General features: G+C 44.2%; 249 protein-coding genes, 4 tRNA genes, 1 other RNA gene, 5 pseudogenes and 1 riboswitch (2 of these 260 running past the window's edge). Of the genes and pseudogenes, 162 read left to right on the top strand and 97 right to left on the bottom strand.

What is annotated here, in order from left to right; all coding sequences use genetic code 11:
* The 7 genes from ACAW68_05915 to ACAW68_05885 form a co-directional block, all read left to right on the top strand.
* Positions 1-351: the 3' portion of a hypothetical protein gene (locus ACAW68_05915; protein XGA15029.1), read on the top strand. It extends 135 nt beyond the left edge of the window; only the last 351 of its 486 coding nucleotides appear in the window; the start codon falls outside the window, past its left edge; it ends in the stop codon at positions 349-351.
* Between the two features lie 96 nt (positions 352-447).
* Entirely contained in the window at positions 448-864 is a 417-nt protein-coding gene (locus ACAW68_05910; GenBank protein XGA15028.1) for a type II toxin-antitoxin system death-on-curing family toxin, read from the top strand.
* Between the two features lie 39 nt (positions 865-903).
* Positions 904-1131, top strand: coding sequence for a hypothetical protein (locus ACAW68_05905; GenBank protein XGA15027.1), 228 nt, complete (start codon positions 904-906; stop codon positions 1129-1131).
* Between the two features lie 83 nt (positions 1132-1214).
* Positions 1215-1622, top strand: a complete 408-nt coding sequence (locus ACAW68_05900) for a hypothetical protein (GenBank protein XGA15026.1) — start codon at positions 1215-1217, stop codon at positions 1620-1622.
* 259 nt (positions 1623-1881) lie between these two features.
* Positions 1882-3261 carry an ATP-binding cassette domain-containing protein gene (locus tag ACAW68_05895; protein ID XGA15025.1) on the top strand — a complete coding sequence of 460 codons (1380 nt, stop codon included), beginning with the start codon at positions 1882-1884 and terminating at the stop codon, positions 3259-3261.
* Positions 3262-3465: 204 nt separating this feature from the next.
* Complete coding sequence (locus ACAW68_05890) at positions 3466-4389, top strand: DMT family transporter (protein ID XGA15024.1); 924 nt, start codon at positions 3466-3468, stop codon at positions 4387-4389.
* A 114-nt stretch (positions 4390-4503) separates the two neighbouring features.
* Positions 4504-5859: an FAD-dependent oxidoreductase gene (locus ACAW68_05885; protein XGA15023.1), complete on the top strand. Its 1356-nt coding sequence runs from the start codon at positions 4504-4506 to the stop codon at positions 5857-5859.
* 31 nt (positions 5860-5890) lie between these two features.
* On the opposite strand, the gene ACAW68_05880 is transcribed toward ACAW68_05885, so the two are convergent.
* The 3 genes from ACAW68_05880 to ACAW68_05870 form a co-directional block, all read right to left on the bottom strand.
* A complete protein-coding gene (locus tag ACAW68_05880) occupies positions 5891-6643 on the bottom strand; it encodes a hypothetical protein (GenBank protein ID XGA15022.1) in 753 nt (250 codons plus the stop codon).
* A 144-nt stretch (positions 6644-6787) separates the two neighbouring features.
* Positions 6788-7120, bottom strand: a complete 333-nt coding sequence (locus ACAW68_05875) for a putative quinol monooxygenase (GenBank protein ID XGA15021.1) — start codon at positions 7118-7120, stop codon at positions 6788-6790.
* 25 nt (positions 7121-7145) lie between these two features.
* Positions 7146-8036 carry a LysR family transcriptional regulator gene (locus ACAW68_05870; protein ID XGA15020.1) on the bottom strand — a complete coding sequence of 297 codons (891 nt, stop codon included), beginning with the start codon at positions 8034-8036 and terminating at the stop codon, positions 7146-7148.
* A 99-nt stretch (positions 8037-8135) separates the two neighbouring features.
* On the opposite strand from ACAW68_05870, the gene ACAW68_05865 reads away from it, so the two are divergent.
* The 7 genes from ACAW68_05865 (at position 8136) to ACAW68_05835 (ending at position 11969) form a co-directional block, all read left to right on the top strand.
* Complete coding sequence (locus ACAW68_05865; protein XGA17008.1) at positions 8136-8516, top strand: DUF2255 family protein; 381 nt, start codon at positions 8136-8138, stop codon at positions 8514-8516.
* Positions 8517-8537: 21 nt separating this feature from the next.
* Positions 8538-9401: an aldo/keto reductase gene (locus tag ACAW68_05860; protein ID XGA17007.1), complete on the top strand. Its 864-nt coding sequence runs from the start codon at positions 8538-8540 to the stop codon at positions 9399-9401.
* An 11-nt stretch (positions 9402-9412) separates the two neighbouring features.
* Positions 9413-9736 carry a carboxymuconolactone decarboxylase family protein gene (locus tag ACAW68_05855; GenBank protein XGA15019.1) on the top strand — a complete coding sequence of 108 codons (324 nt, stop codon included), beginning with the start codon at positions 9413-9415 and terminating at the stop codon, positions 9734-9736.
* Entirely contained in the window at positions 9736-10140 is a 405-nt protein-coding gene (locus ACAW68_05850; GenBank protein ID XGA15018.1) for a cupin domain-containing protein, read from the top strand. Before ACAW68_05855 ends, ACAW68_05850 begins: the two co-directional genes overlap by 1 nt.
* A gap of 154 nt (positions 10141-10294) precedes the next feature.
* Positions 10295-10903, top strand: coding sequence for a cadmium resistance transporter (locus ACAW68_05845; protein ID XGA15017.1), 609 nt, complete (start codon positions 10295-10297; stop codon positions 10901-10903).
* Positions 10904-10988: 85 nt separating this feature from the next.
* The gene (locus ACAW68_05840; protein XGA15016.1) at positions 10989-11441 is read left to right on the top strand and encodes a MarR family winged helix-turn-helix transcriptional regulator; all 453 of its coding nucleotides are present in this window, start codon (positions 10989-10991) and stop codon (positions 11439-11441) included.
* Between the two features lie 9 nt (positions 11442-11450).
* Complete coding sequence (locus tag ACAW68_05835) at positions 11451-11969, top strand: GNAT family N-acetyltransferase (protein ID XGA15015.1); 519 nt, start codon at positions 11451-11453, stop codon at positions 11967-11969.
* A 45-nt stretch (positions 11970-12014) separates the two neighbouring features.
* Here the strand turns inward: ACAW68_05835 and ACAW68_05830 are convergent, their stop codons facing one another.
* The 4 genes from ACAW68_05830 to ACAW68_05815 all read right to left on the bottom strand — a co-directional run bounded on the left by ACAW68_05830 (position 12015) and on the right by ACAW68_05815 (position 14821).
* Complete coding sequence (locus tag ACAW68_05830; GenBank protein XGA15014.1) at positions 12015-12647, bottom strand: TetR/AcrR family transcriptional regulator; 633 nt, start codon at positions 12645-12647, stop codon at positions 12015-12017.
* A 6-nt stretch (positions 12648-12653) separates the two neighbouring features.
* Positions 12654-13757, bottom strand: a complete 1104-nt coding sequence (locus ACAW68_05825; GenBank protein XGA15013.1) for an ABC transporter permease — start codon at positions 13755-13757, stop codon at positions 12654-12656.
* A complete protein-coding gene (locus tag ACAW68_05820) occupies positions 13754-14473 on the bottom strand; it encodes an ABC transporter ATP-binding protein (GenBank protein XGA15012.1) in 720 nt (239 codons plus the stop codon). Before ACAW68_05820 ends, ACAW68_05825 begins: the two co-directional genes overlap by 4 nt.
* A 138-nt stretch (positions 14474-14611) precedes the next feature.
* Complete coding sequence (locus ACAW68_05815) at positions 14612-14821, bottom strand: hypothetical protein (GenBank protein XGA15011.1); 210 nt, start codon at positions 14819-14821, stop codon at positions 14612-14614.
* A gap of 167 nt (positions 14822-14988) precedes the next feature.
* Between ACAW68_05815 and ACAW68_05810 the strand changes: the two genes are divergently transcribed.
* The 9 genes and pseudogenes from ACAW68_05810 to ACAW68_05770 all read left to right on the top strand — a co-directional run bounded on the left by ACAW68_05810 (position 14989) and on the right by ACAW68_05770 (position 21366).
* Positions 14989-16158 carry a DUF2075 domain-containing protein gene (locus tag ACAW68_05810; protein XGA15010.1) on the top strand — a complete coding sequence of 390 codons (1170 nt, stop codon included), beginning with the start codon at positions 14989-14991 and terminating at the stop codon, positions 16156-16158.
* 136 nt (positions 16159-16294) lie between these two features.
* Entirely contained in the window at positions 16295-16615 is a 321-nt protein-coding gene (locus tag ACAW68_05805; GenBank protein ID XGA15009.1) for a PadR family transcriptional regulator, read from the top strand.
* A gap of 2 nt (positions 16616-16617) precedes the next feature.
* A complete protein-coding gene (locus ACAW68_05800) occupies positions 16618-16995 on the top strand; it encodes a DUF1048 domain-containing protein (GenBank protein XGA15008.1) in 378 nt (125 codons plus the stop codon).
* Between the two features lie 132 nt (positions 16996-17127).
* Positions 17128-17508 carry a hypothetical protein gene (locus ACAW68_05795; GenBank protein XGA15007.1) on the top strand — a complete coding sequence of 127 codons (381 nt, stop codon included), beginning with the start codon at positions 17128-17130 and terminating at the stop codon, positions 17506-17508.
* A 96-nt stretch (positions 17509-17604) separates the two neighbouring features.
* Positions 17605-18256, top strand: a pseudogene (locus ACAW68_05790) (DNA alkylation repair protein).
* Positions 18257-18364: 108 nt separating this feature from the next.
* Positions 18365-18437, top strand: a tRNA-Arg gene (locus ACAW68_05785).
* A gap of 141 nt (positions 18438-18578) precedes the next feature.
* Positions 18579-19460, top strand: coding sequence for an ABC transporter ATP-binding protein (locus ACAW68_05780; protein ID XGA15006.1), 882 nt, complete (start codon positions 18579-18581; stop codon positions 19458-19460).
* Between the two features lies 1 nt (position 19461).
* On the top strand, positions 19462-21066 hold the full coding sequence (locus ACAW68_05775; GenBank protein XGA15005.1) for an ABC transporter permease: 1605 nt from the start codon (positions 19462-19464) through the stop codon (positions 21064-21066).
* Between the two features lie 150 nt (positions 21067-21216).
* Positions 21217-21366 carry a hypothetical protein gene (locus ACAW68_05770; protein ID XGA15004.1) on the top strand — a complete coding sequence of 50 codons (150 nt, stop codon included), beginning with the start codon at positions 21217-21219 and terminating at the stop codon, positions 21364-21366.
* A gap of 118 nt (positions 21367-21484) precedes the next feature.
* Here the strand turns inward: ACAW68_05770 and dld are convergent, their stop codons facing one another.
* Positions 21485-23170 carry a D-lactate dehydrogenase gene (gene dld, locus ACAW68_05765; protein ID XGA15003.1) on the bottom strand — a complete coding sequence of 562 codons (1686 nt, stop codon included), beginning with the start codon at positions 23168-23170 and terminating at the stop codon, positions 21485-21487.
* 302 nt (positions 23171-23472) lie between these two features.
* Here dld and ACAW68_05760 point away from each other — a divergent pair, with 302 nt between their 5' ends.
* Complete coding sequence (locus tag ACAW68_05760) at positions 23473-23943, top strand: hypothetical protein (protein XGA15002.1); 471 nt, start codon at positions 23473-23475, stop codon at positions 23941-23943.
* Between the two features lie 43 nt (positions 23944-23986).
* Here ACAW68_05760 and ACAW68_05755 read toward each other — a convergent pair whose 3' ends face one another.
* Positions 23987-25492 (bottom strand): helix-turn-helix domain-containing protein, encoded by a 1506-nt coding sequence (locus tag ACAW68_05755; GenBank protein ID XGA15001.1) that lies wholly within the window; start codon positions 25490-25492, stop codon positions 23987-23989.
* A gap of 70 nt (positions 25493-25562) precedes the next feature.
* Positions 25563-25730: a hypothetical protein gene (locus ACAW68_05750; protein XGA15000.1), complete on the bottom strand. Its 168-nt coding sequence runs from the start codon at positions 25728-25730 to the stop codon at positions 25563-25565.
* A 156-nt stretch (positions 25731-25886) separates the two neighbouring features.
* Between ACAW68_05750 and ACAW68_05745 the strand changes: the two genes are divergently transcribed.
* From ACAW68_05745 to ACAW68_05735, 3 genes are all read left to right on the top strand, one after another.
* Positions 25887-27104, top strand: coding sequence for an MFS transporter (locus ACAW68_05745; GenBank protein ID XGA14999.1), 1218 nt, complete (start codon positions 25887-25889; stop codon positions 27102-27104).
* Between the two features lie 108 nt (positions 27105-27212).
* Positions 27213-28319 (top strand): alpha-hydroxy-acid oxidizing protein, encoded by a 1107-nt coding sequence (locus ACAW68_05740; protein XGA14998.1) that lies wholly within the window; start codon positions 27213-27215, stop codon positions 28317-28319.
* A gap of 140 nt (positions 28320-28459) precedes the next feature.
* Positions 28460-29362, top strand: coding sequence for a hypothetical protein (locus ACAW68_05735; protein ID XGA14997.1), 903 nt, complete (start codon positions 28460-28462; stop codon positions 29360-29362).
* Positions 29363-29428: 66 nt separating this feature from the next.
* Here ACAW68_05735 and ACAW68_05730 read toward each other — a convergent pair whose 3' ends face one another.
* On the bottom strand, positions 29429-29785 hold the full coding sequence (locus ACAW68_05730; GenBank protein ID XGA14996.1) for a hypothetical protein: 357 nt from the start codon (positions 29783-29785) through the stop codon (positions 29429-29431).
* A gap of 380 nt (positions 29786-30165) precedes the next feature.
* On the opposite strand from ACAW68_05730, the gene ACAW68_05725 reads away from it, so the two are divergent.
* The 31 genes from ACAW68_05725 to ACAW68_05575 all read left to right on the top strand — a co-directional run bounded on the left by ACAW68_05725 (position 30166) and on the right by ACAW68_05575 (position 59360).
* On the top strand, positions 30166-30966 hold the full coding sequence (locus ACAW68_05725; GenBank protein XGA14995.1) for a matrixin family metalloprotease: 801 nt from the start codon (positions 30166-30168) through the stop codon (positions 30964-30966).
* Between the two features lie 4 nt (positions 30967-30970).
* Positions 30971-31300, top strand: a complete 330-nt coding sequence (locus tag ACAW68_05720; protein ID XGA14994.1) for a hypothetical protein — start codon at positions 30971-30973, stop codon at positions 31298-31300.
* 24 nt (positions 31301-31324) lie between these two features.
* The gene (locus ACAW68_05715; protein XGA14993.1) at positions 31325-32557 is read left to right on the top strand and encodes a hypothetical protein; all 1233 of its coding nucleotides are present in this window, start codon (positions 31325-31327) and stop codon (positions 32555-32557) included.
* 100 nt (positions 32558-32657) lie between these two features.
* Positions 32658-32804, top strand: a complete 147-nt coding sequence (locus ACAW68_05710) for a hypothetical protein (protein ID XGA14992.1) — start codon at positions 32658-32660, stop codon at positions 32802-32804.
* 159 nt (positions 32805-32963) lie between these two features.
* On the top strand, positions 32964-33650 hold the full coding sequence (locus tag ACAW68_05705) for a ribosome assembly cofactor RimP (GenBank protein XGA14991.1): 687 nt from the start codon (positions 32964-32966) through the stop codon (positions 33648-33650).
* An 18-nt stretch (positions 33651-33668) separates the two neighbouring features.
* Complete coding sequence (gene nusA / locus ACAW68_05700; GenBank protein XGA14990.1) at positions 33669-34808, top strand: transcription termination factor NusA; 1140 nt, start codon at positions 33669-33671, stop codon at positions 34806-34808.
* 12 nt (positions 34809-34820) lie between these two features.
* Positions 34821-35120: an RNase P modulator RnpM gene (rnpM, locus tag ACAW68_05695; protein ID XGA14989.1), complete on the top strand. Its 300-nt coding sequence runs from the start codon at positions 34821-34823 to the stop codon at positions 35118-35120.
* Complete coding sequence (locus ACAW68_05690) at positions 35110-35415, top strand: YlxQ-related RNA-binding protein (protein ID XGA14988.1); 306 nt, start codon at positions 35110-35112, stop codon at positions 35413-35415. The genes rnpM and ACAW68_05690 overlap by 11 nt, the downstream gene beginning before the upstream one ends.
* A gap of 12 nt (positions 35416-35427) precedes the next feature.
* Positions 35428-37701 carry a translation initiation factor IF-2 gene (infB, locus tag ACAW68_05685; protein XGA14987.1) on the top strand — a complete coding sequence of 758 codons (2274 nt, stop codon included), beginning with the start codon at positions 35428-35430 and terminating at the stop codon, positions 37699-37701.
* 26 nt (positions 37702-37727) lie between these two features.
* Entirely contained in the window at positions 37728-38084 is a 357-nt protein-coding gene (rbfA, locus tag ACAW68_05680; GenBank protein XGA14986.1) for a 30S ribosome-binding factor RbfA, read from the top strand.
* A gap of 195 nt (positions 38085-38279) precedes the next feature.
* Entirely contained in the window at positions 38280-39191 is a 912-nt protein-coding gene (truB, locus tag ACAW68_05675; protein XGA14985.1) for a tRNA pseudouridine(55) synthase TruB, read from the top strand.
* A 130-nt stretch (positions 39192-39321) separates the two neighbouring features.
* The gene (locus ACAW68_05670) at positions 39322-40542 is read left to right on the top strand and encodes an NAD(P)/FAD-dependent oxidoreductase (GenBank protein ID XGA17006.1); all 1221 of its coding nucleotides are present in this window, start codon (positions 39322-39324) and stop codon (positions 40540-40542) included.
* Between the two features lie 144 nt (positions 40543-40686).
* Positions 40687-41001 carry a PTS sugar transporter subunit IIB gene (locus ACAW68_05665; GenBank protein ID XGA14984.1) on the top strand — a complete coding sequence of 105 codons (315 nt, stop codon included), beginning with the start codon at positions 40687-40689 and terminating at the stop codon, positions 40999-41001.
* 91 nt (positions 41002-41092) lie between these two features.
* Positions 41093-42238 carry a DNA/RNA non-specific endonuclease gene (locus ACAW68_05660; GenBank protein ID XGA14983.1) on the top strand — a complete coding sequence of 382 codons (1146 nt, stop codon included), beginning with the start codon at positions 41093-41095 and terminating at the stop codon, positions 42236-42238.
* Between the two features lie 125 nt (positions 42239-42363).
* Positions 42364-43305: a riboflavin biosynthesis protein RibF gene (gene ribF / locus ACAW68_05655; GenBank protein XGA14982.1), complete on the top strand. Its 942-nt coding sequence runs from the start codon at positions 42364-42366 to the stop codon at positions 43303-43305.
* A gap of 24 nt (positions 43306-43329) precedes the next feature.
* Positions 43330-45042 (top strand): NFACT RNA binding domain-containing protein, encoded by a 1713-nt coding sequence (locus tag ACAW68_05650; GenBank protein ID XGA14981.1) that lies wholly within the window; start codon positions 43330-43332, stop codon positions 45040-45042.
* Between the two features lie 147 nt (positions 45043-45189).
* Positions 45190-45843 carry a copper homeostasis protein CutC gene (locus ACAW68_05645; GenBank protein ID XGA14980.1) on the top strand — a complete coding sequence of 218 codons (654 nt, stop codon included), beginning with the start codon at positions 45190-45192 and terminating at the stop codon, positions 45841-45843.
* A 76-nt stretch (positions 45844-45919) separates the two neighbouring features.
* Positions 45920-46336, top strand: a complete 417-nt coding sequence (locus ACAW68_05640) for a MarR family winged helix-turn-helix transcriptional regulator (GenBank protein XGA14979.1) — start codon at positions 45920-45922, stop codon at positions 46334-46336.
* A gap of 10 nt (positions 46337-46346) precedes the next feature.
* Positions 46347-47642 carry an alkaline phosphatase family protein gene (locus ACAW68_05635; protein XGA14978.1) on the top strand — a complete coding sequence of 432 codons (1296 nt, stop codon included), beginning with the start codon at positions 46347-46349 and terminating at the stop codon, positions 47640-47642.
* 2 nt (positions 47643-47644) lie between these two features.
* Positions 47645-48883, top strand: coding sequence for an MFS transporter (locus ACAW68_05630; protein ID XGA14977.1), 1239 nt, complete (start codon positions 47645-47647; stop codon positions 48881-48883).
* Between the two features lie 17 nt (positions 48884-48900).
* A complete protein-coding gene (locus tag ACAW68_05625; protein XGA14976.1) occupies positions 48901-49767 on the top strand; it encodes a DegV family protein in 867 nt (288 codons plus the stop codon).
* 164 nt (positions 49768-49931) lie between these two features.
* Positions 49932-50777, top strand: coding sequence for a DegV family protein (locus ACAW68_05620; GenBank protein ID XGA14975.1), 846 nt, complete (start codon positions 49932-49934; stop codon positions 50775-50777).
* A gap of 85 nt (positions 50778-50862) precedes the next feature.
* Positions 50863-51747 carry a GDSL-type esterase/lipase family protein gene (locus tag ACAW68_05615; GenBank protein ID XGA14974.1) on the top strand — a complete coding sequence of 295 codons (885 nt, stop codon included), beginning with the start codon at positions 50863-50865 and terminating at the stop codon, positions 51745-51747.
* Between the two features lies 1 nt (position 51748).
* The gene (locus tag ACAW68_05610) at positions 51749-52363 is read left to right on the top strand and encodes a YpmS family protein (GenBank protein XGA14973.1); all 615 of its coding nucleotides are present in this window, start codon (positions 51749-51751) and stop codon (positions 52361-52363) included.
* Positions 52363-52584: a YozE family protein gene (locus ACAW68_05605; GenBank protein ID XGA14972.1), complete on the top strand. Its 222-nt coding sequence runs from the start codon at positions 52363-52365 to the stop codon at positions 52582-52584. Before ACAW68_05610 ends, ACAW68_05605 begins: the two co-directional genes overlap by 1 nt.
* A gap of 45 nt (positions 52585-52629) precedes the next feature.
* Positions 52630-53508, top strand: a complete 879-nt coding sequence (gene ylqF / locus ACAW68_05600) for a ribosome biogenesis GTPase YlqF (protein XGA14971.1) — start codon at positions 52630-52632, stop codon at positions 53506-53508.
* A complete protein-coding gene (locus ACAW68_05595; GenBank protein XGA14970.1) occupies positions 53495-54259 on the top strand; it encodes a ribonuclease HII in 765 nt (254 codons plus the stop codon). The genes ylqF and ACAW68_05595 overlap by 14 nt, the downstream gene beginning before the upstream one ends.
* 48 nt (positions 54260-54307) lie before the next feature.
* Positions 54308-55165 (top strand): DNA-processing protein DprA, encoded by an 858-nt coding sequence (dprA, locus tag ACAW68_05590; protein XGA14969.1) that lies wholly within the window; start codon positions 54308-54310, stop codon positions 55163-55165.
* 141 nt (positions 55166-55306) lie between these two features.
* A complete protein-coding gene (gene topA / locus ACAW68_05585) occupies positions 55307-57427 on the top strand; it encodes a type I DNA topoisomerase (protein ID XGA14968.1) in 2121 nt (706 codons plus the stop codon).
* 2 nt (positions 57428-57429) lie between these two features.
* Entirely contained in the window at positions 57430-58350 is a 921-nt protein-coding gene (gene xerC / locus ACAW68_05580) for a tyrosine recombinase XerC (protein XGA14967.1), read from the top strand.
* A 128-nt stretch (positions 58351-58478) separates the two neighbouring features.
* Positions 58479-59360 carry an aldose 1-epimerase family protein gene (locus tag ACAW68_05575; protein ID XGA14966.1) on the top strand — a complete coding sequence of 294 codons (882 nt, stop codon included), beginning with the start codon at positions 58479-58481 and terminating at the stop codon, positions 59358-59360.
* 120 nt (positions 59361-59480) lie between these two features.
* On the opposite strand, the gene plsY is transcribed toward ACAW68_05575, so the two are convergent.
* Positions 59481-60110: a glycerol-3-phosphate 1-O-acyltransferase PlsY gene (gene plsY, locus ACAW68_05570; protein XGA14965.1), complete on the bottom strand. Its 630-nt coding sequence runs from the start codon at positions 60108-60110 to the stop codon at positions 59481-59483.
* A gap of 225 nt (positions 60111-60335) precedes the next feature.
* On the opposite strand from plsY, the gene parE reads away from it, so the two are divergent.
* The 3 genes from parE to ACAW68_05555 all read left to right on the top strand — a co-directional run bounded on the left by parE (position 60336) and on the right by ACAW68_05555 (position 65907).
* Complete coding sequence (gene parE / locus ACAW68_05565; GenBank protein ID XGA14964.1) at positions 60336-62357, top strand: DNA topoisomerase IV subunit B; 2022 nt, start codon at positions 60336-60338, stop codon at positions 62355-62357.
* Between the two features lie 17 nt (positions 62358-62374).
* Complete coding sequence (gene parC / locus ACAW68_05560) at positions 62375-64834, top strand: DNA topoisomerase IV subunit A (GenBank protein XGA14963.1); 2460 nt, start codon at positions 62375-62377, stop codon at positions 64832-64834.
* Positions 64835-64980: 146 nt separating this feature from the next.
* A complete protein-coding gene (locus ACAW68_05555; protein XGA14962.1) occupies positions 64981-65907 on the top strand; it encodes a manganese-dependent inorganic pyrophosphatase in 927 nt (308 codons plus the stop codon).
* Positions 65908-65959: 52 nt separating this feature from the next.
* On the opposite strand, the gene ACAW68_05550 is transcribed toward ACAW68_05555, so the two are convergent.
* Complete coding sequence (locus ACAW68_05550; GenBank protein XGA14961.1) at positions 65960-66580, bottom strand: TrkA C-terminal domain-containing protein; 621 nt, start codon at positions 66578-66580, stop codon at positions 65960-65962.
* A 252-nt stretch (positions 66581-66832) separates the two neighbouring features.
* Between ACAW68_05550 and ACAW68_05545 the strand changes: the two genes are divergently transcribed.
* The 8 genes from ACAW68_05545 (at position 66833) to ACAW68_05510 (ending at position 75646) form a co-directional block, all read left to right on the top strand.
* Positions 66833-68011, top strand: a complete 1179-nt coding sequence (locus tag ACAW68_05545) for a glycine betaine/L-proline ABC transporter ATP-binding protein (GenBank protein ID XGA14960.1) — start codon at positions 66833-66835, stop codon at positions 68009-68011.
* Between the two features lie 6 nt (positions 68012-68017).
* Entirely contained in the window at positions 68018-69739 is a 1722-nt protein-coding gene (locus tag ACAW68_05540; protein XGA14959.1) for an ABC transporter permease/substrate binding protein, read from the top strand.
* A gap of 254 nt (positions 69740-69993) precedes the next feature.
* The gene (locus ACAW68_05535) at positions 69994-71331 is read left to right on the top strand and encodes an FAD-dependent oxidoreductase (GenBank protein ID XGA14958.1); all 1338 of its coding nucleotides are present in this window, start codon (positions 69994-69996) and stop codon (positions 71329-71331) included.
* Positions 71332-71743: 412 nt separating this feature from the next.
* On the top strand, positions 71744-72586 hold the full coding sequence (locus tag ACAW68_05530; protein XGA14957.1) for a MetQ/NlpA family ABC transporter substrate-binding protein: 843 nt from the start codon (positions 71744-71746) through the stop codon (positions 72584-72586).
* 26 nt (positions 72587-72612) lie between these two features.
* Positions 72613-73137: a peptide-methionine (S)-S-oxide reductase MsrA gene (msrA, locus tag ACAW68_05525; protein ID XGA14956.1), complete on the top strand. Its 525-nt coding sequence runs from the start codon at positions 72613-72615 to the stop codon at positions 73135-73137.
* 115 nt (positions 73138-73252) lie between these two features.
* Positions 73253-74227 (top strand): diacylglycerol kinase family protein, encoded by a 975-nt coding sequence (locus tag ACAW68_05520; protein XGA14955.1) that lies wholly within the window; start codon positions 73253-73255, stop codon positions 74225-74227.
* A 79-nt stretch (positions 74228-74306) separates the two neighbouring features.
* A complete protein-coding gene (locus ACAW68_05515) occupies positions 74307-74996 on the top strand; it encodes a YjjG family noncanonical pyrimidine nucleotidase (protein XGA14954.1) in 690 nt (229 codons plus the stop codon).
* 113 nt (positions 74997-75109) lie between these two features.
* Positions 75110-75646: a flavodoxin domain-containing protein gene (locus tag ACAW68_05510; protein XGA14953.1), complete on the top strand. Its 537-nt coding sequence runs from the start codon at positions 75110-75112 to the stop codon at positions 75644-75646.
* A gap of 50 nt (positions 75647-75696) precedes the next feature.
* Here ACAW68_05510 and rnjA read toward each other — a convergent pair whose 3' ends face one another.
* Together rnjA and ACAW68_05500 are read right to left on the bottom strand one after the other, a co-directional pair.
* Positions 75697-77376 carry a ribonuclease J1 gene (rnjA, locus tag ACAW68_05505; GenBank protein ID XGA14952.1) on the bottom strand — a complete coding sequence of 560 codons (1680 nt, stop codon included), beginning with the start codon at positions 77374-77376 and terminating at the stop codon, positions 75697-75699.
* 3 nt (positions 77377-77379) lie between these two features.
* Positions 77380-77592: a DNA-directed RNA polymerase subunit epsilon gene (locus ACAW68_05500; protein ID XGA14951.1), complete on the bottom strand. Its 213-nt coding sequence runs from the start codon at positions 77590-77592 to the stop codon at positions 77380-77382.
* A gap of 184 nt (positions 77593-77776) precedes the next feature.
* Here ACAW68_05500 and ACAW68_05495 point away from each other — a divergent pair, with 184 nt between their 5' ends.
* The 49 genes from ACAW68_05495 to ACAW68_05255 all read left to right on the top strand — a co-directional run bounded on the left by ACAW68_05495 (position 77777) and on the right by ACAW68_05255 (position 124089).
* On the top strand, positions 77777-78370 hold the full coding sequence (locus ACAW68_05495) for a hypothetical protein (GenBank protein ID XGA14950.1): 594 nt from the start codon (positions 77777-77779) through the stop codon (positions 78368-78370).
* Between the two features lies 1 nt (position 78371).
* Entirely contained in the window at positions 78372-78854 is a 483-nt protein-coding gene (locus ACAW68_05490) for a hypothetical protein (GenBank protein XGA14949.1), read from the top strand.
* A gap of 46 nt (positions 78855-78900) precedes the next feature.
* Positions 78901-79488, top strand: coding sequence for a peptide deformylase (gene def / locus ACAW68_05485; GenBank protein XGA14948.1), 588 nt, complete (start codon positions 78901-78903; stop codon positions 79486-79488).
* Between the two features lie 5 nt (positions 79489-79493).
* The gene (locus ACAW68_05480; protein XGA14947.1) at positions 79494-79781 is read left to right on the top strand and encodes a UPF0223 family protein; all 288 of its coding nucleotides are present in this window, start codon (positions 79494-79496) and stop codon (positions 79779-79781) included.
* A 3-nt stretch (positions 79782-79784) separates the two neighbouring features.
* Positions 79785-80567, top strand: a complete 783-nt coding sequence (locus ACAW68_05475; protein ID XGA14946.1) for an inositol monophosphatase family protein — start codon at positions 79785-79787, stop codon at positions 80565-80567.
* An 89-nt stretch (positions 80568-80656) separates the two neighbouring features.
* Positions 80657-82501 carry a translational GTPase TypA gene (typA, locus tag ACAW68_05470; protein ID XGA14945.1) on the top strand — a complete coding sequence of 615 codons (1845 nt, stop codon included), beginning with the start codon at positions 80657-80659 and terminating at the stop codon, positions 82499-82501.
* Positions 82502-82643: 142 nt separating this feature from the next.
* Entirely contained in the window at positions 82644-83873 is a 1230-nt protein-coding gene (locus ACAW68_05465) for an FtsW/RodA/SpoVE family cell cycle protein (GenBank protein XGA14944.1), read from the top strand.
* Positions 83874-84185, top strand: coding sequence for a YlbG family protein (locus ACAW68_05460; GenBank protein ID XGA14943.1), 312 nt, complete (start codon positions 83874-83876; stop codon positions 84183-84185).
* Positions 84185-84742, top strand: a complete 558-nt coding sequence (gene rsmD, locus ACAW68_05455) for a 16S rRNA (guanine(966)-N(2))-methyltransferase RsmD (protein XGA14942.1) — start codon at positions 84185-84187, stop codon at positions 84740-84742. Before ACAW68_05460 ends, rsmD begins: the two co-directional genes overlap by 1 nt.
* Positions 84742-85221, top strand: coding sequence for a pantetheine-phosphate adenylyltransferase (gene coaD / locus ACAW68_05450; GenBank protein XGA14941.1), 480 nt, complete (start codon positions 84742-84744; stop codon positions 85219-85221). Before rsmD ends, coaD begins: the two co-directional genes overlap by 1 nt.
* A 3-nt stretch (positions 85222-85224) precedes the next feature.
* The gene (locus tag ACAW68_05445; protein ID XGA14940.1) at positions 85225-86280 is read left to right on the top strand and encodes a SepM family pheromone-processing serine protease; all 1056 of its coding nucleotides are present in this window, start codon (positions 85225-85227) and stop codon (positions 86278-86280) included.
* 119 nt (positions 86281-86399) lie between these two features.
* Positions 86400-86822, top strand: coding sequence for a nucleoside-diphosphate kinase (gene ndk / locus ACAW68_05440; protein ID XGA14939.1), 423 nt, complete (start codon positions 86400-86402; stop codon positions 86820-86822).
* Positions 86823-86968: 146 nt separating this feature from the next.
* Positions 86969-88306, top strand: a complete 1338-nt coding sequence (locus ACAW68_05435; protein XGA14938.1) for an MFS transporter — start codon at positions 86969-86971, stop codon at positions 88304-88306.
* Between the two features lie 161 nt (positions 88307-88467).
* Positions 88468-88908, top strand: a complete 441-nt coding sequence (locus ACAW68_05430; GenBank protein XGA14937.1) for a hypothetical protein — start codon at positions 88468-88470, stop codon at positions 88906-88908.
* A 13-nt stretch (positions 88909-88921) separates the two neighbouring features.
* On the top strand, positions 88922-89185 hold the full coding sequence (locus ACAW68_05425; protein ID XGA14936.1) for a hypothetical protein: 264 nt from the start codon (positions 88922-88924) through the stop codon (positions 89183-89185).
* 14 nt (positions 89186-89199) lie between these two features.
* Positions 89200-89844, top strand: coding sequence for a hypothetical protein (locus ACAW68_05420; protein ID XGA14935.1), 645 nt, complete (start codon positions 89200-89202; stop codon positions 89842-89844).
* Positions 89845-89849: 5 nt separating this feature from the next.
* On the top strand, positions 89850-90323 hold the full coding sequence (locus ACAW68_05415; GenBank protein ID XGA14934.1) for a GGDEF domain-containing protein: 474 nt from the start codon (positions 89850-89852) through the stop codon (positions 90321-90323).
* A gap of 11 nt (positions 90324-90334) precedes the next feature.
* Complete coding sequence (locus ACAW68_05410; GenBank protein ID XGA14933.1) at positions 90335-90961, top strand: Firmicu-CTERM sorting domain-containing protein; 627 nt, start codon at positions 90335-90337, stop codon at positions 90959-90961.
* Positions 90958-91563 (top strand): exosortase family protein XrtG, encoded by a 606-nt coding sequence (gene xrtG, locus ACAW68_05405; protein ID XGA14932.1) that lies wholly within the window; start codon positions 90958-90960, stop codon positions 91561-91563. Before ACAW68_05410 ends, xrtG begins: the two co-directional genes overlap by 4 nt.
* Complete coding sequence (locus ACAW68_05400; GenBank protein ID XGA14931.1) at positions 91560-92906, top strand: TIGR03111 family XrtG-associated glycosyltransferase; 1347 nt, start codon at positions 91560-91562, stop codon at positions 92904-92906. The genes xrtG and ACAW68_05400 overlap by 4 nt, the downstream gene beginning before the upstream one ends.
* Positions 92903-94420, top strand: a complete 1518-nt coding sequence (locus ACAW68_05395; protein XGA14930.1) for a TIGR03766 family XrtG-associated glycosyltransferase — start codon at positions 92903-92905, stop codon at positions 94418-94420. The genes ACAW68_05400 and ACAW68_05395 overlap by 4 nt, the downstream gene beginning before the upstream one ends.
* Complete coding sequence (locus tag ACAW68_05390) at positions 94413-94784, top strand: 6-carboxytetrahydropterin synthase (protein XGA14929.1); 372 nt, start codon at positions 94413-94415, stop codon at positions 94782-94784. Before ACAW68_05395 ends, ACAW68_05390 begins: the two co-directional genes overlap by 8 nt.
* Positions 94785-94792: 8 nt before the next feature.
* Entirely contained in the window at positions 94793-95191 is a 399-nt protein-coding gene (locus ACAW68_05385; protein XGA14928.1) for a hypothetical protein, read from the top strand.
* A gap of 274 nt (positions 95192-95465) precedes the next feature.
* Entirely contained in the window at positions 95466-96599 is a 1134-nt protein-coding gene (locus ACAW68_05380) for a hypothetical protein (protein ID XGA14927.1), read from the top strand.
* Between the two features lie 288 nt (positions 96600-96887).
* The gene (dnaG, locus tag ACAW68_05375; protein ID XGA14926.1) at positions 96888-98795 is read left to right on the top strand and encodes a DNA primase; all 1908 of its coding nucleotides are present in this window, start codon (positions 96888-96890) and stop codon (positions 98793-98795) included.
* A gap of 14 nt (positions 98796-98809) precedes the next feature.
* Entirely contained in the window at positions 98810-99943 is a 1134-nt protein-coding gene (rpoD, locus tag ACAW68_05370) for an RNA polymerase sigma factor RpoD (GenBank protein XGA14925.1), read from the top strand.
* A 71-nt stretch (positions 99944-100014) separates the two neighbouring features.
* Positions 100015-100983, top strand: a complete 969-nt coding sequence (locus ACAW68_05365; protein XGA14924.1) for a WxL protein peptidoglycan domain-containing protein — start codon at positions 100015-100017, stop codon at positions 100981-100983.
* Positions 100984-101101: 118 nt separating this feature from the next.
* Positions 101102-101284 (top strand): hypothetical protein, encoded by a 183-nt coding sequence (locus ACAW68_05360; protein ID XGA14923.1) that lies wholly within the window; start codon positions 101102-101104, stop codon positions 101282-101284.
* Entirely contained in the window at positions 101285-102121 is an 837-nt protein-coding gene (locus ACAW68_05355) for a WxL protein host-binding domain-containing protein (GenBank protein ID XGA14922.1), read from the top strand.
* Between the two features lie 230 nt (positions 102122-102351).
* Complete coding sequence (locus ACAW68_05350) at positions 102352-103305, top strand: DMT family transporter (GenBank protein XGA16985.1); 954 nt, start codon at positions 102352-102354, stop codon at positions 103303-103305.
* 122 nt (positions 103306-103427) lie between these two features.
* Entirely contained in the window at positions 103428-104648 is a 1221-nt protein-coding gene (locus ACAW68_05345; protein XGA16984.1) for an MFS transporter, read from the top strand.
* A 153-nt stretch (positions 104649-104801) separates the two neighbouring features.
* A complete protein-coding gene (locus ACAW68_05340; GenBank protein XGA16983.1) occupies positions 104802-105512 on the top strand; it encodes a response regulator transcription factor in 711 nt (236 codons plus the stop codon).
* An 11-nt stretch (positions 105513-105523) separates the two neighbouring features.
* Positions 105524-106894 (top strand): sensor histidine kinase, encoded by a 1371-nt coding sequence (locus ACAW68_05335; protein XGA16982.1) that lies wholly within the window; start codon positions 105524-105526, stop codon positions 106892-106894.
* A 51-nt stretch (positions 106895-106945) separates the two neighbouring features.
* Complete coding sequence (gene udk, locus ACAW68_05330; GenBank protein ID XGA16981.1) at positions 106946-107578, top strand: uridine kinase; 633 nt, start codon at positions 106946-106948, stop codon at positions 107576-107578.
* A gap of 20 nt (positions 107579-107598) precedes the next feature.
* On the top strand, positions 107599-108672 hold the full coding sequence (pepA, locus tag ACAW68_05325; GenBank protein ID XGA16980.1) for a glutamyl aminopeptidase: 1074 nt from the start codon (positions 107599-107601) through the stop codon (positions 108670-108672).
* 29 nt (positions 108673-108701) lie between these two features.
* Positions 108702-109340: a YtpR family tRNA-binding protein gene (gene ytpR / locus ACAW68_05320; GenBank protein ID XGA16979.1), complete on the top strand. Its 639-nt coding sequence runs from the start codon at positions 108702-108704 to the stop codon at positions 109338-109340.
* Between the two features lie 15 nt (positions 109341-109355).
* Positions 109356-109760 (top strand): hypothetical protein, encoded by a 405-nt coding sequence (locus tag ACAW68_05315; protein ID XGA16978.1) that lies wholly within the window; start codon positions 109356-109358, stop codon positions 109758-109760.
* Positions 109761-109893: 133 nt separating this feature from the next.
* The gene (murC, locus tag ACAW68_05310) at positions 109894-111234 is read left to right on the top strand and encodes a UDP-N-acetylmuramate--L-alanine ligase (GenBank protein ID XGA16977.1); all 1341 of its coding nucleotides are present in this window, start codon (positions 109894-109896) and stop codon (positions 111232-111234) included.
* Positions 111235-111354: 120 nt separating this feature from the next.
* Positions 111355-112080 (top strand): Bax inhibitor-1/YccA family protein, encoded by a 726-nt coding sequence (locus ACAW68_05305; GenBank protein ID XGA16976.1) that lies wholly within the window; start codon positions 111355-111357, stop codon positions 112078-112080.
* Between the two features lie 101 nt (positions 112081-112181).
* Positions 112182-114896, top strand: a complete 2715-nt coding sequence (gene polA / locus ACAW68_05300) for a DNA polymerase I (protein XGA16975.1) — start codon at positions 112182-112184, stop codon at positions 114894-114896.
* A 157-nt stretch (positions 114897-115053) separates the two neighbouring features.
* Complete coding sequence (gene mutM, locus ACAW68_05295; protein ID XGA16974.1) at positions 115054-115887, top strand: bifunctional DNA-formamidopyrimidine glycosylase/DNA-(apurinic or apyrimidinic site) lyase; 834 nt, start codon at positions 115054-115056, stop codon at positions 115885-115887.
* A gap of 4 nt (positions 115888-115891) precedes the next feature.
* On the top strand, positions 115892-116485 hold the full coding sequence (gene coaE / locus ACAW68_05290) for a dephospho-CoA kinase (GenBank protein XGA16973.1): 594 nt from the start codon (positions 115892-115894) through the stop codon (positions 116483-116485).
* An 18-nt stretch (positions 116486-116503) separates the two neighbouring features.
* The gene (locus ACAW68_05285) at positions 116504-117856 is read left to right on the top strand and encodes a DnaD domain protein (protein XGA16972.1); all 1353 of its coding nucleotides are present in this window, start codon (positions 116504-116506) and stop codon (positions 117854-117856) included.
* Positions 117857-117858: 2 nt separating this feature from the next.
* Positions 117859-118839: a primosomal protein DnaI gene (dnaI, locus tag ACAW68_05280; GenBank protein ID XGA16971.1), complete on the top strand. Its 981-nt coding sequence runs from the start codon at positions 117859-117861 to the stop codon at positions 118837-118839.
* A complete protein-coding gene (locus ACAW68_05275; protein XGA16970.1) occupies positions 118839-119957 on the top strand; it encodes a YibE/F family protein in 1119 nt (372 codons plus the stop codon). Before dnaI ends, ACAW68_05275 begins: the two co-directional genes overlap by 1 nt.
* Positions 119954-120727: a YibE/F family protein gene (locus ACAW68_05270; GenBank protein XGA16969.1), complete on the top strand. Its 774-nt coding sequence runs from the start codon at positions 119954-119956 to the stop codon at positions 120725-120727. The genes ACAW68_05275 and ACAW68_05270 overlap by 4 nt, the downstream gene beginning before the upstream one ends.
* Before the next feature lie 116 nt (positions 120728-120843).
* Positions 120844-121533, top strand: a complete 690-nt coding sequence (locus tag ACAW68_05265; GenBank protein XGA16968.1) for a response regulator transcription factor — start codon at positions 120844-120846, stop codon at positions 121531-121533.
* A 15-nt stretch (positions 121534-121548) separates the two neighbouring features.
* The gene (locus ACAW68_05260; GenBank protein ID XGA16967.1) at positions 121549-123018 is read left to right on the top strand and encodes an ATP-binding protein; all 1470 of its coding nucleotides are present in this window, start codon (positions 121549-121551) and stop codon (positions 123016-123018) included.
* 69 nt (positions 123019-123087) lie between these two features.
* Positions 123088-124089: a nucleoid-associated protein gene (locus tag ACAW68_05255; protein ID XGA16966.1), complete on the top strand. Its 1002-nt coding sequence runs from the start codon at positions 123088-123090 to the stop codon at positions 124087-124089.
* Positions 124090-124145: 56 nt separating this feature from the next.
* On the opposite strand, the gene ACAW68_05250 is transcribed toward ACAW68_05255, so the two are convergent.
* On the bottom strand, positions 124146-124574 hold the full coding sequence (locus ACAW68_05250; GenBank protein XGA16965.1) for a hypothetical protein: 429 nt from the start codon (positions 124572-124574) through the stop codon (positions 124146-124148).
* 256 nt (positions 124575-124830) lie between these two features.
* Here ACAW68_05250 and yjeM point away from each other — a divergent pair, with 256 nt between their 5' ends.
* The 19 genes from yjeM to ACAW68_05155 all read left to right on the top strand — a co-directional run bounded on the left by yjeM (position 124831) and on the right by ACAW68_05155 (position 142132).
* The gene (yjeM, locus tag ACAW68_05245; GenBank protein XGA16964.1) at positions 124831-126315 is read left to right on the top strand and encodes a glutamate/gamma-aminobutyrate family transporter YjeM; all 1485 of its coding nucleotides are present in this window, start codon (positions 124831-124833) and stop codon (positions 126313-126315) included.
* Positions 126316-126410: 95 nt separating this feature from the next.
* Positions 126411-126800 (top strand): tautomerase family protein, encoded by a 390-nt coding sequence (locus ACAW68_05240; protein ID XGA16963.1) that lies wholly within the window; start codon positions 126411-126413, stop codon positions 126798-126800.
* 19 nt (positions 126801-126819) lie between these two features.
* Positions 126820-127200 (top strand): hypothetical protein, encoded by a 381-nt coding sequence (locus ACAW68_05235; GenBank protein ID XGA16962.1) that lies wholly within the window; start codon positions 126820-126822, stop codon positions 127198-127200.
* Positions 127201-127266: 66 nt separating this feature from the next.
* Positions 127267-127338: transfer RNA gene (locus ACAW68_05230), tRNA-Gly, on the top strand.
* 118 nt (positions 127339-127456) lie between these two features.
* Positions 127457-128398, top strand: a complete 942-nt coding sequence (gene yidC, locus ACAW68_05225; protein ID XGA16961.1) for a membrane protein insertase YidC — start codon at positions 127457-127459, stop codon at positions 128396-128398.
* Positions 128399-128517: 119 nt separating this feature from the next.
* Entirely contained in the window at positions 128518-129336 is an 819-nt protein-coding gene (locus ACAW68_05220) for a glucose 1-dehydrogenase (GenBank protein XGA16960.1), read from the top strand.
* Positions 129337-129464: 128 nt separating this feature from the next.
* A complete protein-coding gene (locus tag ACAW68_05215; protein XGA17005.1) occupies positions 129465-130349 on the top strand; it encodes a YitT family protein in 885 nt (294 codons plus the stop codon).
* A gap of 257 nt (positions 130350-130606) precedes the next feature.
* Entirely contained in the window at positions 130607-132709 is a 2103-nt protein-coding gene (locus tag ACAW68_05210) for an AAA family ATPase (protein ID XGA16959.1), read from the top strand.
* 116 nt (positions 132710-132825) lie between these two features.
* The gene (locus ACAW68_05205) at positions 132826-134016 is read left to right on the top strand and encodes a class I SAM-dependent methyltransferase (GenBank protein XGA16958.1); all 1191 of its coding nucleotides are present in this window, start codon (positions 132826-132828) and stop codon (positions 134014-134016) included.
* 179 nt (positions 134017-134195) lie between these two features.
* Positions 134196-134693: a matrixin family metalloprotease gene (locus ACAW68_05200; GenBank protein ID XGA16957.1), complete on the top strand. Its 498-nt coding sequence runs from the start codon at positions 134196-134198 to the stop codon at positions 134691-134693.
* Positions 134694-135047 carry a hypothetical protein gene (locus ACAW68_05195; protein XGA16956.1) on the top strand — a complete coding sequence of 118 codons (354 nt, stop codon included), beginning with the start codon at positions 134694-134696 and terminating at the stop codon, positions 135045-135047.
* Between the two features lie 162 nt (positions 135048-135209).
* The gene (locus ACAW68_05190; GenBank protein XGA16955.1) at positions 135210-136079 is read left to right on the top strand and encodes a matrixin family metalloprotease; all 870 of its coding nucleotides are present in this window, start codon (positions 135210-135212) and stop codon (positions 136077-136079) included.
* Between the two features lie 128 nt (positions 136080-136207).
* Positions 136208-137260, top strand: coding sequence for an ABC transporter permease (locus ACAW68_05185; GenBank protein ID XGA16954.1), 1053 nt, complete (start codon positions 136208-136210; stop codon positions 137258-137260).
* 4 nt (positions 137261-137264) lie between these two features.
* Positions 137265-137945 (top strand): ABC transporter ATP-binding protein, encoded by a 681-nt coding sequence (locus ACAW68_05180; protein XGA16953.1) that lies wholly within the window; start codon positions 137265-137267, stop codon positions 137943-137945.
* A 72-nt stretch (positions 137946-138017) separates the two neighbouring features.
* On the top strand, positions 138018-138344 hold the full coding sequence (locus ACAW68_05175) for a multidrug efflux SMR transporter (protein XGA16952.1): 327 nt from the start codon (positions 138018-138020) through the stop codon (positions 138342-138344).
* On the top strand, positions 138344-138667 hold the full coding sequence (locus tag ACAW68_05170; GenBank protein ID XGA16951.1) for a multidrug efflux SMR transporter: 324 nt from the start codon (positions 138344-138346) through the stop codon (positions 138665-138667). Before ACAW68_05175 ends, ACAW68_05170 begins: the two co-directional genes overlap by 1 nt.
* A 139-nt stretch (positions 138668-138806) precedes the next feature.
* Positions 138807-139379, top strand: coding sequence for a TetR/AcrR family transcriptional regulator (locus ACAW68_05165; protein XGA16950.1), 573 nt, complete (start codon positions 138807-138809; stop codon positions 139377-139379).
* A gap of 176 nt (positions 139380-139555) precedes the next feature.
* On the top strand, positions 139556-140887 hold the full coding sequence (locus ACAW68_05160) for an NAD(P)/FAD-dependent oxidoreductase (protein XGA16949.1): 1332 nt from the start codon (positions 139556-139558) through the stop codon (positions 140885-140887).
* A gap of 105 nt (positions 140888-140992) precedes the next feature.
* Positions 140993-142132: a sugar MFS transporter gene (locus tag ACAW68_05155; GenBank protein ID XGA16948.1), complete on the top strand. Its 1140-nt coding sequence runs from the start codon at positions 140993-140995 to the stop codon at positions 142130-142132.
* 123 nt (positions 142133-142255) lie between these two features.
* On the opposite strand, the gene ACAW68_05150 is transcribed toward ACAW68_05155, so the two are convergent.
* Both ACAW68_05150 and ACAW68_05145 read right to left on the bottom strand, forming a co-directional pair.
* Positions 142256-143206: an AEC family transporter gene (locus ACAW68_05150; GenBank protein XGA16947.1), complete on the bottom strand. Its 951-nt coding sequence runs from the start codon at positions 143204-143206 to the stop codon at positions 142256-142258.
* Positions 143207-143230: 24 nt separating this feature from the next.
* The gene (locus tag ACAW68_05145) at positions 143231-144856 is read right to left on the bottom strand and encodes a malolactic enzyme (GenBank protein XGA16946.1); all 1626 of its coding nucleotides are present in this window, start codon (positions 144854-144856) and stop codon (positions 143231-143233) included.
* Positions 144857-144987: 131 nt separating this feature from the next.
* On the opposite strand from ACAW68_05145, the gene ACAW68_05140 reads away from it, so the two are divergent.
* Together ACAW68_05140 and ACAW68_05135 are read left to right on the top strand one after the other, a co-directional pair.
* The gene (locus ACAW68_05140) at positions 144988-145866 is read left to right on the top strand and encodes a LysR family transcriptional regulator (protein ID XGA16945.1); all 879 of its coding nucleotides are present in this window, start codon (positions 144988-144990) and stop codon (positions 145864-145866) included.
* Between the two features lie 97 nt (positions 145867-145963).
* Positions 145964-146698: an SDR family NAD(P)-dependent oxidoreductase gene (locus tag ACAW68_05135; GenBank protein XGA16944.1), complete on the top strand. Its 735-nt coding sequence runs from the start codon at positions 145964-145966 to the stop codon at positions 146696-146698.
* Positions 146699-146760: 62 nt separating this feature from the next.
* On the opposite strand, the gene ACAW68_05130 is transcribed toward ACAW68_05135, so the two are convergent.
* Positions 146761-148320: an APC family permease gene (locus tag ACAW68_05130; protein XGA17004.1), complete on the bottom strand. Its 1560-nt coding sequence runs from the start codon at positions 148318-148320 to the stop codon at positions 146761-146763.
* 173 nt (positions 148321-148493) lie between these two features.
* The gene (locus ACAW68_05125; protein XGA16943.1) at positions 148494-148961 is read right to left on the bottom strand and encodes a hypothetical protein; all 468 of its coding nucleotides are present in this window, start codon (positions 148959-148961) and stop codon (positions 148494-148496) included.
* 116 nt (positions 148962-149077) lie between these two features.
* Positions 149078-149122, top strand: a riboswitch (PreQ1 riboswitch).
* A 7-nt stretch (positions 149123-149129) separates the two neighbouring features.
* On the opposite strand from ACAW68_05125, the gene ACAW68_05120 reads away from it, so the two are divergent.
* Positions 149130-149627: a QueT transporter family protein gene (locus tag ACAW68_05120; protein ID XGA16942.1), complete on the top strand. Its 498-nt coding sequence runs from the start codon at positions 149130-149132 to the stop codon at positions 149625-149627.
* The gene (locus tag ACAW68_05115) at positions 149627-150364 is read left to right on the top strand and encodes a 3-oxoacyl-ACP reductase (GenBank protein ID XGA16941.1); all 738 of its coding nucleotides are present in this window, start codon (positions 149627-149629) and stop codon (positions 150362-150364) included. Before ACAW68_05120 ends, ACAW68_05115 begins: the two co-directional genes overlap by 1 nt.
* A gap of 38 nt (positions 150365-150402) precedes the next feature.
* Here ACAW68_05115 and ACAW68_05110 read toward each other — a convergent pair whose 3' ends face one another.
* The 3 genes from ACAW68_05110 to lepA form a co-directional block, all read right to left on the bottom strand.
* On the bottom strand, positions 150403-150963 hold the full coding sequence (locus ACAW68_05110; GenBank protein XGA16940.1) for a transcriptional regulator: 561 nt from the start codon (positions 150961-150963) through the stop codon (positions 150403-150405).
* A gap of 42 nt (positions 150964-151005) precedes the next feature.
* A complete protein-coding gene (locus ACAW68_05105; GenBank protein ID XGA16939.1) occupies positions 151006-151332 on the bottom strand; it encodes a DUF898 family protein in 327 nt (108 codons plus the stop codon).
* A 174-nt stretch (positions 151333-151506) separates the two neighbouring features.
* Positions 151507-153288, bottom strand: coding sequence for a translation elongation factor 4 (gene lepA, locus ACAW68_05100; GenBank protein ID XGA16938.1), 1782 nt, complete (start codon positions 153286-153288; stop codon positions 151507-151509).
* 208 nt (positions 153289-153496) lie between these two features.
* Here lepA and ACAW68_05095 point away from each other — a divergent pair, with 208 nt between their 5' ends.
* The 10 genes from ACAW68_05095 to ACAW68_05050 all read left to right on the top strand — a co-directional run bounded on the left by ACAW68_05095 (position 153497) and on the right by ACAW68_05050 (position 162694).
* Complete coding sequence (locus ACAW68_05095; protein ID XGA16937.1) at positions 153497-153766, top strand: helix-turn-helix domain-containing protein; 270 nt, start codon at positions 153497-153499, stop codon at positions 153764-153766.
* A gap of 130 nt (positions 153767-153896) precedes the next feature.
* Positions 153897-155228, top strand: coding sequence for an APC family permease (locus ACAW68_05090; GenBank protein XGA16936.1), 1332 nt, complete (start codon positions 153897-153899; stop codon positions 155226-155228).
* 100 nt (positions 155229-155328) lie between these two features.
* A complete protein-coding gene (locus ACAW68_05085) occupies positions 155329-156441 on the top strand; it encodes an SLC13 family permease (GenBank protein XGA16935.1) in 1113 nt (370 codons plus the stop codon).
* Positions 156442-156465: 24 nt separating this feature from the next.
* On the top strand, positions 156466-156624 hold the full coding sequence (locus ACAW68_05080) for a hypothetical protein (GenBank protein ID XGA16934.1): 159 nt from the start codon (positions 156466-156468) through the stop codon (positions 156622-156624).
* A 102-nt stretch (positions 156625-156726) separates the two neighbouring features.
* On the top strand, positions 156727-157917 hold the full coding sequence (locus ACAW68_05075; protein XGA16933.1) for a hypothetical protein: 1191 nt from the start codon (positions 156727-156729) through the stop codon (positions 157915-157917).
* Positions 157918-157940: 23 nt separating this feature from the next.
* Positions 157941-159056: a serine hydrolase domain-containing protein gene (locus tag ACAW68_05070; protein ID XGA16932.1), complete on the top strand. Its 1116-nt coding sequence runs from the start codon at positions 157941-157943 to the stop codon at positions 159054-159056.
* 117 nt (positions 159057-159173) lie between these two features.
* Positions 159174-159692, top strand: coding sequence for a GNAT family N-acetyltransferase (locus tag ACAW68_05065; GenBank protein ID XGA16931.1), 519 nt, complete (start codon positions 159174-159176; stop codon positions 159690-159692).
* Between the two features lie 123 nt (positions 159693-159815).
* Positions 159816-160751: a ferrochelatase gene (gene hemH / locus ACAW68_05060; GenBank protein ID XGA16930.1), complete on the top strand. Its 936-nt coding sequence runs from the start codon at positions 159816-159818 to the stop codon at positions 160749-160751.
* Entirely contained in the window at positions 160741-161943 is a 1203-nt protein-coding gene (locus ACAW68_05055) for an Nramp family divalent metal transporter (GenBank protein XGA16929.1), read from the top strand. The genes hemH and ACAW68_05055 overlap by 11 nt, the downstream gene beginning before the upstream one ends.
* 505 nt (positions 161944-162448) lie before the next feature.
* Positions 162449-162694 carry a hypothetical protein gene (locus ACAW68_05050; protein ID XGA16928.1) on the top strand — a complete coding sequence of 82 codons (246 nt, stop codon included), beginning with the start codon at positions 162449-162451 and terminating at the stop codon, positions 162692-162694.
* A gap of 30 nt (positions 162695-162724) precedes the next feature.
* Here the strand turns inward: ACAW68_05050 and ACAW68_05045 are convergent, their stop codons facing one another.
* The 7 genes and pseudogenes from ACAW68_05045 to ACAW68_05015 all read right to left on the bottom strand — a co-directional run bounded on the left by ACAW68_05045 (position 162725) and on the right by ACAW68_05015 (position 167813).
* The gene (locus ACAW68_05045; GenBank protein ID XGA16927.1) at positions 162725-163138 is read right to left on the bottom strand and encodes a GNAT family N-acetyltransferase; all 414 of its coding nucleotides are present in this window, start codon (positions 163136-163138) and stop codon (positions 162725-162727) included.
* Positions 163139-163348: 210 nt separating this feature from the next.
* On the bottom strand, positions 163349-163624 hold the full coding sequence (locus tag ACAW68_05040) for a hypothetical protein (protein XGA16926.1): 276 nt from the start codon (positions 163622-163624) through the stop codon (positions 163349-163351).
* A 29-nt stretch (positions 163625-163653) separates the two neighbouring features.
* Positions 163654-163863: a hypothetical protein gene (locus ACAW68_05035; protein XGA16925.1), complete on the bottom strand. Its 210-nt coding sequence runs from the start codon at positions 163861-163863 to the stop codon at positions 163654-163656.
* 148 nt (positions 163864-164011) lie between these two features.
* Positions 164012-164960: pseudogene (locus tag ACAW68_05030) on the bottom strand (NADP-dependent oxidoreductase).
* Positions 164961-165061: 101 nt separating this feature from the next.
* Complete coding sequence (locus tag ACAW68_05025) at positions 165062-165664, bottom strand: hypothetical protein (protein ID XGA16924.1); 603 nt, start codon at positions 165662-165664, stop codon at positions 165062-165064.
* Between the two features lie 214 nt (positions 165665-165878).
* Positions 165879-166826 (bottom strand): AEC family transporter, encoded by a 948-nt coding sequence (locus ACAW68_05020; GenBank protein ID XGA16923.1) that lies wholly within the window; start codon positions 166824-166826, stop codon positions 165879-165881.
* A 66-nt stretch (positions 166827-166892) separates the two neighbouring features.
* Positions 166893-167813 (bottom strand): ADP-ribosylglycohydrolase family protein, encoded by a 921-nt coding sequence (locus ACAW68_05015; GenBank protein ID XGA16922.1) that lies wholly within the window; start codon positions 167811-167813, stop codon positions 166893-166895.
* Between the two features lie 112 nt (positions 167814-167925).
* On the opposite strand from ACAW68_05015, the gene ACAW68_05010 reads away from it, so the two are divergent.
* The gene (locus ACAW68_05010; protein ID XGA16921.1) at positions 167926-168351 is read left to right on the top strand and encodes a DUF2507 domain-containing protein; all 426 of its coding nucleotides are present in this window, start codon (positions 167926-167928) and stop codon (positions 168349-168351) included.
* 54 nt (positions 168352-168405) lie between these two features.
* Here ACAW68_05010 and trmB read toward each other — a convergent pair whose 3' ends face one another.
* The 3 genes from trmB to ACAW68_04995 are packed head-to-tail and all read right to left on the bottom strand — an operon-like array spanning position 168406 to position 170862.
* Complete coding sequence (gene trmB / locus ACAW68_05005) at positions 168406-169068, bottom strand: tRNA (guanosine(46)-N7)-methyltransferase TrmB (protein ID XGA16920.1); 663 nt, start codon at positions 169066-169068, stop codon at positions 168406-168408.
* Positions 169052-170161, bottom strand: coding sequence for an ABC transporter permease (locus tag ACAW68_05000; protein XGA16919.1), 1110 nt, complete (start codon positions 170159-170161; stop codon positions 169052-169054). Before ACAW68_05000 ends, trmB begins: the two co-directional genes overlap by 17 nt.
* A gap of 2 nt (positions 170162-170163) precedes the next feature.
* Positions 170164-170862, bottom strand: coding sequence for an ABC transporter ATP-binding protein (locus ACAW68_04995; protein XGA16918.1), 699 nt, complete (start codon positions 170860-170862; stop codon positions 170164-170166).
* Positions 170863-170986: 124 nt separating this feature from the next.
* Here ACAW68_04995 and ACAW68_04990 point away from each other — a divergent pair, with 124 nt between their 5' ends.
* The 5 genes and pseudogenes from ACAW68_04990 (at position 170987) to ACAW68_04970 (ending at position 174967) form a co-directional block, all read left to right on the top strand.
* A complete protein-coding gene (locus tag ACAW68_04990) occupies positions 170987-171409 on the top strand; it encodes an HIT family protein (protein ID XGA16917.1) in 423 nt (140 codons plus the stop codon).
* A gap of 2 nt (positions 171410-171411) precedes the next feature.
* On the top strand, positions 171412-171678 hold the full coding sequence (locus ACAW68_04985) for a hypothetical protein (GenBank protein XGA16916.1): 267 nt from the start codon (positions 171412-171414) through the stop codon (positions 171676-171678).
* Positions 171679-171851: 173 nt separating this feature from the next.
* Positions 171852-172622: a 6-phosphogluconolactonase gene (locus tag ACAW68_04980; protein XGA16915.1), complete on the top strand. Its 771-nt coding sequence runs from the start codon at positions 171852-171854 to the stop codon at positions 172620-172622.
* A 192-nt stretch (positions 172623-172814) separates the two neighbouring features.
* A pseudogene (locus ACAW68_04975) lies at positions 172815-174284 on the top strand (peptide MFS transporter).
* Positions 174285-174370: 86 nt separating this feature from the next.
* Complete coding sequence (locus ACAW68_04970) at positions 174371-174967, top strand: pentapeptide repeat-containing protein (GenBank protein XGA16914.1); 597 nt, start codon at positions 174371-174373, stop codon at positions 174965-174967.
* Positions 174968-175015: 48 nt separating this feature from the next.
* Here the strand turns inward: ACAW68_04970 and ACAW68_04965 are convergent, their stop codons facing one another.
* The 24 genes from ACAW68_04965 to ACAW68_04850 form a co-directional block, all read right to left on the bottom strand.
* The gene (locus ACAW68_04965; protein XGA16913.1) at positions 175016-175978 is read right to left on the bottom strand and encodes a DHHA1 domain-containing protein; all 963 of its coding nucleotides are present in this window, start codon (positions 175976-175978) and stop codon (positions 175016-175018) included.
* A 61-nt stretch (positions 175979-176039) separates the two neighbouring features.
* Positions 176040-176591: a DUF1697 domain-containing protein gene (locus ACAW68_04960; protein ID XGA16912.1), complete on the bottom strand. Its 552-nt coding sequence runs from the start codon at positions 176589-176591 to the stop codon at positions 176040-176042.
* A 48-nt stretch (positions 176592-176639) separates the two neighbouring features.
* Positions 176640-176828: a hypothetical protein gene (locus tag ACAW68_04955; GenBank protein ID XGA16911.1), complete on the bottom strand. Its 189-nt coding sequence runs from the start codon at positions 176826-176828 to the stop codon at positions 176640-176642.
* A gap of 172 nt (positions 176829-177000) precedes the next feature.
* Positions 177001-177753 (bottom strand): 1,4-beta-N-acetylmuramidase, encoded by a 753-nt coding sequence (locus ACAW68_04950; protein XGA16910.1) that lies wholly within the window; start codon positions 177751-177753, stop codon positions 177001-177003.
* A gap of 134 nt (positions 177754-177887) precedes the next feature.
* Entirely contained in the window at positions 177888-178445 is a 558-nt protein-coding gene (locus tag ACAW68_04945) for a GNAT family N-acetyltransferase (protein XGA16909.1), read from the bottom strand.
* A 71-nt stretch (positions 178446-178516) separates the two neighbouring features.
* Positions 178517-179347, bottom strand: coding sequence for a dihydropteroate synthase (gene folP / locus ACAW68_04940; GenBank protein XGA16908.1), 831 nt, complete (start codon positions 179345-179347; stop codon positions 178517-178519).
* Complete coding sequence (locus tag ACAW68_04935) at positions 179310-180533, bottom strand: folylpolyglutamate synthase/dihydrofolate synthase family protein (protein ID XGA16907.1); 1224 nt, start codon at positions 180531-180533, stop codon at positions 179310-179312. The genes folP and ACAW68_04935 overlap by 38 nt, the downstream gene beginning before the upstream one ends.
* A 1-nt stretch (position 180534) precedes the next feature.
* Entirely contained in the window at positions 180535-181083 is a 549-nt protein-coding gene (gene folE / locus ACAW68_04930) for a GTP cyclohydrolase I (protein XGA16906.1), read from the bottom strand.
* Positions 181080-181565, bottom strand: coding sequence for a 2-amino-4-hydroxy-6-hydroxymethyldihydropteridine diphosphokinase (gene folK, locus ACAW68_04925; GenBank protein XGA16905.1), 486 nt, complete (start codon positions 181563-181565; stop codon positions 181080-181082). Before folK ends, folE begins: the two co-directional genes overlap by 4 nt.
* Positions 181566-181568: 3 nt before the next feature.
* Positions 181569-181931: a dihydroneopterin aldolase gene (gene folB, locus ACAW68_04920; GenBank protein XGA16904.1), complete on the bottom strand. Its 363-nt coding sequence runs from the start codon at positions 181929-181931 to the stop codon at positions 181569-181571.
* Between the two features lie 170 nt (positions 181932-182101).
* Positions 182102-182824, bottom strand: a complete 723-nt coding sequence (locus ACAW68_04915) for a glucosamine-6-phosphate deaminase (protein ID XGA16903.1) — start codon at positions 182822-182824, stop codon at positions 182102-182104.
* A gap of 176 nt (positions 182825-183000) precedes the next feature.
* Positions 183001-183771: a carboxyltransferase subunit alpha gene (accA, locus tag ACAW68_04910; GenBank protein XGA16902.1), complete on the bottom strand. Its 771-nt coding sequence runs from the start codon at positions 183769-183771 to the stop codon at positions 183001-183003.
* A gap of 2 nt (positions 183772-183773) precedes the next feature.
* Entirely contained in the window at positions 183774-184619 is an 846-nt protein-coding gene (locus ACAW68_04905; GenBank protein ID XGA16901.1) for an acetyl-CoA carboxylase carboxyltransferase subunit beta, read from the bottom strand.
* Positions 184616-185992: an acetyl-CoA carboxylase biotin carboxylase subunit gene (accC, locus tag ACAW68_04900; protein ID XGA16900.1), complete on the bottom strand. Its 1377-nt coding sequence runs from the start codon at positions 185990-185992 to the stop codon at positions 184616-184618. Before accC ends, ACAW68_04905 begins: the two co-directional genes overlap by 4 nt.
* Before the next feature lie 53 nt (positions 185993-186045).
* A complete protein-coding gene (locus ACAW68_04895) occupies positions 186046-186477 on the bottom strand; it encodes an acetyl-CoA carboxylase biotin carboxyl carrier protein subunit (protein ID XGA16899.1) in 432 nt (143 codons plus the stop codon).
* A 75-nt stretch (positions 186478-186552) separates the two neighbouring features.
* Complete coding sequence (uvrB, locus tag ACAW68_04890; protein ID XGA16898.1) at positions 186553-188568, bottom strand: excinuclease ABC subunit UvrB; 2016 nt, start codon at positions 188566-188568, stop codon at positions 186553-186555.
* Between the two features lie 104 nt (positions 188569-188672).
* A complete protein-coding gene (locus ACAW68_04885; GenBank protein ID XGA16897.1) occupies positions 188673-189308 on the bottom strand; it encodes a YfbR-like 5'-deoxynucleotidase in 636 nt (211 codons plus the stop codon).
* Positions 189309-189407: 99 nt separating this feature from the next.
* Positions 189408-190595, bottom strand: coding sequence for a CamS family sex pheromone protein (locus ACAW68_04880; GenBank protein XGA17003.1), 1188 nt, complete (start codon positions 190593-190595; stop codon positions 189408-189410).
* A 58-nt stretch (positions 190596-190653) separates the two neighbouring features.
* On the bottom strand, positions 190654-192690 hold the full coding sequence (gene ligA, locus ACAW68_04875; protein XGA16896.1) for an NAD-dependent DNA ligase LigA: 2037 nt from the start codon (positions 192688-192690) through the stop codon (positions 190654-190656).
* A gap of 17 nt (positions 192691-192707) precedes the next feature.
* On the bottom strand, positions 192708-194999 hold the full coding sequence (gene pcrA, locus ACAW68_04870) for a DNA helicase PcrA (protein XGA16895.1): 2292 nt from the start codon (positions 194997-194999) through the stop codon (positions 192708-192710).
* Positions 195000-195026: 27 nt separating this feature from the next.
* Complete coding sequence (locus ACAW68_04865) at positions 195027-196157, bottom strand: class I SAM-dependent RNA methyltransferase (GenBank protein XGA16894.1); 1131 nt, start codon at positions 196155-196157, stop codon at positions 195027-195029.
* A gap of 214 nt (positions 196158-196371) precedes the next feature.
* Positions 196372-196741: RNase P RNA component class B (gene rnpB / locus ACAW68_04860), an RNA gene on the bottom strand.
* 24 nt (positions 196742-196765) lie between these two features.
* Entirely contained in the window at positions 196766-197134 is a 369-nt protein-coding gene (gpsB, locus tag ACAW68_04855) for a cell division regulator GpsB (GenBank protein XGA16893.1), read from the bottom strand.
* Positions 197135-197222: 88 nt separating this feature from the next.
* Positions 197223-197804: an SLOG family protein gene (locus ACAW68_04850; protein ID XGA16892.1), complete on the bottom strand. Its 582-nt coding sequence runs from the start codon at positions 197802-197804 to the stop codon at positions 197223-197225.
* 103 nt (positions 197805-197907) lie between these two features.
* On the opposite strand from ACAW68_04850, the gene recU reads away from it, so the two are divergent.
* A complete protein-coding gene (gene recU, locus ACAW68_04845) occupies positions 197908-198513 on the top strand; it encodes a Holliday junction resolvase RecU (protein ID XGA16891.1) in 606 nt (201 codons plus the stop codon).
* 15 nt (positions 198514-198528) lie between these two features.
* Positions 198529-200793, top strand: coding sequence for a PBP1A family penicillin-binding protein (locus tag ACAW68_04840; protein XGA16890.1), 2265 nt, complete (start codon positions 198529-198531; stop codon positions 200791-200793).
* A 64-nt stretch (positions 200794-200857) separates the two neighbouring features.
* Here ACAW68_04840 and ACAW68_04835 read toward each other — a convergent pair whose 3' ends face one another.
* The gene (locus ACAW68_04835; GenBank protein ID XGA16889.1) at positions 200858-201598 is read right to left on the bottom strand and encodes a DnaD domain-containing protein; all 741 of its coding nucleotides are present in this window, start codon (positions 201596-201598) and stop codon (positions 200858-200860) included.
* 375 nt (positions 201599-201973) lie between these two features.
* Between ACAW68_04835 and ACAW68_04830 the strand changes: the two genes are divergently transcribed.
* Complete coding sequence (locus ACAW68_04830; GenBank protein ID XGA16888.1) at positions 201974-202438, top strand: hypothetical protein; 465 nt, start codon at positions 201974-201976, stop codon at positions 202436-202438.
* A 333-nt stretch (positions 202439-202771) separates the two neighbouring features.
* On the opposite strand, the gene ACAW68_04825 is transcribed toward ACAW68_04830, so the two are convergent.
* The 27 genes and pseudogenes from ACAW68_04825 to ACAW68_04695 all read right to left on the bottom strand — a co-directional run bounded on the left by ACAW68_04825 (position 202772) and on the right by ACAW68_04695 (position 223767).
* Positions 202772-203755, bottom strand: coding sequence for an Abi family protein (locus ACAW68_04825; GenBank protein ID XGA16887.1), 984 nt, complete (start codon positions 203753-203755; stop codon positions 202772-202774).
* 165 nt (positions 203756-203920) lie between these two features.
* Positions 203921-204319, bottom strand: coding sequence for a hypothetical protein (locus ACAW68_04820; protein XGA16886.1), 399 nt, complete (start codon positions 204317-204319; stop codon positions 203921-203923).
* Positions 204312-204965 carry a hypothetical protein gene (locus ACAW68_04815; protein XGA16885.1) on the bottom strand — a complete coding sequence of 218 codons (654 nt, stop codon included), beginning with the start codon at positions 204963-204965 and terminating at the stop codon, positions 204312-204314. The genes ACAW68_04820 and ACAW68_04815 overlap by 8 nt, the downstream gene beginning before the upstream one ends.
* 255 nt (positions 204966-205220) lie before the next feature.
* The gene (locus ACAW68_04810) at positions 205221-206474 is read right to left on the bottom strand and encodes a GH25 family lysozyme (protein ID XGA16884.1); all 1254 of its coding nucleotides are present in this window, start codon (positions 206472-206474) and stop codon (positions 205221-205223) included.
* Between the two features lies 1 nt (position 206475).
* A complete protein-coding gene (locus tag ACAW68_04805) occupies positions 206476-206826 on the bottom strand; it encodes a hypothetical protein (GenBank protein XGA16883.1) in 351 nt (116 codons plus the stop codon).
* Positions 206827-206849: 23 nt separating this feature from the next.
* A complete protein-coding gene (locus ACAW68_04800; GenBank protein ID XGA16882.1) occupies positions 206850-208181 on the bottom strand; it encodes a carbohydrate binding domain-containing protein in 1332 nt (443 codons plus the stop codon).
* Positions 208178-208498, bottom strand: coding sequence for a phage holin (locus ACAW68_04795; protein XGA16881.1), 321 nt, complete (start codon positions 208496-208498; stop codon positions 208178-208180). The genes ACAW68_04800 and ACAW68_04795 overlap by 4 nt, the downstream gene beginning before the upstream one ends.
* Positions 208488-208715 carry a hypothetical protein gene (locus ACAW68_04790; GenBank protein XGA16880.1) on the bottom strand — a complete coding sequence of 76 codons (228 nt, stop codon included), beginning with the start codon at positions 208713-208715 and terminating at the stop codon, positions 208488-208490. The genes ACAW68_04795 and ACAW68_04790 overlap by 11 nt, the downstream gene beginning before the upstream one ends.
* A 57-nt stretch (positions 208716-208772) precedes the next feature.
* Positions 208773-209891, bottom strand: coding sequence for a BppU family phage baseplate upper protein (locus tag ACAW68_04785; GenBank protein ID XGA16879.1), 1119 nt, complete (start codon positions 209889-209891; stop codon positions 208773-208775).
* Positions 209892-209897: 6 nt separating this feature from the next.
* Positions 209898-210290, bottom strand: coding sequence for a hypothetical protein (locus tag ACAW68_04780; protein XGA16878.1), 393 nt, complete (start codon positions 210288-210290; stop codon positions 209898-209900).
* A complete protein-coding gene (locus ACAW68_04775; GenBank protein ID XGA16877.1) occupies positions 210291-211136 on the bottom strand; it encodes a GH25 family lysozyme in 846 nt (281 codons plus the stop codon).
* Positions 211136-212209 (bottom strand): prophage endopeptidase tail family protein, encoded by a 1074-nt coding sequence (locus tag ACAW68_04770; GenBank protein ID XGA16876.1) that lies wholly within the window; start codon positions 212207-212209, stop codon positions 211136-211138. Before ACAW68_04770 ends, ACAW68_04775 begins: the two co-directional genes overlap by 1 nt.
* Positions 212210-213025 carry a phage tail domain-containing protein gene (locus ACAW68_04765; protein ID XGA16875.1) on the bottom strand — a complete coding sequence of 272 codons (816 nt, stop codon included), beginning with the start codon at positions 213023-213025 and terminating at the stop codon, positions 212210-212212.
* 18 nt (positions 213026-213043) lie between these two features.
* Positions 213044-215047: a hypothetical protein gene (locus ACAW68_04760; protein ID XGA16874.1), complete on the bottom strand. Its 2004-nt coding sequence runs from the start codon at positions 215045-215047 to the stop codon at positions 213044-213046.
* Between the two features lie 9 nt (positions 215048-215056).
* Positions 215057-217135 (bottom strand): phage tail tape measure protein, encoded by a 2079-nt coding sequence (locus ACAW68_04755; GenBank protein ID XGA16873.1) that lies wholly within the window; start codon positions 217133-217135, stop codon positions 215057-215059.
* A gap of 18 nt (positions 217136-217153) precedes the next feature.
* Positions 217154-217309 carry a hypothetical protein gene (locus tag ACAW68_04750; protein ID XGA16872.1) on the bottom strand — a complete coding sequence of 52 codons (156 nt, stop codon included), beginning with the start codon at positions 217307-217309 and terminating at the stop codon, positions 217154-217156.
* A 50-nt stretch (positions 217310-217359) separates the two neighbouring features.
* Positions 217360-217716 carry a phage tail tube assembly chaperone gene (locus tag ACAW68_04745; protein XGA16871.1) on the bottom strand — a complete coding sequence of 119 codons (357 nt, stop codon included), beginning with the start codon at positions 217714-217716 and terminating at the stop codon, positions 217360-217362.
* 127 nt (positions 217717-217843) lie between these two features.
* Complete coding sequence (locus ACAW68_04740) at positions 217844-218455, bottom strand: phage tail protein (GenBank protein XGA16870.1); 612 nt, start codon at positions 218453-218455, stop codon at positions 217844-217846.
* A 38-nt stretch (positions 218456-218493) separates the two neighbouring features.
* Entirely contained in the window at positions 218494-218880 is a 387-nt protein-coding gene (locus tag ACAW68_04735) for a DUF806 family protein (protein XGA16869.1), read from the bottom strand.
* Positions 218877-219356, bottom strand: coding sequence for an HK97 gp10 family phage protein (locus ACAW68_04730; protein XGA16868.1), 480 nt, complete (start codon positions 219354-219356; stop codon positions 218877-218879). The genes ACAW68_04735 and ACAW68_04730 overlap by 4 nt, the downstream gene beginning before the upstream one ends.
* A 2-nt stretch (positions 219357-219358) precedes the next feature.
* Complete coding sequence (locus ACAW68_04725; GenBank protein XGA16867.1) at positions 219359-219685, bottom strand: phage head closure protein; 327 nt, start codon at positions 219683-219685, stop codon at positions 219359-219361.
* The gene (locus ACAW68_04720; GenBank protein ID XGA16866.1) at positions 219672-219989 is read right to left on the bottom strand and encodes a head-tail connector protein; all 318 of its coding nucleotides are present in this window, start codon (positions 219987-219989) and stop codon (positions 219672-219674) included. The genes ACAW68_04725 and ACAW68_04720 overlap by 14 nt, the downstream gene beginning before the upstream one ends.
* A gap of 16 nt (positions 219990-220005) precedes the next feature.
* Entirely contained in the window at positions 220006-221229 is a 1224-nt protein-coding gene (locus ACAW68_04715; GenBank protein XGA16865.1) for a phage major capsid protein, read from the bottom strand.
* Between the two features lie 19 nt (positions 221230-221248).
* Entirely contained in the window at positions 221249-221950 is a 702-nt protein-coding gene (locus ACAW68_04710) for a head maturation protease, ClpP-related (protein XGA16864.1), read from the bottom strand.
* Complete coding sequence (locus ACAW68_04705) at positions 221937-223100, bottom strand: phage portal protein (protein ID XGA16863.1); 1164 nt, start codon at positions 223098-223100, stop codon at positions 221937-221939. The genes ACAW68_04710 and ACAW68_04705 overlap by 14 nt, the downstream gene beginning before the upstream one ends.
* Positions 223101-223106: 6 nt before the next feature.
* Positions 223107-223319 (bottom strand): DUF1056 family protein, encoded by a 213-nt coding sequence (locus ACAW68_04700; GenBank protein XGA16862.1) that lies wholly within the window; start codon positions 223317-223319, stop codon positions 223107-223109.
* Positions 223309-223767: pseudogene (locus tag ACAW68_04695) on the bottom strand (terminase TerL endonuclease subunit). Before ACAW68_04695 ends, ACAW68_04700 begins: the two are co-directional and overlap by 11 nt.
* A gap of 76 nt (positions 223768-223843) precedes the next feature.
* Between ACAW68_04695 and ACAW68_04690 the strand changes: the two are divergent.
* Both ACAW68_04690 and ACAW68_04685 read left to right on the top strand, forming a co-directional pair.
* The gene (locus ACAW68_04690; GenBank protein ID XGA16861.1) at positions 223844-224104 is read left to right on the top strand and encodes a transposase; all 261 of its coding nucleotides are present in this window, start codon (positions 223844-223846) and stop codon (positions 224102-224104) included.
* A gap of 20 nt (positions 224105-224124) precedes the next feature.
* Positions 224125-224946, top strand: a complete 822-nt coding sequence (locus ACAW68_04685) for an IS3 family transposase (GenBank protein ID XGA17002.1) — start codon at positions 224125-224127, stop codon at positions 224944-224946.
* Positions 224947-225259: 313 nt separating this feature from the next.
* Here the strand turns inward: ACAW68_04685 and ACAW68_04680 are convergent.
* The 12 genes and pseudogenes from ACAW68_04680 to ACAW68_04625 form a co-directional block, all read right to left on the bottom strand.
* Positions 225260-226678: pseudogene (locus tag ACAW68_04680) on the bottom strand (terminase TerL endonuclease subunit).
* The gene (locus tag ACAW68_04675; protein XGA16860.1) at positions 226668-227150 is read right to left on the bottom strand and encodes a phage terminase small subunit P27 family; all 483 of its coding nucleotides are present in this window, start codon (positions 227148-227150) and stop codon (positions 226668-226670) included. Before ACAW68_04675 ends, ACAW68_04680 begins: the two are co-directional and overlap by 11 nt.
* 184 nt (positions 227151-227334) lie before the next feature.
* Positions 227335-227874: an HNH endonuclease gene (locus tag ACAW68_04670; protein XGA16859.1), complete on the bottom strand. Its 540-nt coding sequence runs from the start codon at positions 227872-227874 to the stop codon at positions 227335-227337.
* Positions 227875-228020: 146 nt separating this feature from the next.
* A complete protein-coding gene (locus tag ACAW68_04665) occupies positions 228021-228185 on the bottom strand; it encodes a hypothetical protein (GenBank protein XGA16858.1) in 165 nt (54 codons plus the stop codon).
* A gap of 596 nt (positions 228186-228781) precedes the next feature.
* A tRNA-Leu gene (locus ACAW68_04660) sits at positions 228782-228863 on the bottom strand.
* Positions 228864-228949: 86 nt separating this feature from the next.
* Positions 228950-229023: transfer RNA gene (locus tag ACAW68_04655), tRNA-Ile, on the bottom strand.
* A gap of 49 nt (positions 229024-229072) precedes the next feature.
* A complete protein-coding gene (locus tag ACAW68_04650) occupies positions 229073-229279 on the bottom strand; it encodes a CsbD family protein (GenBank protein ID XGA16857.1) in 207 nt (68 codons plus the stop codon).
* A 94-nt stretch (positions 229280-229373) separates the two neighbouring features.
* Positions 229374-229799: an ArpU family phage packaging/lysis transcriptional regulator gene (locus tag ACAW68_04645; GenBank protein ID XGA16856.1), complete on the bottom strand. Its 426-nt coding sequence runs from the start codon at positions 229797-229799 to the stop codon at positions 229374-229376.
* A gap of 83 nt (positions 229800-229882) precedes the next feature.
* Positions 229883-230113: a hypothetical protein gene (locus ACAW68_04640; protein ID XGA16855.1), complete on the bottom strand. Its 231-nt coding sequence runs from the start codon at positions 230111-230113 to the stop codon at positions 229883-229885.
* Positions 230114-230150: 37 nt separating this feature from the next.
* The gene (locus tag ACAW68_04635) at positions 230151-230339 is read right to left on the bottom strand and encodes a hypothetical protein (protein XGA16854.1); all 189 of its coding nucleotides are present in this window, start codon (positions 230337-230339) and stop codon (positions 230151-230153) included.
* Positions 230332-230526, bottom strand: a complete 195-nt coding sequence (locus tag ACAW68_04630; GenBank protein XGA16853.1) for a hypothetical protein — start codon at positions 230524-230526, stop codon at positions 230332-230334. The genes ACAW68_04635 and ACAW68_04630 overlap by 8 nt, the downstream gene beginning before the upstream one ends.
* Positions 230526-230686: the 3' end of an SAM-dependent methyltransferase gene (locus tag ACAW68_04625; protein XGA16852.1), read on the bottom strand. The gene runs 316 nt beyond the window's last position; the window shows 161 of its 477 coding nt (coding positions 317-477); its start codon lies beyond the right edge, outside the window — the gene reads right to left on this strand; it ends in the stop codon at positions 230526-230528. The genes ACAW68_04630 and ACAW68_04625 overlap by 1 nt, the downstream gene beginning before the upstream one ends.

Below are 230686 nucleotides of genomic sequence, written 5' to 3'. Positions count from 1 at the left end.
AAACTTGGATGGTTCTGGTTCGCTATTCTGACAGGCATAGCGGTATTAATCTGCATCAGACCGATTTTTTATAAGATTGTGTTCAGCGTATTCTTTCTGGTTGTCATGATGTTTTTGTTTCAAATGCAAGGCTTAGTACAAGGTAATGTATCATCTGTTGATCAGGAAAACAAAGTGATGACTTACAGAACGGCGACGCTCGGCGAAACGAACTATTTTGGCACTGTGTATGATAAAAAGCTTTTTGGACTAATGGTTTTAAAACAATATGACTTCAAATTTGTCGATCATGATAGAGTTGCTCACGAGCGTACTGCGAAGTGGGTCTATGAAGAAGTGAGACGACGCTGAACAAGATAAGTTTCATAATCTGACTTATCTTGCCTCAAACAAACTGAAGCTGGCTATAATGTGTATTCGAGATGTTAGTGACTGGAGATAGTTATTATGGAAGAAACGCATTACTTAACCCGAGATGAATTACTTGCCTTGAACAAGCATGCAGTAGAGGCGTTAGGTGGAAATGCTGGCGTTCAATCACCACGTGCATTTGAAGTTGTGATTGATCAACCGAAGCAGGTTGTATTTGGGCAAGAAGTTTATCCGACGGTTTGGCTAAAAGCAGCTTATATGATGCAACAGATTATTAAGACGCCAGTGTTTGTTGATGGCAGCAAGCGCACTGCGGGGCTTGTGGTTTTGAGCTTCTTACAGCAGAATGGCTATCAACCGGTGCACGACGACTACAATGACCGTGCTAAGGCATTCATTTTTGAAATGGTTCAAAAGGATAACTCGGAAGAAACGATGATGTTAATTGCTGAGTGGTTATCAGCTCAGTTTTCATCGGTTGAGAATAACTAAAATGATATACTCATAGTAAATAGTATTTTGGAGGCCGATATGGCAAAAGTTATCGATGCATTTTCAATTAGAGACATGACACTTGTTGCCTTGGATGAAAATTTGCCGATGGGTACGAAGATTGGCCAAGTTGTTCGTCTTAACGGCAAAGTCATTCACATAAATGATATACCGTCACAGGAATCAAATCCGGTTCATAATGCGTTGATTTTGGGCGTTAAAGCAAACGTTGGGGATGAAATTATCTTTGAGGTAAACGACCACTAACAAACAGGTGTGACGGTCATAATTTCTTCTAACCTTTGTGGGAATATGAATATATTGCAAGAGGGAACGCAAAGGAAGAAGTTATGATCAAACAAGTTTTGTTGGCAACAGTTGCGACGATGGGGATGTTTGTGTACGCAACGCAATCAAATCATGTCGTTGCAACTGACAGCCCAAGTGTCGGCGAAATTTTGCCAGCCAACCCAACTGAGCGAGCTTGGGTGCTCGACGCGCAAACATATGGTGTCGATCACGCTATCCGCCCATTAGAGCAGGTTTTGAACGAACATCCAGATAAGCAGACTTGGGTATTGCATGACCAGGAAAATGGCGGGTTCTGGTTTGATTCAAATGAGAATGCGGTCGGAATTACTGGTTATAGGGACGTTGACGGTGTAAAAGTGCCAATGGCCCCTATCCACGTATATGGTAATCCAGATTCCACGACGGTAGATGCAGCTATTCAGGCAGTTCATTTGTACTGTGATTAAGATAATATTGTTTTGGGGAATCGGTTTGCGACTGGTTCCTTTTTGTTATGTCGAAGTTGTTCAGCTTGACCAAGACAAACGCTTCTGTCATACTACACTTACTAAAAGAACACGGGGTAAGGTCCATTGCGCAATTAAGCTGATTTCATAATGATAGAAAGTTATCAATGAGATTGGTTTTAGTGTGGACTTTTGCGTGTTTGATAAGCATGCTTTTTGAAGTGCCTCCAGTCTCATTGTGGTGAGATTGGAGGCTTTTATGTTAAACGGACAAATTCAAAATGTTGTAAAGACTATTGATGGTGAAAAACTGTTTGAGATTGATCATCTGACAATTCCGGCTACGGGCGTTGTTGCGATTATTGGTGAAAACGGTGCTGGTAAAACGACACTGCTCAACATGCTGCAGGGTATTGATACGGATTATACCGGGCAGATTAATCTACCGGGGTATGTGGCGACAGTGCCGCAAATTAATGATATCGTGGGTGAATCTGGTGGTGAAATGACGCAGCGCTTGATTCGCCAAGCAATTTCAGAACGACCGGATATTTTGATTTTAGATGAACCAACATCGCACTTGGATGTTGATCATCACAAATGGCTGGTGAAGACAATCCAACGGTTTAAGGGGCTGGTTATTGTTGTCTCTCACAATCGTGCCTTTTTACGTGAGGTAGCGACCGTCGTTTGGTCGTTTGAAAATGGCACCGTTACCGCATTAAATGGTAGTTATGATGACTACTTGGCTGCTACTGCTTCAAAACGAAGCACTCAGATGCAAGACTATAAGCAAGTCACAAACGAAAAGAAACGATTAGCTCAGCGAGCGCAAACAGCCGGCGAAAAGTCGGCTCGAGCAAAGAAAATTAACCCCCACAAACACAGTCACGCTGAAATTGAGGCGATGAAATCGGGGTTAAATGGGGTTGAAAAAGGGTTTTCACAACAAAAGAAAGCGTTGAATAGTCGACTTGAACGTCTTGGCAAGGTTGATAAGCCGGCCGATGCCACAAAACTAAAGTTACAAAATCCGCTGAATGTTCGATCGGGCAAGCCGGTTTTAACCGCCTTGAATTTGCAGGTTATGCAAGGAAATAATCTTTTGATTGAGAACGTGACGTTCAAAATTGAAACCGGACACCGCATCGCAATTGTTGGACCGAATGAATCGGGTAAATCAACGCTCATTCAGCACTTGCTAACAGGAGCACCTGGCGTAACACATGCAGATAATCTGCGAGTGAGTGTGGCCAACCAAGATTTAAGTCAGCTAGATACGACGAAAACGGCGTTGCAAAATGTCATGATGACCAGCAGCGAGTCTGAGCAGGTAGCCCGTAATTTCTTAGGTGCGATGGGAATTCGCTTAATGCAGGTCAATGAAATGGTTGGCCAAATGAGCGGCGGTGAGCGCGTCCGTGTGGCTTTAGTAAAGGCATTGCTACAGACTAGTGAGTTGTTGGTGCTGGATGAGCCAACTAATTATTTGGATATTCCAGCCTTAGAAGCCTTAACTGCCTATCTAAGAGAGACCCAGCAAGCTGTACTGTTCGTTTCGCACGATGAACAGTTTGTGGCCGATGTTGCGACCGACGTTTGGCAGATTGTTAATGGACGTTTGGTGCCACAAGACTAAAAGTGATATAACCTTTTCAAAACCCCAAAATGCGTGCATAATGTTACTTGCTAAAAATAAGTGGAGGGTTCTAACATGCGTTCTGAACAACCAGGTGGGTGCACAGCATAGTGTTGATGCTGTGGACTTTATCAAGTAAACATCGTCAGCACTCGTTAAATTCAAGAGATTACTGAATTTTGAGTCTGTACGAATGGAGTTTTTATGTTTTATCTATTAGGATTATTAGGTGGCTTTGCGGTTTCAAACCAAAGCCCAATTAACGCGCGTTTGGGTGGTGCTTTGAAGTCACCATTCCGAGCTGCATTCTTAAGTTTTTCACTAGGTGTGATTTTCTTAGGAGCGATTGCATTTATTCAAAACCCACATTTCTTGGGCGACATCATCGCGCTAACGAAGACAAACCAACCATGGTGGGTCTACTCAGCGGGAATCTTCTCAATGCTTTACCAAACGTCAAACATTTTGCTATTTAAGAATGTTGGTGCGGTTAAGACAGTTGTTCTACCAACATTGGGACAAGTTGTGATGTCAATGATGATCCAAACCCTTGGTTGGGTCGGTGCAGAAACGGTTGCGTTGACAGCTGTGAAGGTCATCGGTGTTATCTTGGTTATGATTGGTGTGTTGGTTGCCGTCGTATTGAGTGCACGTTTGGAAAACCAGAACGGCTCAGCACCAAGTGGGTCAGTTTTTTGGCACGTTTGGGGAATTTTGACGGGAATGTTCGCGTCATTCCAACAAGCTATTACCGGACACTTGGGTCACTTGTTGGGTGCGCCAGTTGATGGTGCCTTTGTATCATTCGTTGGTGCGTTGATTTTGCTAACGATTTTGGTTGCCGTAAAAGAACGACCATTCTTTAATCGTGAAGGCATGAAGGCAGCGCCATGGTGGGCTTTCCTAGGTGGTATTCCTGGCTCACTGTTCGTGTTCTTCATTGGAATCGTCGTGCCGGTACTTGGACCTGGAATGGGTGCCATCCTTGGTTTGATGGGTATGTTAATCGGAACCATCATCGTGCAACAATTCGGCTGGTATCAATCAGTTAAGAAGCGCGTTAATGTCATGCAAATTCTCGGAATCATTATCATGGTTGTCGGGGTTGCATTGATTCAATTAGTTTAGAAATAACGTTTGGCCAGTAGGTGATTAAGTCATCTGCTGGCCTTTTTGTGTTTGACACGTTTTGATTCGCCCACTTATAATTAACCCACTATGAGAAAATAAGAGGACGATTAAATGACCAACGTACAGACGGAGATGTTGATCATTGGTGGTAGTGATGCTGGTATTTCAGCTGCACTACGCGCCCGTGAACTGAATGCTACGATTAAAATCACGATGATTTTGGCGGACGAGTTTCCAAACTTGTCAATTTGTGGCATTCCATATGCGGTCAGTAAAGAAGTGACCCAATGGCAAAATTTAGCGCACCGAACGGTTGATGATTTGAAGGCTTATGACATCGACTTTTACATGAATACATGGGCCACAGCAATCGATGCCGAGAAGCACACGGTGACGGCATTGCATGGTGACGACCAAATGACGTTTACGTACGACAAGTTGATGGTTGGAACCGGGGCTGTGCCAAAGGAATTGCCAATTGCCGGTGAAGGCGCAGGCATTCATGTGTTGCATACAATGGGTGACTTCTTTGATATTGAAGCGCGATTGGTGCAACATCAACCAACGCGTGCAGCAATCGTTGGCGCTGGTTATGTGGGTATCGAGATGGCAGAGGCGTTGACGCGACGCGGTGTTTCGGTGACGCTGGTACAACGTGGGTCTGAAGTGTTATCGACGGTGGAAACTGATTTGGCTGCTTCCGTACATGATGCATTGACTAATAATGGTGTCACGGTATTAACTGATGAAACGATTAGTGAAATTCAAGCAACTGAAGCTGGGTACCAACTAATTGGGTCAAAGACGGATGACGCATTCGATTTTGTCCTGGTTGTTGTGGGCGTCCGACCAAACAGTGAGCTGTTGGTCAATGCGGGCGTGACTGTTACCGAGCAAAATGCGGTGGTGGTTGATGACCAGATGCGCACGAATCTACCTGATGTGTATGCAGCAGGTGACTTGGTTCAGACCAAGCACCGCCTATTAGGTGAGACGTATTTGCCACTGGGTACGACGGCGCATAAACAAGGTCGCGTTGCCGGTGCTAATATTGTGGGTCGTGAGTCGCGTTTTGCAGGAATCATCGGCTCACAGGTCTTGCGTGCGTTTGATGTGATTGTGGCTCGTACAGGTTTATTGCCAAATGAGGCAACTACGGCTGGCTTTACGCCAATCACGACAACTGCGGTCGTAGATGATCACAAGGGTTATTTCCCAGGTGCTGAAAAAATCACGATTCGTGTGACTGCAGACAAAGAGTCACACAAAATTTTAGGTGCCCAATTGGTGGGTAAGTACGGTAGCGAAGTGGCGAAACGAGCGGATGTCTTTGCAACCGCAATTTATAACGACATGACGGTTGAAGCGTTTAGTGACTTAGATTTGACGTATTCGCCAGTTGTCGGTGCACCTTGGGATGCCGTTCAGGCGGCTGTACAAGTGTTAGAAACTGAATTGTTGAAGTAGACGAAAAAAGAGCGATTCAGTCGCTCTTTTTTTACGCCGTAATATTAGTCACCACCAATTTTTTCTTACTGGCACGGTGGAGTGGAATGGTGATGTTTGATGGTGGTACACCCAACCATGCATATAGTTGATGGTCTAAACGTGTGGTTGACGTTAAGCGAATCCGGTTAGTCACCCACAATGTTATTGCCAAAATAATCAAGAAAATCCCGATAATAAAGCCGGCTAGATAAAACGTCCAATTTGAGACATCCCCAACTGGCTCAAAATGAATCAGGTGTGCCAAAGTCAGGGTCAGCGTAACGGCCAAGCCGCTAAACATCAATAGTTTTAGCGTGAATGGATCAGGTTCAGAATATTCAAAATACGTCGAGCAGACCATTTCTTTGACAACCAGGTACACACGATAACGGTAAGCTTCATCATAGTTGAATTTATCGTAGTTAATCCAATTGTGGTTATGATACACACAAGCAATACCGAGAAAAAGGCGGTACCAAAATTCTTCTATGAAAGCAATTTCGGTCAGGGAAGCGTTACTTTCATCGAACACGTCGAACCAATTCACGTTACCAGGTCCAGTACTGGTGGGTATTTTAGAAAATTGTTCCCGGAATTGTTCGGGGGTTAGGCCATGCGTTTTTTGCATAAAAATATGCAATAACTGACCATGTTCCCCAAAAACTTGTGCCGTTTGTTCTTTTAATTGCGCAATTTGTTCACTGAGGAGGACAGCCTTTTTAAGCTCAATTTTTGTAACAGTTGATTGCCTGACATCTTGCATGATAATAACCTCCACCTGCAGTATACGACGGTGAGTTTTGTCAAAACATTTTGAGATTCGTGCTTTCCTGTATAAGGCAGACGGCAGTTCGCTTGAGCAACGCATCTTTTTAAATAAAAAAACGAGCTACTAGAGCTCGTTTGGTTACTTACGAATAAATGACTGGTCAGACGCTGGTATGCCGTCCTTATCGCTAATGAAGCATTCTACATGCATATGCAAATCATATTTCTCACGTAATTGTGCAATTTCAGCCATCATGGGTGATGCGTGGTGGGCATCAATTGCTGCCTGGTCGCGCCATGCATCAATCAACAAAATCGTTTCTGGGTCATCAAGTGGCTGAAAATACTCATAACGTTCGTTACCTGGAGTAGCACGAATACGATCGATAACGCCGGATTTAGTCATTTCTTTGGCGAATGCTTGGGCTGCACCATTTTCACCAGTGTAGTACAAGTTTACTGTAATGCTCATGTTTAATTACCCCCTGTACTCGCTATTATGACATATCACGAGGTGTGTTCGTCAATTCATCTTCTAGAAAATGAATAAATTCTTCGTGTAATGGTGACAAGAACGGGGTGTGAGTCCAAATCATTGAACCAACTGAAACGTTTCTTGGTGAAAATGGTTTGAAGAGTAGTTCAGGAATGTTGATAACCCCCTCAATACCGACGAGCATAATGTGAGTATCAATCATTGGATACATACCGGCATTGCCGATTAAGTTGTACTTGAGGCGAATGTTCAAATCTGATGCATTGAGGCCAAGTTCTTCCACCAGTGAATCATTGAAAGACGATTGACGTGAAATTGCCAGCGGGTATTCCTTGAGCTGATCGGCGGTAATTGCTGATTCATTAGCCAGGGGATGTTGTTTATTAATGAATACGCCACGAACGTCCTCTTCCGGGAAGTCAAGATAGTCGTATGAAGCCTTCTGGGTGAAATCAAGCGCAAAAAGGAAATCTAGTTCGCCTTGGTTAAGTCGATCTAGTAAGTCGGTTGTGGATCCAGAAATGACCGTGAAAGTCACATTCGGATAAGCTTGTTGCATTGCCGAAATCGCCTTAATTGCGTGGTTGAACATTTTAGTTTCCGCTGCACCAATCGTGATGACACCGGCAATCGCGTCTTTTGATTGCAGATTGGTGACTGTTTTATCAGCGATAGCAATTAAGTCTTCGGCTTGCTTTGCCAAATAGATGCCCTCAGGGGTTAAGGAAACGGGTTTATGCTCACGGTTAATGAGTGTCACACCTAATTCAGTTTCCAGCAACTTTAGTTGGCGCGATAAAGCGGGTTGTGTAACGTTGAGTTTAGCTGCGGCAGCGGTCAAGGTACCGGTGTGGGCAACCTCTAGAAAATATCGTAAAACGCGGAGTTCCATATCATTACCTTTCGTTATAGTTATCCATAAATACAAAGCATTGGTAATGGTGATTATAGCGCAATATACTGGAGTCATAAAGTAGTGGAGGTGGAAATGATGACATTAACAACAACACAACAAGAAACGTTTGCGCAGGCTGATGACTTTCATATCGCACCTTATCGCGCAGATGGCACAACGCCGGGCACGTTAACGTGGATTTGGTCCGTCGTAGTTGATGGTGACCTTTACGTGCGAGCTTGGAATGGTCAACAGTCACGTTGGTATAACGCCGCTAAAGATCAGGGCGCTGGCAATATTATGATTGCCGGTAATGAATACACGGTTGCATTTGAACTCGTGCCAGTCGCTGGTCATGAAGCGCTACAAGATGAAATTGATGACGCTTACCGTAAGAAATACGCGGGTAGCCAGTACATGCCACCAATGATTGCTGACGGTCCACGAAATGCAACGGTGCGCGTGATTCTTAAATAAACGGAGGACATTAGTATGACGATTTTTGATGAAACCTATACTTTGAACAATGGCGTCAAGATTCCAAAGATTGGTTTTGGGACTTGGATGATTGAAGATAATGATGATGCAGCCAAGGCAGTCGAGACAGCGATTAAAGTTGGTTACCGTCATATCGATACTGCCGAAGCGTACGGCAATGAAATTGGTGTCGGTCGTGGTGTTCGCAACGCCGGTGTACCACGTGAAGACATTTTTGTAACAACTAAGTTGCAAGCTGAATTTAAGAACTACGAAGAGGCAGTTGCCGCAATCGATCGTTCACTAAACGATTTAAACCTCGATTACATCGATATGATGATTATTCACTCACCAAAGCCTTGGGTTGAATTCCAAAATGATGATCGTTTCTTTGAAGGAAATTTGGCAGCCTGGCGTGCGCTATCTGAAGCCCAAGCTGCTGGTAAGATTCGTGCAATCGGTGTGTCAAACTTCGATGAAATTGACTTGCAGAATATCCTTGATAACAGTGATGTGAAGCCGGCAGTTAATCAAGTTTTGGCGCACATTGGTAATGTACCATTTAGCGTGTTCGAGTATGCCCAAAAGCATGACATTCAAATTGAAGCTTACTCACCATTCGGTCACGGTGAAATGTTGAAGAACGAAAACTTGCAACAAATCGCTGCCAAGTACGGTGTTTCTGTTGCGCAATTGGGTATGCGCTACTTATTGCAACTGAACACATTGCCATTACCAAAAGCAACGTCTGAGGCACACATGATTGCAAATGCAACAGTGGACTTCGCGATTTCTGATGACGATATGACGTTGTTAAACAAGGTGACGTTTAACGACTATGGCGAATTTAGTGGCTTCCCGGTTTACGGTGGCACATTGGATTAGAGGTGGACATCATGGCAGAAAAAGTAACAGCAGGACATGACGCACTTGGTGAATTTGCACCCAAGTTTGCGGAACTGAATGATGAGGTTTTGTTTGGTCAAGTCTGGTCACGTGAGGCTGAATTGTCAGCCCGTGATCGTTCATTAACGACCATTACGGCATTGATATCAACGGGCGCTTTTGAGCAATTGCCATTTCACATGGCGAAGGCCAAAGATAATGGCTTGACCGCTGATGAAGTGGCTGAAATTATTACGCAATTGGCGTTTTACGTTGGTTGGCCAAAAGCCTGGTCAGCATTCACTATTGCAAAAGAAGTATTCGGAGAAAAGTAATGGCAAAGTACGAAGAAATTAAGCGAGGGACGATTTTCCCAGAGGGTGTTTTGAATCCATACGGTGAATTCTTTGTGGGTGATACGTACCTAACGAATTTGGTGACGTCGCCTGATGATAAAATCGGGGTTGGCTCTGTATCGTTTGAGCCAGGTTCACGTAATAACTGGCACATTCATCATGACGGGTACCAAATTTTGCTTGTCACTGCTGGTGAAGGTTGGTATCAAGAAGAAGGTCAACCAGCGCAATCATTGAAGGCTGGTGATACGATTGTGACCAAGGATGGTGTGAAGCACTGGCACGGTGCTAAGAAGGATAGCTGGTTTGAGCACATTGCAATTACGGCTGGAACGCCTGAATGGCTTGAGCCCGTTTCTGACGAGTTATATGATGCCTTATAATTAACAATCAACGTCTATGCAATTGCGTAGGCGTTTTTTTACATGCAAGAAAATTTCTACCATAGACCTGAAAGGTATACCGGATAGGTGAGTGATGAGTAACTGTCTCAACTAAACATGTTAATATTTTCATGTTTAGGAAGGGGATGAACATATGATTAATACAATCGTGTCTACGACGATTCTTTATTGGACGACTGCGATCGATTTGCTATTAATTCTATTAACATTATTTGCGATGTATCCAACGAAGACAAAACACCGTCAAATTTTGATTGGACAGGTAATGGGGTCAACAATTTTGGTGACGGTACCAATGTTGTTTGCGTTTGTTTTCAAATTTATACCGGCGGATTGGATACTTGGATTTTTGGGGTTTGTGCCAATTGCGTTCGGTATTCGTTACTTGTTTGCAGCGTGTGAGGCAGATGAAAATGCACGCAAGATTGCACGAGAACGCGAAGATAAATCACTCGTCTTAACGATGATGATAATTGCGTTGTCTAGTTGCTTGCCGGATAATATTGGGTTATTTACGCCGTACATGACAACGCTATCGGCTGGACGGTTGGTAATCGCGTCAGCAACATTCATGGTGAACATTTTATTTTTGGCCTTTGCTAGCCAACGTTTGGCAAAGATTCCAAAAATTGGGGAAGTGTTTGAGCGTTTCGGTCGTTGGATTACAGCGCTCGTCTACATCATACTGGGCGTACTGGTTATCGTTGAAGCCGGCACGATGTCGCACATTTTGAACTTATAACACATTGGCGTTCGTTATCATTAATGGACGCTTTTTGTTGTATTTGCAACAAAAACAAGATAGGATAATTTCTGAGGATGACACAATGACTAGTAATTTAAGAGAAATCGGCATGATTGCCCGAGCTTTGGATTCAATCAGTAATGTTGAGTTCAAGTCATTTAAACTGACGAAGGGTCAGTACTTGTATTTGGCACGCATCGCGGAGAATCCCGGCATCATCCAGGAAGAGCTTTCTGAGATGCTTATGGTTGATCGCACCACTGTTGCGCGTGCCGTTAAAAAGCTACTCGCGGACGGTATGATCGTGAAGCGTGACAGCGCAGAAAACTTGAAGATTAAGCATTTGGAAGTGACTGATAAAGGTCGTGAACTGTATGACGTTATCAAACGTGAAAATGATTATTCGGAGACGGTGGCGCTGCAAGGATTTACAACAGATGAGGTGCAAACACTGAATAACTTGTTACACCGAATGCGCGAGAATGTTGCGACTGACTGGAATGCTGTGAAGAAAGGCCATCAACGAGAGTATTAGGAGAGACACATGACGACAACACTTAAGCGACTAACTGTAGCTGATGTAAATGAGCTACGTGAGATTTCCATTGAAACGTTTACGGATACATTCGGTGCCCAAAACACACCTGAAAATTTGCGTGATTATTTGGCTGATGCATATCAAGAATCAGTGCTTGCAGAAGAATTAGAAAATGCCGGTTCATTATTCTATTTCGTGATGGTAGATGATGAAATTGCGGGCTATTTGAAGTTGAACGTTGGGGATGCCCAGTCTGAGGAAATGGGTGAGACGGCGCTCGAAGTCGAACGCATCTATGTTCGTAAAAGTTTCCAACGCCGCGGATTGGGGCGCGTCTTCATTGCTGAGGCTGAAAAGGTTGCCCATGAGCTGAATAAGGATCGCATTTGGCTTGGCGTTTGGGAGTACAACCCGAATGCGATTGCTTTCTACGAGAAGATGGGCTTCTCAAGGACGGGTGAGTCACACGATTTCTACATGGGTACAGATCGTCAGACTGATATCTTGATGGCTAAGGAATTGTAAGTGTAAACGAAAAACCTGCTGATTTAGATTCAGCAGGTTTTTCTGTTAACGCAGTGCTTGCTGGGTCATTAAGGTGACGTTGGCGAGTACCGTTTCATTATTAAGCTGGGTCTGGAACTTATATTGTGACATGAAATGAATCATCAGTTGGCCTGCAATAATGCGAAGCAAATCATAGCCGGTTAACTGCGGATTAATCGATGAATCACTACGCATTAGGCCTTGCAAAATTGTCGTTACATGACTTAACTTTGGGCCAATTTCGCTAATCATATGCTCCCTGAGAGTCGCGTTAGCCAGGGCTTCGTTTACCAATACTTGAATCACTTCGTTATTCTGTTGCATGAATGACCAACGATCAGACACAATGAATGCGATGACGTCATTGAGTGTGGTTGCTTTATCTTGAACAGATGTGACGAATTGCTCACCGACATTGGGCACTAGTTGTTCAAGTAGTGGTGTCAGAATCGCATCCAGCAACGCGTTTTTATTTTTAAAGTGCTTGAACATGGTCGCATCACTGAGACCAGCTTCTTTGGCAATCGCAGCGGTAGAGGTTGCGTGGAAGCCGTTTTGTGCAAATAGGCTTACTGCAGCACTTAGAATACGGCGCTTGCCATCGGGCATGTCAGTGGTTGTTAGCCATTCATCAAAACTTAAAACTTGATCAGTCATGTTAAATTACACCTTTCGATAACGCTTTAGGCCAACAATGTTGCCAATCGTTAAAATGATAATAAAAATTATCAAAGCAAGCAAATTACCGGCAATGTCAGAGAAGTTGGCTCCTTTGAGGATGACATCGGTCAAAGCGGATGCTGCGTACTTCATTGGCAACAAATTAGCTAACCATTGCGCCCAGTCGGCCATGGCATGCAAATCAATCAAGCCCGAAAAGAAAATTTGTGGTACGACAACTAGTGGGATAAATTGCATCATTTGGAATTCGGATTGCGCAAATGTTGACATGAAAATTCCCAACGCCAAGGCAACTAACGCCAACAAAAGGGTCGTTAAGATGACTAAGAAAATTGAACCAGCGACTTGAACGTTTAAGACGTTAATCGTGAACAAGACGATTAACAAAGTCTGTACAACGGCCACCAAACCATAACTAATTAAGTAGCCAGTGACAATCTCGGCACGGCGTACTGGGGTTGCTAGCAAACGTTCAAGTGTACCAGATGTACGTTCCTTCAATAAGGCCATCCCCGAAATCAAAAAGACAAAGAAGAACACGAAGAACCCCATCAAAATCGGCATCATCTTATCAAAGAAAGTTGAATTAGCATTACCGTAATTGTAGGTGTTCAATATCTTAGGTGTTTGCGCAGAGACTGCTTTTGTTTGAGCAGCAGCCGGTAAGTTGGCTTCTAAGGCTTTTAGCGCATCCGCCATACCAGTAATATTTGACTTGGTGATGGCACCTTGTAAGGCCATCTTCGCTAATGCGGTTTTTGAAACATCCGTGTTGGCATAAGTCACATGGTAGGTGTGATCTGAATAATCAATGATTGCATCAACGCGTTCAGCTTCCAAAGCCTTTTTTGATGATGCCGTAGAATCGTAAGCCTTAACGGAAACGTGCTTTGTAGCATCGAGGTTGTTGTAAATTGCGGTTGGCACTTGGACTGTCGCAATTGAACTTGTTGTCGTGGTATTAACGTTAAAGACGTAACTCATTAGTGCGAGCACCAGTAGCGGCGCCACAAACAACAAGGCGAGGGTACGTTTGTCGCGAATCAATTCAGTTAAAACGCGTTTAGCAATTGCAAATGTTTTCATCGTTGGGCCTCCGCTTTCAAAAAGACGTGTTCAATTGAATCAACGCCGTATTGTTGTTCTAAGGTCTTTGGTGCATCGTTTGCGATCACAGACCCGTCAAGTAGTAGGGCAACACGATCGGTTAGCTCCGCTTCATCCATGACGTGAGTGGTTACCAAAATGGCACGACCTTCATCACGTAGTCGTGTTAATTCAGCCCAAATTTTTTGGCGCAATGATGGATCAATCCCAACAGTTGGCTCATCCAGGACTAACAGTTCAGGTGCACCGAGCAAGGCGATGGCCAATGATAGGCGTCGCTTCATACCACCAGAATAACCACTGACGCGTTTGTCTAAATCACTGGTCAAATCAACCACTTCGGCAACGTGATTGATTTCTGTCGCCACATCGTTAGTCACATTTTTCATTTTGGCAAAGAAGGCGAGGTTTTCACGGCCGCTTAAAGCATCATAAAGCGCGTCAGTCTGGGCCATGTAACCGATATTAGCAAGTAATTCACGATTGGGCATCACTGTGTCGAAAACAGTTGCTTGACCGCCGTCAGCTTTTTCCATACCAAGCGTAATCTTGATGATTGTTGACTTACCCGCACCAGATGGCCCGATTAGGCCAACGATTTCACCGCCGTGAACTTGAAAAGATACGTCCTTTAAAACGGGCTGCGAGCCAAACGATTTTTTGACGTCAGATAGGTTAATGATTTCTTGAGCCATAGTCATATTTTCCTTTTTGTAAATTTGGTAAGTAAGTGATTACTTACCTGTTTAAGAATAGTATACCCCAATCAGATGAAGGTGCAAGGATTTATGCAATAAAAAAAGCCTCACATGACTGTGAAGCTAGAGTCTGCTCTATAAGAATGTGATTGCCAAGCCGACAAATTCAATCATCCAAATGAATGGCCAGCCGATTCCTTTGAAGAAACTTTTAACCACGCCACCAAATGTGACATGACCAGCGTTTTTACGGATGTAGTTGACGATGCCAACGATACCTGAAATCACAAGAATTACGGCTAGAATGATGACCCCGTATGTCAAAATTGTTTGAATGGATAGCATGATTGGTTCCTCCTGAACTGATTTATTTGCTGTTAGGATACACTAGGCGAGGCGAGTTGTCAGTCCCGTCAGGGGCAAAGTGCTGGAAATGGCACAAATTGACATGTATTTTTTGTCAGGAAGGTCCGTGGCTTAATAGGCGTGCACGTTGTATAATTGAAAACATTATGAATAAGATTTTACAAGAACAATTTTTCGTTGATAATCTATCAGCGCAACAAGAAGCTGTTATTTCTAACATGAACGCCTACATTGGGGATGGTTTGAAGCAAAACGATCACCGTGTGGCTATTATCCAAGGTGCTGCTGGTACTGGTAAGTCAGTTGTTTTGATGAACTTGGTTACTAAGTACATGACTGACAAGCGTTACAAGACTGCATTGGTTGTTAACCACCCTGAGCTATTCAAGGCGTACAAGGATTTGGCCGTTGATATTCCAGGTATGCGCGACAAGGACATTACGCGTCCTACGCCATTGATTAACAACGCGCAAAAGCGTAACTGGAAGTACGATGTTATTTTCGTTGACGAAGCGCACTTGCTGTTGTCAAAGCCAGAACCATACATGCACTACAATGGTGAAAACCAATTGAAGGACTTGATGGATTTGGCCAAGGTTGTGGTCGTGGTTTACGACTTCGCCCAAGTGTTCCAATCAAAGATGTACTGGGACAAGGACTTGCTATTTAAGACGATTGGCAAGCACCCATATCACCAATTCGACATGGACTTCCAATACCGAATGGTAGCTAGTCAAGAACAAGTGGACTGGATGGATGATTTGACGGCTGAAAAGCCATTGCACCCATTCCCAAACAATTCTGATTTTGAATTCAAGGTCTTTGACAAGGCGGGTGATTTGTACGAAGCCATTAAGGCGAAGAACAAGGAATTCGGTCAAAGTCGTGTTGTTGCAACGTCAGGATTCCCACGTATTGACGGACGCCACAATGTTGAAATGGATACATTCAACTTGCCTTGGGACGAATGGGATCCACAACGTACGCACTGGGCAAAGCGTGAGGGTTCAATTACCCAAGTTGGAACGATTTACACGTTGCAAGGTTTCGATTTGAACTACGTGGGGATGATTATCGGTCCTTCATTTGGTTACGATCCTAAGACGGATAGCGTGACGATTATTCCTGAAAAGTATTCTCACAAGGAAATCTTCAAGAAGCGCCAAGACCGTGAGTTCACGGAAGAAGAGTACAAGGCCTTTATTGCCAACGTTTTGAACGTCTTGATCAAGCGTGGTAAGTATGGCTTGTACTTGACGGCATATGATGACGCATTGCGTGCACGTTTGCTTGAATTGCAAGAAGAAAATAAGTAAACATAATTAATGCGTTTAGCTCGTAGCTAAGCGCGTTTTTTGCATTCACTACTTTGTGACACAAAGTAGTTGACGGATTAGCTACTTAGTTTTACTATATAGTGGTACAAGCAATACGGAGTAGTGAGGAAATAACATGACTGGCATAACAGAAATGCTGAAAGGAGTCCTTGAGGGTGTGGTGCTTGAGATTATCAACCGCCACGAAACATACGGTTACGAAATAACCAAAACCCTTCAAGACGCCGGCTTTGAAGATATTGTTGAAGGCACGGTCTACACGATTTTGATTCGTCTTGAGAAAAAGAATCTCGTGAACGTTGCCAAAAAGAAGTCTGATGTTGGTCCGATGCGTAAGTTTTACACACTGAACGCAGCAGGCGAAGCAGAATTGCGTAATTTCTGGGAACGCTGGGGCTTTATCACAGCGCAGTTGAACAAGTTGAAGGAGAATTAACAATGGCACTAGAATGGACGGACATTAAGAAGTGGTTTGACTTCAAGCAAATGAAGGCCGACAAGGCGGAGTGGAACAAGCAACAAGCGCGCATTAAAGCGATGCCAGCGGATTATCAAATTGTCATCGGCGAAGTGCAAAATTACTTCTGGCATTTTGCAGGTGGTGATGGCATGGACATGATGGCTGGGATTTACGATTTGATCGACTTTTTCGAGGAAGGCGCAGCTAACAATGTGCCGGTGCTTGATTTGGTCGGTAATGATGTTGCGGAATTCGCAGAGAATGCTTTACGTGAGATGCAAGCTAAGCGTTGGACGGATGATGTGAAGGCTAAAATCAATAAGCGTGTTGCTGAAAAGCTCTCAAAGTTGCAATAATGATAACGTTTTCACAAAATAAAACGGCTATTTAAGCGCATTAACTGGCGTTTTAAGTGTTTGCTTGTTCCTTTTTTCACAAGTTCGTGCTATAGTAAATACATTGATAAAAATGATTTAGAGGTAAACGACATGACTGCTGTGATGACGACGAATATTATTAATGTAAACAACCACTTCAACAATGTGCTACGCAAGTTGCGCGCTGGCCAAACGGTTTCATCTGTTGTTCGTGAAGAAGGTTGGGCTGCCCCAGTTTTGGAGCAGATGCAAACATGGTATACGTTTGATTACGAAGACTACATGTCAGATATCCGTACTATCGAAGCCGGCGAGCAACTACGTGATCTTGAATCAGCTGAAGATGCTTGCAACTTGTTGATGGTTTACGCTGCAACACGTCGTGATGGCTTTGATTATAAGGATGCCTACTATGCAATTTGCCGTTTGAATGATGAGTCATCAGACTACCGTGCGAATGTATTGGCAGTTATCGAAAACGTGGCTGCTTAATATAAAATAGGACTTTTAACACCTAACTTTGTTTGGATACGAGGTTGGGTGTTTTATTTTGGTATACTTGTGCTTAATAATACGAGGGGGTGCACTATGCAAGACCTATTTGATCTACTTAAGGCGCATGCAGATCCTGAAACGGCAGTGGGGATGGCTGCGTACCAACGCAATCAGTTTCCGTTTTTAGGAATTAAAACACCACTTCGCCGAGAGCTAACGAAACCGTTTATCAAGGCCGCCAAGCAAAGTGGCGTGATCGACTGGGACTTCGTGGCTGATGCTTGGGAACGAGACGCACGTGAATACCAATATGTGGCATTGGATATGTTGAAAGCACAGATGGATTTGTTGGTTCCTGAGGATTTAGCACGTTTCCAAGCATTGGCGATGCGTAAATCGTGGTGGGATACCGTTGATAACATGGCGCACGAAGTTGGTCATATTGTTGTCACGTATCCTGAAACGAAAGCGACGATGCTGGCTTGGAGTCAGCATGACGATTTTTTGGGTTCGTCGCTTGGCGATTCTTCACCAGCTATTTTTGAAGGATCAAACGGATACGACGTTAATGACCGAAATCCTAACTGCCAATTTTGGTTCGTCTGAGTTTTTCATTAACAAAGCCATTGGTTGGGCGCTACGTCAATATAGTAAGACGAATCCAAATTGGGTGCGTGAGTTTATCAACGCACATGAAAGCGAAATGGCGCCATTATCGGTTCGTGAAGGTAGCAAATATGTTTAGGATAAATCCCTTCAAAAAAATAATTACTTTTTTTGAGGTTTTAGACTTTACAAACAAAAACAAAGGGCGTATATTTAATTATGTTGTTGAGGCAACGAATTAAATATTGGGCTTATATGCTAATTGGATAAACACCCCGGCTACGAACCGGGTATTGCAGGTTCGAGTCCTGCTAGGCCCACTACGATAAAAGTTCCGAAAGTTAATTCTTTCGGAACTTTTTTGTCATATCCGAATAAACTGTGAATCCCGATAGTTATGCATTGTAGATAGGTATTTAACTGTTACATAATGGCAGTGTAACGCCAAGGGAGATGATGATATGGCAAAAGAAGTATTAGTGGTAAAAAACGTACATAAAAAGTTTGGTAAATTTGAGGCGTTGAAAAACGTTTCGTTTACTGTAAATGAAGGGGAAGTGTTTGGCTTTTTAGGTCCGAACGGCGCTGGTAAATCAACGACAATTCGCGTTATTTTGGGATTGTTGAGGAAGGATAGCGGCGACATTCAATTACTTGGTCAAGACGCTACTAGGGATGTGGTGAAAGTACACCGGCAGTTGGCCTATGTACCGGGTGATGTGTTTTTATGGCCGAATTTAACGGGTGGCGAAATCATTGACTTGTTGCTGAAGATGGGCGGGCATCCCCGCACAGACCGCGTAGACGCGCTAATCAAGAAGTTTGACCTGAACCCAAAGAAAAAAGCACGCACGTACTCGAAGGGAAATCGTCAAAAGGTGGCCATTATCGCCGCGTTGTCAGCGGACGTACCGTTCTACATTTTCGATGAACCGACGAGTGGTTTGGATCCGCTGCAAGAACGCAATTTCCAAACAGAAGTATTAGCGCTGAAGCAAGCTGGTAAAACAGTATTCTTGAGTTCGCATATCTTGTCAGAAGTCGAAAAAATGGTTGATCGCGTGGCAATTATTCGTCATGGGGAAATCATTGAAACAGGGTCTTTGGCTGATATGCAAGGTCATGCTGAACTGAACGTGAAAGCAACGGTTGCTGATGCCAATGGACTAACGATGTTTGATAAGTTTATGGCTGCTGGCGGGGAGGTGTCGTTTAGTGTGGCGCACGACGATTTGTCGATTGCGTTGGCGAAATTGACCGAAGCTGGTGTCACAGATTTGAAGGTCACACCACCAACATTGGAAGATTTGTTCATGCAATATTACGATGCGGGGGATATGTAGTATGCCTAATTTAGGTCGCTTACTCCGCGCGAATTTAAAGACGGATTTGAAATTAATCATCGTTTGGGTGGTCATTAATGCAGCGATGATTGTGTCGGGACTCGCTAAGATAGTGAATCTTTATAGTGGTGATGGCGATATTGCCAAGTTGCGCCAGATGATGGATGCACCAATGATGGTGGCGCTGTTCACCAAGATTCCAGGTGGTGATCATGTGACGATTGCATTAGTATTGGGCGCGATTATGTTGCCGTTAATGGCTACTTTAACAGGCTTGATGAGCGTGCAGTTAGCCATTCGTGGTACCCGTAAAATGGAAGAATCGGGTGAAACGGATTTGATTCTAGCGACAGCGACGCCAAAAACGGTGCCTGTTATCGCAGTTGCCTTGGAACTTGTCATCGTTAACATCATTAATGGTCTGGGGATGTATGTGGTGTGGCTATCGATGCCAATGACTGGTGCCAACCAAGCAGGATATCTAGTATTCGTTGGGTTGATGGTGGCATTTGGCATCTTTATGGGCGGTGTCGCTTTGATAGGGTCGCAAGTCTTTGCGGACAGTCGCTCAGCGAACTTCTTCGGGTATGGCTTCTTAGCGGGTATCTATTTTCTGCGGTCGATGATTGATGTTAAGCACTGGCATGGTTTAACTTGGCTGTCACCGTTTAACTGGCTTGAATCAGCGAGCGTATTTGGCAAAAACGACAGTTGGGCGATCAGCGTGATGGTGATCATTGGGATTTTGCTGGGCCTTGTGGCAGTTAGATTAAGCCAGCATCGTGATTTAGGCGCCAGTTTACTGCAAATGACCGGTCGCGGTCGGCAACACGCGCCTGCGAGTTTGCGGGGCTTTACGACGTTATTTATGCGAGTGGAGGCGAAGGTCATTGTCGGCTGGTTCATTGCCATTTTGGTGTTTGCGGCCATGTTTGGTAGCATTTTCGGTGATGTTCAAGAAGTATTATCCGGTAGCACCCAAATCGAAACGATTGTTGGCGTTAAAGCGACAACAGTGATGACGCGGACACTTTATGCGCATTTCTTGGAAATGATTGCGATGTTCATGGTGCTGTTTGTGACGTTGATGAGTTTAAACGTGATGCAACGTTATCTGCAAGATCGACGCAATGGGTCATTGAATTTAATTGCTGGGCAGCCAGTTGGTCGGTTACGGTTATTTACAACTTACACGTTAACGGCAGCCGTCGCCGGCGTCATTGCTTTTGCGGTTGGTATCTTGGTCGCTTGGCATGTCGGCAATAGCTCGGTGACGGGTTCTATTCCAGCTGAACAAATTCAACGCGTGTTAATCGGCTATTTACCAACGCTTTTGGCATCGTTTGGCGTCGGTGCCTTGCTGCTTGGTTGGGTGCCACGATTGTTTGGCGTTCTGTATGCCTATTTCGGCATCTTTTTCCTGCTCACGTATTTGCGCAACTTGCTAGATTTACCAAAGTGGTTTTTGCGTCTATCGCCATATGGTTGGTCAGCAAACATCCCCGTGTCGACACCAAATACTGCAGTGATGGTAACGATGAGTCTAATCGCAGTTGCCTGTTTTGTCCTTGGCTACATCGGATTTAAGCACCGTGATTTGGTTTAAGGGACCCCAACAAACGTTCGCGTGGTGTTTGGATGCAAGCGAACATTTGTGATTTTTACCCAGTTTTTACGTCTTTTTGCACTCGGCCTTTTCGATATGTTAACCTGTGTTTGTACATGAATATAGAGAAAATCAAAGGAGGAAACGACAATGGTTTTAACTGGTACGAAGGCATGGGCTAAGGCAGTGCTGAAGGATGCAGGTATCAAGCGAGTGATGGTCGACAAGCGTAGTACGCGCTTGGCCAACGCATCACTATCGGTGTTATACCGTGAAATTAACCGTCGTGGCTTGCACTAAATCGGACGCGCTAGATAACGTGTAAAAACTGAATAGATAACATGAAGCAGTGCCCACGCGGTACTGCTTTTTTGCATCAAAAAGCGACCAGGATAAGTATCCCAGTCGCTTGAGCTAATTAATAATTTCCCCAATACTTACGCATGGTGGTTTTACCAACACCAGGGTTGAAACTGTTCGTTGGATCATTCTTCTTGTAGTGGGCGACCAAAGCAGGGGCAGCTTCGTACAAGTGGCCAACATTGTGTTCAGCAGGGTAGATGACACCGCGCTTATCCAACAAGGCCAACATGTCCTTCTTCAACTCGTGTGCGTCGACACCCGGCTTCAAAATGTAGTCTTGGTGCATAACGTGATCTAGGAAGTGGCCGTAGTAGAGCTTGTATTGGATTTTATCTTCAATTTCTTTTGGCAACTCCTCAAACCACTTAAATTCATTACGTGGCAACGCGATGTCGAGCGGCAAGATTTCAATATGGTCGTCTTGGAAGACTTCTTCATAACGAATGGCAACACCCGCTGTCACATAACGGTGGGTGGCAATGCGTTCAGCTTCTTTATCATCAAGCTCCAAATAATCACCGTCTTCAGTTGCAAAGAAGTCTTGCAAGAAGGCGCGGGCCTCGTCGATACCATCGCCTGCCATCTTGAGTTGCAAATAGTGGTCGTAACGCTTGCTGTAATCCTCGATACGCTTTGGCAGTTGATTAGGGAAAAGTTGTCCCATGTGCTGCAAAACACGGTCAGGGAAGTATGGCTTGAATGTTGGAATATGATCCAAGATACGTTCAGTGGTTGCCTTCATCCCAAATAGGTATGGCAGAACATTGGTGCCAAGTGTTTCGATGACAATCAAAGAATCCTTCCCGTATTTCTTAGCCATCTCGTAGGCGTCTTTATGCATGTACTCACCAGAAACAGGTAGGTGGGTGAGTTCAGACAGAATATGACGACGCAAACGCTCTAAGACATCGGGATTATTCGTCCCAATGTAGAAGACCTTTGAAGCCCCTTCCTTAGGGAAAGTATCCAGACGTACCGCGAAGGCCGCCAATTTACCAGAAGCACCAGAAACTTCGTACAATTCATTTGGATCGGCGTTGTAACGTGTCGGTGTATCTGAGTCAATGTCACGAACACGTGCTTCATAGTCGCGGTTGTGACCAACACGTGTGCGACTGTGGGGTACGTTATCGACGTTGAAGTTACGATTTTCGAGGTTAGTGATGATTTCTTCGGGCGTATCACCCAAGGCAATGCCGAGGTGGTTCACCAAACGCAATTCATCATGCTCATCAATTTGTGCATACAAGGCTTGTTCAGTGTAGGCTGGTCCGCGTTGAATTAAGGCACCACCTGAATTATTGTTGATACCGCCAATAACCGATGCGCCCAAGTTCGATGAACCGATAACAGAGTGTGGTTCACGACCGATAGCTTTCAAGGCGTTTTCCAACTTGTATAGCGTTGTGCCAGGGAAGGCCAAGGCTTCTTCACCGTGATTAATGAGTTGCATCCCCTTAATACGTGACCCGTTCACGACGACAGCCTGGCGATCATACCCAGGTGCGGGGATTGATCCCTCAGTTAAACTGGTATTCGATGCTTGCATAATGATAATCAGGTCATTGTCGTGCAAGACTTTCAAAACTTCCCAAAGTTCCATTAGTGTACCCGGCAACACAACTGCCAAGGCATCCCCACGACCTGATCGATAACCTTTGCGATAGCGCAGCGACTTATCAGGTGAGGTGATAACATGCGACTTTCCGACGATAGCGCGTAATGCTTCTATTGTATTCAAAATAATATCCCCCTATATTTGATTACACTACCATTATGCGCTTTTTAGTTGGGGCCGACATACATATTTGTATGCCAATTGGGAAAAAATAGAGACAAAAGACGCCGGTAATCATTGCTGACTACCGGCGTCTTTTAGAGTCGTGTATTACATGGCTTATTCCATGCATTAACGTAACTATAGCAAATAGATTTGCACAAGTCTAGTCAATAGTTGTCCTCAAAAAGGGTACAAATCACCCAGAAACAAAACGCAATTAGTTTGTTATGATTAAGGTAATAAAAACTAAGGAGAATAGATTGATGAGCTATGAAATTCCATCTCCAGCTGACGTGCGAAACGAGCTAGAGAAGCGCCGTAAGGAACGCGAAAAGTCACCGTTGGTCAAGGTTGCGTTGCACATCACGAATACGTATTTGACGGAGATGGCGATTGAGCTAGCCGTTAAGAAGATGATGTCACGCGCTGAAAACGTGTTGGTTAACCCATTGTTGTCAGAAGCTGTGGCTGAATTGCTTGATGAGCCAAAGTACTTCTCCGCTGAACAAATCGAAAAGATTCGCGAAGAGATTCGCGCTGACGCCAAGGTTGATAACCCACGTGAAGTCTTGCAACAAATTGAAGAATTGTTGCGCGCTGATATGCGTTCATGGTTTGCCTTTAAGCGTCAATTGCAAGAAACGTTTGAAGAAGCTGGTTATGCCTCGGAAGGCACGACTGACATGAAGATCATCCACCCAGAGTTGATGATTGAAAAGTTTACGTTGATTTAATGCGAAAAGGCACGTCGCCCATCAATTGGGTGACGTGCCTTTTTTAGCTAAAGTGAACTGGAATTGTTTGACCAGTAAAGCGTTCAAATTTTTGAACAGTGATTTGATGGAGCACTTGGCGAATTTCTTCAATTTCAGCTAACGTCGGGCTGGCCTTGAGATACAAGTGTCGCCGTTCACTGCCGGATAAGTGGGTGTTAGAAATGACCAAATCAGCCGAATCTGGGGTATCAAAGCTCAAAATAATATTCAAACCAGGCATGTTGGTCATTAATTGCGCCAAGCGACGACCAAGCGCAGCGTTATCAACAAATTCCAAATCAACCGTGATGATGGGCAAGACTTCTTCTTGTGGCAAGCGGGTAATGAACGTGTTGAAGTAGTCTTCGAATAACGTGTTTTGCAACGTGTCATGTGAAATGTTCGTTTCAGTAGCAATTGCTTGCATTAGATGTTGCGTCAATTGCGCATAAACTGGAAATTGTGAAATGGCCTCATCCACGTTCGGTTCCGGGCGCAACGCACTGTGAAAGTAGACCAAACGCAAATTGGTTGTGTACAGATCATGCTGAATCGCGTCGATTAATTTATGCGTCATTAGATAGGCGTTGCCGAAGAAAGCCGGTAGCTCACGGGCAATGATATCCGAGATGACACTGAACAAGAGACGTGTTTCAATTGGCATGTACGTTTCAAAGTGTTCTTTACGTGCGAAACCAAAAGCGTAGAGGGCACTCAATGCAAAACGTGCTTCGTATCCGGCTGCGGTGTCTGATAGACCTAATGACGACGTTAGGTGCTGACGCATGCGATTGAGGAATAAACGGGTTGTAGCTGGTAGATCGGCTGCTTCATCAAGGACTGGGGCCGAATCAGCCGGTGTAATGATGTGTTGATGCGTCATTCGCACGTACCAAATACCTAATTGGAATTCGACTATTAAACTAATCGCGGGTGAAATTGGATTGGGACTGGTTGATTTTAAGTCGGCCCAAGTGGTCTGTGCCCATTCGATGGCAGTGGCTGGTAGCGGATTACTTTGGCGTGTGTAGTAGTCAAACAAGATGCGGAAGAAAAAGTAACGAATTTCTTTTTCATTACCGGTTAAAACGAATGCCTCGTTAATTTGAATATGGTAAGGTTGTAAATCTTGCTGTAGATCTTGTAGGAGTTCACGGACGTATGGCGTTGAAAAATCGTGTTGTACCGCAAAGTCAGCAACGGTTTCAAACGTGCCAAATAACAAGGCCATCAGCAAATGATATTTTGGCGCACGGTTCAGATACTGCAGACGCAATTCATCGAACAGCATAATGTGACCCGGTCGCACGATAAAATGTTGGCGCGTACCATCAAACGACACCAATTCGTGTTGATCTAGTTGCGCCAAATCGTCGGCCAAAGCTTGACCGTAATTCATCACGAGATACTTTGACCAACCAAGGTCGTTAATGACTTGCTTGATGGGCACCATTGGTAATGGTTGCATCATCAGGTAGTTTTTGAGCGTTAACTTATCGCGTTCTTTTTTCTGTAGTAGCCAATCCACAAGTTTGTTCCTCCGCAAACACAAAAAGGCAGTGCTGACACTGCCTTTTTAATCGTTCAGTTAATTTAGGTTATACCGCAATATGATGGGTGAGTGCAAGTTGCTCAAGCACTTGGTGATAGATTTGATCATAATCATCAAGCGCATAGCCAATGTTGCGCACAGAACTCTTCGTGTAGTTCTGGGCAGCAATGGCGATTGCGAAATCGTGTGCGATTTGTTCATTCGTGTGTGGCATAGTATTTGTCTCCCTGTGAATATCTGCTCTTAGTATAGAAAGACTAATCAAATCCGCAAAAAACGGTTTTTACACTTTTGAAAATCTCGTTTTTGTTCTCACTGCCGTTGGTAGTTAGACTGAAACACAGACTTTACGAAAGCGAGTTATGTTTACATGACAACGGGAAAACCGGTTACCAGCATTTTTAACGCTGGCTTTATTAGTATTACAGCCATCAATTTTATTGTGTATCTTGTTTACTATCTATTGATGGTCATTATTGCAGTCGTGGTCCACACGAATTTGCATGCCAACTTAGCACAAGCTGGTTTGGCGTCAGGTATTTATGTTATTGGGACGTTGATTGCCCGACTTATTATTGGGCAACAGCTCGACATCATTGGTCGCAAACAATCATTGCGTTTTGGTGCTTTGATCTACTTGGTCTCAACATTGGCTTACTTAATTATTCCTAATATCGGGGTGATGTTTGTTGTGCGTTTGGTAAATGGATTTGCCTATGGTATGACGTCAACTGCCACAAATGCGATTGTGACGGATTACATCCCCGAAGATAAGAAGGGGTTGGGCATTAATTTCTATGGATTGAGTACGTCATTGGCCGCTGCGATTGGTCCGTTTGTGGGGATGATTTTATTGAACCTCACGAATTTCCGTTTCATTGTCATGGTGTCATCAGTCCTAATCTTGTTGACGACAATTGCCACGTTGCTCTTGCCAATTCATAATTTGTCGTTGACGCCAGAACGTAAGGCAGCCTTACGCCACATGACCTTTGATAATTTGATTGAGCGTAAGGCCTTGTTCATTGCCGGCATTGGTTTCTTGATGGGCTTCTCATATTCATCAGTGTTGTCATTCTTGTCTTCATACGCCAAGACGATTCACTTGGTAAGTATCAGTTCATTCTTCTTCGTCGTGTACGCCCTGGTCATTACGTTTACGCGACCAATGGCAGGTCGAATTTTTGATACACGCGGCGAGGATTACGTCATGTATCCAGCATATGTATCGCTAGCAGTTGGACTAGTGTTACTTGGTGTGACGCATTCCGGCTTTATGTTGTTGCTGTCGGGTGCCTTCATCGGTTTGGGTTATGGTACCTTTATGTCTAACGGGCAAGCTGTTGCATTGAAGTTGGCACCGAATGCACTTCGCGTCGGGGTGTCATTGTCAACGTACTTTATCGGGCTTGATTTGGGAATCGGGGTTGGTCCGTTTGTGTTGGGGGATGTGGAGAAGATGTTGAACTTCCGTGAGCTGTATTTGTTGGCAGCTGTGATTCCGGTGATTGCCGGTTTGTTGTATTACAAGTTCTATCACCACGAGAAAGATGCTGCGCCAAAGATTGATGGTGCACCACAACATTAATGTAATCGGTTACACCTTTTTTGAACCAGTTGAAAGTTAGGGCGGTATACTAAATGTGTAAATTTTTATTTGCATTTATTCAATCTAGTTTAAAGAAGGTAATCACAGATGGCTTATCAAGGTAGTACGAAAGAAGAAGCTTTGAACATCATCGATTTGCCACGCTTGCGAGCAGCAGTACAACGTGACACTGAGGCGGGTGCTTTCGGCTATGTCGACGGCGGATCATCCGACGAACAAGTCTTGCACGACAATGAAACGGCATTCCGCCACTATCAACTCATCCCGCGCATGCTACAGAACATTAGCGCACCTGATCTATCAACGACATTATTGGACATTCCACTATCAATGCCTGTGATTGCGGCGCCAATCGCTGCACACGGCTTGATGAATGAAAACGGGGAACGCGTAACGGTCAAGGGCGTTGGTGCGGCTGGTACAATTTTCAGCTTGTCAACGTATGGCAACTCACGCATTGCTGATGTTGCTGCGTCATCACCTGAAACACCTAAGTTTTTCCAACTCTATATGTCTCGTGATGACGAATTTAACCAATATTTGTTGGATGAAGCGGTTAAGAATGGCTATAAGGCCATTATCTTGACGGCCGATGCCACATTGGGTGGTTATCGTGAAGCGGACATCATAAATAACTTCGCCTTTCCATTGCCAATGGAAAATCTAGCTGCGTTCTCAAATGCGGCTGGTTCAGGTGAAGGACTGGGAATTGCTGAGATTTATGCACGCGCTAAGCAGGATTTGGCCTTGTCTGACATAACTAAGGTTAAGCAGATGGCGAATGGTCTGCCTGTGTTTGTGAAGGGTATTCAAGATCCTGATGATGCGTTAGCTGCCATTGCTGCTGGCGCTGATGGTATTTGGGTATCAAACCACGGCGGTCGTGAGTTGAACGGTGCACCAGCTTCTATTGATACGTTGGCTGCTGTTGCTAAGGCTGTTAACCATCGAGTTCCAATCGTCTTTGATTCTGGCATTCGTCGTGGGGAGGACGTTGCCAAGGCGATTGCGCTTGGTGCTGATGTCGTGGCGCTCGGTCGTCCAATGCTTTGGGGATTGAACCAAGGCGGGGCGGCTGGTGTCCAATCGGTTTATGAGCACTTGGCCGAAGAACTTAAGATTGTCATGCAATTAACGGGCTCTCACACGGTTGCTGAGTTGCAACGTGCCAAGATTATTGATGCAAAGTTTTAATATAGCGTGAAATGCGGACCGAATCGTTGTAATTCGGTCCGTTTTTGTTTGTCTGATTGTTTAATGATAATTTGAAAAAAGTACATAAAATCGGAGTATGGTTATGTGGAATTAGATTTCTATTAAGGGTGAGTTTATTTATGATGGTTTTTATAATAGTATTAGTTGTTTGTGTGGCAGTGGGTTGTTTATTGGCGATAACGTTATTTAGAAATCAGTTTATCGCTGATGATGTGAGTGAAACGACAGCGGTGGAAGGCGTTGCAGAGAAGATTGATGATAATGCCAGTGAAAAGTTAGGCAAATTTCATAAAGAAGATGAAACGCAATCATTACTGACATTCTCCGGCTTGGTTAAGGAAATGAAATTGAATAATGCTGAGGGTCAGGCTTTGTCTGAAGAGATGGGCCTGCACTTTGGTGGTCATGACTATCTCGGCATTGCTGATCTTACGTGGGAAAAAATAAAAGCACGGGCAGAAAAAGGGCAGAATGCATCAAGTATTGGGGCGGCACTGTTGAACGAAAACAGTGTACAGGCCACAAAAACCATTGCGGAGATCGTTGAAGACTCGGGTCATACGCTTGACGAACTGAATCAAATTGTGAATGTCTCAAGAGAGAAACTTCGAACAGCTCACTTCAGTTCGAGTGATACTGAAGAGTCATCTGTAATGACTAACGTATCTGTTGAATTGCCTTTGAATAAAGCTAAGAATGGGCACAAGCAGCAACAAATCGTTCAAAAGCAAATTAGATTGCCGTTCGACCAAGGGGAAACAAAGGTGGAGAATCTAAAACGACTTTTTGCGGAAAATCCTCAAATGAGCGAAATGGATCGGTTAAACTATGCATTAGCTAGTGAATTGTTTACTGACTTTTCTGAGATTGCAAAACCGCTAAACATGTTTGAAAGTGTTGTGAGGTCAGTACTTATTAGAAAAGAAAAATCAAAACGTAAATACGACAAAATCAAAGAATTCCTACACTCTCAAGCACTTGAGCAAGGCTTTGATATGGAACTCCTTGAGAAATATAGATGATAGTGCCGCATCTAATATGAAGAAAACCCTGTAAGTTGGTGTGAATCCAAACTTACAGGGTTTTCTTTACTTAGCATAATGCGCTAGTTGCTGATTAAGTTGTAGGTGCAATCGGTCGACGGTGTCGGGACTAACGAGTTGGAAAGGGACGCCTTCAGAAATGACTGCTTCGTCCATCATAATCCACGTCCATGTTTCACCCGCAATGATTTGGGCATCGTGGTTGTAAGTGAACACGATGATGGGCTGCGTTGTGCCTTCATAAACGTCAATCGCGATTGTATCGTCATTCACACTGGCAGCAGATGCAAGATATTGGTGAATCGCGTCAGTCGCGTTTGCTGCATCGGTGATGAAGTGACCGTGGCCGAATGCTTGTCGTACAACATTGATTGCAGCTAAAACAAGTTGATCTGTTTGCATAGTAATGGCTCCAATGTTTTTGATGCCTTCATTCTAGCATAGTCGTGATTGTTTAAAGTGTTTGAGAGTCACACTAAGGGTGCGCTTTGGTAGACTTATCAATTTTTTGTTCGTTCTTTAAAAAATATAGGTTGACTTTAAAGTTTACAGTTTGATGTTTTTCTGAAAAATCTATCAAAAGACTGTTATAATGACATTTAGTAAGGGAAATTTTATCGGTTAGGGTACTGAAGTGGTAGCTGTGGTTATGTTACCCCTTCATTTTTTTACGCTAAACGAAAAAAGTTTGTACGATAGGAACGGGATAGACGCGTATAATGCGTTTTGATTGTTTCGAAACCGTGTAAACGAGTGAGAGATAATTGAGGAGAGAGTGTCACATGGCAAAGACAACGAAGCTTTGCTTTCGGAGTGTATTAGCGATAATTGGTGTCATGATGCTTTTAACGAGTGCACCCAAAAATGTGAAGGCCGATGAAACACCGCGCTTTCAGGTGCAATTATTGAATGCATCAGTATCTGAGGCGAAGGCTGTGACCAAAGCTGAAACGATGTGGACGACTGCCTTGCAGGATCCGCAGATGTTTAAAGGTTCAACAGCAACACCAAATGTCACAACGATTACGATTTCATTTGACGACGCAAACAATATTACAGGAAACAGTAAGACGCAACAGGTTGCGGCTGATGTGCTAGGTGAAACAGCTGATATGCAAGGTGTGAAGCAGATTGTGATTCACACCAAGGGGATTCAGGAAGATTATGACTTAACATCATATGCGACTGAAAACAGCTTTCTAACGAGCGTATTAGCGCACGAAATTGGTCATGCGATGGGTCTGCAACACAATTTGCAGGACAAAAATGATTTGATGTACCCAGTGAATTTAGGCCCAATTCAGGCCATTTCAGAGTGGGATGCGAGTCATTTACCGTGGCAAGTTGATACAGGAGCCATTCAACAGTTGGCGACAAAAAAGTCGTGGCTTTCGCAAGGTATGATGGTGCAACGAACATCTATGTTTGAAGCACGCGTTGCACACTTGCCGACTGTTTTTTGGACGATGGTTATTGGTTTAGCAGTTGCATCATTATTGGTTGTAGTGCGTGTAGTTGTTTGGCATCGCCAGGTTGTTAAGCAAATGCAACAAATGGCGACTGTCGCTGAAGTGAAAGAGTAAGAGAATGGCATCAAATGTGGTTGTGCCTGGTAAGGGAGATTATCGCAAGACACTAAAAGAGAAAGTTGACAGAAGGGGCACCCAGACAATGGGCATTATCGTTCTGTACGTTGTGACGAGCATTTTTGACATGTTTGTACAACCTAATTCGCAATTCTGGATGACGCTATCATTGGCTGTTTTGACGACGGCCATTCTATTGTCAGTATCACGAGTTGTGTACACCGTATTGCTGCGGGGACTTACAAAAGGGTTGTTAGCGAACTTGCCATTGGTATTTTTGGTCGTTGCTTGGGTCTTTAAGGCTGTGGCGCTCAGCTATACAGTTCGATAAATAAGGGCGAAAGGGGCGTCTAACATGAACATGAGAAATAAAAAGTTGCTACTTGTAACAATTGCTAGTTTATCGATGATTGGCGTAACGGTTACAACGCAAACTGACCCAGTTGCAGCATCACCGTATGCTTCTGGTGTAGAAACAGAAGCGGTGAACAATCCTAAAGAAATTGTGATTAACTTGGTTGATGAAGCTGGCAACCCGGTTACATGGACACAAACGAATGGTGAAAATGGTGGTTCAAGTATTGAATATTTGAATCAAGATGGTGATTTGACTGGCATGAGTCTGATTCCGTTGCCAGATAATCTAGTCGCAAATTCAGCAATCACGGCTGACCAAGGTTACATTTATAGTGTAAATGACGGTAAGTTCTATGTGGATTTGTCGGCCATTTCAGGATCAGTGGCACATTTCACTCTAAACGTTGATCAGGCCGGGGTTGCGCAGCCTGATGTTGTTACTGGGACTGACAGTGTGCCGGCTGAGCCACAATATGTGACGTCATCAGCGGTTGTGCCGAACGAACCGCAATATATGACATCATCAGCGACCGTGCCAAATGAGCCGGTATACATGACGTCATCGGCGGTCGTGCCAAATGAACCACAGTATATGACATCATCAGCGATGGTACCAAATGAACCACAGTACATGAGTTCATCAGCCGTTGTGCCAAATCAACCAATCGTTGCACCAGTTGGGCCAGTTGCACCACACTCGGGTGCTTCAATCGCGGATTTGGTGCCAGCTACTTCAGCAACACCCGCTGATGTGACGGCCAAAAGTGAGGGATCGCAAGCGTCACACATCAACAAGCCAGTGATGCAAAAGTCGGACACGAGTGTCAGTGTGGCACCGAACGTGATTGCACAGGCTGCTTCAGTTGCAACCACAACGCCAGTTACGGCGTCAAATGTGGTGTCTACATCAACCCCAGTTGTTGCAACGCCAATTGCGTCAGTGGTTGGCTCAGTAGCTAACGCTGGCAATCAGACAAACCTTGCAACGAACCAAACATCTGGTTCGTCTGTACAGAGTACACCAGTATCAGTGAATGCGACGCAAACACAAGCACAAGTGCAAGCGGTTAAGAAGCCTGATTTGATTAGTTCTATTTCAGATTTACCAAATGCATCAATCTGGACGGATAAAGCGCGTACTTTCTCAGCTATTTCAATTGGTATGAGTGTGGTGGCTGTTGCAGCACAATTCTTGATGACGAAACTAGGGTTTATCAAGAGTTTTTTGTAAAATATGGAACTAAATCCACCCAGTTGCCGAGGCATCGACTATAATAACTGTATTGATTGAAAGTTAGTTGATGATTTTTGCGACAAAGGGGGTAATCACGATGGCATTTGTAATGAGCATTTTAAGTTTGTTAGCTGCAGTTGTTGCATTCGTTGGTTATTGGATTATTCAAAAGGCAGAAGCACGTTCTGATAAAACCGAGCAGGTTGAACGTACAGAAAAGCATGAACTAGTGACATCAAATTAATGGTATTGCAGTTGCACTTTTCATATAAAAGTGTTATTGTAGATACTGTTAATGAATAAGCTCTTAGTTGAGTGGCCAGGAACGAATTTCCTTGGCCGCTCATTTTTTTAGGGTTTTACCTCTGACATAGATGATTTACGGAACGAAGGGAGGGAAAACATGGCAAACGTTGTAGAAACAGTGCAAGCTGTCCTCACGCCTGAGTTGGCAGACCACGGGTTTGACCTATGGGACGTGATTTATGAAAAGCAAGATTCAGATATGGTCTTGCGTGTGTTGGTTGATCGTCTTGATGGCGCAATTAACATGGACGATTTGGTGATGTTGACTGAATTGATCGGTGAACGTTTGGACCAAATCGAACCAGATCCATTCCCAGAGGCATACCTAATGGATGTCTCATCACCTGGTGCTGAACGTGAACTTAAGCGTCCACAAGATTTCGAGTGGGCCCTTGAGAAGTATATTCACGTGAAGTTAAACCAACCGATGGACGGACAAAACGAAATTGACGGTGAATTAACGGCGGTGACTGACGACGAATTGACGTTGGCAATCACAGTTAAGGGAAAGCGCAAGACAATTGCGGTGCCACGCGCTGACATCAAGTCTGCTAACCTAACAATCAGTCAAGAACGCATTTTGACCACCCCTGAAGATTTCGAATGGGCAATGAACAAAATGGTTCGCGTTTCGACGTACCAAAAGATTGATGGTAAGAAAGACTTTGCTGGTGAGTTGACGGCAGTCTCAGATGAGACGTTGACGATTACGATGGATGATGATTCTGAAGTCGAAGTCCCACGCGCTGCAATTGCACAAGCACGTCAAGCAAATAACTTCTAATTTATATGGAGAATCCAAATGAGTAAGGAATTAGTTCAAGCTCTTGACGCTTTGGAGCAAGAAAAGGGTATCAAGGCTGAAGTCTTGGTAGAAGCGATTGAAGAGGCTTTGAAGAAGGCCTACGAAAAGAACTATGACGAATCAGAAAACGTTGAAGTTCAATTCGATCAAAAGAAGGGTAACATCAAGGTTTACTCAGTTAAGACTGTCGTTGAAGAAATTGACGAGCCTTACGAGCAAATTACGTTGGAAGAAGCTTTGGAATTGAACAAGGCTTACGAAATCGGTGATGAAATCCGTTTCGAAGTCACGCCTGCTGACTTCGGACGTTTGGCTGCACAAACAGCTAAGCAAATCATCATGCAAAAGGTTCGCGAAGCTGAGCGTGGTGTTGTGTATGACAAGTTCATCGGTTACGAGAACGAAATCATTACGGGAGAAGTTGAGCGTCAAGACTCACGCTTCTTGTACATCATTTTGCCAGGTAACCAAGAGGCTGCCATGAAGCAAGGCGACCAAATGCCAAACGAAACGTACCGTATGGGTGACAAGATCAAGGTCTTGGTTTCACAAGTTCAAAACGAACAACGTGGACCTCAAGTCTTTGTGTCACGTACGCACGCTGACTTGGTAAAGCGTTTGTTTGAAGCTGAAGTGCCTGAAGTCTTCGATGGAACGGTTGAGATTAAGTCAATCGCCCGTGAAGCTGGTGATCGTTCAAAGATTGCGGTTTACTCACACAACAGCAACTTGGATGCCGTTGGTACGATGGTTGGACAACGTGGTGCACGTGTGCAAGCCGTTGTTAACGAGTTGTCAGGTGAGAACATGGATATTGTTGAATGGACTGAAGATCCAGCCCAATTCATCAAGAACGCTTTGAACCCAGCTGAAGTTGTTGAAGTTATCTTCGATCCAACAAACGACCGTGCCGTTACGGTGTTGGTTCCTGATTACCAATTGTCATTGGCTATTGGTAAGCGTGGACAAAACGCTCGCTTGGCTGCACGTTTGACAGGCTTCAAGATTGACATCAAGCCTGAAAGCGAACGCGATGCAGTGATTGCTGACATGGCGAACCGCGAAGAAGAAGCCGCAAACGCACCAGTTGTTGAAGCTGATGTTGCGGACGACTTCGAGGAAACTGACGAAGCCTAAGGAGGTGTGCTCATGAAGCCACGTAAGATTCCAATGCGAAAAGACATCGTGACTGGTGAAATGGTACCAAAGAAGGAACTCGTGCGCGTCGTACGCACCCCCGAGGGTAACGTTGAGCTTGATCCAACCAACCGTGCTAATGGTCGCGGGGCCTACATCTCATTGTCAGTAGAAGTTGCTGAGATGGCTAAGAAGAAGCGCACGTTTGACCGTGTGTTTGAAACGAAGCTAGATGACAGCTTTTATGATGAGTTGATTGCCTACGTTGATCACCAAGCAGCACGTAAGGAATTGTTCGGCGATGCAAAATAAGCAAAAGCTATTAAATCTCCTTGGCCTAGCGCGCCGTGCTGGTAAGCTAGTGACAGGTGAGGACATGGTACTTGGTGCTATTCGTAACGGGAAAGCCAGTTTGGTTTTCTTTGCTAACGATGGTGGTCAAAGTAGCATGAAGAAATTTACAGATAAGACAAACAGCTATAACGTGGCATTTACAACCGCTTTGACACGTCAAGAATTAGCTGATGCAACCGGATTAGCGCGAACAGTGATTGCTGTTGCAGATCGCGGATTTGCTAAAAAGATGCGGGAATATCTAGAAAACTAGGGAGGATGACACATGACCAAGCGCATTTACGAATTGGCGAAGGAATTGAATGTTTCATCAAAGGACTTGGTGTCAGCAGCTGAAAAGGCTGGTATGGACGTTAAGAACCACATGTCAACGATTGACGATAACGCTGTGAAGACGTTGACGAACGCTGTAAAGCCAGCTGCTAAGCCAGCGCCAAAGGCCGAAAAGAAGGCTGAGGCACCTAAGAAGCCTGCGCAAAACGCGCAAGCTGCTCCTAAGGCTGCACAAAACAACGGTGGTAACAACCAAAGCCGTAACAACAACCAAGGTAACCAAAACCGTTCAAACAACAACGGTAACGGTAACCAAGGCGGTAACCGTAACAACAATAACAACCGCAATAACAACCGCAACAACAACCGCGGTGGTAACAACAACGGTCGCCCTAACAACAACTGGAACGGTAACAACCGCAACAACAAGAAGGGTAAGAAGGGGCCAGGACGTAACCGTAACAACGAGAACCGTCCAGCACCTACTGTACGTAAGGACCAACCATTGCCAGAGACTTTGGTTTACTCAGTTGGTATGAACGTACAAGATATCGCTAAGTTGATTCACCGTGATGCAACGGAAATCATCAAGAAGTTGTTCATGTTGGGTGTGATGGTTAACCAAAACCAATCATTGGATGCTGACACAATCGAAATCTTGGCTGCCGATTACGGTATTGAAGCTGAGCAAAAGGTTGAAGTCGACATCGCCGACATCGACAAGTTCTTCGAAGAAGAGCAAGAGAACACTGAAAACTTGGCACCACGCGCCCCAGTCGTTACGATCATGGGACACGTTGACCACGGTAAGACGACCTTGCTTGACTACTTGCGTAACTCACACGTTACGGAAGGCGAAGCTGGTGGAATCACGCAACACATCGGTGCTTACCAAGTTAAGACTGATGAAGGTCGTGTGATTACGTTCTTGGACACGCCTGGACACGCGGCCTTTACGGCAATGCGTGCGCGTGGAGCTGATATCACTGATATCACGATCTTGGTTGTGGCTGCCGATGACGGTGTTATGCCACAAACAATCGAAGCTATTAACCACGCCAAGGCTGCTGGAACGCCAATCATCGTTGCGGTTAACAAGATTGATAAGCCTGGTGCAAACCCAGAAAACGTTATCAACCAATTGATGCAATACGAGTTGATTCCAGAAGAGTACGGTGGTGACACTATCTTCGTTAACATCTCAGCCAAGTTTGGACAAAACATCGACGAATTGTTGGAGATGATCTTGTTGACGGCTGATGTGATGGACTTGCAAGCTAACCCTGACCAACGTGCCGCTGGTTCAGTTATCGAAGCTCGTTTGGACAAGGGTCGTGGAACGATTGCTACGGTCTTGGTTCAACAAGGAACGATGCGCGTTGGTGACCCAATTGTTGTGGGTAACACTTACGGACGTGTTCGTACGATGACGAACGACCGCGGTCGTCGTGTTAAGGAAGCCGTTCCTTCAACACCAGTTGAAATTACTGGTTTGAACGATGTGCCATCAGCTGGTGACCGTTTCGTTGTCTTTGAAGACGAAAAGACGGCTCGTGCTGCTGGTGAAGAGCGTGCAAAGCGTGCTTTGATCGCCGAGCGTAACCGTAACAACGTCGTTTCAGTTTCAGACTTGTTCAACAAGATGGCTGAAAAGCAAATGAAGTCAGTGCCTGTTATCATCAAGGCCGACGTGCAAGGTTCTGTTGAAGCTTTGGCTGGTTCATTCCGTAAGATCGACGTTGATGGTGTTAAGGTTGATATCTTGCACACGGCCGTTGGTGCGATTAACGAATCTGACGTAACGTTGGCTGAAGCATCTGGTGCTATCATCATCGGATTTAACGTTCGTCCTACGCCACAAGCTAAGCAACAAGCTGATGCTGACAAGGTTGATATTCGTTTGCACAACGTTATCTATAACGCTATCGACGAAATCGAAGCTGCTATGAAGGGTCAATTGGATCCAGAATTCCGCGAAGAAATCGTTGGTACGGCTGACGTTCGTGAATTGTTCAAGGTTTCAAAGATCGGTACGATCGTTGGTGGAATGGTAACGTCAGGAAAGATTACGCGTAACTCATCAGTTCGTTTGATCCGTGATGGTATCGTTATCTACGATGGTAAGTTGGCTTCATTGCGTCGCTTTAAGGATGACGTTAAGGAAGTTAAGAACGGTTACGACTTCGGTTTGACGATTGAAAACTACAACGACGAGAAGATTGGTGACGTTATCGAAGCCTACGAAATGGTTGAGATTCCTCGCTAATTCCCTCAGGAAATGGAGAGCTAAGAATGGCACAACAAAATTTCCGTGTTGGACGTCTTGAACAAGAAATCCAACGTGAAGTGAACGATTTGTTGCTTAAGCGCATCCGCGACCCACGTGTTGAAGGTGTGACGGTTACTGGTGTTGAAGTTACCGGTGACTTGCAACAAGCAAAGATTTACTACAGTGTCTTGTCTGAATTGGCATCTGTTAATCAAAAGGCAGCTGCTGGTTTGGAAGCTGCAACTGGCTTGATTCGTAAGGAATTGGGTTCACGTTTGCAAATCTACAAGACGCCAGAATTGAAGTTCGTTAAGGACGAATCTGTCCAATATGGTAACAAGATTGATGATTTGATTCGTCAATTGCACCAAAACGACTAATATTTAGAGAATGGCGACCTGTGATGGGTCGCTATTTTCATACATAAAGCAGACTGGGAATGTCGGAGGTCTTAGACCTCCGACGTGACCAAGTCGCCCTTATCAGGTGCGTCTTTGGTCTTACTCCTGACTGAAGTCAGGTGTTTTAGACCAACAGCTGCTGTGATAGACTAAATGAGAATTGAGGACTGAATCATGGATGGTATTTTGCCAGTTTACAAAGAGACGGGAATGACGTCACACGATGTGGTGTTTAAGCTCCGCAAGATTTTGCACATGAAGAAGATTGGACACGCGGGTACACTTGACCCCTCTGTAGACGGTGTTTTGCCAGTCGCCTTGGGAAAGGCAACGAAGACGATCGAATTTTTGCAAGAATCAGGCAAAATCTATACAGGTGAAGTGACGTTTGGTTTTGCGACAACGACAGAAGACTTGGACGGGGAAGTGGTTGAATCACAACCGTTGACGCGTCCGTTCACCGATGAAGAAATTGCTGATGCAATGGCCAAGCTAACTGGTGACATTATTCAAATTCCACCAATGTTTTCAGCAGTTAAAGTGAATGGTAAGCGCCTTTATGAGTACGCACGTGCCGGTGAAACGGTTGAACGACCAGAACGCCATGCGACAATCTATCGTTTTGAGCGTACGTCTGATACGACATCTGATGCCGAGACCGGGACACAAAAGTTTACGTTTGTAGCTGAGGTCTCAAAGGGAACGTATATCCGCACGTTGGCTGTTGATTTGGGAAAGACGTTGGGTGTTCCAGCCGTTATGAGTCAATTGACGCGTCAAAAGGCGGGTGGCTACGACTTGTCACAAGCCCACAGTTTGGCCCACATCCAAGCGATGATGGACGAAACTGGTAATGTAGATGCTTGGTTACAACCATTGGGTAGCGCGGTTGCTCATTATCCACATGTGGCAATCACTGATGAACAATGGGCAAAGGTAAAGAATGGTATCGGATTGCCAAAGAATGTGCATGAACCGGTTGATGAGAAGATTGTGATTACCCACGATGGTGATGTGAAATCAGTCTTTGAGTGGCATGAAGATAAGGGTCAATACCGCCCATTCCGAACATTTTCAATTGAATAATCTTTTAACGAGTCGACGTAATTGCGTTTGACTCGTTTTTTTACGTTGTATAAGGGCTCATGTTAAAAATATTCATATTTAGCCAGTATTCTACATGTAAGAATAATTGATATTATTGGGGGATAATATGATGGAAAAGACTAAAGTTGTCATTTTGGGGGCCGGTTATGCTGGCTTGATGGCGTTACGTCATTTGCAAAAGCGTGGCGACGCCTCATTTTTGGAGATTACGCTAGTTGATCGCAACCCATACCACTACGAAGCAACTGACTTGCATGAAGTTGCAGCGGGTGCGTTAGATGCTGATCGAATTACGTATCCGATTGACCATGTGGTTGATGATAAGATGACGTATTTTGTACAAGACACGGTGACAAAGATTGATAAGCAAGCACGTCGCGTTGAATTGGCCAACCACGAAGCATTGTCATATGACTATTTGATTGTAGGATTGGGATTCGAGTCAGAGGACTTCGGTATTCCAGGTGTACAAGAAAACGCATTGGCAATGGATTCAGTTGAATCAGCGCAACGTATTTATCAACATATCGAAGACGAGATGCACGCATACCGTGAAGACAATGATCCACGTCACCTGCACATCGTAGTAGCTGGGGCCGGCTTTACGGGTGTTGAGTTGTTGGGGGCATTGTCTGAGCAACGCGAGAAGTATGCTGAAATCGCGGGGGCGGCACCAAATCAAATCCAAATTATGGCGGTTGACGGTGCACAACGCCCATTGAGTGTCTTCTCAGAAAAGTTGGTTAACTACGGTATTGACGTTTTGCGTGGCCGTGGCGCAGTGATTGAGTCTGGAAAGGGCATTGATTCCGTTGAACCAGGCGTGTTGAAGTACTCAGACCGTCAAACAGGCGTGCCAGGTGAAGTGGTCGCTGGCACGATTATCTGGACGACTGGTGTCCGTGGTTCACACGTGATGGCTGATTCAGGTTACACGGGCAAGCGAAACCGTAATTCAGTGAACCGTTACTTGCAAGATCCGGAAGATAGTCATGTTTACTTGGTTGGTGACGTCGCCGCAGCGATTGATCCAGAGAGTGAGCAACTTTTGCCAACGACGGCCCAATTGGCCTTGGTTATGGGTGAAATTGCAGCTAAGAATGTTATCGCGGACATTACTGATTACGAGTTGACTGAGTTTAGCTACAAGTCATTGGGAACGGTTTGCTCAATTGGTAATACCAGTGCAATCGGTGTGGTCGGCACTGATCATGAGGTGAAGGGATACCCGGCTTCAATGTTGAAGAAGGTTATCATGAACAAGTCATTGATGGAAACTGGTGGTATGAAGGAAGTGCTATCGAAGGGTCGCTTCGATTTGTATCACTAATAAACAAGAAAGAACTAACTTTGGCAACGGGGTTAGTTCTTTTTGTTTGCTTATTAATTGTGCGTGATTTACAATTTAATTAATGAGAGCGCTATCATTTTAGCGCAGTAATATAAGAGAAGATAAGAATTTGGGGTAATGATTATGACGAAGCATATTGTGTTGGTTGATGCGGCCGGAATGTCAATTTCAATGTTGGCAAATAAGATGAATGATGCAGCTGAAAAAGATGGCTTGGACGTTGCCACGGTAGGCGTGGCAGACATGGCCGCTCGTGACCAAATCGCAAAGGATCAACCAATCGTAATTATGATTGCACCACAAGTAAAGTACATGCATGCCCGTTATGAAGAAGAGTACGGGGCTGACTATCCAGTTGTGGACATCAACATGATGGATTATGGCATGATGAAGGGTGAGGCAATTTTGCAAGCTGCTTTGGCTGCCGAACGTAGCTAAGTAAAAATATGACCATTTTATGAACGTCTGCATTTAGCAGACGTTTTTCTGTATACTTATCTTATGCAAAAATGCATAAGGAGTAAGGTATATGGGTAAGAAATTAAAGGTAGCAGGAATTGTTATCTTGGCACTGATGGGTATCAGTGCGCTTAGTGGTGGTTCAGACAAGTCGGATTCGGCTGATACAACAACGTCTTCGTCGGTGACATCACATAAAGTGGTGAAAAAGTCTTCTTCGAAGTCTTCATCTGAAACCGCATCATCTGCATCATCGTCATCAGAAAAGTCATCTTCAGTGGCGAGTTCAACGAGCAGCTCTGAAGCAAGTAATGCAACCAAGGGATTGGCGAAGGCTGATGATCATGGCCTAACGGGCGCGGTGCAACAGCCATTGGCGTATGCGACATCACGTCAAATGGTGATGCAACCGCTTGATCATTTGCACCGAGCAGTTGATAGTCACATTCAATTGTCGAATGATGAAGAACCAACTGCAAAGCGTGCGCCAAGTTTGTCATATGACCCGGTTGGTTGGCACAACTACAAGATGTACTATGGTGATGGTTCAAAGAGTGCTTGGTTAATGGCCCGTGGTCACTTGGTTGGTTACCAATTTTCAGGGTTGAATGATGAACCACGTAATTTGGTACCAGGGACGGCTTGTATGAATTCAGGGAACTATTCTGGTATGGACCAAGGTAATTCGGATAGCATGTTGTACTATGAGAACCAACTAGATAACTGGTTGGCCTTGCACCCAAATTATCGTTTGGATTATCAAGTAACCCCTTTGTATTCAGGGGATGAATTGTTGCCGCGTGAAGTACGTTTGGCATACGTGGGCTACGATCAAAATGGGCAAACCATTGAAATTCGCTTTGGTTCACAACATGAGACAAGCGGAAACGGTGGTGCAACAGTCGTTTATCTGGCTAACGTGAGCCCAAATGCAACGATTGACTACGCAACTGGTATGGCAACTGGTACGGTCGAAAAGGCTGCTGCTCCAGTCGCCGCTGCACCGGTTGAATCAACGCAACCTGCGACACAACCAGCCACTCAGCCAGAAGCAGGGCAGGGCGACCGCGTTGTTTATGTGACTGGTGGTGGTTCAAGCAAGGTTTACTGGTATGGGACTGACCGCATGCCATCAAGTACGAATATGAATAATGTCGTGCAGATGACGGAAAATGAAGCGATTCAAGCAGGTAAGCGTCACAGTATGACGGAATAATAAATAAACGCTCATTCATTTATAAATCGCGTTAAATCAAGACTATTACTGACTAAACCCCGCCTAGTGCGGGGTTTTATGGTATGATAAGGGCATTGAAATTTTTGGATGTGAGGGCAGTTGAAATGGAAGTTATAACATTACATCACCCATTTGATAATGAGAAAATCGCTGATGAGCCAGTTGTGTTGGCAATGGGATTTTTTGATGGCGTTCATGCTGGTCACCGTGCGGTTATCAACCGCGCACAAGGTGAAGCACAACGTCGTGGGGTGAAGTTGGCTGTGCTGACTTATGATCAACATGCGTCGATCGTGTTTAAGACACATGATGCCCCACTCACTTATTTGACAACTTTGCCACGTAAGCTTGAGTTGTTGGCGTCGCTTGGTGTCGACATTGCTTATGTTGTGAACTTTACGTCAGCACTAGCTAAGGTTGCGCCACAAGATTTTGTTGATCAATACATGGTTGGGTTGCATGCCCAAGCAGTTGTAGCTGGGTTCGACCACACTTATGGGGCTCGTGATGCCGCAGCTGATATGGCGCATCTACCTGCTTATGCGCAAAACCGTTTTGATGTCATTGAAGTGGCACGTGTTGATGTTGATGGTGAAGAAGGCGCTTCAACGCGTGCACGTCAATTGGTCGATGCAGGCCGTGTGGACGAACTGAATGATTTGTTGACGCAACCATATGAAACAACGGGTGTCGTGGTTCACGGTGAAGCACGTGGTCGTGAGATGGGTTATCCAACTGCGAATATTGAAACGACACCTGGCGAGCGATTGCCTGGCGTTGGTGTTTATACCGTTGAGCTACAAGTTGGTGAGCGATGGTATGGTGGTATGGCATCAATTGGTTACAACGTCACGTTTGGTGAGAATCGTCCTAAGACTGTTGAAATTAACTTGTTTGATTTTGCATCTGAAATCTATGGTGAACATGTTAAGGTTCGTTGGCACCACTACATTCGTGGTGAAATGAAGTTTGATGGCATGGATGGACTAATCGCTAAGCTAGCAGATGACGAAACTGTCTCACGTCGCTTTTTAGCAGAACGTTAATCGAAAAAAGAAAGGGGACAAATCATGTCTTTTGATGGTCTCTTTACGCACGCAATGGTGCGAGAGTTGAATGAAACATTGGCTGGTGGTCGCATTATGAAGATTCACCAACCATATCCCAATGAAATTTTCTTGGTGATTCGTAATAATCGTACGAATTATCCAGTGCTATTGAGTGCGCACCCTTCATTTGCGCGTGCTCAAATTTCACGTATTAAGTACACGAATCCGCAAACAGCCCCCAACTTCGCGATGATGTTGCGTAAGCACTTGGAAGGCGCACAATTGTTGCGCGTTGAACAAGTCGCAAACGACCGCATGATTAAGTTCACCACATCAGGCCGTAACGAATTGGGTGATGAAGAGAAGACGTCTTTGATTCTTGAAATGATGGGCCGTCACTCAAACTTGTTCTTGATCGATGATCCAACCCAACGCATTTTGGATTTGATTAAGCACGTGCCAGCGGATCAAAACCGTGTGCGCACGCTGATGCCTGGTGGTACGTATGTGATGCCACCAAAGCAAGATGTTGTGAACCCATATGAAACGTTGGATGGGTTAGCAAACTTGATTTTGGACAACCCCGACGTGGCTGATTTGGCCAAGGGAATCCAACACACTTTCCAAGGATTCGCCCGCGACTCAGCTATGGAATTGGCTACTGTGCTACAACAAGAAGGCGATGCCATGAAGTTGGCGCAAGACTGGTTTGCTCGCTTTGACAAGCCAGCGCCACGTTTGATTTCAACTGATAAGGGCGTTGATTTTGCACCGTTTGATTGGCTGACACTGGCCGGGAATGTGGTGGAATACCCTACGCTTAGTGAAATGTTGGATGGTTACTTTGCTGAGAAGTCAGAGCGTGATCGTGTGCAACAACAAGCAGCGGTTGTTTTGCGTGTTGTTCGTAACGAATTGAAGAAGAACAAGACCAAGATTAAGAAGCAACAAGCTGAATTGGACGCAGCGGACAACGCTGATGAATTCAAGATCAAGGGTGAGTTGTTGACGACATATATGCACCAAATTGAGCGTGGCATGACGTCAATTGAGTTGCCTAACTATTACGATGACAACAAGCCTTTGAAGATTGCGTTGTCTAACCAAATCGGTCCATCTCAGAATGCCCAAAAGTACTTTACACGTTACAACAAGTTGAAGACGTCTGTTAAGTACCTAAATGAGCAAATTGCCATGGCACAAGAAGAAGTGGATTACTTTGAGAACTTGTTGGCCCAAATCGATATTGCATCGCCAAAGGATATTGAAGAAATTCGCCAAGAATTGATTCAAGAAGGCTACATGCGTGTGCAAAGCAAGAAGAAGCAGAAGCCACAAGTCAGTCAACCTGAGAAGTTTTATGCTACGGATGGTACGTTGATTGAAGTTGGTAAGAACAACTTGCAAAATGAACGTTTGTCAATGAAGACAGCCGCTAAGTCTGATATTTGGTTGCACACGAAGGATATTCCTGGTTCTCACGTTATTATTCACGATGCTGAACCTTCTGAGGAAACGTTGCTTGAAGGCGCAATGTTGGCGGCCTACTTCTCAAAGGCCCGCGATTCAGCAAATGTACCGGTCGATTACTTGCCAGTTCGTCGTTTGCGTAAGCCAAATGGTTCAAAGCCTGGATTTGTTATTTTTGAAGGTCAAACAACGATGGCGGTGACGCCTGACTTTGCGATGGTTCAAAAGCTACGTCAAAACAAGCCAGTGCAAGCTCAAAATTAACAATAGTTAATAATAAAAGGCCGGATTCGCCGAAATCCGGCCTTTTATTGTGTCCTAAACATTAAGGGTCTCTTAATCAAGAATACAACTCTGTAATCATTGTCCCATTTTTAGTAAAATGGGAATTAGAATACAGGAGGGTGCGTCATGATTAAAGAAATTGCTTTAGCTGATTTGGACACAATGCGTGCAGCAATCGCCGCTGGTGTAAATCGCGTTGAATTGAATAGTCGTTTAGACTTAGGTGGCCTTACACCAGATGATGAGACAGTTGCGACAGCCGTTAAATTGGCCCAGGATGCTAACGTTGACTTAGTTGTCATGGTTCGTCCACGTGGCGGCGATTTTGATTATTCAGACGCCGAGATTAACACGATGCGCGAGTCACTGATTCATTTCCGGGCTTTGGGTGTCAAAATGGTGACATTTGGGGTTGTTGATCAAGAAAAGCGTTTGGCTCGTGACCGTATGGTGAAACTACTTGAGGCTGCTCTGCCAATGCAGGTGGTTTACCACATGGCGTTTGACGATATTAAGCCAGAGTGCCAGCCGCAAGCACTGCGCTGGTTGGCGAATTATGGCGTTGTACGCGTTTTGACGCACGGCGGTGATTTAGCGCAACCGATTACCGAAACGGTTGGGCATTTGAAGGACACCATCGCGCATGCGCCAGCTGGATTGACGATTTTACCGGGTGGTGGGGTGACGTTCGAAAACGCAACTTGGTTGGCAGACGAGTTGCATGTGTCTGAATTACACGGCTCAAAGATTGTTTCCTTAGTCGCGACAACCACTTTGTAAACGTAAGTGCAGGCTTTTTGTCCCACATGTGTAATACAAAAAGCGTATAATTAGTTAGTTAAATCAGGAGGCCGGCATGAAAACTGTCTTAGAAGCGTTACGCGATACCGAAAAACAATATAAATCCATTTTAACGAGAATCACGAAGGAACAAGGCGTTACCATTGCAGAATGGCAATTGTTGAACCATGTTTCTGAGGGGTTCGATACCCAAGATAAGCTTTCTGAGGAAACTGGCTTGGATAATTCAACATTGTCTCGTCAATTGAGCTCATTGTTGAAAAAGGAATTGGTATCAAATATTGCGGTGGGCCGTGATCGACGCCAATTGATTTATGAATTAACGCTTAAGGGGAGCGATGTGTTGACGGCTGTCAACCAACAACACACCCATTATGAGGAAACGATTTTTAAGTTGTGGTCTGCTGAAGAAAAAAGCATGGCTCGCATCCTATTGAATCGTTTGGAAAACTCATTAAGTAAGCAAATGTAGGAGGAAGAGCATGGCGAAGCATGCAGTTGTTATTTCTTTGGACGCACTTGGAAGCGCGGATTTGGCCGCACGATTGCAATTTTTGCCAAACATTGCAAGTTTAATCGCAGATGGTACGTGGGTTAAGGAAGTTAAGGGCGTTTATCCGTCAATTACCTATCCTTCCCACACATCAATCATCACGGGGACTTACCCAAAGTCGCACGGTGTGGTTAATGCGACGCTCATGCAACCAGAACGTGAATCACCAGATTGGTTCTGGTACGCAAAGCACATTAAGGTGCCAACGGTGTATGATTTGGCTCGTGAAGCCGGCATGACAACCGCTGCCTTTTTGTGGCCCGTAACGGCCGGCGCTAAGATTAACTGGAATATTGCTGAAATTTTCCCAAATCGTATTTGGACGAACCAATATACGACGTCACTACGCGCCAGTTCACCGTTGTTCTTGTTGCAAATGGATCGTAAGTTTGGACACTTGCGTAAGGGCATCCAGCAACCAGAACTAGACAATTTCATTACGGCAGCAGCAGTTGATACCATCAAGACAAAGAAGCCAAATTTGACGTTGATTCACTTGGTGGACATGGATTCACACCGTCACCGCTATGGTGTTCGCACACAACAAGCATGGGATGCTTTGGCCCGTTTGGACCAACACGTTGGTGATTTGATTCAAGCGACGAAGGATGCTGGCATTTTTGAAGACACGGACTTCATGGTTTTGGGTGACCACTACCAAATGAACGTGGCAAAGATGATTCACTTGAACATGTTGTTTGCTGATCGTGGTTGGCTTCGTGCAACGCACAATGGTCGTGTAGCTCGTAACTGGCAAGTGCTTGCTAAGCACACAGACGGTGCAACGTACGTGTACTTGAAGGATGCGAGTCTTTTGCAACAAGTGCAAAAGATGGTTAGTGAAGTCGAAGGTGTTAAGGCGGTTTACGATCACAGCGAACTCGTTGAGTTTGGGGCCGATCCGGAAGCATCTTTGATGGTGGAAGCAGAAAAGGGCTACTACTTCACCGACGAAACGCGTCGACCAGCAGTGGTTGAAGAAGTGACAAACGAGATGCTGGAACGTGGTGAAGTTGACCGTTACAAGGGAACTCACGGCTACCACCCAGACAATGAGGATTACACGACGACTCTTATTTTGAACGGACCTGACATTAAGGCTGGTCAAGAATTGGCGTTGGATATTGATTTAACGTCAGAGGGACCAACGATGGCTAAGTTGCTTGGCTTACAATTTAATACGCCAACTGCTGGTCATGTGATCGACGAGGCGTTTAAGGAGTAAGAATGAAGAAGCTTTTTAATAAAACTGAGTGGAGCTGGATTTTTTATGATTGGGCGAACTCAGCGTACGGCATCATCGTTGTAACGGCAGTGCTACCAATTTGGTTGACGTCAGTTGCAGCGAATGGTGGCATTTCAGCGACCCACGCAACCGCTTATTGGGGGTATGCCAATTCAGTTGCAACGCTTGCGGCAGCCGTTTTAGCGCCAATTTTGGGTGCTTTGGCTGATTTCCAAGGCATGAAGGGACGTTTGTTTTATATATTTACGGCATTGGGGATTGTCGGCACACTCGGCTTAGCAGCCGTGCCAGCTGACAATCTTTTCTTATTGTTAGCAGTCTTTGTGTTATCATTTGTTGGGTACTCATCTGCTAATGTTTTTTATGACAGTTACATCACAGATATCACGACACCAGATCGGATGGATCGTGTTAGTTCTGCTGGTTATGGATTTGGGTACTTGGGAGGTCTTGTGCCGCTCATTATCTATATGATTGGACGTGGCTTCCTATCAGCGCACGGCGTTGTTATTTTTGCGTTTGTGTTGTCAGCTATTTGGTGGTTCGTGTTTACCGTGCCATTCGTTAAGAATGTGCGCCAGGTTTATGCTTTGCCAGCAAATGACCACCCGGTTCGAGCAGCCGTTCGACGTTTGGGTGAAACCATTCGTGATTTGCGCCATTATCCTGTTTTGTCAGGATTCCTTTTGGCTTATTTCTTCTACATTGACGGGGTGAACACCATTTTCACAATGGCGTCTTCATTCGCGTTGGCAATTGGCATTCCAAGCAGTCAACTAATTGTTGTCTTGTTGGCGGTGCAACTAATTGCCTTTCCATTTTCAATTGTGTACGGCTGGTTAGCCGATCGCTTTGGTAATCGTAATATTTTGATTATGGGGATGCTGATTTATATCGGTATTACATTATTTGCAATTTTTATTAATCACCCTAATCAATTTTGGTTGCTAGCGTTTGGTGTCGGCTCATCACAAGGTGGGATGCAAGCCTTGTCACGTTCGCACTTAGGACAAATTATTCCTAAAGAACGTAGTAGTGAGTTTTTTGGGTTCTTTAATATCTTTGGAAAGTTTTCAGCGATTATTGGACCAGCTATTTTCGGAATTGTGTCACAGGTGACGGGACGCGTGCAATTTGCCGCTGGCGCACTGTCAGTTCTGTTCGTGATTGGCTTGATTATTTTTGTGCGTTTGCCAAAGAACATTACAACTAACAATTAATTTGAGAGGATTTTGAGATGAAAATTGCGATTGTAACGGATTCAACGGCTTATCTAAGTCGAGATGAAGTGGTTGCGCTAGACATTAAGGTGATGCCAATTCCGGTTATTATCGACGGCACAGTCTACCGCGAAGGGGTTGATTTGACCACTTCTGAATTTTATGAAAAGTTGGCTACGTCAGAGACGTTCCCTTCAACGTCACAACCGGCTGTTGGGGAATGGATTACATTGTTTGAGTCGTTGAAGGCGGATGGTTACGATGGTGCAATCGTCGTTAACTTGGCTTCAACGATCTCAGGAACCGTTAACACGGTTGCTGGCTTGGCTGATGCTGTAGATGACTTTACGGTTTACGGCTATGATTCAAAGATTACCGTACGTTTGATGGGTCACTTGGTTATGAAGGCAGCGCAAATGGCGCAAGCTGGAGCTGAGCCTGCTGACATCATTGCGACGATGGACGAGTTGCAACAAACGATGGACGAATACTTCATTGTGGATGATTTGCAAAACTTGGTACGCGGTGGTCGTTTGTCAAACGCATCAGCGATCATCGGAACAATGTTTAAGGTCAAGCCTATTTTGACATTTGATAATGAGTCAAACTACATTGTGCCATTCGAAAAGGTGCGCTCAATGAAGAAGGCCATGGCGCGTGCGGAAGAGTTGTTCGATCAAGAGCGTGCAAACTCTAAGTATCCATTGCGTGCAATGGTTATTCACGCGAATGCTGAAGAAGCAGGAGCTGCTTGGCGTGAAGATTTGCAACAACGCCACCCAGATATGCCAATTGAATTGACGTACTTTGGCCCAGTTATCGGAACTCACTTGGGTGCAGGTGCCTTGGCTTTGGCTTGGATTCGCGAACCGGATTCACTATAAACAATATTTTTTGAGGGCAGTTGTCATTGGTGGCAGCTGCCTTTAGCATCTAGTACACAATACTAGATAACATGTTGTGCCACTTGAGTATCTTGAATTATCGGCATGATAATGAGATAATATAGGCACATTAAATTATTTACAAAAAACGGGGAATTAAAAACATGGCCCAAGTTAAAATTGTCACTGACTCAACAGCAATGTTGACGCCTGAAGAAGTTGCACAATACGATGTTAAGGTAGTTCCTTTGGGAATTATGATTGATGGCACGGTCTACCAAGATGGTGTGACATTGTCACCGGTTGAATTCATGGATAAGATGGCGGCAGCCGAGAATTTGCCACAAACATCACAACCTTCATTGGGTGTGTTTACAGAAGTCTACGAGTCATTGGTTGGCGATGATGTTCAAATCATTTCAATTCATTTGACGAAGGGCTTGTCAGGTACTGCTGATGCAGCCCGACAAGCAGCGATGATGGTTGAAGGTGACATTACTGTCCTTGATTCAGACTTTATCGATCGCGCGCTTGGCTTCCAAGTACTAGCGGCTGCTAAGATGGCTGCTGAGGGGGCCTCAAAGGAAGATATTCTTGCAGAAATCAAGCGGGTGCACGACAATACACAATTGTATTTGACGGTGTCAAACCTTGATAACCTAGTTGCGGGTGGTCGCTTGTCAAAGACGGCCGGCTTCATCGCTGGTGTTTTGAACATCAAGATCGGTGCGCACATCGAACAAGGTAATATCAATGTTGAAGTTAAGGGGCGTGGCGCTAAGTCAACGCGAGCCTACTTGAAGAGCATTGTTGAGCAAATGCAAGCTGCACCAAACGGTATCGAAGCAATTGGTATTTCTCACGCTGGTATTCCAGTTGAGGCACAAGAATTGGCTGATAAGGTTAATGAAATCTTCCCAGACATTAAGATTGTTGTGCAACAAACGTCACCAACTGTGTCAACGCACACCGGCGCTGGCGCAATTGGTTTCAGTTACCAAGTGAAGTAGTAAAAAATTAGCGTTTCGTCCCCGGGCGGAACGCTTTTTCTATGGTAAAATAGTAAGTCGAAGCTTTGTTAAGGAGGTGAGCAGTGTGCAACGCAAATTTAAAACGATGGTCGCAACACTTTTAGTGGCGACTGGTTTTGGAACTTTGAGTGCCAGCGTGCCAGCTTATGCTGCTAACAAGCAAACGGTTAAATTGGTCGCCGTTGGTGATTCCTTAACGGAGGGTGTGGGTGATACCACTAAGCAACAAGGATACACAAAGCGAACAGCAAAATTATTGACTGACAAGTACGATGTGAAAGTTAAGACCGCCAATTATGGTAAGGCGGGTGATCGTTCGGATCAAATTTTGAAGCGCGTTAAAAAGAATAAAAAGGCTGTATCAGATATTAAATCCGCAGATGTGTTGGTGATGACGGTTGGCGGTAACGACTTACAACAAACCCTGTTTAAAGCGATTTTCGCGAAGTCTGAACGGGACGTTACGGACAAGGTGACGGCCAGTATGCCAGATTACACCGAAAATTTAACGAAACTCATCAACTATCTTGAAAAGAAGAATCCTGATGCGCCGATATTCTTGTTTGGCAATTACAACACGTTATATGTTTATTTGGCTAACCGTTCGGACTTGAACGATGATGTCAAAATTTATAATGGCATCAATGCCAATCTTGCATCGGCTGATGATCGTGTTTATTATGTGTCAACGTTTAATACGCTGACGTACGGTCAATATCAAACATCAGCAGCTCGTCAAAAGCTGGCTGCTGAGGCTGAAAAGGCCAACCGTGGCTCACTCAATAATGAGATGGTTACGGATACGCTGAATGGTAAAAGCGATAAAGAGTTGAATGATTACATTACGACGCTTGATCACTATCACCCTAACGATAAGGGGTATGACAAAATGAGTGCGCTGCTAGTAAAGCGCATGGCAAAGCACACTGAAGATTGGTTGGAGAAGTAACATGGAACCACGTAAAGTGACACGTTTTGGCGTGGTAATGCCATCTCGTGAACGTGTTCAAGGCATCATTACCGGAATCGGAATCACGTTGGTCGCATTGGTCGCGCTTGTGATTGTGTTGATTCTATTACCTCAGGATCGCACTGAAGTAACGGATACTAAGCCGCAAATTGGCCAAGCGTCATTTACGGTTGCGGTAGATCGCAAAGAACTCAATGCGATTGTTGAACAGTATTTGAATAACGACCCGGCTTTGAAGGACAAATTCCGTTTTGAGATGACAAAGTCAGGTATGATGGTGTATGGTACGTACAAGCTCCTAGGCCAGAACGTTGATTTTGGGATGAAGATGGTGCCTGAAGTTACCAAGAACGGTGGTATTCTGCTCCACGCGAAGTCAGTGGCAGTTGGTCAACTACCATTGCCTGTGAAGTATGTTATGGGTTATCTTGGTAACATGGTCGATTTGCCAAAGTGGTTAACCATCGACACATCAGAACAAACGATTTTGATTGATCTCGGAAAAACGCCGAAAGTGCAGGGAATGCGCGTGAAAGCGGTGACGATTGATCCGGCTAAGGACAAGTTTTTATTCCGTGGAGGATATAGCAAATAATGCGACGCCCATTTTTTTCGTGGTTGATGACCCAACGCAATCCAATGACTTTTGACGAAGTTCAGACGTTTGCGAATGCGGCCTTCTACGACCAACAATTTCCTAAGCAAGCGGAAGATTTTGATGAATTATCACGTTACTTAGAAGAAAACGCGTCTTACCTACACAGCATGTCAGTTTTTGACGAAGCGTGGACGCGTTACTTAGCATCAGAAGATTAAGACGGTTTCGGCCGTCATACATAAGCACCCGAAAGGAAGAACATTATGGCTCAAATTATTCAATGGTTCCCTGGTCACATGGCTAAAGCCTTCCGCCTAATGCGCGAAAATTTAAAGTATGTTGATATTGTGTTTGAATTGGTTGATGCTCGCATCCCAGTTTCATCACGTAACCCAGAACTAGATGAGGTCTTGGGTCAAAAGCCTCGTTTGTTGGTTATGACAAAGACTGACTTGGCTGATCCAGAACGTACGAAGGCTTGGAAGAAGTACTTCGAAGCTCAGGGGATGGAAGTTGTGGCGTTGGATACGCGTGGCCACAAGACGCCCCAAATTATGACGAAGGCTGCCCGCAAGGTGTTAGCTGACAAGTGGGCTGCCCTAGAAGAAAAGGGTGTTAAGGACAAGCCAATCCGTGCGTTGGTTGCTGGTATTCCAAACGTTGGTAAGTCAACGCTTTTGAATCACTTGGTGACGAAGAATGTTGCCATCACCGGTGACCGTCCAGGTGTGACGAAAAAGTTGCAATGGTTGAAGACGCCAACGAACTTGGAGCTATTGGACACGCCTGGTGTGCTTTGGCCGAAGTTTGAGGACCAACGTGTTGGTGAGCACTTGGCGATGACTGGTGCCATTAAGGATCAATTGATTAACCAAGATGACATTGCCTTGGCAACGTTGAAGTTTATGCGCGAGTATAACCCAGCTGCCATTATTGCCCGTTACCACTTGCCAGAAGATGCCTGGGAGAACAATACAGACGTTGAGTTGTTGTTGCTTATCACGCAAAAGCTTGGATTTAAGGATGACTACGATCGTGCATCAGAGCGTTTGTTGATTGATTTGCGTCGCGGCAAGCTGGGTGAATACACGGTTGAAATGCCTGAGGACAACATCGGAGTTGTACAAGATGACCAAGCCTGAGACAATCGCAGCCATTAAGGTGGCGTTGCAAGGCGATGTCGCACCAGAACAGTTGACTATTTGGCGCGCGGATGAGCGTGCTGGTGTCCAGAAACTGTTAGTGAGTTACGATAAGCGATTGGCTAAACAAGCGGCACAAGCGCAGGCTTTTTCAGAACGCCTAACATTTGAGCGAGATGCCTGGCAGAATGGCCTTGTTTTGGCGGGTGTTGATGAAGTCGGCCGTGGTCCTTTAGCTGGTCCCGTGGTTGCAGCAGCTGCCGTCATTGATGACTCGTTTGACCTGATTGCAGTGCATGATTCAAAGCAACTGTCTGAAAAGGCGCGTTTGGCACTTGATCAAGACATCAAGGATAAAGTGGTTGCGTATGCCTTTGGGGTTGTTGATGCTGAACAAATCGACGAAATCAACATCTATGAGGCGTCACGTGTGGCGATGAAGCAGGCAATCGAAAACTTGTCGGTACAAGTTGATGGCTTACTGATTGATGCGATGACGGTTGATTTGCCACTGCCCCAAGAAAAGTTAATCAAAGGGGATGACCGCAGTATTTCAATCGGGGCGGCTTCTATTCTTGCGAAGAATTTTCGTGATGAATTGATGGCAGCTTATGCGATTGATTATCCGGGCTACGGCTTTGAACATAACGCTGGCTACGGAACCGCTGAACATTTGGCTGGTTTGGAAATGAATGGCGTGACACCTATTCACCGCAAAACATTTGCGCCAGTTAAAAATTATTTGGATTAAAATTGGAAAAATCACGTTGTTTCAGCTCTTTCTTACTAGGAGGATGCTATGAAACAACGTGATTTTTTATTATGGTTATTGCTGGTCCCTGGTGTTGGAATTGTTGGCAGAACACATATTTGGCAATATATGCTTGCACATGGCGTAAATGAACTTTCGATAAACGAGGTACACCAATTAGCAGGTGTTCCGGCGCAGCAACGTGCGAGCAGTCGTGCTTTTTGCCAATCGGAAGTAGCCAGGGAACAATTTGAAAAGCTTAAAATGATGGATTATGTCACGATTGCTGACGATGATTATCCAACCTGGTTAGCGGAAATTAATTGTCCGCCAGTGGTGTTGTTTTACAAAGGGAATCTTTTGTTTGCGCGTTATCCAGGCGTCGCGATTGTCGGCACTCGCGAAATGTCGACGTATGGGGAACAAATTGTTAAAGGGTTTGTGCCGACATTCGTTGAAGCAGGGATTATAACGATATCTGGTTTAGCAAGCGGTATTGATGAAGCCGTTCATCGCGAAACGTTAGCTCATCACGGCGCGACGGTCGGTGTTATTGGGACAGGACTTGATGTTGCGTATCCGCGTCGCCGGGATAGTTTACAAAGCCAGGTGGCTGACGCTGGCGTTGTTGTGTCGGAATATTTGCCGTGGGTCGGACCGGCTAAACATCAATTTCCGGAACGTAATCGCATTATTGCCGGACTGTGTGCGGCATGCTTAGTAGTGGAAGCCAAAAATCGTTCGGGTTCTTTAATCACGGCTAATCAGGCGTTGGCTGCAAATCGGGATATTTATGCAGTGCCAGGTCGAATCGATACGACACTTTCTAGTGGGACAAATGCCTTAATCTCTGCCGGCGCAATACCTGCATTATCCCCGGCAGATATCATCCGAAATTCCTTCTGAATTTGTTAAATGGTGCACATACGAAACGGTTGTTATTTGTCAAAGTCTAGACTGGTAGTGTATAGTACATTATTGTTAAAGCATAATACTTACTATATATAGTAGAAAACAGAAAAATCTAAAAGAAAGAGGTCCACGCACATGGCAGAAACAACTGAAAAGAAGCCAGCAAAGAAGCGTGCGACGGCTTCAAAGACCAAGTCTAAGGCTAAGCCAAAGAAGAACCTAGTTATCGTTGAGTCACCATCAAAGGCCAAGACGATTGAAAAGTACTTGGGAAGTTCTTATAAGGTCGTTGCAAGTATTGGTCACATCCGCGACTTGCCCAAGTCAACGATGGGTGTCGATATTGAAAATAATTATGAACCTAAATACATCAACATCCGCGGTAAAGGGGATGTGATTAAGGGTTTGAAGAAAGAAGCTAAGGCAGCTAAGCACGTTTACCTCGCATCCGACCCGGATCGTGAAGGAGAAGCAATTGCTTGGCACTTGTCACATATTCTTGACTTGGACTTAGACGCCGGCGAAAACCGTGTTGTCTTCAATGAAATTACCAAGGATGCCGTTAAGGATGCCTTTAAGCAACCACGTAAGATCAACATGGATTTGGTTGATGCGCAACAAGCACGTCGTGTCCTTGATCGTTTGGTAGGTTACTCAATCTCACCAATCTTGTGGAAGAAGGTTAAGAAGGGGTTGTCAGCTGGACGTGTGCAATCAGTCGCATTGGGATTGGTTATTGCGCGTGAGAACGAAATTCAAGCCTTCCAACCAGATGAATACTGGACGTTGGATTCAGAATTCAAGAAGGATAAGACCAAGTTTAAGGCGGTCTTTTACGGCGTTGATGGTAAGAAGACGGAGTTGCCGGATAACGATGCGGTTCAAGAAGTGATGAAGCGCCTTGATCAAAAGGGTGACTTTGATATCACAAAGGTTGAAGCGAAGGAACGTAAGCGTAACCCACAACCAGCCTTCACAACGTCAACGATGCAACAGACGGCGAATACGCAATTGAACTTCCGTACGCGTAAGACGATGATGGCTGCGCAACAGTTGTACGAAGGTATCAACTTGGGCGGTAAAGAAGGTAGTGTTGGACTGATTACGTATATGCGTACTGATTCAACGCGTATTTCTGAAATCGCTAAGGCGGACGCTTCAACGTTCATCCATGAAGAATATGGTGCCGAGTATGCGGCAACAAAGCCAGTCCAAGGTAAGCAACAAGAAGGTGCTCAAGACGCCCACGAAGCCATTCGTCCAACGTCTGTCTTCCGTACGCCAGCTTCAATCAAGGATAAGTTGACGAATGATCAATTTAAGTTGTATCAATTGATTTGGTCACGTTTTGTGGCTAGTCAAATGACTCCGGAAATCTTGGACACGATGGCTGTCACGATTGAACAAAACGGGGTAATGTTCCGTGCTAATGGTTCAAAGACTAAGTTTGCTGGATTTACCAAGGCTTATCCAGCAGCTAAGGAAAAGGACAACAAGTTACCTGAATTAGCAGTTGGCGATTTGGTACAAATGGCAAAGACATCACCTGAACAACACTTTACGCAACCGCCTGCTCGTTATACCGAAGCTGCTTTGGTTAAGGCGCTGGAAGAAAATGGTGTTGGTCGTCCATCAACGTATGCTGCTACAATTGAGACGATTCAAAAGCGTGGTTACGTGCGTATTGATGCGAAGAAGTTCGTGCCAACTGAATTGGGTGAGTTAGTCCAAAACACGGTGCAAGAATTCTTCCCGGATGTCACGAACATCAAGTTTACCGCCCAAGTCGAAACCGATTTGGATAACGTTGAAAACGGTAAGGAAAACTGGGTGAAGGTCATCGATGACTTCTTCAAGCCATTCTCACAAGAGCTTGAAAAGGCTGAAGTGGAGATGGAAAAGATTGTCTTGAAGGACCGCTTGGCTGGCTTTAACTGTGATGTCTGTGGTGCACCGATGCTTGAAAAGATGGGACGCTATGGTAAGTTCTACGCTTGTTCACGCTTCCCTGATTGCCGTAACACGCAAACGATTGTTGAAGAAATCGGTCTTGGTTGCCCTAAGTGTGGTATCGGACAAATTGTTGAACGCAAGACCAAGCGTGGTCGTACGTTCTACGGTTGCTCACGTTACCCAGATTGTGATTTCGTATCATGGGACAAGCCAACTGAAAAGACGCGTGCCGATGGTACAACGCCAAAGGATGACGAAGAAGTTTCAGATAAGGCTGAGAAGCAAGAAACTGAGAAGGCATAAGGATGGCAGATACGGCGAAATTAACCGGGTTGTTTTTGGACTACTTACGTGTTGAACGCCAGTATTCAGATGACACCCAAAAGGCTTACCGGTCAGATATTAACGAGTTTGAACGCTTCTTAATAGAGACTGGCGATCAGGAAACGGTTGATATTACAGCCGTTGATCAATATGATGTGCGTGTTTACTTATCAGCCCTTTATGAAAAAGGGGATGTGAGTCGGACAATTGCCCGCAAAGTGAGCTCGTTACGTGCCTTTTATCAGTTCTTGGAACGCAATGAATTTGTGACCAGTAATCCATTTGCTGGTGTGCAACTGAAAAAAGCAGGACGGCATTTGCCACGGTACTTTTACGAAAAAGAGTTAAACAAGCTGTTTGAAGTGGTGATGGGAGATACAAGTCTCCTGGGATTACGTAATCGGCTGTTGCTGGAAATTTTGTATGGTACCGGGGCGCGTGTTTCCGAAGTTGCAGGTTTAACGTTGGGGATGATTGACCAACAGGCGCGCATCATTACTATCACTGGTAAGGGAAATAAGACGCGTATTGTGCCATACGGTCAGTATGCAGCTGATGCATTGGCGGTTTACTTAACTGATGCGCGACCAGCATTGCTGGCAAAGTCCGACACGGTTCACGACCGGCTATTCGTCAACCAACGAGGTCAAGCATTGACGACGAGCGGGATTGAGTATATTCTTAAGCAGCTCGCCAAAAAGGCGGGACTGACGCAGGTTGTGTCGGCGCACATGTTCCGGCATACGTTTGCCACTGATTTATTGAATAATGGTGCTGATTTACGTACCGTGCAACAATTGCTCGGCCACAGTAGTCTCAGCACGACCCAAATATATACCCACGTTACAACAGATGCCTTGCAGAAAAGTTATCGTGACTTTTTCCCACGTGCAACTGAGTAACTGAATTAGAGGCTTGCGCAAGCGGGCCTCTTTTTTTGCATACAAAATTCATGGTTCTTGAATAGAAATGCATGCTTATATTTGTTATAATTGAAATATTGGAAAACGCTTACAGGAGGCACAGTGGCATGTCAGTCAAGTTAGAGAATGATAATATTACGGTCGTTATTTCAGAAATGGGAGCTGAATTAACGAGTGTTACGAACAAGGAAAGCGGTTTGGAATACATGTGGACGGCCGATCCTAATTTCTGGGGTCGTCACGCACCTAATTTGTTCCCGGTCGTTGGCCGCCTTCGTGGTGATCGTTACAAGTATCGTGATAAGACTTACTTCATGGCGCAACACGGATTTGCCCGTGATAATGAATTCGATTTGGTTGAAAAGACGGCCACGACAGCTCGCTTCCGTTTGGTTGATAATGAAGAGTCATTTTCAATTTACCCATTCCACTTCCAATTTGACGTTTTGTATCGTCTCACTGAGCAAGATACGCTTGGTATTGCGTATGTTGTGACGAACACGGATACGCATGACATCTACTTCTCAGTTGGTGGACACCCAGGCTTCCGTGCACCGCTTGAAGAAGGCGAGAAGTTTACGGACTACTACATCAATGTTGAACCACAACGCAAGTATCAACGTGCCAAGTTGGTTGGCCCATATTTGGACAACAACTTGGAATCAACGTTTGATTCACGCATTCCATTGCGTTTGCGTCGTGATGACTACAAGGACGACGCGATTATTTTGCGTTTGGATCAAAATCCCGTTTCAATTGTTTTGGCAAAGTTGAACGAGTCGCATGGTGTGACGATGCACATTCAAAATGCTAAGTATGTGGGCATTTGGACACCATATGCCAAGGAAGCACCGTTTGTGGCAATCGAGCCATGGTGGGGTATTGCTGACACAGTTGATGCCGACGGTGAGTTGCGTCACAAGTTTGGTATTAATACACTTGCACCAGCCCAAACATTTACGGGTTCATATTCACTAACATTTTTCTAATCAGCAATTTATTTAGTCTTGCTACATGGTGGCAAGGCTTTTTATTATAGTGTTGACACAGGGTGCATAATAAAAAACACGACTACGAATTGTAGCCGTGTTTCAAATGCATAATTGAAGTTAGTTTTTTGATTGGCTGCGCCAGTAACCAAGACCCCAGTGCACCATTGATTCAGTACCGTTTTTAATGCGGACAATGTTCTCGCGGTGACGGTAGAACACAAAAATCGTCAAAGCAAATGCAATGATTGATAGCAGCCAGTCATGCAACCAAAAGGTTGATAGTAGCGTTACCAGTGTGAAACCAATCATTGAAGCCATTGATACCATGCTTGTTAGCAAGATGACCGTTAGGAAAATCGCAAAGGCAATCACGAACATAGTAGGGTTATACATCAACAGCACACCCATTGAGGTTGCGACGGCCTTGCCCCCCTTAAAGCCAATCCACATTGAGAATGTGTGACCAAGAATGGCTCCAAGACCGACCACCATCACTGTCCAAGCGGGCGCTGGACCCCAGATGTAAGCCATTAGGGCACCAACAGAACCCTTGAAGATATCAAGTAATAGCACGGCAATGCCGGCACGGGTACCCAATACACGGAATGTATTGGTTGTGCCGATGTTTCCTGAGCCCAGCTTTAGGATGTTCTTTTTATAGAACAACATGCCAATCCAGTAACCGAATGGCATTGATCCAAAAAAGTAGGCCAGCAAAAAACTTATGACAAAATGAAAAATCGTCAAGATAAATACTCCTTATAAAATAGTATTAAATAGAATAATTGCTATCTGTTTCAAATAACAGAACAGTTAATATATTACCACGATTGAAACACCTGTTACCTTTAAATTTATTTAACACTATTGCAACGAGAGCCTTTGTTGGGCTATTATGAAGAACGGAACGCTTTGAAAAAGAAATTTTTCACGTAAGACGACAGATTAAAAAAAGCAAGAAGGGAAGCGTCCATGGCAAACAAGAATACTTATTCGGATGATTCCATTACAGTCCTTGAAGGATTGGAGGCGGTTCGCAAGCGACCAGGAATGTACATCGGTTCAACTGATGGCAAAGGCTTGCACCACTTGGTTTATGAAATTTTTGACAACGCAGTCGACGAAGCATTGGCTGGGTTTGGTGATGAAATTAATGTGACGATTCACGCGGACAACGCAATCACCGTTGTCGATCACGGTCGTGGTATGCCGGTCGGGATGCACGCTTCAGGAAAGCCAACCCCCGAAGTTATCTTGACGGTGCTTCACGCTGGTGGAAAGTTTGGTCAAGGTGGCTACAAGACGTCTGGTGGTTTGCACGGTGTTGGATCATCAGTTGTTAACGCCTTGTCAACGAGTTTAACGGTTACGATTGTCCGTGACGGTCAAAAGTACCAAGAGCACTTTATTAACGGTGGTCACCCAGATGGTACGTTGAACAAGCTTGGTAAGACGAAGGAATCAAATGGTACGACGGTGACGTTTAAGCCAGATCCTGCGATTTTCTCAACGACAATTTATAACTTTGATGTTTTGGCCGAGCGTTTGCGTGAATCAGCCTTTTTGTTGCGTGATGTTAAGATTACGTTGACTGATGAACGTGCTGGTCAAGAACGTTCAGAAGAATACCACTATCCAGAGGGTATTAAGGCATTTGTTAGTTACTTGAACGAAGATAAAGACACATTAGGCGACATCATGTACTTTGATGGTTTTGCCCAAGGTGTCGAGGTTGAAGTGGCTGCCCAATACAACGACGGTTACTCAGAAACAACTATGTCATTTGTTAACAACGTTCGTACACCAGATGGTGGAACCCACGAAGCTGGTTTGCGTTCAGCATGGACGAAGGCGTTCAATGAGTACGCCCGCAAGGTTAACTTGTTGAAGGATAAGGACAAGAATCTAGAAGGTTCTGACGTTCGTGAAGGCCTTTCAGCAGTTATTTCATTGCGTATTCCTGAAGAATTGTTGCAATTCGAAGGTCAAACCAAGGATAAGTTGGGAACGCCTGAAGCTCGTTCAATCGTTGATAGCGTTGTGTCTGAACAACTTGGCTTCTACTTGATGGAAAATGGTGAATTCTCACAAAGTTTGATTCGTAAGGCCTTGCGTGCCCGTGAGGCCCGTGAAGCTGCCCGTAAGGCTCGTGAAGAAGCCCGTTCAGGTAAGAAGAAGGGGAAGACGGAACGTTTGCTATCAGGTAAGCTAACGCCGGCCCAATCTAAGAACGCCGCACAAAACGAATTGTTCCTGGTTGAGGGTGACTCAGCCGGTGGTTCGGCTAAGCAAGGTCGTGACCGTAAGTTCCAAGCCATCCTACCATTGCGTGGTAAGGTTTTGAACACGGAGAAGGCTAAGCTAGCTGACATCATGAAGAACGAAGAAATCTCAACCATTATCTACACGATTGGTGCTGGAGTTGGTCCTGAGTTTAATGTCGATGACGCCAACTACGATAAGGTTATTATCATGACCGACGCGGACGACGATGGTGCTCACATTCAAACGTTGTTGTTGACGTTCTTCTACAAGTACATGCGCCCATTGATTGACGCTGGTAAGGTTTATATTGCTTTGCCACCGCTATACATGTTGCGTAAGGGGACTGGTAAGAAGCAATCAATCGAGTACGCTTGGACCGATTCACAATTGGCCGAAGCTGAAAAGAAGATTGGTCGTGGCTACACATTGCAACGATTCAAGGGTCTTGGTGAAATGAACGCTGAGCAACTTTGGGCAACGACAATGGATCCCGCGCAACGTACCCTAATTCGTGTCACGATTGACGACGCCATGTTGGCTGAAAAGCGCGTGACGACGTTGATGGGTGATAAGGTTGAACCACGTCGTAAGTGGATTGAGGCTAACGTAGCCTTTACCTTGGCTGAAGAAGGTAACACTTTGCTTGAAGAAGATCCAGAAGTTGCTGAACCAGCAACCGAGGCAGAAGATGATTTTGTTGCGCCAGTCATTGAAACTTGGCAAGACTAGAAGGGATTTGAAACTGAATGGTTGAAGTAGGAAACATTCAAGAGCTCAGCCTAGAAGCGGTGATGGGTGACCGATTTGGTCGTTATTCAAAGTACATCATTCAAGAACGTGCTTTGCCAGACATCCGTGACGGTTTGAAGCCCGTACAACGTCGTATTTTGTATGCGATGAACAAAGATGGTAATACCTATGACAAGCAATTCCGTAAGTCAGCTAAGTCTGTCGGAAACGTCATGGGTAATTTCCACCCGCACGGTGACTCATCAATTTATGAGGCACTTGTGCGTATGTCACAAGATTGGAAGTTGCGTGCACCACTGATTGAAATGCACGGAAACAATGGTTCAATCGATAATGATCCGCCTGCTGCAATGCGTTATACCGAGGCACGTTTGTCAAAGTTGGCTGGAGAAATGCTCCGCGATTTGGATAAAGAGACCGTTGAAATGGTTCTTAACTTCGATGACACGGAGTATGAGCCAACGGTTCTACCGGCTCACTTCCCAAATCTATTGGTGAACGGGGCAACTGGTATTTCAGCCGGTTATGCGACGGATATTCCACCGCACAACTTGGGTGAAGTAATTGATGCGTTGGTTTACTTGCTAGCGCACCCTAAGGCGTCTTTGGATGATTTGATGCAATTCGTTGTGGGACCTGATTTCCCAACGGGTGGTATTATCCAAGGTGCCGATGGTATCCGTTCAGCTTATGAAAACGGTCGTGGTCGCATTATTGTGCGTTCAAAGACTGAGATTAAGCCATTGAAGGGTGGTAAGTCTCAAATTGAGGTTTCAGAGATTCCATACGAAGTGAACAAGGCAGCCTTGGTTAAGAAGATTGATGAAATCCGCCTAAACAAGGACGTTGCCGGCATTACTGAAGTGCGTGATGAATCTGACCGTGAAGGATTATCAATTGCTATCGAATTGAACAAGGACGCCAATGCCGAGGGTATTTTGGCCTACTTGTTCAAGAAGACAGACTTGCAAGTGACGTACAACTTCAACATGGTTGCCATTCACAACCAGCGCCCTGAACGTGTTGGCTTGAAGACAGCGTTGCAAGCCTTCTTGGCACACCAAGTTGAAATTATTACGAAGCGTACGCAATTTGATTTGAAGAAGGCCCAAGCTCGCCAGCACATCGTGACTGGTTTGATTAAGGCCCTTTCAATCCTGGATGAAGTGATTGCCACAATCCGCGGTTCTAAGGATCGTAAGGATGCTAAGCAAAACTTGATTGATAGCTATGACTTCACGGAGCCGCAAGCTGAAGCTATCGTGATGTTGCAATTGTACCGTTTGACGAATACCGACGTGACGCAATTGCAAGCTGAGTTTGAAGACTTGGCGCAAAAGATTGCGAACTATAACGAAATTTTGTCAGACCCTAAGGCGTTGCGTAAGGTCTTGAAGGCTGAACTACAAGCCATCAAGAAGGAATACAACACGCCACGTCGTACGTCAATCGAAGCCGAAGTGCAAGAGTTGAAGATTGACCAAACTGTGACGGTTGCTGACGAAGATGTTGTGATGCTTGTGTCACGTGCTGGTTACGTTAAGCGTGCTTCAGTACGTTCTTACACGGCATCCGGTGACGAGAATGGCCTACGTGATGATGATGAACCAGTCTTTGTTGAAAAGGTGAATACGCTACAACACGCGTTTATCTTCACAAACAAGGGTAATGTGATTTATCGTCCGGTCCACGAATTGCCTGAGTTTAAGTGGAAGGATGCCGGCGAACACTTGTCACAAACCATTACTGGCTTGGCCAATGATGAAGTTGTGATCGATGTGCGTATCATGGCATCTGTCGATGATATGGCTGGTGAATGGGTAGTGGCAACTAGTGACGGCTTGATTAAGCGCACGCCGTTTGCTGATTTGGCGCCACGTAGTACCTACAAGAAGAAGGCAACCATGTTAATCAAGCTTAAGAGCGATGATGCAACGATTGTCGGCTTGGAATTGATTGATGACAAGAAGCTAGTTGGAAAGTCAGTCGTGCTAGCTTCAGAAAATGCGATGGGACTTCGTTATTCACTTGATGAAGTGCCAACAACTGGTAACCGAACGGCTGGTGTTAAGGCGATGAACCTTGAAGTTGGTGACCGCGTCGTTAAGATGGCTGTTGCAACTGATAAGCAAGCGATTGCGGTTGTCTCAAACCGTGGGGCTTTCAAGTGGATGCCAGTTACTGAAATTTCAGCAACGAGTCGCGGACGTAAGGGTGTCGCGATTATGCGTGAGCTGAAGAAGGATCCACATCGTATCGCAGCGATGATGGTCGTTGATGCACATGAGCCAACACCATTAACGGTGATGACGGATCGCGACAAGCAATTCGACATTTCACCAAAGGATCACCCAATGGGTCAACGTTACAGCAATGGTAGCTTTATCATTGACGTCGAAGCGGCTGGTACACCAGTTCGCATGCATGCCTACGTGCAACCATTGGTTTTGAATTAAAAACGTTAAACACACCGTTAGCACTGCGCTGATGGTGTGTTTTTGCATCCAAAGCGATACTTTTTCACCAATTTACGTGCCTACACCATAAAAATGTTGTATAGTTAATACATTGAAATAACAAAAAGAAATTGGAGATTTATCTGATGGCTAAGATGTTGGTTTTCGGACACCAAAACCCTGACACAGACACGATTGCTTCAGCATTCGCTGCGTCATACTTGTTGAACAAGGCATACAACCAAGACACTGAAGCAGTGGCTTTGGGTACGCCTAACGCAGAAACGCAATTCGCATTGAACTACTTTAAGGTTGACGCACCTCGCGTAATCGAGTCAGCTGACACTGAAGAAGTAGTTTTGGTTGACCACAACGAGGCCGCACAATCAGTTGCTAACATTGCTGACGTAACTGTTTACGGTGTATACGATCACCACAAGATTAACTTCTCATCTGCTGCACCTTTGTACTTCATCAACAAGCCTTGGGGTTCTGTAGCAACTGTTTTGTACTACGAATTCCAAACGCTTAACGTTGAAATTCCTGCAGAAATCGCTGGTATGATGGCATCAGCTATCATCTCTGACACGTTGTTGTTGAAGAGCCCAACGACGACGCCAATGGACAAGCCCGCTTTGGAAGCTTTGGCTAAGATTGCTGGTTTGGAAGACTACGAAGCATACGGTTTGGAAATGTTGAAGGCCGGTACTGACTTGTCATCACGTTCAGCTAAGGAATTGATTGACGGCGACGCTAAGTCATTCGAATTGAATGGTTCAACGGTTCGCATCGGTCAAGTTAACACGGTTGACGTTGAAGATGTCTTCTCACGCCGTGATGAAGTGGTTGCAGCCATGGAAGCTGAATTGGCTGAAGAAGGTTACAACACATTTGTCTTTGTTGTTACGAACATCTTGGACTCAGATTCAGATATCTTGGTCTTGGGTGACAACTTGGATAAGGTTGAAGCAGCCTTTGACGTGAAGTTGGCTGATGGTCGTGCTTCATTGCCAGGTGTTGTGTCACGTAAGAAGCAAGTGGTTCCACCACTTACTGACGCGTTCAACGCATAATTAAATACAAACAGAAAAGACGAGCAAGAGTTTTATTTCTTGCTCGTCCTTTTTAGTTGCTGTAGAAAAAGTTATAAACGTTTTGGACGCTGTTTTCATCCCCGACAAAGTAAAGCGTATCACCTTGATGGATTTTGGCATACGGACCAGGTGAGATGACCAGCTTGTCCTCATGCGAAATGCCAACCAAAGTTGTGCCAGTTTGATGCCAAAAATTCAGTTCACTCAATGATTTTTCAAATAACGTGGATGGCTCTGTTAATGCCAACTCAAACGGCGTCAATGGGTTATGTTGTTGGTAGTGTTGTGATTGATCCACAAACCGGTGTAAATCCTTACTCAAAGCATCTAAACCGGCCTGCTGGGCCTTAATTTGCTCTGTGAGCGATAGTTGAAGGTCTTGTAGCCCATTGACCTCTGTTTCGCTCTCAACGAATTTCTGGGCCTTCTGACGAGATAGGACCTTAGCGCCACTGCCATGGGTGGTTTCCACGATGCCTAAGTCACCGAGTACACTAATCGCGCGACGGGCAGTTTCTGATGATACGCCAAATGTCGTTGCTAAGGTTGAGCGGGCGTGAATTTTATCGCCGACCTTGAGTTGGTTAGCGCTAATTTGCTCAGCGATGCGTAATGCAATGACACGATAGCGAGGCTGCTTTAGTCCGGCCATAATATCCCTCCAAATTTAGAATACATAATTAAGATAAGCATATCATATTCGCTGATAATGCGTTGATAAGAAACAATCAATTATTAATTGGTAGACCTACTTGTAAGCCTATCAAATTGGGGTGTGTCCCGTTTTCGGTACACGTTGGTCTACATAAATAAATTTGACGCAAGTGACAACTTCATGTTTACAATAGGGTTGTCACTTATCGAAAGTGAGAGAAATTCGATCAAGTAGGAGGAATATGAAGATATGGCTAAGGTGGAAATTGAACATCTTACCAAGATTTTTGGGAAACGTGTTAAGCCGGCCTTGCAAATGGTCCAGCAGCAAGCTTCTAAAACAGAAATCTTGAAAAAGACAGGTGCGACAGTTGGTGTCTATGACGCGAACTTGTCCATCGAAGAGGGAGAAATTTTTGTCATCATGGGATTATCAGGATCGGGTAAGTCAACGCTTATTCGATTGTTGAATCGCTTGATTGAGCCCACATCAGGGTCAATCAAAATTGATGGTGAAGATATCTCAACGATGTCCAAGGAACAATTATTGGAAGTCCGTCGCAAGAAAATGAGTATGGTGTTCCAAAGCTTCGGCTTGTTTCCACACCGTACGATTTTAGAAAATACGGAGTACGGTCTTGAGGTACAAGGTGTGCCAAAGGAAGAACGTCGTGAACGAGCTGAGAAGGCACTTGATAATGCCAATTTGTTGGCGTTTAAGGACCAATATCCTAATCAACTTTCAGGTGGGATGCAACAACGTGTTGGGTTGGCCCGTGCGTTGGCAAATAACCCTGAAATCCTGCTAATGGATGAGGCTTTCTCAGCACTTGACCCCTTGATTCGTCGTGATATGCAAGATGAATTGTTGGATTTGCAAGCAAATGCGAGTCAAACGATTATCTTTATTTCCCACGATTTGAATGAGGCCCTCCGTATTGGTGACCGTATTGCCATTATGAAGGATGGACAAATTCAACAAGTCGGTACTGGAGAGGAAATTTTGACTGCGCCGGCTAACGATTATGTTCGTGCGTTTATCGAAGATGTCGACCGTTCAAAGGTGTTAACGGCTGAACGTATTATGATTCCACCAATTACAACGAACATTGATGTTGATGGACCAGCAGTGGCCTTGAAGAAGATGCGTACTGAAGAAGTGAGTGGGTTGGTCGCTGTTGATCGTCGTCGTCATTTCCAAGGATTCATCAGCAGTGAGGACGCCTTGCGTGCTCGTCGTGAAAACATTGGGTTGCGTGACGTCATGACAGAGATGCCAACAGTTGCCCGTGATATGTTGGTGGCTGATATCATGCCATTGATTTATGATGCACCGACGCCACTGGCGGTAGTAGACAATGGCCGTTTGCTTGGCGTTATCATTCGTGGTCGCGTCCTAGAAGCGTTGTCTGAAACGGAGGTGCAATAGTTACCGATGAATACAGTATTAATAAGTAAATTACCGATTGCCAACTGGGTCGAAACGGCCGTTAACTGGCTAACGACCACTTTGAGTGGGTTCTTTAATGTCATTCAAGATGGCGGGACCCACTTGATGAACGGTATTACCAATGGTTTAACAGCAATGCCAAGCTGGATGGTCATTATCGGCCTGACGGTGTTTGCGATCCTAGTATGCGGTAAGAAGTGGGGCTTCCCATTGTTTACTTTCCTAGGGTTGCTACTGATTGCCAACCAAAATTTGTGGTCAGATTTGATGAGTACCTTTACATTGGTCTTGGTCTCTAGTCTGGTCTCAATCATTATTGGGGTGCCTTTGGGTATCTGGATGGCCAAGAAGGAAACGGTTGCTAAGATTGTCCAACCGGTTTTGGACTTTATGCAGACGATGCCTGGTTTCGTATATTTGATTCCAGCGGTTGCTTTCTTTGGTATTGGTGTCGTCCCTGGTGTCTTCGCGTCTGTTATCTTTGCGTTGCCACCAACTGTTCGTATGTCGAACTTAGGGATTCGCCAAGTGCCAAAGGATTTGGTTGAGGCGGCAGATTCTTATGGATCAACGCCGAAGCAAAAGTTGTTTAAGCTTGAGCTGCCACTGGCAACCAATACGATCTTGGCCGGTGTAAATCAAACGATTATGTTGGCCTTGTCAATGGTTGTGATTGCCTCAATGATTGGTGCGCCAGGACTTGGTCGTGGTGTCTTGTCAGCGGTGCAAAACGCGGATGTTGGTAAGGGATTTGTGAATGGACTGGCCTTGGTTATCTTGGCCATCATCATTGATCGCTTTACACAAAAATTGAACGTCAAGCCGGCTGATAAGCAACCAACTTCAAAGCACCACTGGAAGATGTGGACAGCGATTGTCGTGGCTGTTGCGATGGTTGGTTCAGGGGTTGTGAATACCTTTGCCAACAGTAAGAAGGCAGAGGACACATTGAACCTTGTTTATGTGCAATGGGACTCAGAAGTTGCTTCAAGTAATGTGTTGGCTGAAGCAATGCGTCAACACGGTTATAGCGTTAACCTGACACCACTTGATAACTCAATCATGTGGCAATCAGTTGCGAATGGACAAGCGGATGCATCAGTGTCGGCTTGGTTACCAAACACGCACGCGGCGCAATACAAAAAGTACAAGTCACAAATTGATATGCTTGGGCCTAACTTGACTGGTGCTAAGACTGGGTTGGTTGTGCCAGCGTATATGGACGTCGATAGCATTAGTGATTTAACCACACAAGCTAATAAAACGGTGACAGGTATCGAACCCGGAGCTGGGGTCACGAACGCTACTGAAAAGGCCATGGCTGATTATGGTTTGACCAACAATGGTTGGAAGTTGACGCCGTCATCATCAGGTGCCATGACTGTGGCACTTGGTAAGGCGATTAAGGATAAGCAAGATATCGTGGTGACTGGTTGGACGCCACACTGGATGTTCCAAAAGTACGACTTGAAGTATTTGGCTGATCCAAAGGGTTCATTTGGAAAATCTGAATCAATCAATACGTTCACGCGTAAGGGACTTAAGGAAGATAAACCCAAGGCCTACCGTGTGTTGGATAAGTTTAAGTGGGATGAGCAAGACATGGAATCAGTCATGTTAGCTATCCAAAACGGCAAGTCACCGCAGGCAGCAGCCAAGGAATGGATTGCTGATCACCAAAAGCAGGTTGATAGCTGGTTTAAGTAAATAGCGTCGATAAGAGCGTCCGAGAGAAATCTCGGGCGTTTTTTAATTTTGTTTTTGAAAAAGGTTTGATTATTTTGTGAAGTTTGTTACTATTAGTTTGTGCAATACCTAATTATCGGACAATAATAAACCGTAATTAGAAACATGTGGGTGTTTCTAAAGCGCAACAAAGGGGTCGCGACCTATTGTGAAGTTGTTGTTTAATGACTGGTTTGCAAATGCACAAGGGAAAGCAAAATAAGGGGAATCGTAACATGAAAATTGCAATTATTGGTAGTACACACGCTGGCACGTTCTCAGCCACACAAATCAAGAAGCTGCACCCAGATGCCGACATCACGGTCTACGAACAACATACGACAGTTTCGTTTTTGTCATGCGGTATCGCGCTATGGCTAGGAAACCACGTGTCAGACGAACAACGTATGTTTTATGAATCGCCAGAATCGATGACGGAACAAGGCATTACGATGAAGATGCAACACCAAGTGGTCGAAGCGAATTTGAATGTTAAGCAAATTCGTGCGAAGAACTTACTGACGGATGAAATCACAACTGAAACGTTTGACAAGATTGTGATTACAACTGGGTCTAAGCCGTTGGTTCCAAATATTCCAGGCATCCATAGTAATCGTGTTTACTTCGCTAAGTCATGGGAAGATGCTAACCGTATTAAAAATGTTGCGGACGGCTTGAAGCGTGTTGTGGTGATTGGTGCTGGATATATCGGTGCTGAAATTGCAGAACAATTTTCAGTGACGGGTAAGGAAGTCACGCTGGTTGATGGTTTGGATCGTGTCTTGCCGAAAAACTTTAGTCCGGTGATGACCGATCGTCTAGAGGCGGCATTTGTTGCACACGACGTAACCTTAGCATTAGGCCAGCGCGTAGCAGCCTTTGAAGATTTGCCAGACGGTGGTATTCGTGTCGTGACTGACAAGGGGGCCTACGAAGCAGATATCGCTGTGCTTGGCATTGGGTTCTTACCAAATACGGATTTGTTCCAAGGACAAGTTGAGATGTTACCAAACGGAGCGATTAAGACCAACAAATATATGGAAACAAGCGTGCCTGATGTTTACGCCGCTGGGGATGCTACCACGGTCTTTTATAATCCAACTGAGGCAGTGGATTACATTCCATTGGCAACGAATGCCATTCGACAAGGCATGTTAGTTGCGCGTAATATTGATGGCCATCACTTGGCGTACAAAGGCACACAAGGCACGTCAGCAGTTGAACTTTACGGCTTTGCAATGGCAGGTACGGGTTTGAATAAAGCGAGTGCCGAAGCCCGTGGGATTGATGTTGAAGAAACGGTGTATGAGGAAGATTACCGTCCTGACTTTATGCTTTCAACGACCAAGGTCTTATCAACATTGACCTGGGATAAAACGACGCGCCGCGTGCTAGGAGCAGCCTTTATGTCAGAGCATGATATTTCACAGGCAGCCAACGTTGTGTCATTAGCCATTCAAAACAAAATGACAATTGATGACCTAGCGATGGCCGATTTCTTCTTCCAACCTAACTTTACGCAACCGGTTAATTTCGTTGGTGCGACAGCACTGAAGGCCGTGAACGAAAATTAATTCTAAAAAAGCGTTGACATTAAAATGAGAAAACGCTAATATAATGCTCATAAAGAAAAAACGACAGTTAAAAACAAAGTGATCAGGAAAGTAATGATTGATTCAAAGCCTAGAGAGTATCGGGTCGGTGTGACGGTACGTGCGAATTGATGATGAAAATGGCCTGTGATTGGGTGGCATGAGCAGCAAGTCTGTAAATACCACACGGATTGGTCTCCGTTACCAGACACGCGTATCGACACAGCATCATCTCGCTCCCTGTCTGCACGTTGTAAGTTCATGTCGGGTGACTGGCATGATGAAGGTAGAATGGTATCACGGTAAGTCCGTTTCTATATCGAGCCCTAATTTTGGGGCGACGTATAGGAATGGGCTTTTTTGTTTTTAGCTACGGTTTATGGAGGATATGAAAATGGGACTTTCAAAGAAGCAGGTTGTATTGGGAACGGTTGTTGCAGTGGCGGGTTTGGCAGTATTTGCTAGTCAACCACATGCTGTGTCAGCGGCCTCAAAGGACAAGACGGTAACGGTTGGATTGGTGGGTGACTCTGACCGTCAATTGTGGGAGTACGTTAAGAAGGATGCTGCTAAGAAGTATGGCATCGATATTAAGCTTAAGTTGTTTACGGATTACATCAAGCCAAACCAAGCGTTGGTCGACAAGTCAATTGATTTGAACGCCTTCCAAACGATTAATTACTTCGACGTTCAGAACAAAAATTTCAAGGGCAAGTTGGTCAGCGTTGGTAAGACCTACGTGACACCAATTCGCATCTATTCTGACAATCACAAGAAGTTGGCCGATTTGCCTAAGGGCGGTACGATTGTTGTGCCAAATGATCCGTCAAACGAAAAGCGCGCGTTGGATGTGCTGGAAGCTGCCGGCTTGATTAAGTACAACCATGATGTGAAGTTGCCAAGTGCACAGGATATTACTGAGAACAAGAAGGATTTCAAAATTAAGGAAGTGGCATCTGATCAAGCAGCTTCAGCTTTGAAGAGTGCTGACGCGGCGGTTGTTAACACCAACTATGCTTTGGATGCCAAGTTGGACATCGATAAGGCGTTGTACGTCGAGCCAGTTAACAAGGCCAACAAGGGCTACATCAACATTATTGCGGCACGCAAGGGAACGCAAAACAAGAAGATTTACAAGCAAGTGGTTAAGGCTTACCAAACGGAATCAACAAAGAAGCACATGAAGCAACTATACGGTTCAGCTGAAATTGCAGCTTGGAATATTAAGTTGAAGTAATCAATCGACATTAGGGGGAAGTCATAATGGCAGAACAAACAGCAATTTTTGCAGGGGGATGTTTTTGGTGCATGGTACAGCCGTTTGAAACCTTACCAGGTATCAAGCTAGTCCGCTCAGGATATACGGGTGGGTTTAAAGCTAATCCAACGTATGAAGAAGTTAAAGCTCATGAAACCGGACATACTGAAGCTGTCAAAATCTGGTTTGATGATGAAATTGTGTCATACGAAGATCTGGTCACACTTTATTGGCAGACGGCTGATCCAACAGACGCAATGGGGCAATTCCAAGACCGGGGTGATAACTATCGCCCAGTTATTTTTGTGAATTCAGATGAACAACGGGCAATTGCTGAGGCATCAAAAGAACAATTACAAGCGTCGGGAATCTTTGGGGAGTCACCGATTGTGACGACGATTGAAGACGCAACGACATTCTGGGAGGCCGAAGAGTATCACCAGGAGTTTTACAAGAAGCATGCGGACGTGTATGCCGAAGAAAAGCAAGCACGAGATGCGTACAAAGAATCTTATTGGGGTGTTAAGTAACAAACGTGGCCAGGACCGAATTGGTTCTGGCTTTTTGTATGCGTAAAAATCGACCATTTTGTGACCGTGCCCCTATTTTGGCTGACGAGGTGTATTAATTTTTGTATACTAATTAATGACAAAAAGAAAGAGAGATGGCAAAAAGATGCATTACACATTTTTTGTCAATCCGGCAGCACGTTCGGGAAAATCCATGGTTGTCTGGGGAGAGGTTGAGCAATTCTTAAAAAACACTGGGGTGGATTTTGATAGTCGACTATCAACTGCACCAGGGGAATTGCGTAAGTGGGCATATCAATATGCTAAATATGAAGACGCGTCAGATCGACAATTGGTTGTTGTCGGTGGTGACGGATCACTAAATGAAGTTATCAATGGCTTGCTTGCCTTTGACACGAAAAGAAGTATCCCGCTGGCCTATATTCCCGCGGGTTCAGGAAATGATTTTGCGCGCGCACATGGTATTACTGGTACACCAGTTGAAATGATGCAAGCAATTTTAACGAAAGTTGCAGCTAACGAGCCAAAGTCAATTGACATTGGTGAGTACATGGATGCGGTTAAGCGTGAACGACGTTTCTTCTTGAATAACGTGGGAATTGGGTTTGACGCAACGACGGTTGAAATTGCGAATAACTCACGTATCAAGAATGTTCTTAATAAGTTAAAGCTCGGCAAGGCGACTTACGGTGTGGCTCTGATTGAGGCGCTGTCACGACAAGATCGTTTTCCAGTTGAAATTATTGCGAATGGTCGTAAGTTTTACACGCCACGTGGTTACCTGTTGACGGTATCGAATCACCCGTACTTCGGTGGTGGTGTAAAGATTATGCCAGATGCCGATCCAACTGATGGCAAGATTGATTTAATCATGATTGAGCGTCCACAATTCTTCATTAAGATTTTGTGGTTGCTTGGTCAGTTGGTCCGCGGTCGTCATTATCGTTATTCAGAGGTGCACCGCTTTACGGCGTCATCAATTCGCGTACGCACATCACGCCTAGAATTTGGCCATGCGGATGGGGAAGAGCTTGGGTCACGTGCCTATGATTTGATGGTAACAACCCGTCCATATCCATTCTGGCTATAATATTTTTCTAAAGCATCGGTCTTTGACCGGTGCTTTTTGGTATACTGAGTTTAAATAACCAGTAGAAGCGAGGCACAACATGTATAAGCACCTAATTTTCGACTTGGACGACACATTGCTTGATTTCCGCAAGGGCGAGCAAGTGGGATTGATGAATATTTTTCGGGATCACGGTCTAGAAAACCAAGTTGACGACGCCTTCGCAACGTATCAAACAATCAACCGCGGACTATGGGCGGCATATGAACGTGGTGAAATTAATAAGGATCAAATCCATAACACACGATTCGATAAGCTGTTTGCTGAATTCGACCGTGCAGTAGACGGTATCGCGCTGGAAAAAGAATATCGTCATTATCTAAATGAAAATTATTTTGTGCTAGACGGTGCCGAAGATTTGCTTAAGAATTTGGTGGCTCAAGGCTACAAGTTGATTGCCGGTACGAATGGTGAACAACGCACGCAAGAACTACGTCTAGAACATACCGGATTTGGTCGTTACTTTGACGATGTGTTCATCTCGGATGCTATCGGTCACGCCAAGCCATCAACTGAATTCTTTGATGCTATCTTTGGGCACCGTCAAGATATGGTGCGTGAAGAGTCAATCATGATTGGGGATGGTTTGGCGTCAGATATTCAAGGTGGTAATCGTTATAATTTGGACACGCTTTGGGTAAATCTTCACCAACAAGTAAATGAAACGCCATATCAAGCAACTTATGAAGTAAATGAGTTGCCAACAATTATGCAAATTGTGAGCAAATAAGTAATTACGAACAACATCAACAAAAAATAAGCTGATGCTTTTCTTTTTTGTTGCATATGTAAGTCAAATGTCAGCGGTACACTTAAGTAAAATAAGGGTAGGGGGATATCGTTATGTCAAAGGCGAATGCAGTTGTTATTTATGCATCAAAATATGGAACCACCGAAGCATACGCCAAGGATTTTGCGACGGCGTTAGATTTATCGGTCTGTGATTATCATAAATGTCCGGCACTGGCAGCTGAGCCAGGGATTGAAAAGGTTTATGTGTTTGCGCCGATTTACCGACGTACAGTGGCGGGACTGCCAGAAATTGCGCATGTCTTCGATCCAGATATTATTGAACGGGTCTTCGTTGTGGGAATGACAGATCCAGAAGATAAGGAAACAATTCAATTTTTGGAAGATCAAGTCCATGATTACATGCCACGTGCGAGTGTTTCACTGCTGGGCGGTAAGATCGATATTGATAAGGTCTCAACATCGGATAAAATGTTGCTCAAGGTAATGTACGCTTTTGAAAAGCGCAAGGCCATGGGTGAACGAACGGCAACAGAACAACGATTGGTAGAAATGGTTGAGTCACGCCAAACGGATATGACTGATATGACACCAATTGAACACTTGTTAGAAAACTTGCAAAAGAACTAAAAAAACACCTTCGTAACTGCATTAAGCAAGTTACGAAGGTGTTTTTGTTTTTAGATCAAAATGAACATTGGCAAGATTAGTGGGCGGCGCTTCGTCTTGTCATACAAGAAGCGTTGTAGTTGAGATACAACAGCGTTACGAATGCTGTGCTCACTTGCGTTTGGCTCGCGCATTGCAGTTAAGATTGCGTGGAAGATTTCCTTACGACCTTCATTGATCAATTCTTCAGATTCGCGCATGTAGATGAATCCACGTGACAAGATATCAGGACCAGCCGTGATCTCTTGATTCTTCAAATCGATCGTTGCAACAACGACAACCAAACCATCTTGTGACAACATTTGACGGTCACGCAAAACTGCAGAACCGACATCCCCAATTCCGTTACCGTCAACATACGTATCTTCGGCAGGGAAGTGGTCAGCCAAACGAGCTGAATCAGCCGTCAAAGCAAGAACATCACCGTTATCAAGCACGAATGTGTTGTCCTTAGGAACACCAACATCGTGAGCCAAACCTTCGTGCACCTTCAACATACGGTATTCACCGTGGACAGGCATGAAGTACTTTGGCTTGATCAATGACAACATCAACTTTTGCTCTTCTTGGCCACCGTGACCAGAAGTGTGGATGTTGTTCACCTTACCGTAGATAACGTTAGCGCCAGCTTCTTCAAGTTCGTTAATCACGCGGTTAACAGATTGTGTGTTACCGGGAATTGGTGAACTTGAGAAGATAACTGTGTCATCAGGTTGGATTGAAATTTGCTTGTGCGTACCATTCGCGATACGGGCAAGGGCTGCCATCGGCTCACCTTGAGAACCTGTTGAAAGAATCAACACTTCGTTAGGTGGGAGGCGGTTGATTTCGTGTGCATCAACCAACATCTCTTTTGGAATGTTCAAGTAGCCAAGTGCCAAACCGTTGGTAACGGCACTTTCCATTGAACGGCCGAAGACGGCAATCTTACGACCGTGGGCAAGGGCAGCTTCAGTTGCCATTTGCACACGTGACATGTTTGAGGCGAACGTGGCGAAAATAATACGACCATCGATTTCATCAAACAACTTGTCAATCGTCTTACCAACCCAACGCTCTGACTTTGAGAATTCATCTCGTTCAGCGTTTGTTGAGTCAGACATCAAAAGCAAGACACCTTCAGAACCGATGCGGGCCATCTTTTGTAGGTTAGGTGGCTGCTTAGTCGTTGGTGTCAGGTCGAACTTGAAGTCACCTGTTTCGACGATTGTACCTGAAGGGGTGTGAACAGCCACACCGAACGTATCAGGGATTGAGTGAGTTGTGCGGAAGAACTCAACACTCATGTTGTCAAACTTAAGAACAGTATCTTCATCGATTTCGTGAAGTTCGGTACTGTTTAACAAGCCGTGTTCATCCAACTTGTTCTTAATCAATGCCAAGGCGAGAGGTCCGCCATATACAGGAACGTTAACTGCGTTCAAGAAGAAGTGGATAGCACCGATGTGGTCTTCGTGACCGTGGGTGATAACCAACGCCTTAATCTTGTCGCGGTTTTCCTTTAGGTAGGTATAGTCAGGAATAACATAGTCAATTCCTAGCAATTCGTCTTCAGGGAACTTAACACCAGCATCCACAACGATGATTTCATCGCCATATTGAATACCGTATGTGTTCTTACCAATCTCCCCAAGTCCACCCAATGCGTATACGGCTGTCTCGTCTGGACGTACATCCAGATTCATTACCATAGATTAGAACTCCGTCAACTTAAAGTTAGGGCTTTGTTGCTCGTAAGCCAAAGCCTTTTCTGACAATTGCTCAATCAACTCAACGTTGTAATCCGTGTTTGTTTCAACAGCCAAACGAGCAGCTGGTTGATCAACAGCGTCAATGTAGAGTGATTGCGTGTTTTCACGCTTTGGGTTTTGCTTCATAGTAGGTTGGTAGTAAACCTTAAAAATCATAATCGGTTAATCTCCTTTTTAATTACTGTCTTGTACCGAACAATCTTATATGTAAGTTTATCAGAAATGCGGATTAAATACCATATTCACACCGGATGTATGAGATATGACGTCGATAAGCAACCGGTCGTTTTTTTGCCGTGTTTCGGTTACACTTGAGTTAATGAAACGGAGGTTTGCAGTGATGACAAAAAGCATCTGGCAACGATTAAAAGACAATGTGCGTGGTGTTAAAGGAAAATTCAAACGCGCATATGTGCCAACAACGACGCCTGAAGAAGTTGCTTTGGCCAATAGTTTGAAAGCAACGCTACCAGCCGATTTGGCAACGTATATTTACGTTGGTGGGTTATGGGACGTTAATTTGAATCGCGGTATCGCTGGTTATGTAACGCTGGCTGTAAATGAACCAGCCGAACAGGTCGCGAACCTAACAACAGGCATCTCATCCGCATACGAAGCAGAACTCCAAGCGATGATTGCTGGTTTGTCAGCAGTTGAATTGACTAAGCGCCAGGCTGGTCATTTTGTGCTGGTGACATCTTTAGAGGATTTCGTGCGTAATTACAACGATTTTTCATTAGCCGCGCAATATACGGATTTGCCTGAACGCGCAACGTCAACAGATCGCCTGTACCATGACTTTGTGCTATTGTCAGCGACATTCCGCTCATTGCGCGTGACGTCGCCAGCTCAAAAGGACAGCAAGCAAAGTGACTTCATTGCGCACAAACTATCACGCATCATTACGGCCTACCGTGACTCACGAGGTAAGTAATATGTTGTTTGTATGGATTGGATTGATTGTGTTACTCGGTGTCGTTGCAGTCACGATTTATCGTCGTTACGGACGTCGTTTGACGGAACGCCAAATTATCGCCTCACAACAAGTCGTGAACGCAGCGATGGCGGTTGCCTTGAAGGATTTATCAAATGAACTGTTGATTTTCCCAATGAACCGACCAACTTCGACGTTGGTGGCCAATATTTGGGGACATGAAGTGATGGCATTTGAGTTTGAAATCCCATTTAAGGAGCGCCAAGAAGTCGTGGTCGTTCGACAAGCGTTGAATAACGCCTTGCGAGAATACACAGAAGATCAGAATTTAGTGAGCGCTTCTGACACGGATATGGCATTGGTCGTCACAGATGTGTGGTACGACAACCGTAAGCCAATGCTTCACGTTGATGTGGCCCACGTTATTAATGATGAAACGGCTGCTTACTTGCGCGATTTGCGTAAATTGAACCAACCGGTTTAAGTTTGGTATACTTGTTATTAAGAAACAAAATGGTAGGAGAAGAGCTATGTATTTGATGAAGGATATCGTGCGCGATGGCGATCCCGTTTTGCGCCAACAAGCTGCAAAGGTGACGTTCCCACTTTCAGATGAAGTGAAGGAAGCCACGAAGAACATGATGGAATACCTAATCATCAGCCAAGATGAAGAGGAAAACGAAAAGTACGGTCTTCGCCCAGGTGTTGGACTTGCTGCTCCACAAGTTGGTATTTCACAACAATTTTCATCAATTTTGATTCCTGATGAAGATGTTGATGACTCAGATATTGATGAAGATGCTGAGCCAACGTACTTCTTTAAGGGCACAATCTACAACCCAGTTATTACGCGTCAATCAGTTAAGCAAACAGCTTTGTCAATGGGTGAAGGTTGCTTGTCAGTTGACGAAGACGTACCTGGTTATGTTGAGCGTTCATACCGTATTACGGTTAAGTATCAAGACGAAAATGGCGACTTCCAAGAGTTGAAGTTGGAAGGTTACCCAGCCATCGTTTTCCAACACGAAATCGATCACTTGCACGGGACGCTATACTACGATCACATCAGCAAGACGACACCATGGTCAGAATCTGATGGCACGCGTTACATCGGGTAATCCGAATGGTCAGTGGTGATAAGAATTTTAACTATCCAATGTTGGATGGGTGGACAACAGACGACATCATTAAGGTAAGCGCACTGTACTCGGCTGTTTCTGCAGCATACGAGGGTGGCGTGGATCGTGAAGCGCTTTTAGCAGCTTACAAGGATTTCAAAACAGTTGTGCCAAGTAAAGCTGAAGAGAAGCAACTTGATCGTGAGTTCGGGGTGGAATCAGACTACAGTATCTACCGGACGATCCAGACAGCCCAACAAGCGTCTACTAAGCGCCTTAAAATGGAGGGCTAGCAGTTGAACGAGACACAATTAAAGAAGCTGGATACAGCTGTTCTTGGTTGGCTAGATACTGTCCACGATAATGTTTTGGAGCGTGTCTCTCAACGGATGCAGGTCGAAACAAAGCAAGGACATCGCGATTTAGTGACGAATGTTGACCGAGAAACTGAACAATTCTATGTGGATGCGATTCGACGATTTGATCCACATGCCAAGATTCTTGGTGAAGAAGGGTTTGGGGATGCAGTTAACAGTCTGGACGGCCGTGTTTGGTTTGTTGATCCTATCGATGGCACAATGAATTTTGTGAAGCAACATGCTGAATTTGCAACCATGCTGGCGGTCTATGAAGACGGTAAGCCGGTAATGGCGTGGATTATGGACGTTGTCAATCACGACATTGTACACGGTGGTCCAGAATATGGGGTCTACCACAATGATGAAAAACTAAATCAGCCTGTTAACACGTCGTTAGCAGATGGTTTGGTTATTTTGTCAGGAGCACGCCTCTTATATGAACAATACGGTTTCCCTGAAATTGCGAAGCAAGCAATTGGGTACCGTGTCTATGGTTCTGCAGGTATTTCATACTTACATGTTTTGACTGGTCGAGCAGTTGCTTACGCCAGTGTTATGAAGCCTTGGGACTACGCTGCTGGGACGTTACTTGGTGAAGCATTAGGGTTTAAAGTCGGAAAAATTGACGACCAACCTGTGAATATGTTATTATCAGGAGCAGTTCTAGTGGCAACACAACAAGCATATAACGATATCATGTCAATTGAACGTGACCTATAAGCCGGGCCGCGTGTTCAGCGGCTCGTATTTGTTAGTTGTTACACCGATTAGAGTAATAAAAGTGACGTATAGTCAAGGAGAATAGGATTTTGGCAAAGCGCGAAAACATCCGTAACATTGCAATCATCGCCCACGTCGACCACGGTAAGACGACGTTGGTTAATGAATTGCTTAAGCAATCAGACACGCTTGATATGCGTACTGAACTTGGCGATCGTGCCATGGATACGAACGATCTTGAAAAGGAACGTGGTATCACGATTTTGGCTAAGAACACAGCCGTTAAGGTTGGGGACAAGCAAATCAACATCTTGGACACGCCAGGACACGCGGACTTCGGTGGTGAAGTTGAGCGTATCATGGGTATGGTTGACGGTGTTTTGTTGGTTGTTGATGCCTTTGAAGGTACGATGCCACAAACTCGTTTCGTTTTGAAGAAGGCCTTCGAGCAAAACTTGACGCCAATCGTTGTTGTTAACAAGGTTGACCGTCCAGGTGCTCGTCCTACTGAAGTTGTTGACGAAGTGCTTGATTTGTTTATCGAATTGGGTGCTGACGAAGACCAATTGGAATTCCCAGTTATCTTCGCTTCAGCTATGAACGGAACGTCATCATTGGATGCTGACTTGGCAACGCAAGAGCACACAATGAAGCCAATCTTCGACACTGTATTCGAAACGATTCCAGCGCCAGAAGATAACTCAGACGAGCCTTTGCAATTCCAAGTTTCATTGTTGGATTACAACGACTTCGTTGGACGTATCGGTATCGGGCGTGTCTTCCGTGGTAAGATCAAGGTTGGTGACAACGTTACTGTTATGAAGCTTGATGGTACGACGCAAAACTTCCGTGTTACGAAGTTGTTTGGTTTCATCGGTTTGGACCGTGTTGAAATCAACGAAGCTATTGCTGGTGACTTGATTGCCGTTTCAGGTATGGAAGAAATTTCAGTTGGTGAAACTGTTGTTGAACCATCACACTTGGACGCATTGCCAGTTTTGCGTATTGATGAGCCTACTTTGCAAATGACGTTCCGTACGAACGATTCACCATTTGCTGGTCGCGAAGGTAAGTTCGTGACGGCCCGTCAATTGGAAGATCGTTTGCGCCGCGAATTGCACACTGACGTTTCATTGCGTGTTGATGACACTGATGAAGCTGGTGCATGGTTGGTATCAGGACGTGGTGAGTTGCACTTGTCAATCTTGATCGAAACTTTGCGTCGTGAAGGATTCGAATTGCAAGTTTCACGTCCACAAGTTATCTTCAAGGAAGTTGACGGCGTTGAATCAGAGCCATTCGAAGCTGTTCAAATCGACACGCCTGACGAGTACTCAGGATCAGTTATCGATTCATTGAACCAACGTAAGGGTGAGATGCGTAACATGGAGCCAACTGGTACTGGTACGACTCGCATGGAGTGGTTGGTACCTTCACGTGGATTGATCGGTTACTCAACTGAATTCATGTCATTGACTCGTGGATACGGTATCTACAACCACACGTTTGAGACGTACGCACCAGTTGTTAAGAACTGGAACCCAGGTCGTCGTAACGGTACTTTGGTTTCAATTAACCAAGGTCAAGCAACGACGTACGCTATCATGGGTGTTGAAGATCGTGGAATCATGTTTATTCACCCTGGTGATGACATCTACGAAGGAATGGTTGTTGGTATGAACAGCCGTGACAACGACATCTCAGTTAACGTTACGAAGGCAAAGAACCAAACGAACGTTCGTTCATCAAACAAGGACCAAACTGCCTCAATCAAGACGCCGCGTGATATGACGCTTGAAGAGTCATTGGAGTTCTTGGACGATGATGAGTACGCCGAAGTAACGCCAGAACACGTACGTATCCGTAAGCAAATTTTGGTTACGGCCGAGCGTGAGAAGGCTGCTAAGCGTAAGAAGATTGCTCAACAAGGCTAATCTTTTTAAATTAGACAAATAGAACGCCCTTTAGCATCATGCTGAAGGGCGTTTTTTGTGATTTCGTGAAGTTGGAAATGTTCAGGGGTGAAGTGTGCTAAAATATAACAAGTTATCCACTTTAATGAAGGAGCCCTGAGCGATGCAAGCTGTGAAAAAGCGACGTGGTTTTCGGTTGTTAAGAACAATCCGGGAGACCCCCAAACGCGTCAAAGAAAAATTTAAATATCTCGATTTGGTCTTGCTACTATTAATCATCGGCGTTTTAGTCTTCGGTGTGACAATGGTGTATTCAGCTAGTTCAAATATGAATTCAGGATCTTCTACATCTTTCTTATTTAAGCAAGCCCTGTTCAGCGTTATTAGCGTGGCTGCGATGCTTTTGATATTTAGTGTCAACATTAATTGGTCGTCGATTAGGGTTAATTACCTGATCTCGGGATTCCTAGTTGCGACGGACTTCGCCTTGGCCATAGCGTTGGTCGCTGGACCGGTTACCTCGGGTGCAAAAGGCTGGATTTATATTGGCACATTCGGAATTCAACCGGTTGAATACTTTAAAGTCGCCATGATTTTATGGTTTGCCAAACGCTTTGCCCGTAATGTTGTTAATCCGTATAAGGTTGGTGCGGGTGTAAAAGAACGCCTCCATTACTATAAGGATTTCATTGCACCAGGAGTTGGTATCTTGCTAACTGGTTTGATGCCCGATCTTGGTGGTGCGTTGATTTTGTTTGCGCTATTTGCCATTATATTTTTGACCTCTGGTATTCGACCAACGGGGTTAATTACAATGGTTGGGATTGTCATTGATGTGCTGATTTTGGTGCCGGTGCTGTTGCCAGTGCTTGAAAAGTTACCATTGATGCACTATCAGTTGTTGCGTTTTGAGTCGTACATCGATCCTTGGAAGACAGAAGATGCCGGTCACCAGTTGATTAATTCTTACTACGCCATTTCAAACGGCGGTTTCTGGGGTCGCGGCTTAGGAAATAGTATTCAAAAAGCGGGTTATCTGCCTGAACCGAATACCGATTTTATTATGGCGATTGTCGGTGAAGAGTTAGGTGCTGCTTGGATTTTAATTATCCTTGCTGTATTTGGCTTTATCATTTGGCGTTTGGTCATCTACGCGGTGAAGACACGTAACATGCAAATTCGCTTAACGTTGTACGGTATTGCTGCCTACATTGGTATCCAAATTTTGGTTAACCTTGGTGGTGTCGTGGGCGTCGTGCCAATTACTGGTGTGACGTTCCCATTGATTTCATATGGTGGATCATCATTGATGTCATGGGGAATTACGTTTGGAATCGCCTTTAACATGATCGGTGTGTTGAAAAAGAATGAAAGTTTACGGGGGCGTGAATAAATGGCTTTTGAAGTAACGCCACGTCGAAGTGTCGTGGTTTATTTGAAAAATGTTCGCCAAGCGCGCCAATTGCGTCGTTTTGGCGTTGTCAGTTATATTTCAGAGAAAATGAAGTATGCTGTTATTTATATGAATGAAGAGGATGTTGCATCAAAGTCAGCGTTGATTGAACGCTTGGGCTTCGTGGCATCTGTTGATGTTTCGCACTGGCCTGAGGTTGATACAACCATTGGTAGCCAAGGTGAGGCATTTGAATTTTCGGTTGATCCATCAGAATTGACGGATGAGCCGGCTGAAGAAGAGGAATTGTAATGCGTATTGTGAGTGGAGAATTTGGTGGTCGCCCATTGAAGGCGGTCCCAGGTGATGCAACCCGACCAACTACAGATAAGGTAAAAGAAGCAATCTTTAGCATGATTGGTCCTTATTTCGATGGTGGCCGTTCATTAGATTTGTATGCTGGTTCGGGCGGGTTAAGTATCGAAGGTGTTTCTCGCGGTTTGGACGAAGCAGTGTTGGTTGACCGCCAATTTGCGGCGATCAAGACCATTAACGAAAATATCGCGATTACAAAAGCACCAGAGAAATTCACGGTGATTAAGAGTACGGCAGATGCAGCCATTCAACGTTTGATGGGGTCACAACCATTTGACGTCTTGTACTTTGATCCGCCATACGCCAAGCAAACAATTACCGCTGACCTTGAAAAACTTGTTGCGGCAAACTTGATTGTGCCAGATGCGTTGATTGTGGCCGAAACTGATCAAAATGCAAACCTACCAGAAGATATGCCTAATTTTGAGTTCTTAAAGGAAAAGGATTACGGCATTACGGTGGTCAAGTTATATCAATATAAGGGGGAAGCATAATGCGTCGCGTATTATTTCCGGGTAGTTTTGATCCATTTACAAATGGACATCTAGATGTTGTTAAGCGTGCTGCAACGCTCTTTGACGAGGTTGTCATTGGTGTTGGCACTAACAAGATGAAAAAGTATCTCTTCTCACCTGAAGAAAAGATTGCCTTGATTGAGGCATCTGTGGCTGATTTGCCAAATGTTTCAGTACGTGAAATGGCTGGCTTGACGATTGAGTATATGAAAGAAATCAATGCTGATACGTTGGTACGTGGTTTGCGTAACGAAACTGATTACCTATACGAACGTGACATTGCTGAAATGAATCATTTCTTGGGCAAGGTTGAGACGGTCTTTTTGATGGCACGCCCAGAGCACCAAAACATCTCAAGCTCTATTTTGAAAGAAGTTGTTAGTTTTGGCGCCGATGTTCATGAATTGGTACCTGGACCAGTTGCTAATGCGCTTGCTGAGAAGTTTGCGGAGAAGTAGCATATGGCTGAAAAACAAAAGAAATCCCATAAATGGCTGAAAATTTCTGGCATTATCGCGGCTGTGTTGGTGTTATTGGCACTGGTCAGTCCATTGCCACTATATGCTGAAACGCCTGGCGAGGCTGACAATCTGTCTGGTTATATCAAGGTAGACGGCAAAAAGCCTAAAGTTGACGGTGAGTATATGATTACAGCCGTTTACATGTCGCAAGTCAATGGAATCGGCGCTATTATGGCGTGGCTCGATCCAACAGCATCATTAATGACATCCTACGAAGCTAATGGTGGTGGCTCACAAGCAGATAATGTGGCCATTAACAAGGTTTACATGGATTCTGCGGTGAATGAAGCTAAAGTAACAGCGTTTAAGGCAGCTGGGGTTCCGTATAAGCGCACGTTTAACGGTATCTATGTCATGGCAGTGCAAGACAACTCTAACTTTAAAAAGCACCTGCACGTTGGTGATTTGATTACCTCAGTCGATGGTAAGTCATTTGAATCTGCAAAGGGATTTCAAAATTACATCCGCAAAAATAAAGTGGGTTCAAAACTGACGATTAACTACGAACATAATGGTAAGACAAAAGAAGCAACCGGTAAGACGGTCGCTTTGGCCGGGACTAAGAAAGTACCTGGTATCGGTATCGCGCTGACAGACGCTGTCGATGTGACGTCTGATCGAAATGTTACGGCGGATATGGGGGACATCGGTGGCCCATCCGGTGGGTTGATGTTTTCACTAGAAATGTATGATGCGTTGTCTAATGAAAACTTGGCTGCTGGGCGTAAAATCGCTGGTACTGGTACGATTGATAAGGACGGTAACGTCGGTGAAATCGGTGGTATTGATAAAAAGGTGATTGTGGCCTACGAATCGGGTGCTAAAATCTTCTTTGCGCCATATATCAATCCAACAAAGGCTAATTTGGCAATGGAATCTGATGGGATGACAAATTACCAACTAGCAGTTAAAACGGCTAAGAAATACGCGCCTGGTATGAAGGTTGTGCCGGTTAAGACGTTTGACGATGCAGTTAAGTATCTACGTACACATTAATATGAAAAACAAAACCAGCTGATAAGGCTGGTTTTTTTCTGCCCGTCTGACAGGATATTAGTGTGTGAAAGATTGCATTTGTGGTATATTAAGCCATATAAGACAAGGGGGATAATGATATGTCTGAGGAACGAACACTGGTTTTGATTAAGCCAGATGGTGTTGCACGTGGTTTGATGGGGGAAGTCTTTTCACGCTTGGAGCGCAAGGGATACAAGATTACGTCATTGTTGATGACAGAAGCAACTGAAGATCAATTGCGTCGTCACTATGCCGAAAAGGTAAATGCACCTTATTTCCCAGAAATTCTCGAATACATGACAAGTGGTCCATTAGTTGCAATGGTCGTGACGGGAACAAACATCGTGAAGAACTTCCGTGCAATGGCCGGTGTGACTAATCCAAGCGAGGCAGCACCTGGTACAATTCGTGGTGATTATGGTCGCGACTGGGAAGATGGTGCGGTTCGTAACATCGTGCACAGTTCTGACAGTGTTGAAAATGCCGAACGCGAAATTAGCATTTGGTTTGAAAATCACTAAAAATTTTGACAAACTTGCATAAAATCTGTACAGTAATACGAGTTGTTACGTACAGATAGCACAAATTTTTTTGTGCCGAACATAGAGGCGAACATCATTTCGGATAGGGATGATGGACGCCTTTTATTTGTTTAAGGAGGGAATTTATGCAGGCAAAAGAATGGCATGTATTACGAGCGGTAATCGCCGCTGGTATCATGAGTTTTAGTGGGGTGTTGATTGAAACGTCGATGAATGTTACGTTTCCAACCTTGATGAACGAATTTCAGACTAACGCAAATGGTGTGCAATGGGTGACGACGGGCTATTTGCTAGCCATCGCCGTGGTGGTGCCACTTTCAGCATTTTTAATTCGAAATTATTCACCGCGTCGACTATTTATCATTGCTAACCTACTGTTTTTGGCAGGTGTCATTTTAGATGGCTTTGCGCCTAATTTGTTGGTGCTGCTAGCTGGCCGTGTTTTCCAAGGAATTGGAACGGGAATTGCATTGCCATTGATGTTTGACATCATTTTGACAAAGTCACCGCTTGATCGTCGTGGCGTGATGATGGGGATTGGGACCATGACCACTTCGATTGCACCTGCCATTGGCCCAACATACGGTGGTGTCTTGTTAAATAGTTTGGGGTGGCGTTCAATTTTCTGGTTCTTGATTGTTTTGCTACTGGCTTCGTTGGTAATGGGTTTGACCAGTATGCCAGTTGAAACAGTTAAGCGAACGGAAAATTTTGCTTTTGGCGCATTTGTTTTCCTGGGTCTAGGATTAGGATTGCTGCTAATGGCCGTTGAACGACTATCATTAGTGTTCCTAATTGCTGCGATTGTCTCGCTGGTAGTATTCGGGTTCCTAAACAAGCGTCGCCAACTATTGAACCTAGCTATTTTGCGTCACTCACGTTTTGACCGCTTGATGGTTAGTTTCCTGGTTTATCAAGCGATTCTTCTAGGTCTATCATTTATCTTGCCTAACTACCTGCAACTTGGGTTGGGACGTACGGCAACCGCTGCTGGCTTGTTTATGTTCCCAGGAGCGGTTATTGGTTCTGTGTTGGCCCCAGTATCAGGACGTGTATTGGATGAATTTGGTGCAGTTAAGCCAATCTTGTTTGGCCTCAGCGTTGCAACGTTAGCAATGGTTTTGATGGCCGTGTTCTTTAAAGATTTGTCGTTCTGGACGTTGATGTTGACGCACATGTTGTTGATGGTTGGGATTGGTTTCTCATACGCGAACTTGATGACTATCACGTTATCTAGTTTGGCACCTAGTGAGAATGCTGATGGTAATAGTGTTTTGAACACGTTGCAACAATTTGTCGGTGCTAGTGCAACGACAATTGTTGCGCAAATCTTCGCCTCTGCTGTTGCCAATCATCCAAGCGCTGGTGTTGTGACGGGTTCGCAGACTGGCATTTATGTCTTGATGGGTTTGATGGTAATTTCGCTTATCATCTTCATCGGTATGAATTTGAATAAAAACTAGATTGAAAGTTTTACTGAACACTAGCTTGAGCTCGTAACGTGGTTACGGGCTTTTTTGTGCACTGTCCCGTCTGTGAGATAACCGTTGTTCAATACTCCGTCAGTGTCCATGTGAGGCCTGTGGCATGATTATCGAGAATGTTTTACACGGAGGAATCAAAAATGGTTGAGGCAAAGCGAAACAAACTATACTTTCAAGGGCAAAGAATCAGCCCCTTAAAAGATACGGATGCGCGTGAGTATGAATTGTTAATGCGCCAAGATGTGGATGGCGTACCATGCTTTCCATACAGTGATTTCTTGGAAATTATGACAAATCATGATCGACACAAAGCTTATATGGAAGATGTCTATGTCTTTTTGAAGGCTGTGTTAGCTAAAAATCCTACTGATATTTTCTCATTTAATTTGGAGTATCAAGAATTGTTTTATGAAGAAACTTTCGATGTTCTAGATCGATTTGACGATTCAGAAAGAGCACGTCTAAAGATGGAACTAACGGAGCGGTTGCCACTGCAACGTTGCAATTTCTATGATGAATTTTTTACCCAAAGCACAGATTGCCAAACTATCGAAGCTGGGTTATGCCATTGTTTTGGATGATTTCTTAATTGGCATGAATACGTTAGCGGGACTCTTTGATGTGCAAGAATACGTGTCACGGATCAAGGTGTCTGTATTGCAGTTAAAAAAGCACATGTCGTTAGTAACAATCTTGGATATTCTTCGTGTCACAATTGGTGGCTTAGATTCTTTGGATTTAGAAGTGGTAATTGAAGGCGTTGAAGATCAAGATTTAATTGCAACGCTACCAGCAGGTTGGCGACAACAATCTTTCTATTACTCAAACCCTGAGAATTTAATTTCCATTGAATACTAGAAAGGAACATAAAAATGGCAGGAATGATTGATTATGTATTTGGCGAATACATTTTAGCCAAGATTTGTTGTATCCCTGCATTCATTGGGGCGATATTTAGTATTCAATATGGGTTGAAACGACGCTTTGTAAAACGCTCATGGCTGTTTGTTTTGTTGTATACCATAAATTTTGTGGGGTGGGTTTTATTTGCGAATTTGGTTTACCAAACGTTGGAGCCGAATAAAATCGAAACCTGCATCATGTTAGTCATTATGTTCTACTTCATATTGATTGATAAAAATCGTTACACGCTCATTCCAATAGGTATTTTGGTTGGATTATTTAATATATTCCTGATTATCGACTCGGATGTGTTTCATATCGGGCTATTGGTGCTTGGCATGACCGTCTTTATGGCAACATGCCTGATGTTGATTGAACGACGCGCACGTATTGTGGATACGTTTTTTGAATATGAACTATTGGTTGTGTTGTTTGCATTTGCGGCTTGGATTGATATTGCAGCCTTTCGTTGGTATATGCCATGGACTTATGGTGCGTTATTAATTCTGAAATTTGCAATCATTATGAACATTGTGCATTTTGGGAATATGTATATTCGACGCGTGGTCAAACTGTTCACCGTTATCAAAATGAAGCGCTCGTGGACGCGCTAACAGGAATGAGCAATCGACGGGCGCTAGATCGAGTCCTTGAAGAAGTCGTGCCATATTTTCACACCAAGCGTTTGCCCTTAACGGTGGTGATGTATGACATCGATTCTTTTAAATTAATTAACGATACCCATGGTCACGCCATGGGGGATTATGTGCTAACGCGTGTGGCGCACATCGTGAATGATACGTTGATTGCATCCAATGCAAATGGTCAGGTGTTCCGTTACGGTGGTGAGGAGTTTGCAATTGTGTTCCGAAACGTCAAGATAGAAGACATTTTACCAAAACTGGAAACTGTCATGATGGCGGTTCGAAATTCAAATTTTGTATTTGAATCGCAAAAGGCTAACGTCACGATTTCAATGGGTGTTGCTGAACTATCTAAAGAAAACGACACGGCAGAAGCAGTGATGAAAAAAGCTGATGACAATTTATATGATGCAAAACGCGAGGGCAAGAATCGTATTGTGCTTGCGTAAGGAGGATAGATATGAAAAAGTTTATGACCAAACTTATTTTAACGACAGTATTGGTATTAGGCTTGGGTAGTGAACATAGGGCCTATGCCGCAATAGATTTCGACAGCATCCCCCTAAGCGCAATTTCCTACGGTGAGTATAATTACCACGAGTGGGGCGCCGTGATGGATGGGGATAACATTGCACTGGTCGTCGACATGAACGCAAATGGTAAAAACCCTGGCTATGATTTTCAAGGGTATGGCTATATCTTCAAGTTAGCTGACCAGCAAGTATCAGTTGATATTAATGATGCCAGTCAAGTGCCACATGAGTTGGGGGCATCAGCTGATGTGACGTTCAAGGTATCAAATTATGGTACGAATACAACCAACTATGTGACGGGTAAAATTTATGTGCGAGAGGCACCGTTAGATACGACGACGCAAGTTCTAAATCTAGAAATTTCGCTATCATCAATGGTGGCTGATCCATCATTAGTTACAGATATCAACATTACAAACCCAAACCTAGGTGACCAAAGTCTGATTGTGTCAGGCGCCTCAACAGTGCCGCTAGTTTCAGCGGGTATTGGTGCGGTAATTGCCGCTGGTCTGTCAGTGACGCTTTACCGTAATCGTCGGAGAAATGTAGCATGATGTTTTGGTGCGTTGTCGTTGCAGTCAGTGTTTGGTTATACGCATTGAGCGTATTAAAGCGTATTGCGTGGCGAGCTGGGTTTATTGTTGTCGGCGTAGTTGGCGTCTTCTTTTTAATCATCTTGCTGTGCAATGATCAACTCACGCATTGGCTTATGCAGATAAGCACTTGGGGAACAGGCTTGATCGGATCATTAACAGGCGCTTACGAGACCGTTCCTTCATTGGGAATCGTGCATATTATTAGTGGTCACAGCGCGGTGAATTTATTCGTGACGTTTGAATGCTCAGCATATATTGAGTTGGCTGCCTATTTCTCGTTAGCGCTATTCTTTCCGTTTTTTAACTCTAATCGACAGCGCTGGCAGTTAATCATCCTTGGAATGCTGTTTATTTATTTATCGAACGTCATCCGCTTATCTGTCACAGCTTTGATCGTGCGTTATTGTGGGCCGGATTCATTAGTCTGGGCGCATGTCATTATGGGACGTTTAATATTTTACGCTCTTAGTATCACGTTATATTTTTACGTCTTTACCCGTTCGCAAGTCTTAAATACATTGACTGGAAAATTTGGATTTGATCGAGGAGCAAAGGTATGACGGGATTATTATCAGCAACAATTAATCATTTTTTGTTTATTGGCGTTTGGTTGTTGATTCCATTATTTATCGAAGTTTTACCAATTTGTTGGACGTACCTGCGATTTGTCAGTCAATGGGCAATCGAGAAAATACGGCCGTCACAACAAGCAACAATTAAATTTTGGCCAATAATTTCCGTCGTTGTGCCAGTTTATAATTCAGCTGACACACTTGTCGCTTGTATTGATTCAATTATGACAGGGACTTATCCAGTAGATAAGATCAAGGTTACCCTCGTTAACAATAAGAGTACGGATAATAGTTTTGAAGTTTTTCAGCAATTACAAGAAAAGTACCCGTCAGCAAAGATGGTTTGGATGGAAGCAGCCCAAGGTAAGTCACACGCTCTAAATATGGCTTTGTACAACACGACTGGCAATTATTTTATTCATATTGATAGTGATGGCGTGTTAGATAAAAATGCGCTTCGAAACATGGTGTACCAATTTGAGATGGAGCCTGACACCGTCGCCTTAACCGGTGCTATTCTGACGCAACCGTCACTGATAGCTCACCGTGGCGTAAAGCGACTTGAACAATTGTTGGAGTACCATGAATATGCCTCAGCGTTTTTGGTCAGTCGTAATGCGGAAGCGCGATCGAATACCATGTTCACCATGTCGGGGGCCTTTTCTGGCTTTCGACGGTCCAAAATTGCCGAAACGTTTATGTTTAGCAGTGATACAGTGGGGGAAGATACCCACATGACTTTTCAAATGCGGCAAAAGGGACAAGTTAAATTGGCGAAAAATGCCATTTTCTACGTTGAACCAATCGAAGACTTTAACGCCCTGTACCGTCAGCGACAACGTTGGCAATTGGGAGAGATGGAAGTGGTGCACATGTTTGAACCAAAACATTTGTTATCTTTCAAACACCTTACGACAAACTTTATGGTTCGCCGTCTGTTAATTGACCACACATTGCTATTTCCACGGCTTATCTGGTTATTCGCACCTATGGTCTTAGTCGTAAATGGGTTTTCGCCTGCAATGTTGGCGTTGATTTATATTGCGATGTACCTGATGTATGTTTTCGCCGGAGCAATCTATTTTTTGCTTGCTCAGGTGTACCTAAGGCCGTTACCTGAAGCGTTCGCTTGTTACGTTAAGACCTGGTACGTCACGTTATTACTGCCGGCCTATAAGTTTCTGTTGTCATGGGTGCTATTGCTAGCCTTGGTAAATCGATCAAAGTCGCGCAAGTGGCAAGGCCGTGGGATTCGTGATGAACTATCCGCCATCAGAGAGACTATTCGGCGCGATACGAAACACATAATCAAAAGTGAGGAATCAAAATGAATCATCGCATTAAGGACGTAATCGATACTTGCGTCATGGGCCTGTTTATTATTTTGTTTGGGCTGACACTCTATTTTGCGGGTGCTTCAGTTAACTTACAGCGCGATGGCGTGACGTTTGCTGGCGTCGTCGGGGTACTGGTCTTAGTTGGCAGCTATCTCATCACACAGACGACATTGCTGCCATGGTGTTACACGCACCGAATGGCTTTGTTAAGTGGTGGGTTTATCATTGCCATAATGTGGCAGTTTACTTTTGTGACACTCTTTCATCCTGCCATCGGTTTTGATGCAGGCGCCATACATGAAGCGTTACAACATCCGGAAGACATTGATTTAATTGGGTATTTTAGTCAAAATACCAACAACTTGCCATTATTGCTTGTGTATGACTGGTTAGGTAACATCAGCCACACGACCAGCTGGTTATTTTTTGATTACGTTAGTCTGATTTGTGTCGATGTTGCGTTGCTTGTCAACCTGGTGACGATGTTCATTGTGCGTCGTGAGAATGTCGGGCGACTTCTCTGGATTGAGACATTATTTATGCTTGTTTTCCCATGGATTGTTGTGCCATACTCAGATACGGCGGTTCTGCCATTGGTTGCACTGTTATTTTTGCTGATGGCTTGCCTGCAAAAAGCGCAAGCATGGTGGCAAACGCTCATTTTGTCTGCGTTATTAGCGGCTTGCGCAGTGGCCACTTATTTCATCAAGCCCTCGGCCATTATTCCGTTAATTGCGATGTGTCTTGTGTTGATTAGATCAGTTATCACATCAGACAAGGTCGCGTTAGGGAAGCGTCTGAAAACTGCTTGTTTAGTGATTGTGACAATTACAGTTAGCGGTCTAGGCACCTATACTGTTGGTCAGCAGGTGATTGATGCGCAAACTGTTATTAGAATCAACAAAGGTCTTACCATTCCACCGATTCACTTCATGAGCATGGGAGTTTTTGGGGATGGTGGCTATAACGAGGCAGACGCTCTTAAGATGGCTGAATTACCAAAACGTTCTGATAAAGTTGATTACTCAAGGCAACAACTGATTAAAAGATTACGCGAGAAGGGTGTCATTGGCTATTTGGCTTTCTTAGTGAAAAAGCAAGGCAATAATACCGCAGATGGTACGTTTGCTTGGTTAAAAGAAGGTCATTTCTTTAAAAATGGTCGTCCAAATGAGCCTAAGTGGTTGAGCAATTGGGTGACCACAGACGGTAAACACTTAGAGGATTTGCAATTTATCACCCAAATGTGGTGGCTGCTAATATTGGTGACCATTGCAATAGGACTACGGAAGCAAGATGATTGGTCTCGTTTATGTTGGTTAGCCATTTTAGGTGGTTTTATGTACCTCTTGTTATTTGAAGGTGGTCGTAGTCGATATCTCATACAGTTTTTGCCAGCATTTTTGATTTTAGCAGCATATCAAGCTGGTTATGTTTGGCAACTGTTCAACCAGTTTGGAAAACGATGCTGGTGGATATTCTTCGGAAAGGAGTATGCGCATGATTGAGGCACATTATCGATTGAAATTTTATATTAATGCCTATCACTTCATTCGATGGAACGGTCGCGATGGCGAGACACATCCGCACACTTGGGAAATCGTGAGTGATTTTGCATGTGATATGGACGAGAAAGTCCCATTTTATGAGTACGAAACAAAAATCAACACGTTTCTATCAACGTACGATGGACAGGTACTGAATGACATTGCCCCTTTTGATAAGATTAATCCGTCTTTGGAAAACTTTGCGACGGAGCTGTTTGATCGTTTACAAACGCATCCTGAATTGATTGGGTCGGCTGTTAAATTAGAAGAGTTGGCAGTGAGTGAAGGCCCAACTCGAACGTATGTCTTAACAAATCGAGACTGAGGCAAGTTATGAAAAATGCATTGGTACTTTTTACGTCCATTGTCGGTGTTATCTTGGTGTTTTCACTGACAATTGAAACAATCTATGTTGGTGGTGGCTTTTCAAATAACACCCATGCACAAAAGGTGTCTTCGGTATCTAAACAGTCATGGACTAGAAAAGAATTTGAAAATTTGCAAACACTTGATTGGGATGATGAAACAGACCAACAGTATGACTATCTATTATCAAGACATGGCAAAGCAGATCGACAATCAGATAAATCAATCGATTTTGGTCATGATGAAAAGATTACCCAACGGACGTTAACCTGGGAACAAAAACATTGCAAGGCTGTGTTAGGCTTTTATCGCTATCAGGAAAACGGTGATTGGGTTTTGCATGATAAAACGTGGATTCAGAAATAACTTATCAGCAAGTTAACGAGAAATCGTTGACTTGCTCTTTTTTATTTTTTGACGAATAGAAAATGATACATTTTTTAAAAGCATTATAACAACATACAATGTACTGAGTTTGAGAGCTAGGGGGCTTTGTATGTATACGTTCATTTATGCCATATTATATTTTCTGGCAAATATTACTATCATTCTACCGTACGAAATGGTGTTACAAAATTACACAAATTCTGAATCCGGAACATATTTTCTAATGCTATTACTTGTGTATGGGGTTAGGTCTGTGGCCGTTTGGCTATTGCCGGATCAAATTGCGACCGGTCCGTTTATGAACTTAAGAAGTAGTGTTTCTACTGCTTGTATCGGATTTATGTTTATGCCATTTATTAAGTCAGATACGAAGGTGTTGGCTATACTTGTTGCCGTTTTATTAGGTTATTCATCGGCAACTATTTGGCCTCTTTTTCTAACGTACAAGTCTGAAAAGTTGTTTCGCCCGGTAAAGCCAGCAACTTTATTAATTGATTTGCTGGTTATCATTGTTACTCTTGTTATACTGCAAATTGCATTTCCGATGGACGTTAGCAGTATTCTGCTGGGCCTGCTATACTTCGCAGCGTTGTTTGTTGTGCCAAAGACTGCTGTCAATAATTTGGCTACAGACGGTAAGGCCATAGGTCTGGTTCTGGCTATCGTGTTGTTAGACTTCATCGCCCGTGTTAGCCTTGCATCACCAATGTTAAATAATAGCCAAGCGGTATTTGAAGAAAAGTTGGTCATCGGGATGCTACTGACTTTGTCTATCGTTGTCAGTTTCTTGGCCGTATTAGAGTTTGGGCGGCTTAAGCATTCTGAATTGTTTTTTGCAACCGTGTTAAGGGGCCTTATAATGGCGTATATACTGCTATTTATGCCGCTGATACTTGCGTCATTGATTGGCTCAGAAAATGCAACTTTCGTCACGTACGGTTTGTATATTTTTGGTTTTGAGTTTGGCGGAATAATGCAGACTAAGCTGACGCATAAAAAACGCCAATTCATTTTGGGGACCGGCTTCGTGATTGGCTTTTTCCCGAACCCCGTGATGAAATTATTGGCCATTTTACTTTTGGCAACATTCGTCGGTAGTATTAATCAGGATCTTAACCGATTTCACATTCAAAACGGGCGTCGTCTTTCCTTTAAAGGTATTACTCATAAGTATAAAATCTCGAATTTGGGTAACCAATTATTTTATATCATTTTCATTGCAGGTACGTGTGCCCTGACGGTTTGGGAAACTGATTACCCGATAAAATTCTTCCAAGGAACACTTTCGGAGCAAACCGCGCAATTCTTTTCAATAGCGATGAACGTCGTCACAGGACTAGTGGCTAGCTGGTTATTGTTCAAGGCTACAAAGAAAAAACTAGAATAGCATCCAAATGAAAAGGGGGACATGTGACCACGTAGGCCATGTGCCCCTTTTTTATTGTGTACTGTTCATAATAAAAAACACATGCCATTTCTAGGCATATAAGGAGGCGTGGAGTGTGCAAGTATGCAATCAGATTTTAGTTTACATAATATTTTTAAGTGAAAATTGAACCCTTGATTTATCAAGGGTTACAGCTAGTCAATGGGGGTTGACAAACTCGCTTGCATATTGTGCATTCAAGCGTATAATTATAAGAGCTGGAAATGGTCATTTTTAGAGTTGGGGGTGATGACAATCGCAACACGTATTCCAGAACAGTTAGTCGAAGAAATTCGACAACGTGTTAATATCGTTGATGTCATTTCGCCATATGTACAACTGAAGAAACAGGGACGTAATCTGTTTGGGCTTTGCCCGTTCCACGATGAACGTACACCGTCTTTCTCAGTTAATGAAGATAAACAAATTTACCACTGCTTCTCTTGCGGTCGTGGTGGTAACGTCTTTAGCTTTATCATGGATATCGATAATGCAACTTTCCCACAAGCTGTGGCAAAGGTTGCCCCATTTGCGGGTGTTGACTTAGATGCATCTTATACATCTGATGAAGCAACGGAAGTGGTTGATCCACAAATCAAGGCGCTGCGTGAGCTATACGCAGATGCGACAAAGTTGTACCACCACTTGCTTGTTAATACTGAGGCAGGTGAGGGTGCCCTTGATTACCTACATGATCGAGGCTTGGATGATGGGACAATTGATGCATTTATGCTCGGGTTTGCACCTGAAAACGATGTATTGATTAACTATTTCCAAGAACAACAAGTAGATTATCAATTACTACGATCATCAGAACTATTCATCGAATGGGATGATGGAACGTTGCACGATCGTTTTACGAATCGTGTCCTTTTCACGATTCGTGATAGTGCTGGGCACCCGATTGCGTTCTCTGGCCGTCGGCTGTCAAACGATGATTCGCAAGCGAAGTATATGAATTCGCCGGAGAGTCCTTTATTTAACAAGTCGCAAGAGTTGTTTAATTTGGACCTTGCCAAGGGTGCGATTCGTAAGCAGAAGCACGCCGTTGTGTTTGAAGGGTTCATGGACGTCATTGCAGCGTTCCAAGCCGGTGTTCAAAACGGTGTTGCCTCAATGGGAACATCTTTGACACCAGAACAAGTTCAAGTTCTGTCACGTATGGCTGACAATGTTTCGATCAGTTATGATTCTGACGCTGCTGGTCAAAAGGCGACGAAGCGAGCTTTGGACCTTGTTGCGCAAAATGGTCACATCTCGGCTAATGTTATCCACATTCCGGATAACCAAGACCCGGATGAATTCTTGCGTTCGAATGATGTGAGTGCATTTCTAAATGTGTTGTCACACAACACTGAAGATCCCGTTGCATTTAACATTCGTTACTTGAAGACGGATCGTAACCTCAATAATCAAACAGAATTATTTGCTTATGTGAGTGATGTACTGGCAGTTATTGCGACAGTCCCAGAACCAGTTATGCGCGAGACTTATTTGCGCGAAATTTCTGAGGAATTCAACATTGGGATGGAAGCCTTGCAAGATCAGCTTCGCCCATTGTTGTTGCAACAACAGGCAAATCGTTCAAATCCAAGGTCGAACACCAATCGTCAATCAGGGTATCGCCGACCAGAACCAAATTATCCGGTCGCGCCAAATGGTGATTGGCAGGCAGATGCACCGGCACCTATTCCGGCGCCAACGCCACGTACAATTTCACGTGTGGAAAAAGCTGAACGCATGTTGTTGGCATGGATGCTACGTGATAACGATGTTTGGCTACAGGTAACGGGTACGCCAGACTTTACCTTTGTTGACGTACCATATGAGACGCTATTAATGTTGGCTACCGGCTACCGTGAGACACACGGTAATGAGCCGATTGTTGATATGGCAGGCTTCATGGACTTTGTTCAAAAGCCGGAATTGACCCGTATTTTGGCAACGCTCGATGACTTTGATGACGAATTATTCGCTGATCGTAGTCAAGTTGGCATGTATATTCAATTTATTAGCCATGATGCACCATTATCTGATAGAATTAATAGGTTACAGCGTCAGATTAAAGAAGCTAATCAAATGCACAATGACGCGCTGGTTGCCCAACTTAGTGTTGAGTACATGGCCGCGTTACGTGAACAACAGACCCACAAGTAATTAAGGAGGCCGCTATGGCAGAAAAGCAAGCACCAATTTCAGCAAAGTTCGATCAAGCTGAATTTGATAAGGCAGTTAAGAACATCATCAAGGAGTTCAAGGCCGACAAGGAAATTAAAGAAAATGCTCTCCAAGATGCTTTGGTAAAGCCAATGCGTTTGAACGCTGATCAAATCGATGAACTATACGAGAAGATTGAATCAGCTGGTATCTCTGTCGTTGATGAAAACGGCGAGCCAACCGCACGTGCGCTTGAAAACAAGAAGACCAAGTTGTCAGAAAAGGAATTGAAGCAAGCTGCTGATGCACCCACTGGCATGAAGATTAATGACCCTGTTCGTATGTACCTAAAGGAAATCGGACGTGTGTCATTGTTGACTGGTGATGAAGAAGTTGCTTTGGCCGAGCGTATTGAGCAAGGTGATGAAACTGCTAAGCAAGAATTGGCTGAAGCTAACTTGCGTTTGGTTGTTTCTATCGCTAAGCGTTACGTTGGTCGTGGTATGCAATTCTTGGACTTGATTCAAGAAGGAAACATGGGATTGATGAAGGCTGTTGAGAAGTTTGACTACCGTAAGGGATTCAAGTTCTCAACTTATGCAACTTGGTGGATTCGTCAAGCGATTACTCGTGCAATCGCCGACCAAGCTCGTACAATCCGTATTCCTGTGCACATGGTTGAAACGATCAACAAGTTGATTCGTATTCAACGTAACTTGTTGCAAGATTTGGGTCGCGAACCTACGCCTGAAGAAATCGGTGCCGAAATGGACATCGTGACCGACAAGGTTCGTGATATTTTGAAGATTGCACAAGAGCCAGTTTCATTGGAAACACCAATTGGTGAAGAGGATGATTCACACTTGGGAGACTTCATTGAAGATAATGAAGCTATTTCACCTGCTGATTCAGCTGCTTACCAAATGCTTAAGGAACAATTGGAATCAGTTTTGGACACGTTGACTGACCGTGAAGAGAACGTTTTGCGTTTGCGTTTCGGTTTGGAAGATGGTCGTACGCGTACTTTGGAAGAAGTTGGTAAGGTATTTGGGGTTACTCGTGAGCGTATCCGTCAAATCGAAGCCAAGGCACTTCGTAAGTTGCGCCACCCATCACGTTCAAAGCAATTGCGTGATTTCTTGGATTAATTAAGGCGAAATGAAAAGGGCGAGGGCATTGCACCTCGCCCTTTCTTTTTTGTCAGAGCATGGAGCAGACAATGAAAAAAATACTCTTTGGATTGGCGGCGTTGATATTAACGTTCACGGTCATGCACGGTGTTTCCGCAGATGATAATCCGCCATACACGGTGACGCCTGCAATTCCCAAAACGCAATTAGATAGTCAAAATAAGAATTACCTTGATCTGTTGCTTAACCCAAACCAGGTCGAATCGGTGTCATTTGACATTAAGAACAATTCAAATGACGCGTTGTCTTTGAACGTCGAGACTGGTTCAGCGTCAACTTCACCACTGGGACAGGTACTGTATAACGACAAAAACGTCATCGGTAATGTTGGACCACAAATGGAAAACCTGATTCATTTAGACCAACAAACGATTCAAGTGGCGCCAAAGGCAGACGCAAAAGTAACAGGTACCATTTCGATGCCGAATACGCCGGTTGACGGGGTTATTGCAGGTGGTGTGACTTTCTCGTTACCAGCTTCGAAAAACGCAGATGCTGTTGAAACAACGGTCGCTGTGTTGGCACGAAACACACGTAATCTCCCGGCGACGACAGCTGAACTTCACGCGGTTTCATACGAAAAGGTCAACAAGCAAACTGGTTTTGCAATCGCAGTCGCCAATACTTCAGGATCGTTTATCAACGGCGCAACGTTTACGACAAAAATTATCAATGTGGCAACAAAGAAGACGGTGATAGAAGAGACGCAACGTAATGCGCAGCTAGCGCCTAACTCGACCATGACATATTGGGTTAAAAATAATGTTAAAAACTTGCCTGGTGGTAAATATCGTGTTCAGGTGGTCGCAAATTGGAGCGGTATGAACCAAACTTGGCAAAAGCAAATCAGATTACCTAAAACGACTGCATCGGTAACACAAAAGCCCCAAAAGGTGCCGTTTATAGAAGCGTTACTGTACGCGTTTAGTTTGTTGGCTATCGTGGCGATTGTTTTGGCCGTCATGTGGTTTAAAAACATGCGATTCTTAGTTAAATAAGACATCTTTATTCAAAACTATACGGTAAGATATTCCTACTAAGGCGTAGTTACGTGCATTTTACAGGAAAAATTATTATAATTACGTATAATAAGTGAAAATAGGGGTTATATTGGTTATGAAATTGCGACATGCAGTTTATGCGGTCGGGTTAGCGCTCGCTTTGATTGGCGTATCAAAGCCAGTTTCAGCTGACACGTTACCCGCATATGATATTACAGCGGATATTCCGGCGTCTCAAATCGACAAGAATAACTTGTCATCAATTGATTTGAAATTGGCGCCTGGTCAAAAAGAATAAGTGACGTTCTATATCAAGAACAATACCGATTCAGAAATGACCTTGCGTCTGACTGGCGGTACGGCAACGACGCGTGATAACGGTAAGGTTAATTACGTTACGGGTAGCCAAAATGTGACAGGACAAGTGCCATACAAGGTTGGCGATACAATCGACATTCAAAGCAGCGTCACAATTCCTGCCCAAGGACAAACGTCAGTTCAAGGAACAATTACGATGCCTGATCAATCATTCGTGGGACAACTAGTGGGTGGTGTCTCATTTGTACGATCAACGACATCAAATACGGCATCTGAGATTCCGGTTATCCTACAAAACGACACAGCGCCAGTTAAGCCAGTTCTAAAAGTAGGCAAGGCAAGTCTAAGTGATTTGTCGTCTGATCGTGTATTAGGCGTGACATTGAGCAATAAGGCGAACACGTTGGTTAAGGATGCAACTGTTACAACGAGCGTGACAGATAAGAATGATAAGGTGGTTTACGAAAAAGACGGTAATGTTGATATCGCGCCACAATCAAGTTTTACATTCGACATTAAGAAGAACATTAAGTCAATTAAGGTTGGCACATACAAGGTTCATGTTACTGTCGCCTCAGGTGATGTTAAAACAACCGAAACACGCACGTTAAAGGTCACTGCCGCACAAGTTGCGCAATTGGCCGGCCAACAAGTTAGTGCAGCTGATGATTGGAAGAATCCAGCCAATTGGTGGAAGCTATTGATCTGGCCAATCGTCGTCTTTGTGGTTGTGTTCTTGGCAGGTCGTTACCTATTGCCAAAGCGCCGTCGCAAGCACAATGGACCGCGTGAAGATTTGAAGCGTAAGGATGATTAATAGATTATCTAAAAAGGGATTAGTCACTGGCTAATCCCTTTTTTATTTCACAAGCTTGTGAAGAAAAATCAACAACATAATATTCAGAATGGCTATAAATAGGCTTTTTAAATCTACAAAAACACATTTTTTCACAAAATAGATTGCTCAAAATGCTTGCATTACATCTTTAAAGGCTTACAATAATAAAGCATTCATTAATAACGATTTTATTTTTTAGGAGAAGAACAGTGAATTTTGTATTTCTAGGTTTGTCATTGTTTGCTGGTTTCATGCTTGCGAACCAAAACCCAATTAACGCTGATATGAAGAAGGTGGTGGGCTCACCATTTATCTCAGCAGCAATCTCATTTTTGGTTGGTTCTGTCTTTTTGGCAATTGTTAGTGCTGTTAAGTCGCATCAAGTATTTCCAACAATGACTTTCATTCAATCAAATCCAGCATGGATTTGGTTGGGTGGTGTGCTGGGTGCCATTTATTTGACATCAAACGTTTTGCTATTCCCACGCTTGGGCGCAATCCAAACAGTTGTTTTGCCAATCCTTGGTCAAATTTTGATGGGTACGCTTATTGATACATTTGGCTGGTTTGGATCACAACCAATTCCTTTGACGGCGCTACGTGTCATCGGTGTGATTGTTTTGATTGCTGGTGTGGTCGTCGCGGTTGTTTTGCCAAACGTTTTGAACAAGGATGTTGAAGCAATGGATAAGGCGATCCAAGCGAAGGAAACACACACTGAATTGCTAGGTTGGCGTGTATGGGCTATTATTGCGGGTGCATTCTCAGCTATGCAACAAGCCATCAACGGTCGCTTAGGTGCCTTGCTACATGCACCTGCCCAAGGATCATTCATTTCATTCTTTGTTGGCTTTATTTTGATCACGATTGTTGCATTGATTGTGGACAAGCGTTTGCCAAAGATGTCAGAATTGAAGCAATCTAAGAGCTGGAACTGGCTCGGCGGTATTCTTGGTGGTTTGTTCGTCTTCGCCAGCGTTTTGTCAGTGCCTCAAATTGGTGCGGGATTGACGATTACGATGGGATTGATTGGTCAAATCGTTGGATCTATGTTGGTTCAACAATTCGGCTGGTGGCGTTCAGCCAAGATTAGCGTGTCACGTATTCAAATCTTGGGAGTTGTTGTGATGGCCGCTGGTGTGGTCTTCATCAAGTTCCTATAATCAAAACATTTTTAACCAGAGCCACATTGTTGGTTCTGGTTTTTTTGTTTACAAATCAGCAGTGACGAGGCGGACAGAGTTTGATACACTAAGCACATTATGTTTTTCAGAGAGGGGTAACTATGCAAGAAAGAGAATCAAAATTAGCGAAGTTTAGTTTTCCATTGCTTGCTTCAAATTTTGCATCAGTTTTTGGTGATGGTGTTTACCGATTTGGTTTGAATTGGTTCTTGGTTTCAAGTTACGGTAACGCACAAGTATTGGGATGGTTGACCGGATTTGGGTTCCTGGTTTATCTATTGAATGATGTGTATGTTGGATCAGTATTGGACCGGTTTAATCGTAAATGGGTATTGCTGGGGGCCGATTTATTCGGAGCGATTGGGACGTTGACGTTGTCGATGGTGATTAATCCCGCACATCCGCAACTTTGGTTGTTGTTTGCTTTGACGTTTATCTTAAATGTCGACGTCTCATTCGCGTATCCGGCCGCTCGTGCGATTTTACCAGACGTTATTAAGACGAGTGCGTTAGCCCGATTTAACGCTTGGGCATCCGCTGCTTTCTCAACGGGACAAGCCTTCGGACCGCTAGTTGGTGGACTACTATTGCACTTGAAATGGATTGACCTACAATCATTTCTACAAATCTTTGGCGTGATGTTGTTAATTACAGTCGGATTGAATCTAGCAATTAAGTATCAACCAACGCCAAAACACGAGAGCGTCCAGTCAGAATCGTTTTGGCAAAGCTTGATTGGCGGTTATCGTTATGTCGTCTCTCAGCCACGGTTGTTCGAGTCGATGTTGCTAACGATGTGGAGTAATTTCTTTTTTGAGGGCTTTATCATCGCGATGCCATTCTTGATTCAACACAGTTATCACGGAACTGCGACTGATTATTCGACTGCTTTAACGCTGGCTGCGGTAGCTGGAATCGTAGCTGGTTTGCTATTCGCCCGCTTGCCACATCTAAATTCATTGAAAACGCTATACTGGGACTTTTACGTGTTGGGAGTCGCATTCATATTAGGCACGTTTGTTCAAACGTTGTGGGTATTCATCGTGCTAGTCATCTTAAACGGCTTTGCGCGTGCGTCATTTGTCATTAAGATCAATACAGTGCGGCAACAAGATAGTGCACCAGAATACTTGGGACGTGTTTTCGGTATTTCATTTTTTGCGACGGATTTATTCGCGCCAATTATCACAATTGCATTTGGGTATGGTGTTTCCGAAATGGGGGAGTGGACCGTGTTTCTCCTAGGTGCGATGATGTTAGCCGGCATGTTTGCTATTAAGGCCATTAGTCGTAAACACGCTTTGAAGCTGGCACAACCATAGCCTCATAAAGTAAAAGGGCAGTAATGCCTTTTTATTTTGCAGACTTAATTAAACGAACGCTCATTTAGTTATGACGAAAAGTTGGAATTACCGGTCAGAAGCCAGCAAAGTCGTGGTACACTAGAAGTAATATTAAACACAGGAGTTACCGTGATGACGACAGTTTTAGTTGTTGATGATGAACCTTCTTTGGTGACATTGCTGACATACAATCTGAAAAAATCAGGTTTTGATGTTGTCAGTGCGACCGATGGTCCAAGCGCCATTGCAACACTGGCTGAACAACCAATTGATATTATGCTGTTGGATGTGATGCTGCCGGGCAAAAGTGGTGTTGAAGTCACTCGCGAATTACGCGCCGAAAAGAACCGTATTCCCATTATCATGTTGACTGCTTTGGATGAGGAAGTTGACAAAATTTTAGGGTTGGAGATTGGTGCTGATGATTACGTGACGAAACCATTTAGTCCGCGTGAAGTGATTGCACGTGTACGAGCCGTGTTACGTCGCTTTGACGTCACGACACCCGAGAGTAAAAACGAGAATAAGACGAAGCAATTCGGCAATATCATGATCGACTTTGACAGGATGGTTGTGCAACGTGACGGTGAGGTTATTAAACTGACCCCGAAGGAATATGAATTGTTAGCTTATATGGCTGAACGTGAGGGACGTGTTTTGAGTCGTGAAACGATTCTGCACGGTGTTTGGGGCTATGAGTATACTGGTCCAGATACGCGTATGGTTGACATGCACCTTTCACACTTGCGCGATAAGATTGAGAATGATCCAAAGCATCCTGTCCATCTGAAGACGGTTCGTGGTTTTGGCTACCGTTTCGACAATCAACCGACAGCTGAATAAGGAGGACAAACATGCAATCAGAGTTAATGCATAACGCGAAACGTTTTGTCGTTTTCTGGGCCTTGTTCTTCGTACTCATCTGGGGACTTTTCCTGGTAGCTGCGTTAACAGGTGATGAAACGCGAATGCCAAAAGCGCATTTGTTATTGTTGTTATCGATGATTTTGGCTGGCGTTGCAACATTGGTGTTGGACTTGCAACAACAACGTCGTGATCAACACATGGCGATTTTTATTGATAAATTGCGGGATTTACAAACAGATAATACGCGCGCGGGGCACATCTTGATGCGTCCGGACGATTCATTAGCACCGTTGGCTGAAGCGATTAATGATGTGCAGCGATTAAATCGTAACCGCATTAAATTGCTACAACAACAAGGAAGTACATTGGCTGCTCTGATGGCTAACATGCCACTTGGCGCCTTGCGTATTACACCTGAACGAACGATTATTCAGACTAATCCACAAGCTCAAACATTACTGGGGCTGACGCAGAACGTTGTGGGACGACAGTATGATGATGTTATTAAAAATCACCGCCTATTATCGTTGTTCGAACAATCATTAAAGCGACAAACGCATGTTCGTGAGCTGGTGAAGTTGGATGCCCGCATCGTCGACGTTTCGTTGGTTTACTATGAAACGCGCGAACGTCACCACGAATTATTGGTTTTGCTTTACGATATGACTGAGGTTACGCAGATGCAGGATATGCAAAGTGCCTTTATCGCAAATGCTTCACATGAATTGCGTACACCGTTAACGGCCATTGCCGGCTTTACGGAAACGTTGCTAGGCGGGGCACAGGACGATCCAGACGCACGTCAGGAGTTCTTGACCATTATCCAATCGGAAACTAACCGTTTATTGGAGTTGACCGAGGATATTTTGACGATTGCTAAAGTGCCTGAACGTCAGGAAAATGCAACGCCAATCAAATTGTCTGATATGGTTAATGACATCTTTAAGTCACAAGCCGAGAGTGCCGAAAAGCAACATTTAACCCTACAGAATGAGGTTGCGCCATCCTTTACGGTAACGCAAGACGCAACCGTGCTTCGCCAAATTTTGACGAACTTGATTGTTAACGCTGTTAAGTACAATCGTCAGGATGGATTGGTTAAAGTGTCCGCCATGGTCACGGCTTCTGAATTTGTGGTTGCCGTTAAGGACACTGGCCTCGGAATTCCAAGTGAGCAACAAAATCGCATTTTCGAACGCTTTTATCGAATTGACAAGTCACGTAATCAAGCAATCCCAGGCACCGGTCTTGGTCTTGCCATTGTCAATGACTTAGTCAATCAAGCTAAGGGAACAATTGATTTGGATAGCCAGGTTGGTGTTGGGACAACCATTACAGTGACACTACCCCTACAATAAGTTATATTTAAAGAATTGAATTGAATTGAATTGAAGAAAGAGGATTGTACTATGTCTAATTCACGTCCAGTTGTTATCGGAGTTACTGGTGGTTCAGGTTCAGGTAAGACAACGGTTAGCCGTGAAATCATCGAGCGCTTGAAGGGTGAATCTGTGGTTATGATCCCACAAGACGCTTATTACAAGGATCAAAGTGAAAAGAGTATGACGCAACGCGTTGCGACGAACTACGATCACCCGGATTCATTAGATAACGATTTGTTGATTGCCCAATTGAAGCAATTGTTGCAACGCGAATCAATCGAACAACCAACGTATGACTATGCTGCCCACACGCGTTCTGATAAGACAGTCACAGTTGAAGCATCAGACGTTATCATCGTGGAAGGTGTTTTGCTATTCACTGAACCTGAATTGCGTGACATGTTAGACATTAAGGTTTACGTTGACACAGATGACGATTTGCGTTTCATCCGTCGCATGCAACGTGACATCGTTGAACGCGGTCGTACGACAGAATCAGTTGTAAACCAATACTTGGCAACGGTTAAGCCAATGTATCACCAATTCGTTGAACCAACGAAGCGATACGCTGACATTATTTTGCCTGAAGGTGGCGCAAACGTTGTTGGTATTGGCATGTTGGAAGCGCAAATCCGCGCCATTCTAGATTTGCACAAGTAAAAAAGAAAGTGTGATACAACATGGAAGAACGTATTTGGAATCGTATTGTAAAGTATACTGAGTTGCAGGGAACCTCTGGTCAAGAACACGCTGTTCGTAAGGCCTTTCGTGAGGATTTGACGCCACTTGTTGATGAAGTTGTTCAAAACGGCCTGGGTGGTATCTATGGTATTCGTCATAACGATGATGCAGATGCCCCACGTATTATGATTGGTGCGCATATGGATGAAGTGGGTTTCATCGTGACGCAAATTACACCGCGTGGTATGTTGGTAGTCGACCCAGTTGGTGGTTGGAACCCATACACGGTCTCAGCACAACGTTTTACACTCTTTACTCGCGATAACCAATACCCAGTTGTGTCTTCAGCGGTATCACCGCACTTTTTGCGTGAAGGTGGTGTGAATGGTGCACCGAAGATTCAAGACATTTTGTTTGATGGTGGGTTTACTTCAGCCGATGAAGCAGCCTCATTCGGTGTTCACCCAGGTGATTTCATTGTGCCAGCTGTTAAAACAGAAATGTTGGCAAACGGCAAGCGTGTTGTGTCAAAGAGTTGGGACAACCGTTTTGGCTTGGTCACGATTTTGAATGCCCTTGAGAATTTGCAAGGTGTTTCGTTGCCTAATACGTTGATGATGGGGGCAAATGTCCAAGAAGAAGTTGGTTTGCGAGGGGTCGGCCCAGCGGTTAACCAATTGCGACCTGATATCTTCTTTGCGCTTGACTCATCTGCAGCCGATGACACCCAATCAGAACAAGGTCAAGGTCAAATGGACCACGGCGCCTTGTTGCGTGTTTATGATCCAGGTGTCATCATGCCATTACGCTTGAAGGAATTTGTGTTGGATACTGCACATGATGCGGGTATTCCGTTGCAATACTTCGTGGCTAAGGGTGGCACTGATGCGCACGGTGCACAATCACAATTGTCTGGTGTGCCATCGGTTGCATTGGGTGTTGCTTCACGTTATATTCACACACACCAGACGGTTTGGTCAGTTTCAGACTTTGAAGCTGCTCAAGCACTGGTTGAGACCCTTGCACAAAAGCTTGATAAGACAACTGTAAATGACATTATTTACGGTGATTAATAAATAAAAAAGAAACGGAGACTGACAAGATGTTGATTACCAGCTACAACCCAGCCGGAATGGGTGATGTTTTGGTTGTGTTGACTGCCCCAGCAGCAGAGCACACCGCAACGCAAAAGGGAGATGTTGTACGCCTTGCTGATAAGGACAACGCCCTTTTGGGATTGAATTTTTTGAACGCTTCACAAATCCTTGATTTGTCAGATGTTAACGGTCAAGTTGTTTTGACAGAAGAACAAGTTGCCAAGTTGAATGAAGTACTTGCAGCCGCAGGATTCGAAGATGTATTGGTAGCTGATACGACGCCTAAGTTTGTTGTCGGATATGTTGAGTCAGCAGAGCCACACCCAGATTCAGATCACTTGCAAGTGACAACGACGGTAGTGGACAATGATGAACGCGTGCAAATCGTTTCAGGTTCACCAAACATGCGCCAAGGCATTAAGGTTGTTGTTGCTAAGGTTGGGGCGATGATGCCTTCAGGTTTGATTATCTGGCCCGGTGCTTTGCGTGGCGTTGCCTCAAACGGTATGATTACGTCTGGTCGTGAGTTGCGTTTGCCAAATGCACCACAAGTACCAGGTGCCTTGATTTTGCCAGATGACTTTGCGGAAGTTGGTACACCATTCGACGCAAACTCAGCCGAAGCACAAGCGTTGTTCCAATAAGACGGGGGTAACAGCATGGCTGATCGTCGTCCCATCGTCTTTTATGAACGTCTTATGGAAAACTACGATGAGCAAGTCGCGCACTTGTTGTTGGCTAAGACGGCCTATGTCATGTGGGCGGATTCGTCTGAGGGCGCCGTTGATGTACTTGCCGAGCCGGCAGCTGAACCTGAAGAGGTTGAAATGCCAGTCGTATCACAACCAGCTGAACTAGTTATCGTGGAAACGTTGCAACCGCAAGTGGAAACAGTGACGGTTCCTGATAAGTCGGTGACAACGGTTGTGGCCAGCGAAGCACCAGCAGTCCCTCATGAAAAGCATGCCAACACGCATGTTAAAACGGGGCTAGGTTTGAGTTTGGACGATATTTTATCTGAAGAAGCAAGCGTGGCTGCCAAGAGCGAAACATCGTATTTTTAAGACTAACTGACATTGAAGCCTTAACCGTGTTTATTCATGGTTAAGGCTTCTTTCTTTTTCCGCTGAGTTTTTGTCTGTGGACGGTTTTACGTGTATAATAGATGATACTTACAAACAGATTGGACGAATGAAAATGGACAAAGATACGTTGTACTACTTTATTGGAATTAAGGGCTCAGGTATGAGTGCGCTGGCTTTGATTCTTCACGATCAAGGCCTACAAGTCGCAGGTTCTGACATTGACGAATATACTTTCACGCAAAAGCCCTTGGCTGCAGCAGGTATTCCAATGTATTCATTCGACGCCGCAAACATCAAGCCAGGTATGACGATTATTCGTGGAAACGCCTTTACTGATGATCAAGTAGAAGTTGCCGCAGCTTTGGCAATGGGTGATCAAGTAAATGTTGTGACGTACCCTGACATGGTTGAAAGCCTAATTAAGCAATACACGTCAATCGGTGTTGCTGGTGCCCACGGTAAGACGTCAACGACTGGTTTGTTGGCCCACGTGTTGGCTGGTATCGCACCAACGTCATACTTGATTGGAGATGGTACAGGTAAGGGAGTTCCTGACGCCCGCTTCTTTATTTTTGAAGCTGACGAATACCGTCGCCACTTTAAGGATTACACACCTGACTACGCCATCATGACCAACATCGACTTTGATCACCCTGATTACTACACGGGTGTTGATGACGTTCGCAGTGCTTTCGAAGAATTCGGAAACAACGTCAAGAAGGGTATTTTTGCTTGGGGTGACGATCCACAACTTCGCCAAATGAAGGTGGATGTGCCGGTTTACTTCTACGGTACGAACCCTGAAACGGATGATTTCTACGCGACTGATATTAAGCGTTCAACGACTGGTTCTAGCTTTGATGTCTACTACCACGATGAATTTTTGGGTAACTTTGAGGTGCCTTTGTTCGGTCAACACGGTGTGCTAAACTCTTTGGCTGTTATCGCTGTTGCATACTTTGAAAAGATTGATGGCGATCTTGTGCGCAAGGAGTTGTTGTCTTTTAAGGGTGTTAAGCGCCGCTTTACTGAAAAGCAAATTGGCCCCGTAACCATCATTGATGACTACGCACACCACCCATCAGAAATCACGGCAACCTTGGATGCAGCGCGTCAAAAGTACCCTGGACGTGAATTGGTGGCTGTCTTCCAACCACACACGTTCTCACGTACCATCGCATACCAAGATGATTTTGCAAAGTCACTTGAATTGGCTGACAAGGTGTATTTGACAGAAATCTTTGCTTCAGCACGTGAAGCTGCTGGTGATATTTCATCATCAGATTTGGGTGCTAAGATTTCAAAGTTTGGTGGCATTGTATCACCAACTGACGTCGCACCATTGTTGGACCACGAAGAAGGTGTCTTTATCTTCATGGGTGCTGGTGATTTGCAAAACACGGAGTTTGCGTTTGAGAAGATTCTAGCGAACACGCAATCAAACCTACAGTAAAAAAACGATTAAAAACCTTAACTGAACCATAGAGTTTCAGTTAAGGTTTTTGTTATAATATACACATTGGGGTAGTTAACCAAAACATTGTCTTCGGACAACGAAAGAGGTATTAATAATATGGATAATTTTGGATTTGAACAACAAGAGCCACGTCTGGTTAACCCAGATATGCAAGGCTTGAACAGTTTCTTTAAGAAGGTCTACACATACATGGCCTTGGCATTGTTGGTAACTGCAGTTACGGCATACTTGGGCATTACAATGTTTGCGCGCCAAATCGCAACGATCTTCAGCAGCCCAATTTCATCAATCATCATGATTGGCGTTGTGTTTGGCTTCGTTTACTTGTTTGGTAAGCGTGTTTATCAAAGCCCAGCGCAAGCATTTGGTATGTTGATGGGATTCGCCGTGTTGAACGGATTGATGTTCACGGTCATCGGTATGGTAACGCCAATTGGAACGTTAGCAACGGCATTCTTGACGACGGCATTCTTGTTTGCTGGTATGGCTTTGTACGGTGTCACGACTAAGAAGTCAATGGCGTCAATGTCATCTATCTTGTTTGGTTCATTGATTGCCTTGATTATCGGAGGCATCATCAACTTGTTCTTCTTCAACAGCATTGTGTACATGTTCTTGTCAGTTGTTGGTGTGATTGTCTTTGCATTGTTTACGGCATACGACATGAACCGTTTGAAGGCAATGTACATGCAATTTGCTGGTGATGCAGACATGGAACAAGGAATGGCCGTTTCAGGTGCGTTGTCACTATACATGGACTTCATTAACTTGTTCATCTACATGATTCAATTGTTCACTGCATTCGGTGGATCACGCGATTAAACCCATAAATATTAAAGCGTCTCGTTACTTGCGAGGCGCTTTTCTGTTACACTAAAGATATGACTACGGTGGGTGACACGTCACCCGGAAATGAGATAAACATGGCAAAACCAACATTACTATTGATTGATGGTAACTCACTGGCTTTTCGTGCATTTTATGCGCTGATTAACCAAGTTGACCGTTTTGTAAATCACGAAGGACTACACACGAACGCGCTAGTAGGCTTTAACAACCTGTTGGACGGGATTGTTGATCCATTTAAGCCTGATTTGGCATTGGTTGCTTGGGATGCTGGTAAGACGACGTTCCGTACAGGAAAGTTTGACAACTATAAGGGAAACCGAGACAAGACGCCACAAGAATTGGTCGAACAATTCGAACCACTGCGTAAGATGGTTGAATTGCACGGAATCAAGTCATACGAGCTACCTGGCTATGAGGCTGATGATATTATCGGAACCACTGCTCGTATGGGAGAAGCCGCCGGTTACGCGGTAACAATTGTGACGGGAGACCGTGATATGACGCAATTGGTGACCGACGATGTGTCTGTTTGGGTGACTAAGAAGGGTATCACCGAAATGGATCACTACACACCAGCGATGGTTGCAGAAGTCTACGACGGTTTGACTGCAGCGCAAATCGTTGAAGTTAAGGGACTCCAAGGCGATACGAGTGATAATTATCCCGGTGTTGCTGGCATCGGTCCTAAGACAGCAATCAAGTTGATGAAGGAATACCACACCATTCCTGAGATGTATGAGCGCATTGATGAAATGAAAGCTTCTAAGCAAAAGGAAAAGTTGGTTGCTGGTAAGGAAGATGCGTTGTTGTCACGTGACTTGGCAACGATTCGCACGAATGCACCGGTTGATTACACGTTGACTGATTTGGCTTATCAAGGGCCAGATTACGACGCCATTATTCCGTTCTATCAACATTTAGATTTCAAGGCACAATTGGTGAAGTTGGCTAATCAAGGACACACCATCCCTGCGCCACTGCACAATGAGGCTGATGAAAACGGTGAACCAGTTCATGATTTGAGCAATACGCCTTTGGAAGTTCGTGAGTTGACCGCCACAAACTTGACGCACATTGAACAGCTTGGTGATGAGGTTAGTTTTTATCTTGAACTAGATGGTGATAATTACCACACAGCCGCACCAGTCGGGTTTGCAATTGGTAATAATGAGCACGGATACTTTGTGAGTCGTGACATTGAGTTGCTGGTACAAGGCACTCCCGTTAACAAGATGCTACAAGACCCAGCGATTAAGAAAAATGTCTTTAACGCCAAGGAGACTATCGTGGCGTTGCGTCGTCTTGGTGTGACATTCCCAGCGGTTGACTTCGATTTGTTGTTGGTTGCGTACTTGCTAGACACGAACGACAATAACAACGATTTAGGCGCATTAGCCCACGAAAACGGCTACTATGCGGTTCGTACTGACGAAGAGGTTTACGGCAAGGGGGCCAAGTTTGCCATTCCTGAAGCCGATGAAGATCTTTTTGAGCACCTTGGTCGCAAGGCGATGGCTATTCAATACTTGAAGACGCCACTGATCAAGAAACTAGCCGACCACGAACAAACGAATTTGTACGAAGAAATCGAATTGCCGTTGACGTATGTGCTAGCTGACATGGAGGCAACCGGTATTACAGTGGATGCCAACACGTTGCTCGAAATGCGCAGCAAGTTGACGGAGCGTTTATCAGAACTTGAACAAACGATTTATCAACAAGCGGGCCACGAATTCAACATTCAATCTCCTAAGCAATTAGGGGTTATCTTGTTCGAGGAAATGGGTTACACGCCAATTAAGAAGACTAAGACTGGTTACTCAACCAGTGTTGAAGTTTTGGAGCAAATGGGGGATGTCCCTCTGGTTGCGTCAATTTTGGAATACCGCCAGATTGCGAAGATTCAATCAACGTACGTCGAAGGATTGTTGCGTGTGATTCACGGTTCTGATTCAAAGGTGCACACGCGTTACTTGCAAACATTGACGCAGACTGGTCGTTTGTCATCAGTTGAGCCAAACTTGCAAAACATCCCAGTACGCATTGAAGAAGGTCGCCGCATTCGCAAGGCCTTCATTCCACGACAAGAAGACTGGATGATTTTCAGTGCTGACTACTCACAAATTGAGTTGCGTGTTTTGGCACACATAACTGGTGACAAACACTTGCAAGAAGCATTTATTAATGGCGAGGACATTCACGCGGCCACAGCACGCCGTATCTTTGGTCTAGCGCCAGAAGAAACGGTTGATGGCAACATCCGTCGTCAAGCAAAGGCCGTGAACTTCGGTATTGTGTATGGTATCTCTGACTTTGGTTTGGCCAAGAACATTGGTGTGTCACGAAAGCAAGCCAAGCAAATCATCGACACGTACTTTGAACAATACCCAGGTGTTAAGCAATGGTCAGAAGACATTATTGCGTCAGCGCGTGAAAAGGGCTATGTGGAAACGATTGCGCACCGTCGTCGTTACTTGCCTGATATTAAGGCGAAGAACTTTAACGCCCGTAGCTTTGCGGAGCGTACGGCGATGAATTCACCAATTCAAGGTTCAGCCGCTGACATCATCAAAATTGCGATGATTAACATGCAACAAGCGATTGCGGATGCAGGTTTGCAAGCGAAGATGCTACTTCAGGTACACGACGAATTGATTTTTGAGGCACCAGCCAGCGAAATTGAAGCGTTGCATGAACTTGTGCCACGCATCATGGATTCAGCTGTTAAGTTGGATGTGCCACTATCAGTTGCCAGTCACGAAGGCAAGAGCTGGTACGACGCAAAGTAATAGATATTTTGAAGACCCAACAATTCATTTTGCTGGGTCTTTTATGTCGATAAGATTGTATTTTATATCTAACCGTCGCCTGTTAAAAATGGTAAACTAAATAAGATAAATGACACATGACCGTCTGTAAAATATACGGTCGGAAAGGCGGGGAATCATGCCAGAGCTTCCTGAAGTTGAAACGGTTCGTCGTGGCCTTACACGACTAGTAGTAGGACGTAAAGTACTGGGTACAGAGGTACGCTGGGAAAAGACAATCGGCGGTATGGCACCAGAAGAATTCGATGCCGAATTAGTTGGCCGTACAATCGATAAAGTGGATCGTCGTGGTAAATATCTGCTATTCCGTTTTTCTGGTGGCTTAACCATGGTGTCGCATTTGCGTATGGAAGGTGCCTACTATACCGTGCCAGCGGGTACCGAGCCTGGTAAGCACGACCTAGTGACATTCCATCTTGATGAGGGAATTGATTTGTTTTACCGAGATACACGTAAGTTCGGTCGTATGAACCTTGTACCAGATGCTGAAGCGCTACAAGTTGCTGGATTGGCTAAAATTGGTCCAGAACCAACTGAGCAGGATTTATCGTTGGCTTATATGATTAGTGAATTTGGCAAGTCACGTATGCACGTCAAGCCATTTTTGCTTGATCAAAGCCATATTGCGGGGTTAGGTAATATTTACGTCGATGAAACGCTGTGGCAATCACAGATTCACCCGTTAACAGCCGCGAACAAGCTAACCGAAGACGAACTAGCCCGCTTGCGTGAGAATATCATTCATGAAATTGCTCGTGCCACTGAACACCACGGTACAACCGTGCACAGTTTTACGACGGCCTTCGGTGAAGCAGGTGAGTTCCAAAATGAGTTGCAAGTTTATGGACGTGTTGGTGAACCGTGTCTTCGTTGTGGACACCCACTTGAGAAGATGAAAGTTGCACAACGCGGGACAACTTATTGCCCTGTTTGCCAAGTAGAAAAGGATTAAAAACATGTTTAAATTGGGATTAACTGGGGGTATTGCTACCGGTAAGTCAACCGTATCTAATCACTTTAAAGAACTGGGGATTCCGGTGCTTGATGCTGACGTCGTCGCTCGCGAAGTTGTTGAACCAGGTCAACCGGCCTTAGCGGATATTGTGGCGGAATTTGGGGATGAGATGCTGTTACCTGACGGATCGCTTAACCGCAAAGCGTTGGGAGCTGTTGTCTTTGGTAACCCAGAGAAATTAGCAAAACTAAACCAATTTACACACCCCCGTGTCCAAGCAAGTATGCGGGCACAGGCTGATGCGTATGCAAAGGCGGGCGTACCGTTAATTGTTTTGGACATTCCGTTGTTGTTAGAAGGCAATAACGCAGCCGGAGCTGATGCAGTTATGGTTGTTACGGTTCCAGCTGATGTACAACAAGAACGTCTGATGGCTCGCAACCAATTATCGGCTGAAGACGCCCGCAAGCGCATGAATTCTCAAATGCCAATGGCTGAGAAAGAACAATTAGCCGACTATGTCATCGACAATTCCGGGACGATCGCTGAAACCTACGAACAAGTCGATGCCGTGTTGGCGCAATTACCACACTAAATTAACAAGGAGGCCGACATGGCTGAGTTTTCAATTCGTCAGCATTATCGGCTGATGTATGACGAACCAATTAACCTTGGGGCTGTTCAGTCACTAACTAAGGTTTACTTGCCCATTATTGGGCGTGATGCATTTACGCTGTATTTAGCATGGGCGATGATGGGTGAAACACCTGACGCTCAGAATCTACACGTCGACTTACTCGATCAATTAGCAATCAGCCAACACGATTTTCTGTCAGCACGTCAAAACCTAGAAGGCATGGGCCTGATTAAGACCTATCGCCAAGACACGAGTTTCGGATCGCAATGGGTGTATCGTCTTTTCCCACCAATGACCATGAAGGCCTTTTTGGCGGATACGATGTTGTCTAGTTTGCTTGCGCATTATTTGGGCGATGAACTTTTCCAACAATTGGTAGACGATATTAAGCCAAAGGACGCAACGATTCCAGGTGTGAACGTCTCGACGACCTTCTTTGACATGATGGGTAATGTGTCATTTGAAAAGTTACCAGAAGCACCATTGAGCAATGATGACGCGAAGAGTGACCTGCAAAAGGAACTTCACCAGTCAGCTAAACCAGTTGACGTCGCTTTGCTAATTGACATGCTACGCACATTTGGCGTCTCTGCGTCAGCTATTCGCAAGCATGAAGCGGATTTGACCATCGTTAAAAACTTGTATGGCCTGGGCGATGTTGATTTGGTCCGCGTCATTCAAGCGACTATTACACCTGACAATGGCATTGACATGGATGCTATTCGATCGACTCTTAAGAAGAGTTATCAATCTGAACAACGTCATCCGACTGAAGCAGTTGCCAACAAACCGGTAGAAACCCAGACGACACAGAATACAGACGTTAAAAGTCCAGCTGAAGCCATTATTCAATCGGCTAAGAACACGGCACCACTTGTATTCTTGAAAAACTTGCGTGAAGTGAGTGGCGGGTTTGTAACGGATGTAGAAATTAAGGCGTTAGAAGACATTGCACAGCTAGATAAAGTCGCCCCAGAAGTGTTGAATGTCATGCTTTATGAATTAACAGTTGTTGAAAAAAAGGCGACCCTTAACAAGGCTTTGTTGCAAACGATTGTTAACGATTGGGCGCAAGCAAAGGTCACAACCGCCGTCGGTGCGCTTGAATACTTGCAACGTCGTGCCAAGTCGCGTCAAACAAAGCAGGAAAAACAAGTTGCTGGCCGATCGAATGGTCGTCAGTGGCAACGCCCAACGCAGGTTAAGGAAACGCGTCCCGACTGGGAAAACCAGACAGCTTCAACTGTTTCTGAAGAGGCGGCCCAGGCTGCGAAGGATCAACTGGCGCAACTCCGCGCTCGTCGACAACAGACTAACAAGGAGAATTAACTATGGCTGAGGAAACATTTCGTCTGAATCGACAAACTGATTCGGATAATCCCATGGATGTTGGGCAAGCGCTCGATCAATTCATGAATAAGAAGAACTTACATGCGCGTTATGCAGCAATTCAAAAAGAGGTTTTTGCTGAACACGGCATCAAAGCATTCTTCGATCAAAACAAAGATGTGCTAACCCGTGACATTGTAAACCGCGATTTTGCAGTCTTGTATGAATTCTACACACAAGTTAAAAATGCCGCGGCTGGCAAGCCAGTCGTTCACCGTGGTTATAAGCCAATGCTGGAAGTTGCCGAAAATCGCATTGTGATTGTTTATCAACCAGACGAAGCCACCTTGGCTGCGCAACGTTTGCAGATGCAAGCTAACCTGGTGCAATCAATCGGGATGCCAAAGTTAATCGAACGTGCACGTCTAGACGACTTTTCTGAGGATGACCGCGATCGTTTAGCTGCTTTAACAGCGGTTATTAACTTTGTCAGCGAGTATATTGCTGACCCCAAGGCTTATCACCGTGGCTTGTATATTCATGGTTCATACGGCATTGGTAAGACCCATTTGATGGGTGCGATGGCTAATGAGCTGGCGCAAGAAGGCATTCCGGTAACGTTGGTACACTTCCCAAGCTTTGCTGTCGAAATGCGTGGGTCAATCGATTCAAAGGAAAACCCACAAGATAAGATTAATGCCATTAAGCGTGTGCCCATTTTGGTGCTTGATGATATCGGGGCTGAGTCAATTACGGCTTGGATTCGTGATGATATTTTGGGTGTTATCCTCGAATATCGTATGCAAAATGAGTTACCAACGTTCTTCACGTCAAACTTCTCAATGGACCAGCTAGAAAAGGAGCATTTCACGGTTACCAAGAGTGGCGCTGAGCCAGTTAAGGCGGAACGTCTAATGCAACGTATTCATTTCTTGGCCAAAGAAATTCAAATGGCTGGCGACAATCGTCGGGTATTTGATTAATGAAGCAGTACACAGAAAAGAAACGTTGGTGGCCTTGGCTTGTATTGATTTTACTGGTCGTAGCAAGCGTGGTTGTTTTGCGCCACAATGCCAGTTGGTATCGTACGCCACTGGGCCAAGTGACGCAGGTTAAGGTGCTACAAACTAACCGATTGACTGATCAGTATAATAATGATGTGAAAGAGACCACGCAGTCTTTACGTGTCAAATTGTTGAACACCAGCCAAGCCGGTAAAACCATCACGGTGAAGAACACATCAGACGCCGCAATGGCGATTGAACAACCATTTAAGGTTGGTAATCAAATTTTCTTGAATCGCGCGGATCATCAAACTTGGACTGTGCAAACCATGAAACGGGATACCGTTTGGGTGCCGATTATGATTGCGGTCCTTGGTATTTTGATTATTTCGATGGGGCATGCTGGCCGTCTGACTGTCATTTCTCTGGCTGTGAATGTTGTGCTCTTTATTGGCACGGTTTCATTAGATTTACACACGACCAACGGTAATATTCTTGGTTTATTCATGCTATTTAGTGTGTTAGCCTCGGCAATTACGCTTGGCTTAGTGATGGGATTCCGCCAACGACAAACCTGGGTCGTGTTCGCCACTGTTCTGACAGCGACGGCATTGGCGATGATAATTGCGTCGATTGTCTTTAAGATGACTAACAATCACGGGTTACACTTTGAACTCATGTCGTTTATTACGCAGCTACCACAGCCATTGTTCATGGCAATGACCTTGGTTGGTGTTTTGGGCGCCGTCATGGACGAAGCAACTGATATGATTGCGACATTGTTTAGTTTGGAACGTGAGCGTCCTAATATTACGATTCGTGAAATTATTCAATCTGGTCGTCACGTTGGCCAAGAAATTTTCGGTGCCTTAAGTAATACATTGTTCTTGATTTTCATTGCTGAGCAAATTCCAATGGCCGTTTTGTACTTGCGTAACGGTAATGATTGGGGATTTACGTACATGATGAATATGTCACTAGGACTCGTTCAAACATTGATTAGTGCCATTGGGATTGTGCTAACGGTTCCGGCCGGCATCATGTGGGTGTTGCTGGTTCGTAAGTTCACCCGCGTTAAGACGGAGGTGCCAAGATGACAGTAACCATGATTTTAGCCATTATTTTACTTGTCTTAATGGTCGCGATTGGTGGCGGTAAAGGCATTGGTGCTTTTGCCAGTTTGTGGGTTAATTTCGGTATTATGATTGTCATGATTATGCTGATTAACTTCCAATTCAACGCCATGGCTGTTTTGCTTGTGGGTGGTGCCTTTTTGTTAACAATCACCATCCTGAGTGCTGGTGCTGATGAAGAAACAACGTCAATCGCCTTGATTGCAAGTTTTATTGTCATGATTGCTTTGATTTTGCTAATTCTGCCGGCAGAGCATCTGGCAATGGCGCAAGGGTTCGCTGAAGAAAACTCAGAAGAACTCGAAGGATTATCATTAGGCATTAATGTTAATTTCGTCACACTAGGGATTGTGGCTGCTTTGCTTGCCACACTTGGGGCAATTGCCGAAGCAGCGATTGCGATTGCCGCTGGCGTAGGTGAATTGCGTCATGATCAACCGGATATGAAGACCAGCCAGTTAATTGGTGCCGGTCAAAAGCTAGGTCAACAAATTATCGGAACGGCTGTTAATACCGTCTTGTTTGGCTTTATGGCCGACTTTTTGAGCTTGGCGATTTGGTTTGGCAAGTTGCATTACACGATTGGCGAAATCATGAATGCGAAATTATTCACGTCGTCAATGCTATCCTTGTTGTATGCCATTTTAGGTGTCATTTTGGTGCTGCCAATCACATTAGCAATTTTTGTTTATCAACATAACCGGAAATCTAATACACCTTCAGAGTCCAAATAGCCGTCAGAATGGCAAAAGACTAGGAATTATTAGAAAACCATGTTATGCTAATTTTAATATGTCATGACTTCAGGGGAGTGACCGTATCCTGTAGAAAGTAAGATGAGGTATCGCACATGAGTAGTGTCCTTGTTATTGAAGATGAAGTAAATTTGGCGCGTTTTGTTGAACTAGAGTTGCAACACGAAGGTTATGAAACGCACGTAGAAGACAACGGTCGTGGTGGATTACAAGCTGCATTGGACAACGATTACGATTTGATTTTGTTGGACTTGATGTTGCCAGAACTAAGTGGGTTGGAAGTGGCACGTCGTTTGCGCGAAGTTAAGAACACACCAATCATCATGATGACGGCTCGTGATTCGGTTATTGATCGTGTTTCAGGGCTAGATTACGGGGCTGATGATTACGTGGTAAAGCCATTTGCCATTGAAGAATTGTTGGCCCGTGTCCGTGCTTTGTTGCGTCGTATTAATATCGAAACCGAAGAGCACAGCACGCACCAAAGTGTTGTCCGTTACCGTGACTTGACGGTTGAAAAGGAAAACCGAATTGCCCGCCGTGGTAATGAAATCATTAATTTGACGAAGCGTGAGTACGAATTGTTGTTGATCTTGATGGAAAACATTAACGTTGTCCAATCTCGTGAGGAACTATTGAAGAAGGTTTGGGGTTACGACTCACAAATCGAAACCAATGTTGTCGATGTTTATATTCGTTACTTACGTAATAAGATTGATCAACCAGACTCACGCGCATCATACATCCAAACCGTTCGCGGTACTGGATACGTTATGCGTCAGTAATTTTGGGGGCGACTAATGGACAATGCATCCATTATCACTGAAACACCGCAACGCAAGGGACTCTCACTTAAATGGAAGTGGGCACTTGGTTCCGCAGCCGGTGTTTTTTTGATATTTATAATCTTTGCTTGGTTTGTTGTGCAGGCTTTTTCATCACAAATGCTGAAAACCGAGCGTCAACAAGTGGCGACATCACTACAGGTCGTCACAACGCGTCTGCAAAATCTAGATGAAAAGAAGTTATCACCAGCTGATGTTGATGCCATGTTGCGACCAAAGTCAAATGACCTGAACAAGGTTGTTAACGACCCGGTTATGCAACAAATCACGCGTCAGGATTACACTGTGATGGTTTATAACACAAATGGTCGCCAGGTTTATCCGATTGGTGGTGCTGGTGTGCCATTCCAACGCGTTTCCGATCTGAGTGTGAAAACGGAACGTGTTAATGGGAGTTCTGTGTTGGTCGGTCGTCAGGAATTGCGCAACTCGAATAACCACCTGATTGGTTATGTCGTGATTGAAAATCATCTGACGTCTTATCATAAAACTTTTAACCGTGTGTACCTGATCATCATGATTTTGATTGGTCTGGGCTTGTTCTTGTTGGCATTGTGGGGCTACTGGCTATCAGATTACCTACTTCGTCCAGTCAACAACATCAAAAAGGTTGTTGACGAAATGCAAGCCGACCCACAATCACAAGCTCGTGTCCAACATGAAGACCGTCGTCCTGATGAATTAACGGACTTGTCAGATTTGTTGAACGACATGCTGGATCGTATGCAACGTTTCATTTTGCAACAACACCAATTCGTTGAAGATGTTTCGCACGAATTGCGTACGCCAGTGGCTATTGTTAAGGGCCACATGGAGTTATTGAATCGTTGGGGTAAGGATGATCCTAAGATCTTGGCTGAGTCAATTGAGGCATCATTACAAGAAATGCGTCGTATGGAAGGCTTAGTTTCTGAAATGCTTGATTTGACGCGTGCTGATCAAGTCGAATTGACATTCCGTGATGGTGATACGGACGTAAAGGACATGATTAATGCCATTTACACGAACTTCAAGATGATTCACCCAGACTTCACATTTGGCTTGGATGATGACTTGAAGGGACCAACGATTGTTAATATGAATCGTGATCACTTGGAGCAAATTTTAATTATCTTGTCGGATAACGCTGTGAAGTACAGCCAAGACCGTAAGGAGATTCATTTTGCTGCGTCACGTTCAGGTAACTTCGTACAACTGGCCGTGCAAGACTTTGGTGAAGGTATTTCACCAGAAGATGCTGCGCGTGTCTTCGACCGCTTCTATCGCGTCGATAAGGCACGTTCTCGTAAGCAAGGTGGTAATGGTCTCGGTTTGAGTATTGCCCAAAAGCTAGTCGAGGGTTATGGCGGTAAGATTGAACTAGAATCCGCCATTGGACAAGGATCAATCTTCCGAATTACATTGCCTATTAAGCCAGAAAAATAGTACACTAAAAGTTGTGGCCAATTCAGTTGGCCACAACTTTTTTAATATATAAAACGAGAGATAAAGATTATGATTTTAAAACACGTTATTTTGCACATTTTGGATAAAGATGCAGGCAATCTAATTGCATCTCAAGCTGAAATTGATTTGACCCAACCAGGACTCCATGATTATCTAGAGAAGATTATTATGAAGTTTCAAACCGGCGACTTTAAGCCTGGCACGTTAACAGGTGAAGATTACTTGGCTCAGACCATCGACGACAATAATGGGTTATCGTTTGCTGAAAAGACAACCCAACTAGCCGAAAAACTGTTTGACACAATCGCTGCTAGTGAGGCGGTGCCAGCAGGCGATTTGTTGAGCTTTGAGTTTGCAGAGGGAACAGATGATTTCTTTGGATTGATCAAGCTAAACTTTGCACCACGCTATGCACACATTGTGGATTATCGCGATGATCAATTGGTGAACAACTTGGTCTTGAATCAAGCTGTGTTGCCAGGTGCAAATCAAAAGGCTGATGAGGGAATCATTGTTAATTTGATGACTGGCGCTTATATGCTAGTCGAGAAGCAATATTTAATTGATGGACACCGCATCAATTACTTCTCAGAGCGTTTCTTGGAGATTAAGCCAGAAGAGTCTACCAAGGATAATATCAAGACAATTAAGCGCGCGGTTAAGACCGTTGCTGATAAATTTGACGTGCCTGAACACGAAGCGATGGCAGCAACACAAAGTGCCATTTTTGAGTCAGTCTCAGATGGTGGTCAAATCAATACTGCTGATATCGCAGAAGCTGTTTTCAAAGGTAATATTTCAGCCAAACAGGCGTATAACGAAGTGATTGCGGACAAGGAGCTTGATACTGAAATCGACGTGCCTAACGTTGAGCGTGTCGAGAAGAAATACCGGCTCCAACGTTTTAAGTTGGACTCTGGTATCGAGATTGCGATTCCGATGGATATTTACCAAGACCGCAGCAAGGTTGAATTTGTGAATAACCCAGATGGCACGATGTCACTTGTGATTAAAGACATCGAGTCAATCGTCAATAAGTTTAATTCTTAACCATGGATACGAAAAAAGACGAGTTCGCTTTATACGAACTCGTCTTTTTCTTTGAATTAATTTTCTTCTTCGTCCAACTCAGCAGAACGTTGCAAAAGAGCTTGCAACTCGTTCTTACGACGATCGCGTGGAATAAACAATCCCAACATATCTTCATTAATACCAGCCATAACATGGACAACCTCGCCAGCTTCGTTGGTCTCAACTGTTAGAGGTGACTTCAAAGACTTGTTTGGACTTGCAATGACATCATTGATTGTCCAATCGTCAATTGACATACCGCGTGGATTCTTGAAAATGGTTGCTTCAGGATCCTCAGCTGCGCAAATTGCACGCATCGTTGGCACTGAAACAGGGAGGGATGATGAGTCCTTCAACTGTACTAGCTCGTAGTCTAAGTTGTTACGTTCGAAAAAGCTCTCGACTGACTTCAACGCATTCAACGCTGAAGTGCGGTGAGAAAATGAATAAACCGTGACAGCCATGAAATTCCCTCAATTCAATCTTTTACTAATGTTTCTATTTTCACACATATAAAAAACAGTCAAGTCTTTATAAGGCTTTTGATGTCATCTTAATGTTTCATTGGTGACAATGTGAGAATTGGGTTTTAATCAGGTTAGAAAACGGTTTGATTTAGGCCATTGAATTGCCACGTGCCTTAAACAAGCGTAAACTAGTTGCATGTATATTTATGATATTTTCGTAAATTAAATATGAATTTTTCAAGGGGTTATTCTTATGGATAAGAAGAAAATCGGTCTTGGCGCGTTAATCATGATGATGTTTACCACCATTTTTGGTTTCGCCAATGGGCCTGTGGCCTTTGAGCGTATGGGTTATGCAGCAATTATTTGGTATGTTTTGGGTGCCTTGTTGTTCTTCCTACCAACTTCAATGATGTATGCCGAATTCGGTGCATCATTTAAGGACGCTAAGGGTGGTATTTACTCATGGATGGAGCGTTCATTGGGTAAGAAGGTTGCTTTTATTGCAACTTTCATCGGATTGGCATCATGGGTGATTTGGATGATTTCCGTTTCACAAAAGGTGTGGATTCCGCTCTCAACTTTGATTTTCGGTAAAGATATGACAACAACATGGTCATTGTTCGGTTTGAACGGTGGTCAAACGGTTGGTGTTTTGGCCGTTTTGTTCATCTTGGTTGTTGCATACTTTGTAACCCGTGGTGTTAAGTCAATCTCACGAATTTCTGCTTTGGGTGGTATGTTCGTTATGGCGTTGAACGTCATTCTATTGTTGGCTTCAATCGCGGTGTTGATTGGTCACGGTGGTCACTTCGCTGAGCCATTGAAGTTGCGATCATTCTTTATCTCAGGTAGCCCTGATTATCAAACGATTGGTCAAATGATTTCATTCGCGTTGTATGCTATCTTTGCTTACGCTGGTTTGGAACAAATGGGCGGTATCATGGAAGACGTTGATAACGCTGAAAAGACGTATCCAAAGGCCGCTTTGATTGCCACAACCATTATTGGTTTGGGCTACGCTATCTCAATTTTGCTTTGGGGTGCGTCAACCAACTGGACATCATTGTCAGCTGATAAGTCAGCTAACCTTGGAAACATCACGTATGTGTTGATGAACAACCTTGGGGTGCAATTGGGTGATGCCTTCGGTATGACTCACAGCGCCGGCTTGATTTTGGGTTCAATTTTCGCCCGATTCGCTGGTATTTCAATGTTCTTCGCTTATGTTGGATCATTCTTTGTTTTGACATATGCACCATTGAAGTCATTCATTTTGGGATCACCAAAGGAAGTTTGGCCAAAGAAGTTCATTGCTTTGAATGAACATGACGTGCCTGCTGTTGCCGTTTGGTCACAAGCCATCTTGGTCTCAGTTTTGGTTATCTTGATTTCATTTGGTGGTAAGAGTGCTGAGCAACTATACCTTGTTTTGACGAACATGGGTAATGTATCATCAACGTTGCCTTACGTCTTCTTGGTTGCTGCGTTCCCATTGTTTAAGCGTTTGAACGACGTTGAGCGTCCATTCGTCTTCTACAAGAACCCAACAATTACTTGGATTATCACAATCCTTGTTGAAGCTTTGACGATTGTTTCAATCTTGTTGACGATTATCTCTCCATTCCAAACGGGAGATTGGTTCAGCGGTATTTGGACGGTTGTCGGTCCGATTTTCTTCGGTGTGCTAGCGTGGGTATTGTTCACGTTGGGTGAGAAGAAGCACGGTAAGTTATAATAATGATTTAAAAAACGTGTCTGCAAAGGCACGTTTTTTCTTGCTCAAATTCAAACGCGGGAGTAACCTATATTACAACTAAGGAGGCAAGTAATATGCCAAAGATGAATATCGATATGATTAAGGGGCGTACGCCTGAAGAAATCAAGCAAATTTTGGACATTTCATATGAAGTGATGCTCGCTGCATTTGGCGCACCAGATGGTGATCGTTACCAAATCGTGACGCAACACGAGCCTTACGAGATGCAAATTTTGGACACTGGTCTAGGAATCGAACGCACGGATAAGGTGCTTGTTTTCAGTTTGGTGACTCGTCCGCGCACAACGGAACAAAAGGTTAACTTCTATAACAACCTAGTTTCGGAGTTGCACGATAAGACCGGTCTTCGCAAAGAAGATGTGATGATTAACCTAGTTGTTAATACCGATGAGGACTGGAGCTTTGGTTACGGTGAAGCACAGTTCTTGACTGGTAAGTTGTAATCAGAAAGGAGTAAACCTGATGTTGCCAGATGAAGAAGACTATCAACCTATTGATGAGTTGACGAGTGACGAGCATAGTTGGTATGCCGTTCGTATGGTCGGCGAAGATGTCGATACGTTATTAACGGCTGCAACAACCGAATCTGACGCGGAAGGCATTGCTCATCGAACAGCAACGCAATACCCTGATTTTTCATTTTCCGTTGTCCCAGTGACCGGTATTTTTATGGACAATACTCGTTATGACAAGATGACTGATCTCCAATGGTACGGCGTCATGCCAGCAAGTCGCAAAGATAACTACATTACGCAGATATTCGCTGATTTCAAGGATTTGAATACATTTTTAAGCGATAACCGCGCAGAAAAGTATCGTTTTGTCAGTTTAATGATGAAATAAAGGGTTGACGTTACAACGTTTTACCTGTATTATTAACTATGTTGTTGAGGCAACGTAGTTAAATATGCGGATGTAGTACAATGGCTAGTGCTCCAGCCTTCCAAGCTGGGAATGCGGGTTCGATTCCCGTCGTCCGCTTACTAAAACAACCATCAAGTTTTTGATGGTTGTTTTTTTTGTAAAGTAAGTTCGCAAAGAATAACCGTGTGCTATAATAGATACGTTAAAAAAAGAGATAGATAAGGATGTTATTTCCATGAAGATTAAAGGCTTAACGCCAATTTTGTTGATTCTGTTGGTCATTTTGTTTGTGACGGGGCACGGTTACTTCCTTGAAGGCCCATTGACTAATTTCATGCACATGTCTGAAAACTGGATTGGTGGTGCCAATGCAGTTGGTTGGTCAATCATCATCTTGACGTTCGTTGTGCGTTTGGTTTTGTTGCCATTTATGGTGCACCAACAACGCGCTGCAACGATTCAACAAGAAAAGATGCGTTTGTTGCAACCACAAATGACAAAGATTCAAGAAGCGCAAAAGAACGCCCAAACGCAAGAAGAGAAGATGCTTGCTTCTCAAGCGATGATGGCTGTCTACCGTGAGAACGGTGTGTCATTGCTAGGTGGCATGAACTTTACGGTTTTGATCATTCAATGGCCTGTGTTCATGGGGTTGTACGCAGCCATTAAGAACTCACCAGATTTGGTCAACGCCAGCTTCTTCGGTATCAAGTTGGCGCACCAATCACCTGTATTGGCCATTGCAACAGCGGTTGTTTATGGTTTGCAAGCTTACTTGTCAATGGTAGGTGTACCAGCTGAGCAAAAGAAGCAAATGCAATCAATGATGATGATTATGCCAATCATGATGTTGTTCATGACTTGGGTAACCAACGGCGGTATCGCATTGTACTTCTTCGTTGGTGCCTTGGTGATGATCATTCAAACGTTGATCATCATCGTATGGCGTCCACGTTTGCGTCAACACGTTGCGGACACATTCGAAGTTAAGGATGTTGTTGACGATGCCTTGTCTGGTAAGTTGCAATCAGAACCAACTGGTCCATTTGCACAAGCGATGAAGGCTGCGCAAGCACAACAAGATGCACAAGCACGTAAGGATATTACAGATGACGCCAGTGAAAACGCACGCCCTGAATCAAAGGGTGGTCGTAACGCGGGTAAGCAAAAGCGTTAATTAGGTTTAAAAACCAGTGACCATTTTTGGTTCACTGGTTTTTTTCATGTCTCGAAAATAGAATTTTCATGTTTTATTATGTGCATTAATGTACAATATATGTACGGAGGGTGGAACGCATGACAATTAATCATACAAAAGACTCAACCCGTTATCCTGATTTGCGTGGGAAAACAGCGGTTGTAACTGGTAGTTCTTCTGGTATTGGTGAAGCGATTGCACGTCACATGGGATCTGAAGCGATGAACGTGGTGATTAACTATATCAACGCTGACGAAAAGGTGATTGATGGTTTGATTTATCTGATTGAACAATCAGGCGGACGCGCAGTGGGGATTCGCGCTGATGTCGGTACAGAAGCCGGCGTGCAAGCGATTTACGACAAGGCGATTGAAGCCTTTGGCGATATCGATGTTTGGGTTAACAATGCTGGCTTTGAAATTCAATCAGCGACGCACGAAACATCTTATGAAGATTGGCAACGTGTCCTTCACGTTGACTTGGATGGTGTCTTTTTGGGAACCAAGATTGCGGTGCAGCACTTCTTGAAGCACAACAAAAAGGGAAACATTCTAAACACCTCATCAATCCACGACATTATTCCTTGGCCTACATATGCTTCATACGCAACGGCCAAGGCTGGTGTCTTGATGTTTACGAAGACAACGGCGCTTGAGTATGCTGAACGTGGCATTCGTATCAACGCCATTTCACCAGGGGCTTTGGAAACGCCAATTAACGCACAACGTTTTGCTGATCCAGCGGTTCGTGCCGACACAGAGGGCATGATCCCAATGAAGAAGGTCGGTGACCCAGTTGATGTCGCTAACGCAGCTGTGTGGCTGATTTCTAACGAAGCCTCATACATTACAGGTACGACATTGTATATCGACGGTGGAATCACGCTTTACAACGAGTTCCAAGGCGGTCGCGGTTAAATATTGGTACTATCAGACATGTTCAATTTGGACATGTCTTTTTTTAATGACTGGCATACTGTAATTTGTGATATGATTTACATATTAAGCTTTTAGGACTGGGGGCAATTCGTATGGCAGAAAACATTATGCCAGAACGTCTAATTGAAAAAGTGCGACTACGTGACTTCGCAATTTTTACAGTTGGAACGGCTATGTATGCGTGGGGGCTGGTTAACGTGAATATTCCCAATCACCTGGCCGAAGGTGGTGTAACAGGTATTACGTTGATCTTTAAAGCGTTGCTAAATATTAATCCTGCGTTATCAACGCTATTTTTGAACATTCCATTGCTCTTAATCGGATTGCGTATGCTCGGAAAGCGCGCATTGATTTACACGTTATACGGGATTTTCAGTCTGTCATTTTGGTTGTGGCTATGGCAACTAATACCATTCGATTTAGACTTGCAGCATGATTTGCTGATTTCGGCTTTGCTAGCAGGATTGTTTGGGGGATTAGGTTCGGGGTTAATTTATCGCTATGGTGGGACAACTGGTGGAACGGACGTCATTGCCCGTATCTTAGAACAGAAGTTAAACATCCCCATGGGACGCACGCTATTCGCACTGGATGTCGTGGTTTTGACGGCTTCATTGGTTTACATTGACGTCGTTCAAATGATGTACACCGTTATCGCAGCCTTCGTGTTTGCACAAATGGTTAACTTCACCCAAAAGGGATCTTATGCAGCTCGTGCATTTTTAATCTTCACATCAAAGCCGGAAGAGATTTCGCATGCGATTATGCAAGATTTGGAACGTGGAACGTCGTTGCTTCACGCTGAAGGTGGCTTTACGCACAATGAACAACGCGTTGTCTACGCAGTAGTGGATCCGTCAGAAATGAACGTCGTGCGAAAGATTATTGATGATATTGATCCACGTGCATTCGTGACAGTCATGGATACACAAGAAACATTAGGTGAGGGATTCTCGTTCGCTCGTCCGAAGAAATCATTCTTTAAGTTTTAAAATAAAAGCTGGTATTAACGATTTAACGACGTTAATACCAGCTTTTTTAATTTACTTTTGTGGCTAAAATGCCTATATAACGCGGTTTCACAGCGCACACCCAAAATAATTAGCACTCTAACAAAGAGAGTGCTAGAAAATGCTTGCAATGGCTTTGTAATAGTTGTACAATTAGATTACAAGGTTGAGGGATGGCCGTGGGGGCCTCCCCATTACAACCGAGTTTAACAATTGAATATTGGGGGATTGTAAATAAAATGGCAAACTTTAATGATTTTAACAACATGGATGATATCTTTAACCAAATGATGGGACGCATGGGTGGTTTCAACTCAGAGAATTCTCGTTATTTGATCAACGGGCGTGAGGTAACGCCTGAAGAATTCGCAGAATACCGTCGTACTGGTCAACTACCTAACAGTGCTAACCAAGACTTACCAGAAGTCGAGCCAAACGGACAAGCACCAAAGAAGGATGGCATTCTAGCAAAGCTTGGCCGTAACTTGACGCAAGAGGCCCGTGAAGGTTTGTTGGATCCAGTTATCGGTCGTAACAAGGAAATTCAAGAAACGGCTGAAATCTTGAGCCGTCGTACCAAGAACAACCCAGTCCTTGTTGGAGACGCTGGAGTTGGTAAGACTGCGGTTGTTGAAGGGTTGGCACAAGCAATTGTTGCTGGTGATGTGCCTGCTTCAATTCGCAACAAGGAAGTTATCTCAATTGATCTTTCAAGCATCGAGGCTGGTACACAATACCGTGGTTCATTCGAAGAGAACGTGCAAAACTTGATTAAGGAAGTCAAGGAAGCCGGTAACGTGATTATCTTCTTCGATGAGATTCACCAAATCCTAGGTACAGGTGCGATGGGTGGTGATTCAGGTTCAAAGGGCTTGGCTGATATTTTGAAGCCGGCTTTGAGTCGTGGGGAGTTCACCGTTATCGGTGCAACGACACAAGATGAGTACCGTAACACGATTTTGAAGAACGCTGCTTTGGCACGTCGTTTCAACGAAGTCACAGTTAACGCACCTTCACCAGAGGATGCTTTCAACATCTTGCTTGGTTTGCGTGACTTGTATGTCCAACACCACAACGTTGAATTGCCTGACAATGTTTTGAAGGCAGCGGTTGATTACTCAATTCAATACATTCCACAACGTTCTTTGCCTGATAAGGCCATCGACTTGTTGGATATGACGGCTGCTCACTTGGCTGCTAAGAACCCCGTCACTGACGTGGTGTCATTGGAAGAGCAAATCAAGCGTGAACGTGAAGCACAACAACTAGCTGCTGATAAGGAAGATTACGAGTCAGCTGCACAACACAAGGTTAAGATTGACGAATTGCAAAAGCAAATCGACGACGCTGGTGAAGCTAAGAAGGTAACGGCTACGGTTAACGACGTGGCTGAGTCAGTTGAGCGTTTGACTGGTGTGCCGGTTGCACAAATGGGTGCTTCAGACATTGAACGTTTGAAGGGTATTAACGAGCGTTTGCGCGGTAAGGTTATCGGTCAAGACGATGCCGTTGAAGCCGTATCACGTGCTATCCGTCGTAACCGTGCCGGCTTTGATGAAGGAAACCGTCCAATTGGTAGCTTCTTGTTCGTTGGACCTACTGGAACAGGTAAGACTGAGTTGGCAAAGCAATTGGCTTTGGATATGTTTGGTTCAAAGGATCACGTTATCCGTTTGGACATGTCAGAGTACTCAGATTTGACGGCTGTTTCTAAGTTGATTGGTGCAACTGCTGGATACGTTGGATACGATGACAACAGCAACACGTTGACTGAGCGTGTTCGTCGCCAACCATATGCTATCGTCTTGCTAGACGAGATTGAAAAGGCGAACCCACAAGTTTTGACGTTGTTGTTGCAAGTGATGGATGACGGTCGCTTGACTGACGGACAAGGAAACACGGTTAACTTCAAGAACACCGTTGTGATCGCCACATCAAACGCCGGCTTTGGAAACGAAGCTTTGATGGGTGACGATGCCAAGGATAAGGAATTGATGGAGAAGTTGGCACCATACTTCCGTCCAGAATTCTTGAACCGTTTCAACGCTATTGTAGAGTTCTCACACTTGACGAAGGAAGATTTGAACCAAATTGTCGACTTGATGTTGAATGATGTTAACGATACATTGGCCAAGAAGGATATTGTCTTGACGGTTACGCCTGAAGCCAAGGCTTGGTTGATTGACGAAGGTTACGATGAGGCCATGGGAGCACGTCCATTGCGTCGTGTCATCGAACAACAAATTCGTGACAATGTGACCGACTTCTACTTGGATCACTTGGATGCTAAGAACTTGCAAGCTGACCTCGTTGACAACAAGATTGTTATTTCAGAATTGTAAAAAATTAAGTCACTAAAAGGGCCTGTAGACAGCTGTCTACAGGCCCTTAATTTTTACCGGCGTTTAAAATGGGTGTAAACTTTATTATGTAAGAATATTGAGATAGGGTGGATAACATGTTAGAGAAACAAGTATTTAGCAAGCTTTTATCTAAAGCTTTTGATGTACCCGTTATGGTGACGTATTGGGATGGCAAGTCTGAAAACTATGGTGCCGGTTTGCCAAAGATTCACATCAAGTTAAACGAGAAACCAAACATGAAGTCCTTAGCTAAGATGCCAACATTGACACTCGCTGAGGCGTACATGAATCGCGGCATTGAAATCGAAGGTAGCATTCAAGAATTGATTGCTTCCGCTTACCGCCAATCTGGTAGTTTTTTGACCGATCAAAGCGGGTTCAAGGGCACATTGACGAAGATGCTCCACGGCCACGATAAGAACGAATCTAAAGAAGACATTCACAGTCACTATGATATCGGTAACGACTTCTATAAGGAGTGGTTGGACCCGTCAATGACTTATTCTGCGGCATACTGGCCAAAGGATGATATGACATTGGAAGAGGCTCAGATGGCCAAGGTTCACCATATCTTAGACAAGTTGCACAGTGAACCAGGTAAGAAGCTATTGGATATCGGTTCTGGCTGGGGAACTTTGATTATCACAGCCGCCCAAGAATACGGCCTTGAAACATACGGGGTAACGTTGTCAGAAGAACAATACGCCTTTACGAACCAACGTATTCAAGAACTAGGCCTACAAGATAAGGTCCATGTCATGTTACGCGATTACCGTGATGTGGATATGACTTTTGATTACATCACCTCAGTTGGGATGTTCGAGCACGTCGGTAAGGAAAACCTCGGTGAGTACTTTAAGGATGTCGCTAACTATCTCGTACCAAATGGTCGTGCGTTGATTCACGGCATTACTGGCCAGCACTACGGCGCCGGTGTCGATCCATTTATTCAAAAGTACATCTTCCCAGGTGGTTACATTCCAAACATCGCTGAGAATGTGACGCACATTATGGAAGCTGGTATGCAACTGGACGATATCGAACCATTACGTCGTCACTACCAAAAGACGTTGGAAACTTGGACTGAGAATTACCACGCGGTTTACGATGAAACGGTTGCAAATCGTGGTGAAGCCTTTGCGCGCGCTTGGGATTTGTATCTCCAAGGTAGTGCAGCTTCATTTGAATCAGGTAACATTGATGTGATTCAATTCCTGATGACAAAGGGGGCAGCCGGTCAAGGCTTGCCAATGAGTCGCGCCTACATGACAGCTCGTGAAAATTAAATCATCATCAGCGCTTGCCATAATTTTGTGGCAGGCGCTTTTTTACAGTTGTGTAACGAAAACGCTTTCTTAAAACCATTTCGTTTCGCTTACCTTTCGTAACCTTTATGCTAGTCAAGCGAGAGATCGAAAAGGCGACCGCAGACGCCAAATTAGAGACACAAGGTGAGTGAAAAATTATGAAGTTTATTAAAGGATTAGCCAGTGTTGTATTGGCAACGCTAGTTTTAGCCAATGCAACCATCGCTAACGCAGCCACATGGGCATACAGCAATCTAAACGCATCAGACACAGTTGTCGCGTATTCAGCCGATTATCCCGCGCAAACTGCAGCAGCAGCGTATTGGAACAGCCTTGCGGGAACAACAGTTGTTGCCGTAACGAATAATCAAGCTGACGCAACCGTCACGATTGAAAAGAAGGATACCCCAGCTGGTGACGCTGATCCAAACGTAGCGCTAACGTACGCGCCAAATGGGATTACTGATATTTATCCATCACGTGTGGCGACGCAAGGGGTTGATTTGCAAACGGTCATTACCCACGAACTAGGTCACTCGTTGGGCTTGGATCACGATGCCGGATCAACGTTGATGGCTCCGGCTGGTGGTCAATTAGGTGGTCAAGCACATGATTATCAGGCTTTGAAGGCTGACTTGGCGAGCCATGGCCGTTAATTGGATAATCCCGCCTACGAGGCAACTAAGACAGCATCGGTGTCATCTAGCCAAACAAGCCCCGCTTCGTCTGAGACATCAGTTAGTGAAAAGAGTTCGTCAACTGAAACGACGTCTGCTTCCGAACAAAAACAACCTGAGACGACGGCCACAGAAGTCGCTGAAACGGCTGCCAGTCAAATTGCAGGATCAGCAACTGTCACGCGTGATGCAACTTCCGTCAAGCCATCCGCAGCTACCGTCAGTGTCGAATCATTGCCTGAACCAACGAAAACAAGTAATCAAGGCGGTCGTTTGAAGCAAGAAGTGAAGGTGGTTCTTCACAAAGTTTCAAGCGCCTTAGCAACAAAGTAATGGCATTTTCTTATAAGACTCCCTGATAACAAACTCGGGGAGTTTTTTACATTGACTTTTCAGTTTGTTAACAAAAACGCTTACATAAAACTATTGGCTTTAACTTACAAAACGTAAGGCGTAATTTAGATTGTGAGTTATAAAACAGTAGGGATATGAATCATGAATTTTTCAAAGGGACTGCTTGGTGTGGCAGTTGCTGCTACACTGCTAGCAGACACACCATCAGCTCATGCGGTTACATGGGCAACCAGTAATTTAAACAGTAGCAACATGGTTGTGGCTTATTCGCCAGACTACCCAAACCAGGTAGCCAACGCAGCGACATACTGGAACAATCTAGCTGGGACTACCGTGGTTGGTGTCACAAGTGACCCCAGTGCCGCTTCAGTTACAATCAAGTATGTCCCTGTGCCAGACGGTGACAACACGCCTAATTTGGCGTTGACCTTTGCACCAACTGGTGAAACGGACATTTATCAGCAACGTATCACTGAGCAAGGATCTGATTTGCAGACGGTGATTACGCACGAGTTAGGCCACTCATTGGGGTTGGATCATGATCCAGCTTCAACATTGATGGCGCCGTCAAATGGTCGCTTAGGTGGTCAGGCTCACGATTATGAAGCACTAAAGGCCGATTTAGCTAGTCATGGCCGTGAAATTGATAATCCGGCATTTGATGCGCCACAAACAAGCCAAGCCGCCAGTTCAACGGCAGCTGCAAGTAATGCTGCAAGTGCATCATCAGTCAGCCAACCCGAATCAAGCGTCGCATCATCAGCAGCTGAGTCATCACAAACAACGACAAGTCGAACAGCTCGTGCGACTCGTGACGATGCAAGTACGCAATCGCAACAACTTGCAACAATCGAGACGACGCCAGATCAACCAAAGACATTTGATGCCAAGATGTCAACGGTGGCACATAACACAACCAAGCGCATTGTCGAAGGCGCCATGATTGTTGTTGGTGCCGTGGCTGGTCTCTTTACAGCAATGGCCCGTTATTCACGTACACATATCGATTAAGCTAGATATCAGACTTTCCATTTGTACAAGTGGGAAGTCTTTTTCTTTTGCCGATATATTAGTCAATCCGCATTTGTATACTTGTGTAGTGTAAGTATAGTAAGCGACAACAAGTACAGGAGGGACGCATGTTTTTAGCGATTAGAGAGATTAAAAAAGAAAAACTACGGTACGGGTTAATTCTGACGGTCGTCGTCTTAATCAGTTATCTGATTTTTATTTTAAGTGCCTTGGCACTCGGACTAGCAACAGCCAACACCGCTGCGGTGGACAGCTGGCAGTCTAAGTCATTTGTGATGACCAAGGATGCTAACGGTAATGCGGGACAGTCATTGCTCACAACGAAACAGGTGAGTCAATTAAGCAACCGTAAAACCGCGACGCTGGGCATTACACCGGTGATTATGAAAATTGACGGCAAGCGTGAATCAGCCCAATTCGTGGGGATGAATAATGATGAGTACATCGCCAAAGAATTGCAACTCACAAAGGGGCACTTACCAAAGGCAGCCAATGAAGTGGTAGTTGCTGACTCAGTTAATAAGGATAATTTTGGTATTGGGGACAAGGTTTCAATCGGCCTAGCTGACACGAAATATAAAATTGTGGGTTATGTCAAAAATGCCACGTATAACACAGCACCTGTTATTTATGGTGAGTTAGCGGAGTGGCGTGCCATTAAGGGCGTTTCAGATCAATTCCAAGGTAGCGTGGTTGCCTCAAAAACGTCTCAATCGGTCGACGATAACACCCTGAGGACGTATTCATATCAGGCCTTTATCAATAAACTGCCAGGTTATACGCCACAAAAAGCGACGTTTGGGCTAATGATTGGTTTCCTGATTGTCATTTCGTTGATTGTGATTACCATCTTCCTCTATATTTTAACGGTTCAAAAATTGCCTAACTTGGCTGTTCTACGTGCCCAAGGAATTCCAAATCGTTTCTTGGCCCAAAATACGTTGTTTGAAACGTTCTTTATTATGGCGACTGGCATCATCGTCGGTGCTGTATTGTCAGCATTAACAGAATTTGGCATTCCGGATAGTGTCCCAATGGCATTTGATTGGGGATTAATGGGACTTATTGCAGCCGGATTGATGGTAACCGGACTACTAGGTGCGATTATTCCAATTCGTGTGATTAGCAAGATTGATCCCGTATCAGTGATTGGAGGTTAGGACAATGCGTGAAGAAAAACTATCACTTGAACATGTCACCAAACAATTTGGTCAGAAAACCAATTTAGTCACAGCATTAGAAGACGTCAGTTTATCATTTAAAGCCGGCCAGGTGTCACTCATCATTGGACCCTCAGGTTCCGGTAAAAGTACCTTGCTGACGATTTTAGGTGGCTTACAGACACCGACAGAAGGTTCAGTTCGATTGAACGGACGCGATATTAGTGATTTAAGTACCAAAGAAGCTGAAAGAACACGGTTGGAACAAATTGGCTTTGTCTTACAGGCATATAATCTCGTACCATATTTAACAGTCGCGGACCAATTTAAGTTGGTTAAGCAAGTGAAACCCGACAACAACCTTAGCGCAGCTGATTTTGACAAAATCATCGATACGCTGGGCATCCAAAAACTCTTAAACAAATACCCCGGTGAACTATCCGGTGGCCAACAGCAACGAGTAGCCATTGCTCGTGCGTTATATACCAACCCGGCAATCGTTTTAGCCGACGAGCCAACCGCCGCATTAGATACGGCTCGTGTCAAAGAAGTTGGGCAGCTCTTTGCCAACATTGCGCATGATGAACAAAAAGCAGTCGTCATTGTCACGCACGATGACCGACTTCGTGAATTTGCCGATAATGTCTACAAAATTGTCGACGGAAAACTATCTAATACGGACTGATTAGCACACTTTCTAACACCTTTTGGGTATACTGGAATAGTTAAACAGAATTAAAGTAAGGGAGGACCTCGTATGTTGAGGAATCCTTGGTTAAAAATTGTGCTAGCCATTGGGTTTGAAGATGGCTGGGTCGTCGGTCTAAAACACGCTAACCAATGGTGGGAATGGGGGCTAACCCTCATTGCCTTAGGGTTATCATTCCTTTTGTTCATGACAGCTGTCGACAAATTGCCCGTTGGCACTGTGTATGCCGTATTCGTTGGGCTTGGTTCCGCTGCAACTGTTTTGACGGGATGGTTGGTATTTGGTGACAAGTTAGACTTACCGGAACTACTATTCTTAGCTATCTTATTAGGTGGTGTGATTGGTCTTAAGTTGATAACGGAGGAACGCACATAATGGCATGGGTATTTCTTGTTCTCGCCGGCTTAATGGAAGTTTCTGGCGTTATCATGATTAATGAATGGCAACGACGTAAAGCTTGGTGGGCTGCCGCTGGTATGGCCATTGGTGGTGCATTAAGTATCGGTCTGCTTGGGCTCGCTTTACGCCAGATTCCGATGGGAACTGGTTACGCAATCTGGACAGGTATCGGTTCTGCCGGTGGTACAATCGTCGGCATGTATTTATATAAAGAATCAAAAGATTGGAAGCGCATCTTATTTATCACGATGATTATCGTCGGTGCGGTTGGCCTAAAGCTAACCACAGGTAAAGGATAGCGACAGGAAGAGGGGCAGCCCTCTTATTTTGTAGTTGCTCATTTACGTCATAACCGTTACGATTAGAGAATAGAAAAGATTTTGCTGAGTATCGATTTACTGGGGAGTAACGACTTTAGCAATTAATAGGGAATAATGTATGCGAACACGAGATGAGAATAAGATTCAAGCTTTAGAAAACGCAACGTTTGATTTAGTGGAAGAATCAGGTATTGCGAATTTAAGCATTAATAAACTAGCGAAACGCGCCGGTGTATCGGTTGCGACTACCTATATTTATTATGAAAACAAGGCCGATTTATTGGGCCAACTATTTGGCAAGGTCCAAGACAATTTAATCACACAATTACCAATGCCAGATCAGACGCTGACACCACAGGATCAGTTTGCAACTTTGATGCGTGATTATGCAGCTAATTTCGAGAAGCACCCGAAGCAAGTTGCTTTCATGGCAACAATGGTTGCTAATCCAGAATTTTTGCCAGATGAGATGCAGGGTGAAGGATCATTGCTCAGTCCAGCCATGTTGACTGTTATTAAGCAAGCGTACCAACAACAACTGCTAACGACAGCCAATGTTGATATCATCGTGGCACAAGCTTTACAGCCGATGCAATGGCTCATGCAGTCACGCCTACGCAATAATCTTAGCGTTAGTGAAGATGAACTTAATACACTTATTCAGCTCGCAACCCGTGCGCTGTTTAAGTAAATGAGACACCTCAGATAGATTATCTGGGGTGTCTTTTTGCGTCATTTGCCAAAAACTTCTAAAGAACAAGCAGATAATATGCATTTTACTTACAATTTAGATACAATGGATGTGTCCCGTAGGTGAGAGACACGGGACACCGAAAATCGCATATACACCCTTTAGGAGGCAAGATCATGGCAAACTACGATTACGATGTGCTGTATATTGGATCAGGACACGGAACGTTTGATGGTGCAATTCCATTGGGAGCGAAAGGGAAGAAGGTTGGTGTTGTTGAACAAGACTTGGTCGGGGGAACCTGCCCAAATCGTGGTTGCAACGCGAAGATTGTCTTAGATTCACCAGTTGCAATGCAACGTCACTTGGAAGAAGTGCACGGTATTGTAAATGGCGAGACGACAATTGATTGGGCGGAAAACCAAGCCCACAAGCATGACGTGATTGATGGCTTGCCAGCCTTCATTCAAGGTTTGATGGATTCAACAAATGTTGATGTTCTATTTGGTCGCGGTACGTTGGCTGATGCCCACACTGTGATGGTAAACGGTGAAGCGAAGACTGCGGATAAGATTGTTATCTCTACTGGGCTTCGTCCACACCGTTTGACGATTCCTGGTTCAGACTTGGCGCACGACTCAGAAGACTTTTTGAATTTGGCGGACATGCCTGAACGACTAACAATTATTGGTGGTGGTTACATCGCCATGGAATTCGCCACAATGGCAAATGCAGCCGGTGCAGATGTTACGGTTATTTTGCGTGGTAAGCAAGCTTTGAAGGCTTATCACCAACCATTCGTTGAACAAATCATCGCTGATTTGGAAAAGCACGGCGTGACCTTTATTCGTGAAACAGCCGTTGAAGCCATTGTGCAAGGGGCTGAAGGTTTGGTCGTTCGTGGCCAAGACTTGAACATCGAGACTGATTGGGTCCTTGATGCAACTGGGCGTGTACCAAACGTCGAAAACCTTGGTTTGGAAGAAGTGGGCGTTGATTACACGCCAGCCGGTATCACGGTAGATAATTACTTGCGTACGTCAGTGCCAAATATCTATGCGTCTGGGGATGTGATTGATAAGGTGCAACCAAAGCTAACACCAACGGCTGTCTTTGAGTCGCTGTACTTGATGCACACATTTGCGGGTGAAACGACCGATCCGATTGTTTATCCAGCAATCCCATCAGTTGTCTTCACGTCACCACGTTTGGCTCAGGTAGGTGTCACAGTTGCCGAAGCGGAAGCCAACCCTGAGTTGTACACAATCGAGACAAACCACATCCCTGATGATTGGTATCGTCAAGTTGACAAGGAAACGATTGGCGACAACGTCTTAATCTTCGACAAGGCCCACAAGCTTGTCGGGGCAACTGAAGTGTCAAACAAGGCCGATGATGTGATTAATACCTTGTTGCCAGCCATTGAATTTAAGTTTGGCCCCGCTGAAATTGAGAGAATGGTTTACCTATTCCCATCAATTTCATCATCTGCATGGGGTCAATTGTAATAGTGCAAGTCAAAACACGAGATCTGGTGTCAGGTCTCGTGTTTTCATATTTTCGACATACTTTTCCCGTAAACTATCAATAATTAACGCGTTTAGGAGTGACTCATGACAAAACCAGTTAAAATCGGAACGTTCATTATTTTGGTGAACTTTCTAATCTATATCGGGCTTGGTTTGCCAGATGCCATCATGGGGAGTGCTTGGCCGGCTGTCCGCCAAACATACCATGTGAATGTTGATTATGTCGGATATCTAACGATGATCAGTCTGGCGTTTTCATTTATTTCGACGTTGCTCTATCCAAAGCTTGCTAAAGCAATGACGATGGCATCAATTATGCTTATGAGCATGGGCTTTGTCATGATTGGTATTCTCCTGTTACTTTGGGGAAAGGCCACAATCCTGCTTATTTTGGCGTCTGTGGCGTTAGGCTTAGGACAAGGGGCAATTGATATTGCGGTTAACGACTATGCCGCCAAGCACTTCACAAGTGGTTTGATGAGCATTTTGCATGGTATGTACGGTGTTGGCGTTACGCTGAGTTCACTAATCCTTGCCATCAGTTTGTTATTCCCAACTGGCTGGCGCATCGGTGTCCTAATCATTGGCGTCTTGCAATTGTTGATTATGATGTTTGTTTATCAAACCCGACGAGAATTCGCCGAAAAAGACAATGGTGTCGATACAGTGACAGAGACTAGCGGTAAATTACGCGGGGCTGACTGGTTACTACCAATCTTCTATTTCTTCTATTCAGTTGAACTAGTTGTTGGTAAGTACTTGTCTAGTTATGCCGTGGATCGCTTGAAACTCTCAGAATCATTAGCAGCGAATGCCGCAACGTTATTTTGGGCAGGATTGATGGTCGGTCGTTTCCTAACCGGATTAACAACGAAATGGTTCTCAAACAAGCAATTGATTTTAGGTCACATCGTGCTGACATTTGGTGGGATGGGGCTACTATTTGTACCGAATACAGCAGTGCTACTGTTCTCTAGTTTCGCGATTGGATTGGGACTCTCAGCGCTCTACCCATTGATGATGATGGTTCCGTATGAACGCCACGATGATCAAACGGCCAAGTTGATGGTTAGTCGCAACCTAGCGTTTTGCCAAGCCGGTATGGTGGTATTACCACTAATCACTGGTTGGGTTTATCAAGCAGCAGGGGCAACAACCATGCCGGTAATCGGGTTCGCATTGGTTGCAGTTATGCTCGGACTAACTGTGAAAATCCTAAAATAATAACAAAAAAGACCTCGGAACAACTATTCCGAGGTCTTTTTAATAGGTGATGTGACATGCACTAGTTTAGTAAAAGTGTTCTGCATGTTCGTTTGCGCACAGGCCACATCCCTAATTTTTAAATTACAACATCGTGATGATTTGCATCAAGATTGGCACAACAATTACGAATAGGACAGTAGACGTCGTGACAACGTTTGTTGCGTATTCAACGTCACCCTTAGCTTCACCAACCAAGATAGGCAACACAGCCAATCCAGGGGCAGCGGCTTGGATAATCAACGTACCTTGCTCAACTAATGGAATGTTCATCGCACCCTTAAACATCATCATGATAACAATCATAACGGCAGGAGCGAAGACGAAACGACCAAGCAAAGCGACGATTGTATCGCGATCGAAGTGGATTGACTTCAGACCAGCATCAGCCAAGACGATACCAATGTAAATCAATGACAATGGCGTTACGACACCACCAACCATTGAGAACGTCTTATCAACCAAAGTAGGCAAAGGCAAATCTAGCAACAACCATACCAAAGCCACGATAAATCCTAGCAATGGGGCAGGCAACAACTTCTTCCAGTTGAACTTCTTGTCAGCGACCTTAGGACCATCATTTTGGATGAAGAAGATACCGATGGCCCACGTTGAAACCGTGTTAGCCAAGTAGTAAACCAAGAAGAATGACAATGAGTGTTCACCAAACAATGCCAAGTTCAAAGGCAAACCAATGAAAATCGTGTTAGCGTTAACGAACATGTTAATGAACGTACCGCGACGACCCTCAGGCACCTTCAAAATCTTTGTCAAAAGCCAAGCTACGAGGTAACCAAAGGCGAAAGAAATAATCACAAAGATCAATGAGCCAGAAAGTGAAATCAACTTAGAACGGGTCAAGTTGTCTAAAACACCAACGAAGATGTTCAAAGGCAACGCAACCTTCATAATCAAGAATTCGATATCGTGCTTGAATGAGTCTTGGAACTTACCACCGTTGCGGAGGAAGTAACCCAAAGCAATCACGAAGATAATCTCAACAACAGATGAGATTGAAGTTAGCAATGCAGACATTTCCCAAATATCTCCTATATTCGATTAGTATTCAGGCGTCCATTGAGCAGCCTTAACAGCAGCTTCAACGTCGTCAATTTCAACTTGGTTCAAACCTTCAGCGATAGCTTGCTTTGCAACGGCAACCGCAACACGGAATGACATTTCTGACAAACGTGAAACAGGGGGCAAAACAGGGGCACCAGGTTGCGTAGCGTCAACCATACCACCCAAAGCGTGGGCAGCAGCTGAAATCATACCATCTGACAAAACCTTAGCCTTAGCAACAATCGTACCCAATCCCAAACCAGGGTAAACCAACATGTTGTTAGCTTGTCCGATTTCGTAAGTTACGCCGTTTGAAGCCGTAACAGGATCAACAGGCACACCAGTTGCAACCAATGCCTTACCGTCTGACCACTTGATCAAGTCATCTGGCATTGCTTCGTGCAACTTCGTAGGGTTTGACAATGGGAAGATCTTTGGGTGATCCGTGTTAGCAACCATTGCTTCAACGACTTCCTTAGTAAATGAACCAGGGTTAGTTGACGTACCAACCAAAACAGTTGGCTTAACAGCCTTAACAACTGACAACAAGTCCGTCAACTCGTCAGCGTTCTCAAATTCTGAACGTGAACGGGCGAATGGCTTTTGCTCAGGCGTCAACGTTTCGTCATCGTCGAACAACAATCCTTGACGGTCAACCATGTAGAAGTGCTTACGAGCTTCTTCTTCTGACAAACCTTGTTGCATAAACTCAGCCAAGACACGGTTAGCAATACCCGTACCAGCTGAACCACCACCGTACGTCAAGTACGTTTGTGACTTGATGTCTTCACCAGTAATAGCCAAGGCACCCAAAACAGCTGACGTTACAACGATTCCAGTACCTTGAATGTCATCGTTAAACGTTGGCCAGTCATTCTTGTACGTGTTCAAAATCTTCGTTGCCGTTGAACGACCGAAGTCTTCGAAGTGCAAGTACATCTCTGGGAACAATGATTGCGCCGTCTTAACGAACTTATCAATGAACTCAAAGTATTGGTCACCACGAACACGTTCGTGACGGTTTCCCAAGTATAGTGGGTCTTCCAACAATTCCTTGCGGTTCGTACCAGCATCAACAGAAACTGGCAAAACTGAAGCAGGGTCGATACCAGCGGCAGCCGTGTAAACCATCAACTTACCAACGGCGATATCAACACCTTGAACACCCCAGTCACCGATTCCCAAGATACCTTCAGCATCAGTGGCAACCAACAACTTAATGTCGCGGCCATCAGCAGCGTTCTTCAACGTTGCTTCGATGTTCTCTGGGTGGTTGATGTCCAAGAACGCAGCGTTTTGTGGGTTCACAAACAATGCTGAGTAGTTTTCAATCGTGTCTGCGATTGTTGGGTCGTAGACAACTGGCATGAACTCAGCAACGTGTTGATCTACCAAGTAGTAGAACAACGTGCGGTTCGTGTCGAACAACGTTGAAAGGAAAATACGCTTTTCAACGTCGTTAACCTTTGTTAGGTATTGGGCATAAGCTTGATCAGCTTGCTCTTGAATCGTTTGAACATGGGCTGGCAACATACCAGTCAAACCAAGTTCTACACGCTCTTCCTCAGTAAAGGCAGTACCCTTATTCAAGAAGGGGTTGTTTAAAATCTCTTGTCCACGCATGGTGTAAACATCTCCCTTAAATCTATAAATAATTTCTTAGCGGTGCCCAGTCTACTACCTATAAATTTTTATAGTCAAATTAAACAGATATGATAAAATTTATTTATAACAACGAAAGAAGGGGCGTCGCAATGAACTTTAAAGACTTGTCTTACTTCTCTGCCCTTGCGGAGTTAAAGCAGTTCACAGCTGTGTCAGAGCAGTTTGGTGTCACACAACCAACTATTACGTACGCCATCAAGCGACTCGAAGAAGAGTTTGATAGCGAATTGTTAGAACGACATGCGTCAAAAAAATCAGTGGAACTCACGCGAACCGGTGAACTGGTTTTGGACTTGGCCAAGCAGATTCAAAGTGAAATTGCGTTTACCAAGGAAGAAGTTCGCCTGCATTCTTTGAAAAAGTTACGTTTTGGTTTGCCACCAATTATCGGAACTTACTATTTTATGCCGGTAACCCGTCAGCTAGCTAAGCGTCATTTGCTGCCGAACTTCGAAGCGGTTGAAATGGGTAGTGCGGATTTAATGGCTCAAATTGCTGACGGAAAGCTAAACTTCGGTTTGGTTGCTTCTATTGATCAAGTTCATATTCCTGGTGTTGTCGCACAAAAGGTCGCATCCTTTCCATTTGTGCTTGCGACAACAAATAAAGCTTTACCAGATGAAATGTACTTTGAAGACGTCGCTAACGACGATTTCATTTTGTTGAACGAAGGTTTCATCCACAGTCGGGTGTTTAAAGAGCTGACGAGCAGCACCGAAACATTCCCACGTATTCTTTACACAACTTCAAACGTCGAAGCTTTAAAAGGCGTGGTGAAGGAGGGGCTAGGAATGACCTTGATAACGACGTTAGCCCTACAGGAAACTGATCGCGACATGCACTTTATCAAGTTATTAAATGACGACGTACCAACGTTTGACATCTATCTGCTAGCTCGTGAAAGCGTCCATGTCAACGACGCCCGTGCTGACATCTTGCAGGTTATCCGCGAATATACTGATAAATAAGCGCTCATTCACTTAAAAACGTTCCCTTTTTGCAACACTCGCGCGCCGAAAGTAGGTATGATAGCCATACGAATTAACGAAACAAGAGGCAAATAATATGTACGAGGGTAAAGTTATTTTGGTCGCCGGTGGAACCGGGGCCGTTGGTGAGGGCATCGTCAAGTATTTAGCAGAGAATGGCGCAACCGTACTAGTGCCATCTCGTTCTGAAGAAAAAGCGTTGGATGCATTAGGATTTGTTGATCAACCATTCCGTAAGAACGTGTTCTACTTGTTCGGTGATATTTCAAATGAAGATGACGCACAAAAGATGCACGATGTGATTGTTGATAACTTCGAACAACTAGACGGCATGGTCTCATCACTTGGCGGTTGGTGGCAGGGCGCTGCTTTGACTGACATCACTAAGGCAGAGTGGGAAGAATTGATGCAAGGCTTGTTGACGGCTCACTTCGTTGCCAGCAAGACGTTGATGCCGTTGCTTCGCCAAGGTGCGAACTACACATTTATTAGTGGTGTTTCCGCAGAAGATGCTGCTTTCAGTAAGTTCTCAGGTCCAGTCGCACCAGCCGGGGCAGCTGTTCTCATGATGAGCGAGCTGTACGCTGTTGAAATGGCAGGCCGTTTCAACGTTAACTCATTGATTCTTGGCCCAGTTAACACACGTGTTCGACCATCTTTGTACCGCAAGGATAGTTATGTAACGTCAAAGATGGTTGGTGAACTAATCGGTGCATTGCACTTTAAGAACACTGAGTCGATGACTGGCCAACGCTTGCGTGTGCCTGACGTTGATGCCGCTAACGAGTACTTGACCAAGTGGCGCGCTTAATATTAAAAATAAAACTCACATTAAAAAATGCCGGATGACTTGAATCATCCGGCATTTTTCAGTTACTTTTTAACTTTCACTTTCGCATTAACGCGTTGCGCTTGCTTAAAGTATTTGGTCATCACGTGGCTAACAGTTCCCCAATAATAGAACAACAGTGAGCCAGCAATAATGACTATGAAATCAAATGGATAATGAATCCAATTTTGACCGTTAAATTCCTTCGATCCGATGTATGACATGATTGAGATAAAAATCAAATAACCAATCATCCAGAAACTACCTTCAAACGCACGTTTCGTCTTGTTGAAACCAGTGCGCCACTCGTAGTAAAAGTAGAAAGGCAATCCGAGCAAGATAACTAAAATAACTTGAACTGTCGTGGGCCACATCGCCCAGTAAGTCGCAAGTGATGCCAAAACAAACGATAGTGGCGCCATAATTTTTAGAATCTTACCGCGGAATGGGCGATTAAACTCAGGCGCCATTTCACGTAATGAAATAACTGTGACGGGGCCAGTTAGGTAGGCAATCAACGTTGACGTTGAGATAACACTAGCTAGCGTTCCCCATGAACGGAAGATAGACACCATCAGCATACTGAGAATGGCATTAACCACCATCGCGATACGCGGTGTACCGTATTTTTCGTTAATCTTACCAACGAATTTTGGAATATGGTTATTAGAAACCATGGCCGCCAACGTACGACTAGATGACGCTACGAATGAGACCCCAGTCCCAAATGGTGAAACGAAAGCATCCATGTACAACAACACTGAAAGCCAATGAATACCAAGCAAAATTGCCAAGTCAGCAAACGGTGATGCAAAGTTAATGCCATGCCAACCGCTAGCTGCAATCATGTCAGGCTTCAAAGCTGTGATAAAAGTGCTTTGAAGCAGGATGTATAACACACCACTAATTAATAACGAATAGACGATACCGCGACCGATGTTTTGCTTAGGGTTTTCAATCTCACTTCCCATGTTGATAACCGTTTGAAAGGCGTTAAATGAAAAGATAATCCCCGAAACAGTCGTGGCTGCAAAGATTGGTGCTGTACCATATGGCATAAACTCATGTAATGATGTCCCGTAGTTTTCTGGGTGAAAACCCGACATCGTCAACATGATGATCGTTAGCAACGGCACCCCAATTTTAAAGACTGAGATTAAGCTCGTAAAGTTCGTTAATAGCTCCACTGACCAGTAATTCAACAACGTGAACACAGCGATGAAAAAGAAAACTGCTAATAACCCTTCAGATGTAATTGAACCATTTGCCATGAAGCTCTGCGTCCATTTCGCCCATGACCAAGGCCATGAACTCATATACTGAACAGCCGCAACTGACTCAATTGGAATCAAAGTAATCAAAGAAATCCAGTTCGCCCATGAAGCAATGAATCCGAGTAACGAACCGTGGGTATACTGTGCGTATTTACTCATCCCACCAGATTGTGGGAACATCGTACCAAGTTCAATATAGTTATAGGCGATTGTTCCGATAACAATACCGCCAATTACCCAGGATATGATAGCGGCTGGACCTGCAACTTGAGAAGCTTCCCAAGCGCCAAATAGCCAACCTGACCCAATTAGAGAACCAAGTCCCAGCATAACAAGCTGGAATAACCCGATTTTCTTGGCCTTTTTTGAATTTTTCATGTGACCTCCTCGTACATGTACGAGTAACAGCTTACCAAAAGTTCACATATAAATCTAATTTCCGGAACTAAAAAAGCCTGATTTTCAGGACAATCAGGCTAGGCAACTTATGCTATTAATATAATTTAAGCTGCGTCTTCTTGACGCCAAACGAGGTCGAATACGCCATTCACAAGTGGGCGAACCACGAAAAGCAATAGTGGAATCGCGAAGAGTAGCGTGTGGGCCCATTGAATAAAGTAGGAATGAATCAAGTGATGCGTGTCGTAGTGATGAGACATGTACAACCCGTAAAATGACATAATCGAAACGTTACCCGTGACAATGAACACTGCCATCGAGTGACGACGCGGAATTAGGCGACTGAACCAAGCTGGCAAGACATTGTGTAGCTTAACAACCAATGGCAAAGTCACGTTTTCCTTCAACAAGAACGCTAGTATGAACGTCAACGGTACAATAGTTAGTGTTGCAAGAATTGTTTTCTCATGCCAACCCGCAACCCAAGTACCATTCCAAATACTAATTATCGTCACCATCATCAACGTTGTGACGATACCCAAAATAAATGATCGTTCAAAAAAGCGTTTCATAAAAATCCTCCATGGAAAAAATAAGTGTTTTTCCAAATTACCATAACTGGGAGGATTTTGACAAGGTCGTCCTGAAAAACGCTTATTGCCGATAAGGAGTGATTTTGCTATGCTGTAAGTTAGTGGTTCGTAACCATCCCACTCAAAAAAACTAGGAGAGAATTAAATATGGACACGAAAAAGCGCTCTTTTTCAGCGCGTGATATTTCACTAATTGCCGTTATCGCAGCTTTATATGCTGTAGCAACTGTGGCTTTGCCATTTGCGTCATACGGCCCATTCCAACTACGCTTTTCTGAAGGCTTTAACCATTTGGTCGTCTTCAACAAGCGCTACATCATCGCTTTGACGATTGGGGTATTCATCGCCAATATTTGGTCACCATACGGCATTGTCGACATGATTGTCGGTACAGCTGGGACATTGGCTATGACCACGATGTCTTACTTTGCCACGCGTAAGGTTAAGAGCGTGGTTAAGCGACTAGCAATTAGCACCGTTATCGATGCATTAATGATGTGGGTTGTTGCCGCCGAGTTGTACTTTATGGCCAAGACGCCATTCTGGGCAACATTTGCTTGGACAGCCCTCGGTGAGCTAGCAGCTTTGATTATCGGCGCTGTTATCTTCTACATTTTGAACAAGCGTGTTGATTTGGAAAAATAATGATTACACAAGATTATAAAAATCAAACCATTTTGTTAACTGGGGCTGCATCAGGGATTGGATTAGCCCAGTTAAACACCTATTTAGATGCTGGGGCGACGGTCATCGCAATTGATAAGCAACCAATACCAGTTACGCACGATCGTTTGACACCATATCAACTAGATTTAAGTGATATGACCCGATTAGGCGAGTGGATTGCGTCGCATAACGCCGAACTAAGCAGTGTTGATATCTTTCTCAGCACTGCCGGTGTATTAGATGCATTCACACCAGCCTTAGACACTGACTTTGCTGCTATTCAACAATTGATGAACGTCAATGTTAACGCTGCTGTGCAATTAAGTTTAGCTGTCTTACCACACATGGTGACACGCCAAACTGGACAAATGGTGTTCATGGCCTCAATCGCCGGTCAAATTGCTGGTGGTGGCGGGGCAGCTTACACGATGTCAAAGCACGCCTTAGTCGGCTGGATGAAACAATTGGCTTTGGATTATGCTGACCAAGGCGTTCATATTAATGCAATTGCGCCCGGTGCCATCAACACACCAATGAATGCGGCTGATTTCGCCGGCGATGGTGCAATGGCTAAGCAGGTTGCTGCTGAAACCCCCGTTAAACGTTGGGCAGTTGCGCAAGAAGTTGCTGATATGACGTTATATCTCACAAGTCCAGAATCAAGCTATGTACAGGGACAAGTGTTTACCATCGATGGTGGCTGGACAATTAAATAGCATGCAGAAAAGGAGATCTCATATGAGATCTCCTTTTTCTACATAACGGTCATGTTTACCAAATATTCGAAATACATCAAATCTGGTGTGACATCAACCATGAAATTGTCGTTTTTGTACAATAGCAAGCGCCAATCGCTAATCTTGTCGTTGTTACGCTCATCGATAAATTGGTTAAGTGAGCCATCATTGTTTAACAAGATATAGCCAGCGTATTCATCAAGTACAGCCGGCAAGTCAGTCGTACGACGTTCAATCTTGGTTGTGCCGGGTTCATACAAGGCAATCGTGAACTCACCGATTTCTGGACGCGTGTTATCAAAGTACCACTTAAACGCCATCAAATCGTTCATCGTTAGACCAATATTCATTAAGTAGTCCACACTGAGACGGAAGTGGATTGGCTCAACCATGTCAGGTAGGGCTGGCACGTGGAATTTATCCGCGTAATATTCAGAAAAACGTTGCCACATCAAGATTTCAGGCTGCTTTTCACCTGATTCATAGGCGCGTAATTCATCTGGTGACAGTTGTAGTGCAGTGCTTACTTCAGTGGTTCCCAATTGAAAGAACTCACGAATCGTTTGTAGATTATTCATGCCACTATTATATAGCAATTTTTTGAATTGTCATATCTGGGACTAATTCAAAAAACGCGTATTCTTAGATTTCCAATCTTCCAATTTGATACCAACCCAAAATCCATAGATACCTAGCGTAATAATCATCAGTAATAACCACTTGATCCAATTGCCAAATAGACCAACCGCAGACCCGTTAAACTGCATGCGGTGACCGTCAATAACAGTGTGGTTAATCTTCCAACCGTACACCATCACTAATGCCCAAGGGTATAGAATACCAGCAGAGAACACAGTGACAATAAACCCTAAAATGCTCCAACCAATTAGCGATAGCAAACCACCATCAAAAAACGATTGACGGCCAAACTTAGTTTCTGGTCCCATAAAAATACTCCCGTAGCTTTTTACATCAGTCCAATCTGGACATGAATACACCTAGTGTAGAAAACTGTGGTGTGTAAATCAAGCCGTTTTTCAGTCAAAATATATACTCTCATAGCAGAAAACAATAAAGCCTCGAACGCAACTTAATTTAAAGTCGTGTTCGAGGCTATTTGATTAATTACTATTCATGTCCAAAATGGCGTCAAAGACTGCTTGTGGCAATTCGATGTCGCTCTTCTTTTGACCTTGACGGCGCAATTGTTGTTGCTTCTTTGAAACCTTGGTTCCAGAAGCAGCGGCCTTACGTAGTGGTGGCACATCGGCACGGGCGATGGCGCGACCTTCAACGATGGCTTGAACTGGCATTGATTGCAACTTGCGTGGAATCAAATCCTTCAGCTTAGACACAATTTCAGTTCCAACACGATCAACCTTTGAACGGTGCATAACGAAAGTCAATGCATCAACCTTAGCGTAGTCAACCGCAATATCGATTCGAACCAAATCTGACTCTTGGTATGAATCAAACTCCGTTGAAAGGGTAGCAAATCCGTGTGACGCTGACTTCAACTCATTGAAGAAGTCATAGGCGATTTCTGAAATTGGCATGCGGTAGGTAACCATCAACATTGAACCAATCGTTGCCAAGTCCACCAATTCACCACGACGACCTTCAGCCAAGCGCATAATGTCGTTCAACATTTCGTTTGGCAACGTCATCTTAGCCAACATGTAAGGCTCTTCAACCTTCACAATTTGACCGTAATCAGGGAATTGGATAGGGTTTTCAACGTAAATTGGCTCGTCTTCATTCTTAACCGTTACGCGGTATGTTGAATTTGGCATGGTTGTCAAAACATCGAGTCCAAACTCTTCTTGCAAACGTTCACGGATAATTTGCAAGTGGAAGATTCCCAAGAATCCACCACGGAATCCCATCCCCAAAGCCTCAGATTGCTCTGGCTCATATTGGAAGGCGGCATCATTCAAACCAAGCTTCTCAATACCAATCTTCAAGTCCTTAAACTCACTACCACGAGGGTAAAGACCGGCATAAACCATTGGCTCAACGTCTTGATAACCAGGAAGCGGCTCAGCAACCGGATCATTAGCCAGCGTAATCGTATCACCGACACGAACCGCCTTGGCATCCTTGATACCAGTCACAATGAACCCAACATCCCCAGCCTTAAGCGTATCAAGTGGCGTCATCAAAGGTGAGAAGACACCCATTTCTTTGATTTGTGACTTAATCTTGTTGGCCATGAACAACACGTTGTCTGAAGACTTCAATTGACCATCAAACAATCGCACTTGAACAATAACACCCTTGTAAGGATCGAACTTTGAGTCGAAGACCAAAGCCTTCAACTTACCCGTTTCATCACCTTGTGGGGCAGGGATACGGTCACGAATTGCTTCTAGAACCGCATCGACACCCAAACCACTCTTGGCTGAAATCTTGAGGATATCTTCTTCCTTAAATGACTCATCCAAATCAAGCAATTCTTCAATCGTCTTATCAACTTCAGCAGCCATGTTATCAATCTTATTAACGATTGGAATAATAACCAGGTTGGCAGCCTTAGCCAAACGGTAATTAGCAACTGTTTGGGCTTGCACACCCTTAGTGGCGTCGACCAAAAGTAGCACACCATCAGTTGCTGACAATGAACGTGAGACTTCATAGTTAAAGTCGACGTGGCCTGGGGTATCAATCAAGTTATATTGATATTCAGTCCCATTGTTATCAATGTAGTAGTTTCGCACAGTACGAGACTTAACCGTGACACCGTGGGCCTTTTCAACACTCAAATCATCAAGTAGTTGGGCTTCAGTTTCACGTTCTGATACTGTGTTTGTCATTTCCATAATACGATCGGCCAAAGTAGACTTACCGTGGTCGATGTGCGCAATAATTGCAAAATTGCGAATTAAATCTTGTCTCGTTGACATTATTTCTCCTAACATTCCCAAAAATGTATCTTACTGATTGTAACATTTTGCAACCATGAGAACAAAACCGTGTCAACATCGGCACGAAATTCTTTGTTTTTTTCGGAAAGGGCCCTTAATTGTTTATTTTTAATTAGTTCATTAAATGCTAATATAAATCTCATGAAGGAAAGAAAGCGTCTATTATACAAACACGGGGGATGTAGATATGGAATACTCTACTGGTGAAATGGGCCCAAGCACCTTGCATTACACGTTCGAAAAAGCCAACGCTGCAGATTTTGCAGTAAACGGGGTGGCTGAAGTCGTACAACCAAAAATTAACGACAAACTTATCGAACACTATCTAGATTTGTGCGAACGTCATCCAACTTGGACGTTTGGCCAAATTGCAAGTGGCTTGCACGTCGATGCAGCAACTTTGCGGCAACTAGAAACAGTCACAAACAGTAAATTACGCTCTGCCAAAGTCAGGTAGTTGCTAACGCTCGAACTAATTTCGGGCGTTTTTTTATTTTTTAGATAATATATGTCCCGTATTCCTTATCTTTTTACAGCAGAACCTGGTATGATAGACATTATTGAAATTTTTAAATAAGGGGCTTCCAATGAACGATCAAAACAAACTGAATCGTACAATGACGCTTTTGCCAGCCATTTCGACTGTCATGGGAACTGTTATTGGAGCGGGTGTCTTTTTTAAAGCATCTAGTGTTGCACAATCTACTGGTTCAACCAGTATGTCTCTATTCGTTTGGATTTTGGGCGGATTGATTAGTTTAGCTGCCGGGTTGACCGGTGCTGAACTCGCTGCCGCATTGCCACAAACTGGTGGAATGCTGGTCTACATCGAACGAGCCTATGGTAAGTTACCAAGTTACTTGCTAGGTTGGGCACAAATTGTTGTGTACTTCCCAGCAAGTGTGGCAGCGAAGGGGGTTATCTTCGGTACCCAAGTCGCCAACTTGTTCCACTTGCCAACGAGTGCGATTATTCCAGCAGGAATCATTGCTGTTGCATCAGTCTTTTTGATTAACTTGCTTGGATCTAAGATTGCTGGACAATTCCAATCAATCACGTTGTTCTTTAAGTTAATCCCATTGGCATTGATCATCATCTTTGGTTTGCTACAACCAGGTGGTGTTGATGTTAGCTTGTTCCCAGTTGAACCAGGTTCACAAGCCGGTTCATGGGCTACGGCTGTCGGTGCCGGACTTTTGGCCACGATGTATGCCTATGATGGATGGATTCACGTTGGTAACATTGCCGGTGAAATGAAGAACCCACAAAAGGACTTGCCACGTGCAATCGCCGGTGGGTTGATTGGTATCATGGTCATTTACTTGCTTGTTAACTTTGTTTACTTGCACTCATTGCCATTGTCAGCTATCTCAGGAAATGAAAACGCCGCTAGTGATGTGGCGCAACACATTTTCGGTGGCTTTGGTGGTAAGTTGATTACGATTGGTATCTTAATTTCAATCTACGGTACGCTAAACGGCTACACGATGACGGGAATGCGTTTGCCATATGCCATGGCCTTGGAAAACGAGTTGCCATTCTCAAAGCAATTGGTTAAGTTGAACCGTTACCAAATCCCATACGTGGCTGGTATCTTCCAACTTGTTTTGGCCATTGCTTTGATGTTTATCGGTGGTTTCGACATGCTAACTGACATGTTGATCTTCGTTATCTGGCTATTCTATACGTTGGTATTCGTTGCCGTTATCAAGTTACGTATTACCGAACCTGATTTGCCACGACCTTACAAGGTGCCATTGTATCCAGTCGTACCAATCATTGGTATCGCTGGTGGGGTATTCATCATTGTCATGACATTGATTTCAGAGTTCCAACTTGCCATGATTGGTCTGATTTTGACTCTAGCCGGATTGCCATTGTACTTCTACATGCAATCACGCAAGCGTCGTCAAAACTAAATCACGCAAAAACTAGCAGATTAATTGCCAAACGGCAGTTGGTCTGCTTTTATTTTTGCCGTATACTAATACTCTGACTATAAGAAAAGCGGGGCGTCTTATGCCAACATTCATCAAAAAAATACTATCTGACAAAACTTTAGCGATTACGACTATCTTGAGTGTTATCGCATTACTATTTGGCCAAGTGGCGTGGACGGATATCAACGTTCATACAATTGTGGCGTTGGCCGCCTTATTGCTACTAGTTGGTGTGTACGAGCGAACTGGGGTATTGGTGGCTATCGCGACGACCATTATCCAAAAGAGTCGCACGACGCGCCAAGTTATTTTAGTGACGCTGTTGCTGTCATTCTTTGGATCAATGATTTTTACCAACGACGTGGCCATTCTAACATTGGTACCAATTTTTGTGACCATCGCCCGCAAACTTGAGCTAAAGATGGTGTTACCAGTCATCTTTATCACGATTTTTGCGAACCTAGGTAGTGCGTTCACACCGTTTGGTAATCCACAAAACTTGTATCTGGCATCACACTATCATTTAACGCTAGGACACTTTTTGCAACTGTCACTACCAATCGGCGTGTTTAACTTGGTGTTCTTGTTACTCAGTCCGTTTGCCTTTAAAAACAACCCAATCAATGACATCGAACTAACTGCAACCCCATTAGAGAAGCGGACTGTTATCATCTTGGTGATTAGCACACTGTTGGTACTAGCCGGCATTTTAAATCTCTTTCCAATCTGGGGTGCCTTGTTAGTCAGTGTCATCACGGCATTGCTCCTTAACCGCCAAACATTTGGCCAAATCGATTATGGCATCCTGCTGATGTTCGTCGAGTTCTTCATCATTGTGGGGGCGCTCAGTCGCATTGACTGGGTATCAGACATGATTAAACTTGGCATGACGACACCGGCGATGACATTTATCACGGGGGCCATCTCCAGCCAATTCATCAGTAACGTACCGGCAGCCGTGCTGTTGTCAAACTTCACAAGCCACGTTTCACCACTGTATCTTGGTGTCACAACTGGTGGATTAGGCACATTAATTGCATCGTTGGCCAACTTACTCGCTTGGCGCCAATTTGCGCAACATACGAGCGATCAATCATGGCATTTCCCATTGCGCGCGATGCTGATTAACGGCGGACTACTCATTATCTACTTGATTATTGGGTTGCTACTGATTATGCTAAAGCTTAACTAACAACGCACCAGTGGAGGTGGCACTATGCAAGGACTACTATTACCGTTAATCGGCCTAATTTTGTTGGCCATTATCGCATTTTTTGTCACATTGGCCGGCAAACACCGTCGTCCGCAGTTACCAAGCGAGCGTGAGTTACAGCAAGCTGAATTCAAAGAAAAGCACGAAAACAAAGAAAACTGACAGCACCTTAAGAAAAGGTGTGCTTAAAACCGTAGCAATCAACGCAATCTCATTCCTCTTGTATAATATAAGGGTTAATAAAAAGCGAGTAGGTTTTAGGATATGCGAAAAAACGTCAGTATCATTTTTAGCGTCCTCATAATCATGGGGGCGTTTATTTTTTGGGGTCTCACGACGCATCAACATATTAGTTCCGACTTAAGCACCGTTAAAAGCGATGATGTGAAGGTGCCTTACGGTGGTGCCTCTCAACAACCATTGTATTCAGATAAAGAATTTTTGAATCGCATGTCACCTTATCCAGTGATGCATGATGATTTACAATATGCGATTGCATTGCCTGGTTTACAAGGGGCCTGGTCACTCAAAGCTGGTCAAGCATCAGTCGATAAGCACCAACTCATTAAAGTAGACACTTTGGACCCCCAGGGAATCGCAGTTAGTCGTAATGAAATTTTTATTTCTGCCTACGATCATGCACACAAAGCAAATTCAGTCATCTATGTTCTCAATAAATGGACTGGTCGTTATATTAAGACTTTGGTGCTCCAATACCAAGATCATGCTGGTGGCATTTCATATGATCCTGATCATCAATTGCTTTGGGTAGCTGGCCACAACGGTAAAGACTCTGTGCTATACGGAATTGCGCAGGCGGATATCGATAACTATGATATTCGCACCAAGTTGCCCATTGGATATCAACAGGATTTCACACTTAAAACGGCTATTAACGCCTCAACCGTGGCTTACTATGATGGGGCGCTTTGGGTCGGGTACTTCACCCGCAGCGGTTTGGGAAATATCCAAAAATTTGCGATTAATGGGGACTCCAATGCAACGCTGATGGTTGGACAACCCGTTGGTGATAAAGATCCATCAATTGTGGCGGGTAATAAGCTATACGAAAGCGTCCCTGAGTTGCAAGGCATATCTGCGAATAGCAACCATGTGATGATTACATCATCATTTAGTAATGCGGACTCTAAGTTGGTTCGATTCGATAAAGGCGATGACGGCAAGATGACTAATGGGATGTACGTCACCATGCCACCATTTTTAGAAGGTGTTAATTACGATGGGGATACCGACCGTTTTTATGCCTTGTTTGAAAGTGCAACACCGGTGTACCGAATCAAGACGAAGGCGGTAGTTGATCGTATCGTTTACATCGACCCTAAAACATTCAATAAGTACGCCTTACCTTATAAAGAATTGCGTAATCCACTTGGCTTCAACTTAGCTACGAACACCAGTCAGACACAAAATCCAGCGTGGATTTATCACAAATAAGCGTTAGTTATGAGGGGGATAACATGAAACGGCTACATTTCGGCATCGGTATTGCTGTCATCACGATTGTCGCAGTGGGCGCTTTTATTGGTTTGAATGAACCAAATAAAGTGGCCCAAGAAAAAGCACCAACCACCAAGCATCAAAAGCCTATAAAGGTTGATGTCAATCAAACTGTTGCGCCATCGGGTGCTTTAGGGACTCAGATTGATCAACGGGTAAAGGATAGTCATCATAGTGGCACACTCTTGGTTGCCCAAAACGGCAAAATCATCATTAACCAAGGATATGGTTTAGCCAATAAATCAGCAAATACGCCTACAACTGCAAAATCACTATACGGTATCGCGTCAATTCAAAAGAATTTAACAGCCATCCTGGTCATGCAGCAAGTTGCAGCTGGTAAAATTCACCTAACAGACAAAGTAAGCCAATATTTGCCAGAATTACCCGACGCCGACACGGTCACTGTACAACAGTTGTTGAACATGACAGCTGGGTACAACCAAGTTGGTAAGACGGAAGCCAAGTTGGATGAAACCGGCTATGTTGATTTTGGACTCAAACATCTAACCATGGATCAACGTGGCGCCTGGTATTATTCAGCGGGTAATTACGTCGCCTTGGTTGGCATACTACGTCAAGTGACTGGTAAGTCATACGAACAACTACTAGACAATACTTTTAAAAAGAACTTTGCCATTGACTACACGAACTATAATGATTTCATCACTAGTCCTAATCGTGTTGAGAATTACGGGACTGATGGTAATCCATATTTCGATAACCCAAGCATTTTCAATCGCGAAGTCGGCACTGGTAGTATTGAAATGACGGCTGGTAATTTATACAAGTTGTTGCATGAAGAACTAGCTGGTAAGTTGATTAATAAGACCTTGCTGCAACAGATGCTTGTGACCGGTCCGAATGAAAACTATGCCGCTGGGATGTATGACGATGGCAATGCGTACCGTCTCCATGGTGTTTTGCTAGGGTTTGAACCTTCCGTTAAAACGACCAAGGATGGTAAAACGATGGTCATTTGGTTAAGTAACGAGAATAAGGCGCAGACCAAAGAAAACTACACAATGGTCAATCAACTCTTTGACATGGTAACTGCTAAGCCGGTCACACAATAATACGTAAACAAAGCTCACCGTAATTGGTGGGCTTTTGTTTTAGGGGTTTTGATTGGTAATTCGCTAATACTCATCGTTATAATAATGGCAATAATTGTTATGGACGAGGGGAATACAATGATAATACGACCATTAGAGAAAGTAGACTTAGAGTTTATCTATCAACAAGAGAACACCCGCAATGCGATGGCGTTGTGGTTTGAGGAACCTTATTCTTCATTTGACGAGTTAAGCCTGCTATACGATAAACACATCTTAGACCAGAGCGAACGACGTTTTATTGTTCAAGAAGATGATGGCACGCCGGTTGGAGTTGTTGAGATTATGGATATCGATTTGCTGCATCGAACTGCTGAGATTCAGGTATACATCAACAGTACTTTCACTGGGAATGGCTATGCCACAAAGGCAATGGCTTATGGTGTGCGTTATGGGTTTAACAACTTAAACTTACATAAGCTATACCTGTACGTTGATGTGAAAAACGCCTCTGCAATTCATATCTACGAAAAGCTAGGCTTCCGAAAAGAAGGGACGTTGATCGAGCAATTCTTTGCTGAAGGGCAATATCACGACTCTTATTTCATGGGGATGTTGCATAACGAATACCGTGATTGGGTTGCTAACCACCAATAATTTTTCGCCCACATTAACAATGTGGGCTTTTTACTTCCAAAATACATGTGAACATTTCTACAAAATATCGTACAATCGGAAATAGATTTGCATTAAATGACTATATTTTTGGGGGATGAATCCATGACAACAGGCGTGTTGTTGGTAAATTTAGGAACGCCAGCTAGTCCGAGCAACGCTGACATTAAGCCATATTTAAAAGAATTTTTATCGGACCCAAATGTCATTCATGTGCCAAAACCAATTTGGCAAGTGATTTTGAACGGGTTTATTTTGCCGATGCGTACATGGCGCTCAGCAACCTTTTATCGTGAAATCTGGTTACCAGACGGGTCGCCATTAACTGTCTACACAGCAAAGTTGGCCAAGAATTTGCGAAACCTGCGACCAGATTGGTTAGTTGACTACGCGATGACATACGGTGAACCGACAATTCCGAATCAACTTGATCAATTACGTAAAAACGGTGCTGATGATATTATCGTTGTGCCACTATTCCCACAATACTCAACAACGACAACCAAAACAATCGTTGAAAAAGCAACTGCAGCCGATCCAAATGCACAGATTATCTTGTCGTATGAGACGCATCCAGCGTATATCGAAGCCTTGGCGGACAAGATTAAGCAAGACTGGCAAGGAAACAGCTACGATAAGTTAATGTTGTCGTATCACGGTATTCCCACGAGTTATGTGCGTCAGGGGGATGATTACTTAAAGCAGGTAACGGCAACCACCGAAGCACTTAAAACAGCTTTGCAATTGGACGACAATCAAATCGTCCAAACATTCCAATCAAAGTTTGGCCCAACGCCGTGGTTAAAGCCATATACTAGTCACGTTTTGACGGAGTTGCCGATTTACGGTGATAAAAACGTATTAGTTGCAACGCCCGGGTTTGTGATTGACTCGCTCGAGACCTTGAACGAATTAAAGATTACTGCTGCGCAAACGTTTAAGGCAGCAGGAGGCGACCGTTTCGGCTTGGTATCACCACTAAATGACGATCCAGCATTGGCGAAGATGTACGAAAGCATTGTGAGTGATTATGTTCGATAAGCGATTTTTCCAACGGTTCTTGTCATACGCCGGCGCTTCGTCATTAGTGGCAATTGGGTACATGGATCCCGGTAATTGGTTAACCGCCATCGTGGGTGGAAACTTGTTCCATTGGTGGATATTACCAGTTATGACATTAGCCATTGTATTTGCAATTGTCTTGCAGTTGGTTAGTGCGCGACTAGGAATTGTTACGGGTAAAAACCTAGCTGAATTGGTTGCACCAGCGTTGTCTAAGCCAGTCCGAATCGGGTTTTGGGCATTCAATGAACTAGCGATGATCGCGACTGATTTGACAGCCGTGGTTGGTACAGCAATTGCCTTACACTTATTGTTTGGTTGGTCACTCCAAGTAACCACATTATTGACTGTTTTCGATATTATTATTTTTTTGTGGTTGTTTAAATTCGGTGTCCGTCGTATCGAGTTGCTAGCTGTCGCCGTGATGATCGTTGTCACGATTGGTTTTATTTTTGTTTTACAACCACATCGTTTGGCAGAGACCCAACCAGTACACGAACCATTGCGCTCATTCGGTTGGCTAAGTGTTAGTTTGGTTGGCGCCATCATCATGCCACACAACTTGTATTTACATTCTGAATTGGCTAAGGCACGGCCATACAACCGGGAAAACGATGCAGAGGTGCGTGATATGCTGCGAATGGCAAAGTGGGATACAACAATCCACTTGCTTGGTTCTTGGGTCGTTAACGTGCTGTTGGTGTTAATGGGATGGTTTGTCTTTACTGAAATTGGACATAGTAATGTGATGTTCAGTGCGCTCTACGATACGTTGAAGCCAACAGTCATGGCACCAATTTTTGCAATTGCGCTTTTGCTAACCGGTTTGATCGCATCAATTGCCAGTACATTAGCTGGTCAAATTGTCATGACAGGGTTGTTGCATTGGCGTTTGCCAATGGTATGGCGCCGTATAATCACACGTGCATTTACACTAGTGCCTGTGATTATCATTGTCTTTTTGTACAATGGCCAAGAGCAGGCGTTGTCGGAACTGATTATTGTGGCACAATATAGTCTAGCCGTGATGTTACCAGCTAACTTGGCTGTCATGTGGTGGGCTATGCGTCGCTTACCAACACGCTGGCAGTTCCCACCAATTATTCAGAAAGTTGTTGTTGGAGTGGCTCTGGTAGTGGGTGTTTTCAGTTTATTAGAACTAATTATTTAAAAAAGAGACTTGGATTTTGATGTCCAGGTCTCTTTTGTTTAGTTATATGATTGAAGAAATCCCTGAAATAATTGGTCCGAGGGATAATAAAATGAGCGCTGCGCCGATGTAAAAGCCGTAGCTCACTCCCTGGCTTGAAAGGGGCAGCATGCGATTGGTCATATTTTTCATAGGTTTTGACTGCTTGTTTTGTCAGATAGAGTTCCAGTACACCCAAAATGAGCATCAACAGGCCAAAGAGGAGTGTTAGCATGTCTTTTTCCTTCCTAACTACCGATATGATCGTTGTAGTATTTAACAGCAGATTGTGTGAAATAGGCGTTTGCAATCTTCTTTCATAATCCACAGTCAATCAACATATACTTTAATTGTAAACGTTTTCATTTGTTATCGCGACTTATAACATTTATATTTCATGTAGGAAGTTATAAGAATGGACTTTAACAGCAACGAAGTACGTTACAATTATCACAAAACGATAACTAATAAAAGGTGGCTAAACAACATGGCAAACTCAAAAGCATTTAAAATCATCGCCGGAATCTTCGCGGCATTAGCACTGATTGTATTATTAGGTGGCATCTTCATGGATTGGCCAGCTCGCATTAATAACCTTGTTATTTGGGGCTCTTTGAGTTTGTCATATATCATGATGTACATTGATTCTAAAAAGAAATGGCAATTAGCGTTTTTTGGCTTGTTTGCGATAGCATTTTTGATGTCATTATTCACAAATTTCATGGCGCTATAATGAGCGTTTAAGTTTGTGAGCTGTCAGCAACTACAACGTCATTTGTAGATAGTATTTGGTAGTGCCAACAAACGGTGTGTCCGTGAGCTGTCCAAAGATGATAAAGCCAAAACTTTGATAAAATTCGGGTGCTTGATAATCCTGTGTATTAACCGTAATATGCAGCAAATTCAGTGATTTAGATGCATTAATAGCAGCATCCACAAGATCATGGCCGATGCCGTGATTACGATGATCAGCTGATACAGCTAGCAATGAAATATGCGCGGTATTACCGAAAATTTTAAGTACCAACGCACCAGAAACGGTGCCATCAGTCATATCCGCAAAAGAAATTGTTGATTCAAGGAGCTGATCAAGTTCAAAAAGTGTTTGTTGCTGCGCATTTAATTGATTGATGACGAAATCAGTTGCAAGTTGTGTGTCAATTTGTTGAATAGCCATTGTAAGACCTCCAAAAATGTATTATCGGACAGTGTACCATAGATAACATGATTTAATCGTCGTACTTCGCTTTAAAAATAACAACTCACGATAATATATATTATGTAAACTAGAATAAATGTATACCTGAGTCCTTAAAACTAATCACACACCTACTAATTAAAAACGCTGCAAAAACCGAACTAGTCTTTGCAGCGTTAATTATTATCTTTAAAACACATTGAATTGATGAACCGATCCATATACGTCTAAGCTTAACTGTTCAACTAACGTAAACAACGCCGTGCTGATTCTGAATCCCGACGTATTCGTAAGTTTTGTGATTGCTAAATAGCCAGTTTTCTCAGTTTCTCGAATTTTGGTCGTGTTTTGCAAATTGTTTGCTAACTTGTGCAACTCCATGGAAACTGCTGAATTTTTTTCAACTGCCAAAGCATCAGCAATTAACGTCTCAAGCCGGTTCACATCTGTTTTTTTGCCAAACATTTTGATACCTCATAACGGTTGCCGGTAATCTAGATATGCTCATCAAACTCGTTGGTTGGATGATTACGTACCATCGCGTTAACACCAATTAAACTAATCAGACCAACAAACAAGCCGATACCACCCCAAAGAATACGTCCTGCAGCACTATCAATGAACATCAACAAAATAATTGTGGCCATAAAGACCACGTACGGTAGTGCTACTAAATCATGTGGTCTAAAAATAATCCTGACCATGTTTAATCCCCCTCTTGACCATTTATCAATGGTAAGTATATCACTTTAATTCAACCACCAATTTTATTCTTTTTAATCGGCTAACAAATGTCTTCAGACACAAAAAAACACAACAACATCCGGTGGACTATCATTGTGTTCAGCATATCTATTCAGGTTTCATTTCAATCACGACTTTACCACGCGCATGGTGTGATTCAACTCGTTCATGCGCTGATCGAACACCATCCGTCGTAAACGGGAACTTTGAATCAATCACGACTCGCAATTGGTCGTTTTGATAATACGATGCTAATTCGGCTAAATCCTGGCCACTTGGGTGTAGCCAACCAGCCGTTAACGTTTTGTGCATCTTTTCAGCGGTTGCTAATTGTTCCTCAGTTGGATTAGCAGAAATTGTCACTAATCGACCGCCTGGCGCTAACACATCAAGTCCTGCATCAATATCACCAACACTGTCTAGTACAGCATCATACTCGCTGATCACATCGGCAATTGCTCGTTCGTGATAGTCAATGACAATGTCAGCCCCAAGTTGACGGACAAATTCAGCGTTTGCATGTCCTGCAGTCGTTGCAACAGTTGACCCCATCAATTTAGCTAACTGAATCGCAACGATGCCGACACCGCCAGCGCCAGCTTGAATTAGTACTTTCGAACCAGCCGTCACTTGTAGAGCTTGCAACATGCGCTGCCCCGCCAGCTAATGGTAACGCTGCAGCCTCAGCAAATGTCATTTTGTCTGGCATCAACGCTACTTTGTCGACATTTACTGCCATAAGCGTTGCATATGAGCCGAATTTACCAGTAGCATCCATGTCTGGACGCGCAAAAACACGATCACCAACCGAAAATTCTGTAACATTTGCGCCAGCTTTGGTAATCACTCCTGCGATATCCCAGCCTAACACAACCGGGAAAGTCCAATGAAACATGCCTCGCAAAGCACCTTGACGGGCCTTATAGTCTATTGGATTAACACTTGTCGCAAATGTTTCAATCAGCACTTCGTTGTCTGCAATGTCTGGTTCATCATAGTTATCAACGACCGTTAGTTCATTACTAGATCCAAATTGGTTAATTATTGCTGATTTCATACGCCACCTCCATTTACTTATTATTACATAGTAACGCGTATGAAAAATCAGTCTTACGATTAATTTTAGATTGGTTTTTTAACGATGCGTCAAAAAGTTGATTATTCAACAAATACGCCAGTGTCGATGACCTTAGCCATTAAGTTGACCACATTTGCAATGTAGACATCTATTTGAGTAATGCTAAGCACGGCCAAATCACCAATTGTTTCTCCCGTAAAATCAGCATTATAGTCTTGAATTAGCTTTTCAACACACGACTTATCTGCAAAACCCGCCGGTACAGCGTCAGTTGCTGACACCGGCAATGGTTGCAGACCATATTTATGAACGAGATATGGATTAAGCTTTTTAAAATCCTCATAGTAACGCTCTAACACCACCGGACGTCCTGGATCATCTTTTGGTGGCACAACTTTCATAAAGACATCGGTTAGCCAAACTTCATCAGCTAATAAATGCGTGTAATAACCTAAGGTGAATGTATCTGTTAAAGTTTCCGGATGTGCCTGCAGAAACGCCTGTAAATCGACACGTCTAGTACCACGGTCGCTAGGCACTAAATAGTGTGTTTCATCCTTCGTCATTTGATTGAGCTTATCAACATCCGGTGCTTCGTTGCCAATTAAGAATGCCGTATCTAACTGTTCATACTTTGCCATCAACAACGTCGCAATCGCAGCGTGCATTAATCGTGATCCCATGATATTCTCCCCCTGCTTTTTATCACAGCAGCTGTTGGTCTAAAACGCTTGACTTCAGTCAGGCGTAAAACCAAAGACGCACCTGATAAGGGCGACTTGGTCACGTCGGAGATTAAAAATCTCCGACATTCTCAGTCTACTTTATCTCAACTTTACTCTCGGTCAGTAAAAAACGCCACAGGCAACACCTGTGACGTCCATATTTTGTATTCAGTTAGCTAACAATTACCATCAGTACTGGAATAACAATCAACATCATTAACGTAGTTTGTGTAATCGATACTGATGCGAATTTGTAATCGCCATTAAGTTCGCGCGCCATCACTGCAGCGTTCGTCATCGTAGGCATAGCAGATTGAATGACAAACACCGCCTTTAGCAACTTAGGTAAGTCAAACGGCATCATCATCAATGCCATGATCGTAGGTGCCATCACAAATCGACCGATGGCCAACGTGATATTTTCCTTATCAGGAATCAAATCAGCACGTTGCGTCTTAGCGATTGAAAAACCAATAAAAATAAGTGATAGCGGTACGTTTGTATTCCCCAAATCCGTTAAATCTGTCGTCAGGAACTCAGGCAATTGGATGCGGAAGATGACCAAAACGACAGCAACCAGCAACGCGATCATTGGTGGTGTGAACACCCCCTTCAACGTTTTCTTCAAGTCAAAGTGTTTGCCAGTTTGCGTATCACTTTCAATCATATAAACACCCAGCGTCCAGAACACGATGGTATTAGCCATGTAATAGACCAGGACGTATGGCAGACTTTCTTTACCGAATAGCGCCATATTAACTGGTAATCCGACTGTCACAGTATTTGAATTAAACAGCAGTGACTGGAACAAACCTTTGTGGGCTGGTTGCACGTGGATTAAGCGCACAACAACAAACGAAAAGATGAACAGCACCAGCATACTACCAACTGGCAAAATCAGCTTAGGTCCCAAAGCTACCAAACTAGCTGGTGTGAAATCCTGCGGAATACTAACAATCAAGTACGCCGGAATAGCGATTTTTGTGACAAAGCCAGATAGAAATTTACTCAATCGGCCATCGTCATCATTAAAGATATGTAGCTTGAGTAATGCGTACCCGACCGCTACCAAGCCCAGAATCATTAAAACTCCTGAGATACTGTGTATAATCGTCGCCATTGTTAAACTCCTTTCTGCGGTTAAAAAGAAGAGGCCCTACCAAAAGATAGAACCCCTCTATACTATTTAATTTTCAGGTGTTGGGCAAACGAACTCACCACTTTGGTCAGCCGTTTCCAAAATACGCGTCACGATATCCTTCTCGTGGTTATTCAACCAGGCCGTTGGTAGTGCGTCCTTGCCGTACATAAGTCCAGCAACCGCCCCAACTAATGGCATGATTCGCATTGGTTCACCTGGCATCCCCGACGCCAAAGTCAATGCATCCTCAAAGTTATCGCTATTCAGCAAGACCCAAACGGTTGCCGCAAACGTATCAACGACATAACCAGAAGCATGAATCTCACTGATTGGCATATTTTCAAAATCAGGCGTATTCAATGATTCAAACGCTTCAAGCTCATCAGCAAACACAGCGTGCTTTGCGTAGTATTCGTATGCATTGCTAATCGCAAAATCGAATGCTTCGGGTAGCTTCATCCCAGTCAACAAACCATTGATTAGCATGGCGTACATCCCCAATGCAATCAACGAACGTGGGTGGTTGTGTGTCAAACCACCAATTTGGTGCAACGTTAACATGGCTGGATCATCGTGAATGAAGTCTGAGCCATACTTAGCATACAAGAACAATACAACCGGTGTGATGCGCAACAATGAACCATTGGCATTGTCTTGCACATCGCGGCCACCAGAAGTGAATGGATCTTGCGTCTGTCGGAAGTTTTCGATTGCGAGTCTTGTTACATCCCCAGCCGGTTGTGGTGCGCCATCAGCGGTATAAGCGCCGGTCGTGTACCAGTAAGAGAACTGAGTCATGATGTCGGTTAATATATAGCCGTTAGAAAGACTTGCAATGGTCGCAAGGGTTAGCGATGAATCACTGCCCCACTGCGAACCGTCACCCATGATGATTTTTTGTGCAAAAAGGTCACCATTGATTAATCCTAGCGTGCTATTTATTAACGGATTATCAGGTAAAGTCATGCCAAAATCCATCCTTTCAAGATTTTAATTGTAACACTAACGTAAATTATTGGCAAACCAACCCCAAATACACTATAATTAAAATATGAAACTGTAATAAAAGGAGTTCATCATGACGGAATCAGCACAAACGCCAGGTCTTGACGTGTTCGCGTTAACCTTGCTACGTGATCGTTTGTTACCTGAATTACTACAAGATGATCAATCAGAAATTATCTACTGGGCAGGCAAGACGTTAGCACGAGACGTTGAACTACACGGCATCTCAGCTATCGAAGCCTTTTTCCAAGAAGCTGGTTTTGGAACGTTAACACTTACGACGCAAAAGCCAACGATGCAAAAGTGGCGTCTAGACGGGGCAATCGTCGAAGCTCGTTTGCGCGAGAACGCAGCGGCTAGCTTTGCATTGGAAGCTGGCTTTATCGCCCAACAAACCCAACAACAAATTGGATTCGGTGCAGAGGCACAATGGGAAGCATCTAAGCAAGCCGTTACCTTGACTGTAATGACAGAAGCACCCGCAACCCTAGCTGAATAAAAGATAATTAAAAACGCATGTTGACTTGGTTAGTCAGCATGCGTTTTTTGTTGGTTACTTAAAAGCACCCGTAAACTTGTAAATTGGGAAACCTTGTGACGCGAACTTTTGCTCGTATTCCGTCTCAACGTTGTCCTTCATCTTTTCTTCGTCTTCGTGCAAGTTTAGTGAGATACCATCCTTGTAGAACTCAATGCCGAAGTTAGCAAATGAGTATAGAGAGTACTCAAACAAGCCACGGTTATCAGTCTTAAATTCTAGCTCACCACCAGCTGGCAAAACAGCTTGGTAACCTTCCAAGAATGACTTGTACGTCAAACGACGCGTTTCGTGACGTGACTTTGGCCAAGGATCTGAGAAGTTCAAGAACAACTTTGATACCTCACCCTTTGTAAAGTACGTCTCAACTCCAGCACCATCACCATAGATGAACTTCAAGTTAGGCAAATCAGCAGGATCTTCATCCGCCTTACGCGCTGCAACAGCAACTGCCCCTTCTTGAATTTCCATACCGATAAAGTTAATTTCAGGGTACTTCTTTGCCATACCAATGATAAATTGACCCTTACCTGTACCGATTTCTACGTACAATGGTTGCACCTTTTCAAAGATGCTTTGCCAATTTCCTTGTAGACCTGTCGCGCGGTCTTGTGTAATTACCAAGTCCGTGTGATCTGCCAACCATGGGCTAGTCCACTTTTTATTTCGTAAACGCACGTGAATTTCTCCTTCTAAACGTGTTTGCAATAATGCGGTTCGTATACCAGAATAACAAAATACCACCTACTACGACAAGTCCTATGACATTTTGTAATAAGAGTGTGATAGAACCAGCTAATGCGCCACCAACAATTGACCAAATCAACATCGTAACCATAAACCAAGGCATCATAGCATAACGAAATGCTTGTTGCCGTTGTTTAACGGTCACTGGATACAAGTGGTCAAAAACTAGTGACCGGTGTGAACTAGCCAATGGCAGTAACTGCAACACCAATAAATAGAACAAAATGACAAACAAGATTGTCTGTAACCAGCCCGTCGTGACAAAAGCCACTAACAGGCCAATCAAGCTTAGCCGTCCCCAAACATCCCAGTATTGTCCCTGACGAACAAACGTCGTGACTAATAGGCGCACTAACGGATTACGTTGCTGGTTTGGCCAGTGTTTAAGCAAGCCGTTAGCCCAACGTTGACGACGCACGGCTGGTTTCATGCCCGGCACATCAATAAATAGATTAAAGAATCCCAAAATGGTTGCTTGTCGCTTATCTTCAGCAGCGACGACTGCACACCAGTCAATTAAGTTGTTTCCTACTGACGTATCGAAGAGCGTCGTACGTCGTGCCTTCATGAAGGTAAACAACATTTTTACGGCCATCAACGCTACTGTGACCAATAGCGTCGTAATGAAGCTCGGTGTTAACAAGCGAAACATCATCGGCCACAAGATAACCGTTAGCACTAGTTGCACGACACCGTTAACGATGACACTATACAGGGTTGCTTGGTGAAACAAACGGCGTAACGCGCCTTCATTTCCCATAAAGAATACTGGATCGGCGCCTTTAACAAAACTTGCCGGCGTCTTAAATATCGCAAGCGTTAGTAATAACACCAGCAGTAACAGGCTTCGTGTCCAAAAAGTTACTGGGGCGCTTTCCCATAATTGTCGATACGCCAATCCGGCAGCACCTAGTAAGAACAATAAGGCTAACATGGCATGGTCATTAAAGACGTAACGTAAATACTTACTATACTGACGCCACTCTTGCTGCCAGCGTTCTTTAAATAAATGATCGATAACCATCCTTACACCTCTTTTTGTTGTAATTCAGGTACCTTTTCAGCAAACTCGCTTGCCAACCCCGTTGCTGCCACTTCACCATCACGCAAATAAACGAATTCATCTGCGTGGTCAGCCAGTGTCGTCAAAACGTGGGTGGTTAGCAAGAAGCTTGTGCCAGCATGCTTACGTTGGTCAATCAACGCCAACAAGTCATTAACCGCAATCACGTCCAACCCAAGGAACGGCTCATCGATGATAAAGAATGGGGCATCTGTAATGAATGCCATCACAATCATCACCTTTTGACGCATTCCCTTTGAGAAATGCGTTGGGAACCAATCCAATTTATTATCCAAACGGAAAGTTGTGAGCAATTCTTCAGCGCGTTGCCAAGCCGTCTTTTCATCCAGTTGGTAAACTGAAATGGTGAGAGCTAGGTGTTCACGCAACGTCAATTCATCATATAGAACCGGTTGTTCTGGAATATAGGCGATTTGACGCTTAAATGCTTCTGGCTGCGTTTGTAGTGTTACCCCATTCAAGACAATTGACCCTTGCTTTGGTGCAAGCAAACCAATGATATGGTTGATTGTCGTTGACTTACCAGATCCGTTCAACCCCACTAAGGCGGTGAGATGACCCTCTGGTACAGTGAATGAGACATCATTTAAAACAGTTAGTTGGCCGTAGCCACCTGATAAGTGTTTGATTTCTAATGTCATAATGTCACTCTCGATTTTTTAATGTACTTATATAATAGCAAATTTCTGTCCAAATTTAACCACGGACAGTTTACACCAGTCAGGGTATAATAAAGACAACAGATGATTTTTAGGAGGCATTTCCATGGCAGATGTATTTGATATGATTGTTGCAGGTGATATTCCTGCTTATAAGGTTTATGAAGATGATGACGTGTTGGCTTTTCTAGACCTTAGCCAAGTAACGCCTGGCCACACATTGGTTGTGCCAAAGACGCACGTCGCGGATATCTTTGAATACGACGAAGAATTGGCGGCACGTGTTTTGTCAAAGCTACCAAAGATTGCCCGTGCCATTAAGGCAAGTGACGAAAACATTATTGGCTTGAACATTTTGTCAAACAACGGTGAAGCTGCCGGACAATCTGTCTTCCACTCTCACTTCCACTTGATTCCACGTTATGCAAATGACGGCTTTGATATTCCAATGCCAGATCACAGTGAGCAAACAGCCGAAGACACGTACAAGACATTGGCTGCCAACATTGCCAGTCACATGGAGGACTAAGTATGGACGCACTCAAGGATTGGTTCACCAACTTGAAGCAACAGGTCACAAACTTCACGACTGACAGCAAGCGCGCGGTTTCAGCGACTAAGGATGTGAAGGCATCCCTTGCCAATGTTCAAACCGAATTGCCAGCCGTACAAGACTTTGTGAAAGATGTTCAAATTCAAGTTGAGAAGATGAATTTCAAGAACAAGCCCCGCTTGGAACGTATCACGGAAGCACAAACTCGCATCCAAGATGCACTCAGTTCATTAAAAAAGCATTAAGACACTCGAAAGCGCAAACGTTGTTCCGGCAATGTTTGCGCTTTCGTCATATACCAATGTATACCAATTCACATAATTTCCGGTGGTTAATTCAAACATTGTTCAAAATTCCCCTATAGACTAGTTAGTGTTAAGTCGAACTGACAGTTAATAAGAGAAGGAAATTAAAAAATATGCGAATTGAAATTGTAAACACAAAGCAAGATGTCACAAACGAGACATCAAAGATTCTTTTGAACAAGATTTATGATCGTAAGGTACAAAACATTGCCTTGACGGCTGGAACTAGCCCGGTTGCTTCATATGAGCAATGCTTGGAGAAGTTCACGGAGCGTATCCACGACCCTAACATGCCAAAGTTGCACATGTGGAACTTTGACGAAGTCCCACAAGCTGGTTCAGAAGAAGGTACAACGACGTCAACGTTGCGTAAGTACTTCTTGAACCCTGCTGAAATGCCTGCTTACCTTTACCACCGTTTGGACTTGTCAAACTGGGACACATTGGATGAGGGTTTGGCTGAAGCAAACGGTTTGGACTTTATGTTGCTTGGAATTGGTTCAGATGGTCGCTACGCTGGTAACTTGCCAGGTGTGACGAAGTTTGAAGATGGTACGCGTTACATTCCTTCTGAAGCTAACGACCAAGTCTATGCTGCTTTGGTTCACACAGTTGGTTCAGAAGACAAGGTTCCTGAAGGATACGTTGCCATGGGTCCTAAGACAATCATGAGTGCTAAGGAAATCTTGATGATTGCTTTCGGTAAGAAGAAGGCACAAATCGTTAAGGAAGCTTTCTTTGGCCCAATCAGTGAAGAGGTACCTGCTTCTATCTTGCAAGCCCACCCTAACTTCACATTGTTGTTGGATCGTGAAGCTGCGGCAGAAATCTTGCCACAACCAGCTGTTGCACCTGCAGAAGCTGAAACTATCACACTTCAATAGTTTAATGAGAACAAAAATAGCGGTTTGTCAGGCGACAACCGCTATTTTTTATTGCACTATGAGAAAATACTTATTTATTATTTGATTTCAGCTCATAATCGGCGTGGACTAGTTTCTATCGTTATGACGAATTGTGGGAACATTTTTTCCACTATACAAAAACATAACCAGTAAGAGTGAGGTTTTTTTCTGATGGAACAGAAACGCGACACCTCCTTCTTCGGCCAACCTCGAGGCCTCATGACCTTGTTCTTCACCGAAATGTGGGAGCGATTTTCATACTACGGCATGCGTGCCATTCTACTTTTCTACATGATTTATGCAGCCGACAAAGGCGGTTTGGGATTTAACGAAGCCACCGGTGCCGCAATCATGTCGATTTACGGGTCAATGGTTTACCTATCGGGAATTGTTGGTGGTTATCTATCTGACCGTGTCCTTGGTCCATGGCGCACTGTGTTCTATGGTGGTGTCCTGATCATGTTCGGTCACATTGCTTTGGCGATGCCATTCCATGAAGTTGGTTTGTTTGGTTCAATTGCCCTAATCACACTTGGTACTGGATTGTTGAAGCCCAACGTTGCAACGATGGTTGGAAATTTGTATGACGCTAACGATGAACGTCGTGATGCCGGGTTCTCAATCTACGTCTTCGGTATCAACCTTGGTGCCTTTATCGCACCGTTGCTAGTTGGTTGGTTCCAAGTACACGTCAACTTCCACGTGGCCTTCTCGTTAGCCGCTATCGGTATGTTCTTTGGTTTGGTGCAGTATTCATTGGATGGTCGTAAGCACCTTAAGGATGTCTCACACCAAGCCCCATCCCCATTGCAACCCGAAGAAATCACCCCATTGATGTGGAAATTAGCCGGAATCGTTATCGCATTCATCGCCATTATTGGTATTATGGCCGGTACTCACAGTTTGACGATTAACAGTGTCATTAACTTGTTGACGTTTGTCGCTATTCTAGTACCGGTGATTCACTTTGTTGTGATGCTGACATCAAAGAAGACAACGAAAGCTGAGCGTAAGCGTGTTTGGGCCTACATTCCTTTGTTCATTGCAGCCATGCTATTCTGGTCAATTGAAGAGCAAGGATCTGTTGTCTTAGCCTTGTTCGCTTCAAATCAAACCGCCTTGCATGGTATGCCTGCTTCATGGTTCCAATCATTGAATCCATTGTTCATCATGTTGTTCACACCATTCTTCGTTTGGCTTTGGTCAAAGAAGTTGCGTGATAAGCAACCTTCAACTGGTGTTAAGTTCTCACTTGGTTTGGCGTTTGCCGGATTGTCATTCGTTTGGATGGCTGTTCCGGGCATGATGTTTGGCGTTAACCACCAATTCAACCCATTGTGGCTAGTTGCCTCATGGGCGTTGGTTGAAGTCGGTGAAATGTTGATTTCACCAGTTGGTCTGTCAGCATCTGCTAAGATGGCCCCCGTTGCCTTCCAAGCCCAAATGTTGACGGTCTGGAATCTGTCTGACGCCACGGCGTAAGCGGCCAATGCACAATTGGTTCAACTTTATTCAAAGTCTACTGAAATCAACTACTTCTTGATTATCGGTATTATTACTATCGTTGCTGGCTTGCTATTGTGGTTCGCAACTAAGAAGATTAAAGCCTTGAGCGAAGGCTTGTCAGAAACAGCTGAATAATAACGAAGCCTCACACCTTTAGTTGATGTGAGGCTTTTACTTTAGCTGGGGATGGTTTAAAATTTTAAGTCTTAAGGAGCTTTTTCATGTTAATTTCTGATACCACGTTAAGTTTGGATGATGTCGCACCAAACAACACGTACCGCAACGTTCACTTCACCTACTCTAGTCGTGCCATTAATATCCAAGATGTCACGTTTGAGCGTGTGACTTTCGACCAAGACGATTTCTCAGATAGCACTTGGTCAGATGTCGTATTTGATCACATCGATTTATCAAATACTGATTTCGCCAACGCAATTTTCTATCGCACTAACTTTAATAACACACAACTGACTGGGGTAAATTTCTCTGGTCTGCAAAGCGAATGGCGTGATACGCAGGTTAATAACTCATTAGCTGATTTCATCAATGTTAGCGGTACGACCTTTCAAAGTGTCACCTTCAACAACACGCGTGTCCGTGACAGTTTCTTCCACGGCATCCGCATTAAAAAGTCACTCCGTTTTATTGAAAGCGACCTTGATAACAGTGATTTTGCTGGTAGTAAGCTGGCTAATCTCGATGTAGCTAATGCCAACTTTGAAACCTTATTGTTTGATCCAGCGCTGGCTGCTGGCATGACAATTAATACGTATCAATCAGCCTTGCTTATTCAAAGTTTAGGCATCAACATCAAATAAGCAGAAACGCGAAGTAAAGTCAATTACGGTCGTACTTCGCGTTTTGTTTTACTGCAAACTGTTTTGAATAATCGTTGGCCAATCCATCGTTAACTTGGCACCGGCTGCCTTTGCGTGACCGCCACCGTTAAAGTGACCCGCAATAGCTGAGACATCGACATCCTTATCCTTCGCAACGCGGAATGACAACTTGCCGTTATTAATGACCAAGCCGAAATCAACGTCTGGTAAGTTACTCAACGCATTACCGATTTCTGACATTTGGCTAGATGCCCTTGTATACGCATAGTGATAAGTCTTGTCAGGCAAAACCAAATCAGCAAATTCAGCCTTTTCTGCCTTCTTAGCAACATAGTCTTGGTTAGACTTAATGCGTTCGTATACAAGCGCCATAATCAAATCTGAGAAGATTGTTTCTAGCACAGCGCTCGGTACGTCAACTTCGGCAAATGCCTTAGTCGTAGCCTCGTCCATAAAAGCACTGAAACGGTCACGACCAATGAAGTTAAGCACTTCGTTGAATACTTGTGCATGTTGACCCGTTTGTTGGGCGTCAGCATAACGTTCATCTTGCCAAGTCCATGTATCATACAAGTTAGTTAGCTTAACCAGTACAGGTAAGAATGGCAACGTTGCAAGTGCCGCTTGATTGTCATTAAACGCCAACTCAGTCGCTGAAGATGTCCCCGTTTGATCCGTAACAAATGTGCCATCCTCAGTTGCTGATTCCCAGACGGCTTGATTAGAAACGTGGTGATCATAAACCGTTGGCGTTAAGTTTGTTTGGTTGTGAAACTTCGCCAACATTTCAGCTGATGGCGTATTGTCCAAGAAGATTGCTTGGGTATATTGCGCATCCCCGGCCAAAATATCTTCCAACACAGCATCAATACCAGCAGCACCAGCATCCGCATAACGAATATCCGACTCATTTGACGTCGCATACTTAGCAACTAAGCCTGACATAACACCATCCAAGTCAGTGTGCGTCACAATTAACGTTTTCGACATGATTATTACTTCCTTTAAACTGAATAATATCTACATCCATCTTACGGTTTGTTGTGGCTAATCACAAGTCATGATGGCGGTCGTTCATTAGTGCCGTCAATTTATGCATTGTATTGGCATTGCGAACCGTTATCCTAGAGAACGCAGCTGTTGTACTAATCCTTAACAACTTAGTCTTGTTACGTAACTCTGGACCTGTACTCATGAATATCAAACGTTTGTACAGTACCACGTGATTCTCAGGTCCAATGTATGGTGAGAACTCGGCCAAAGCTTGTTTAGCCCCTGCTTCCGAATTGGCAATTATCAAATCATGTCGACCACCATCTTTAATGCCCCACCATTCTGGTGAATGATTTGTCATGTCGTTAATATCGTCTAGTGACAACCAATACAGTTGTATTTCAAAGCCTTTGTATGCCGATAAAGCGACACTAAGGCCAGAAAAATCAGCCATGCTAGATTCGACATCAGCAATAACATTACCAGTATTCCCGAACGTAACAACGTTTTGAAACCCTTGTTGTTCAAACCAATCACGTAATTCAGCCATTGTAACTTTACGTTTGCCACCGACGTTTATGCCACGGAGCAAAATTAAAACTGTTTTCATTTATGCCTCCAGTACTGGCATCGTCAGTTATCATATGCTCTCTAACCTTTAGCCCAGGTATACAATACCGATTTGCGGATTACGGGTCTCATTACCGGGGATGACCATACTATCCACATAGCGGTCCTTAGTCAACGTCGTTAAGAAGACACCAATCAAATCTCGATCAGTATAAGCATCAAAATATCGTGTCTTCAATTGCATACCAAAATCAGGACTTGTTTTCCAATTTTCCATGTTATTACTCCCTATCACATGTATTTGTTACCACTTACCTGCCATTATACCAAGTATTATCTTCTCACCAGACTTCAAGCACTCTTTTCTAACGTAGCGTTTTACAGACAAAAATCCCAGCACACAATCGTGCTGGGATTTATCATGATGCCCATCATTTTGTTTTTTATATTTATTGCTCTGCAGAGTTTATTCGGACCAACTTCGCCAAACTTGCGATGGCATCGGCTCCCTGACTAATTTCTGGTTGTTCGGCTTCCTGTTTAGTCAAAGCTTTATCCGTAAAGTAATCTCGGAGATAGTAAGTACCATTATTTCCGAAGTAGTAGTTCTTACCATCGATGTTTTGAATGTACTGGACTGCGCGTCCGTTGTTATCCGTGAAATAGGTGTAGCCCCATGCATTACGCCACCCAGCATTCTGACGAACCCCGTCTACAAACCAATAATATGTGCCCATATAGTAGCGGAACCCAGTATATACCGTGCCGTTTTCATACCAGCGGTAACCACCGTTGGCAGCGGACCCATCATATAAGTAACCTGATCCTTTGCCACGTAGGTAGTATGTGCCATTATCGCCAAAATTATAGGCCGTACCATCAATCACAACGTTGCCTTGCACAGCACGTCCGGTTGCATCAGTCCAATACTTATATCCCCAAGCTTCGCGCCAACCTTCATTTTGACGAATCCCATTTACAAACCAGTAATACGTCCCCATATAATAGCGGAATCCTGTAAAAGGCTGACCATTTTCCAACCAATTATAGCCACCGTTGGCTTTTGAAACCTCAGGCGAGTAAACGTAACCCGTGCGGCCATCAGCCGAAACCACTTGTGTTGCTGTTCCCATCGATGACAAAACTGATACTGTAACCAACGCACCGACAACCAAACGCTTCCCAACATTAACAATACTCATAAATAATCCCCTTCTTTCGGTTGCTCCGTGTCAACTCGATGACTTAATGTTACGTCCAGGTTTCATTTGTTACAATGCACGAAATTTCATATCACGTTAAAAAAGCGACCATCCAACGATTGGTCGCTTAATCGCTATTTAAAATAATCAGTTGCTAAGATGCTGTATACCTTGCTATCAACGTATTTGCCAGTTGGTAGCAACTCATAATCACGCAGTGTGCCTTCGTACTGCATGCCGGCCTTTTCCATCACACGACCTGAACCGATGTTTTCTGGTGCGTGGAATGATTCAATGCGGTGCAATTCTAGTTGTTCGAATCCCACTGTAATCACTGTCCGTAGCGCCTCAGTCATCACCCCTTGGCCCCAATAAGCATGGTTGAGGGCATACCCGATTTCAGCCGAGTTATTTTTCTCAGTTGGTCGGATATCAATGCTACCAATCATTTTATTAGTTGCTTTTTCAACAATGACATACTTTCCCAGCGGATCTGCCAAGTGAAACTTCTTGATGCTAATTTCTAAAGTGTGTTCAATCGATTCCGGCATTGGTACGTGAATCCACTTTAGCACTTCTGGATTGTGGAACATTTCAAACATGTCCGCCGCATCAGCTTCTGTTGCATGCCGATACAATAAACGTTCGCTCTCAAAGTTATCCAAGTTAGTTAGTCGTTCAATTAAAGTCATCCCGAATACCCCCATAAAACCAAGTTTCCGTCAGTATACGAGCTTCAATTGGTAAACACAATGACTATCACTTAACTTTCGATTTCTGCTAACAAACGCAACATATTCCGCGTTTCTTTCACGTCATGAACTCGAAGAACCCGCGCGCCACTTTGCATCATTGATTGGGCAGCCACCAACGAAATGGCTGTTCGCTCACGCTTTGCCAATCCTAGCAACTGACCTGCCCAGCCTTTGTTGGACACTGCGACCAGTACTGGCCGATTTAGCTCTTGTAGCACGTCGACGTGTCGCATAATCGCCAAATCATGTTGTACGCGACTGTCCTTGGCATAACCAATACCCGGGTCAATCAAAATCCGATTTCTATTTACACCTGCCACTTCCAACACAGACAGATTCTCAACAGCCCAGTCAAAAAGACTATTTTTTACGTCGTTTATCTCTTTTCCCCGCGGATTCCACATAGTAAGTATGCCAACCTCACTGGTGGCAATTAACGGTAACTTACGTGGGTCATCTGCAAAACCATTCACGTCGTTAATAATATCTACGCCGGCTTTAATTGCCGCTACCATGACCTCATATTTGTAGGTATCAATTGCCACCAGTGCATCGGGACGCGCTAATTTAATTGCTTCGATGATTGGAATCGTTCGTTCAACCTCCGATTCAACCGTTAGTTCCAACCCATTTTCCTTGTAGCCTGGTCGCGTGGTTTGACCGCCAACTTCGACAATATCGGCCCCGTCGTCGTAAAGCGTCAATGCTCGTCGAACGAGATTAGTTTCGTTTTCAATTGTGTCACCATCAAAAAACGATTCAGGACCAGTATTTAAAATGCCGATAATCAAACCTTGTCGATCACCAAGCGGTGTCCCATTCACGTGCCATATACTCATTCCCGATAACCCCCTTAATCGTATAGAACGATCCCGCAACAACAATCCATTCACCTGGCTTTCGCATGCCTTCAGCAACTTCTAACGCCTTATCTAACGGTTCTGTATGTGATGAAATCTGGTCAGCTGGTAACGCACGCGGGTTATCAGGTGTAACCCCGATAATATGACGTGCATGCGGTGCTAACGTTTCTTGAATAACGTCTGTTTCTTTATCTTCGAGCATCCCCAAAATTAGTATAACCTTCCCAGATAGTTGCCATTTAGCAATGTTATCGGCCAATTTTTGCGCACTTCCCCGATTATGTGCGCCGTCAACAAGCAGGCGCTCATTCTTAAAAACATTCTGGCGTCCGAATAGCTTTGCTTTAGTTAATCCTAAACTTTTGGTCTTTGTCGAAATTTTGTCGCCTGTTAATATGTTCAAAATTTGAAACATAAGACAAATATTTTCGTCATGAACAAGCTTTCCCCCATCGCTTATATTTGCTCTATCGTCATCCGGTTGCAGTTGGCAAAGGCCAGTGTACCAATTGGCCTTCATCAATGCCGGTCGTCCTTTCAAGATACGACTAACAGCTGGGTCTTGTGTCGCGCTAACGACATAACTCCCCGGCATAATAAGGGCTGCTTTATTTCTTGCGATTTCAGTAATCGTATCCCCCAACCATTGCATATGGTCCAAACTAATTTCGGTAAATACCACGACCCCTGGTTGTTTATTCAGATGAGTGGCATCATTTTTTCCACCCATGCCAGCTTCAATAATAGCGACATCAACGTTATTCAGTTTGAAAGCAAGTAACGCGATTAATGTCCAATACTCAAACGCAGACAGACTTTGTGCTGAATAGCCATGTGTGAGCAAAACATCCCGTATTATTTGATACAAGGCAACAAAGTTCGGCTTTGGTATTTGCTTATGATTAAGTTGTATTTGTTCACAATCATCAAAAATAGCGGGTGTTGTAAATGTCCCAACCGCATATCCTGCTTCTGCCAAAACTGATGACGTCATCTCGATAACCGTGCCTTTACCATTTGTCCCGGTCACATGTACGATACGTAGGTCACAATCTGGATTCCCAAGCCAGTCATTCACCTGACGCAAAAACGCGATGCGATTGTCATCGTTGACCCGCCAAGTATGGTCCATCTCAGCTAGAACTTCTTCATATGTCATCATATCAATTCACCTGATCCATAAATTCACGACGCAAACCATGGTCGGTCTTTAACGAACCACGTATTACATAACCAGTTGTCGTTGTGCCAGGTCGATTAATGCCCCGCATTTCCATGCACATGTGCCGTGCTGAAAGATGAACGCCAATCCCCTCGGCATCCAAAATGCGTTCGAGTTCATCAGCAATCAAAGTTGTTAGGCCTTCTTGCATACTTGGGCGTCGAGCCGCCCAATCAACCAATCGTGGCAATTTACTCAACCCCATTACGTCTTGCTTGGGCTGATAGGCAATCGTTGCTGTACCAAAAAATGGTAACAAGTGATGTTCACACATACTGTAGAACGGAATATTCGTTAGAACCACCATTTCTGCATCTGTGTCGACATCAAAAAGTTTGTAATCAGTAAAGTGCTTTTCTTCTGTGTGTGCGAAAATTTCAATGTTAGCCTTGACTACGCGTGCTGGCGTTTCTATTAAACCAGCACGTTGTGGATCATCCCCAATATCCAACAAAAATTGTCGAATCGCCGCTTCTTTCGTTTCATTCATCCCCAAAAATCCCCTATCCGTTCTACATGTTTTATATCAGTTGTCGCTCGAATCAGTCCTTGAACCTCCTGACGCCGTGGTTCAGCAACAATCTCCAGCAGTGGTTCTAACACAAATAGTCGATTGGCCATTTCAGCGTGTGGCACCTGTAGTTCTGATGTCTTTATTACATCTGTTCCAAACCAAATGATGTCTAAATCAATCGTTCGTGGTCCCCAATGAATGATTCGTTCACGCTGTCCTACCACCTCAATTTGATGCAGAATAGCTAACAATGCAGTAGGCGCTAAATCAGTCTCCAGCCGCACCGCAATGTTTAAAAAATCATCTTGGGCAATCGGTCCAACCGGCTCCGTTTGATATAGACCGGATACCACCACATGATTAATCTTCTTTTCCGCCTTTAATGAATCAACTGCTTGTTGCAAATGCGCTTTGCGATTACCAATATTGCTACCAGCACTTAGGTAGACAGTTGCCATATGCTATACCTCTGCCGATGAAACTGAAATCGTAAACGGATCATAAACACCCTGAATCGGTATTGCATGTTTCGTCACACTGACATCTACTCGGGTTGCCTGCGAAAATTCACGCATTAAAGTCTTCATCACCAACAAGGCAACTGACTCAATCAGATTAAATTGATTCTGATTCACAACCGTAGCTACCGTTCGATAAATGTCGCTATACGAAATGGTTGTCGTTAAATCGTCAGTCATGACTAGCTTCTCAATCGGATAATATACTCTGACATCGACACTTAATTGCTGCCCTAATTTCTTTTCTTCCTCGTGCACACCGTTATACGTATAAAACCGCATATTCGGTAACTCGATTTGTCCCATAGCGACCTCCCCAAAAGTCATCTGTATTCAAATCATGTCCGAAACATGAGATTTTGTAAGTATATGTGGTAAGTGTTGCGAAAATATTTGACTAATATAACAGTTCATAATCTGAATTAACGAAATGCACCCCCAATCGCCGTGTAACCAGCCATTGGGGGTGCATTTGTTTATAGATTCAATTCGCTCGCCGCATCAGCATCCAAGATCAACGTGAAGTTAGGATGGAGCTGCAAAATACTTGATGGCACATCTTCTGTGACCGGCCCAAAGAAAGCTTGCTTAACCATCGCCGCCTTACCTTTACCATTCACAATCATGACAGCATCACGTACTTGCGTCATAACAGACTGTGGCCCCATCGTGACATAGAAGTCAGGCGCTTTACTCTCATCGCCACCAACTTCATCCACTAGCACCTCACGCACAGTTGGTGTCGCATCAGCTTCAACACGATACGTTTGATTACCAAACTTCGTGGCACCGGGCACATTTCCAAGGAAATGTCCGTCGGCACCAAGGCCCATCAACATCAAGTCCAAGCCACCATCTGCCGTGAGCTTTTCATCCCAAGTTTGATAATTATCAGGTGTTAGACGCTCAATTTGCGATTCAACAATCTTAGCTGGCGTAAAGAACAAGCGACGCAAATTTGTCATTGTCACGCCTTCAGGATCACCATTAACCGGCACTTCATCGAAATTATAAAAATGGACGTTATCATAATAGTCACGCCCGGCAACTTCTTCAACCATCAATTCGTAAACACCTTTAGGCGTATTACCCGCTGTAATAGCCATGTTTACACGTCCCGGCTTAAGCATCGTTGCAAGCAACTTATGGGCTGCTAAACGACTCATTTCAGCGTAGTTATCAGCAACAATAATTTTCATTTGTCTATCCTCATATTTCCTACAACATACTTCTTATACAGGTTCATTGTAGAAACAACTGTTGGTAATACTATGCTGAATTGTTGTTTGATTTCGCTATTCTTTGTGATAGTTACTTAGTAAAAAAAGGATAAGGACACAACAATTGTGTGTTCTTATCCCAAATCACTCATTTATTAAAACTTATCAAATCGCATTTGTCGTTGCGTTTTAATTTCGTCTGGTCCCAATTGGAACAGTTCATCAATCGTCCGCAACAAATCACGACGCAGATTTTCATAAAACAGGCCGCGATCATCACCCTCAAGGATGACGCGTTCCACAATCTTTTTCGCCAAAAGTTCTTGTGGCGTCAACCCTAGTAACTCAGCTGCTTCAGGTGCACGCTTGGCATCTTTAAACATGATCGAGGCGAAACCTTCAGGTGACAGCATCGCATAAATCGAATGCTCAAACATCCAAACCTGATTAGCAGTCGCAAGCGCCAAAGCACCGCCAGAGCCACCTTCACCATAGATAATGGCAATCATCGGTACCGTGAATGACATACTTTGCACAATACTTTCCGCAATCGCTTGGCCAACGCCACCTTCTTCCGCTGTTTTACCAGGAAAGGCTCCCGGTGTATTAATCAACGTCACAATTGGTCGATTGAATTTATTAGCTTGTTGCATCAGACGCACGGCTTTGCGGTAGCCACTCGCTTCCGGCGAACCATTGCGGGTCTGAAGCTTTTCGGCCATCTCATCACCACGATTAATTGCAATCATCGTAACGGGTTGCTCGCCAAGCATCCCCACACCGCCAATCACAGCCGGATCATCACCTTGCGCACGATCACCATGAAACTCTTGAAAATCAGTCACGATATTGGCAATCAAATCGCGCGCCAAGAAACGGTCTTCACGGGCAGCCCGTGCAACTTCAATCGGTGCTAATTCACTCATGATTAGGCCTCCAATGGTGCTTGGTGTACACGCAACAACTTACCAATGTACGTTTGCAACTCAGGTCGTTGCACAATGGCATCAATAAACCCACTTGCTTGCATATGCTCGGCACGTTGGAAGTCCTTCGGTAACGTCTCGTGAATCGTTTGTTCAATGACACGACGTCCAGCAAAACCAACCAATGCGTGTGGCTCAGACAAAATAATGTCGCCTTCCATGGCAAATGAGGCTGTGACACCACCCATCGTTGGATCAGTTAAGACGACGACATACAGCAAACCGGCTTCACGATGGCGTGCAACGGCCCCTGAGACCTTTGCGAGCTGCATGAGACTCATAATACCTTCTTGCATGCGAGCGCCTCCAGAAGCCGAAAATAGGACAACTGGCAGGTGCTTAGCTGTGGAATCGTCAAATAAGCGAGCCAACTTCTCGCCCGTTTTCGCCCCCAACGACCCCATCATGAAGCGTGAATCCATCACCGCAACCGCAGTACGACGACCATCAATGACCGCTTCACCAGTCATAACCGCTTCTTTCATATCCGTCATTGCTTGCGCCTTAGCAAGCTTTTCGGGATAACCAGGAAAGTCCGGTGTCGTCGTTTCAACGTCCGCGTACCATTCCTCGAACTTATCCGTCATCAAATCAACGCGTTGTTGGGCACCCAAACGGAATCCGTAACCACAAACACCACAAACAAGGTATTCACCCAGTTCTTCTTGGTATTGTTGGGCGCCACAGTACGCACACGTTACCCAACTACCAGCAGGTACCTTATCAAATGCATCTGGATTTGAGGCATGTTTAAACTTATCAGCTTGATTATCAAATAATTGCGTCATGGTGCTTGCACCTCTTCCTTTGCCCATGCTGGCAAAAAGTCCGTTTCCACAAAATCAATTGGCACTAGACCTTGGTGAACACGTTCATCCTTCACCAAGGCTTGTTGCACTGCAAGGTTAGTTGAAACACCACGGACAACGACTTCATCTAGCGTGCGAGACAGCTTCTTAAAGACATCATCACGGTTGTCAGCTGAGACAATCACCTTACCCAGCATTGAGTCGTAGTAAGGTTGCACCGTATCACCAGCGTACATCGCTGAATCAAAACGGATGCCAGGTCCACCAAATGGCAAGTACGTAAAGTCCACTTGACCGGCGCTTGGCCGGAAATCATGCATGGGATCTTCAGCGTTCAAACGAACTTCAATCGCGTGTTGCTTGATTTGAATATCTTGTTGTTGCACTGGCAATGGTTCACCTGCCGCAACCGCAATTTGCATCTTCACCAAATCCAAGCCCGTCACCGCTTCCGTAACTGGGTGTTCCACTTGAATACGCGTGTTCATTTCCATGAAGTAGAAATTATTGTCACGGTCAGCCAAGAATTCAAACGTGCCAGTATTCTCATAAGCCAAGGCATTTGCTGCCTTAACTGCCAACGCACCAAGTTCTGAACGCATATCACTCGTCACACCAACCGCGGGTGAGACTTCAATCATCTTTTGGTGGTGACGTTGAATTGAACAATCACGTTCCGGGAAAAAGACTGTTTGACCTTGTTGATCACGCATGATTTGCACTTCGATGTGACGGACGTTTGTCATCACCTTTTCGATATACATATCCGCTGAACCGAAAGCCAATTTCGCTTCAGCCTGTGCGCGCTCAAATTGTTGCGCCAGCTCTTCGCGGTTGTTAAGCAAACGCATGCCCTTGCCACCGCCACCGGCTGCAGCCTTCAACATGACTGGGTAGCCAATTTGATCACTCACTGCGATTGCCTCGGCACTATCAGTCAATGTACCAACACTACCGGGGATGACTGGCACACCAGCTGCCCGCATCGTTTCACGTGCTTGCGCCTTATCGCCCATCAAGGCAATTGTTTCTGCATGTGGTCCAATAAACGTAATACCAACATCAGTCAGCATATTTACAAACATCGCATTTTCAGACAAAAAACCGTAACCTGGGTGAACTGCATCAACCCCTGTTAGTAGGGCTGCGCTCACGATATTTTTCATATTTAGATATGAATCTTGAGGTCGTGGTCCACCAACCGCAATCGCCTCATCAGCTAGTTGCACATGCAAGGCTTCTTTATCAACCGTACTGTAAATGGCAACGGCCTTGATGTCCATCTCATGCAGTGCACGAATAATACGGACGGCGATTTCGCCACGGTTTGCTACCAAAACTTTTTTAAACATAATTAACTCCATCAAATGAAAAGAGGCTGGAAAAAATCCCAACCCCTTTCAAACTATGCCGGTTGAACCGTATACAGGATATCGTCGTATCCAACAACCGCTTCATTATCGACATTAACAGCCGTAATAACACCAGCAACGTCACTTTTCACTTCCGTCATCAGCTTCATTGCTTCAACAATTGCCACTGTCTCGCCGACAGCTACTGTATCACCGACTGATTTAAAGTTTGCAGCTTCTGGCTTTGGGGCCAAATAAACGGTACCGACAAGTGGTGCTTTAATGGTCACCGTTGTATCCACAACAACTGATTCTTCAGGTGCAGTTGCCGTGTTAGCAGCTGGTTGTTGTGTCATCATAGTTGGTGCTTGATCATTCTTGCTAAGATAAAGATGTGTTTCGTCAGTATCTAGCTTGAATTCACGTAATGAGCTCTGCTCAAAATCATGCATCAATGCTTGAATATCACTTAAATTCAAACTCATGATATACCCCTAATTTTCATAGACTAATATATCTATTATAACACAAACGATTTTATGCTCCCGTCTGATGGGAAATTAAACACCGAGTTGTAACTTCAATTCCATCACCGCATCACGGAGGCTAGCAGCTTCTTCGAAGTCCAAACGCTTGGCCGCAGCACGCATTTGATCTTCCAAATTGGCAATCATAGCTTCTTGATCTGGACGCGCCATATCCTTGAAGGCCACTTCTGTAAAGCTTGCCGACTTGTTGCTGTTATCCTCAGATTCGTGCGTCACCGCAATCAAGCCACGGATTTCCTTCTTGATGGTGTGCGGTGTAATACCGTGTTCTTCATTGTATGACATTTGAATGGCACGACGACGCGCTGTTTCATCCATGGCAGCCTTCATTGAGGCCGTCACATCATCCGCATACATAATCACGTGTCCATTCTCATTACGTGCAGCACGTCCGATTGTTTGAATCAATGAACGTGTATTACGCAAGAAGCCTTCCTTGTCGGCATCCAAAATAGCCACCAACGAAACTTCAGGCACGTCAATTCCTTCACGCAACAAGTTGATTCCCACCAGCACGTCGAACTTACCCAAACGCAAATCACGGATGATTTCAGTTCGTTCTAGTGTCTTAATGTCCGAGTGCAGATACTTGACCTTGACCCCGACATCTTCAAGATAGTCCGTCAAATCTTCGGCCATCTTCTTCGTCAATGTCGTCACAAAGACACGCTCATCCTTGGCCACACGCTCATTAATTTCACCCAACAAATCATCGATTTGACCCATAACTGGGCGCACTTCAATTTCAGGATCTAACAAGCCAGTTGGACGAATGATTTGTTGTGCAACGTCTTTGTTTGAAACGCGCTCTTCTTCGTAATCACCCGGCGTGGCTGACATATAAATAATTTGGTTAACGTGTTCTTCAAACTCATCCAAACGGAGTGGACGATTATCCAAAGCTGATGGCAAACGGAAACCATAATCAATCAAAGTTTCCTTACGTGCGCGGTCACCCTTGTACATACCACGCACTTGCGGCATCGTTACGTGAGACTCATCGACAACAATCAAGAAATCATCTGGGAAAAAGTCGAGTAGTGTAAATGGCGGCTCACCCGGTGCACGACCATCCATGTGGCGTGAATAGTTTTCAATACCACTGGTGAAGCCCATTTCACGAATCATTTCGATATCGTATTCAGTACGTTGCTTCAAGCGTTGAGCCTCCAACAACTTACCTTCTTCTTCGAACACCTTCAGTTGGGCGTCCAACTCAGCTTGAATCGTCTTCAACGCACGCTCACGAATCTCATCATTAGTCATAAAGTGAGTTGCTGGGAAGATTGTTGCCAAATCCAAATCAGAAGTCACTTCGCCAGTCAATGAATCAACTTCGCGAATGCGGTCAACTTCATCTCCAAAGAATTCAATACGAATCGCCTTGGCGTCAGATGATGCTGGGAAGATTTCCAAAACATCCCCACGTGCACGGAAACGCCCACGTTGGAAGTCAATGTCATTGCGTTGGAATTGAATATCAACCAAACGACGCATCAAATCATTACGCTCAATAACGTCACCAACACGGACATTAATGACGTGGTCGTTATATTGTTCAGGACTACCCAAACCAAAGATAGATGACACCGAAGCGACCACGATGGTATCGTTACGGGCTAGCAATGATGCCGTCGCTGAATTACGGAGCTTATCGATTTCATCGTTAATTGATGAATCCTTTTCAATATACGTGTCAGAAGATGGCACATACGCTTCAGGTTGGTAGTAATCATAGTAAGACACGAAATATTCAACCGCGTTATTTGGGAAGAACTCTTTAAACTCACCATACAATTGGCCTGCCAAAGTCTTGTTGTGTGACAAAACCAAAACCGGCTTATTCGCTTGTGCAATCACATTTGAAATGGTGAATGTCTTTCCAGTTCCCGTTGCTCCCAACAGAATCTGCTCTTTGACGCCATTCTTCAAGCCAGTTACCAACTTATCAATAGCGGTTGGTTGGTCACCGGTTGGCTCATACTTTGAAACAACCTCATAGGTATGGCTGTCATCACGATTAATCATATTCGCCTACTCACTTTCTGCTTTTTTATATTTTTTCTCTCAACAAACACAAAAGCCCACTGAGAACAGTGGACTTCTCTATTTATCATTATAACAACTTATGTCTACTTTGCATTGAAGATGCCGATGTAGATGCGTTGTAATTGTTCTGAACCTGGAAATTGCTCGTCCAGCAACTCTGGCAGCACCTCACGAATAAAGTACGCCACACTTGGCATGTCACGGAAAGCAAAAATCGTTTCAAGACTTTCCTTGTAAATCTCCAAGAACACAGGCTCTGGATTGCCCTTTTGCAATTCACCGTATGCTTCGTACAACAAGTCAACCTTGTCGGCCACTGACAAGATACGTCCTTCAAGCGTATCATCCTTACCCTCGTGAAGACGACGCTTGTAGGCTTCTTGCAATTCGACTGGGATTTCCGTCTTAACAAAGTTATCTGACAATGAGTCTTCAACGTCCGCCAACATTTGGCGCAAAGTTGCTGACGCATACTTAACTGGTGTACGGATATCACCGATAAAACGTTCCGTAATATCGTGATTCAAAGCCTTTTCGTAAAGCATACGCCAGTTAACGTCATTACCCGCTTGTTCTTCAATGTCACCCAAGAATTGGGCAGCTTCGGTAACCTTCCATGAGTGGGCGGCCACTGAATGAGGTTGATACTTAAAGTACCCCGGTGCGCGTGTGATCATTTCAAGTTCATTCAAACCTGATAAATATTGATGCATCCCCATTTCATTCATCCTCCCAAAAAAATATATTTTTACTACTATACTTGTTTAAGTTACTGATTGCAAGCAAAAAACCAGGTCAAATGACCTGGTTTCAAGCAATTAGTACGATCCAAGAATCGTCACTGTGTATTTGTTATCCTTTGCATCCGTCGTCACGTATGCTTGCATACCCGTTGAGGCTTCAATTCGAATTTGAACTGGCACACCATTTGGTAGGTAGCTTGGTGCGATTTGTGCAATGTAGTTAGCAAAGCTTTGGATTTCAGTTGCTGAGTAGAATTGCGTTGAGACCGTCACATTCAAACCACGCAACGTACCATCACGGTAAGCTGCCTGACCAGTAACAGACGCCAAGTTAGGGAAGAATCCTTGTACCTTGTCCACAAAGTTCGTGAAGCTTGTGTTCAATGAACTAGCAACTGACTTTGATGACGCCGTACCTTCTTGCATTGGCAACACAACCGTTTGATTGTTCAAGTCAGTCCATGAACCAAGTTCATTACCTGACTTAGACACGTTCCAGCTGTAGAAGCTACCGCCGGCCAATGAGTCGTCCTTAGCTTGAGCATACATGGCCACGTAGATTGGTACATCAGCAGGAATGTCCTTCATTGCACGGTAACGCTTAACGACTTCAGCAGCCATTTCCTTACCATGAGCAATGCGGTCAGCCTTATCAATATCTTGCGTAAAGCTAGGACCATCCTTTTCCTTTTGGTAAACATCTTGCGTGTTCATACCCATACCGATGACAATACCAGCCAACTTCAAGTTATCACCGTCTTGTGTCATGAAGTCTTGTTCTTCAATCGTTTGCAAGTAGATTGGCGCACGTGAATCATCAGTCTTACCGTTATCCTCAGGGTTCAATCCCGTTGGGTTTTCTTCTGACTTACGATTTAACCAATCTACAGCCGTATTTGTAGACAAATATTGACCTTCTTGGAACACGTACTTAGACGTACTGAAGTGGTCCTTAGAAAAATCAAGCAACCCATCTTCAAAACCAACCAAGTTGAACGTGTTGCCGGCATTTTGTTGCGCCGTCAAGCCACGGGTCTTGCTCGTCAAATACTTACCGTCCTTGATGACAGTCTTATAAACTGAGTCGTCAGCTTTTCCAGTAACCTGAACACCCTTCTTTGATGAAGATGAACGCGTCGTCTTCGTCGTACCAGAATTATCAACTGATGATGAATTCTTAGAGAAAAAGTTACCAAAGAAGACCAAAGCTACAGCCAAAACTGCCACAGCGACTAGTGCAGCAATCCATTTAAGTGCACGCATCATGAAAAACTCCTTTTACCCACTCGACAGCTTCATCGAGCGGTTTCGTTTTTGATTATTATTTACTTTCCATACTATCACGCAATTGTGATTCTGACCAAATCTCTATGCCAAGTTCTTGGGCTTTTGTTAACTTTGATCCCGCGTCGGCACCCGCAATCAACAAATCCGTCTTCTTTGAAACTGATTCACTCACTGTTGCACCTTGCGCTTCAAGCCAAGTCGTCGCGTCTGAACGACTGAACAACTCAAGCTTTCCTGTCAAAACCACGCGCTTACCAGAAAAGACTGTGTCAGTGGCAACTTCAACTGCTTGTGTGTAACGCGTGTTAACACCCAAATCTTCGAAATCACGAACCAACTCTTGCGCGTGCTCTGTATCAAAGTATTGCGCGATACTGTGGCCAATAATCAATCCCATACCTGGCAGTTCAGAAATTTCTTCAGCCGTTGCATGGGCAATCGCATCCAATGTGACAAACTTTGCCGCAATCGTCTTCGCAGCCTTGGCACCGACATTACGGATACCAAGTCCGAACAACAAACGTTCAACTGAGTTGGCCTTTGAATTTTCAATAGCTGTTAGCAACTTGTTTGCTGACACTTCACCAAACTTATCCAATGTAATCAATTGTTCAAACGTCAATCGGTACAAATCTGACACTTGATCAACCATCTTCTTATCAAGCAATTGCGCCACAATCTTTGGTCCAAGCCCGTCGATGTTCATGGCATCACGTGACGCAAAGTGCGTCAATGATTCTTGCACTTGGGCCGGGCAGAATGGGTTAATGCAACGAAGTGCGACTTCGCCATCAACGTGCACTAATTCTTGGCCACAGGCCGGGCACCCCAATGGCATGCTGTATTCGATTGAGTCAGCAGGTCGCTGCTTCAAAATCACTTGACCAATTTCCGGAATAATATCGCCGGCCTTGTGCAACGTGACTGTATCGCCAATGCGGATACCCTTCGCTTCTAAGTACGTTGGGTTGTGCAAAGAGGCACGCGAAACGGTCGTGCCAGCCAATTGGACAGGGTCCATCACCGCAGTTGGGGTGACAGCACCAGTACGGCCGACCGTCCATTCGATATCACGCACAACTGTCAGTGCTTCTTCCGGTGGGAACTTGTAAGCAATGGCCCAACGTGGCACCTTAACCGTATTACCTAGTTCTTCGTGGTAGGCCAAATTGTTGACCTTCACAACGATACCATCGATACCATATGCCAAATCATCACGCGTTGCCGTTTGATTCGTAATGTACGCTTCAACATCGGCTTCTGAACTAACCACCGCGTTAGTTGGATTAGTTGGCAAACCAAGTTCAGCCATACGAGCCAGTAATTCAGCCTGCGTTGTAACACCCAACACATTTTCAGCATCGACCGCAAAATACAAGAACGCATCTAGTTGACGTTGCTTAGTGATTTTTGCATCCAGTTGACGCAAAGATCCGGCAGCCGCGTTACGTGGGTTCGCAAACGTTGGCAAGCCATCACGTTCACGCTCCTCGTTCAACGTCACAAACGCTGCCTTAGGCATGTAAACTTCACCACGGACTTCAACAGTTAGTGGTTCATTTAGCTTCTTTGGAATGCGCTTAATTTGACGAACGTTGGCGGTAACATCTTCACCGATGCTTCCATCACCACGTGTTGAGGCTTGCACAAGTGCCCCATTTTCATAAACCAAACTAATCGCCAAACCATCAATCTTCAATTCGGCATTGTATGCCAATGACTCATGGAATGACTTTTGGGTCGTAGCCATCCAGTCCGCCAACTCTTCGAATGAAAAGACGTCACCAAGTGACAACATTGGCACCGGGTGAGCAACCTTTGGCAAATCCGACTTCACTTCACGACCACCAACCTGTTGTGTGATAGAATCAGCCGTCACCAAAGCTGGGAAAGCTGCTTCCAACGCTTCAAGTCGGTTATATGCAACGTCATAAACTGAATCTTCAACTGACGGAGCATCGTTTTCATAATATTCACGCGCCCATTGCTTCAAATCAGTTTGCAAGGCAGCAATCTCAGTTGCTGCTTCTTCTTGCGAAAGATCTTTAATATCCGTATTAATATCTGCCATTCAACAGTCCCTCTTTGTTAATTGACTTTTTGGATTGGTGCAAAGGCAGCCAACAAACGCTTAATACCTTGATCTGGGAACGCAATGTCCAATTCTTGGTCTTCACCGGTTCCTGACACCTTCACAACGTGACCAACGCCCCACTTCTTGTGACTAACCGCATCCCCAATTGTCCATGCCGCCTTATCAGCACCGGTTCCTGGGTTATTCGTCGTCATTGAAGATGTTGTGCGGGCTGGCGTTGACGCAACCGATGATTGACGTTGACGACCGGCAAACGTCGTAGCTGTCGCTTGTTGTGTGCGACGCGCAAATGGCAAAGCACCATCACGATTTGCTGTTGTTGACAATGTTTGTCCAGCAGGTTGTTGAATCAACTCTGGACTAATTTCATCGATGAAACGTGATGGGATATTGCTCGTTGTACGGCCGTATAGCAAACGTGAATAAGCATTCGTAATAAACAACTTTTGCTTCGCACGCGTAATACCAACATAGGCCAAACGACGCTCTTCTTCTAGTTGGGCGTCATCAGCTGCAGCACGAGACAATGGGAACAAGTTTTCTTCCATACCAACCAAGAAGACGACTGGGAATTCCAATCCCTTGGCAGCGTGCAACGTCATCAACGTCACTTGGTTGTCAGCATCTTCGTCAACACTGTCTAAATCAGACACCAATGCCAATTCCCCAAGGAAGTCAACGTACTTTGAGACGCTTTCTTCAGTTGGCTCGTACTTCTTGTCGAACTCTTCCGTTACTGAAAGGAATTCGGCCAAGTTTTCAAGGCGACCTTGGTTTTCTGGGGTTGGGGATGCCTTAAATTGCTCCTCATAACCAGAACGCTCCAAAATTTGACGCGTCAAGTCAGTGATACTTAAATCAAACGTCATTTGTTGACGAAGTGAGCTAATCAAGTCTGCAAATTGCGTTAATTGGTTAGCCGCACGGGCCGTCAATCCTGGAATCATCACTGCATTTTGCGCAGCATCCAACAATGGCCAGTTTTGTTGCAGGGCAAATGAACGCAAGCGTTCGATTGATGTGTTACCAATGCCACGCTTCGGCTCATTGACAACACGCAAGAAACTTTCATTGTCGGCCGGATTCGTGACCAAGGCTAAGTATGCCAAGACGTCACGAATTTCCTTACGCTCATAAAACTTTGATCCACCGACCATCGTATAAGGGATGTTCGCCTTCACCAAAGCTTCTTCAATTCCACGTGATTGCGCATTCGTACGGTAAAGTACAGCGAAATCACGGTAGTTGCGCTCGTCGTTTTTTACACCATCGCGGATTTGTGCGATGACATACAATGCCTCATCCTTGTCAGATTGACCACGGTAATAGGTAATCTTTTCTCCCATCCCGTTGTCCGTCCAAAGATTTTTAGCAATACGCTCGTTGTTGTGTTCAATAACCGCGTTTGCCGCATCCAAAATGGTTTGTGTTGAACGGTAATTTTGTTCCAACATAACCGTCTTCGCATCTGGATAATCCTTGGTGAAGTTCATGATGATTTGCATGTTCGCACCACGCCAACCATAGATAGACTGGTCTGAGTCACCAACTACGGCCAAGTTGCGGTGCTTAGCTGACAACAACGTGACCAATTCATATTGGGCATCGTTGGTGTCCTGATACTCATCGACGTGCACGTACAAAAACTTTTCTTGGTAGAATGCCAACACTTCTTGTTCTTGGTGCAATAGTTCGATGGTCAACATAATCAAGTCATCAAAGTCAACTGATTGTGCCAACGCCAATTGGTGTTGATACTCCTTGTACGCCTTTGCAACAATCTCTTCAAATGGCCCATTAGCCATTTCCTCGTACTTTTCAGGCTTTTCCATCGCGTTTTTCGCGTTAGAAATCGCACCAAGCACTGAACGTGGATCGTACTTTTCAATATCCACGTTCATATCCTTCAAAATACGCTTAATCAATGTACGTTGGGCACCGGCATCAATAATTGAGAAGTCTTTCTTGTAGCCCAACTTATCGATATCACGGCGCAAAATACGCACTGCCAACGCGTGGAATGTTGAAACCCAAACAGCATCTGCATCTTCTGCATCAACTAGTTGACCAATACGTTCCTTCATTTCGCGGGCAGCTTTATTCGTAAATGTGATGGCCAAAATACGCCATGGCATCACATTTAAATCCTTAATCAAGTGGGCGACACGATGCGTCAGAACACGTGTTTTACCAGATCCGGCACCAGCCATAATTAGCAACGGGCCTTCCGTTATCATAACCGCTTCTGCCTGTTTGTCGTTCATGCCATCAAGTAGTGAACTCATGTGTTTGCCCCTTTCAATCTTTAAAAATTAGCGGATCTTCTTTCCCCAGTATTGGTACAAATCAACCTTCAATGCACCGTTGTACAACTTACGCTTCTTAGTAGCCTTAGCACCGAACGCTTCTTCAAAGCCTTCATCAGACGTCAAAATGTACTTTGACCAAGTTGGCATGTTGTTGTAGATGTGGCCCATCTCACTGTAAAGTTGGCGAGCAGCATCTTCGTCACCCAAACGTTCTCCGTATGGTGGGTTTGCAACCAACACACCGTTAATCTTGTCAGTTGACCAATCCTTGGCAGCCAATTGCTTAAATGTGATGTCGTCACCAACACCAGCAGCTTCAGCGTTTGCCTTAGCGATTTCAATCATGTTTTCGTCAATATCGAATCCTTCAATATCCAACTCAACATCAAAATCGATCATTTGACGTGCTTGTGCCTTCAATGTTTCGCCAATCTTCTTGTCGAACCAATCCCATTGCGTAATATCGAACTCACGGTTCAATCCTGGCGCAATGTTGCGACCAATCAACGCAGCCTCGATGGCAATGGTACCTGAACCAGTCGTTGGGTCAACAAATGGGTTATCAGTAAACCAGTGAGCCAAGTTAACCAATGCAGCGGCCATCGTTTCCTTAAGTGGTGCACCACCCTTTTCAGTACGGTAACCACGCTTGAACAATGAATCACCCGTCGTATCCAACGTAATCATGACGTGATCCTTATCCACGGCTGTCTCCAAAACAAAACGGTTACCCGTTTCTGGCAAGTAGCCACGTGCGTGATAAGCATCCGTCAAGCGGTTAACAATCGCCTTCTTCGTGATTGCTTGCACCGTTGGTACAGAGTGCAAAATAGAATTCTTTGAACGACCATTTACTGGGAATTCAGCATCATATGGCAACAAGTCTTCCCATGGGAATGCCTTCGTCTTTTCGAACAATTGATCGAACGTCTTGGCATCGAATTCTGTTACGACGATTTTGACACGGTCAGCTACACGCAACCACAAGTTAGTGCGGTAAATGTCTTCAACCGTTCCTTGGAAGAAAACACGTCCATTTTCAGTTTGGGTTGCATAACCCATGTCCTTCAACTCACGAGCAACAAGGGCTTCTAGTCCTGCTCCCATGGTGGCCATCAATTTAAATGTTTGCATAATTGTCACCTTTTTCTTAGTTATCACAGCAGCTGTTGGTCTAACCCCCGACTTTAGTCGGGAGTAAGACCAAAGACGCACCTGATAAGTGCGACTTGGTCGCGTCGGAGGTTTAACCTCCGACACTCCCACTCTACTTTATGTATCCCAGTTTCCCGGGTTTAAGTGCAAAAAGAAAGCCGACGCCACAAGGACGTCGGCTGCCTGATGCATCAGCTATAAGCCATGTTTTGTACCGAATATCGATTGGCGGTCAATATTCGGTGGCAATCATCTATCTCAGACATTTCTGTCTCCCCGACCATCACTTCAATTTGTTAGGTCAAGCGCCCCTACCAAAGTTTGGGTTGCCCGCTCGAGGGGTTTACCGCGTTCCACCCGTCGCATTTCTTTGACGGTTCGTCACTGTGGCACTTTAACAACTACTCAACCATAGTTACCCGTAGGTCTTTCGTTGGCCGTCAACCGACAAGTCGGCTGCCTAGCCTTATTTTTTCAGCTAGCACGAACACTACTGACATCGCAGTCAGTGCGAGCATGGACTTTCCTCATACGGCATAAGCCATACGCAATTACCCGCTAATGCATCGTATTTACTTATTATACACTTATTCAGCAGTTTGTGTAGCCTTTTCTTCGGCAACTGGTGCTGGTGCCTCAGAAGCCGTACCAAATACACGGCGTTCCAAGTTAGACAAACGCTTCAAAATATCCATGTTTGTGTTTGCCACTGGCGCTGGAGATGCCTTAGGTGCCGTTGCTGCAACTGACACTTGCTTCGTCAATTCAGCGACTTGAGCCTTCAACTTCTCGTTTTGTGTCGTCAATTCATCAATATTACTTTGGAACGCTTGGTAATCTGACATGATTTCATCCAAGAAAGAATCAACATCCGTCATATCGTATCCAGTACCGATACGCGTCTTCTTAAATTCCTTCGTCAAAATTTCCTCGCGGTTGTGTAGCACGTTTTCCATCACTAGGACTCCTCCGTTTTGTTCGTATTATTAGTTTAACAGGTTTTAAACTCAGTTACAAAAGCACTTTATGTGAATTGTTTGTGTCCTAGTCTTCCCAGAGCGTTTCTTGATACTCAGTCGCGTAGTCTTGTAGGCGATCCAAATCCACCCGGCGTACTGGATAATCGTGGTTTTCAGCAAAATCATGAATGGCAATATCATCATACCGCGCCTTTGATTCCGTCGCTTCTTCATCAAAGAAAATGACCGCCTCGTCGGTGTGCGTCAACATAAAGTTTTGGTAAGTCACCATTTGATTACGGCCAGCAAAATCCCCCTGCGACACAGCGCTGGTAAAATTGACTGAGTTTTTTAATTGCGTCAATTTTTCCGCATTCGCTTCATTCCACTGACTGCCAAACTTACTAAAAGGTGTCATTAAAGCAATTTGAAACTCTGGGTACGCTTCGTCTCGTAATTCTAGCGCAACCTCAATTGCCCACTGTTCAATGCCTAATTGCCCACCGGTAATCAACCAATCCGTGCCATCTTGGATCGCATTTTCCAAAATTTTACGCAATGCATATTTAATAACCATCAATTTTGGGTCTTTTGTGCCCATTACGCCCAGTTCGTAACTACGAAAGCCCGTAATCCAAATTCGATGTAACTCACCATCAACTGTCAACTTCATCACCTCTTTACGTATTACTTACATTATAGGAAAGTTTGTCAGAATAATTGTCATTTTGCTATAATATAAAGGATACCTTAAGACGCAGGAGTACGAAATGGCTATTAACTATCCAAATGGACGCCAATTTAATCCGAGTGCGTTTTCAAAGCCGGTTTCTAAAGGTGTTTCCCAAAGTAACCGTGGTATGTCATTGGAAAATGACTTGAACGACGCAAACGCGTACTACTTAGCAACGGATAAGGCCGTGATCCATAAAAAGCCCACGCCCATCCAAATTGTTAATGTGAGTTATCCCGCCCGTTCAGCCGCGAAAATTACGGAAGCTTACTTTAGACAGGCTTCTACCACAGATTACAATGGTGTTTATAATGGGCATTATATCGACTTCGATGCGAAGGAAACGACCAATAAACAGTCGTTTCCTTTAAAAAATGTCCATGAACATCAGATTAAGCATTTGAAGCAAGTGGTTACACAACACGGACTCGCTTTCATGATTATTCGCTTTTCAAACCTAAACGAGACATACGTCATTTGGGCAGAGCTCTTATTCACTTACTGGGACAATCAAGAAACCCAGCGAAAGTCGATTCCATACGATGTTATTAAGGAAGAAGGCGCTTTGGTTCCCCTCGGAATTAATCCAACCACCCCTTATTTAACCGCTATTGATGAACTGCTTAATCAACGTAAAGTATAAGGAGAACTATTTGTTATGACAGAAGAGATGTCACGCGTGCAAAGGTCACGTTCAAAAAAGAAGACATCCCAGCCAGGTCCAAAGTGGAAGCGATATACAAAGTATACGTTGCTAACCCTAGTGACCCTTGGCGCAGCCGGCACACTAGCCGGAGTTGGTGCTTTCACCTACTATGCTTCATCAGCACCTAAAGTGACAAATGCTGCTCTTGTCGGCACTTCACAAACCCAGTACTTGGATAAGAACGGTGACGTTTTCTATACAAGTGGCTCACAAAAGCGTGAGATGGCCAAGCAATCTGAGATTCCACAAGAAATGCGTATGGCCGTTGTCTCAATTGAAGATCGTCGTTTCTACAAGCACCACGGTGTTGATCCACGTCGTATCCTTGGAGCTGCTTTTGCTAACTTCACTGGATCATCACTCGGTTTGCAAGGTGGGTCTACCCTAACACAACAATTGATTAAGTTGACTGTTTTCTCAACGGCAACCAGTGATCAAACGTTGAAGCGTAAGGCACAAGAAGCTTGGCTTGCTTTGAAGCTAGAAAAGCAATATTCAAAGAATCAAATTCTGACGCTTTACATGAACAAGGTCTATATGGGTAACGGTGTTTACGGTATGAAGACGGCTGCCGATTACTATTTCGGCAAGTCACTCGACCAATTATCAACACCTCAAATGGCATTGTTGGCTGGATTGCCACAATCACCTACTGGCTATGATCCTTACACCAACCCAAAGGATGCCAAGAATCGTCGTGACGAAGTACTTGAAGCGATGGCCCAAAACGGTGTTATCACCCAAGCCAAGGCTAATGAGTACATGAAGACGCCTATCGACGATGGTTTGGTTTCAACTCACACAGATCAACTTGAAAATTCTGAAGAGAAGACTAAGGTTAACCAAGCCTACATCACGTCAGTAAACGAAGAATTGAAGAGTCTCGGCTACAACCCTGACACTGACGGTTTGACGATTCAAACGAATCTTGAGCCCAAGGTTCAAGACCGTGCTTACAACATCGTCAACACGGAAAACTATGTTGCTTGGCCTGATGACGAGATGCAAGTTGGTTTGACGGTGACCGACCCACGTAACGGTGATGTGATTGCCCAAATTGGTGGTCGTAAGGAGACTACCCTATTCGGAACTAATCACGCAACAAACCAAGGTCGTTCATCTGGTTCAACTGCTAAGCCTTTGGTCGCATACGGTCCAGCAATTGAAGATATGAGCTGGTCAACTAACCATGCCGTTGATGATAATGCCTACAAGTATCCTGGCACGAACATCTCCGTGAACGACTTTGACCACCGCTATCTTGGTACGATTTCGATGCGTACAGCGATTGCACAATCTCGTAACATTCCTGCCGTTCAAACATTGCAAGAAGTTGGTTACGACAAGTCAGCTGCATTCTTGAAGAAGCTTGGTATTAACGAGAATCCAAAGAAGATGGTCGGTTCAAACGCCATCGGAATTGATATCTCAACTGAGCAAGAAGCAGCCGCCTACTCTGCTTTCGCAAACGGTGGTACGTATTACAAGCCATCTTACATTTCTAAGATTACCGATCGTAGTGGCGCCGTGAAGAAGTTTAGCTCTAAGGGTTCAACTGCCATGAAGTCTTCTACGGCATTTATGATGACAAGCATGCTGAAGTCAGTTGTCAGCGATTCATACGCTAAGATGATTGCCACTGATGCCTACAACCAAGCTGGTAAGACTGGTACCGTCGCTTATGGCGAAGATTCAAAGATGTCAGCCGACTCAGCTATGGATACATGGTTCACAGGTTACACAAAGAGCGCAACCATTTCTGTTTGGACTGGTTACGACGAACCAAATGAAGTTGGTCACGATTTGACTGGTAACGAGCAATACATCATGTTGAAGGTTTACAGCGCTTTGATGGATTACGTGATGTCTGATTCTTCAATGGACGGATCAGATTGGACCGCTCCTTCAACCGTAAAGCAAGTTTATGTTAACGGTAAGAAGGAATATCAAGTAGCTGGCGCTAACGTGGCAAACGAAAAGACTGTCGGTTATGCCACAACCTACTCGCCAACTTACTCATCTTCACGTGCTACATCAACGTACACGCCGTCAGCAAGTTCAACTTATAGCAGTTCAACACAACCTGCTGAAAGTTCATCTGAAGCTCCAGCTGCATCAAGCGAACCAGCAAGTTCTTCAACACCTGCTAGTTCGTCAGTTCAAAGCTCCAGCTCAACGCCCGCTAGTTCGTCTTCACAGCAACAGCGACAGCCGTAAATAAATTAATTAAAAAGCAAGGGGTCGAATGGTTTAATCACCGTTCGACCCCTTGCTTTTTTAATTACTTATATTTTGACCAGTCAGTATTCAAAATATCAACATTGGTTGGAATATTGACCTTTTCATCCGAATTCAACTGCTTAAACTGCGTACGCTTCTGACGTTCTTGACGAACTTCTTGGACAGAACGATAATTCTTCTTCTGCCAAGCCACCAAAATCGTCTCAATATAACGCAGATTCAACGCTGCATTTAAGACTGCTTCCTGAACGGCAGCCTTGATAAACTCCGGCTTAAAATGATCAACATCAAACCAGTTCTTAACGGTTTCCATCTCCATTTGACTTAATGGTCGCCCGAACTCTTGCTCAATCAGATTGTAAATCGCAGCGCGACTCAAATCGTCCTGATGCGTGACTGGTTGACCTTGCGTTGCAACCCGTTGCGCAGCAGTCATTGCGTCGCTACCTGGTTCAGACACCAATTTGTCGTATAGTGGTTGGAAATCCAGTTGTGTGCTAACACGGCCGGCACCATCGCGCATGCTAACAAAATTAACCAACCCTTTTGCGCGCATGGCTTCAAGATGTCCAAACACCGTTTGTGCATCCCAACCAAGCGTATCCCCAATTTTTTGCGTGCTTGGCTCTAGCTCGCCACGATCAATACCTGCCTTCGTTTGTACATAAACCAGCAGTTCCTCGTTTGTCATGCCAAGGTCACGATAATGTTGTAGTAAATAGTTACTGATGCTCGTTGTACCAGCTTGCATAAACGCTGCAAAATTTAATTTATCTGTCATACGTTCCCCTAACTAAAATTTGAAAGCGTGTTTCCACACTTTTCGATTTTTCTATTATACCCTCATATTTCCGTCAACGCGATGACGATATTTATCGTACGCTGGTGTAAAGGAGGATTTTTAGCATGAATAGTCATGACAATCGCCCACTATGGCTACGTCCCTGGTTCTGGCTCGTAGCATTGTTCTTCATCGGTCGCCGAAAAAAGAAAAACAAATAAAAAATTATTTAAAAACAGGCAAGATCCATATATATCAAGGGATCGCGTCCGTTTTATTGATATAATGTTTACATAAAGTTAGAAGTTGATGTAAAAACACAACATGTCACGTGCAATAACTAGTCCACGTTAAACCTTGTAGGGAAATTTGAGTATGAAATATGGAAAATTCATTACCGGCGCACTAGTCGTTCTAGTGTTAGGTACAGATGGCGTAATGTTGGCCGCAGAACATTACACAAATAAAAAAGCCGAATCTACTAAGGTTCACCATCCAAAAACTAAAATCATCACATCAAGTAGTTCTTCGTCATCATCAGCGAGTTCTTCAACAGAACAAGCAAGCTCAGCTACTGTTGTGACGCCTCAAGATACATATGAACCAGCAGTCGCTACTTCGGCTGACGTGCAAGAATCCGTTGCCGACACTAATGTTCCAAGTGACGACACAGCTTATGCACCTGCCACATCATATTATTCACAACCCGAAACGGCCGAAGTACCAGTTGCTTCTGATTCGCAAGCAACTGCATCCGCAACCCAAGTACAAGATGATGGTACTGCTACTGCAGATACCAGTACCGGTGATGATCTAGCAGCGACACAAGCTTTGCAATGATAATTAAATACATACAAAAAACCACTGAAAGCCGTTATATCAACTGTTTCAGTGGTTTTTGTATGTTTATTTTAGCTTATGGCCACAAACGGTTCATCGTACGTGGGAATGTGTAAATGCTTATACACCAGTAGTTTGAGCGTTTACTGGCGCAAATATGGCGCAAATATTAAGCCTCATATCGGCTGGCGCAAACTAAGCTGAATTAAATTTTTAGTTTGCAGGTTATGACCTGTCATTCCCTCACCTAATTATTGTACAATAAAAAGCCCGCCAGACGAGGAAGTTAATCCAAGTCCAGCGGGCTTTTTTCAAGTAAATCAACTAAAGTTATTATTGAAAATAATTTGAAAAGAACTTAATCATTTTTGCCTTGCTACTAAAGCCTAATGCTTGCGCTTGATTTTCACCGTTTTTTCTTACAGGCTTTATGGCGTTTTGAATATCTTTATAAATGTCTCCAAAACCATAATTTTGATCTATATTATGAGCCAAATAAACTATCGGAATAATAACGCTGGCTAATTTATTAGTTATCTCAGTTTTACCATTTTTTCGTTCGTGAACATGTAAATATTCTCTCCATTCGACTTTAGATTTTGGCACAGTTTTAAATTCAATATCAATTAAATTAGAACTGTGTGCACAAACGTTTCTAACTAAAACCATTGCCCCAATCCATGAATTTAATTCAGAACTACCACAATTAAAATTTTTAGCAATTTTATCCTTACTTTCCAACGGTAAAAGTTGGTAAATATGATGTAATTGTCCAAATGATAATAAATCAAATGCTAGCCAAACGGTAGGATACTTCTTAGGTTGAGAACCATTTTCTACTTTATTATATTTATTATCTTTTAAAGTGAGATTTTTTTCGTCAAAATATTCTGGATTTGAATATTCATTCATATTTTTAATTCTTTTCAAAATTGTATTTTTTATCAAAGATTGTTCTCCAATAATATACTCAGAGGTATAACGTCCTTGATCAGCCCAAACTAAAAAGTCCAAATATCCAAATGGGCCAGAGTCATTACCTATTAGCTCGGCAAGACTGTTTTTAAAGGCTAGTTCAATCATTTCGATAATATGTAATAAATGTATTCTTAGGTTTTTATCAAAAAAATATCGTTTTAACACACTGCTGAATAGTAGTCCATCATATAGACCATCCCTTACAAATGGCTTTGCGTATTCTTTTAACTTATAGTATCCGATATTTTTAATGTAGATACTTGCATTTTCTGAATCGATTGTCATCTTTCGATCACTAAAAACATTTACAAGTTTTTGATCTTCATCTTGTATATTCATTTTTAATTCCAACTTTACTATAAAAAAAGCCCGAACATAATTGCCCGGGGACTTGATATACCTTTATTATATGCGGCACCATATTGAATGTCAATTTCAATACAGAAAAGCCCGCCAGACGAGGAAGTTAATCCAAGTCCAGACGGGCTTAATTATTAGTTCGCGTTACAACAAAGTCACACCTTCATTAAGCTGTGCAACTTCTCTTTGATTCAACACTACGTTGTCAGTAACAAATCTAGCTTTTGATTTTACTATATCGAATAGATACTCCGAAAGTCCAATACTTGCCTTTACAGAGTCCGAAATTTCAACTCCTTCAAGTATAAACCTAGTATCCATCCCTAAATAAGATCGTCGAACAACGGGAGACATATCACCTGGATTTAGAACTAAGTAGTTATTTAAAACCGCTTGCTCTACAAGTTGAGGTTTAGCTGTTTGAATCGCAAAAACAGAAAACCTATCATTCTCCACAACATACATATGTTTTTTATAAGCTAATCCGGATTCAATACTCGGAAAGGGTATAAACATTTTTACAACATCGGAAGGATTAATCAATTGCCAGCCTCCCGTCATTGTCAATTTCAACAAATATTGGGTTCATAAGACTCGTATCAGTTGACAGCTTTTCCAATACCTCAATATGTTCAGAAGTAAGATTTTCTTTATCGCTCTTAGAAATAACAAAATGCTTACCGAACGTATGAATGACTTCGGAGTTCCTTATAAACGTATCATCATACATTGTGTACAGCCTGTGTGCCCTTTCCATGTCAGTAGAAGAAAAGTTCTTTTCACTTGCTGAAACATTATCATTCCAACTTCCTGACAATTTAATGGCAGGTATTTTCCAAAAATCAAACGTATGAGTCAGTTCAGAAATTTCCTCAGTGTTTAGAATTTGAACCAAAAAATCCGCCTTGCGTGCGATTTCTTGATCAACCTTCTCCTCTACTTTTTTAAAAGCAGTTACAAAATCGGCACCCCTATAAGTATAATCACCATATGCTACCGAATTGACTGGGCCGTGCATCCATATTTTAAATCTACCCAAGTCATATTCTTTTTCGTTTACCTTGGAGAAAACCTCGTAGAAAAACAAAAATTTTTGAAACTTACGGGTATTTTGATATGACCTTGGATCGTTTTCATAGAGCCAGTTAGCAAGTGCTAACTCGTTAGAATTAGAATTAATTATGCTCATGCAAACCTCCATTAAATTTGATAATTAATTTATAATACAGCACAAACCACCATTAATCAACAGCTTATATTACAAATACCTAAATTTTGTTAAGCTTCGCCTCATTATAATTGGTGTTTTAAAGTGCCAGTATTAATCAATTAAGCAAAAAAGCCCGCCTAGATTAAGTGCAATAACACCTAGTCCAGACGGGCTTTATCTATTTGTGACCGACAATATTGTCGGTCACAAACTGATCGAATTCGACCTGTTTACTTATTCAGCGTATGCAGCCTTCAACCAGACAGACTCGCCATTCATCTCTACTTCAATTGATGATCCAACGCGTTGCAATACCGTGTACTTACCATTCAAAGTGAAGTATTCCGGAACTCCGTTGTTACCAAGGCCGTTTTGGTCCGCCAATGGGTTACCATGACGGTCGGTCAACGTTACTGATGCAGCTGGCATATCGTTGTGATAGTCTGCTACTGGAATAGCCATATCATTATTTCGAACGTACACACCACCCAGCTCATATTGCCAGCTATCCAGATAGAATACACCGTTAAACTCTGCCGAGTCATCTTGCGTGTTAGCGTCCAAGATTTCGACGTTCTTCTTTGATACCCAAGAATAGATGTCATCAAGCAACACGCGGTCGCCATCAACTTCTAACACCTTGTGTGGAACACCCTTGATATAGTCAGGAATGTTCTCACCAGTTGCGTAGTTCTTAGCACTGAAGTTTACCTTAACAGTCATACCTGGCGCAATGTCTGCCTTTGGCGTGTTGTCAGCTTCCTTACCAGCATCAACGGCAGGTGTATCCGTGTTTGGCTTGTTAGGGTTACCGTTCTTGTAACCATTATCAGTAACACCGCTCAAATCAACGTTACCGTCCAACCCACCGGCAATATAAGTCGATGTGAATTGGAACAACCCGACATTATCGAATGATGGAAAGTAGTTATAGTTTGGCTCTGGCGTCACTTCGTAGTTTGGATATTCAGCAAGCCACAATTCATATGACTTAGCAATGCGTTGCAGGTCTGTTGAGGATTGCAAGTAGTTCTTGTATCCATAAACCATTGGTGTGTAACCAGCGTCCTTAATGCGTTGCAAGGCGTGCATGATTACGTCGGTATTTTGCACGCCACTCTCAACATCAAGAGCGACAATCGACCCCTTTGGCGTTTGAATTTTCGGCAAGAAGTAGTCCAATACCTTATCAGCCGCCGCATAATCAGTGATATCTTGCCACCACATATACGTGTGAGCGCGCTTGCCCTGAGCAATTGCGTATTGGACTTGCGTGGCATAAGTAGATTGATCATAGATGTACCCGTGATAACCACCAATTTGAGCGATGGCAAACTTATCGTGGCCATATCCAAACTTACCTTGTGAACCTTGGTAGATTGACCAATCAACACCCTGGTCACCTTTGGCAGCCTGTACTGATGGTACTGATCCCATAATTAAAAGCGCTCCAGTCGTAACCAAAGCGCTTTTCAGCAATTTATTCATATTAAACCTTCGTTGTTGTCGTTACCTGAGTGGGAGCTGAGCTTACTGGAGCTTCTACTGCCGAACTTGCTGGTAGTCCTTCAGGAACTCCAATGATTGGGTCTGGCACGTAAATGTCTGATGCAGCCACCATATTCTTGATTTTAGCAAGCGCCAACTTATTCCAATCAGCTGTATTGTCAGCAAGTGTTACACCGTCAGCCTTCGTCAAAACAGTTTGACCGCCCAAATATTGAGATGGATCTTCTGTGTTATGAATTGAATAAGGCATAATGACCTGTGAGATTTCAATTCCCACTGGTCCATTTTCCGGCCGCACTTGCGGATCTGCGAAGTTTACTGTTACTATCATTTTTATTTCCTTTCATGATGCCGTTAAATGTTGGCAGATACCCATGTCTTACCATCTGTCGTTTTTTGAATACCACTTGTGGTAACCCTTAGCCCGTAATTACCCGCCAATATGGTAGTTGTTGCAAGAGTTGTGTTGCCTACAAGCGCCTTATCCCCTGCAAGCGTTTCGTTTCCTGTCTTGTGGACTAGTTGTGCATCGTTGCTTGACGCGTCTTCTGGTGCTGGCGTCCAGTCAGTAGCAACGTTTCCGGCTTCTAGCTTCAACTCCTTCATTGTGAAGGACTCATTTCCTGTAAAACCAGAAGCGTATTGATTATTATTAGCGCCTTGAATTCTGATGAAAAAACTTGTGGTAGTAGAAGGAATTGTAAATGTATATACTACCGTAGTCCATGTATTAATGTTAATTGCATTACATTTAAACATTGGCCATTCTGCTACATCGCTTTTGATTCCAACACGAAGAGCAACTTGCGGAACGTCTCCTTTAACTTTAACTGATAACGTATAAGTTTTACCGGCCACAATAGGAGTTGTGGTTATGCTTGCAAAAGCTTTTGTCAGTCCATAGAACCACTCCTTATTGCCGTTATTGTTTGAAACTTTTATTCCTTCATTTGAATAACTAACGGACGGCGTGTTGTCAGAAATACCCCCTTTCAACACAGGCCTAATCGAGTCAGACGAGTTCATACCTGACGAATTCAATAGGTAATTCCGTCCACCTACTGAAATCTGAGATAGGTCCATATCACCCTTAGGCCCTTGTGGTCCCTGGGGTCCTTGGATACCTTGGTCTCCCTTAGGGCCAATATCTCCCTTAGGTCCCACAGGGCCTTGAATACCTTGGTCTCCCTTATCACCCTTATCTCCCTTGGGTCCAACCGGTCCAGCAGGTCCTTGGGCACCAGTATCACCCTTATCACCCTTGGGAAGCATCTTTGCGTATTCAGCAATCTTCTCATCAACTGAAGCCAAAACCGTATCAAATGTAATCTGCGGGACTAACTTCCCTTGTGTGCCATGAAGGTTCTTACCTACCGTGAAGTCGATTGTGCCTTGTGAGGGGTATACCTCAACATCACCGTCTTCGTTGGTAACAGATACTTCCATGTGATACGTGTCAGGCGTCAATTGCTTTAATAAGTCATTTGAGAAATCCAACGAAACCACGTTACCATCAACCACAGCTGGTGCATCGAATAGATAGCCAGAATCATTAGCAATCACGAATGACACCGCCTTACCAGTGACATCTTGTGCCTGACCTTCATTCCAGAGCCGAAAATCAAAGACTGTTGATGTATCGGCCACCTTGTTTAGGGTGTCGCCCAAAATCTTTACTGTTTTCATTTAATCGTTCCCTTCTTCATCTCTTTGACAGCCCATTCAATTGCGTCATCAATCTGCTTAGCAGTGAACAGATGAGCCTTGTCAGCCTTCATAAGATAATCTGTAATCATCTTGATGGCTTGAGCCTTTTGCGTTTGGCCACCGTCAAAGGTCACCTCAGCCCAATTCACTGCATTTTCTGCAATACCTAACAAGGCTGTTAGCCTCTTATTGCGGGCGAATCGTGCTGAAGCCCAACCAATGAGCAAAATTAAAAGCGCTGGAACAATACCTGACTGCCAAAGCGCTTCTGCAAGGGTTATTAAGTTATTTGTCATCTTGATGTTCCCTCCAATCCTCGATTACTCTGATACGTGTTTCGTGGTCGTCAATGCGATGATCGTACCCTTTCAAGGTGTCCTGCAAACCGGCAATCGTCTTATTCAGACTGTCGATTGCTTTGACAAAAGTCATCTTGATTACGAACCACATTGCGGCACTTAGGGTTGCCAGAACTGCGAGCCAGCCCGCTAAGTCGTGTGGAAAAAATCCCATATCCTACGCCTTTCTTTTATTACTTAAAGTAGCTGTCAGTTGCCTTCCTTTTTCGGATTATTCTGGCCAAACGTCACTAGTCGTATATGTCACGGACGAAACAATATACTTTGAAGTGTCTGATATGACTCCTGACATACCTCGATAAGTAAACATCATTTCCTTTGAGGATACGTCATATTCACATCGACCGAACCCGATAGCGCTACTGTACTCAATGAATACTGTTTGACTCCAGTCATCTGGCGCAAATCCATCAGGGACAGTGGCACGGAACAATTCACTTGCATAATTTGGTGTCTGTGAATTTTTCCAGCTTGCGCCTGTGTAGTTACCTGAAACCTCAACGTGCACAGCGTTACCCGTCCTTCTGAACTTGAACGACATGCCGTTCGTACCGCTTACCGTACGAGTTACAACTGGGGTTGCTACGGAAATTGAAACGTTGCCAGAACCATCAATCGAAGCTGACCCTGAAACTGTATCAGTCAGTGATAGAGTACGCGCCGTTTGCCACTTTGTAGCCGTTGTGGCATTTCCAGATAGATTACCAACAATACCCTTGTCGAACGTAGCTGTTTCAGTAAAGTGATTTTCAACGTTCAGCATAGCCACTTGCTTGGAGTTGATTTGCCCTGCCAGATTCTCAACTGACGTTTTCAAAGTTTCATAAGCAAGTTGTTGTGCCTTGATATTGTCATTCAAACCACTGATACGTGAGTTTGCTTCATCAACAGCCTTTTGTACTGAATCGATGTAGTCCTTTGAAGCATTAGCCGTGAACAGAATGTTGTTAGCCAGTACCGTGAACGTTACTGGGATTGAGCTGATAACCGTACCAGCGCCATCTTGAACACTTAGGTAGGCTTCTTCAATGTCCCCAGCTGATTGATACATCTCTCCCGGGATTAGCATTGAGAACAGCCCACCAGTGGCTGAAATCATGTCGTGAACCCCAGAAATTTGCTTAACCTTACCTGCTGAGTCCTTTGCCGTAAGAACAACGTTTTGTCCGTCTAAGTTGTGTGGCAAGTTGCCGTCCTTGATAGCAAAGTAAACGATACGTCCATTGTCGCCTTGGCGTCCTGAGAGTGAGTCAATCAACGTCACATCAGTTGTGTCTAGCAACGTGTTAACAACGGCATATCGACCCTGTGATTGTGCTTGTGTAGCCATATTTTCTTAATTCCTTTCGATTAAACCGTTGAGAATCATAATCTCAACCATGTTTCGTAATGTGTTTTCCATATCAACCAAGTGGCCGTTGAAGTCATCATAAGATTCCCCCAAACCGCTTAGATCGCTTCCCCAGTATTCATGTCCTTTGGCCTGTATGCCCTCCATATCGACAAAATGATACTCATTGAAGATGTCCACCAGTCGATTGAGGTTGTTTTTGAGCAAAATTAAAGCACTCCCAATATTTGAGAATGCTTGCTCGTTGTATTCTGAAATGTTCAGCGTCTTCATTGGCATAGGCATATCTGTAATCATGCCAACATCATAAAATGCTTGGTAAATCTGTTGTGCTGTATCATCAGCTCCAGAAATACGCTTAGGTAAATCCAATATCATTTACTTCACCACCTTTGTTGTCAGTGTCCCCTTATCATCAACCACCAGTTGATACTTCGTACCATTGGGGCTGGTCAATACCACTGTGCTCAAGTCAGGCTTGCCTGCGATAGCTTGCCAATGGGTGTAGGCATAAGCCTTATTCCCATCGGGGTCAGCATATTGCACGATTGGCGTGCTCTTAGGCGGCTCCGGTTCTGGGTTGGGGTCTGGATCTGGGTCAATCCGGTCTGACTTAGCATAGGCTTGCCACGCTTTGTCGTCACCATAGAACTTGTCCAAATCCAGATTGCCATCATAGCCACTTAGGCGCCCCGTTGAAGCGTATTGGAATATTGCTGGTCCACTCCATGAACCATAACCATTAGCGTCTGTCCATGGGTCATCTTGGTACCCAGTGGGGTTTGAATCTGCGTATTGGGCGACCCAGAGACCATAATTGGCACTCACCGTTGACCAGTCATAACTGCTTGTGACTGACTTGCTCATGTAAATCAATGGCCTGATGCCGGTCTGCTGATACACGTAATCCAAAAAGGCCTTAGCGTAACCAACACCTTGCGTTACAACAGCACCTTCCCAGTCCAACACCAAGATTGCTTCTCCAAGGTAACCCTGAATGTTGCTAAGGAAGAATTTGGCCTCTTCCACAGCACCGACACCTGTCGCAAAGTGGTACACACCTAACAACCGGCCTGCTGACTTAGCTCCTTGGTACTGCGTATCAGCTTCGGGTGATACATAGGTAGTTCCTTCGGTGGCTTTAATAATGATGAAATCAGCTGGTACTGCGCTTAGGTTAATGCCAGCCTGCCAATTGCTTATGTCGATTCCATTTAATGCCATTAGCTGTCTACCTTTCCGATAACCCACATGTTATCTGTTGTCATGTTCTTTTTTGCTGTGTCGACTGTTGATTGTTGTACCTTTTGGGCGTCCAGATAATTCTTGCGGGTGTTGTTCAGCGTAACTTGTACCGCTGTTGTCGCAAACGGTGCCCTTACAATGCTGACCACTTCAACTGAAGTCAGGAACCCGTTTTCAATCATCTGTACCGTCCAATTTTCACCTAAAGCAACGTCTTCATTACCGGCTGATGTAACTGTCATAGCCAACGATGGCTCTAATACAAACGATTGGGAAGCCAAGTTCTTCATGGCGTCTGTTGAAGTAATCTTGTCACTTTCAACCCTTGCACCTTCTTTAATTCCCCACTTAGCAACTGAATCTGCGTCCTGTATCTTGAAGGGTGAGAATGCTGGTTGTTCCATGGTTGATACAGCTTGCACCGTGTTTACAATGCTGGTGGCGTCATATTGAAGTTGTACTGCGGCAGTATCATGGCGATACCTGAACACCTTACGAGTATTGATCACATATGAATCTTTGTCGTACAAATGAATGACCCTGTTATCAGGTGCGATGGCATATACATCAAATGCACTCTTGATTGTTGATAGCCCTCCAATAATTGACGTGTTACCAAAATCTGTTAGCGTCTTGTTGCTGTCGAACTTACCATGAATCTGATATGAGTAGCCATCACCAATATCTCTGAGCAGGAAATTCAAGGCGTCTGTCAGACTGAACGAATTATCACCCTGTCTAACGTTGTACTGGAACCGATTGTTGAGCTGGTAAAAGATGTGTGTTGCCGTAACCGTTACGTTGTTCACCCCGCCAGTGTTGTCATCAGTCACCTGCTTAATCACGTAGGTTTGACCGTCATATTGCACCAGATTCTCCACTTGCAACAAGGCAAACCCAAGTGACTCATCATCATATGCTTGGAAATCAACTTGGTAAGCTTCATTCTTCGTACGGGTAATTTGAAACGTGCTGAAATTCAATGAGGATAACGCCTGTGTGGACTTGCCGTCCCTCGATTGAATAACAACCTTATCTTTACTGTAATCCATTTAGAAGTACAAAAATGGGAAGCTGAAGGTAACATTGGCATTGCTTAGTCCACTTAAACGAATGTCATTATCTCCACGTTCCAACTCGATATGACCAAAGTTCGTATCTACGTTAGTTGAACCGTTCAACTTTGGTACCACACCATTCAATACGAATATATCACTGGTGGTCATCGCTTCATTCAACTCGATATTGGTACCATTTGTCTGATTGGTCAAGGTGAACGCCCCAGAACCCTTCACTGTAATAACCAAATCATGATGGTTAACATATGGATCGATAGCTACATCGCTTGGATTGTAAATGTTGAATCGATTACTGATGCCAACATAGCTCAACGGCTCGGCCGGTAGATTCATACCAAAGCCCAAGCTGCTTAAGTCATCGGGTAACTTATCCGACCTGACCAAACTCTGTGCCATACCACTTGGATTAGTGAATATGAGGTCTACCGTTCCTTGCGATGAGGCTTGAATCGGTGTGATGTCAGTTGGGTTGGCCATTACCCAAAACGTCTTATACGGCTCCTGTGAACTTCTCAGGCGTATCAAGCTACGTTGGTAGAAGATGCGTTGTAACTCCGCTTTGAGCAACCTAAAATCAGCCATGTTGCGCCCCTTAATGAACAGTGAAACCGTTACTTGATTGGCTCCATAGGTGGCTGTTTGTAACCGTTGGCCATCTGAGCCGGCTATTGTTAGCCAGTTGCCAGATAACTGAGGTGCTGATGACTTCATATCCAGAAACTTCACAGATGGAAGTCTGGCTGTTAAGTCATATTCTTGGCCACCGTAGGGCTGTATGAATAATTTCATAACAGGAATATCCTTTCGTTAAATTGATTGATAATTGTGTGTTGCTTGAGCCATACCCATTTGGTTCATCAAGTTGGGTAAGTTGATACCGCCTTGAGCCTGCATTGTCTTGAGCTGGTCTTGGTTAACGCCAAGCATGAGTGACAATAGCGCAATTACGTTGTCGAACTTTTGCTCCAACTGTGCTGTATCTGATTGAACTACAACCTGTTGTGGTTGTGCCCCATTGATACGTTGGTTAGCTTCTGCAAGCAATTGGTTGGCTCTTGGCTTACGTGATGGATTCATTGGGATAACCACTTCTGGGAACCCTTCTTCACCCATTTCCGCAAACGTACGTGAGTTAATCCAACCACCATTGGCAAATCTCTTAGCACCCCAAGGCCCCCAACCACGCTTAACACCAGTTGGTGCCAAAGCTGAACGCCAATCCACCATGTTGAACACGGCAAGGAACTGATCTAAGGCTGACAGAATGTTGTTGTGGCCTGGGTACTTCCAAGCATTAAACGTCCCAACCTTGTATTGGAACAATCCTCGTGGCTTACCAGTACCATCATGGTCATCGTAACCAGTGTTGATACTTGGGTTCACGTTTGACTCGAACATGGCTTGTGACCATAGCTGTGCCAAATCTGCACCTGATAGGTGTTCTCCAATCATGTCGGCAGCTTTACGGGCTGTCTTATTGAAGGATTCCTTTGACATAGCACCTTCACCGCCCTGTGCTACAACGTCCTCATCTTCGTGCTTCTTTTTCAAAGACTTGAACATGCTGACAATTGGGTCTGCAATACCTTGAACCAATCCATTGGCCATAGCTGGTGCGATGTTCGTTACCAGAGGGCTTCCTGTGATACCTGAGACCGCCTTGTTCATAACATTTCCCAACGCCTTGATTGGGTGTGCGATGAACTCCGTTAACTTGTCCCACTTATCTGAAATCCAACCAATTGCTGTATCAAGCCAGTTATCAGTACCATTGGCAAACTTAGGAAGTGCATGGGCTGGGATAACTGTTTCACCACCTGAGAAGTTAACCAATCTGTTGCGACCTTCAAGGACTGTAGCACGTCCAGAGTTATCAATAATTGCTTCTTGGTAGTGCTCTCCTGGGGCGTCATTAACGATTGCCAGCCCCTTAGGAGCTCCCTTGGTACCATTGGCAAACTTCGGAATCTTACCGATGGCTTCCTTCTTACCACCAAACGTATGGATAACTGTGTTGATACCACCAATACCGGTGTTGATTACACCAATAACATTATTGATGCCGTCACGGGCAAAGTCCTTCAAGCCGTTCCACATATCAGACCAGAATCCCGATACCTTATCTTTGATGGTTTGGAAAGTGTTCCAAATCTTAGAACTAAAGCCTTCGATGCCAGACTTGATTGAACCAACCTTCTTACCGAAGATTGACTCTACATAGTCCCACAGTGCATTCCAGATACCTCGAATGTCTTTACCAAGATTTCCCCAGTTTCCTGTAAAGAAATCAGTAAACGTCCTAATAATACGCTTGTACACATTGATGTACTTATCGAATACGTTCCCAACGTAACTCCACGTTGAGTTCCAAGCTTTACCAATGCCATCAGTAAATGAATTCCAGCCCTTACTGAAGCTACGACTGAATGAGTTGTAACCCTTTGTTACTGATGACCAAGCATTACCAAACCACTTCGTAATTCCTTCAAAGAACTGCTTAGCAGACTTAACCAAGCCGTCTACGAATTGTCGGAACTTCTTATTGTGCTTGTACAGCTCAACCAATGCCACAATAATGGCTGTGATAGCTGTTACCAACAAGATAAGTGGGTTAGCCTTAAGGAAGTTAAATGCCAACTTAAGTCCTTGACCTGTTGCCTTAGCTGTTTTCACAAGCCCAGCCATTGCCAAGTTAGCTCCTTTGGTAGCAACCGAAGCTGTAAACTTCAAAGATTTACCAATCAGCTTGCCAGTACCTAAAGCAACTGTCTTGATAGCTCCAAGACTCTTCGTGAATGCCTTCTTACCCAAGTTGGCAGTTCAGCTAAAGGCAGATTTGCCCCATTTCTTAGCTGTTGAACCAACTGTCTTAATGGCTCCCCATGACTTATCAAAGGACTTTTTACCTAATTTTGCCGACCATTCAAAGGCTTTGCTATCCTTTGCTTTTTTGGCAACTGATATGGTGCTTGTGACAGCGTCATGCAACTTGCTCAATCCGTTGATAGCTTTACCAGTAAAATTCAAGGCCAACATGGCAGTCAGCACGCCCAAAATCAACTTACCGTGGTCTGCAACAAAGTTAACAACAGGTGTGATTGCCTTAACGATTGCTGGCATATTCTTCACCATGGTATCGATAAAGTTCTTAACAGCCTTTTGAAGTGGATCCAGTGCCTTCTTGAACTTCTTCGTCTCCGTGGCTGACATTGTTACTGAACTGACAGACGCTTCTGCTGAGCGCTTCATCAACTCAAACGGGTTAGACTCCTTCAACTGGTCAGATGCCTTCTTAGCAGTACCTGAAACGTTGTCAAAGGCTTTGTTCTGCTTACCAAGCGACTCAAGTACCTTCAATGAATTATCTTCACCCAAAGCACTCCACAGATTAGAAGCAAGTGTCGCTTCCTTCTGCTTGTCGGTCATCGTACCCATCTCACCAGTGATTTGCTTGAACATATCACCAGCTGTGACCTTACCTTCCTTGTAGCCTTGGAACATGTCCTGTGATTTCTTAGAGAACTCACTGATTGACTTGTCCATATGACCATCGTTCAAGCTAAGAGAGAATTCTTTGGTGAAATCCAGCAACTTGTCACCGTTGTAGGCACCACTCTTAATACCATTGGCAATCATTGAGAACGAATCTTTGGCAGATAGTCCCATTTGTCCCAGAACTTGGGTATACTCGGCCATGTTGTCGGAAATCTCTCCGCCCACGTCACCACCTTGCTTTTGCAAAGTGAACAGATTGTCGAAGTATTCTTCATAACTCATATGCCATGCTTTTGTAGCATTCTGAGCACCCTTCAAGACCTCTTCAGTATCAGCACCAGAAGCCTTTGAATATTGGGTTACCAGCTTCGTTTGCTCTGCCAGTTCACCAACCTCAGCCTTTGGGTTCATCTGCTTCAACTTGGTATAAGTCTCAGTCAAATCTTGAACAGATTCACCATAACCTTGGGCATACAGCTTGTTGATAGCTGAGATAGCTTCCTTGGATTCCTTGTAAGAACCCGTGGTCTTAGCTTGCAGGGCTGATACTTGTGACTGTTGATCATAGACAGCCGACACCAGTTTAGACACACCAGCTAGTGCAGCACCTGCAGCTGCAACGGTGGCCGTAAGCCCCAATTTGGTCTTATCAACTGCGCCAGTTAGTTTCTCAAACTTCCCACCTGCCTCAGTAGCGCCCTCATTCTTACCAATCTTAGATTGCCCTAAATCCAATTCTTCAAGGCTTTGCTTACCCTTAGCAATTGACGTAGCTGTCTTATCCAAGGCAATCTTTTGCTTACTGATGGACTCACTTGAAGCGTCACCAGACTTGGTCATCTTCTCAAGTTGTCGTGACTGGGCTTCATACAGTTGAGATTGCTTATCAAGGGTACGTGATAGGCCTTCCTTTTGAGCTTTAAGGGCTTCTTCTTCCTTACCTTCGGCCTTCAATCGTTCAACATAAGCGTCCGTCTCCTTGATGGACTGTTGGATTTCCTTGTTAAGACCAGCAATTCCAGACTCTTGGAGTTCGTAAGCTTGTTTTGCCTTGGCTTGCTGCGCAATCATAGAGTTCAATTGACGCTCTGCCGTGGTTATTTGACTAGCGTACTTCTGATAAGTAGCTTCACCGGCTTCAGTTGAACGGTTAACTTCAGCTTGCTCTTGTCGCAACTTTTGCAGCACGTCTTGTTGTTTTTCAACTGACTGGGATAGCCCTTTGTACTTAGCTTCAGATGCCCCAATTTCATCACCAGAAGCCTTCATCTGGGATTCCATTTGCTTCCACTCGTTTGTTGAATCCTTAACAGCGGACTTCAACTCGTTAAGGCCTTGGGTGGCTTTTGCAGTGTTCAAGCCGATCTCTGTCGACATTAAGCCGGCTACTTTTTCTTTTGCCATGTTTACCTCCTTTCTTTTTTATCCAAGTGATTGATACAGGTTCATCATGGCGTCTGGGTTCTGCATTTTGTCTTCTTCTGAAGCATTCATGACTTCCATCAACTCTGCATAATCAGCTTCTTCGATGTCGTCTAAAGACCAGTGCAAGTTCTGCATGGTATCTTTTTCAAACATTCTTAGATCAGCCAGATGGTTTGTGTATGCCATCACTCGTTCAATCGGGGTTACTCTAAACCCTCATCGTCATCAGTTTCCGTCAAAGCCTTCTCAATATCAGCTTCTGACATACCCATCAAGCGCATGTTCAAGCGTTGTGCAATTGCCATAACGTCCTCTTGACTCAAATCTTCAAGTGCTTCAATCTCAGCTGGCTTAAGCTTCAACATGTCGACAACGTATTCTGTTAAGTTGTCCAGTGCGCCCAGTACAGCTTGTAGTGATTCAACCCGTGCGTCCTCTTGCATAGAATCTTCCAACGTGGCCATCTTCAATTGAATGGCGTATGTCTTCTTTAAATTCTTAACTGAAGCCTTAACTTCAAAGGGTGCCTTACGCAATTCCTTAAACGAAATTTTCATCATGTATTCCTTTCTTGGGTACAAAAAAAGGAGCCCACCTGATTATTCAAGTGAACCCCCGTTCATATTAGGGCTTCTCACCCCATTTGAGCCTCTTTATTGTCGTGGCTGTAGGACAATTGGAACGACCTTATACGCTGGGCGTGGCAGGTGCCGGAGCAACCGTAGTACCAAATACATCAGCTTGCATGGCTGCCTTGTCGAACTTAGAGTCGAGGTCTGAGTAAACCTTCATAGCCTCGTTGTTCCATGCTTCAACACCGAATGAAGTGAATGTCAGTTGGTCATCAACACGGACTTCGTTGTTCGTATCAGTTTGTACGTTGGCTGCATTTTCTTGTACTTCACCATTAGCAAAGCCAAACCAAATTGAGTTAGTACGCTTGACGTTTTGCGTTTCGATCGTCATAGCAACTCGGGGGCGGTCACCTTGTACGAATCCACCCTTACCATCCGAGATACGTCCAAGCAACTTTTGCTTTACATCGAATGGCAAATCATTAAAGTCCAAAGCAACTGATGGTTCACCCTTTACTTGAGTTTGGTCAACCTTAGAGTTGTTACCGTATACCGGCGTACCATTAGCTGAGATGTTTGTGATGTTGGCTGACTTAGCACCAAGCATCTTTGTGGTTACGGGAAATAGACCGTCTGCTGACAATCCTGCATTACCCTTCAATAGAGCACCTGTTTCCTTATCACGCAATGCCAACGTGATAAGCTTCAATCCTGCAATAGCCATAAAATGTAATTCCTTTCAATAAAAAAATGAGCCAACCGTTATTGGTCAAGCTCATCAAGTGTCATTGTCTTATTTACTTCAATAATTTTAATAATCTGCTGTCCATCGGTTTGGCTAATATCCAAGTACCGTGGCTGGCTGTCTGTAATACGCCATGAGAAGCTCTCTAAGGCCTTGTACAGCGTTATCTCTTTACTGATAAGGTTCTCTTCGTCAAGCCCATAGAATACCTGCAAACGGTACCCAAAGGCTATCTCATTGAATGAGTTACCACCATATCCGGTTACGTCTGAGTTGCTCTCAGTAATTAGCACTTGAGTGACATTCTTATTGTCGATAACTTCCTCTGGAATAGTATAAAAGTATACTTGCCAACCGGGGAACACTGAATGAACAACGTTACTAATCTCTTGCACTGGTGTCATTGATTGTTCCTCCTATCGATAATCTGCTTGTATACTTCTGCCTGAGCTTCAACAATCTTAGCCTGCAACTGTGAGTCGTTACGCAGGTTATCGATTGCATGGTCACCGTTAATAGCAACCTGGCCACCATGCTTGTACTTGCGACCTTTTGAGGTGTACATCGGAAACTTAGTACCGTTCTCGATGAAGTTAGCAATGTAAGCTTTGTCCTTTGAGAACCCAACTGTTGATGAGCCATTTTTCATGCCGTCTACATTGGTACTCTGCGTAGTAACTGAATCAGCTAAGTGTGGGTCTTCACCCGTTGTGCGGTGTCGGTAGTGATTAGCCTTGTACTCTGTTTCAAGTTCCTTAGCAAACACATCAGCACCTGCCTTAGTAACCTTAGCCTTATCATCTACCGTCATGTTGGTTGATACTGCTTCAGCGTCTTCAATAAAGGCGTTCAAAATGTCCTCTAATGATTGTTCTGCCATACCTATGCCCTCCGTTTTAGAGTTACGAAGTCATACGCAATAATGGCATTACTTTCATCTGGTGAGTATTGCACAACGTCGTACATCACGCCGTCAATTTGAGCAACCTTGACACCTTCCACAGCAGTGTTATGGCGTACCACGATAACCTTAGTGTTATCGAGTGCTGTACCTTGAATTTGATACTGTTGGTTCAACGTGCGGAGTTTAGGTGCACACCATACACTGAATTGTTCCACAAAAATTTTATGAATAGAACCATTATTAGCATTCTGTTTAGATTCCACAGTACCAAACGCGACCTTGCGATTGAACTCAGCTGCCCTCATGTTGTTCCTCCCATTCTGCATACTTACCACGCAATTGGCCAACAATAGAATTAACCGTAGCATCCATACCAATGGCTCTAGTTTCTGTCATACTGATGCGGTACGTGTATAACGTGCCAGCATAGGCATAGACAGCAGTTTCGTAACGGTCAACAACAGTAGGTTGAGCATAGAAATTGTCATCCGTTCCAATTGCATCCTGGATGTAATTTTCAGCTGCAGACAAGTAGCCATTGATAATTGCGTCATCATCAGCAAAATCAACGCGCATTAGTGTCTTGAATTGTTCAATATTGACCGTCATTTAACTCACCTGCCTATTAAGCTTGCGTTCCGGCTGCAGCAGCTTGTTGAACAGTCTTTGCAGGTTGGTCAGCAATAGCCGTGAATGAACCAGCCACAAATGCATCGGCATCGGTTGTCTTAACATCAAAGCGATCAATAACACGTAGCTTCGTCAAGTCCTTTTCAAAGGCACCACCACCGATGTTGGTTGACAACAATGACATATTTTCACGGTCAAACAACGTCACAGCTTGCTTCAAGTCACCAAAGTACAAAGGCATTGCACCCTTGTTTGAAGGCAACCACTTGTCAGCGATTTCGATTACTTGCTTACCCTCAATCATGTAGTTTTCAGGTTGAGTAACATCACGTTGCAACAAGTAACGTCCGTCTGCGTCCTTAACCGTTGCCAAAACAGCAATACCAGACGTGTTAGTCATGAAGAATGACGTTGCACGGATAGTTGGGTCAACAGCAGTCAACGCCATCTTCTTGATGTCATCGAACGTTGCCAATGTTGGCTTAGTTGGTGCTGCGTTCATAGCAGCGATGATGGCATTGTTACGCGTAACAACAACCTTCTTCGCAATCCATGATGACAACCATGCCAAGATGTTTTCTGCCGTATCCTTCAACAACGTGTTAGTTACCGTCGTGATACCTGCGTAACGCTTAATCAAGTACTTGACGGTTGATAGCTTAGGGTCGTCGTTGTCGGCAATTACACCATCTTCTGCATCCAAGTTAGTCAATGGCGTGATGTCCGACCACTTCTCAAATACACGTGAACCGTTAGGCGTTCCAACCTTTTCAACGTTGACGTATTGCTCCAATGAATCATATTGACGCTTCAACGTGTTGATAGCCGTCTCAATGTCTTGTGGAATCGTCAAACCAATTGCGTTTCCATTTTCGTCAGTTGATGATGAAACCAAGTTGACCACCTTTGGGTCATTCTTCATCATTCCGACAAAGTCCTTAACAAACTTGTCCTTGATATTGACCTCTTCGTCGTTCAATGGCTTCTTGCCAGCCTCTGGGTCGTTCAAGACTGCATGTGCTTGGTCTTCAACGGCACGATCATAGTTGTCCTTCGCCAAGTCACGCTTAGCCTTTGCAACTTCGATGTCGTTCTTAATTGAGTTAATAGCGTCAACGTCTGCTGCGTCGTCGTTTACCAACAAAGCCGCCTTGTTTTGCAAGTCAGACAATCGTTGTCCAGCTTCAACCCATGCGTTGTTTAATGATTGAATATCCATATTTTTTTACCTCGTAAATTTATTTGTCTAGCAAAATAGCCAACTTGCGGGCTTTCAAATCGTCCACAGGCTGGCTATCAGTCTTGTTATTCATTTCTTTTTGCTTCTCATTAGCTATGATGTTCATCAGCTTGTTAATGGCTGACTTAGGTGGCAATGCAGCTTCCAGTGAATTAGTCACCAGTGGCGCATTTTCATCTACAAACAAGATACTGTCTGCGAACCCCTGATCAACTGCATCTTGTGCATTCAGCCATGTTTCGTTAGACATCATTTGCAACAAATCAGCTTGTGACTTACCTGTCTTTAGTTGATAGGCATTCGCAATTGACTTATCAGTGTTGTTTAGCATTGCTGATGCACTGTCCATGTCATCAGAGTTGCCACCTTGGGTAGTTGATGCCTTGTGAATCATCAGTTGAGCGGTTGGAGCCATATTCACCGTGTCCCCGGCCATCGCAATTACAGATGCAGCACTAGCTGCTAGTCCTTGCACATTGACCGTGACGTTGCCTGGATATGCCTTCAACTCTGAATAGATTTCACTGGCCGCGAACACGTCACCACCAGGTGATGAAATATTCACCACAACATCATCAACTTCACCATCATTCAATACGTCTGCCACTGACTTAGGACTTGTATAGTCCATGCCAAAGTAGTCATAAAACCATGCGCTATCGTTATCCATGACAGCGCCCTTGACGTTAATTTTCTTCATCTTCCTTTTCACCTCCCTTCAATACTGGCTTAGGCATAATTGCAACCGGCATATCATCAGGCAAATATCCTTGGTTTCGCACCAGATATTCAAATTGGTTTTGGCCAAGTGCACCTTGCTTAACAATATTTGCCAACATACCAAGATAGTCATCACCCATTGGGTCAATAGCTGGTCGCATGTCTGCCGTGATGTTCGCTGAAAGCTTAGTGTTTAACTCACCAACAACGGCACTTACAAAGCGATTAAGCGCGTTTGCGTACAGCCCTTTGATTTGGTCAAGTGACGATTGTTGGTCGCCTGTACCGTTCAAATAACTATCTGGTACGCCATAAACCTTGGCAATTTGGGTCGAAGTCCAATTGACCTGTCCCAAAAGTGCTGCAACATTGCTTTTGATTTCTAACGGCTTAAACTCTTCCAAATCATCAAGCACAATTGGACCGCCATTTGAAGCGGTGTATTGACTCATGAACTGCTTGGAACGTGATGCCTTGGTTTTCCAGTCAAGCAAACCCCCACCCTTGATAGACAGCACACCGTTTGCATTAATCGACTGCTTCAACGCTTGAATTGTGAGCTTGTCGCTCTCTCTTTTTACGTTTAATTCGTTGCTTAATGCCGTGAGTGGACTGATACCAGTCAAACCACCGTTTGTACTCATCAATCGAACGTGAATAATGTCACCCTGACCAAAGAATTGCGTACCAATCATCGGTTCATCGAATGACACTTGATATAACAACCCGCTACCGTCATCAGTGATGTACGGTTGAACTTGTGAAGGCCGTAATTGTTCCCAACGTTGGTCTTGTCCGTTAGCATTGCGCCAACGATAAGCAAACGCTTCACCGTTGAACAACATTTGAGCAAAGAATGACTGCCAGAATGCGTGCGGGTTAGTTCGTGGATCAGGGTTATTCAAAATACCCTGTGCACGTGTTGCATCCGCAATTAATCGTGAGCTTGCAAGGTCGCCGCTGACTTGTGAAACCAGCGAATACAAATCACTGTTATGAATTGCTTCACGCACAGACACGTAATCTGAATTACCACCAGTTAGAAAGTTGACAATGCCGTCATCTAAACTACCACCGTCAGAACTAGCAGCGAACATGTTGCTAATCTTAGGTGGCTTGAATACTGCCATACTCCTTTACTCCTTTCTGTTAGTGTTGGTGCCATTGTCGATAAGCACGACGCCATATCCGGCAACAGCAAGTGCAATAGTCAGTGAAATCCCACCGAAAAATGCATTAATTGTTAAAAACATGGTCAAAACAAAAGCGACTAGTGCCAAGCTGAACAAAATAACGTCCAACCTAGCCCTAATCGCTCGTGCAAAGCCTTTAATTTTCTTAGTAATCATCAAGTAACCCGCTTTCTGCGCTGTTGAACCAGTCCGCAACTTGCTGTGCACTCATGTGTTCAACTTGCCATGTGGCATCATTTACCATTCCAAACTCTTCAAAGTGATACATCGCTTGTGTCATGGCGTCTATAATAGCGTCCACAACGTCAATTTTTAGCGTGGCTTTTGTCTTATCAACTTGAATTCCCACACTATCTTCACGTAACACGGCATTCAACAACGCCTTTTCCATTGTCATGTCGTCTAATCGGTCAACCGAATTCTCAACAAAGATGCGTTGTAAGAACTTGGTGGCGTCTTTCAGCTCACCTGTACACTGCCTAATTGGTTGCAGTGGGAACACTGAATTGTTTTCCAGCATCTTCACCATGTTAGTGGCTCCCATTGCATCGTAACCAAAGAACAGCACGTCCAAGTCATTTTCTTCAACATAATCAAGCAACCAAGCGTTGCTCTTATGCTAGATTTACGGACAGATTTTTCTCTGCCCTGTAAACTAATAGCAGAGGAGCATTTTTTATATGATTCGATATTCACCAGAATTTAAGCAATCTCTTGTCGAGATGCACAACCAAGGGCGTTCTTACACTGAACTAGCCGCTGAATACGGGCCTTCGGCCGATTCAATCCGTAACTGGGTCAAATTGTACACAGTCCACGAAGTGGACGGCGAAAAATGGACGCAAGCTGATGTAAACGCATTACAAAAGGAAAACGCCAAACTTCGCGAAGAACTTGAGATTTTAAAACGAGCCGCGGTGTTGCTTTCGAAGTACAATTAACGCAAAATCGCGAGTTAGGACTGGAAATCATTGACCGGTCACTCGCAATGGGACACCGCATAACAAGCGTTTTATCGGCTTTGAACATTGCTCGAAGCACGTATTATCAATGGAAAAACTGGCAACCTAGCCAACGAGAAACACGGCGTAATGCTCTGAAAACGGCAATTAAAGCCGTTTATAACACCAATCGTGGCATCTATGGCTACCGTCGTATCGCAGCGTTCTTGCGCTTCATTTTGAAGACTGATGTTGGCGATCGTTTGGTTTGGGAACTCATGAATGAGCTCAATCTCAAATCTCGCATGGTCAAGAAGTCATACAAGAAGCCAACAACAACCACTGACACACCTCAAAAGCCCAACCTCATGAAGAAGTTGGATAATTTGAGTGGCGTTCTGGCAACTGACATTACATACATCCAGTTGATGAATCGTGAGTGGGTTTATCTGGCAACCGTCTATGACCCAGAAAAGCGTCGCGTAGTCTCATACGGACTAAGTCCAGAGATGACCAAGGAATTCGCAACATCCGTCGTAGTTAAGGCTCTAAGAGCCAACGGTAAGCCAAAGATGATTCACAGCGACATGGGAAGCCAATACACTTCTAGCCTGTTCGAAGGAACATTACAAAACTCTGGAATAAATCACTCTTACTCCCGTAAGGGGCATCCTTACGATAACGCTCGTATCGAGAGCTTCCATTCGCTCATCAAGCGCGAAATGATTTATCACGAAGAGTACAGGACCATTGATGATGTCCGGGTGTCTGTCGAGTGGTATGTGAACTGGTACAACAACAGTCGCATCAACTCACGCACTGATTGGCTTCGGGCCGCCTAGACCAATGTCTGGTTTACTTAATCTCGATTATCGGCACCAGCCGGTACGACACAGTTTATAAGCCGTCACTTGTGAATTTCAAAAATTCGCCTTGTGAAGGCTTATTTACCGCACGCTACAACTTGTGAAATCCGGCCGGTTCACAATCTATACCACTCGTTTTCTCTCGACGGAAGGGCTGAGCCCTGTTCCGCCTACAAAAACACCCAGAAATCACGCCATTTTAGGCTGAAATCCGGGTTTTGAAAATTTTTCGGAGTCCGGCACCTCTCGGTGCCGAAAAAACCTGTCCATAATCTTGACATCAGCGCCCGTAAACTTCGTCGTCATTAATCATTCCTTGTTCGTGGCTAGTAATGGTGGCATAGCCAAGTCGTTCAGCTTCACGGTAGTTGATACCGTCCTGCTTCTCTTTGGCTTCAATAGAACCAGATTTATGCCACGGTATGAATGAGTGTTGTTCAATGTGCCATCGTCCATTACCTTCTGGATCAACATAAGGATAAACAAACGCAAGTGCTGTGTTATCGGACATCATTGAGTAGTCGAAGCCAATGTAAACTTGGCGTCCACGTATATCGAAGTCTGGAACAACAGCGCTTTCAACATCAGCCAAGTTTAAGAAGCTGTCAGTTGATTGTGCCAGCCACATGTTCATGTTTTTGGTTTGGAACGCTGGCAAATCACCTTGCAGCATCTTTGTATCGCGTTCAGTTGTCAAACCCTTTAGCAAAACTTCCCGTTGACCAGCCAAGTCGAGCAGTGGATTAGATTTCACCCAAGTTTCTGGCATAAAGGTCTCATCCAAGCTATCTTGCGCCCAAACTAGCACCAAATTGTCGTCATTTGCGCGGTTCCAGTCCTGTTCCATGATTTGCTGGCCAGCCTTTTGGTCGTCATGAAACGGCACCGTTGGGTCTGGGTATGATGTCGAAATTTGAATGAATTGCTTGTTAGGCACTTTGACCTGGCCAGAAGTAATCTTGGCAATCTTTTCACGACTCTTAACTTCACCAATTTCATCAAAAACGGCTGTCTTGAAGTGGAACGAGTCGTATTGCCCTGATTCATGACTAATGGCTCGCATTACATTGTTGAAATTCTTCATAACAATCTGGTCATTTTGAACTTTCAATCCTGATTCAGTAGCCAACGATCTCCATGGGTCAACCATCGTCATCTTATTAAGTGCTGTTCCAATATACCCGAACAATTTACTAGTCTGTTTCCAATTGATAGATGCAACTAGATAGTCTTGGTTAGACAATCCAATTGACTCAATCATGAAGTCATAGGCCATAAGAATAGCCATTAGATAAGTTTTACCTTGTCCGCGCGCAACTGACAGAATAGCCGTTGTATATCGTTTGTTACCAAGGTGGTCACGCCACCCAACCAACTGAGTTAGCGCAAACTTTTCCCACGGCATAAGTGGCATTGGTTCACCGGTATCAACATCAGGAAATACACTCGCAAATTGAAGTATCTTGTTGGCTTCCCTGACGTTGTAATGGTAATCGAACGAATCATCTGTTTCTGAACGCACCAAGTCTTGAATATGCCGGAACGCTGCAAGCTTAATCATGTAGCCAGCCAGAACATCACCATCTAGGACACTGAATACGTACTTTGTTCCAGCGTCCTTGTATTTGGTTCTGATATCTGCGTAATCACCATGTAGTTGCTGGTACCAACCTAGAACGTCGTGTGATTGAGTTAGATCAACTCTCATCGTCACCACCTCCATTCAATAGCGCTTGCAGTTGTTCCGTAGCACTTGGTTTGTCTTTTCCGTCGTCCAAACTCAATTGCATAAGTTCAGCACGGCTGGCAGGCGATAAACCAAGCTCACTACCTAATGATTTCAACTGCTTAATGGCATCCGAGTAAATCTGTGTGCTTGGGTTGCGCTTATAGCCCGTCATATCGTTAGCAATCACATCACCGGTCACTGGGTTAACCACCGTCTTATAAACTTTGGTAACTTGACCATTCTCTTTGATATCTTCATAGGCATTTCGATAAATCTCGTATTGACTTGCGTACATTTCAACCAAATTCTTATCCAATGGAGCCATCTTGTTTGAAGCATTAAGTACGGGCACCATTTTACGCCACATAGCACTTGCAATCTTGCCTAAGTGATGTGGCGGTGTCAGCGACAAAACCGCGTCAGACTCGCTTTCATAGCTTTTTCGTGGCACCTAACATCACCTCCTTAATTGCTGGGTACCCCCCTATTAAAAATTTTTCAAAATCAAACTTTTCTACAAGAACACAGTAATGTGTGTGCTCTTCTTTTGAGACACCCAGGGGCGGGGTCATTTAATTTTCAGAACGTGTTCGAGTAATTATGCCGGACAAAATAAAAAGCGCTTAAAACGGCTCTCATTGCGTTTTAGCGCTATCCATAAAATCTGGTAAGTACTTAATGTCGGGCACTGCTGCCACGTTCTTCAATTCGTTCCCTGCTCCTGTACCGTAATACTCCTGCTCCCAACGTGTCTTGCCAGTGTGGCATGCAGCACAGATGGTTGCTAGGTTGCTTAGGTCATCACGCTTGCTTGGATCGAACTCATAAGGAATGATGTGGTCAACTATCTTGCCTGGCGTCATCCGTCCATTCGCCTTGCAGTATTGGCATAGGTAGTTGTCACGCTCTAGCACTGCTGGTCTTAGTCCATTCGTCCACTGCTTAGTGCGGTAGAACTTATCCTGTTCCCGCTTGGTATCATTGCGTACACGTTGCGTCTTGTTGTACTTGTGGTAGTACTGTGACGTGTGCTTAACGTTCCACTGCTTCCGCTTAGCTTGATACTCTGCTTCATGTTCGATGTGCATAGCGCAGTAGTGGTTTGGTTCTTCTGCTAATCTGTGGCATCTAACACCGGCTGGACTGACGTATCTGCATCGTGTCATCTTAGCCATGTACCTAATTCCTTCCTTAATTAGTAATATGTATGCACCGCGTTGCCTGCTTAGCATGTACATACTTCTTCATGCGTGCTTCATAATGTGGCTGGCAATATGTCCAACCTTGTTTAATCAACTCACGGCAACAAATCTCTGCACACCTATGCATTCTCATCGAATCGACCATCAAACGCCGTGTTGCGTGAATATTGCTTACCACCGTTAGTAGCTATATCAACCAATTCTTTACCACCATAAATGTACGTGTATTCCCCACGATTGACATTGTTACTCTTAATCAACTTACCCATTAAGTTCTTGTGCATGTCGTCGCTCCTTTTCAGTGCAAAATAAAAAGGCTACCCGATTGGATAACCTTTAATAACTAATGTATCTGATGAGTTTCGAACTCATTTATTACTAAACCTGAATCTTTCATCTCTCAGAATGGAGATCAACAATTTACTGCATTACCTAATATGCTACAAATACGTGCCTATTTGCTCAACCTAATCAACATTAATAGATGGACTATCTTATAACAATCATATAATTAATCGTTAGTAGTCTCTCTAAGCAAATATTCCCAATAAAATTAACCATATCATAATGAACATGATAATACAAATATTTTCAAGTTTATGCAAGCGGTTAGGATTTGCACCTAACATGATAGTGCTAGGCTTCTTGAGAAGTGGCCACGTCCCATCTAGCACCATTTCGTTGCTCTCTAGTCCAACTAAGCGTCTACCTATTCCGCCACACATGCTTTATTTCAACTTTTCTACTCTATCATAATAACTTGGATCGCCCGCACCTTGCATGCGGCACTTATGAACCATATACGCGCTTTTTCTTCGTAAAATTTGTCAAAATAAAATAAAAAGGTAACAATCTAACTGATTGCTACCTGATGTGAATATGCCGATAGTGGGATTCGAACCCACAACCAATTAAGGGACGGATTTTAAGTCCGCTGCGTATGCCAGTTCCGCCATATCGGCTTATAAAAGCAAAGATTGATAGACATCTGGGTGAGTGTTGTGGCCATATAGGGATGAAAAGGCCTAAGATCTATCAATCCATGCCATGTTCCCTACTGGTCTCGAACCAGTGACCGGACGGTTATGAGCCGTCTGCTCTAACCAACTGAGCTAAAGGAACAAAAGAATACTTCCAAATACAGCGAGTACGCATTCGGAAGTATTAAAAATTACTTATCAAACTTTTCCTTGATGTCTTCAACTACATCTTCTGCAGCATCCTTAACATCTCCAAAGGCATCCTTGGCCTTACCCAATAGTCCTTGGACCTTACCTTCTACCTCACGAGTTTCATCTCCAGTAACCTTACCTTCAACTTCCTTCGCCTTACCTGCTACTTGATCCTTTGCGCCATCAATCTTGTCTTCTAAAGCCATGATCGTACCCCCCTCAGGTTATCTATAATATGTTACACACAAATGGTATATCCACTTGGCTAAATAGTCAATAAATAATTAATAAATTGCGCAACTAATAACTGCTGCTTTCCTTAACTCGCAGATCATCAACGTCAGAAAAATTATCAGCGAACAACAGAAACGCTTCATCGATAATCTCTTGACCACGTCTAGTGCTGTAACCAGTCAGTGCTTCTACTTGTAACCATTCTAAGTGTCGGACGTATCGCAACCACATGAAGTGCCTGTGTGGCTGTGTCATGACTTTAATGGCATGGACCACGGCGTCGTAGTAGTACACAGCGTTAGCGTGATTAGTAAATCGTTCATCGTTGGCATTTCCAAATGATCGCGCACTTGGCATGTCTGAAATTTCAACTGACTTCAAATCAACATATCCCATATCAGCCATGTTAACAATACGTGGCCACTCACTATCAAAAAACTCTCGAACCGCTTCTCTTGTTGCCTTCTCATTCACCGCTGGTAAAAGTGCCATTCCTACGTCCTCCGAACCATGTTAAAATGAACTTACCTTGAATTCTTTTACATGGCGCTGGACTTCGGTCTGGCGTTTTTTGTTTACCATAAGTGACCGTAATTAGTGACGGCTTCGTCACCAACTTTCCGCCACTCTGTCACTTTATGGTCCACAATCTCATCAAATTGTTTTAGCAGCTCTGGCTTACCGTGTTTCAAGTCCAGCCAGTCGACTCCCGCATACTCCATAAGCACACTCATAGCAATCCAACGCGTTGCGTGCTCGTTAAAGAATAGTTGCTCATGCTCATATAATGTTTCCGGTTGTGGCATTATTCTTCCCCCACTTTTCTATCGTAATTTCATCCACCTATGCTTCTTCTACCCAATAGTAATAGCCAACTAACCACTTGCTGACCATATGCTTGATGAGCCACTTGCTACTTGTGCGATATGCCTGACGCTTATTCCACGTCCGCACAATCACGCGATTGCCGTCTGGCGTATAAGCGAGTTTGAAGTAGCCTTGCTTATCTCGGAAATAGTAATACTTACGCATTATCCTCTTCTTTCGAGTCGTTCATTTGATATACCTTCAGATATGCATCACGCCATCCTTCTACTGCCTCTACTGCACGTTGTGCCTTACGTTCGTATTTGCGTCGCGCTTTATCAGCTTTATATGTCCAGTATGCATAAATACCAATTACAATCCACAAGATTGCCTCGCTAATCAAATGTGCCATTATTCTTCCTCCATCTTCATGAATACCAGCCAATGCGTTTTTTCACGTTTCTGACCAAACAATGGTTTGTATGGTATCTCGTTCAATAATTCCGTTAGATTGATTTGGCTATCATTCCACTTAAAAACCAAGGTACCGAACGGTTTTAAAACTCTTATAG

Source organism: Weissella confusa, from assembly GCA_041871065.1.
GTDB classification, from domain to species: domain Bacteria; phylum Bacillota; class Bacilli; order Lactobacillales; family Lactobacillaceae; genus Weissella; species Weissella confusa_A.
The sequence above is the reverse complement of the archived record's forward strand: the minus strand, read 5'-3'. Positions and strand labels throughout refer to the sequence as shown.

Bases quoted from the DNA above. Each gene is read 5' to 3' on its own strand.
- ACAW68_05910 (XGA15028.1), top strand. From the start codon at position 448: ATGGAAGAAACGCATTACTTAACCCGAGATGAATTACTTGCCTTGAAC.
- ACAW68_05905 (XGA15027.1), top strand. From the start codon at position 904: ATGGCAAAAGTTATCGATGCATTTTCAATTAGAGACATGACACTTGTT.
- ACAW68_05900 (XGA15026.1), top strand. From the start codon at position 1,215: ATGATCAAACAAGTTTTGTTGGCAACAGTTGCGACGATGGGGATGTTT.
- ACAW68_05895 (XGA15025.1), top strand. From the start codon at position 1,882: ATGTTAAACGGACAAATTCAAAATGTTGTAAAGACTATTGATGGTGAA.
- ACAW68_05890 (XGA15024.1), top strand. From the start codon at position 3,466: ATGTTTTATCTATTAGGATTATTAGGTGGCTTTGCGGTTTCAAACCAA.
- ACAW68_05885 (XGA15023.1), top strand. From the start codon at position 4,504: ATGACCAACGTACAGACGGAGATGTTGATCATTGGTGGTAGTGATGCT.
- ACAW68_05880 (XGA15022.1), bottom strand. From the start codon at position 6,643: ATGCAAGATGTCAGGCAATCAACTGTTACAAAAATTGAGCTTAAAAAG.
- ACAW68_05875 (XGA15021.1), bottom strand. From the start codon at position 7,120: ATGAGCATTACAGTAAACTTGTACTACACTGGTGAAAATGGTGCAGCC.
- ACAW68_05870 (XGA15020.1), bottom strand. From the start codon at position 8,036: ATGGAACTCCGCGTTTTACGATATTTTCTAGAGGTTGCCCACACCGGT.
- ACAW68_05865 (XGA17008.1), top strand. From the start codon at position 8,136: ATGACATTAACAACAACACAACAAGAAACGTTTGCGCAGGCTGATGAC.
- ACAW68_05855 (XGA15019.1), top strand. From the start codon at position 9,413: ATGGCAGAAAAAGTAACAGCAGGACATGACGCACTTGGTGAATTTGCA.
- ACAW68_05850 (XGA15018.1), top strand. From the start codon at position 9,736: ATGGCAAAGTACGAAGAAATTAAGCGAGGGACGATTTTCCCAGAGGGT.
- ACAW68_05845 (XGA15017.1), top strand. From the start codon at position 10,295: ATGATTAATACAATCGTGTCTACGACGATTCTTTATTGGACGACTGCG.
- ACAW68_05840 (XGA15016.1), top strand. From the start codon at position 10,989: ATGACTAGTAATTTAAGAGAAATCGGCATGATTGCCCGAGCTTTGGAT.
- ACAW68_05835 (XGA15015.1), top strand. From the start codon at position 11,451: ATGACGACAACACTTAAGCGACTAACTGTAGCTGATGTAAATGAGCTA.
- ACAW68_05830 (XGA15014.1), bottom strand. From the start codon at position 12,647: ATGACTGATCAAGTTTTAAGTTTTGATGAATGGCTAACAACCACTGAC.
- ACAW68_05825 (XGA15013.1), bottom strand. From the start codon at position 13,757: ATGAAAACATTTGCAATTGCTAAACGCGTTTTAACTGAATTGATTCGC.
- ACAW68_05820 (XGA15012.1), bottom strand. From the start codon at position 14,473: ATGGCTCAAGAAATCATTAACCTATCTGACGTCAAAAAATCGTTTGGC.
- ACAW68_05815 (XGA15011.1), bottom strand. From the start codon at position 14,821: ATGCTATCCATTCAAACAATTTTGACATACGGGGTCATCATTCTAGCC.
- ACAW68_05810 (XGA15010.1), top strand. From the start codon at position 14,989: ATGAATAAGATTTTACAAGAACAATTTTTCGTTGATAATCTATCAGCG.
- ACAW68_05805 (XGA15009.1), top strand. From the start codon at position 16,295: ATGACTGGCATAACAGAAATGCTGAAAGGAGTCCTTGAGGGTGTGGTG.
- ACAW68_05800 (XGA15008.1), top strand. From the start codon at position 16,618: ATGGCACTAGAATGGACGGACATTAAGAAGTGGTTTGACTTCAAGCAA.
- ACAW68_05795 (XGA15007.1), top strand. From the start codon at position 17,128: ATGACTGCTGTGATGACGACGAATATTATTAATGTAAACAACCACTTC.
- ACAW68_05780 (XGA15006.1), top strand. From the start codon at position 18,579: ATGGCAAAAGAAGTATTAGTGGTAAAAAACGTACATAAAAAGTTTGGT.
- ACAW68_05775 (XGA15005.1), top strand. From the start codon at position 19,462: ATGCCTAATTTAGGTCGCTTACTCCGCGCGAATTTAAAGACGGATTTG.
- ACAW68_05770 (XGA15004.1), top strand. From the start codon at position 21,217: ATGGTTTTAACTGGTACGAAGGCATGGGCTAAGGCAGTGCTGAAGGAT.
- ACAW68_05760 (XGA15002.1), top strand. From the start codon at position 23,473: ATGAGCTATGAAATTCCATCTCCAGCTGACGTGCGAAACGAGCTAGAG.
- ACAW68_05750 (XGA15000.1), bottom strand. From the start codon at position 25,730: ATGCCACACACGAATGAACAAATCGCACACGATTTCGCAATCGCCATT.
- ACAW68_05745 (XGA14999.1), top strand. From the start codon at position 25,887: ATGACAACGGGAAAACCGGTTACCAGCATTTTTAACGCTGGCTTTATT.
- ACAW68_05740 (XGA14998.1), top strand. From the start codon at position 27,213: ATGGCTTATCAAGGTAGTACGAAAGAAGAAGCTTTGAACATCATCGAT.
- ACAW68_05735 (XGA14997.1), top strand. From the start codon at position 28,460: ATGATGGTTTTTATAATAGTATTAGTTGTTTGTGTGGCAGTGGGTTGT.
- ACAW68_05730 (XGA14996.1), bottom strand. From the start codon at position 29,785: ATGCAAACAGATCAACTTGTTTTAGCTGCAATCAATGTTGTACGACAA.
- ACAW68_05725 (XGA14995.1), top strand. From the start codon at position 30,166: ATGGCAAAGACAACGAAGCTTTGCTTTCGGAGTGTATTAGCGATAATT.
- ACAW68_05720 (XGA14994.1), top strand. From the start codon at position 30,971: ATGGCATCAAATGTGGTTGTGCCTGGTAAGGGAGATTATCGCAAGACA.
- ACAW68_05715 (XGA14993.1), top strand. From the start codon at position 31,325: ATGAACATGAGAAATAAAAAGTTGCTACTTGTAACAATTGCTAGTTTA.
- ACAW68_05710 (XGA14992.1), top strand. From the start codon at position 32,658: ATGGCATTTGTAATGAGCATTTTAAGTTTGTTAGCTGCAGTTGTTGCA.
- ACAW68_05705 (XGA14991.1), top strand. From the start codon at position 32,964: ATGGCAAACGTTGTAGAAACAGTGCAAGCTGTCCTCACGCCTGAGTTG.
- nusA (XGA14990.1), top strand. From the start codon at position 33,669: ATGAGTAAGGAATTAGTTCAAGCTCTTGACGCTTTGGAGCAAGAAAAG.
- rnpM (XGA14989.1), top strand. From the start codon at position 34,821: ATGAAGCCACGTAAGATTCCAATGCGAAAAGACATCGTGACTGGTGAA.
- ACAW68_05690 (XGA14988.1), top strand. From the start codon at position 35,110: ATGCAAAATAAGCAAAAGCTATTAAATCTCCTTGGCCTAGCGCGCCGT.
- infB (XGA14987.1), top strand. From the start codon at position 35,428: ATGACCAAGCGCATTTACGAATTGGCGAAGGAATTGAATGTTTCATCA.
- rbfA (XGA14986.1), top strand. From the start codon at position 37,728: ATGGCACAACAAAATTTCCGTGTTGGACGTCTTGAACAAGAAATCCAA.
- truB (XGA14985.1), top strand. From the start codon at position 38,280: ATGGATGGTATTTTGCCAGTTTACAAAGAGACGGGAATGACGTCACAC.
- ACAW68_05670 (XGA17006.1), top strand. From the start codon at position 39,322: ATGGAAAAGACTAAAGTTGTCATTTTGGGGGCCGGTTATGCTGGCTTG.
- ACAW68_05665 (XGA14984.1), top strand. From the start codon at position 40,687: ATGACGAAGCATATTGTGTTGGTTGATGCGGCCGGAATGTCAATTTCA.
- ACAW68_05660 (XGA14983.1), top strand. From the start codon at position 41,093: ATGGGTAAGAAATTAAAGGTAGCAGGAATTGTTATCTTGGCACTGATG.
- ribF (XGA14982.1), top strand. From the start codon at position 42,364: ATGGAAGTTATAACATTACATCACCCATTTGATAATGAGAAAATCGCT.
- ACAW68_05650 (XGA14981.1), top strand. From the start codon at position 43,330: ATGTCTTTTGATGGTCTCTTTACGCACGCAATGGTGCGAGAGTTGAAT.
- ACAW68_05645 (XGA14980.1), top strand. From the start codon at position 45,190: ATGATTAAAGAAATTGCTTTAGCTGATTTGGACACAATGCGTGCAGCA.
- ACAW68_05640 (XGA14979.1), top strand. From the start codon at position 45,920: ATGAAAACTGTCTTAGAAGCGTTACGCGATACCGAAAAACAATATAAA.
- ACAW68_05635 (XGA14978.1), top strand. From the start codon at position 46,347: ATGGCGAAGCATGCAGTTGTTATTTCTTTGGACGCACTTGGAAGCGCG.
- ACAW68_05630 (XGA14977.1), top strand. From the start codon at position 47,645: ATGAAGAAGCTTTTTAATAAAACTGAGTGGAGCTGGATTTTTTATGAT.
- ACAW68_05625 (XGA14976.1), top strand. From the start codon at position 48,901: ATGAAAATTGCGATTGTAACGGATTCAACGGCTTATCTAAGTCGAGAT.
- ACAW68_05620 (XGA14975.1), top strand. From the start codon at position 49,932: ATGGCCCAAGTTAAAATTGTCACTGACTCAACAGCAATGTTGACGCCT.
- ACAW68_05610 (XGA14973.1), top strand. From the start codon at position 51,749: ATGGAACCACGTAAAGTGACACGTTTTGGCGTGGTAATGCCATCTCGT.
- ACAW68_05605 (XGA14972.1), top strand. From the start codon at position 52,363: ATGCGACGCCCATTTTTTTCGTGGTTGATGACCCAACGCAATCCAATG.
- ylqF (XGA14971.1), top strand. From the start codon at position 52,630: ATGGCTCAAATTATTCAATGGTTCCCTGGTCACATGGCTAAAGCCTTC.
- ACAW68_05595 (XGA14970.1), top strand. From the start codon at position 53,495: ATGACCAAGCCTGAGACAATCGCAGCCATTAAGGTGGCGTTGCAAGGC.
- dprA (XGA14969.1), top strand. From the start codon at position 54,308: ATGAAACAACGTGATTTTTTATTATGGTTATTGCTGGTCCCTGGTGTT.
- topA (XGA14968.1), top strand. From the start codon at position 55,307: ATGGCAGAAACAACTGAAAAGAAGCCAGCAAAGAAGCGTGCGACGGCT.
- xerC (XGA14967.1), top strand. From the start codon at position 57,430: ATGGCAGATACGGCGAAATTAACCGGGTTGTTTTTGGACTACTTACGT.
- ACAW68_05575 (XGA14966.1), top strand. From the start codon at position 58,479: ATGTCAGTCAAGTTAGAGAATGATAATATTACGGTCGTTATTTCAGAA.
- parE (XGA14964.1), top strand. From the start codon at position 60,336: ATGGCAAACAAGAATACTTATTCGGATGATTCCATTACAGTCCTTGAA.
- parC (XGA14963.1), top strand. From the start codon at position 62,375: ATGGTTGAAGTAGGAAACATTCAAGAGCTCAGCCTAGAAGCGGTGATG.
- ACAW68_05555 (XGA14962.1), top strand. From the start codon at position 64,981: ATGGCTAAGATGTTGGTTTTCGGACACCAAAACCCTGACACAGACACG.
- ACAW68_05550 (XGA14961.1), bottom strand. From the start codon at position 66,580: ATGGCCGGACTAAAGCAGCCTCGCTATCGTGTCATTGCATTACGCATC.
- ACAW68_05545 (XGA14960.1), top strand. From the start codon at position 66,833: ATGGCTAAGGTGGAAATTGAACATCTTACCAAGATTTTTGGGAAACGT.
- ACAW68_05540 (XGA14959.1), top strand. From the start codon at position 68,018: ATGAATACAGTATTAATAAGTAAATTACCGATTGCCAACTGGGTCGAA.
- ACAW68_05535 (XGA14958.1), top strand. From the start codon at position 69,994: ATGAAAATTGCAATTATTGGTAGTACACACGCTGGCACGTTCTCAGCC.
- ACAW68_05530 (XGA14957.1), top strand. From the start codon at position 71,744: ATGGGACTTTCAAAGAAGCAGGTTGTATTGGGAACGGTTGTTGCAGTG.
- msrA (XGA14956.1), top strand. From the start codon at position 72,613: ATGGCAGAACAAACAGCAATTTTTGCAGGGGGATGTTTTTGGTGCATG.
- ACAW68_05520 (XGA14955.1), top strand. From the start codon at position 73,253: ATGACAAAAAGAAAGAGAGATGGCAAAAAGATGCATTACACATTTTTT.
- ACAW68_05515 (XGA14954.1), top strand. From the start codon at position 74,307: ATGTATAAGCACCTAATTTTCGACTTGGACGACACATTGCTTGATTTC.
- ACAW68_05510 (XGA14953.1), top strand. From the start codon at position 75,110: ATGTCAAAGGCGAATGCAGTTGTTATTTATGCATCAAAATATGGAACC.
- rnjA (XGA14952.1), bottom strand. From the start codon at position 77,376: ATGGTAATGAATCTGGATGTACGTCCAGACGAGACAGCCGTATACGCA.
- ACAW68_05500 (XGA14951.1), bottom strand. From the start codon at position 77,592: ATGATTTTTAAGGTTTACTACCAACCTACTATGAAGCAAAACCCAAAG.
- ACAW68_05495 (XGA14950.1), top strand. From the start codon at position 77,777: ATGACAAAAAGCATCTGGCAACGATTAAAAGACAATGTGCGTGGTGTT.
- ACAW68_05490 (XGA14949.1), top strand. From the start codon at position 78,372: ATGTTGTTTGTATGGATTGGATTGATTGTGTTACTCGGTGTCGTTGCA.
- def (XGA14948.1), top strand. From the start codon at position 78,901: ATGTATTTGATGAAGGATATCGTGCGCGATGGCGATCCCGTTTTGCGC.
- ACAW68_05480 (XGA14947.1), top strand. From the start codon at position 79,494: ATGGTCAGTGGTGATAAGAATTTTAACTATCCAATGTTGGATGGGTGG.
- ACAW68_05465 (XGA14944.1), top strand. From the start codon at position 82,644: ATGCAAGCTGTGAAAAAGCGACGTGGTTTTCGGTTGTTAAGAACAATC.
- ACAW68_05460 (XGA14943.1), top strand. From the start codon at position 83,874: ATGGCTTTTGAAGTAACGCCACGTCGAAGTGTCGTGGTTTATTTGAAA.
- rsmD (XGA14942.1), top strand. From the start codon at position 84,185: ATGCGTATTGTGAGTGGAGAATTTGGTGGTCGCCCATTGAAGGCGGTC.
- coaD (XGA14941.1), top strand. From the start codon at position 84,742: ATGCGTCGCGTATTATTTCCGGGTAGTTTTGATCCATTTACAAATGGA.
- ACAW68_05445 (XGA14940.1), top strand. From the start codon at position 85,225: ATGGCTGAAAAACAAAAGAAATCCCATAAATGGCTGAAAATTTCTGGC.
- ndk (XGA14939.1), top strand. From the start codon at position 86,400: ATGTCTGAGGAACGAACACTGGTTTTGATTAAGCCAGATGGTGTTGCA.
- ACAW68_05435 (XGA14938.1), top strand. From the start codon at position 86,969: ATGCAGGCAAAAGAATGGCATGTATTACGAGCGGTAATCGCCGCTGGT.
- ACAW68_05430 (XGA14937.1), top strand. From the start codon at position 88,468: ATGGTTGAGGCAAAGCGAAACAAACTATACTTTCAAGGGCAAAGAATC.
- ACAW68_05425 (XGA14936.1), top strand. From the start codon at position 88,922: ATGAATACGTTAGCGGGACTCTTTGATGTGCAAGAATACGTGTCACGG.
- ACAW68_05420 (XGA14935.1), top strand. From the start codon at position 89,200: ATGGCAGGAATGATTGATTATGTATTTGGCGAATACATTTTAGCCAAG.
- ACAW68_05415 (XGA14934.1), top strand. From the start codon at position 89,850: ATGAGCAATCGACGGGCGCTAGATCGAGTCCTTGAAGAAGTCGTGCCA.
- ACAW68_05410 (XGA14933.1), top strand. From the start codon at position 90,335: ATGAAAAAGTTTATGACCAAACTTATTTTAACGACAGTATTGGTATTA.
- xrtG (XGA14932.1), top strand. From the start codon at position 90,958: ATGATGTTTTGGTGCGTTGTCGTTGCAGTCAGTGTTTGGTTATACGCA.
- ACAW68_05400 (XGA14931.1), top strand. From the start codon at position 91,560: ATGACGGGATTATTATCAGCAACAATTAATCATTTTTTGTTTATTGGC.
- ACAW68_05395 (XGA14930.1), top strand. From the start codon at position 92,903: ATGAATCATCGCATTAAGGACGTAATCGATACTTGCGTCATGGGCCTG.
- ACAW68_05390 (XGA14929.1), top strand. From the start codon at position 94,413: ATGATTGAGGCACATTATCGATTGAAATTTTATATTAATGCCTATCAC.
- ACAW68_05385 (XGA14928.1), top strand. From the start codon at position 94,793: ATGAAAAATGCATTGGTACTTTTTACGTCCATTGTCGGTGTTATCTTG.
- dnaG (XGA14926.1), top strand. From the start codon at position 96,888: ATGACAATCGCAACACGTATTCCAGAACAGTTAGTCGAAGAAATTCGA.
- rpoD (XGA14925.1), top strand. From the start codon at position 98,810: ATGGCAGAAAAGCAAGCACCAATTTCAGCAAAGTTCGATCAAGCTGAA.
- ACAW68_05365 (XGA14924.1), top strand. From the start codon at position 100,015: ATGAAAAAAATACTCTTTGGATTGGCGGCGTTGATATTAACGTTCACG.
- ACAW68_05360 (XGA14923.1), top strand. From the start codon at position 101,102: ATGAAATTGCGACATGCAGTTTATGCGGTCGGGTTAGCGCTCGCTTTG.
- ACAW68_05345 (XGA16984.1), top strand. From the start codon at position 103,428: ATGCAAGAAAGAGAATCAAAATTAGCGAAGTTTAGTTTTCCATTGCTT.
- ACAW68_05340 (XGA16983.1), top strand. From the start codon at position 104,802: ATGACGACAGTTTTAGTTGTTGATGATGAACCTTCTTTGGTGACATTG.
- ACAW68_05335 (XGA16982.1), top strand. From the start codon at position 105,524: ATGCAATCAGAGTTAATGCATAACGCGAAACGTTTTGTCGTTTTCTGG.
- udk (XGA16981.1), top strand. From the start codon at position 106,946: ATGTCTAATTCACGTCCAGTTGTTATCGGAGTTACTGGTGGTTCAGGT.
- pepA (XGA16980.1), top strand. From the start codon at position 107,599: ATGGAAGAACGTATTTGGAATCGTATTGTAAAGTATACTGAGTTGCAG.
- ytpR (XGA16979.1), top strand. From the start codon at position 108,702: ATGTTGATTACCAGCTACAACCCAGCCGGAATGGGTGATGTTTTGGTT.
- ACAW68_05315 (XGA16978.1), top strand. From the start codon at position 109,356: ATGGCTGATCGTCGTCCCATCGTCTTTTATGAACGTCTTATGGAAAAC.
- murC (XGA16977.1), top strand. From the start codon at position 109,894: ATGGACAAAGATACGTTGTACTACTTTATTGGAATTAAGGGCTCAGGT.
- ACAW68_05305 (XGA16976.1), top strand. From the start codon at position 111,355: ATGGATAATTTTGGATTTGAACAACAAGAGCCACGTCTGGTTAACCCA.
- polA (XGA16975.1), top strand. From the start codon at position 112,182: ATGGCAAAACCAACATTACTATTGATTGATGGTAACTCACTGGCTTTT.
- mutM (XGA16974.1), top strand. From the start codon at position 115,054: ATGCCAGAGCTTCCTGAAGTTGAAACGGTTCGTCGTGGCCTTACACGA.
- coaE (XGA16973.1), top strand. From the start codon at position 115,892: ATGTTTAAATTGGGATTAACTGGGGGTATTGCTACCGGTAAGTCAACC.
- ACAW68_05285 (XGA16972.1), top strand. From the start codon at position 116,504: ATGGCTGAGTTTTCAATTCGTCAGCATTATCGGCTGATGTATGACGAA.
- dnaI (XGA16971.1), top strand. From the start codon at position 117,859: ATGGCTGAGGAAACATTTCGTCTGAATCGACAAACTGATTCGGATAAT.
- ACAW68_05275 (XGA16970.1), top strand. From the start codon at position 118,839: ATGAAGCAGTACACAGAAAAGAAACGTTGGTGGCCTTGGCTTGTATTG.
- ACAW68_05270 (XGA16969.1), top strand. From the start codon at position 119,954: ATGACAGTAACCATGATTTTAGCCATTATTTTACTTGTCTTAATGGTC.
- ACAW68_05265 (XGA16968.1), top strand. From the start codon at position 120,844: ATGAGTAGTGTCCTTGTTATTGAAGATGAAGTAAATTTGGCGCGTTTT.
- ACAW68_05260 (XGA16967.1), top strand. From the start codon at position 121,549: ATGGACAATGCATCCATTATCACTGAAACACCGCAACGCAAGGGACTC.
- ACAW68_05255 (XGA16966.1), top strand. From the start codon at position 123,088: ATGATTTTAAAACACGTTATTTTGCACATTTTGGATAAAGATGCAGGC.
- ACAW68_05250 (XGA16965.1), bottom strand. From the start codon at position 124,574: ATGGCTGTCACGGTTTATTCATTTTCTCACCGCACTTCAGCGTTGAAT.
- yjeM (XGA16964.1), top strand. From the start codon at position 124,831: ATGGATAAGAAGAAAATCGGTCTTGGCGCGTTAATCATGATGATGTTT.
- ACAW68_05240 (XGA16963.1), top strand. From the start codon at position 126,411: ATGCCAAAGATGAATATCGATATGATTAAGGGGCGTACGCCTGAAGAA.
- ACAW68_05235 (XGA16962.1), top strand. From the start codon at position 126,820: ATGTTGCCAGATGAAGAAGACTATCAACCTATTGATGAGTTGACGAGT.
- yidC (XGA16961.1), top strand. From the start codon at position 127,457: ATGAAGATTAAAGGCTTAACGCCAATTTTGTTGATTCTGTTGGTCATT.
- ACAW68_05220 (XGA16960.1), top strand. From the start codon at position 128,518: ATGACAATTAATCATACAAAAGACTCAACCCGTTATCCTGATTTGCGT.
- ACAW68_05215 (XGA17005.1), top strand. From the start codon at position 129,465: ATGCCAGAACGTCTAATTGAAAAAGTGCGACTACGTGACTTCGCAATT.
- ACAW68_05210 (XGA16959.1), top strand. From the start codon at position 130,607: ATGGCAAACTTTAATGATTTTAACAACATGGATGATATCTTTAACCAA.
- ACAW68_05205 (XGA16958.1), top strand. From the start codon at position 132,826: ATGTTAGAGAAACAAGTATTTAGCAAGCTTTTATCTAAAGCTTTTGAT.
- ACAW68_05200 (XGA16957.1), top strand. From the start codon at position 134,196: ATGAAGTTTATTAAAGGATTAGCCAGTGTTGTATTGGCAACGCTAGTT.
- ACAW68_05190 (XGA16955.1), top strand. From the start codon at position 135,210: ATGAATTTTTCAAAGGGACTGCTTGGTGTGGCAGTTGCTGCTACACTG.
- ACAW68_05185 (XGA16954.1), top strand. From the start codon at position 136,208: ATGTTTTTAGCGATTAGAGAGATTAAAAAAGAAAAACTACGGTACGGG.
- ACAW68_05180 (XGA16953.1), top strand. From the start codon at position 137,265: ATGCGTGAAGAAAAACTATCACTTGAACATGTCACCAAACAATTTGGT.
- ACAW68_05175 (XGA16952.1), top strand. From the start codon at position 138,018: ATGTTGAGGAATCCTTGGTTAAAAATTGTGCTAGCCATTGGGTTTGAA.
- ACAW68_05170 (XGA16951.1), top strand. From the start codon at position 138,344: ATGGCATGGGTATTTCTTGTTCTCGCCGGCTTAATGGAAGTTTCTGGC.
- ACAW68_05165 (XGA16950.1), top strand. From the start codon at position 138,807: ATGCGAACACGAGATGAGAATAAGATTCAAGCTTTAGAAAACGCAACG.
- ACAW68_05160 (XGA16949.1), top strand. From the start codon at position 139,556: ATGGCAAACTACGATTACGATGTGCTGTATATTGGATCAGGACACGGA.
- ACAW68_05155 (XGA16948.1), top strand. From the start codon at position 140,993: ATGACAAAACCAGTTAAAATCGGAACGTTCATTATTTTGGTGAACTTT.
- ACAW68_05150 (XGA16947.1), bottom strand. From the start codon at position 143,206: ATGTCTGCATTGCTAACTTCAATCTCATCTGTTGTTGAGATTATCTTC.
- ACAW68_05145 (XGA16946.1), bottom strand. From the start codon at position 144,856: ATGCGTGGACAAGAGATTTTAAACAACCCCTTCTTGAATAAGGGTACT.
- ACAW68_05140 (XGA16945.1), top strand. From the start codon at position 144,988: ATGAACTTTAAAGACTTGTCTTACTTCTCTGCCCTTGCGGAGTTAAAG.
- ACAW68_05135 (XGA16944.1), top strand. From the start codon at position 145,964: ATGTACGAGGGTAAAGTTATTTTGGTCGCCGGTGGAACCGGGGCCGTT.
- ACAW68_05130 (XGA17004.1), bottom strand. From the start codon at position 148,320: ATGCTGGGACTTGGTTCTCTAATTGGGTCAGGTTGGCTATTTGGCGCT.
- ACAW68_05125 (XGA16943.1), bottom strand. From the start codon at position 148,961: ATGAAACGCTTTTTTGAACGATCATTTATTTTGGGTATCGTCACAACG.
- ACAW68_05120 (XGA16942.1), top strand. From the start codon at position 149,130: ATGGACACGAAAAAGCGCTCTTTTTCAGCGCGTGATATTTCACTAATT.
- ACAW68_05115 (XGA16941.1), top strand. From the start codon at position 149,627: ATGATTACACAAGATTATAAAAATCAAACCATTTTGTTAACTGGGGCT.
- ACAW68_05110 (XGA16940.1), bottom strand. From the start codon at position 150,963: ATGAATAATCTACAAACGATTCGTGAGTTCTTTCAATTGGGAACCACT.
- ACAW68_05105 (XGA16939.1), bottom strand. From the start codon at position 151,332: ATGGGACCAGAAACTAAGTTTGGCCGTCAATCGTTTTTTGATGGTGGT.
- lepA (XGA16938.1), bottom strand. From the start codon at position 153,288: ATGTCAACGAGACAAGATTTAATTCGCAATTTTGCAATTATTGCGCAC.
- ACAW68_05095 (XGA16937.1), top strand. From the start codon at position 153,497: ATGGAATACTCTACTGGTGAAATGGGCCCAAGCACCTTGCATTACACG.
- ACAW68_05090 (XGA16936.1), top strand. From the start codon at position 153,897: ATGAACGATCAAAACAAACTGAATCGTACAATGACGCTTTTGCCAGCC.
- ACAW68_05085 (XGA16935.1), top strand. From the start codon at position 155,329: ATGCCAACATTCATCAAAAAAATACTATCTGACAAAACTTTAGCGATT.
- ACAW68_05080 (XGA16934.1), top strand. From the start codon at position 156,466: ATGCAAGGACTACTATTACCGTTAATCGGCCTAATTTTGTTGGCCATT.
- ACAW68_05075 (XGA16933.1), top strand. From the start codon at position 156,727: ATGCGAAAAAACGTCAGTATCATTTTTAGCGTCCTCATAATCATGGGG.
- ACAW68_05070 (XGA16932.1), top strand. From the start codon at position 157,941: ATGAAACGGCTACATTTCGGCATCGGTATTGCTGTCATCACGATTGTC.
- ACAW68_05065 (XGA16931.1), top strand. From the start codon at position 159,174: ATGATAATACGACCATTAGAGAAAGTAGACTTAGAGTTTATCTATCAA.
- hemH (XGA16930.1), top strand. From the start codon at position 159,816: ATGACAACAGGCGTGTTGTTGGTAAATTTAGGAACGCCAGCTAGTCCG.
- ACAW68_05055 (XGA16929.1), top strand. From the start codon at position 160,741: ATGTTCGATAAGCGATTTTTCCAACGGTTCTTGTCATACGCCGGCGCT.
- ACAW68_05050 (XGA16928.1), top strand. From the start codon at position 162,449: ATGGCAAACTCAAAAGCATTTAAAATCATCGCCGGAATCTTCGCGGCA.
- ACAW68_05045 (XGA16927.1), bottom strand. From the start codon at position 163,138: ATGGCTATTCAACAAATTGACACACAACTTGCAACTGATTTCGTCATC.
- ACAW68_05040 (XGA16926.1), bottom strand. From the start codon at position 163,624: ATGTTTGGCAAAAAAACAGATGTGAACCGGCTTGAGACGTTAATTGCT.
- ACAW68_05035 (XGA16925.1), bottom strand. From the start codon at position 163,863: ATGGTCAGGATTATTTTTAGACCACATGATTTAGTAGCACTACCGTAC.
- ACAW68_05025 (XGA16924.1), bottom strand. From the start codon at position 165,664: ATGGGATCACGATTAATGCACGCTGCGATTGCGACGTTGTTGATGGCA.
- ACAW68_05020 (XGA16923.1), bottom strand. From the start codon at position 166,826: ATGGCGACGATTATACACAGTATCTCAGGAGTTTTAATGATTCTGGGC.
- ACAW68_05015 (XGA16922.1), bottom strand. From the start codon at position 167,813: ATGACTTTACCTGATAATCCGTTAATAAATAGCACGCTAGGATTAATC.
- ACAW68_05010 (XGA16921.1), top strand. From the start codon at position 167,926: ATGACGGAATCAGCACAAACGCCAGGTCTTGACGTGTTCGCGTTAACC.
- ACAW68_05000 (XGA16919.1), bottom strand. From the start codon at position 170,161: ATGGTTATCGATCATTTATTTAAAGAACGCTGGCAGCAAGAGTGGCGT.
- ACAW68_04995 (XGA16918.1), bottom strand. From the start codon at position 170,862: ATGACATTAGAAATCAAACACTTATCAGGTGGCTACGGCCAACTAACT.
- ACAW68_04990 (XGA16917.1), top strand. From the start codon at position 170,987: ATGGCAGATGTATTTGATATGATTGTTGCAGGTGATATTCCTGCTTAT.
- ACAW68_04985 (XGA16916.1), top strand. From the start codon at position 171,412: ATGGACGCACTCAAGGATTGGTTCACCAACTTGAAGCAACAGGTCACA.
- ACAW68_04980 (XGA16915.1), top strand. From the start codon at position 171,852: ATGCGAATTGAAATTGTAAACACAAAGCAAGATGTCACAAACGAGACA.
- ACAW68_04970 (XGA16914.1), top strand. From the start codon at position 174,371: ATGTTAATTTCTGATACCACGTTAAGTTTGGATGATGTCGCACCAAAC.
- ACAW68_04965 (XGA16913.1), bottom strand. From the start codon at position 175,978: ATGTCGAAAACGTTAATTGTGACGCACACTGACTTGGATGGTGTTATG.
- ACAW68_04960 (XGA16912.1), bottom strand. From the start codon at position 176,591: ATGAAAACAGTTTTAATTTTGCTCCGTGGCATAAACGTCGGTGGCAAA.
- ACAW68_04955 (XGA16911.1), bottom strand. From the start codon at position 176,828: ATGGAAAATTGGAAAACAAGTCCTGATTTTGGTATGCAATTGAAGACA.
- ACAW68_04950 (XGA16910.1), bottom strand. From the start codon at position 177,753: ATGAGTATTGTTAATGTTGGGAAGCGTTTGGTTGTCGGTGCGTTGGTT.
- ACAW68_04945 (XGA16909.1), bottom strand. From the start codon at position 178,445: ATGACTTTAATTGAACGACTAACTAACTTGGATAACTTTGAGAGCGAA.
- folP (XGA16908.1), bottom strand. From the start codon at position 179,347: ATGAGTATATGGCACGTGAATGGGACACCGCTTGGTGATCGACAAGGT.
- ACAW68_04935 (XGA16907.1), bottom strand. From the start codon at position 180,533: ATGATGACATATGAAGAAGTTCTAGCTGAGATGGACCATACTTGGCGG.
- folE (XGA16906.1), bottom strand. From the start codon at position 181,083: ATGAATGAAACGAAAGAAGCGGCGATTCGACAATTTTTGTTGGATATT.
- folK (XGA16905.1), bottom strand. From the start codon at position 181,565: ATGGCAACTGTCTACCTAAGTGCTGGTAGCAATATTGGTAATCGCAAA.
- folB (XGA16904.1), bottom strand. From the start codon at position 181,931: ATGGGACAAATCGAGTTACCGAATATGCGGTTTTATACGTATAACGGT.
- ACAW68_04915 (XGA16903.1), bottom strand. From the start codon at position 182,824: ATGAAAATTATTGTTGCTGATAACTACGCTGAAATGAGTCGTTTAGCA.
- accA (XGA16902.1), bottom strand. From the start codon at position 183,771: ATGAGTGAATTAGCACCGATTGAAGTTGCACGGGCTGCCCGTGAAGAC.
- ACAW68_04905 (XGA16901.1), bottom strand. From the start codon at position 184,619: ATGACGCAATTATTTGATAATCAAGCTGATAAGTTTAAACATGCCTCA.
- accC (XGA16900.1), bottom strand. From the start codon at position 185,992: ATGTTTAAAAAAGTTTTGGTAGCAAACCGTGGCGAAATCGCCGTCCGT.
- ACAW68_04895 (XGA16899.1), bottom strand. From the start codon at position 186,477: ATGAGTTTGAATTTAAGTGATATTCAAGCATTGATGCATGATTTTGAG.
- uvrB (XGA16898.1), bottom strand. From the start codon at position 188,568: ATGATTAATCGTGATGACAGCCATACCTATGAGGTTGTTTCAAAGTAT.
- ACAW68_04885 (XGA16897.1), bottom strand. From the start codon at position 189,308: ATGGGGATGCATCAATATTTATCAGGTTTGAATGAACTTGAAATGATC.
- ACAW68_04880 (XGA17003.1), bottom strand. From the start codon at position 190,595: ATGCGTGCACTTAAATGGATTGCTGCACTAGTCGCTGTGGCAGTTTTG.
- ligA (XGA16896.1), bottom strand. From the start codon at position 192,690: ATGGCAGATATTAATACGGATATTAAAGATCTTTCGCAAGAAGAAGCA.
- pcrA (XGA16895.1), bottom strand. From the start codon at position 194,999: ATGAGTTCACTACTTGATGGCATGAACGACAAACAGGCAGAAGCGGTT.
- ACAW68_04865 (XGA16894.1), bottom strand. From the start codon at position 196,157: ATGCAAACATTTAAATTGATGGCCACCATGGGAGCAGGACTAGAAGCC.
- gpsB (XGA16893.1), bottom strand. From the start codon at position 197,134: ATGGAAAACGTGCTACACAACCGCGAGGAAATTTTGACGAAGGAATTT.
- recU (XGA16891.1), top strand. From the start codon at position 197,908: ATGGCTATTAACTATCCAAATGGACGCCAATTTAATCCGAGTGCGTTT.
- ACAW68_04840 (XGA16890.1), top strand. From the start codon at position 198,529: ATGACAGAAGAGATGTCACGCGTGCAAAGGTCACGTTCAAAAAAGAAG.
- ACAW68_04835 (XGA16889.1), bottom strand. From the start codon at position 201,598: ATGACAGATAAATTAAATTTTGCAGCGTTTATGCAAGCTGGTACAACG.
- ACAW68_04830 (XGA16888.1), top strand. From the start codon at position 201,974: ATGAAATATGGAAAATTCATTACCGGCGCACTAGTCGTTCTAGTGTTA.
- ACAW68_04825 (XGA16887.1), bottom strand. From the start codon at position 203,755: ATGAATATACAAGATGAAGATCAAAAACTTGTAAATGTTTTTAGTGAT.
- ACAW68_04815 (XGA16885.1), bottom strand. From the start codon at position 204,965: ATGAGCATAATTAATTCTAATTCTAACGAGTTAGCACTTGCTAACTGG.
- ACAW68_04810 (XGA16884.1), bottom strand. From the start codon at position 206,474: ATGAATAAATTGCTGAAAAGCGCTTTGGTTACGACTGGAGCGCTTTTA.
- ACAW68_04805 (XGA16883.1), bottom strand. From the start codon at position 206,826: ATGATAGTAACAGTAAACTTCGCAGATCCGCAAGTGCGGCCGGAAAAT.
- ACAW68_04800 (XGA16882.1), bottom strand. From the start codon at position 208,181: ATGAAAACAGTAAAGATTTTGGGCGACACCCTAAACAAGGTGGCCGAT.
- ACAW68_04795 (XGA16881.1), bottom strand. From the start codon at position 208,498: ATGACAAATAACTTAATAACCCTTGCAGAAGCGCTTTGGCAGTCAGGT.
- ACAW68_04790 (XGA16880.1), bottom strand. From the start codon at position 208,715: ATGGGATTTTTTCCACACGACTTAGCGGGCTGGCTCGCAGTTCTGGCA.
- ACAW68_04785 (XGA16879.1), bottom strand. From the start codon at position 209,891: ATGGCTACACAAGCACAATCACAGGGTCGATATGCCGTTGTTAACACG.
- ACAW68_04780 (XGA16878.1), bottom strand. From the start codon at position 210,290: ATGATATTGGATTTACCTAAGCGTATTTCTGGAGCTGATGATACAGCA.
- ACAW68_04775 (XGA16877.1), bottom strand. From the start codon at position 211,136: ATGGCATTAAATGGAATCGACATAAGCAATTGGCAGGCTGGCATTAAC.
- ACAW68_04770 (XGA16876.1), bottom strand. From the start codon at position 212,209: ATGGATTACAGTAAAGATAAGGTTGTTATTCAATCGAGGGACGGCAAG.
- ACAW68_04765 (XGA16875.1), bottom strand. From the start codon at position 213,025: ATGAAATTATTCATACAGCCCTACGGTGGCCAAGAATATGACTTAACA.
- ACAW68_04755 (XGA16873.1), bottom strand. From the start codon at position 217,135: ATGGCAAAAGAAAAAGTAGCCGGCTTAATGTCGACAGAGATCGGCTTG.
- ACAW68_04750 (XGA16872.1), bottom strand. From the start codon at position 217,309: ATGTTTGAAAAAGATACCATGCAGAACTTGCACTGGTCTTTAGACGAC.
- ACAW68_04745 (XGA16871.1), bottom strand. From the start codon at position 217,716: ATGATGAAAATTTCGTTTAAGGAATTGCGTAAGGCACCCTTTGAAGTT.
- ACAW68_04740 (XGA16870.1), bottom strand. From the start codon at position 218,455: ATGGCTATTGCAGGATTGAAGCTTATCACGTTGGCATTGCGTGATAAG.
- ACAW68_04735 (XGA16869.1), bottom strand. From the start codon at position 218,880: ATGACACCAGTGCAAGAGATTAGTAACGTTGTTCATTCAGTGTTCCCC.
- ACAW68_04730 (XGA16868.1), bottom strand. From the start codon at position 219,356: ATGGCAGAACAATCATTAGAGGACATTTTGAACGCCTTTATTGAAGAC.
- ACAW68_04725 (XGA16867.1), bottom strand. From the start codon at position 219,685: ATGAGGGCAGCTGAGTTCAATCGCAAGGTCGCGTTTGGTACTGTGGAA.
- ACAW68_04720 (XGA16866.1), bottom strand. From the start codon at position 219,989: ATGACGGTCAATATTGAACAATTCAAGACACTAATGCGCGTTGATTTT.
- ACAW68_04715 (XGA16865.1), bottom strand. From the start codon at position 221,229: ATGGATATTCAATCATTAAACAACGCATGGGTTGAAGCTGGACAACGA.
- ACAW68_04710 (XGA16864.1), bottom strand. From the start codon at position 221,950: ATGAAGAAAATTAACGTCAAGGGCGCTGTCATGGATAACGATAGCGCA.
- ACAW68_04705 (XGA16863.1), bottom strand. From the start codon at position 223,100: ATGGCAGTATTCAAGCCACCTAAGATTAGCAACATGTTCGCTGCTAGT.
- ACAW68_04700 (XGA16862.1), bottom strand. From the start codon at position 223,319: ATGATTACTAAGAAAATTAAAGGCTTTGCACGAGCGATTAGGGCTAGG.
- ACAW68_04690 (XGA16861.1), top strand. From the start codon at position 223,844: ATGATTCGATATTCACCAGAATTTAAGCAATCTCTTGTCGAGATGCAC.
- ACAW68_04670 (XGA16859.1), bottom strand. From the start codon at position 227,874: ATGGCTAAGATGACACGATGCAGATACGTCAGTCCAGCCGGTGTTAGA.
- ACAW68_04665 (XGA16858.1), bottom strand. From the start codon at position 228,185: ATGCACAAGAACTTAATGGGTAAGTTGATTAAGAGTAACAATGTCAAT.
- ACAW68_04650 (XGA16857.1), bottom strand. From the start codon at position 229,279: ATGGCTTTAGAAGACAAGATTGATGGCGCAAAGGATCAAGTAGCAGGT.
- ACAW68_04645 (XGA16856.1), bottom strand. From the start codon at position 229,799: ATGGCACTTTTACCAGCGGTGAATGAGAAGGCAACAAGAGAAGCGGTT.
- ACAW68_04640 (XGA16855.1), bottom strand. From the start codon at position 230,113: ATGCCACAACCGGAAACATTATATGAGCATGAGCAACTATTCTTTAAC.
- ACAW68_04635 (XGA16854.1), bottom strand. From the start codon at position 230,339: ATGCGTAAGTATTACTATTTCCGAGATAAGCAAGGCTACTTCAAACTC.
- ACAW68_04630 (XGA16853.1), bottom strand. From the start codon at position 230,526: ATGGCACATTTGATTAGCGAGGCAATCTTGTGGATTGTAATTGGTATT.